At 71.1% G+C, this 180,212-nt stretch carries 160 protein-coding genes, 2 tRNA genes and 4 pseudogenes (1 of these 166 cut by a window edge); 98 read left to right on the top strand and 68 right to left on the bottom strand.

Going from position 1 to position 180,212, the window contains the following annotated elements; genetic code table 11:
- The first annotated feature begins 69 nt into the window (after positions 1-69).
- The 8 genes from ACHFIV_RS29890 (at position 70) to ACHFIV_RS29855 (ending at position 6,934) form a co-directional block, all read left to right on the top strand.
- The gene (locus ACHFIV_RS29890) at positions 70-717 is read left to right on the top strand and encodes an HAD family hydrolase (protein WP_398975513.1); all 648 of its coding nucleotides are present in this window, start codon (positions 70-72) and stop codon (positions 715-717) included.
- A 42-nt stretch (positions 718-759) separates the two neighbouring features.
- Positions 760-1,962 carry an MFS transporter gene (locus ACHFIV_RS29885; RefSeq protein WP_398975511.1) on the top strand — a complete coding sequence of 401 codons (1,203 nt, stop codon included), beginning with the start codon at positions 760-762 and terminating at the stop codon, positions 1,960-1,962.
- On the top strand, positions 1,931-3,103 hold the full coding sequence (locus tag ACHFIV_RS29880) for an acetoin utilization protein AcuC (RefSeq protein ID WP_398975509.1): 1,173 nt from the start codon (positions 1,931-1,933) through the stop codon (positions 3,101-3,103). The genes ACHFIV_RS29885 and ACHFIV_RS29880 overlap by 32 nt, the downstream gene beginning before the upstream one ends.
- A gap of 75 nt (positions 3,104-3,178) precedes the next feature.
- The gene (locus ACHFIV_RS29875; protein WP_398975507.1) at positions 3,179-3,994 is read left to right on the top strand and encodes a phosphatase; all 816 of its coding nucleotides are present in this window, start codon (positions 3,179-3,181) and stop codon (positions 3,992-3,994) included.
- A gap of 128 nt (positions 3,995-4,122) precedes the next feature.
- The gene (locus tag ACHFIV_RS29870; RefSeq protein ID WP_014046653.1) at positions 4,123-4,335 is read left to right on the top strand and encodes a helix-turn-helix domain-containing protein; all 213 of its coding nucleotides are present in this window, start codon (positions 4,123-4,125) and stop codon (positions 4,333-4,335) included.
- 110 nt (positions 4,336-4,445) lie between these two features.
- Positions 4,446-4,544 (top strand): 30S ribosomal protein bS22, encoded by a 99-nt coding sequence (locus tag ACHFIV_RS29865; protein ID WP_003948845.1) that lies wholly within the window; start codon positions 4,446-4,448, stop codon positions 4,542-4,544.
- Positions 4,545-4,800: 256 nt separating this feature from the next.
- Complete coding sequence (locus ACHFIV_RS29860) at positions 4,801-5,871, top strand: NAD-dependent epimerase/dehydratase family protein (RefSeq protein WP_398975505.1); 1,071 nt, start codon at positions 4,801-4,803, stop codon at positions 5,869-5,871.
- Between the two features lie 16 nt (positions 5,872-5,887).
- Complete coding sequence (locus ACHFIV_RS29855; protein WP_398975503.1) at positions 5,888-6,934, top strand: lysophospholipid acyltransferase family protein; 1,047 nt, start codon at positions 5,888-5,890, stop codon at positions 6,932-6,934.
- 82 nt (positions 6,935-7,016) lie between these two features.
- Here ACHFIV_RS29855 and ACHFIV_RS29850 read toward each other — a convergent pair whose 3' ends face one another.
- From ACHFIV_RS29850 to ACHFIV_RS29840, 3 genes are all read right to left on the bottom strand, one after another.
- The gene (locus ACHFIV_RS29850) at positions 7,017-8,210 is read right to left on the bottom strand and encodes a DUF5667 domain-containing protein (RefSeq protein WP_398975501.1); all 1,194 of its coding nucleotides are present in this window, start codon (positions 8,208-8,210) and stop codon (positions 7,017-7,019) included.
- Between the two features lie 208 nt (positions 8,211-8,418).
- Positions 8,419-9,195 (bottom strand): ECF subfamily RNA polymerase sigma factor, BldN family, encoded by a 777-nt coding sequence (locus tag ACHFIV_RS29845; RefSeq protein ID WP_398975499.1) that lies wholly within the window; start codon positions 9,193-9,195, stop codon positions 8,419-8,421.
- A 376-nt stretch (positions 9,196-9,571) separates the two neighbouring features.
- Positions 9,572-10,513: an HAD family hydrolase gene (locus ACHFIV_RS29840; protein WP_398975498.1), complete on the bottom strand. Its 942-nt coding sequence runs from the start codon at positions 10,511-10,513 to the stop codon at positions 9,572-9,574.
- Positions 10,514-10,647: 134 nt separating this feature from the next.
- Here ACHFIV_RS29840 and ACHFIV_RS29835 point away from each other — a divergent pair, with 134 nt between their 5' ends.
- The 7 genes from ACHFIV_RS29835 (at position 10,648) to ACHFIV_RS29805 (ending at position 18,626) form a co-directional block, all read left to right on the top strand.
- Complete coding sequence (locus ACHFIV_RS29835) at positions 10,648-10,923, top strand: glutaredoxin family protein (RefSeq protein ID WP_398975497.1); 276 nt, start codon at positions 10,648-10,650, stop codon at positions 10,921-10,923.
- A gap of 285 nt (positions 10,924-11,208) precedes the next feature.
- Complete coding sequence (locus ACHFIV_RS29830) at positions 11,209-11,994, top strand: redox-sensing transcriptional repressor Rex (RefSeq protein ID WP_398975495.1); 786 nt, start codon at positions 11,209-11,211, stop codon at positions 11,992-11,994.
- Positions 11,991-13,484: a glutamyl-tRNA reductase gene (locus ACHFIV_RS29825; RefSeq protein ID WP_398975493.1), complete on the top strand. Its 1,494-nt coding sequence runs from the start codon at positions 11,991-11,993 to the stop codon at positions 13,482-13,484. The genes ACHFIV_RS29830 and ACHFIV_RS29825 overlap by 4 nt, the downstream gene beginning before the upstream one ends.
- Entirely contained in the window at positions 13,481-14,467 is a 987-nt protein-coding gene (gene hemC / locus ACHFIV_RS29820) for a hydroxymethylbilane synthase (protein WP_398975491.1), read from the top strand. The genes ACHFIV_RS29825 and hemC overlap by 4 nt, the downstream gene beginning before the upstream one ends.
- The gene (locus tag ACHFIV_RS29815; protein ID WP_398975489.1) at positions 14,464-16,131 is read left to right on the top strand and encodes a bifunctional uroporphyrinogen-III C-methyltransferase/uroporphyrinogen-III synthase; all 1,668 of its coding nucleotides are present in this window, start codon (positions 14,464-14,466) and stop codon (positions 16,129-16,131) included. The genes hemC and ACHFIV_RS29815 overlap by 4 nt, the downstream gene beginning before the upstream one ends.
- 130 nt (positions 16,132-16,261) lie before the next feature.
- Positions 16,262-17,257, top strand: coding sequence for a porphobilinogen synthase (gene hemB / locus ACHFIV_RS29810; protein ID WP_398975487.1), 996 nt, complete (start codon positions 16,262-16,264; stop codon positions 17,255-17,257).
- Positions 17,258-17,669: 412 nt separating this feature from the next.
- Positions 17,670-18,626, top strand: coding sequence for a MarR family transcriptional regulator (locus ACHFIV_RS29805; protein WP_398975485.1), 957 nt, complete (start codon positions 17,670-17,672; stop codon positions 18,624-18,626).
- A 19-nt stretch (positions 18,627-18,645) separates the two neighbouring features.
- Here the strand turns inward: ACHFIV_RS29805 and ACHFIV_RS29800 are convergent, their stop codons facing one another.
- From ACHFIV_RS29800 to ACHFIV_RS29765, 8 genes and pseudogenes are all read right to left on the bottom strand, one after another.
- Positions 18,646-18,888, bottom strand: a complete 243-nt coding sequence (locus tag ACHFIV_RS29800) for a DUF397 domain-containing protein (protein WP_398975483.1) — start codon at positions 18,886-18,888, stop codon at positions 18,646-18,648.
- Positions 18,885-19,662 (bottom strand): annotated as a pseudogene (locus tag ACHFIV_RS29795) (helix-turn-helix domain-containing protein). The gene ACHFIV_RS29800 and the pseudogene ACHFIV_RS29795 overlap by 4 nt, the downstream one beginning before the upstream one ends.
- 108 nt (positions 19,663-19,770) lie before the next feature.
- Positions 19,771-20,430, bottom strand: a complete 660-nt coding sequence (locus ACHFIV_RS29790) for a response regulator (protein ID WP_398975481.1) — start codon at positions 20,428-20,430, stop codon at positions 19,771-19,773.
- Positions 20,427-21,575 carry a sensor histidine kinase gene (locus ACHFIV_RS29785; RefSeq protein WP_398975479.1) on the bottom strand — a complete coding sequence of 383 codons (1,149 nt, stop codon included), beginning with the start codon at positions 21,573-21,575 and terminating at the stop codon, positions 20,427-20,429. Before ACHFIV_RS29785 ends, ACHFIV_RS29790 begins: the two co-directional genes overlap by 4 nt.
- A complete protein-coding gene (locus ACHFIV_RS29780) occupies positions 21,572-22,405 on the bottom strand; it encodes a lysostaphin resistance A-like protein (protein ID WP_398975477.1) in 834 nt (277 codons plus the stop codon). The genes ACHFIV_RS29785 and ACHFIV_RS29780 overlap by 4 nt, the downstream gene beginning before the upstream one ends.
- Positions 22,406-22,649: 244 nt before the next feature.
- Positions 22,650-23,435 (bottom strand): ABC transporter permease, encoded by a 786-nt coding sequence (locus tag ACHFIV_RS29775; protein ID WP_398975475.1) that lies wholly within the window; start codon positions 23,433-23,435, stop codon positions 22,650-22,652.
- Positions 23,432-24,394, bottom strand: coding sequence for an ATP-binding cassette domain-containing protein (locus tag ACHFIV_RS29770; RefSeq protein ID WP_398975473.1), 963 nt, complete (start codon positions 24,392-24,394; stop codon positions 23,432-23,434). Before ACHFIV_RS29770 ends, ACHFIV_RS29775 begins: the two co-directional genes overlap by 4 nt.
- Before the next feature lie 41 nt (positions 24,395-24,435).
- Positions 24,436-25,104: a DUF4097 family beta strand repeat-containing protein gene (locus ACHFIV_RS29765; protein WP_398975471.1), complete on the bottom strand. Its 669-nt coding sequence runs from the start codon at positions 25,102-25,104 to the stop codon at positions 24,436-24,438.
- 242 nt (positions 25,105-25,346) lie between these two features.
- Here ACHFIV_RS29765 and ACHFIV_RS29760 point away from each other — a divergent pair, with 242 nt between their 5' ends.
- On the top strand, positions 25,347-26,108 hold the full coding sequence (locus ACHFIV_RS29760; protein WP_398975470.1) for a GbsR/MarR family transcriptional regulator: 762 nt from the start codon (positions 25,347-25,349) through the stop codon (positions 26,106-26,108).
- Between the two features lie 58 nt (positions 26,109-26,166).
- Here the strand turns inward: ACHFIV_RS29760 and ACHFIV_RS29755 are convergent, their stop codons facing one another.
- Positions 26,167-26,904, bottom strand: a complete 738-nt coding sequence (locus tag ACHFIV_RS29755; protein ID WP_398975468.1) for a DUF4232 domain-containing protein — start codon at positions 26,902-26,904, stop codon at positions 26,167-26,169.
- Between the two features lie 394 nt (positions 26,905-27,298).
- Here ACHFIV_RS29755 and ACHFIV_RS29750 point away from each other — a divergent pair, with 394 nt between their 5' ends.
- Positions 27,299-28,777, top strand: coding sequence for a helix-turn-helix domain-containing protein (locus ACHFIV_RS29750; RefSeq protein ID WP_398975466.1), 1,479 nt, complete (start codon positions 27,299-27,301; stop codon positions 28,775-28,777).
- 37 nt (positions 28,778-28,814) lie between these two features.
- Here ACHFIV_RS29750 and ACHFIV_RS29745 read toward each other — a convergent pair whose 3' ends face one another.
- A complete protein-coding gene (locus ACHFIV_RS29745; RefSeq protein ID WP_398975531.1) occupies positions 28,815-29,792 on the bottom strand; it encodes an RNA polymerase sigma-70 factor in 978 nt (325 codons plus the stop codon).
- Between the two features lie 131 nt (positions 29,793-29,923).
- Here ACHFIV_RS29745 and ACHFIV_RS29740 point away from each other — a divergent pair, with 131 nt between their 5' ends.
- Entirely contained in the window at positions 29,924-30,409 is a 486-nt protein-coding gene (locus ACHFIV_RS29740; RefSeq protein WP_398975464.1) for a carboxymuconolactone decarboxylase family protein, read from the top strand.
- 70 nt (positions 30,410-30,479) lie between these two features.
- On the opposite strand, the gene argS is transcribed toward ACHFIV_RS29740, so the two are convergent.
- Positions 30,480-32,249 carry an arginine--tRNA ligase gene (argS, locus tag ACHFIV_RS29735; RefSeq protein WP_398975462.1) on the bottom strand — a complete coding sequence of 590 codons (1,770 nt, stop codon included), beginning with the start codon at positions 32,247-32,249 and terminating at the stop codon, positions 30,480-30,482.
- 147 nt (positions 32,250-32,396) lie between these two features.
- Between argS and lysS the strand changes: the two genes are divergently transcribed.
- Entirely contained in the window at positions 32,397-34,154 is a 1,758-nt protein-coding gene (gene lysS / locus ACHFIV_RS29730; RefSeq protein ID WP_398975461.1) for a lysine--tRNA ligase, read from the top strand.
- Positions 34,155-34,219: 65 nt separating this feature from the next.
- Here the strand turns inward: lysS and ACHFIV_RS29725 are convergent, their stop codons facing one another.
- From ACHFIV_RS29725 to ACHFIV_RS29715, 3 genes are all read right to left on the bottom strand, one after another.
- Positions 34,220-35,563 carry a DUF2637 domain-containing protein gene (locus ACHFIV_RS29725; RefSeq protein WP_398975459.1) on the bottom strand — a complete coding sequence of 448 codons (1,344 nt, stop codon included), beginning with the start codon at positions 35,561-35,563 and terminating at the stop codon, positions 34,220-34,222.
- 181 nt (positions 35,564-35,744) lie between these two features.
- On the bottom strand, positions 35,745-36,560 hold the full coding sequence (locus tag ACHFIV_RS29720; protein WP_398975457.1) for a DUF3558 domain-containing protein: 816 nt from the start codon (positions 36,558-36,560) through the stop codon (positions 35,745-35,747).
- A 253-nt stretch (positions 36,561-36,813) separates the two neighbouring features.
- Entirely contained in the window at positions 36,814-37,644 is an 831-nt protein-coding gene (locus ACHFIV_RS29715; RefSeq protein ID WP_398975456.1) for a DUF3558 domain-containing protein, read from the bottom strand.
- A 172-nt stretch (positions 37,645-37,816) separates the two neighbouring features.
- On the opposite strand from ACHFIV_RS29715, the gene ACHFIV_RS29710 reads away from it, so the two are divergent.
- The gene (locus ACHFIV_RS29710; protein ID WP_398975455.1) at positions 37,817-39,010 is read left to right on the top strand and encodes an RtcB family protein; all 1,194 of its coding nucleotides are present in this window, start codon (positions 37,817-37,819) and stop codon (positions 39,008-39,010) included.
- Between the two features lie 171 nt (positions 39,011-39,181).
- Here ACHFIV_RS29710 and ACHFIV_RS29705 read toward each other — a convergent pair whose 3' ends face one another.
- The 4 genes and pseudogenes from ACHFIV_RS29705 to ACHFIV_RS29690 all read right to left on the bottom strand — a co-directional run bounded on the left by ACHFIV_RS29705 (position 39,182) and on the right by ACHFIV_RS29690 (position 44,067).
- Positions 39,182-40,813 carry an alpha/beta hydrolase gene (locus ACHFIV_RS29705; protein WP_398975453.1) on the bottom strand — a complete coding sequence of 544 codons (1,632 nt, stop codon included), beginning with the start codon at positions 40,811-40,813 and terminating at the stop codon, positions 39,182-39,184.
- A 453-nt stretch (positions 40,814-41,266) separates the two neighbouring features.
- The gene (locus ACHFIV_RS29700; RefSeq protein WP_398975451.1) at positions 41,267-42,025 is read right to left on the bottom strand and encodes an SDR family NAD(P)-dependent oxidoreductase; all 759 of its coding nucleotides are present in this window, start codon (positions 42,023-42,025) and stop codon (positions 41,267-41,269) included.
- 62 nt (positions 42,026-42,087) lie between these two features.
- A complete protein-coding gene (locus ACHFIV_RS29695; protein ID WP_398975450.1) occupies positions 42,088-42,423 on the bottom strand; it encodes a YnfA family protein in 336 nt (111 codons plus the stop codon).
- A 229-nt stretch (positions 42,424-42,652) separates the two neighbouring features.
- A pseudogene (locus ACHFIV_RS29690) lies at positions 42,653-44,067 on the bottom strand (FAD-dependent oxidoreductase).
- Between the two features lie 106 nt (positions 44,068-44,173).
- On the opposite strand from ACHFIV_RS29690, the gene ACHFIV_RS29685 reads away from it, so the two are divergent.
- Positions 44,174-44,749, top strand: a complete 576-nt coding sequence (locus ACHFIV_RS29685) for a TetR/AcrR family transcriptional regulator (protein ID WP_398975449.1) — start codon at positions 44,174-44,176, stop codon at positions 44,747-44,749.
- A 20-nt stretch (positions 44,750-44,769) separates the two neighbouring features.
- Here ACHFIV_RS29685 and ACHFIV_RS29680 read toward each other — a convergent pair whose 3' ends face one another.
- Positions 44,770-45,519 (bottom strand): Mut7-C RNAse domain-containing protein, encoded by a 750-nt coding sequence (locus ACHFIV_RS29680; RefSeq protein WP_398975446.1) that lies wholly within the window; start codon positions 45,517-45,519, stop codon positions 44,770-44,772.
- A 58-nt stretch (positions 45,520-45,577) separates the two neighbouring features.
- On the bottom strand, positions 45,578-46,420 hold the full coding sequence (locus tag ACHFIV_RS29675; protein WP_398975444.1) for a DUF6597 domain-containing transcriptional factor: 843 nt from the start codon (positions 46,418-46,420) through the stop codon (positions 45,578-45,580).
- An 82-nt stretch (positions 46,421-46,502) separates the two neighbouring features.
- Between ACHFIV_RS29675 and ACHFIV_RS29670 the strand changes: the two genes are divergently transcribed.
- Entirely contained in the window at positions 46,503-47,069 is a 567-nt protein-coding gene (locus ACHFIV_RS29670) for a TIGR03086 family metal-binding protein (RefSeq protein WP_398975442.1), read from the top strand.
- On the opposite strand, the gene ACHFIV_RS29665 is transcribed toward ACHFIV_RS29670, so the two are convergent.
- Positions 47,008-47,313 carry a hypothetical protein gene (locus tag ACHFIV_RS29665; protein WP_398975441.1) on the bottom strand — a complete coding sequence of 102 codons (306 nt, stop codon included), beginning with the start codon at positions 47,311-47,313 and terminating at the stop codon, positions 47,008-47,010. The two genes, ACHFIV_RS29670 and ACHFIV_RS29665, sit on opposite strands and share 62 nt — an antisense overlap.
- A 640-nt stretch (positions 47,314-47,953) precedes the next feature.
- Here ACHFIV_RS29665 and ACHFIV_RS29660 point away from each other — a divergent pair.
- From ACHFIV_RS29660 to ACHFIV_RS29650, 3 genes are read left to right on the top strand one after another with little or no spacing between them, the layout of a single operon-like run.
- On the top strand, positions 47,954-49,636 hold the full coding sequence (locus ACHFIV_RS29660; protein ID WP_398975439.1) for a SpoIIE family protein phosphatase: 1,683 nt from the start codon (positions 47,954-47,956) through the stop codon (positions 49,634-49,636).
- Positions 49,633-50,727 (top strand): B12-binding domain-containing protein, encoded by a 1,095-nt coding sequence (locus ACHFIV_RS29655; RefSeq protein WP_398975437.1) that lies wholly within the window; start codon positions 49,633-49,635, stop codon positions 50,725-50,727. Before ACHFIV_RS29660 ends, ACHFIV_RS29655 begins: the two co-directional genes overlap by 4 nt.
- Positions 50,724-51,149 carry an STAS domain-containing protein gene (locus ACHFIV_RS29650; protein WP_398975435.1) on the top strand — a complete coding sequence of 142 codons (426 nt, stop codon included), beginning with the start codon at positions 50,724-50,726 and terminating at the stop codon, positions 51,147-51,149. The genes ACHFIV_RS29655 and ACHFIV_RS29650 overlap by 4 nt, the downstream gene beginning before the upstream one ends.
- An 81-nt stretch (positions 51,150-51,230) precedes the next feature.
- Here ACHFIV_RS29650 and ACHFIV_RS29645 read toward each other — a convergent pair whose 3' ends face one another.
- From ACHFIV_RS29645 to ACHFIV_RS29630, 4 genes are all read right to left on the bottom strand, one after another.
- Entirely contained in the window at positions 51,231-51,605 is a 375-nt protein-coding gene (locus tag ACHFIV_RS29645) for an STAS domain-containing protein (protein WP_398975433.1), read from the bottom strand.
- 126 nt (positions 51,606-51,731) lie between these two features.
- A complete protein-coding gene (locus ACHFIV_RS29640) occupies positions 51,732-52,217 on the bottom strand; it encodes an ATP-binding protein (protein ID WP_398975431.1) in 486 nt (161 codons plus the stop codon).
- Positions 52,218-52,299: 82 nt separating this feature from the next.
- Positions 52,300-52,653 carry an STAS domain-containing protein gene (locus tag ACHFIV_RS29635; protein WP_398975429.1) on the bottom strand — a complete coding sequence of 118 codons (354 nt, stop codon included), beginning with the start codon at positions 52,651-52,653 and terminating at the stop codon, positions 52,300-52,302.
- A 96-nt stretch (positions 52,654-52,749) separates the two neighbouring features.
- Positions 52,750-53,346 (bottom strand): hypothetical protein, encoded by a 597-nt coding sequence (locus ACHFIV_RS29630; RefSeq protein ID WP_398975426.1) that lies wholly within the window; start codon positions 53,344-53,346, stop codon positions 52,750-52,752.
- A 293-nt stretch (positions 53,347-53,639) separates the two neighbouring features.
- Between ACHFIV_RS29630 and hemL the strand changes: the two genes are divergently transcribed.
- The 7 genes from hemL to ccsB all read left to right on the top strand — a co-directional run bounded on the left by hemL (position 53,640) and on the right by ccsB (position 61,443).
- On the top strand, positions 53,640-54,947 hold the full coding sequence (gene hemL / locus ACHFIV_RS29625) for a glutamate-1-semialdehyde 2,1-aminomutase (protein ID WP_398975424.1): 1,308 nt from the start codon (positions 53,640-53,642) through the stop codon (positions 54,945-54,947).
- Positions 54,944-55,633 carry a histidine phosphatase family protein gene (locus ACHFIV_RS29620; RefSeq protein WP_398975422.1) on the top strand — a complete coding sequence of 230 codons (690 nt, stop codon included), beginning with the start codon at positions 54,944-54,946 and terminating at the stop codon, positions 55,631-55,633. The genes hemL and ACHFIV_RS29620 overlap by 4 nt, the downstream gene beginning before the upstream one ends.
- 343 nt (positions 55,634-55,976) lie before the next feature.
- Positions 55,977-57,227 carry a hypothetical protein gene (locus ACHFIV_RS29615; protein ID WP_398975420.1) on the top strand — a complete coding sequence of 417 codons (1,251 nt, stop codon included), beginning with the start codon at positions 55,977-55,979 and terminating at the stop codon, positions 57,225-57,227.
- A 67-nt stretch (positions 57,228-57,294) separates the two neighbouring features.
- Positions 57,295-57,900: a TlpA family protein disulfide reductase gene (locus ACHFIV_RS29610; protein ID WP_398975418.1), complete on the top strand. Its 606-nt coding sequence runs from the start codon at positions 57,295-57,297 to the stop codon at positions 57,898-57,900.
- Between the two features lie 4 nt (positions 57,901-57,904).
- Positions 57,905-58,669 (top strand): cytochrome c biogenesis CcdA family protein, encoded by a 765-nt coding sequence (locus ACHFIV_RS29605; protein ID WP_398975415.1) that lies wholly within the window; start codon positions 57,905-57,907, stop codon positions 58,667-58,669.
- 6 nt (positions 58,670-58,675) lie between these two features.
- Positions 58,676-60,364 carry a cytochrome c biogenesis protein ResB gene (resB, locus tag ACHFIV_RS29600; RefSeq protein WP_398975413.1) on the top strand — a complete coding sequence of 563 codons (1,689 nt, stop codon included), beginning with the start codon at positions 58,676-58,678 and terminating at the stop codon, positions 60,362-60,364.
- Complete coding sequence (gene ccsB / locus ACHFIV_RS29595; protein WP_398975411.1) at positions 60,361-61,443, top strand: c-type cytochrome biogenesis protein CcsB; 1,083 nt, start codon at positions 60,361-60,363, stop codon at positions 61,441-61,443. The genes resB and ccsB overlap by 4 nt, the downstream gene beginning before the upstream one ends.
- A gap of 62 nt (positions 61,444-61,505) precedes the next feature.
- Here the strand turns inward: ccsB and ACHFIV_RS29590 are convergent, their stop codons facing one another.
- On the bottom strand, positions 61,506-62,831 hold the full coding sequence (locus ACHFIV_RS29590) for an aldehyde dehydrogenase family protein (protein WP_398975408.1): 1,326 nt from the start codon (positions 62,829-62,831) through the stop codon (positions 61,506-61,508).
- On the bottom strand, positions 62,828-63,523 hold the full coding sequence (locus ACHFIV_RS29585; RefSeq protein ID WP_398975407.1) for a type 1 glutamine amidotransferase domain-containing protein: 696 nt from the start codon (positions 63,521-63,523) through the stop codon (positions 62,828-62,830). The genes ACHFIV_RS29590 and ACHFIV_RS29585 overlap by 4 nt, the downstream gene beginning before the upstream one ends.
- Before the next feature lie 175 nt (positions 63,524-63,698).
- Between ACHFIV_RS29585 and ACHFIV_RS29580 the strand changes: the two genes are divergently transcribed.
- Positions 63,699-64,139, top strand: coding sequence for a MarR family winged helix-turn-helix transcriptional regulator (locus ACHFIV_RS29580; protein WP_398975404.1), 441 nt, complete (start codon positions 63,699-63,701; stop codon positions 64,137-64,139).
- 23 nt (positions 64,140-64,162) lie between these two features.
- On the opposite strand, the gene ACHFIV_RS29575 is transcribed toward ACHFIV_RS29580, so the two are convergent.
- Positions 64,163-64,573, bottom strand: a complete 411-nt coding sequence (locus tag ACHFIV_RS29575; RefSeq protein WP_398975402.1) for a PLD nuclease N-terminal domain-containing protein — start codon at positions 64,571-64,573, stop codon at positions 64,163-64,165.
- A gap of 89 nt (positions 64,574-64,662) precedes the next feature.
- Here ACHFIV_RS29575 and ACHFIV_RS29570 point away from each other — a divergent pair, with 89 nt between their 5' ends.
- Positions 64,663-66,120, top strand: a complete 1,458-nt coding sequence (locus ACHFIV_RS29570; protein ID WP_398975400.1) for a menaquinone biosynthesis decarboxylase — start codon at positions 64,663-64,665, stop codon at positions 66,118-66,120.
- A complete protein-coding gene (gene mqnP, locus ACHFIV_RS29565) occupies positions 66,117-67,022 on the top strand; it encodes a menaquinone biosynthesis prenyltransferase MqnP (RefSeq protein ID WP_398975398.1) in 906 nt (301 codons plus the stop codon). The genes ACHFIV_RS29570 and mqnP overlap by 4 nt, the downstream gene beginning before the upstream one ends.
- On the opposite strand, the gene ACHFIV_RS29560 is transcribed toward mqnP, so the two are convergent.
- On the bottom strand, positions 67,012-67,617 hold the full coding sequence (locus ACHFIV_RS29560; protein WP_398975396.1) for a rhomboid family intramembrane serine protease: 606 nt from the start codon (positions 67,615-67,617) through the stop codon (positions 67,012-67,014). The two genes, mqnP and ACHFIV_RS29560, sit on opposite strands and share 11 nt — an antisense overlap.
- 113 nt (positions 67,618-67,730) lie before the next feature.
- Between ACHFIV_RS29560 and ACHFIV_RS29555 the strand changes: the two genes are divergently transcribed.
- Positions 67,731-68,396 carry a UbiX family flavin prenyltransferase gene (locus ACHFIV_RS29555; RefSeq protein WP_398975530.1) on the top strand — a complete coding sequence of 222 codons (666 nt, stop codon included), beginning with the start codon at positions 67,731-67,733 and terminating at the stop codon, positions 68,394-68,396.
- Between the two features lie 10 nt (positions 68,397-68,406).
- Here ACHFIV_RS29555 and ACHFIV_RS29550 read toward each other — a convergent pair whose 3' ends face one another.
- Positions 68,407-68,556 (bottom strand): hypothetical protein, encoded by a 150-nt coding sequence (locus ACHFIV_RS29550; protein WP_398975394.1) that lies wholly within the window; start codon positions 68,554-68,556, stop codon positions 68,407-68,409.
- Between the two features lie 121 nt (positions 68,557-68,677).
- Here ACHFIV_RS29550 and ACHFIV_RS29545 point away from each other — a divergent pair, with 121 nt between their 5' ends.
- The 5 genes from ACHFIV_RS29545 to ACHFIV_RS29525 all read left to right on the top strand — a co-directional run bounded on the left by ACHFIV_RS29545 (position 68,678) and on the right by ACHFIV_RS29525 (position 73,226).
- A complete protein-coding gene (locus tag ACHFIV_RS29545; protein WP_398975392.1) occupies positions 68,678-69,133 on the top strand; it encodes an Lrp/AsnC family transcriptional regulator in 456 nt (151 codons plus the stop codon).
- 91 nt (positions 69,134-69,224) lie between these two features.
- On the top strand, positions 69,225-70,388 hold the full coding sequence (gene mqnE / locus ACHFIV_RS29540; RefSeq protein WP_031098411.1) for an aminofutalosine synthase MqnE: 1,164 nt from the start codon (positions 69,225-69,227) through the stop codon (positions 70,386-70,388).
- A gap of 139 nt (positions 70,389-70,527) precedes the next feature.
- The gene (locus ACHFIV_RS29535) at positions 70,528-71,055 is read left to right on the top strand and encodes a GNAT family N-acetyltransferase (RefSeq protein ID WP_398975389.1); all 528 of its coding nucleotides are present in this window, start codon (positions 70,528-70,530) and stop codon (positions 71,053-71,055) included.
- A 110-nt stretch (positions 71,056-71,165) separates the two neighbouring features.
- Positions 71,166-71,462, top strand: coding sequence for a DUF4229 domain-containing protein (locus ACHFIV_RS29530; RefSeq protein WP_398975387.1), 297 nt, complete (start codon positions 71,166-71,168; stop codon positions 71,460-71,462).
- Positions 71,463-71,852: 390 nt separating this feature from the next.
- Positions 71,853-73,226 (top strand): dicarboxylate/amino acid:cation symporter, encoded by a 1,374-nt coding sequence (locus ACHFIV_RS29525; protein ID WP_398975385.1) that lies wholly within the window; start codon positions 71,853-71,855, stop codon positions 73,224-73,226.
- A 74-nt stretch (positions 73,227-73,300) separates the two neighbouring features.
- On the opposite strand, the gene ACHFIV_RS29520 is transcribed toward ACHFIV_RS29525, so the two are convergent.
- A complete protein-coding gene (locus ACHFIV_RS29520; RefSeq protein WP_398975384.1) occupies positions 73,301-74,491 on the bottom strand; it encodes an alpha/beta hydrolase family protein in 1,191 nt (396 codons plus the stop codon).
- 213 nt (positions 74,492-74,704) lie between these two features.
- Between ACHFIV_RS29520 and ACHFIV_RS29515 the strand changes: the two genes are divergently transcribed.
- The gene (locus ACHFIV_RS29515) at positions 74,705-75,349 is read left to right on the top strand and encodes a TetR/AcrR family transcriptional regulator (RefSeq protein ID WP_398975382.1); all 645 of its coding nucleotides are present in this window, start codon (positions 74,705-74,707) and stop codon (positions 75,347-75,349) included.
- A 6-nt stretch (positions 75,350-75,355) separates the two neighbouring features.
- On the opposite strand, the gene ACHFIV_RS29510 is transcribed toward ACHFIV_RS29515, so the two are convergent.
- Both ACHFIV_RS29510 and ACHFIV_RS29505 read right to left on the bottom strand, forming a co-directional pair.
- On the bottom strand, positions 75,356-76,195 hold the full coding sequence (locus ACHFIV_RS29510; protein WP_398975380.1) for a MaoC family dehydratase: 840 nt from the start codon (positions 76,193-76,195) through the stop codon (positions 75,356-75,358).
- A 3-nt stretch (positions 76,196-76,198) separates the two neighbouring features.
- Complete coding sequence (locus tag ACHFIV_RS29505; protein ID WP_398975378.1) at positions 76,199-77,524, bottom strand: 3-oxoacyl-ACP reductase; 1,326 nt, start codon at positions 77,522-77,524, stop codon at positions 76,199-76,201.
- Positions 77,525-77,598: 74 nt separating this feature from the next.
- On the opposite strand from ACHFIV_RS29505, the gene ACHFIV_RS29500 reads away from it, so the two are divergent.
- The 3 genes from ACHFIV_RS29500 (at position 77,599) to ACHFIV_RS29490 (ending at position 82,851) form a co-directional block, all read left to right on the top strand.
- Positions 77,599-78,876, top strand: a complete 1,278-nt coding sequence (locus ACHFIV_RS29500; RefSeq protein ID WP_398975376.1) for an acetyl-CoA C-acetyltransferase — start codon at positions 77,599-77,601, stop codon at positions 78,874-78,876.
- Positions 78,877-79,053: 177 nt separating this feature from the next.
- The gene (locus tag ACHFIV_RS29495; protein WP_398975374.1) at positions 79,054-80,976 is read left to right on the top strand and encodes an AMP-dependent synthetase/ligase; all 1,923 of its coding nucleotides are present in this window, start codon (positions 79,054-79,056) and stop codon (positions 80,974-80,976) included.
- 306 nt (positions 80,977-81,282) lie between these two features.
- On the top strand, positions 81,283-82,851 hold the full coding sequence (locus tag ACHFIV_RS29490; protein WP_398975372.1) for an APC family permease: 1,569 nt from the start codon (positions 81,283-81,285) through the stop codon (positions 82,849-82,851).
- A 10-nt stretch (positions 82,852-82,861) separates the two neighbouring features.
- Here ACHFIV_RS29490 and ACHFIV_RS29485 read toward each other — a convergent pair whose 3' ends face one another.
- Positions 82,862-83,593: a siderophore-interacting protein gene (locus ACHFIV_RS29485; protein WP_398975370.1), complete on the bottom strand. Its 732-nt coding sequence runs from the start codon at positions 83,591-83,593 to the stop codon at positions 82,862-82,864.
- Between the two features lie 179 nt (positions 83,594-83,772).
- Here ACHFIV_RS29485 and ACHFIV_RS29480 point away from each other — a divergent pair, with 179 nt between their 5' ends.
- Positions 83,773-84,618, top strand: coding sequence for an LLM class F420-dependent oxidoreductase (locus ACHFIV_RS29480; protein WP_398975368.1), 846 nt, complete (start codon positions 83,773-83,775; stop codon positions 84,616-84,618).
- Positions 84,619-84,753: 135 nt separating this feature from the next.
- Positions 84,754-86,238: a peptidoglycan D,D-transpeptidase FtsI family protein gene (locus ACHFIV_RS29475; protein WP_398975366.1), complete on the top strand. Its 1,485-nt coding sequence runs from the start codon at positions 84,754-84,756 to the stop codon at positions 86,236-86,238.
- Between the two features lie 58 nt (positions 86,239-86,296).
- Here ACHFIV_RS29475 and ACHFIV_RS29470 read toward each other — a convergent pair whose 3' ends face one another.
- Positions 86,297-87,490 carry a hypothetical protein gene (locus ACHFIV_RS29470; protein ID WP_398975364.1) on the bottom strand — a complete coding sequence of 398 codons (1,194 nt, stop codon included), beginning with the start codon at positions 87,488-87,490 and terminating at the stop codon, positions 86,297-86,299.
- A 302-nt stretch (positions 87,491-87,792) separates the two neighbouring features.
- Here ACHFIV_RS29470 and ACHFIV_RS29465 point away from each other — a divergent pair, with 302 nt between their 5' ends.
- Positions 87,793-88,533: a FadR/GntR family transcriptional regulator gene (locus ACHFIV_RS29465; protein ID WP_398975362.1), complete on the top strand. Its 741-nt coding sequence runs from the start codon at positions 87,793-87,795 to the stop codon at positions 88,531-88,533.
- A 23-nt stretch (positions 88,534-88,556) separates the two neighbouring features.
- Here ACHFIV_RS29465 and ACHFIV_RS29460 read toward each other — a convergent pair whose 3' ends face one another.
- Complete coding sequence (locus ACHFIV_RS29460) at positions 88,557-89,345, bottom strand: HAD-IA family hydrolase (RefSeq protein WP_398975528.1); 789 nt, start codon at positions 89,343-89,345, stop codon at positions 88,557-88,559.
- 121 nt (positions 89,346-89,466) lie between these two features.
- Here ACHFIV_RS29460 and ACHFIV_RS29455 point away from each other — a divergent pair, with 121 nt between their 5' ends.
- Positions 89,467-92,043, top strand: a complete 2,577-nt coding sequence (locus tag ACHFIV_RS29455; RefSeq protein ID WP_398975360.1) for a bifunctional FO biosynthesis protein CofGH — start codon at positions 89,467-89,469, stop codon at positions 92,041-92,043.
- Positions 92,044-92,145: 102 nt separating this feature from the next.
- Entirely contained in the window at positions 92,146-92,694 is a 549-nt protein-coding gene (locus ACHFIV_RS29450) for a YciI family protein (protein ID WP_398975358.1), read from the top strand.
- Positions 92,695-92,776: 82 nt separating this feature from the next.
- Here the strand turns inward: ACHFIV_RS29450 and ACHFIV_RS29445 are convergent, their stop codons facing one another.
- Complete coding sequence (locus ACHFIV_RS29445; RefSeq protein WP_398975356.1) at positions 92,777-93,151, bottom strand: MerR family transcriptional regulator; 375 nt, start codon at positions 93,149-93,151, stop codon at positions 92,777-92,779.
- 56 nt (positions 93,152-93,207) lie between these two features.
- Between ACHFIV_RS29445 and ACHFIV_RS29440 the strand changes: the two genes are divergently transcribed.
- From ACHFIV_RS29440 to ACHFIV_RS29430, 3 genes are all read left to right on the top strand, one after another.
- Positions 93,208-94,314 carry an alkene reductase gene (locus ACHFIV_RS29440; protein ID WP_398975355.1) on the top strand — a complete coding sequence of 369 codons (1,107 nt, stop codon included), beginning with the start codon at positions 93,208-93,210 and terminating at the stop codon, positions 94,312-94,314.
- A 159-nt stretch (positions 94,315-94,473) separates the two neighbouring features.
- Entirely contained in the window at positions 94,474-94,947 is a 474-nt protein-coding gene (locus ACHFIV_RS29435; RefSeq protein WP_398975353.1) for a carboxymuconolactone decarboxylase family protein, read from the top strand.
- Positions 94,948-95,176: 229 nt separating this feature from the next.
- Positions 95,177-96,292, top strand: a complete 1,116-nt coding sequence (locus ACHFIV_RS29430; protein WP_398975351.1) for an ADP-ribosylglycohydrolase family protein — start codon at positions 95,177-95,179, stop codon at positions 96,290-96,292.
- Positions 96,293-96,373: 81 nt separating this feature from the next.
- Here ACHFIV_RS29430 and ACHFIV_RS29425 read toward each other — a convergent pair whose 3' ends face one another.
- The 4 genes from ACHFIV_RS29425 to ACHFIV_RS29410 all read right to left on the bottom strand — a co-directional run bounded on the left by ACHFIV_RS29425 (position 96,374) and on the right by ACHFIV_RS29410 (position 100,739).
- Positions 96,374-97,954: a sodium:solute symporter family protein gene (locus ACHFIV_RS29425; protein ID WP_398975349.1), complete on the bottom strand. Its 1,581-nt coding sequence runs from the start codon at positions 97,952-97,954 to the stop codon at positions 96,374-96,376.
- 577 nt (positions 97,955-98,531) lie between these two features.
- On the bottom strand, positions 98,532-98,738 hold the full coding sequence (locus ACHFIV_RS29420; protein WP_398975347.1) for a DUF397 domain-containing protein: 207 nt from the start codon (positions 98,736-98,738) through the stop codon (positions 98,532-98,534).
- Positions 98,739-98,923: 185 nt separating this feature from the next.
- A complete protein-coding gene (locus ACHFIV_RS29415; RefSeq protein ID WP_398975345.1) occupies positions 98,924-99,781 on the bottom strand; it encodes a helix-turn-helix domain-containing protein in 858 nt (285 codons plus the stop codon).
- 238 nt (positions 99,782-100,019) lie between these two features.
- Positions 100,020-100,739, bottom strand: a complete 720-nt coding sequence (locus ACHFIV_RS29410) for a GOLPH3/VPS74 family protein (protein ID WP_398975343.1) — start codon at positions 100,737-100,739, stop codon at positions 100,020-100,022.
- A gap of 193 nt (positions 100,740-100,932) precedes the next feature.
- Here ACHFIV_RS29410 and ACHFIV_RS29405 point away from each other — a divergent pair, with 193 nt between their 5' ends.
- From ACHFIV_RS29405 to ACHFIV_RS29395, 3 genes are all read left to right on the top strand, one after another.
- Positions 100,933-103,791 carry a D-alanyl-D-alanine carboxypeptidase gene (locus ACHFIV_RS29405; protein WP_398975341.1) on the top strand — a complete coding sequence of 953 codons (2,859 nt, stop codon included), beginning with the start codon at positions 100,933-100,935 and terminating at the stop codon, positions 103,789-103,791.
- Positions 103,792-103,996: 205 nt separating this feature from the next.
- On the top strand, positions 103,997-105,823 hold the full coding sequence (locus ACHFIV_RS29400; protein WP_398975339.1) for an MFS transporter: 1,827 nt from the start codon (positions 103,997-103,999) through the stop codon (positions 105,821-105,823).
- Positions 105,824-105,963: 140 nt separating this feature from the next.
- Positions 105,964-106,800 carry an adhesin gene (locus ACHFIV_RS29395; RefSeq protein ID WP_398975337.1) on the top strand — a complete coding sequence of 279 codons (837 nt, stop codon included), beginning with the start codon at positions 105,964-105,966 and terminating at the stop codon, positions 106,798-106,800.
- 8 nt (positions 106,801-106,808) lie between these two features.
- Here the strand turns inward: ACHFIV_RS29395 and ACHFIV_RS29390 are convergent, their stop codons facing one another.
- Positions 106,809-107,558 (bottom strand): ATP-grasp domain-containing protein, encoded by a 750-nt coding sequence (locus tag ACHFIV_RS29390; protein ID WP_398975335.1) that lies wholly within the window; start codon positions 107,556-107,558, stop codon positions 106,809-106,811.
- Between the two features lie 85 nt (positions 107,559-107,643).
- Here ACHFIV_RS29390 and ACHFIV_RS29385 point away from each other — a divergent pair, with 85 nt between their 5' ends.
- A complete protein-coding gene (locus ACHFIV_RS29385) occupies positions 107,644-108,552 on the top strand; it encodes an aminoglycoside phosphotransferase family protein (RefSeq protein WP_398975333.1) in 909 nt (302 codons plus the stop codon).
- Positions 108,553-108,942: 390 nt separating this feature from the next.
- On the opposite strand, the gene ACHFIV_RS29380 is transcribed toward ACHFIV_RS29385, so the two are convergent.
- On the bottom strand, positions 108,943-109,548 hold the full coding sequence (locus tag ACHFIV_RS29380) for a hypothetical protein (RefSeq protein WP_056789649.1): 606 nt from the start codon (positions 109,546-109,548) through the stop codon (positions 108,943-108,945).
- A gap of 167 nt (positions 109,549-109,715) precedes the next feature.
- Between ACHFIV_RS29380 and ACHFIV_RS29375 the strand changes: the two genes are divergently transcribed.
- The gene (locus ACHFIV_RS29375; RefSeq protein WP_398975331.1) at positions 109,716-111,029 is read left to right on the top strand and encodes a helix-turn-helix domain-containing protein; all 1,314 of its coding nucleotides are present in this window, start codon (positions 109,716-109,718) and stop codon (positions 111,027-111,029) included.
- A 254-nt stretch (positions 111,030-111,283) separates the two neighbouring features.
- Here the strand turns inward: ACHFIV_RS29375 and ACHFIV_RS29370 are convergent, their stop codons facing one another.
- Entirely contained in the window at positions 111,284-113,362 is a 2,079-nt protein-coding gene (locus ACHFIV_RS29370; RefSeq protein ID WP_398975329.1) for a restriction endonuclease, read from the bottom strand.
- A gap of 528 nt (positions 113,363-113,890) precedes the next feature.
- Between ACHFIV_RS29370 and ACHFIV_RS29365 the strand changes: the two are divergent.
- The 4 genes and pseudogenes from ACHFIV_RS29365 to ACHFIV_RS29350 form a co-directional block, all read left to right on the top strand.
- Positions 113,891-114,043 (top strand): annotated as a pseudogene (locus tag ACHFIV_RS29365) (site-specific integrase); the annotation flags it as partial.
- Between the two features lie 358 nt (positions 114,044-114,401).
- A pseudogene (locus tag ACHFIV_RS29360) lies at positions 114,402-114,614 on the top strand (NAD-binding protein); the annotation flags it as partial.
- A 1,170-nt stretch (positions 114,615-115,784) separates the two neighbouring features.
- On the top strand, positions 115,785-116,519 hold the full coding sequence (locus tag ACHFIV_RS29355) for a helix-turn-helix domain-containing protein (RefSeq protein WP_398975325.1): 735 nt from the start codon (positions 115,785-115,787) through the stop codon (positions 116,517-116,519).
- Between the two features lie 330 nt (positions 116,520-116,849).
- Positions 116,850-117,395, top strand: a complete 546-nt coding sequence (locus ACHFIV_RS29350; protein WP_398975323.1) for a tyrosine-type recombinase/integrase — start codon at positions 116,850-116,852, stop codon at positions 117,393-117,395.
- A gap of 2,382 nt (positions 117,396-119,777) precedes the next feature.
- Here ACHFIV_RS29350 and ACHFIV_RS29345 read toward each other — a convergent pair.
- Positions 119,778-119,850, bottom strand: a tRNA-Arg gene (locus tag ACHFIV_RS29345).
- A 476-nt stretch (positions 119,851-120,326) separates the two neighbouring features.
- On the opposite strand from ACHFIV_RS29345, the gene ACHFIV_RS29340 reads away from it, so the two are divergent.
- Complete coding sequence (locus ACHFIV_RS29340) at positions 120,327-122,033, top strand: class I adenylate-forming enzyme family protein (protein ID WP_398975321.1); 1,707 nt, start codon at positions 120,327-120,329, stop codon at positions 122,031-122,033.
- A 138-nt stretch (positions 122,034-122,171) separates the two neighbouring features.
- Here the strand turns inward: ACHFIV_RS29340 and ACHFIV_RS29335 are convergent, their stop codons facing one another.
- Positions 122,172-123,449, bottom strand: a complete 1,278-nt coding sequence (locus ACHFIV_RS29335) for a M6 family metalloprotease domain-containing protein (protein ID WP_398975319.1) — start codon at positions 123,447-123,449, stop codon at positions 122,172-122,174.
- A gap of 264 nt (positions 123,450-123,713) precedes the next feature.
- Here ACHFIV_RS29335 and ACHFIV_RS29330 point away from each other — a divergent pair, with 264 nt between their 5' ends.
- Complete coding sequence (locus ACHFIV_RS29330; protein WP_398975318.1) at positions 123,714-124,376, top strand: TetR/AcrR family transcriptional regulator; 663 nt, start codon at positions 123,714-123,716, stop codon at positions 124,374-124,376.
- Between the two features lie 240 nt (positions 124,377-124,616).
- Positions 124,617-126,137, top strand: a complete 1,521-nt coding sequence (locus tag ACHFIV_RS29325; RefSeq protein WP_398975316.1) for an MFS transporter — start codon at positions 124,617-124,619, stop codon at positions 126,135-126,137.
- 237 nt (positions 126,138-126,374) lie between these two features.
- Here the strand turns inward: ACHFIV_RS29325 and ACHFIV_RS29320 are convergent, their stop codons facing one another.
- On the bottom strand, positions 126,375-126,887 hold the full coding sequence (locus ACHFIV_RS29320) for a MarR family winged helix-turn-helix transcriptional regulator (protein ID WP_398975314.1): 513 nt from the start codon (positions 126,885-126,887) through the stop codon (positions 126,375-126,377).
- Positions 126,888-127,070: 183 nt separating this feature from the next.
- Here ACHFIV_RS29320 and ACHFIV_RS29315 point away from each other — a divergent pair, with 183 nt between their 5' ends.
- Entirely contained in the window at positions 127,071-127,853 is a 783-nt protein-coding gene (locus tag ACHFIV_RS29315) for a dioxygenase (protein WP_398975312.1), read from the top strand.
- On the opposite strand, the gene ACHFIV_RS29310 is transcribed toward ACHFIV_RS29315, so the two are convergent.
- Positions 127,801-128,382 (bottom strand): GNAT family N-acetyltransferase, encoded by a 582-nt coding sequence (locus ACHFIV_RS29310; protein WP_398975310.1) that lies wholly within the window; start codon positions 128,380-128,382, stop codon positions 127,801-127,803. The two genes, ACHFIV_RS29315 and ACHFIV_RS29310, sit on opposite strands and share 53 nt — an antisense overlap.
- A gap of 147 nt (positions 128,383-128,529) precedes the next feature.
- On the opposite strand from ACHFIV_RS29310, the gene ACHFIV_RS29305 reads away from it, so the two are divergent.
- Positions 128,530-129,531, top strand: coding sequence for an RNA polymerase sigma factor RpoD/SigA (locus tag ACHFIV_RS29305; protein ID WP_398975308.1), 1,002 nt, complete (start codon positions 128,530-128,532; stop codon positions 129,529-129,531).
- A 114-nt stretch (positions 129,532-129,645) separates the two neighbouring features.
- Here ACHFIV_RS29305 and ACHFIV_RS29300 read toward each other — a convergent pair whose 3' ends face one another.
- On the bottom strand, positions 129,646-130,635 hold the full coding sequence (locus ACHFIV_RS29300) for a helix-turn-helix transcriptional regulator (RefSeq protein WP_398975306.1): 990 nt from the start codon (positions 130,633-130,635) through the stop codon (positions 129,646-129,648).
- 61 nt (positions 130,636-130,696) lie between these two features.
- On the opposite strand from ACHFIV_RS29300, the gene ACHFIV_RS29295 reads away from it, so the two are divergent.
- Positions 130,697-132,271: an MFS transporter gene (locus ACHFIV_RS29295; RefSeq protein WP_398975304.1), complete on the top strand. Its 1,575-nt coding sequence runs from the start codon at positions 130,697-130,699 to the stop codon at positions 132,269-132,271.
- A 203-nt stretch (positions 132,272-132,474) separates the two neighbouring features.
- Here the strand turns inward: ACHFIV_RS29295 and ACHFIV_RS29290 are convergent, their stop codons facing one another.
- Both ACHFIV_RS29290 and ACHFIV_RS29285 read right to left on the bottom strand, forming a co-directional pair.
- Entirely contained in the window at positions 132,475-133,221 is a 747-nt protein-coding gene (locus ACHFIV_RS29290) for a DUF6227 family protein (protein ID WP_398975301.1), read from the bottom strand.
- A 130-nt stretch (positions 133,222-133,351) separates the two neighbouring features.
- Entirely contained in the window at positions 133,352-134,509 is a 1,158-nt protein-coding gene (locus tag ACHFIV_RS29285) for a P1 family peptidase (protein WP_398975299.1), read from the bottom strand.
- A gap of 204 nt (positions 134,510-134,713) precedes the next feature.
- Here ACHFIV_RS29285 and ACHFIV_RS29280 point away from each other — a divergent pair, with 204 nt between their 5' ends.
- Genes ACHFIV_RS29280 through ACHFIV_RS29255 form a run of 6 tightly spaced genes read left to right on the top strand, consistent with a single transcriptional unit; the run spans position 134,714 to position 140,153 of the window.
- Positions 134,714-135,886, top strand: a complete 1,173-nt coding sequence (locus tag ACHFIV_RS29280; RefSeq protein WP_398975297.1) for an MFS transporter — start codon at positions 134,714-134,716, stop codon at positions 135,884-135,886.
- Entirely contained in the window at positions 135,883-138,207 is a 2,325-nt protein-coding gene (locus ACHFIV_RS29275; protein WP_398975295.1) for a molybdopterin oxidoreductase family protein, read from the top strand. Before ACHFIV_RS29280 ends, ACHFIV_RS29275 begins: the two co-directional genes overlap by 4 nt.
- Positions 138,208-138,214: 7 nt before the next feature.
- Positions 138,215-138,817, top strand: a complete 603-nt coding sequence (locus ACHFIV_RS29270) for a 4Fe-4S dicluster domain-containing protein (RefSeq protein ID WP_104786667.1) — start codon at positions 138,215-138,217, stop codon at positions 138,815-138,817.
- Positions 138,814-139,506 carry a ubiquinol-cytochrome c reductase iron-sulfur subunit gene (locus tag ACHFIV_RS29265; RefSeq protein ID WP_398975292.1) on the top strand — a complete coding sequence of 231 codons (693 nt, stop codon included), beginning with the start codon at positions 138,814-138,816 and terminating at the stop codon, positions 139,504-139,506. Before ACHFIV_RS29270 ends, ACHFIV_RS29265 begins: the two co-directional genes overlap by 4 nt.
- Positions 139,503-139,907 (top strand): hypothetical protein, encoded by a 405-nt coding sequence (locus ACHFIV_RS29260; protein ID WP_398975289.1) that lies wholly within the window; start codon positions 139,503-139,505, stop codon positions 139,905-139,907. The genes ACHFIV_RS29265 and ACHFIV_RS29260 overlap by 4 nt, the downstream gene beginning before the upstream one ends.
- Positions 139,908-139,928: 21 nt before the next feature.
- Positions 139,929-140,153 (top strand): hypothetical protein, encoded by a 225-nt coding sequence (locus ACHFIV_RS29255; RefSeq protein ID WP_398975287.1) that lies wholly within the window; start codon positions 139,929-139,931, stop codon positions 140,151-140,153.
- Positions 140,154-140,232: 79 nt separating this feature from the next.
- On the opposite strand, the gene ACHFIV_RS29250 is transcribed toward ACHFIV_RS29255, so the two are convergent.
- The 5 genes from ACHFIV_RS29250 to ACHFIV_RS29230 all read right to left on the bottom strand — a co-directional run bounded on the left by ACHFIV_RS29250 (position 140,233) and on the right by ACHFIV_RS29230 (position 145,509).
- Positions 140,233-140,802: an RcpC/CpaB family pilus assembly protein gene (locus ACHFIV_RS29250; protein ID WP_398975284.1), complete on the bottom strand. Its 570-nt coding sequence runs from the start codon at positions 140,800-140,802 to the stop codon at positions 140,233-140,235.
- A 145-nt stretch (positions 140,803-140,947) separates the two neighbouring features.
- Positions 140,948-141,796, bottom strand: coding sequence for an S-methyl-5'-thioadenosine phosphorylase (locus ACHFIV_RS29245; protein ID WP_398975281.1), 849 nt, complete (start codon positions 141,794-141,796; stop codon positions 140,948-140,950).
- Between the two features lie 89 nt (positions 141,797-141,885).
- The gene (locus ACHFIV_RS29240; RefSeq protein ID WP_398975278.1) at positions 141,886-142,224 is read right to left on the bottom strand and encodes an FmdB family zinc ribbon protein; all 339 of its coding nucleotides are present in this window, start codon (positions 142,222-142,224) and stop codon (positions 141,886-141,888) included.
- Between the two features lie 66 nt (positions 142,225-142,290).
- Positions 142,291-143,571 (bottom strand): MFS transporter, encoded by a 1,281-nt coding sequence (locus ACHFIV_RS29235; protein WP_398975275.1) that lies wholly within the window; start codon positions 143,569-143,571, stop codon positions 142,291-142,293.
- A gap of 288 nt (positions 143,572-143,859) precedes the next feature.
- The gene (locus ACHFIV_RS29230) at positions 143,860-145,509 is read right to left on the bottom strand and encodes a potassium/proton antiporter (RefSeq protein WP_398975272.1); all 1,650 of its coding nucleotides are present in this window, start codon (positions 145,507-145,509) and stop codon (positions 143,860-143,862) included.
- Positions 145,510-145,687: 178 nt separating this feature from the next.
- Here ACHFIV_RS29230 and ACHFIV_RS29225 point away from each other — a divergent pair, with 178 nt between their 5' ends.
- Complete coding sequence (locus ACHFIV_RS29225; RefSeq protein ID WP_398975269.1) at positions 145,688-148,432, top strand: penicillin acylase family protein; 2,745 nt, start codon at positions 145,688-145,690, stop codon at positions 148,430-148,432.
- On the opposite strand, the gene ACHFIV_RS29220 is transcribed toward ACHFIV_RS29225, so the two are convergent.
- Positions 148,419-149,009 carry a 5-formyltetrahydrofolate cyclo-ligase gene (locus ACHFIV_RS29220; protein ID WP_398975266.1) on the bottom strand — a complete coding sequence of 197 codons (591 nt, stop codon included), beginning with the start codon at positions 149,007-149,009 and terminating at the stop codon, positions 148,419-148,421. The genes ACHFIV_RS29225 and ACHFIV_RS29220 overlap by 14 nt on opposite strands.
- 106 nt (positions 149,010-149,115) lie before the next feature.
- Between ACHFIV_RS29220 and galU the strand changes: the two genes are divergently transcribed.
- From galU to ACHFIV_RS29180, 8 genes are all read left to right on the top strand, one after another.
- Positions 149,116-150,018, top strand: a complete 903-nt coding sequence (gene galU, locus ACHFIV_RS29215) for a UTP--glucose-1-phosphate uridylyltransferase GalU (protein ID WP_398975263.1) — start codon at positions 149,116-149,118, stop codon at positions 150,016-150,018.
- Positions 150,019-150,022: 4 nt separating this feature from the next.
- A complete protein-coding gene (gene glp / locus ACHFIV_RS29210) occupies positions 150,023-151,333 on the top strand; it encodes a molybdotransferase-like divisome protein Glp (protein ID WP_398975260.1) in 1,311 nt (436 codons plus the stop codon).
- Positions 151,334-151,459: 126 nt separating this feature from the next.
- Positions 151,460-151,960 (top strand): cyclic pyranopterin monophosphate synthase MoaC, encoded by a 501-nt coding sequence (gene moaC / locus ACHFIV_RS29205; protein ID WP_398975258.1) that lies wholly within the window; start codon positions 151,460-151,462, stop codon positions 151,958-151,960.
- Positions 151,957-152,481, top strand: coding sequence for a molybdenum cofactor biosynthesis protein B (locus tag ACHFIV_RS29200; protein WP_398975255.1), 525 nt, complete (start codon positions 151,957-151,959; stop codon positions 152,479-152,481). Before moaC ends, ACHFIV_RS29200 begins: the two co-directional genes overlap by 4 nt.
- A 17-nt stretch (positions 152,482-152,498) precedes the next feature.
- On the top strand, positions 152,499-153,128 hold the full coding sequence (locus tag ACHFIV_RS29195) for a GNAT family N-acetyltransferase (protein ID WP_398975254.1): 630 nt from the start codon (positions 152,499-152,501) through the stop codon (positions 153,126-153,128).
- 157 nt (positions 153,129-153,285) lie between these two features.
- Positions 153,286-154,398 carry a divisome protein SepX/GlpR gene (gene sepX / locus ACHFIV_RS29190; protein ID WP_458575937.1) on the top strand — a complete coding sequence of 371 codons (1,113 nt, stop codon included), beginning with the start codon at positions 153,286-153,288 and terminating at the stop codon, positions 154,396-154,398.
- A gap of 87 nt (positions 154,399-154,485) precedes the next feature.
- Positions 154,486-154,559 (top strand) — tRNA-Ala (locus tag ACHFIV_RS29185).
- A gap of 242 nt (positions 154,560-154,801) precedes the next feature.
- Positions 154,802-155,587, top strand: a complete 786-nt coding sequence (locus ACHFIV_RS29180; RefSeq protein WP_398975250.1) for an SAM-dependent methyltransferase — start codon at positions 154,802-154,804, stop codon at positions 155,585-155,587.
- Between the two features lie 7 nt (positions 155,588-155,594).
- On the opposite strand, the gene ACHFIV_RS29175 is transcribed toward ACHFIV_RS29180, so the two are convergent.
- The gene (locus ACHFIV_RS29175) at positions 155,595-156,071 is read right to left on the bottom strand and encodes a GNAT family N-acetyltransferase (RefSeq protein ID WP_398975247.1); all 477 of its coding nucleotides are present in this window, start codon (positions 156,069-156,071) and stop codon (positions 155,595-155,597) included.
- Positions 156,072-156,120: 49 nt separating this feature from the next.
- Here ACHFIV_RS29175 and ACHFIV_RS29170 point away from each other — a divergent pair, with 49 nt between their 5' ends.
- Entirely contained in the window at positions 156,121-156,936 is an 816-nt protein-coding gene (locus ACHFIV_RS29170; RefSeq protein ID WP_398975243.1) for an exodeoxyribonuclease III, read from the top strand.
- Here the strand turns inward: ACHFIV_RS29170 and ACHFIV_RS29165 are convergent.
- Positions 156,933-157,625: a MerR family transcriptional regulator gene (locus ACHFIV_RS29165; RefSeq protein ID WP_398975526.1), complete on the bottom strand. Its 693-nt coding sequence runs from the start codon at positions 157,623-157,625 to the stop codon at positions 156,933-156,935. The two genes, ACHFIV_RS29170 and ACHFIV_RS29165, sit on opposite strands and share 4 nt — an antisense overlap.
- 169 nt (positions 157,626-157,794) lie before the next feature.
- On the opposite strand from ACHFIV_RS29165, the gene ACHFIV_RS29160 reads away from it, so the two are divergent.
- The 4 genes from ACHFIV_RS29160 (at position 157,795) to ACHFIV_RS29145 (ending at position 161,439) form a co-directional block, all read left to right on the top strand.
- Positions 157,795-159,315: a flavin-containing monooxygenase gene (locus ACHFIV_RS29160; RefSeq protein WP_398975240.1), complete on the top strand. Its 1,521-nt coding sequence runs from the start codon at positions 157,795-157,797 to the stop codon at positions 159,313-159,315.
- A complete protein-coding gene (locus ACHFIV_RS29155; protein WP_398975238.1) occupies positions 159,312-160,262 on the top strand; it encodes an alpha/beta fold hydrolase in 951 nt (316 codons plus the stop codon). The genes ACHFIV_RS29160 and ACHFIV_RS29155 overlap by 4 nt, the downstream gene beginning before the upstream one ends.
- Positions 160,259-161,143, top strand: a complete 885-nt coding sequence (locus tag ACHFIV_RS29150; RefSeq protein ID WP_398975235.1) for an SDR family oxidoreductase — start codon at positions 160,259-160,261, stop codon at positions 161,141-161,143. Before ACHFIV_RS29155 ends, ACHFIV_RS29150 begins: the two co-directional genes overlap by 4 nt.
- Before the next feature lie 86 nt (positions 161,144-161,229).
- On the top strand, positions 161,230-161,439 hold the full coding sequence (locus ACHFIV_RS29145) for a hypothetical protein (protein WP_398975232.1): 210 nt from the start codon (positions 161,230-161,232) through the stop codon (positions 161,437-161,439).
- A 207-nt stretch (positions 161,440-161,646) separates the two neighbouring features.
- On the opposite strand, the gene ACHFIV_RS29140 is transcribed toward ACHFIV_RS29145, so the two are convergent.
- Positions 161,647-165,099: a S41 family peptidase gene (locus tag ACHFIV_RS29140; RefSeq protein ID WP_398975230.1), complete on the bottom strand. Its 3,453-nt coding sequence runs from the start codon at positions 165,097-165,099 to the stop codon at positions 161,647-161,649.
- A gap of 177 nt (positions 165,100-165,276) precedes the next feature.
- On the opposite strand from ACHFIV_RS29140, the gene ACHFIV_RS29135 reads away from it, so the two are divergent.
- Positions 165,277-165,849, top strand: coding sequence for a TetR/AcrR family transcriptional regulator (locus ACHFIV_RS29135; RefSeq protein WP_398975228.1), 573 nt, complete (start codon positions 165,277-165,279; stop codon positions 165,847-165,849).
- Positions 165,850-165,971: 122 nt separating this feature from the next.
- Entirely contained in the window at positions 165,972-168,185 is a 2,214-nt protein-coding gene (locus ACHFIV_RS29130) for an MMPL family transporter (RefSeq protein ID WP_398975225.1), read from the top strand.
- Positions 168,186-168,340: 155 nt separating this feature from the next.
- On the opposite strand, the gene ACHFIV_RS29125 is transcribed toward ACHFIV_RS29130, so the two are convergent.
- Positions 168,341-168,709: an SsgA family sporulation/cell division regulator gene (locus tag ACHFIV_RS29125; RefSeq protein WP_398975223.1), complete on the bottom strand. Its 369-nt coding sequence runs from the start codon at positions 168,707-168,709 to the stop codon at positions 168,341-168,343.
- Positions 168,710-168,885: 176 nt separating this feature from the next.
- Between ACHFIV_RS29125 and ACHFIV_RS29120 the strand changes: the two genes are divergently transcribed.
- The 5 genes from ACHFIV_RS29120 to ACHFIV_RS29100 all read left to right on the top strand — a co-directional run bounded on the left by ACHFIV_RS29120 (position 168,886) and on the right by ACHFIV_RS29100 (position 173,542).
- Positions 168,886-169,980: an energy-coupling factor ABC transporter permease gene (locus ACHFIV_RS29120; protein ID WP_398975222.1), complete on the top strand. Its 1,095-nt coding sequence runs from the start codon at positions 168,886-168,888 to the stop codon at positions 169,978-169,980.
- 1 nt (position 169,981) lies between these two features.
- Complete coding sequence (gene cbiQ / locus ACHFIV_RS29115; RefSeq protein ID WP_398975219.1) at positions 169,982-170,743, top strand: cobalt ECF transporter T component CbiQ; 762 nt, start codon at positions 169,982-169,984, stop codon at positions 170,741-170,743.
- The gene (locus tag ACHFIV_RS29110) at positions 170,740-171,510 is read left to right on the top strand and encodes an energy-coupling factor ABC transporter ATP-binding protein (protein ID WP_398975216.1); all 771 of its coding nucleotides are present in this window, start codon (positions 170,740-170,742) and stop codon (positions 171,508-171,510) included. Before cbiQ ends, ACHFIV_RS29110 begins: the two co-directional genes overlap by 4 nt.
- 77 nt (positions 171,511-171,587) lie before the next feature.
- Positions 171,588-172,748: a serine hydrolase domain-containing protein gene (locus ACHFIV_RS29105; protein WP_398975524.1), complete on the top strand. Its 1,161-nt coding sequence runs from the start codon at positions 171,588-171,590 to the stop codon at positions 172,746-172,748.
- Positions 172,745-173,542: an SDR family NAD(P)-dependent oxidoreductase gene (locus ACHFIV_RS29100; protein WP_398975212.1), complete on the top strand. Its 798-nt coding sequence runs from the start codon at positions 172,745-172,747 to the stop codon at positions 173,540-173,542. The genes ACHFIV_RS29105 and ACHFIV_RS29100 overlap by 4 nt, the downstream gene beginning before the upstream one ends.
- A 17-nt stretch (positions 173,543-173,559) precedes the next feature.
- On the opposite strand, the gene ACHFIV_RS29095 is transcribed toward ACHFIV_RS29100, so the two are convergent.
- The 4 genes from ACHFIV_RS29095 to ACHFIV_RS29080 form a co-directional block, all read right to left on the bottom strand.
- A complete protein-coding gene (locus tag ACHFIV_RS29095) occupies positions 173,560-174,411 on the bottom strand; it encodes an EamA family transporter (RefSeq protein ID WP_398975209.1) in 852 nt (283 codons plus the stop codon).
- A complete protein-coding gene (locus ACHFIV_RS29090) occupies positions 174,408-174,917 on the bottom strand; it encodes a YbaK/EbsC family protein (RefSeq protein WP_398975207.1) in 510 nt (169 codons plus the stop codon). Before ACHFIV_RS29090 ends, ACHFIV_RS29095 begins: the two co-directional genes overlap by 4 nt.
- 71 nt (positions 174,918-174,988) lie before the next feature.
- Positions 174,989-176,623, bottom strand: coding sequence for a penicillin-binding transpeptidase domain-containing protein (locus tag ACHFIV_RS29085; protein WP_398975205.1), 1,635 nt, complete (start codon positions 176,621-176,623; stop codon positions 174,989-174,991).
- 190 nt (positions 176,624-176,813) lie between these two features.
- Positions 176,814-178,580 (bottom strand): dolichyl-phosphate-mannose--protein mannosyltransferase, encoded by a 1,767-nt coding sequence (locus ACHFIV_RS29080; RefSeq protein ID WP_398975203.1) that lies wholly within the window; start codon positions 178,578-178,580, stop codon positions 176,814-176,816.
- Positions 178,581-178,633: 53 nt separating this feature from the next.
- On the opposite strand from ACHFIV_RS29080, the gene rsmI reads away from it, so the two are divergent.
- From rsmI to ACHFIV_RS29065, 3 genes are all read left to right on the top strand, one after another.
- On the top strand, positions 178,634-179,530 hold the full coding sequence (gene rsmI / locus ACHFIV_RS29075) for a 16S rRNA (cytidine(1402)-2'-O)-methyltransferase (protein WP_398975201.1): 897 nt from the start codon (positions 178,634-178,636) through the stop codon (positions 179,528-179,530).
- 169 nt (positions 179,531-179,699) lie between these two features.
- Positions 179,700-180,116, top strand: a complete 417-nt coding sequence (locus tag ACHFIV_RS29070; RefSeq protein WP_398975199.1) for a hypothetical protein — start codon at positions 179,700-179,702, stop codon at positions 180,114-180,116.
- A gap of 72 nt (positions 180,117-180,188) precedes the next feature.
- On the top strand, positions 180,189-180,212 hold the start of the coding sequence (locus ACHFIV_RS29065; RefSeq protein WP_398975196.1) for a TatD family hydrolase. 843 nt of this gene lie beyond the right edge of the window; the window shows 24 of its 867 coding nt (coding positions 1-24); it begins with the start codon at positions 180,189-180,191; its stop codon lies off the right edge, out of view.

Raw genomic sequence — 180,212 nt, 5'->3', positions numbered from 1 at the left:
TATTCCGGGAAAGCCCCGTGCCCTTGTGGCACGGGGCTTTTCTGCGTTCTGAGCGTCTAGGGTCGAACCATGCGCTACGAACTGGTCATCTTCGACAACGACGGCGTGCTCGTCGACAGTGAGCCGATCTCCAACACGGTCCTGGCCGGCTACCTCACGGAGCTCGGTCACCCCACCTCCTACGAGGAGTCCCTCCGCGACTACATGGGGGCCGCGATCCACCGGGTGCACGATCTGGTGGACGAGCGGACGAGCCAGAAGCTGCCCGCGGAGTTCGACGAGGAGCTGCACCGCCGCACCCTCGCCGCGTTCGAGGCGGAGCAACTGGTCGCCGTGGACGGGGTCGAGGAACTGCTGGGCGAACTCGTCGCCGACGGGGTGGCGTACTGCGTCGCCTCGTCCGGGAGCCACCAGAAGATCGCCGCCGGACACCGGAAGGCCGGCCTCGACCAGTGGTTCGAGGAGGAGTGGATCTTCAGCTCCGAGGACGTGGGGCGTGGGAAGCCGGCCCCGGACCTGTTCCTCCACGCCGCCGAACGGATGGGTGTCGCCCCCGACCGGTGTGTCGTCGTCGAGGACAGCCCGCTCGGCGTCGAGGCGGCCCGGGCCGCGGGGATGGACGTGTACGGCTTCACCTCGATGATGCCGGCGGACCGGCTCGTCGGGGTGACCGGGCACTTCTCCGACATGTCGCAGCTCCGGAAACTGCTCGCCTGACCGATCTACCCAGCGGTAGACCGGAGCTCTACGCTCGCGGCCATGACGGATGCGCGGTTGCGGTACGGCAGAGCCTCCCTCGCCATGAGTTTCCTGGTGCAAGGGGTGACCTTTGCGCTGCTCGTGACGCGCATCCCCGCCATTCAGGACCGGTACGGGATATCCGACGGGCTGCTGCCCGTGTTCCTGGCCGCGGTGCCCGTGCTGGCGGGGGTCGCCAGTGTGGCCACCGAGAAGGTGGTCGCGCGGGTGCGGCCCGGGATCGTGCTCAGGTGGGCGCAGCCCGTCGTGCTGCTGGCCCTGCTCGGCGTGGGCGCGGGCAGTGAGGTCTGGCAGGTGGCTCTCGCGCTCGGCGTCTTCGGGCTGGGGGTCGGGGCGCTGGACGCGTCGATGAACATGATGGGCGTCAGTCTCCAGCGGGCGTACGGGCGGAGCATCATGCTCGGGTTCCATGCCGCGTACAGCCTGGGCGGGATCGCCGGGGCGTCGGTGGCGTGGGCGGGTGCGCGCGGCGACGGGTCGCTGCTGGTGTCCTATCTGCCGGCGGTGGTCGTCCTGCTGCCCGCGGCTCTGATCGGCAGCCGGTGGTACGCGGAGGGGAAGCCGGCTGGGGCGCCGGTGGCGGCGGAGGCCGGCCAGGCCGCGTCCGTGCCGTTCAGGCTGCTCATGCCGCTCTGCCTGGTGATGGCGTTCGCGTACATCGGGGACTCGACGGTCTCCAACTGGAGTGCCAAGTACCTCCAGGACGTGTTGGGCGGTTCCGAGCAGCTGGCGACGGTTCCGTACAACGTCTACATGGTGACGACCCTGCTGGGCCGGGCCGTCGGTGACCTCGGGGTGCGGCGGTTCGGAGCGGTGGCCGTGGTGCGGGGCGGCAGCGTGCTGGCCGCCGCGGGGTTCGCGGTGGTGGCGATGGCTCCCGGCGCGTGGTGGGGGATGCTCGGCTTCACGCTGCTGGGGCTGGGGCTCTGTGTGATCGTGCCCCAGACCTTCGCGGCAGCCGGAAGGATGTTCCCCGGGGCGAGCGATGTGGCGGTGGCCCGGCTGAACGTCTTCAACTACGTGGGGTTCCTCGTCGGATCGCCCCTCGTCGGGGCGCTCGGGGACGCGTGGAGCTATCGGGGAGCGATGCTCGTGCCCATGGTCCTGGTCCTCGCGACGCTCGTGTACGCCCGGTCGTTCGGCACGGAACCCGACCGATACGGTGGCGGGCATGAGCGGGCGCGCGCAGCTGATGTGGGATGAGGCAGTAACGGGGTACGACTTCGGGCCGGGTCACCCCATGGACCCGGCCAGACTCGCCCTGACGATGGGGCTGGTGCGGGCGCTCGAGCTGGACGGGTCGGTGGATGTCCGTTCGGCCAGGCCCGCGGGGGACTCCACGCTGCGGCTGGTGCACCGTGAGGACTACGTGGCGGCCGTCCGGGCGGCGTCCGCGGATCCCGGTGCCGCCGACCAGGCGTACGGGCTGGGGACTCTGGACGATCCCGCGTTCGCGGGGATGCACGAGGCGTCGGCGCTGATCGCGGGGCTCTCGGTGGGGGCCGCCGAGGCGGTGTGGCGTGGGGAGGCCGCGCACGCCGTGAACTTCTCCGGCGGGCTGCACCACGCGATGCCCGGAGCGGCCTCGGGCTTCTGCGTGTACAACGATCCGGCGCTCGCGATCGCCCGCCTGCTGGAACTGGGCGCGGAGCGGGTGGCGTACGTCGATGTGGACGTCCATCACGGGGACGGGGTTCAGGCGGCCTTCTGGGAGGACCCCCGGGTGCTGACCGTGTCGCTGCACGAGCACCCGCGCACGCTGTTCCCGCAGACGGGGTGGCCGGAGGAGACCGGTGCCGGGCCGGGTGAGGGCGGTGCCGTGAACGTGGCCCTGCCGGCGGGTACGGGAGACGCCGGGTGGCTGCGGGCGTTCCACGCGGTGGTGCCGGAGCTGCTGGAGGACTTCCGGCCGCAGGTGCTGGTGACCCAGCACGGTGCCGACACGCATGCCGAGGATCCGCTGGCACATCTCGCGGTGTCGCTGGACGCCCAGCGTGCCGTCATGACGGCCTGTCACGACCTCGCGCACTCCTGCGCGGAGGACGGGCGGTGGGTGGCGCTGGGCGGGGGCGGTTACTCGGTGGTGGATGTGGTGCCGCGGTCCTGGACGCATCTGGTGGGGATCGCCGCGCATGAGCCGGTGGACCCGGAGACGGTTGTTCCGTCGTCGTGGCGGGACGAGGTGTACGCCCGCACGCGTCAGCCGGGCCCGGCGCGTATGACGGACGGCCGTGCGCCGTCGTGGCAGCCGTGGGAGGACGGGTACGACCCGGCGGACCGGCTGGACCAGGCCGTACTGGCGACCCGGCGTGCGGCGTTCCCGTTGCGGGGGCTGCTGGCCTGAGCCGGAGTTACGCCAACGGTGGTGCGGTGTCCCGGTTCCGCCGCGGGGAGGGCCCCGGTGCGGGAGCATCGGAGGGTGTTGAGCACCGGAGCGCTGCGCGCTCACCTGCTGGCGGCCCGGCTCGCCGGGCCCGTGGCCACGTCGCGGGAGACCAGTCTGCGGAGGTACCGGCTCTTCGCGGCGAGGGATCCGCGTGTGCTGCTCGGACTCGATCCTGACCGGGACTGGGGAGAGCGTGACCTGCTGCGGCTGATGGCCGACAAGTGCGGGGTGTCGGACGATCCTGGCCACGTGTCAGGTCCGGACGTGATCGATCCGGAGAGGACCGTGGCCGCCCTGGACGCTTTCGCGGACCGGCTCGCCCGGGTGGCGGAGAGGCGGGCGCCGGTGCTGTTCGGCACCGGGCATCCGCACCGGCTGCTCGGTTTCTACGCCGGTCTGGCAGACGCTTTGTCGGCGGCAGGGTGCGTGGTGCTCACTCCCGCGCAGGGCCGATGTGTCGACATAACGACCCGGTTCGGCGTACGCACGTACAGCCTCGACTACGTACGGGGAGTCGCGCTGGTGCGCGAACCGGGCGTGCGGGTCCCCGGGAGTGCCACCGGCGCACATACCCATTCGCCGCTGCCGGTCCGGGCGGTGCTGGAGGAGGCCGTGAAGGCCCGGGGAGTGCTGCCCGAGCTGGTGGTCGGGGACCACGGGTGGGTCTGCGGCGCAGGTCAGCTGGGTATCGAGGCCATCGGGCTGGCGGATACGGATGACCCCGCGTTGTTCGTGGGTGAGGCGGAGGGGCGGGTGTCCGTCGCCGTTCCGGTTGATGACGGTGTGAGGTCCGACTACTACCGGCCCCTCGCGCGGTATGTACTCAATCGGGCATGTCTGTCACGGTAGGCCGCCGATCGTCTCACCTCTTCCCCACTCGCATCACCCGCCCCTAATCTGGGGAGTGAGCGCACAACGACGAAGAGTCACCGGAGGGGAAGCCGGTGCGCGTCTCGTGCGGAAGGTACAGGTGGGTCATGGCTGCTGGCAGTGAGAGGCCTCTCAACGAGGTCAAGTTTCTGACCGTGGCGGAAGTCGCCTCGGTCATGAGGGTGTCGAAGATGACCGTGTACCGCTTGGTGCACAGCGGTCATCTGCCGGCGATCAGGGTGGGAAGGTCCTTCCGGGTCCCGGAGCAAGCGGTTCACGAGTATCTTCGCGAGTCCTTCGTGGGGGTGGAGTCAGCCTGACGTTGCCCTCGGATTACGTCCCTCACGCGGTGGCGGGTAGGCTAGGCCGACGTAGGTCGTGTGGGCCCAGACGCCCCGCACCAGTGAAGAAGAAGTGAGCGAGGGTAGTCGTGGGCTCTGTTATCAAGAAGCGGCGTAAGCGGATGGCCAAGAAGAAGCACCGCAAGCTGCTCAAGCGCACGCGCGTTCAGCGTCGCAACAAGAAGTAAGCGAACGCGGTTCGTGAGTCCGAGGCCCTCCCGCCGTCCTGGCGGGGGGGCCTCGGCGCGTTCCGGGGGCGGCTCCCGGACCCGGATTCCGGGCGTGCCGCCGGGTGCCCGTCGTACGGCGGATCCGGTGGTCCTGCCGCCTCCGGTCGGGTAAAGGCCGCCTGGGGTCGTCACAGGGCAACATCCACCGGCTACGGTGACGGCCAGGGGAAGTCCCCGCTCGGTGGACGTCAACGATCGACGGAAGGCGCTGGTCTTGGGGAAGATCGTGCTCGTCACAGGCGCGGCACGGCAGCTGGGAGGCCGTTTCGTACGGCGTGTCCAGCGCGATCCCGGTGTGGACCGGGTGATCGCCGTGGACGCGATCCCGCCCGGGCATGACCTGGGCGACGCGGAATTCGTCCTGGCGGACATCCGGCAGTCGGCGATCGCCAGGGTTCTCGCCGAGCATTCGGTCGACACGGTCGTCCATCTGGACGTGTCCGCGAAGGCGCTCGGCGGAGGTGGCCGGACGACGGTCAAGGAGACCAACGTCATCGGCACGATGCAGCTGCTCGGTGCCTGCCAGAAGTCGCCGGCCGTCCAGCGGCTCGTCGTCAAGTCCAGCACCAACGTGTACGGTTCCGCCCCCCGTGACCCCGCGGTCTTCACCGAGACGACGCCGCCCAAGTCCCTGCCCAGCGGCGGGTTCGCCAAGGACGCGGTGGAGGTCGAGGGATACGTCCGGGGCTTCGCGCGCCGCAGGCCCGACGTCGCGGTGTGCGTGCTGCGGTTCGCGAACATCCTGGGCCCCGAGCCCGACTCGCCGCTCGCCGACTACCTGTCGCTGCCGGTCCTGCCGACGGTCCTCGGGTACGACCCCCGGCTGCAGTTCGTCCATGAGGACGACGTCGTCGACGTACTGGAGATCGCCGCCCGCGAGCCCCGGCGCGGCACGCTGAACAGCGGCACGTTCAACATCGCGGGCGACGGGGTGCTGCTGCTCTCGCAGTGCTCACGCAGGCTGGGGCGTCCGACCGTGCCGCTGCTCCTGCCGGCGGTGACCTGGGTGGGATCGGCGCTCCGTACGATCGGCATGACGGACTTCTCGCCGGAGCAGATCCGGCTGCTCACCCACGGCAGGGTGGTCTCGACCGTCCAGATGCGCGAGACGCTGGGTTTCCGGCCGAAGTTCACGACGGCCGGGACGTTCGCGGAGTTCGCGCGGAGCCGCGGCCCGGGGCTGCTGCCTCCGGACCGGGTGGGCAGGGCGGTCGGGAGGCTGGCCGAGCTGCCGCTCGGCACCGGCCCGGCGGACACGGCACATTCGACTCACGGCGCCAGGTAGAGGAGCGCGACAGACGATGGCGGACGCCAAGGTCATTCCCTTCGACGACGACCGTTCGCGCTCCGGCGCGGGGCGGCGCAGAGGCCTGCTGCCCGGCGGCCGGGCCCAGGGGCCCGCGGCGGCCGGTCCTGCGCCCGTGAGCGCCCTGCCGGGTGGTCAGGTGCCGGACGGGGCCGCTGAGGCCGCCGGTGCCGCCTCAGAGGACGACAGGGAGGCACCGGTGAGCGGCTGGGACCGGCGGATCGCGGGAGGGCTGGCGTTTCTGCGGCGCCGGCTCACGGGTGACTACGACGTCGACGAGTTCGGTTACGACAAGGAGCTGACCGACCAGGTCCTCATGTCGGTGCTGAGGCCGCTCGCGGACAAGTACTTCCGGGTCGAGGTGAAGGGGATCGAGAACATCCCGTCCGACGGCGGGGCGCTCATCGTGGCCAACCACTCCGGGACGCTGCCGCTGGACGGACTGATGCTCCAGGTCGCGGTGCACGACAACCACCCGGCGGAGCGGCACCTCCGGCTGCTGGCGGCCGATCTCGTCTTCATGCTGCCCGTGGTGAACGAGCTGGCGAGGAAGGCCGGGCACACCCTCGCGTGCGCGGAGGACGCGGAGCGGCTGTTGCAGGGCGGTGAGGTCGTCGGGGTGATGCCGGAGGGCTTCAAGGGCATCGGGAAGCCGTTCGGCGAGCGGTACAAGCTGCAGCGCTTCGGACGCGGCGGGTTCGTGTCGACGGCACTGCGCGCCGGGGTGCCGATCGTGCCGTGCTCGATCGTGGGCGCGGAGGAGATCTACCCGATGATCGGCAACTCGAAGACGCTGGCCCGGATCCTGGGGGTCCCGTACTTCCCGATCACGCCGACCTTTCCGTGGCTGGGGCCGCTGGGTGCGCTGCCGTTGCCGACCAAGTGGACGATCCAGTTCGGGGAGCCGATCCCCACGGACGGGTATCCGCCGGAGGCGGCGGAGGACCCGATGCTGATGTTCAACCTGACGGACCAGGTACGGGAGCAGATCCAGCACACGCTGTACAAGCTGCTGGTGCAGCGCAGGTCGGTCTTCTTCTGACGGCGCCGCCCGCTGCCCGCACCGCCTGCGAAGGGAGGGGGCCGTCCGGTCGGGACGGCCCCCTCCCTTCGTGGATCCGCCGCTACGGTCCGACGTTCTCGCCGTCGATACCCAGGCCGGGCAGCAGGCCGGGGAGGAGCGGCGGAAGGGTGACGTCGGGTGCGGGGGGCGCGCCCGACGTGTCGCCCGGGGACGACGGGGTGGTGCCGTCCGTCGGGAGGTCGTCCAGCAGGCCGTCCTCGCCGTCGAGCAGGCCGCCGGCCGGGCTGCTGCCGGAGTCCGAGGGCTTCGGCGCGGTGCTGGCCGAGGCGCTGTCCTCCGGAGCCGCGGAGGAGGAAGGAGCCCCGCGGTCCGGGGCCGACGGACCCCGGTTCTCCTGGGTGGAGCCGGCGGGCGGCGCGCCCTCCTCGGTGCCCGGGGTGCGGGGCAGCAGGGATTTCAGGGGTGCGACTTCCTGGTCCATGGCCTCGAAGACGGAGCTGACCTTGTCGCTGATGTCGGTCAGCTGGACGGGCAGCCGTTCCCGGAGGCTGCTCCAGCTCGCGCGGTGCGAGCGGGAGAAGGAGTCCAGTGCCTGGATGGGGCCGAGGGAACCGTCGCGCTGGTAGGCGCTGTGGAGCAGACGGTGGCCCTCGGTGGCGTCGTGCGTCATGCCGTCGAGTGCGCGCCTGACCTCACCGATGGATTCGTGGTCCAGCTCGCCCGAGCGGCCCCGCTCCATCAGCCGGCGCGCCTCGTGGAGACGCGTCGACGCCTGGTCGAGGTGGACCTCGCCGCGGTCGGCGTCGCCGTCGGCCATGGTGAGGCTGATGTCCTCCATGCCGCGTTTGAGTGGGTAGAGGGAATCACCGGGGAGGGCGTCGGAACTGGCAGCGGCCACTCCGCCGAACGCCCCCGCGGCCACACCGACCGTGAGCCCGCCCGCGGTGAGGCCCTTCGCCCAGCGGGAGCGGGGGCGCAGCCTCCGGATCGGGGAGGCGCGGTGGGCTCCCTTGTTCCGCTGTTCGGGCACCGTAGGGCCCGTGGACGCACCGCCTTCGGCGAACATGGTCTCCATGGCCGCGACGAGCTGGGCTCGTTGCACCACTTTGACCTCGGGATCGAATTCAGGCTCCGGTAGCTCACCGAGGCCGTTCGCCAGGGCCAACAGCGTTCCGTGGTCGGCCGGTTGGGCCGGGTCCTCGGGCTGTACGGCCGCCGCACCCTGGGGGGACTGCTCCTCCAGGGCCTGGGCGAAGGCGTTCGCCCGCCGGTGTGCCGAAACGTTTGCGATCACTGGCGGCACCTCCTCTCGTCATGACGGTCGACTCCCCTGAGGGTCCGGAAGGTTGCCCACCGGGGACGTTTCCACGCGATCGAGCGAGTGGAGACGGTCGGTGTGGCGACAGGGGGCCTGCATCCGGCACAACGAGTGGCGCGGCAGTTGGGTTACGGACGGAGGATGATCCGATCGGTGTGTCACGAACACGTCACGGATGGTGGCGTCAGCGGGCGTCGTCCGGCAGTAGTCGCGCGAGCGTGCGCACGGCTCGGTACTGCAAGGTTTTGATCGCGCCCTCGTTCTTTCCCATGACCCGGGCGGTCTCGGCGACCGAGAGGCCCTGCAGGAATCTCAGGGTCACACACTCCTGCTGCTGCGGGTTGAGCCGGCGTACGGCCTGGAGCAGCGCCGCGTTGGAGAGGGATTCCAGGACGGAGTCCTCCGGGCTCCGCGCGACCTCGTTGGCGTCGAGCATTTCGCCAGTGGTCACTTCCAGTCGGAAACGACTGGATTTGAAGTGGTCGGCGACCAGGTTCCGAGCGATCGTGACCAGCCAGGCTCCGAAGTCGCGGCCCTGCCAGGTGAAGGTGGAGATGCGGCGGAGCGCGCGCAGGAACGTCTCGCTCGTGAGGTCCTCCGCTGTCGCCTTGCCTCCCACGCGGTAGTAGATGTACCGGTACACGGTGTCGCTGTACTGGTCGTACAGGCGGCCGAAGGCCTCGGCCTCGCCGGCCTGCGCGCGCTCGACGAGATCCATCATGCGGGCGCTGTCGCTGTCGGCCGTCGGCCGGCGGACGGCAGGTGTGGTCGCGGCGCCGCGGTTGCTGCGTCTTCCGACGGCCGCGCTGCGTTCGGCCAGCGCATAGCAAGGGCCGGCAGGTACAGGGGTGGCAAATTGGGGGACGGCGTACGCGGTGGGGACGAAGCCGCGCAAGTGGTCGAGGACCGTTGCGCGCAGCGTAGCCAGGCCCGAGGTGTCAACCCCGACGTGTGGGTACACGGGACTCCCAGAGGCAGAGCTTCCATCACGTGCAGTTCGAAAACCGTCACTCGTCGTAGCGGGTGGCGGGCTCCTTGTGCGTCTGAGGAGAATAACGCTTCGTACAGGCGTTGCTACACCCAGTTGCTCAAATCACCGGTTACGTCGCTTCCGTATCCTCTAAGTGACGGTTCGGGTCGCACATCGTGACCGGTTATCGATCGAATAGCTTCGGTATCTGTCTGTGGCGGCGACGGGTTGTGGTCGTCGCGACTCGACGTGACTGGCCGGAGCGACAGGTGCCTGCGCCCGGTGTTCCGCTTCCGGTCGGGCGTACGTCCCCGGGCGTGCCGGTCCCGCCCCGGCGGAGGGGGCGGGCGGAGTCAGGGGTGAGGGGTCAGCGGCGGCGGCGGTGGAGTGCCATGGCGGCGGCGGTGCCCCCGGCCAGGGCTCCGACGCCCGCAGCGGCCGGGATGCCGACCTTGGCCGCCTTGCGGCCGGTGCGGTAGTCGCGCAGCCGCCAGTCCAGGGAGCGGGCGTGCTTGCGCAGCTTGGAGTCCGGGTTGATCGCGTACGGGTGGCCGACCAGGGACAGCATCGGGATGTCGTTGTGCGAGTCGCTGTACGCCGCGCAGCGCTCCAGGTCCAGTCCCTCGGCCGCGGCCAGCGCGCGCACGGCCTCGGCCTTCGCCGGGCCGTGGAGGGGTTCACCGACCAGCCGGCCGGTGTAGACGCCGTCCACCGACTCGGCCACGGTGCCCAGGGCGCCGGTGAGGCCCAGGCGGCGGGCGATGATCGTGGCGGTCTCCACCGGGGCGGCGGTGACCAGCCAGACCCTCTGGCCCGCGTCGAGGTGGGCCTGGGCCAGGGCGCGGGTGCCGGGCCAGATGCGGTCGGCCATGTACTCGTCGTAGATCTCCTCGCCGATGGACATCAGCTCGGAGACGCGGTGGCCCTTGACGATGGACAGCGCGCTGTCACGGGCGTCCTGCATGTGTTCCGGGTCCTCGACGCCGGCGAGCCTGAACCAGGCCTGCTGCCAGGCGAACCTGGTCAGTTCGCGGCGCTCGAAGAACTTCCGCTTGTACAGGCCGCGGCCGAAGTGGAAGATCGCGGCGCCCTGCATGACGGTGTTGTCGAGGTCGAAGAAGGCGGCGGCCCGGGCGTCGCCGGCCACCGGGAAGGCGGGTTCCCGCGCCTCTTCCAGGATGAGCGGCAGCCCTTCGGCGCCGGCCGGAAGCGCCTGCTTGCGGGCGGCCTCGGCTGCGGCCTCGCCTGCGAGCACGCTGCGTGCCGTGGCGGGGCGCCTGCGGGGAGTGAGCCATCCAAGAGCGGCCATGTCGTGAGCATAGCCATTCTGTTCGGCTCTTCCCGACCTGGCGGGATGCGGTGGTGTGAACTCTCCGGGGCCGGGGCGTTAAACGGGTGATTCCGTGCGTCGGCCGGGTCCGGCGGGGGGCGCAGAATGAAGGTATGAGTGCTCTGCTGCGTCGTACGAGGAAGAAGCCCGCGGACCGGGTGGTGACCCTGTTGGGGAAGCCGGGGTGTCATCTCTGTGAGGACGCGCGGCTGGTGGTGAGCGAGGTCTGCGAGGAGACCGGCGCGTCCTGGGTGGAGAAGGACATCACGCGGGACGAGGCGCTGTACAAGGAGTACTGGGAGCAGATCCCGGTGGTTCTGATCGATGGCGAGCAGCACACCTTCTGGCGGGTGGACCCGGCGAGGCTGCGCACGGCGTTGCGTACGTGAGGGGGCTTCCGTGGTGAAACCCGGTTAACATCATGGGCGTTTTGAGTGGTCTCGGGGGCGTGGACATGAGGAGTGTGTACCGTCTTGCCCCCTTCGGGCCCGCAACGGGTTGATGGCGTCCCGGGTTCCGGGATCGCGCCGGGAATATGCGTGACCCCGGTCACTTTGACCAGACAAAACGGACACTATCTTTGTGCACGCGTTCACAAAGACATAGCCTGCTGTCGACGGGGCGGTCTTAGGACATACGGCCGCCTGCAGCCCCGCTCATCCCGCAGGAGCACCGTGGCAACTGGCCGAACTCACCGACCGGCGACCCGTAGCCGAGGAATTCCCGAGGCCACCGTCGCTCGGCTTCCGCTGTATCTCCGCGCACTGACAGCGCTCTCCGAGCGCTCGGTTCCCACGGTCTCCTCCGAGGAACTCGCCGCGGCGGCGGGAGTCAATTCCGCCAAGCTCCGCAAGGACTTCAGCTATCTGGGCTCCTACGGCACGCGCGGAGTCGGTTACGACGTCGAGTACCTCGTCTACCAGATCTCCCGTGAGCTGGGGCTCACCCAGGACTGGCCGGTAGCGATCGTCGGGATCGGTAACCTCGGCGCCGCGCTCGCGAACTACGGAGGCTTCGCCTCCCGTGGGTTCCGGGTCGCCGCGCTGATCGACGCCGACCCCGCCATGGCGGGTACGCCCGTGGCCGGGATCGCCGTCCAGCACACCGACGACCTGGACCGGATCATCAGTGAGAACGGTGTGTCCATCGGGGTCATCACCACTCCGCCCGGCGCCGCCCAGCAGGTCTGCGACCGGCTCGTCGCCGCGGGCGTGACCTCCATCCTCAACTTCGCGCCGACGGTGCTCTCCGTGCCCGACGGCGTCGACGTGCGCAAGGTCGACCTCTCGATCGAGCTGCAGATCCTCGCCTTCCACGAGCAGCGCAAGGCCGGTGAGGAGGCCGCTGCCGACGGCAGGGCGCCCGTGGACACCGGCACCGAGGACGCGCCGCCGATGCGCGCCACCCCGGCCGGCCGGAAGGGACCTGACGGGGACATGCCCGCCGTGATGCCGGCATGAGTCTCCTGGTCGTAGGTCTCAGCCACCGCAGTGCCCCCGTCTCCGTGCTGGAGCGGGCGGCTCTGGCGGGTGACGCCCGGACGAAGCTGCTCCACGACACCCTCGCCGCGGAACCCGCGACCGAGGCCACCGTCCTGGCCACCTGCAACCGCATCGAGCTGTACGCGGACGTGGACAAGTTCCACGCGGGTGTCGCCGAGCTGTCCACCCTCCTCGCGCAGCACAGCGGGGTCGGGCTGGACGAGCTGACTCCTTATCTTTATGTGCACTACGAGGACCGTGCCGTCCACCACCTCTTCTCGGTGGCGTGCGGGCTGGACTCGATGGTCGTCGGCGAGGGCCAGATCCTCGGCCAGATCAAGGACGCGCTCGCGCTGGGGCAGGAGCTCCACACGGCGGGCCGCCTGCTGAACGACCTCTTCCAGCAGGCCCTGCGGGTCGGTAAGCGCGCCCACAGCGAGACCGGGATCGACCGGGCCGGGCAGTCGCTCGTCACCTTCGGTCTCGAGCAGCTGGCCGACGGCGTGGAGGTGACCGACTGGGCGGCGGGCAAGCGCGCCCTGGTGATCGGCGCGGGCTCGATGTCCTCGCTCGCCGCGGCCACCCTGGCCCGTGCGGGCGTCAAGGAGATCGTGGTCGCCAACCGGACCCGGTCCCGTGCCGACCGGCTCGCCGAGATCCTCGGCCAGGCCGGCGTCCCCACGGCGCGCGCCGTGGAGATGGCGGGGGTCGCGGACGAACTGACACGTGCCGATGTCGTCGTGTCCTGTACCGGTGCGACCGGGCTCGTCCTGACCGCGGAGGCCGTCGCCGGTGCGCTCGGCGTCGACTTCGACATCGCGGGGCGGGCGGCCGAGGCCCCCGCGCCCGACGCGCCCGACGAACTCGACCAGCACGCCGCGTGGGTGGAGAACGGTTCCGCCACGGCCGCCGCCCAGGCCCGGGCGGTGCGCCGGGTGCCCGTGCGGCCGGCCGTCGCCGGCCCCGCCCGTCTCCACCTGCTCGACCTCGCGATGCCGCGTGACATCGACGGAGCGGCCCACCGTGTGGCCGGTGTGCGCCTCGTCGACATCGAGTCGCTCGCCGAGGCGTCCGCGGACGCCCCGATGGCCGCCGATGTGGACCAGGTGCGCACCATCGTCGCCGACGAGGTCGCCGCCTTCGGGGCGGCCCAGCGCGCCGCCCACATCACTCCGACCGTCGTCGCCCTGCGCACCATGGCCGCCGATGTGGTGGCCGGCGAGATCGCGCGGCTCGACGGACGCCTCCCCGACCTGGACGAGAAGCAGCGCGCCGAGATCACGCAGACCGTGCGCCGCGTCGTCGACAAGCTCCTGCACGCGCCCACCGTGCGGGTCAAGCAGCTCGCGAGCGAGCCCGGCGGCGCCGGGTACGCCGATGCGCTGCGGGAACTCTTCGACCTCGACCCGCAGACGGTGGCCGCCGTCTCACGGGCAGACCTGAACGACCCGAATCGAGGGCGGTCATGACCGACAACTCACCCCTGGGCGGGGGAACCACCACACCGCTCCGGCTAGGCACCCGGCGCAGCAAGCTCGCCATGGCGCAGTCCGGCATGGTCGCTGACGCGGTCCGCGAGGTGACCGGGCGTGCCGTCGAGCTCGTCGAGATCACCACGTACGGGGATGTCTCCCGTGAGCACCTGGCGCAGATCGGCGGGACGGGCGTGTTCGTCGCGGCCCTGCGCGAGGCGCTGCTGAGCGGCGAGGTGGACTTCGCCGTCCACTCGCTCAAGGACCTGCCGACCACGCAGCCCGAGGGCCTCGTCCTGGCCGCCGTGCCGCCGCGCGAGGACCCGCGCGACGCACTGGTGGCGCGGGACGGGCTGACCTTCGAGCAGCTGCCGCCCGGCGCCCGTATCGGTACCGGTTCGCCGCGCCGCATGGCGCAGCTCAACGCGTACGCCCGCTCGCACGGCCTCGAGATAGAGACCGTCGCCATCCGCGGCAACGTCGATACGCGCATTGGTTTTGTACGGAGCGGGGAGCTGGACGCGGTGGTACTCGCCGCCGCCGGGCTCAGCCGCCTCGGACGCACGGACGAGGTCACCGGCTTCCTGCCGGTCGACACCGTCCTGCCCGCTCCCGGCCAGGGAGCACTGGCGATCGAGTGCGCTGAAAGCAGCGCCGACCTCGCCGCAGCGCTCGCCGAGCTCGACGACCCGTACACCCGGGTCGCCGTGACCGCCGAGCGCGCCCTGCTCAACGCCCTGGAGGCCGGCTGTTCCGCACCTGTGGGTGCGCTGGCCGACCTCCTGGCCGACGGGCAGGTTGTCAACGAACTGCGCCTGCGCGGTGTCGTCGGTTCGACCGACGGCACTTCCCTGGTGCAGCTGTCCATCACCGGTCCCGTCCCCACGTCGCACGACGACGCGGCGGCCCTCGGTCGCGAGCTCGCGTCCGAGATGCTCGCCAAGGGTGCGGCCGGTCTTATGGGGGAGCGAGCACTTTGAGCCCCACCGGCCCTGTCGTATCCGACTTCCCTGTCCTGTCCTCAGGGCATGTCACCTTCCTCGGCGCCGGTCCCGGCGACCCGGGACTGCTGACTCTGCGCGCCGTCGAGGCGCTTGCGAGCGCGGACGTCCTTGTCGCTGAACCCGAGGTTCTCGACGTCGTCCGCTGCCATGCGCGGGCAGGGGTAAGCACGCCTGAGATGGCGGTTGTTGACGCGGCGTCAACACCCGCGGGAGTACCCGTCCTCAGGGATGCCGCCAATCTTGTCATGGAGGCAGCGAAGGGCGGCAGGCGGGTGGTCCGTGCGGTTACGGGCGACCCCGGCCTGGACGGCAACACGGGTGCCGAGATGCTCGCCTGCGCTGCCGCGGGTGTGCCTTTCGAGGTCGTGCCCGGCATCGCGAACGCGGTCGGTGTACCCGCGTACGCCGGTGTGCCGCTGCGGGACGCGCAGGGCGCCGATGTGCGCTTCGTGGACGCGCGTACCGCCTCGGACCGCTGCTGGTCCGAGGTCGGTGCGAGCGACGCGACGGCCGTCGTGTCCACCTCGCTCGACTCGGTGGCCGCGGCCGCCGGTGAGCTGGTCTCGGCGGGCCGTAAGCCGGACACCCCGCTCACGGTCACGATCGCCGGGACGACGACCCGCCAGCGCACCTGGACGGCGACCCTCGGGACGATCGCCCAGGTCCTCAAGCAGGCGAAGGTCCTCCCGTCGCCGGACGGGCACCTGCCCGTGATAGCCGTGGTCGGGGAGCGCAGCTCCGCCGCCCAGCGCGACCAGCTCGCGTGGTTCGAGTCGAAGCCGCTGTTCGGCTGGAAGGTGCTCGTGCCGCGTACGAAGGAGCAGGCGGCGTCGCTCTCCGACCAGCTGCGGTCGTACGGTGCCGTGCCGCACGAGGTCCCGACGATCGCCGTCGAGCCGCCGCGCACGCCCCAGCAGATGGAGCGCGCGGTCAAGGGGCTGGTCACGGGCCGTTACGAGTGGATCGCCTTCACCTCGGTCAACGCGGTGAAGGCCGTGCGGGAGAAGTTCGAGGAGTACGGCCTCGACGCGCGTGCCTTCGCCGGGATCAAGGTCGCCGCCGTCGGGGAGCAGACGGCCGCCGCACTGATCGACTTCGGTGTGAAGCCGGATCTGGTGCCGTCGGGCGAGCAGTCGGCCGCGGGTCTGCTGGAGGACTGGCCGCCCTACGACCCGGTCTTCGACCCGATCGACCGGGTGTTCCTGCCGCGCGCGGACATCGCCACCGAGACGCTGGTGGCCGGCCTCATCGAGCTGGGCTGGGAGGTCGACGACGTCACCGCGTACCGCACGGTCCGCGCGTCGCCGCCGCCGGCCGAGACCCGGGAGGCGATCAAGGGCGGCGGTTTCGACGCGGTGCTCTTCACCTCGTCCTCGACCGTCCGCAACCTGGTCGGCATCGCGGGCAAGCCGCACAACGTGACGGTGATCGCGTGCATCGGTCCCGCCACGGCGAAGACCGCCGAGGAGCACGGCCTGCGGGTCGACGTCCTCTCCCCGGAGCCCTCGGTCCACAAGCTGGCCCAGGCGCTGGCGGACTTCGGCGCGCAGCGCCGGGACGCGGCCAAGGAGGCCGGTGACCCGGTGACCCGGCCGAGCGAGCGGCGCCCCGGTGCGCGGCGTCGCCGGACGACGACCTGAGGGTCGGCGAGCCATGTGCGGGCCCGGCTGCTTCCTCGCGGAGCGGCCGGGCCCGCTGTTCGTCGTCCCTCCGCTTTTTCCGGCTCAGGTGTCGGTAAACCGGTGATGTGTGCGGGTCTACGCTCGAAGGATGACCGATTACGGAAACTTCCCCGGCTCGCGGCCCCGCCGGCTGCGGACGACCCCCGTCATGCGGCGCATGGTCGCCGAGACCCGGCTCGACCCGGCGAACCTGATCCTGCCCGCGTTCGTACGCGAGGGCATCGACGCCCCGGTCGCCATCTCGGCCATGCCCGGTGTGCAGCAGCACACCCTGGACACGCTGCGGAAGGCCGCCGTCGACGCGGTCGCGGCCGGTGTCTCGGGGATCATGCTCTTCGGCGTCCCGCTGGACGAGAAGAAGGACGCGCGGGGCACGGCGGGGACCGACCCGGAGGGCATTCTCCAGGCCGGCCTGCGGGCGGTGCGCGAGGAGGTCGGGGACGACCTGGTGGTCATGTCCGACCTCTGTCTGGACGAGTACACCGACCACGGGCACTGCGGGGTGCTGACCGAGGACGGCCGCGTCGACAACGACGCCACGCTGGAGCGGTACGCCGAGATGGCCCAGGTCCAGGCCGACGCGGGAGCCCATGTGGTGGGCCCCAGCGGCATGATGGACGGCCAGGTCGGAGTGATCCGCGACGCGCTGGACCAGACCGGGCACGAGGACGTGTCGATCCTCGCCTACACCGCGAAGTACTCCTCCGCCTTCTACGGCCCGTTCCGTGAGGCGGTCGGCTCCTCGCTCCAGGGCGACCGCAAGACGTACCAGCAGGACCCGGCGAACATCCGCGAGTCGCTGCGTGAGCTGGCGCTGGACCTGGAGGAGGGCGCCGACATGGTCATGGTCAAGCCGGCGGGCCCTTACCTGGACATCCTCGCCAAGGTCGCCGACGCGGTGGACGTACCCGTCGCGGCGTACCAGATCAGCGGCGAGTACGCGATGATCGAGGCGGCGGCGGAGAAGGGCTGGATCGACCGCGACGCGGCGATCCTGGAGAGCCTGACGGGTATCCGGCGCGCGGGCGCGCGGATGATCCTGACGTACTGGGCGACGGAGGTCGCGCAGCGACTGGGGCGCTGATCCCGGAAGAGATCGGCAAGGACGCCCGGCGGATGACCTGACCGAGGCCATGGCCTGCCCCGGCGCTCGGACTTCGGGTGCCGGGGGTCGAGGGACGAGCTTCGGGAGGGGTTGGATCACTCTTCCGAGGGATGGCTGCGGGGGCGCGGGTCCGACGCTTGAGCTTCGGGACTCGGGGGACGAGATACGGACTTCGGGATTCGAGCGCCTTCTCTACCCGGTAGGTAGAAGAGGGTTTGGGTAAACCTCCCCGACCTCCCTGACCCGTCACGATCAGCAAGTATGACTAGTTGTGACCGACTTGCAGCGGAGTGTGGCGACTGCTTACGGTGCGGAAACCAGAACGACCCCGACGCGGTGCTAGCAACACCGGCCGGGGTCTCACCCCAAGATCGGAATGGAAGACGATCTCGTGGCTGTCCAGCACCATAGCCCTGCCCTGCGCGCCCCCGCATCCTCGCGCCCGTACCCGATGGCCAGTCCCGGCTACGGCAAGCGATCCGCCCCGGACCAGCAGCCGCGCCGCGCCGATGACTTCATGCTGTTGCCGCTGCGTGAGCGGCACATCGCCGGGTTCATCGACCAGCTTCCCGACGGCGCTGCCATGGACGTCAAGGGTCTGGCCAAGCAGTTGCCGCTCTACGGGCAGCAGGCGGTCGGTTCGGCCCTGAAGGCCCTGTCCGTCGCCGGTTACCTACGACGTGTGCGGTGCCTGGTGACCGGCGTGGGCGGGCAGGTGCGCTGGGTCTTCCGCACGTTCTGGTCCCGCACTCCCCGCGACAACGAGTGGTGGGGCGTCCTCGTCGGTGCCGAGCGCGAGCAGCCGGTGGTTGCCGAGCCCGTCGCCGTCCGGCCGGTGACCGACGTGGTACCGCAGCAGCGGGCGCCGGAACCGGTGCCGTCCGTTCTGGAGGGCGACTCGCCCGCGTACGCCGCCCTGGCGCGACTGGGTCGCGTTGATGCCCGTCTGGCGCTATCCGCCGCCGACTGTGCGGTCCTGGAGCCGCTGGCCGCCGCGTGGTTTACGCGCGGTGTGGATGCCGACTACCTCGTGCGGGCGCTCGTTGCCGGGCTGCCCGCCGGGGTCGACTCGCCGGTCGGGTTCGTCCGCTCCCGGCTCAAGGACAAGATCCCGCCCCAGGTGTCCGCCGCCCCGGTGCCGCCCGCGCCCGGTACGCCCGTCCGGCGGGTGATGATGGAGTGCACCACGTGCGGTGTGCCCGGCCGCGCCGAGGCGCTTCCCGACGGCCTCTGCCGGGCCTGTCGGCAGCCTGGCCAGGAGGCACCGGAGGCTTCCGTGGAACTGCCCGCCGAACGCGATGTGCGTACCTATGTCGCCGAGTTGCGGGATCTGCTCAAAGCGCCCTGACCGCCTGCGGTCTGTCCGGTCAGCTCCGGGCTGCGAACGCGGCGAAGGCCGACCAGGCGGTGGGAGCGACGGTGAAGGTGGGGCCCTCGGGAGTCTTGGAGTCGCGGACGTGGATGGCGGAGAGGTGTGAGGCGACCTCGATGCACTGGCCGCCGTCGCTGCCGCTGTAACTCGACTTGCGCCAGTTGTAGGCGACTTCGAGGCAGGCCCCGCCCTCGTCGCTGCTGTAGCTCGACTTGAACCATTCAAGTGCGGTGCTCATAACTCTCCTAGCAGCCGGTCCAGCAGGCCTTTCGTGTCCTCGATGTTCAGAGCCTGCGTTCGCAGCATCGCATATTTCTGCGCCAGGATGCTGACCTCATCCGGGTCGGCGACGAGTTGGCTACCACGCTGGGTTTCCGTATAGCCGAGATGTTGGTAGTCCGGTGTCTCGAGCAGGATGAACGGGCCGGCGAGCGCCGCGTGAGTGTGGCGGCCGAGGGGCATGACCTGGAGTGTGATGCCCGGCAGAGAGGCGCACGTGCGCAGGTGGCGCAGCGTGTACCTCGTCACCACCGAGGCGGTCCCGAAGGATGGCCTCGGAAACGATGAAGCTGATGGTCGGGGGCACGGCGCGGTGCAGGATGCTTTGACGGTCGGTCCGTGCCAAGACCTGTGCTTCGATCTCGTCCTGGCTGATCACCGGAACCTTGCTGCGGAACACCGCACGCGCGTAGCTCTCCGTCTGGAGCAGCCCCGGCAGTACCTGGTTCTCGAACCAGGACAACGCCAGCGCCTCCCGCTCCAGATCCATGTACTGCTCCGCCCACGCCGGGATCAGGTCCACCTCCGGCATGTTGTCCACCGCCGTCTCCAGTGCCCCCTTCGTGTCCAGCAGGGCGTCCAGGCGCCGGGCCAGGTCGGGGAGGAGGGCTCGGCGGCCCTGTTCGATGGAGGCGATCGTCTCCACCTGTACGGCTGCCCGGTCCGCGAGCTGGGCCTGGGTCAGGTCCGCCGTGACGCGGAACAGGCCGACCAGCTTGCCGACGAGCTTCATGGCCGACGCGTTCCTGCGCTGCCGATTCCCCCTTCGCCGACCGGTGGGGCGTGGGAGAGCGGGACCCGGGGAAGCTCGTGTGGTGCGCGTTCACGCAGGCCTGATGGTTCAGGACACCAGGCCCCGGCGGTAGGCGTAGACGACGGCCTGGACGCGGTCGCGGAGGCCCAGCTTGGTGAGGATGCGGGAGACGAAGGTCTTGACCGTCTCCCGGCTGATGACGAGGGACGCGGCGATCTCGTTGTTGGAGAGGCCGTCCGCGATGAGGCGCAGGACCTCCAGCTCGCGGGGAGTCAGCGGGATGTCCGAGCTGTGGTCCTCGGTGGGCCGGATGCGGGCTGCGTACCGGCCCACCAGCTGGCGCGTCACCTCGGGGTCCAGGAGTGCCGCGCCGGCGGCGACGGTCCGGATTCCGTGGAGCAGCCGGTCCGGCGGGGCGTCCTTGAGGAGGAACCCGCTGGCTCCGGCGCGCAGCGCCTCGTAGACGTACTCGTCGAGGTTGAACGTCGTCACCACGAGGACCTTGACCGGGTGCCGTACTCCGGCGCCTGCCAGCAGGCGGGTGGCTTCGATGCCGTCGAGCAGCGGCATGCGGATGTCCATGACCACGACGTCCGGGCGCAGTTGTCCGGCGAGGCCGACCGCGGTCCGCCCGTCCCCGCACTCGCCCGCGACCTCGAGGTCCGGCTGGGCGTCGATGATCGTCGAGAGCCCGGTGCGGATCAGGACCTGGTCGTCGCAGATCAGGACTCGGATCGGTGGGGTCACGAGGTGCTGCCCGAGGGTATGCGGCCCCGGACGACGAAGCGGCCGTCCGGTTGCAGGCCCGCGCTGAAGTCGCCGCCGAGGACCTCGACCCGCTCGCGGAGACCGGCCAGGCCCCGGCCGCTTCCGCCGGTGGGCGTGGTCCTCGTGCCGCCGCCGTCCGTGCCGACCTCCACGGTGATCTCCCCTCGGCCATGGCGCACCCGGACGGAAGTGCCGCAGCCGCGAGCGTACTTGAGGGCGTTCGTCAGGGACTCCTGCACCATCCGGTAGGCCACCAGGTCGGCGCTTCCGGTCGACTCGGCGGGGGTTCCCTCCTCCGTGAACTCGACCGGCTGTCCGGCCTGCCGCGTCTGCTCGACGAGTGTGAGGAGCCTGCCCACGGGGGGTGGCGTGGCCTCGGTGCCGTGGTCGGGATTGAGCAGGTCGAGCAGGTGACGCAGGTCGGTGATGGCCCGCCTGCCGGTGTCCGTGACCGCGGTGAGGCTCTGGTCGAGGCGATCGGGTACGGCGGTCAGATAACGTGCCGCCTCGGCCTGAACGACCATCGCCGTCACGTGGTGGGTCACGACGTCGTGGAGTTCCCGCGCGATGCGGGCCCGTTCGGCGGTGCGGGTGTCCTCGGCGAGGCGGCGGCGGTGTTCGGCTTCCACCGCCCGGGCGTTGCGGAGCCATACCCCGACGCCCCAGGCGAGTGCCACGGCCAGGTAGAACGTCACGAACTCGCTCGGCGCTTCACCGGGCCCGAGCCGGTGGAGCGCGACCGCCAGGGGGACGTACGCGAGGGTGAAGGCGACCGCGGTGGTGCGCCGGTGGCGTTCCGTCAGGGACGCCACGCTCATCAGCGCGATGGGAAGCGCGGTACCCGCGAGCGTGTGGTAGCCGCGTAGCTGGTCGAGGGTGAAGCCGAGGAACACCAGGGTGAAGCAGACGACCGGCCACCGCCGGCGTCCGGCGAGCGGGAGGCACTGGAGGGCGATCGCCGCGACGGCCAGGGCGTCGTAGGGGCGCTCCGGCAGGCCGCCGAGCTCCGTGCCGTTGTTGCGGTACACCAGCGAGGCGGCGAAGATGGCCAGCGCGAGCGGGACGTACCAGGCTGTGGAGCCCGACCGGCGCCACAGTTCCTGGATCCGCGGGAGTCCGGTCACCGGGGAAGTGTAGTGGTGGTGGTCCTGCCGGCGCGGGGACGGCGTGCCACCAAGTTGCCGCGCCGGTGGGCCAGCCACAGGAACGCGAGGGTGAGCAGGGCGCCGAACAGCACCGCGTACACGCTTCCTTCGGGGCCGAAGTCGCCTCCGGTGACCCACGTCGGGCCCGAGGTGACGGTGTCCAGCAGGCCTTGCGGAGTGTTGTTGCCGGAGACCTCGGAGCTGAAGATGCCGGCCGCCGCGAAGTTCCAGCCGAAGTGCAGGCCGATCGGCAGCCACAGGGTGCGGGTCGCGGCGTAGGCGGCGGCGAGCATGCCACCGGCCTCGATCGCGATGGCGAGAGCGCCCCACAGGTCGGCGTGGGGATTGAGCAGGTGCGAGGCGCCGAACAGCACGGCGGTCAGCGTCAGCGCGATCCAGGTTCCGGCGTGCTCCTCGACGATCCGGAACAGGACTCCGCGGAACAGCAGTTCCTCCGTCACGGCGGCGGCCGCCATGAATCCGGCCAGCCCCACCGCACCTGTGACCGAGCTCAGGCCGTTCATCTCGTAGTGGGCGTTGACGTAGATGCTCGTGACGACGGCGCCGAACATCGCGACGCCGATGAGCAGCCCCCGGCCGAGTGCGGGTCCGGCGCCCTTGCGGGCCACTTCGGTGGGCGGGCGGTGCTCGGTCCTGCGCACCACCCAGCCGTAAACGAGCACGGCGGACACGGCCGTCAGGAGCCCGAGGGCGAGCTGGAGCCACGGGTTCTCCTCGACGGCCGCGACGACCTGGGTGCCGATCATGGAGACCACCGCAACGGCCAAGAGCTGTCGGACCAACCTCATGAGCACTCCTCTTCGGGCCCGCGACCGGGGTGGCGCGGTCTCTCGAACGCTACGGATCGGGCGTGCCTGGATCGTCACCTCGGGGTGGACACCTGCGTGTAGCTCGCGTGGGGGACGGGCGCCTCGCGTTTCCCGACGCGCACCGCGCCGCACACGTGAGAGGCGGCGCACTTCCGACGGGGTGCCGGGGGTGCGCCGCCCTGAGGTGACACGAGGTGCGGGGGCCGCCCCGCTTCGCCTGTGATTACTTCGGGTCCCGGTCGAACTGTGCCTTGGACCAGCGGTAGCCGAGGGCGGTGAGGACCAGGCACCAGGCGAGGGTGAGCCATCCGTTGTTGCCGATCTCCGTGCCCAGGAGCAGGCCGCGCAGGGTTTCGATGGCGGGGGTGAAGGGCTGGTACTCGGCGATCGGCTGGAACCAGCCGGGCATCGAGTCGACCGGGGTGAAGGCGCTGGAGATGAGCGGCAGCAGGATCAGCGGCATGGCGTTGTTGCCGGCCGCCTCCGCGGTGGGGCTGCCCATGCCCATTCCTACCGCGATCCAGGTGAACGCCAGGGAGACCAGTGCCAGGAGTCCGAGTGCCGCCAGCCACTCCAGCGCCGTCGCGTCGGTGGAGCGGAAGCCGATGGCCACGCCGACGGCGCCGACGAGGACGACGCTGATGACGGCTTGCAGGACGCTGCCGGCGACGTGCCCGAAGAGGACGGAGCCGCGGTGGATGGCCATGGTGCGGAAGCGGGCGATGATCCCCTCGGTCATGTCGGTGGAGACCGATACGGCGGTGCCGACGACGGTGGAACCGATGGTCATCAGCAGGATGCCGGGGACGAGGTAGGCGATGTACGCGGAGCGGTCTCCGCCACTGATGCCCGCGCTCATGGTGTCGCCGAAGATGTAGACGAAGAGCAGCAGGAGCATGACCGGGGTGAGCAGCAGGTTCAGGGTGAGGGAGGGGTAGCGCCGGGCGTGCAGGAGGTTGCGGCGCAGCATGGTGGACGAGTTGCGCACGGCGAGGGGCAGGGTGCTCATCGGACAGCCTCCGTGGACTGAGTGGTCTGGGCGGGGACGGTGGAGCCGGTCAGGGCGAAGAAGACGTCGTCGAGGTCGGGGGTGTGGACGGTCAGTTCGTCGGCCTCGATGCCGGCGGTGTCGAGTCGGTCGAGGACGGTGCGCAGGGCGCGCTGGCTGCCGTCGCTGGGGATCTGGAGTGCGAGTGCTTCGTCGTCCTTGGTGACGTCGTCCAGTGCGGTGGCGGCGTCGCGGTAGGCGGTGGGGTCGGAGAAGCGGAGGCGGACGTGTCCGCCGGGGACGAGGCGCTTGAGTTCTTCGGCGGTGCCCTGGGCGGCGATGCGGCCGTTGTCCAGTACCGCGATGCGGTCGGCGAGCTGGTCGGCTTCCTCGAGGTACTGGGTGGTGAGGAAGACGGTGACGCCGTCGGTGACGAGTGCGCGGATGATCTGCCACATGTTGTGGCGGCTGCGGGGGTCGAGGCCGGTGGTGGGTTCGTCGAGGAAGATGATGCGCGGGTCGCCGACCAGGGTCATGGCGAGGTCGAGGCGGCGCTTCATGCCGCCGGAGTAGGTGGAGGCGGGCTTGCCGGCGGCTGCGGTGAGGTCGAAGCGTTCCAGCAGCCGGGTGGTGGTCCGTCGGCCTTCGGTCCGGGGCAGGCCGTGGAGGTCGGCCATGAGGAGCATGTTCTCCTCGCCGGTGATCAGCCCGTCGACGGCGGAGAACTGTCCCGTCACTCCGATCGCCCTGCGGACGGCCTGCGGGTCGGTGGCCAGGTCGTGGCCGCCGACGTGCAGGTCGCCGGCGTCGGCGGTGATGAGGGTGGAGAGAATCTTGACGACCGTGGTCTTGCCGGCTCCGTTCGGTCCGAGCAGGGAGAAGACCGTGCCCGGCGGGACGGCCAGGTCGATCCCGTCCAGGACGGTCCTGTCGCCGTAGGACTTGCGCAGGCCGGTCGCCGTGATGGCCATGCTGGTCATGGGGGTGCTCCTTCGGGGGCTGCGGGCTGGACTGCCGGGGGTCAGAGGCTGCGGGCGTGGATGTCGCCCTGGGTGGTGGTCGCCTTGATGGCCAGTCCGGGGGCGGGGTCGGTGTTCTTCAGGGTGTTGGTGATGCGGCCGTAGGAGGTGCCGGCGTCCAGGGAGGCGGAGACGCCGCGGGCGGCGGTGACCGAGATGTCGCCCTGCCGGGTGGTCAGCGTGAGGGGGCCGCGCACGGCCTCGGTGATGTTCACGTCGCCCTGCTGGGTGCTGATCTGCCCGGGTCCGTTCAGGCGGCCGACCGTGATGGTGGCGTCGAGGCCGGTGAGGCGGGCGCTGTCGGCCTCGTCGAGCTTGACCGGGCCGTGGCCGCCGTCGAAGGTGACGTCGCCGAGGCGTCCGACGGCGCGGAACTCGGCGGCGGCGGCCTTGGCCTCGACGCCGGAGCCGGCGGGCAGCTGGACGGTGACCTCGACGGAGCCGGAGTCGCCGAGGAGCCGGTTGCCCGCCTCGGGGGCCTTGATGCGCAGGACTCCGTCGGCGTAGGTGACCTCGGTCTGCCCGGCGGCCCTGACGTCGCGGTTCCTGGCCGGGTTCGCGGGCCGGACCTCGACGGTGGTGTCGGTGCGGTCCGAGGCGATGAACTGGATGCGTCCCGCCGCGATGTCGAGGACGGCCTGGACGGTGGCGGGGGTGTCGAACTTCTGCATCGTGCTCTCCTTCATCTGGTCGCGCGCCCTTCGGCCCGCTGCTTCCGATGAGTGAAAAGCTACGTTGCGTTCATGAAGGTGGCAACAGGTTCGTTGCATAAAAACGCGGTAAGCACTGGTCGAGACCTGCTTTTCATTGCAATGGTTTCCTGCCTAACGCAACAGGCGAGGGCTGTTGCGTTGCAATGAATAGAGCGTTAACGCTATGCTCGTGGCATCACAGGCCACAAGGAGGGATCGCGATGCCGGGCGGCAGACTCACCCAGCAGGAACGCCAGCAGATCGCGCTGGGAGTGGCTGACGGCCTCCCGTACGCGGAGATCGCCAGAAGCCTCGACCGGCCGACCTCGACGGTCACGCGCGAGGTGATGCGCAACGGCGGTCCCACCGCCTACCGGGCCGACCTCGCCCACCGCGCCACCGAGCACCGAGCCCACCGCCGCAAGCAGGCGGCGCCCCGGAGAGCACAGGCCTCTCCTCGGGCCGACGGGCGCGACACCGAGGCCGTCCGTGAGTTCGCCGAGGTGTTCACCACCGTCATGATGGCTTCGGGTATGCCCAAGATGATGTCCCGGGTGCTGGCCTGCCTCACGGTCACCGACTCGGGCAGTCTCACCGCGTCCGAACTCGTCGAGCGCCTCCAGGTCAGCCCGGCGTCCATCTCCAAGGCGATCGCGTACCTCGAGAGCCAGGCCTTCGTCCGCCGGGAACGTGACGAACGCCGGCGCGACCGCTACGTCGTCGACGACGACATCTGGTACCAGTCGATGATCGCCAGCGCCCGTTCCACCGCGCGGGTCATAGAGACCGCACGGCAGGGCGTCGGGGTGCTCGGCCCCGGCACTCCGGCCGCCGCCCGTCTGGAGAACGTCGCCCGCTTCCTCGACTTCGTCTCCGAGGCCCTCACGCGCGCCGCCGAGCAGGCCCGCGACGTCCTCCACACCAAGCCCGCGGCGGCCCCGGACAGCTCCGCCGGCCCGCGTCCCGGTCCCGCGCCCGAGTAGACAGCCGGAAACGGGCGTGACACCGGTTTCCCGGAGCCACGCCCGTTTCGGGGGGACGTCAGTACATGAGGGCGTCGTCCATGCCCGTCTGCCAGTACGTCACAGTCAGCTTGCTGTCGACGTGGACCTCCTCGCCCAGCGGCACGCTCACCATCTGCCCCGCCGTGCCCTCGTTCGCGTCCTGGAAGCCGACGGACAGCTCCTGGGTGGAGTAGCCGCCCGTGCCGCTGCCGTCGGCGGCCGAGGTCCTGATGCCCGCGTAGGCGGACTGGCCGGGAGCGAGGGTGATGACGGCCTGCGGCTTGCTCTCCTCGAAGACCGCGGGGACGGACTGCGCCCCACCGAACTTCAGGAACGGGTAGGCGAACGCGTCGCAGCTCTTCGAACCGGTGTTGGTCACCGTGAGCAGCATGTGGTTGAGGGGGCGCGGGACGCTCGTGACCGTGAGCTTGGTGTTCGTGCCGGCGCAGACCGGCAGGGCACCGCGGCTCCTGTCACCGCTGTCCTTCGGCTGCTTCGGCTGCTTCGGAGCGGGCTCCGGGGTGGAGGAAGCGGAACCCTTCGCGGCCTCCGAACCGGAGCCGGACGTACCGGATTCCCCGGCCGGCTTCCTGTCCTTGTCGGCTGCCGGGGCCGCCGACGTCCCGCCGGCCGGGTTGCGGGACGCGGAGCTCGCGGCGTCGTCCGCGGCGTCCGGGCCGTCGCTCTGGCAGGCCGTCAGGGACAGGGCGGCGAGCAGTGCGGCGGTGCCGAGGACGGAGGTGCGGGCGGTGCGGCGGAAACGAAGGTTGCGCATGAGGTGGTTCTCCCCGTTCGAAGGTGTGAGTGCCCGGGGCGCCGTTTTGGCGCGTCGAGGTCCGGGCGGGTGTACTGGTCGGTGACGTGTGGTCAGGGCCCTACAGGAGCGTGATGACGACTGCGATGCAGACGACCAGCACGCCCGTGGCGACCGCGTCGGTCAGGTCGAGTTCAGGTCGAGTACGCACGGCGGCTCCCGGGACGGGTGAGGGTGGGATGTACGGGTCGCGGGGAACGCCGCGGTGTGTCCACATCCTGTCCAGCCCCGGAATCCGGCCGCAACGGCTGCTGGGGCATGCGGGACGCTGGAACGTTCGCACAGGCCCTGACCTGCACGGACATCACTTCCCTGGAACGCCGTTCCGGGAAGGAACGGAAGGGGAACGGTCGGGGTGGGCACAGAGATCCAGGACTTCGCGGCGCTGCTCAGGGGGCTGAAGGAGCGGTCCGGTCTCAGCTACGGGGCGCTCGCCCAGAAGCTGCACATGAGCACCTCGACGGTGCACCGGTACTGCAACGGCGACGCCGTGCCCCATGACTACGCGCCCGTCGAGCGCTTCGCGCGGGTGTGCCGGGCCTCGTCCGAGGAGTTGATGGCCCTTCACCGGAAGTGGATCCTCGCCGACGAGGCCAGGCGGCGGGGATCGCGGAAACCCGATGCGGGTGGCGCCCCGGCCCCCGGGGCCGCCCTGCCCGCGCTCCCCGGGGCCGGCGCGCCCGAGGCTGCCGTCCCCGCGCCCGGGGAGCCTCACCGGGCCGGAGCGGAAGCTCCCTCGCCCGCGGAAGCGGAACCCGCCTCGCCTGTGGAAGCGGAAGCGTCCTCGCCCGGGGTGGCGGGTCCCGGAGCGGCAGCCGGGGACGCGCCCGTCGACGCATCCGTGGACCGGTCCACGGCGAAGGACGTGACACCCGACGGGTCCCGGCCCGGCGCCGTTCCCCCTCCCCGCCGTACCACCAGGCGGCTGCGCGTCCTGCTCGCCGCGGTGGCGGTCGTGGCTCTCACCGTGCCCGCTGCCCTCGCCGTGCACGCCCTCGGTGACGACGGCCCGGCCGACGGCGACCGGCGGACGGACGCGGCGCCCAGCCACGCGCAGGTCGTTCCCAGCGGCCGGGCGAGCACGCGCGGGACGGCGGAGCCGAGCGGCAGCGCCAGTGCGTCGCCGTCGGCAGGCGCGAGCGCTTCGGCGTCGGCGGACAGCAGCCCTGCCGCCAAGCCCTCACCGTCCGCGAAGAAGCGGGTGAGCGGCAGCGGCGTGCCGGTCCACGCGACCATCAGTTCGTACAACTGGGAGTCACCCTGCGGGCAGTACTACCTGTTCGACCAGGAGCCCGACGACGTGCCGCCGGCGCCCCCACCTCAGGACACCCGTGGCTGGGCGCGGTTCCTGGACGGTGTGGACGGGGGTGACATGAAGCTCGAACTCACCCTCCAGGGGGCGTCCGGCGAGGCGGTCGTGCTGAACGGACTGCACGTACGGGTGCTGGGGCGCAACGCTCCGCTCGCCTGGGGCGCCTACTCGATGGGCAACGGCTGCGGAGGGGGCATCACACCGCAGACCTTCGACATCGACCTGGACGACAGCCGGCCCCGTGCGAAGCCCGTCGCGGGTGAGGACGCCGGAGTGACCGTCCCCGCCAAGGACTTCCCCTACCGGGTGAGCTCCACCGACGTCGAGGTCTTCCACCTCGACGCGCACGTCGAGGGGCACGACGTCACCTGGTACCTGGAGCTGGAGTGGACCAGCGGAGGCAGGAGCGGAATGCTGCGCATCGACGACGGGGGCAAGCCCTTCCGCACCAGCAGCCTCACGGCCCGGCCGTCGTACTACTACCGCTCGGACATCGCGCAGTGGGTGCCCGAGGAGCAGTGACAGCCGGGGCGGGGAGCGGCCGTGGCCCGTGCCGGGCTCAGCGGCGCAGTGTGGTCTCCTGCCGCATGTGTGACAGCTTCTCGGGATTGCGCACCGCGTAGAGCCCGGTGATGAGGCCGTCGTCCATGCGCACCGCCATGACCGTGTCGAGGGTGCCGTCGAGCCGGAGAAGGAGCGCGGGCCAGGCGTTGACCTGCGCCGGCCGGAACGAAGGAGCGGTGACCTTGCCCAGGCCGCCGATCAGCAGCCTGGCCACCTTGTCGGCACCCACCACGGGCCTGGGGACGGCCTGCTTGACCCCGCCGCCGTCGCCCATGAGGACGGCGTCCGGCGCGAGGATGTCGAGCAGGCCCTGGAGGTCCCCGGTCTCGACCGCCCGCCCGAACGCGTCGAGTACCTCTCGGGTCTCGGCCGGGGAGACGGTCCCGCGCGGCCGGCGCGCCGCGACGTGGGACCGGGCCCGGTGCGCGATCTGGCGGACGGCGGCCTGACTCCTGCCGACGGCGTCGGCGATCTCCTCGTACTCGAGCGCGAACACCTCGCGCAGCACGAACACCGCCCGCTCGTTCGGCGTGAGGGTCTCCATCACCAGCAGCATCGCCATCGAGACGCTGTCGGCCAGCTCGACGTCCTCGGCCACGTCGGGCGTGGTGAGCAGCGGCTCGGGCAGCCAGGTGCCGACGTAGGACTCCTTGCGCCGGCCGAGCGCGCGCAGCCGGCTCAGCGCCTGCCGTGTGGTGATCCGGACGAGATACGCACGCGGGTCCCGCACCGTGCCGAGATCGACGTCCGCCCAGCGGAGCCAGGTCTCCTGGAGGGCGTCCTCCGCGTCGGCGGCCGAGCCGAGCATCTCGTAGGCGACGGTGAACAGCAGATTGCGGTGGGCGACGAACGCCTCCGTTGCGGGGTCAGGACGCCGCTCGTCCGTGCGCCGCACGGTCGCGTCCCAGGTGTGCTCGCGCTCGCTCTTCACCGGCTGCTCCTGCCTGTTCGCTCTCGACGGGGCCTCGCGCACAAGACGCCGGCGGGCGTCGTCCTGTGACATCGGCGCGCGGTGAGACAGGTCACACGGCCGCCCCGTCACAAGGAGCGCGTCGGCGGCATCTCGTGTGCGTCGAGTGCACCACCACGAGTGAGGACGACGTCATGGACGCACGGTTCGACCTGTTCGACAACGAGATCGGTATGAAGTTCGCCAAGCGGTTCGCCGGCACGGGCCTGGTGGTCCAGCAGTCGGCGCTGCCGAAGGCCACGCAGGAGCTGGTGTCGCTGCGCGTCAGCCAGATCAACGGCTGCGGGCACTGCATAGACATGCACGTCAAGGAGGCGGCTGCCGCCGGTGAGACCCCGGTCCGGCTGCATCTGGTCGCCGCCTGGGCCGAGTCCACCGTGTTCACCGAGGCCGAGCAGGCGGCGCTGGCGCTCGCCGAGGAGGGCACGCGGCTGGCCGACGCCCAGCCCGGGGTTTCCGACGAGACCTGGGCCCGGGTGCGCAAGCACTACGACGACGACCAGACCGCCGCACTGATCTCCCTCGTCGCCCTGATGAACGCGGCCAACCGGCTCGCCGTGATCACCCACCTGAAGGGGGGCTCCTACGAGCCCGGCGCCTTCGCCGCCGCGTTCGACTGACCGGCGGGAACGCGCACGGGCCCGGCCGGGATCACTCGATCCCGGCCGGGCCCGTGCGGCAGCCGAAGGGTCAGAGGCGCTCGGGCGTCCTGATCCCGAGGAGCTTCATGCCCTGGTGCAGGGTGCGGGCGGTGAGCTCGACGAGGAACAGCCGGTTCTCGACGACCTCCGGGGCGTTGTCGTCGCTGAGCACCTGGCACTGGTCGTAGAACGTGGTCAGGTGCGAGGCCAGCTGGTAGAGGTACGCGGCCAGCTTGTGCGGCTCGTAGCCCTCGGCCACCTCGTCCAGGACCGCGCCGAACTGGTCCAGGTGCAGGCCCAGCGCGCGTTCCGCCGGGGCCAGGGGCAGCTCGGGGTGCGCGGCGGGCTTCGCGTCGCCCGCCTTGCGCAGGATGGAGCGGATCCGGGCGTAGGCGTACTGGAGGTACACCGAGGTGTCGCCGTTGAGGGACACCATCTGGTCCAGGTCGAACTTGTAGTCCCGCACGGCGGACGTCGACAGGTCGGCGTACTTCACGGCGCCGACACCGACGTACCGGCCGTTCTCGACGATCTCCTCGTCGGACAGGCCCACCTTCCCGGCCTTCTCCCGGACCACGGCGGTGGCCCGCTCGACCGCCTCGTCGAGGAGGTCCTCCAGCCGGACGGTGGTGCCCTCACGGGTCTTGAACGGCTTGCCGTCCTTGCCGAGGACCGTGCCGAAGGCCAGCTGGTGCGCCTTCACGGCGTCGTTCAGCCAGCCGGCGCGGCGGGCCGTCTCGAAGACCATCTTGAAGTGCAGGGACTGCCGGGCGTCGACCACGTAGACCAGGGTGTCGGCCTTGAGGTTCTGGACACGGTCACGGATCGCGGACAGGTCGGTCGCCGCGTAGCCGTAACCGCCGTTGGTCTTCTTGACGATCAGCGGGACCGGGTTGCCGTCCGGGCCCTTCACGTCGTCGAAGAACACGCACAGCGCGCCCTCGGAGCGGACGGCGACGCCCGTCTCCTCCAGGATCCGGCAGGTCTCCTCGAGCATGTCGTTGTACCCGGACTCGCCGACGATGTCGGGGTCGTCGATCTCCATGTCGAGCTTGTTGAAGACGGAGTAGAAGTAGATCTTCGACTCGTCGACGAAGCGCTGCCAGTGCGCCAGCGTCTCCGGGTCGCCGGCCTGCAGGGCCACCACCCGGTCCCGGGACCGCGCCTTGAACTCCTCGTCGGAGTCGAACAGGACCCGTGACGCCTTGTAGACGCGGTTCAGCGACGACATCGCCGCCTCGCCGTCGGCCTTGTCACCTTCGTGCTTCAGCTCGTCCGGGTGCTCGAAGAGGTACTGGATGAGCATGCCGAACTGGGTGCCCCAGTCGCCGATGTGGTGGCGCCGGACGACGTTCTCGCCGGTGAACTCGAGGATCTGGACCATCGCGTCACCGATGACCGCCGACCGCAGGTGGCCGACGTGCATCTCCTTCGCGACGTTCGGCTGGGCGTAGTCGATCACGGTGGTGCCCGGGGCGGCCTTCAGCGGGACGCCGAGCCGGTCGCCGTCGGCGGCGCGCGCGGCGAGCGTCCGGATGATCGCACCGTCGGTGAGCGTGACGTTCAGGAAGCCGGGGCCGGACACCTCGATGTCCTTGATCAGGTCACCCGCCGGCAGCGCCGCGGTGACCTGGGAGGCCAGCTCGCGCGGGTTGCCCTTGAGCTTCTTGGCGAGCGCGAGGATCCCGTTGGCCTGGAAGTCGGCCCGGTCGCTTCGGCGCAGCAGCGGGTCCGCGGTGCCGGCATCCGGCAGTGCTGCCGTCAGGGCGTCCGCCAGCTGCTGCTGGAGCGTGGAAGCGAGGGAAGGGACCGAAGCCATGAGCCGGCTGCCGTTTCCGTAGGAGACAGGAGATCACCCCAGTATCCCACGGGGCGCAAAGCCGTTTTCGCGCTGCGGGTGGTACCTGGGAGAATGGATGTGCCCCTGCCGGGGGTCGCCCCTACGAGTCCTACACGAGAGAAGGACGTGCCGACCGTGGCTTCGAGTCAGAGCAGCACCGAGACCGACTGGGTCTCCCGCTTCGCGGACGATGTCATCGCCGAATCGGAGCGACGTGCGCCTGGCAAACCGGTCGTCGTCGCCTCCGGTCTCTCCCCGTCGGGCCCCATCCACCTGGGCAACCTCCGCGAGGTCATGACCCCGCACCTGGTCGCCGACGAGATCCGCCGCCGCGGGCACACCGTGCGCCACCTGATCTCCTGGGACGACTACGACCGCTACCGCAAGGTGCCGAACGGCGTCGAGGGCGTCGACGACTCCTGGCAGGCGCACATCGGCAAGCCGCTGACCTCGGTGCCCGCCCCCGCAGGGTCGGCGTACCCGAACTGGGCCGAGCACTTCAAGGCGGCGATGACCCGGGCGCTGGACGAGCTGGGCGTCGAGTACGACGGCATCAGCCAGACCGAGCAGTACCTGGCCGGCACCTACCGCGAGCAGATCCTGCACGCGATGAGGCACCGCGCCGACATCGACGCGGTCCTGGACCGCTACCGCACCAAGAAGGACGGCGCGGCGGGCGGCAAGGGCAAGAAGCCGCAGCAGAAGAAGGTCGACGAGGCCGAGCTGGAGGCCGCCGAGGGCTCCGGCGCGGCGGACGAGGACGACGGCAGCTCGAACGCCGCCGGCTACTTCCCGTACAAGCCGTACTGCGGCAACTGCGAGAAGGACCTCACCGTCGTCACGTCGTACGACGACGACACGACCGAGCTGAACTACACCTGCTCGGCCTGCGGTTTCGCCGAGACGGTCCGCCTCAACGAGTTCAACCGCGGCAAGCTGGTCTGGAAGGTCGACTGGCCGATGCGCTGGGCCTACGAGGGCGTGATCTTCGAGCCCAGCGGCGTGGACCACTCCTCGCCGGGCTCCTCCTTCGTCGTCGGCGGCCAGATCGTGCGCGAGGTCTTCGACGGCGTCCAGCCGATCGGACCGATGTACGCGTTCGTCGGGATCTCCGGCATGGCGAAGATGTCCTCCAGCAAGGGAGGCGTGCCGACCCCGGCCGACGCCTTGAAGATCATGGAGGCGCCCCTGCTGCGCTGGCTGTACGCGCGCCGCAGGCCGAACCAGTCCTTCAAGATCGCCTTCGACCAGGAGATCCAGCGTCTGTACGACGAGTGGGACTCGCTGGCCCGCAAGGTGGCCGACGGCACGGTGCTGCCCGCCGACGCCGCCGCCTACGCGCGGGCCGTCGGCACGGCCGCCGGGGAGCTGCCCAGCACCCCCCGACCGCTGCCGTACCGCACGCTCGCCTCGGTCGCCGACATCACCGCCGGCGCGGAGGACCAGACGCTGCGCATCCTCAGCGAGCTCGACCCGGAGAACCCGCTGACCTCGCTGGACGAGGCGCGGCCCCGGCTCGACCGCGCCGAGAACTGGATCACCACCCAGGTGCCGGCCGAGGCCCGCACCATCGTCCGCGACGAGCCGGACAAGGAGCTGCTGGGCTCCCTGGACGAGCAGGGCCGCGAGTCGCTGCGGCTGCTGCTGGAAGGGCTCGACTCGCACTGGTCGCTGGACGGCCTGACCACGCTCGTCTACGGAGTGCCGAAGGTCCTGGAGGGTCTGGCACCGGACGCCAAGCCGACGCCCGAACTGAAGGCCGCCCAGCGTTCCTTCTTCGCGCTGCTGTACCGGCTGCTCGTCGGCCGGGACACCGGGCCGCGCCTGCCCACGCTCCTCCTCGCGGTCGGGGCGGACCGGGTGCGGACGCTGCTCGGGGCGTGACGACCGGGACGTGAGAACGGGCGGGCCGCTCAGCGGCCCGCCCGTTCCTCTGTCCGCCTCAGCCTCTACGCGATGTGGTCGGCTGCCATCTCGTTGTCGAAACGCTGCTTGAAGCTGGGCAGCAGCCGGCGGAGGAGGGCGGCGCTGCGCGGGTGGTGGACGTCGTGGACGTCCGACAGGGTTATGTCGAGCGCCTCGGCGCTCGGGTGGGTCTGGTGCTGGTGGGTGTACTCGGCGTAGGCCTCGTAGGCGAGCTTGCCGAACTCGGCCTCGGCCTCGGCCCATTCGGCCGGGTCGGCGTTCTGGGCGGCGTCCTGCTCCAGCTGGTCCTGCGGCTCCCCGGGTTCCGGTCCGGCCGAGCGGGGGTGCGGGAACGCGCCGATCGTGCCCACGTTGCCGAGCGGGCGGGTCCGGCCGCCGGGGCCTGAGGGGACCATCACCGGGGCGGGGTCCGTGCCCTCGTCGTACTCCGGGTCGTACGCGCCCTCGTACGCCTCGTCCAGGACCCTGGAGGTCGCGAACCAGGGGCTGTCGTGCGAGCCGGGGTCCTCGTGGGGGTACTGCTGCTGCGCCTGCTGGTACTGCTGCTGGACGGACGGGTCGTACTGCTCCTGCTGCGGGTGGGGCGGCTGCTGCTCCTGCGCCTGCGGGACGTACGGAAGTTGGGGCTGCGGCTGCTGCCCGGTCTCCACCGCTGCCGGGGCCGGCGGGAGCAGCGCCGGCTCGATGCCCGCGGCGGCGAGGCCGGCCGGGGCGGTCTCGGCGAGCGGGACACCGTACTTCGCCAGGCGCAGCGGCATCATCGACTCGACGGGGGCCTTGCGGCGCCAGTTGCGGCCGAACCGGGCCTGGAGGCGGGCCTGGTAGATCAGCCGGTCCTGTTCGAGCTTGATGACCTGCTCGTAACTGCGCAGCTCCCACAGCTTCATCCGGCGCCACAGCTTGAACGTGGGGACGGGGGAGAGCAGCCAGCGGGTGAGGCGGACGCCCTCCATGTGCTTGTCGGCCGTGATGTCCGCGATCCGGCCCACGGCGTGCCGCGCGGCCTCGACGGCCACGACGAACAGGATGGGGATCACCGCGTGCATCCCGGTGCCCAGCGGGTCGGGCCAGGCGGCGGCGCCGTTGAAGGCGATCGTCGCGGCCGTCAGCAGCCAGGCGGTCTGACGCAGCAGCGGGAAGGGTATGCGCATCCACGTCAGCAGCAGGTCCAGCGCGAGCAGGACGCAGATGCCCGCGTCGATGCCGATCGGGAAGACGACCGAGAACCGGCCGAATCCCTTCTCCTCGGCGAGTTCGCGCACGGCGGCGTAGGAGCCGGCGAAACCGATCGCGGCGATGAGCACGGCGCCGGCGACGACGACCCCGATGAGTACGCGATGCGTGCGTGTCAGCTGCATGGCGGCCACCCGCGATCCCCTCCCGACTTCGATGAACCGGCTTCACTTCGGCGTCCGGCGCGGGCACAGCCTGGCACATGCCGGCCGGGCGTGTTGCGTGGGGAGGGGGCGAAGCCCGGTGCTCGCGGGAGCACCGGGCTTCGTCGAGGCGTCTCTCGGCAGGGGAGTCCGTGCGCCTGCCGGGCGGGGGTCACGACTTGGCGGCGGCCTTCTTCGTCGACCTGTCCGATGCCTTGGTCGCCTTGCCCGATGCCTTGGCGGACGGGGAGGACGGCGCCTTGGAGGAGGGTGACTTCGGCGCGCCGTCGTCGGCGCCGACCGCGGCGACGGCCTCCTTGGCGGCCTTCTGGGCGTCCTTGAGGATGTCGGCGGAGGAAGGCGACTTGGCGCCCGCGAAGCCCGCGCCGTTGTAGGTGACGCTGACGACGACGTTCCCCGTGCGGGCCACGACCGTCGCGTACTCGAAGTCCTCGCTCGACTTGGTGAGGCCGTACGTGACGGAGGTGGCCTGCTCACCGATACCGGTGACGGGCTTGGCCGACACCTTCTGCGCACCCTCGGTCGCCTGGGTCTTGGCGACCTGCTTGGTGTACTCGTCCGTCGCGCGCTTGGCGCCGCTGCCCAGGGACTGGTCGGAGTCGAAGCGGGTGAAGCCGACGTCGAGCCAGCGGTACTGCGATCCCTTGACGCCGTTGTCGTCCAGGCCGTTCCAGGAGCAGCCGCCACGGCTGGCGGTGTCGCTGGACCTGCCCGGGGTGCCGCCCTTGTTCTTGGTCTTGGGGACCAGGTCCTCGATCGTCTTCTTCCCGATCGACGTGCAGGCGTCGGGCAGCGTGTCGAACTTCGCGGGCTCGACGGCCGGCTCGGACTTCTTCGCGCTCGGAGAGGCCGAGGAACCCGGCTTCTTCGCGTCGCCGGAGTCCGACGAGCAGCCGGCGACGACGAGCATCACCGGAACGGCGGCGCAGGCGAGTATGCGGGACAGTCGCGGGGCTGATCGGTGCATGGTTCCTTCACTCGGACGGCACGGCGGTCTCGGTCGTGCGGGCGGTCGGACGGTACGTGGGTTCGGGCGGTCGCAGGGTCGGGCGGTCACAGGGCCGTACGCCGGCCCCACGTCGCGGTCCTACGCCGTGAGGCGCGTGCCGCTCGGTACGTAGGCCGGTGGCCACGGTACGACGGACCGCGACCGGATGCCGCCTCGGGCCGGAGGCCCCGAGTGCGGCGGGGGTCCCGGCCGGTGACCGGCGGTGGCCCGGTCAGTCGCTGAGGGTCTCGGCCAGATTCCGCGCCAGGGCCTGGGCCTTCTCCTGAAGTTCCCGGCTGTCGGGCACCTCGGTGACACGGGCCGGCTGTTCGGTGTACTGGACGGTCACGATGACGTTCGATGTGCGGAACACCACGCTCACGGTGCGGTGCTGCGCGGTGGAACCCGCCCGGGTGAGCTCGTCGTCCAGGAACGCGGCATCCCCGAGCTCGTCGAGCAGCCGCGGCCGGAGATCCGCGTCGGGGTCGGTGCCGGTGGTGCTGCCGGACGGGTCGGCGGAGGGATCCGTGGAGGGCGAGGCGGAGGACGTGCCGCCGGGGGAGCCGGACGGCGTGCCGCCGGCAGGCGCGGAGGCGGAGCCGCTCGGGGTCTCGCTCGGCGTGACACCGGCGGCCGTGGGGAGGGCGGCCGCCTCCTGCTTCCTCCCGTACACCTCCCGTGCCCGGTCGTCGTCGCTGACCGCCGGGTCGTACGACACGACGCGCTCGAAGTCGATGGACAGGTTCCGGGAGGCGTCCGGGGCGTCCGACTTCCAGCGGCAGCCGACCTTGCGGTCGGTGTCGTAGGTGACGGTGGCCGTGCCCTCGTACACCCTGTCCTGCTGCTCCTCGGGCAGCCCGGCAGCGCCCGGCAGAAGGTCCTCGAGAGTGGCACGCGGCACCGCACGGCAGGATTCGGGCAGCGTCCGGTACTTCCCGGGAGGCGCGGCCGTGACCGTCGGGCTGCCGGGCTTGCTGTCGGCGTCGGGGTCGTCGGCGTCGGAGCCGGCGCTGCAGCCGGCGACGAGCGCGAGAAGAAGCGCGACGCCGGGTACGTACGCCATGTGTCGCACGGTCCCAGGCTCCCTTCGGTACGAAAACGGGTTGCCGCCCGATGGCGGCCGATGGACACAATGTGTATCGCACGCACCGCTGTGAATGCCGGTCGGCCGACCTGTATGCCGACCTCGGCACCGGTTTTGCGCTTTCAGACTTTTTCGGGGGAATCGAGGGGTTATGTCGTATGTAGAGGTACCGGGGGCGAAGGTTCCCATCCGCATGTGGGCGGATCCGTCCGCGGTCGAGGACGTCGCCATGCAGCAGCTGCGCAACGTGTCGACCCTGCCCTGGATCAAGGGCCTCGCGGTCATGCCGGACGTCCACTTCGGCAAGGGCGCGACCGTCGGCTCGGTCATCGCGATGCACGGCGCCGTCTGCCCGGCCGCGGTGGGTGTGGACATCGGCTGCGGGATGTCGGCGGTCAGGACGTCGCTGACGGCCAACGACCTGCCGGGAGACCTCTCACGGCTCCGGTCGAAGATCGAACAGGCGATCCCGGTGGGCCGGGGGATGCACGACGACTCGGTGGACCCGGGGAAGATCCACGGCTTCCCCGTCAGTGGCTGGGACGACTTCTGGTCGCGCTTCGACGGGATCGCCGACGCGGTCAAGTTCCGTCAGGAGCGGGCCACCAAGCAGATGGGAACGCTCGGAAGCGGCAACCACTTCATCGAGTTCTGCCTCGACGAGGTCGGATCGGTGTGGCTGATGCTGCACTCCGGTTCCCGGAACATCGGCAAGGAGCTCGCCGACTTCCACATCGGGCAGGCCCAGAAGCTTCCGCACAACCAGGGGCTCGTCGACCGCGACCTGGCGGTCTTCATCGCCGACACCCCGCAGATGGCGGCGTACCGCAACGACCTGTTCTGGGCGCAGGAGTACGCCAAGTACAACCGCTCGATCATGATGGGCCTCTTCCAGGACGTGGTCCGGAAGGAGTTCAAGAAGGCCAGGGTCACCTTCGAGCCGGTCATCTCCTGCCACCACAACTACGTGGCGGAGGAGCGGTACGACGGCATGGACCTGCTGGTCACCCGCAAGGGCGCGATCCGCGCGGGTTCCGGGGAGTTCGGGATCATTCCCGGGTCCATGGGAACCGGCTCGTACATCGTGAAGGGGCTGGGGAACACGAAGTCGTTCAACTCCGCCTCGCACGGCGCGGGCCGGCGGATGAGCCGGAACGCGGCGAAGCGGAGGTTCTCGACGCAGGATCTGGAGGACCAGACGCGGGGCGTGGAGTGCCGCAAGGACTCCGGTGTGGTGGACGAGATCCCGGCTGCGTACAAGCCGATCGAGCAGGTCATCGACCAGCAGCGTGACCTCGTCGAGGTCGTCGCGAAGCTCAAGCAGGTCGTGTGTGTGAAGGGCTGAGGGCCCCGGTGCCACCCCGAGCGGCAGGCCCCGCACCGACCGACCGCGGATGCTGTGGGTCGATGCGGGGCCTGCCTGTCGCTGCGAGCCGTGAGCCGTGATCGTGGGCTGATGGGGCAGTGGCGGCGGGGTCGCGCGACGGGGGGCGCCGGGTTGTGCGGCCTGCGGGGCTCAGGAGACGATGCGGGCCGTTCCGCCGCCGCCGGTTGCCACGCCGCCGCTCGGTTCGGGAGCGGCGAACGGGGGCGTGTCCTGCCGGCACGTCGTTCCGGCCGGCGGGAGGGTGCCGTCGACGAAGTAGCGGCTCTCGTGGTCCTGGACGCATCTGCTGGGGTTGAGCAGGGCGGTGTGTCCGTATCCCTCGTTGGTCAGCAGGCGGGCGTCGGCCAGTGCTCCGGCCATGGCCCGCGAGTTCGGGTAGGCGGTGGAGGGGTCGTAGGCGGTGCCGACCACCAGGACGGGGTTGGCGGTCCGCTTGTTCCAGGGGCCGGTGTAACGGTCCGGGGAGGCCGGCCAGGTGGCGCAGCCCGCGGCCGCCCAGGTCCAGAAGCGTCCGGTGTCGCCGGCACGCGCGGCGGCGGCCTTTTCCAGTGCGTGGTACGTCCCGGGGTCGCGCGGGTTGGGGCTGTCGCCGCAGAGCACCGCAGCGGCCTGTTCCTCACCCAGGTACGGGATCGGGTCCGGGACGGGTGGTGCGGGCGGGAAGGCGGCCGGCTCCGGGGCGCGGCCCTGCCACAGCTCCTGCAGCCTGTCGGCGAGGTCGGCCCAGCCGGGGTCGACGATGTAGAGGCTGTTCACCACGTCGGCGACCGTACGGGCGTAGGTCCACGTCTCCACGGGCTTCTCGCGGAGGCGCCGCGTCAACTGGCCGAACTTGTCGCGCGTGGCTTGAGGGCCGCCGGCTGAGAACGCGCAGCGGGAGGTGGTCGTGGCGCCGCAGAGGTCGAGGAACTTGTCCAGGGTCGCTGCCGCACTGCGGTCGGACCCCACGCGCAGGAACGTCGTGAGCCGGGCGGTGTCGGACCCGTCGTCCGTCCAGGCGTCCGGGGCGATGTTGCTGTCCAGGGTCATGGCCCGGACCTTGCCGGGGAAGAGGTTGGCGTAGGTGGCGCCCAGGATCGTGCCGTAGGAGATCCCGTAGTAGTTCAGCTGCGGTTCTCCCACCGCACGGCGGAGCTGGTCGAGGTCGCGGGCGGTGTCGGCGGTCGACACATGGCTCAGGAGCTCGGGGTCCCGCTGCCGGCAGCGCCGTGCCAGGTCCTCGTAGGCGGCGACGAAGGCCGTCCGCTCCCTCTCACCCACCGGGAAGCCCGCCGCCTTGCCCGCGTTCCAGTCGGCGGCCTCCTGGGGACTCGCGAAGCAGTTCACCGCGGTGCTGCTGCCGACGCCGCGGGGGTCCCAGCTGACGATGTCGAACCGGGCCCGTACCTCGGGTGGGAAGGACTCGTAGTTCTGGGGCATCTGCACCGTCCCGGGCCCGCCGGGGCCGCCGGGGTTGAAGAAGAGGGTGCCGACGCGGCGTCCCGGGCCGGTCGCCTTCCGCTTGACGACGGCCAGCTCGATCGAGCGGCCACCCGGTTCCTCGTGGTCCAGCGGCACCCTCGCCGTCGCGCAGTCGAAGGGGCTGCCCTGCACGCAGGGTCTCCAGTCCAGCTTCGGGGCGGGCACCGAAGGGGCGGGCGCACCGCCGGCCGCGACGCGGTCCTGCCCGGTCAGTACCACCGAACAGGTCATCAGCGCGGCGACGACCGCGGCCTGACGTCGCCGGCCCGCTATGAATCCGCGCAGGGGGTGTACGGGCATACTCCGGCCTTCTCTCTTGATGACGGAGCGCCCGGGACCACCGATGACCACCGATCAACCCGGCCCGGGCACACTTCCGTGTCCACAAGACAGGGGTGCCGGACAGCACGCGACGCGACCGCAGCCGAATGGCCGATCCATGCGCTCGTCAGCAAGGGCGGGGGCATGGGTATGGGCGGGGCGTGGAAAGGGCGGGACGGGGCGCGGGCGCGGCCGGAGCGAGGGGCGTGCGTCCGGGGCTTCTCCGGATGCCCTCCTCGGGTCCCACCCGGGGATCCGGACAGGTGCGCGCGGGCGAGCCCCGGGCCCGGAGGTCCGGGGCCCGGGGCCGGCAGTGGGCCCTCAGCCGTCAGCCGTCGGCCCGTGGGCCGTCAGCCCGTCAGCCCGTCAGAACAACAGTCGTAGGTCGTCAGTCGTCAACCGTCGGCCCGTCGCACGGTTCGGCCCTCGCCCTCAGAGTGTGCGGTGGACCTTGGAGTTGGAGGCCTGGGCGCGGGGGCGGACCACCAGCAGGTCGATGTTGACGTGGCTGGGGCGGGTGACGGCCCAGGTGATCGTGTCGGCCACGTCGTCGGCGGAGAGCGGGGCGTCCACACCTGCGTAGACCTTGGCGGCCTTCTCGGTGTCGCCGCGGAAACGGGTGGTGGCGAACTCCTCGGTCTTGACCATGCCGGGCGCGACCTCGATCACGCGGACCGGGGTGCCGACGATCTCCAGACGGAGCGTCTCCGCCAGCACGTGTTCGCCGTGCTTCGCGGCGACGTAACCGCCACCACCCTCGTACGTGGAGAGGCCGGCCGTCGATGAGAGGATCACGATGGTGCCGTCCCCGCTCGCGGTGAGTGCGGGGAGCAGCGCCTGGGTGACGTTGAGGGTGCCGATGACGTTGGTCTCGTACATCTGGCGCCAGTCGGCCGGGTCGCCCGTGGCCACGGGGTCGGCGCCCAGCGCGCCGCCCGCGTTGTTGACCAGGACGGCCAGGGACCGGAACGCGGTCGCGAACTCGTCGACCGCCGCCCGGTCGGTGACGTCCAGGGCGTAGGCCGCCGCCTGGTGGCCGGTTTCGGTGAGCTCGGCGGCCAGGGCTTCTATGCGGTCCTTGCGGCGGGCGGTGAGCACCACGCGGTATCCGGCGGCGGCCAGTTGCCTGGCGGTCGCGGCGCCGATGCCGCTGCTCGCGCCGGTGATCACGGCGATGGGGGTGGCGGCCATGCGAACTCCTCGGGCGGCTGATCGGTACGCGGTCAGGATAGGCGGGCGCTCCGGGCGCGACGTCAGTGGTTGCGGGGGGCGTACATGATCAGCGCCATACCCGCCAGGCAGATCAGCGCGCCGGTCACGTCCCAGCGGTCGGGGCGGTAGCCGTCCGCGACCATGCCCCAGGCGATGGAGCCGGCGACGAACACCCCGCCGTACGCCGCGAGGATGCGTCCGAAGTCGCCGTCCGGCTGGAGAGTCGCCACGAACCCGTACGCGCCGAGGGCGATGACACCCGCGCCGATCCAGACCCAGCCGCGGTGCTCACGCACGCCCTGCCAGACGAGCCAGGCGCCCCCGATCTCGAAGAGCGCGGCGACGACGAAGAGGGCGACGGAGCGTGCGACCAGCATGGAGCCAGCCTGTCATGCGGGCGGGAAGGGGGGTGCGGAGGCCGGTGGCGTGAGCGAGTGGGGGCAGGTGTCGAGGGTGGCGGTGTCCGGCCGTCCGGTCGCCGGACGGCTGGGCGGGCGGACGGCCGGGCGGGCGGGCGGGGGAGGCTGGAGGGGCGGGCCCGTCGACAAGAGGGGTCGGCGGAAGGTCTGCCGGGTGTCGGCAGGCCCGGTGCATGCCCTCGGGCGGTCATCGGCCGAGGGCCCGTCGCAGCACCTCGGGCCCGGGTGCCCCGCCCGCCCAGGCGATGTATCCGTCGGGGCGGACGAGCAGGGAGGTCCTGCGGTCGCCTGTCCAGTGGGTGTGGACGAACGGGACCGGTCCGGCGGGAGCGGAGGTGCCCCGTGGTGTGACCAGGACGTACGAGCCGCCGCGCAGGAGCTCCAGCAGACGGCCTTCGGCGCGGCGTAGGAGATCCCGACCCCGGAGATCATTCCGATGACCTTGTCCGAGGCAGGTCGCACGAGGGCCAGCGCCTGGGCGAGAGCTGTCCGCGCGAGCCGCTGTGACGGGGAATCGGCCATGGCCAGGCGGATGATCGCGCCGCTGGCACGCAGGACCTGGGAGCCGACCGGATGCCGCTCGGCGTGGTAGCTGTCGAGCAGCGCCTCGGGGTCGGCGCAGTGCCCCCGCAGGACGGCCACGAGCTTCCAGGAGAGGTTCGCGGCGTCCTGGAGTCCGGTGTTCATGCCCTGGCCGCCCGCCGGGGAATGGACGTGGGCGGCGTCCCCGGCGAGGAAGACCCGGCCGGTGCGGTAGGCGGGGACCTGGCGCTCGTCGCTGTGGAAGCGCGAGATCCAGCGGGGGTCGTGCATCCCGTGGTCCGTGCCGAGCGCGGTACGGGCGATCTCGCGCAGCTCGTCGAGCTCGACGGGATCGCTGTTCTCCGCCTGGCGGGTGCGGTTCCAGCCCATGACGCGGTACCAGCCGTCACCGAAGGGGGCGATGAAGGCGAAGGCGCCGCCCGCGCCGTTGACCGTGAGCAGCTCGGAGGGCGCCTCGGCCAGCCGGACATCGGCCAGGACGATGGACTTGATCACGGCCTTTCCGGGGAAGGGCAGGCCGAGGGCCCGGCGGACGGAGCTCCGCACACCGTCCGTTCCCACGAGGTACCGGGCCTCGACCGTCGAGCGGACGCCGTCGGCGGCGCGTATCTCCGCGGTGACCGTGTCCCCGGCGGCGGAACGGCTCAGGCCGAGCAGCTCCGTGTCGTGACGGAAGTCCACTCCGGCCTTGAGGGCGCGCTCCCTCAGCAGGTGTTCGACTTCGTACTGCGGGGTGATGAGGAGGAAGGGGAAGCGGGACCGCAGCCGGGTGAGGTCGAGCGAGAGCCTGCCGAAGAGACGCATGCGGGTGAGGGGCGTGCCGGTCGCGACCAGGGCGTCGGCGAGCCCCCGCGCGTCGAGCACTTCCAGGGTCCGCGCGTGCACGGCGAACGCCCGGGTCGCATTCGCCGTCTCGCGAGGGCGGCGCTCGACGAGGGTGACCGAGACCCCCTGGGCGGCGAGGTCCCCCGCCAGGAGCATCCCGGTGGGGCCCGCGCCCACCACCACGACGTCCGTGGTGCCCGAGTGACTGGATTCGTTGCTGGACATGCCGGTCATGACGGCCTCCGGGGGCAGATGCCAACGCTTGTTGGTCAACACATGTTGGCAACGGTAGAGCGGGTGCCCCTGGCTTGTCAACGGATGTTGGCCTACAGTTGTTGGCGTGACAGCGCACGCCTCCTCCGCCCCGCGCCGCTCGGACGCGACCAGAGCCGCGATCCTCGAAGCCGCCCGCGAGCGGTTCGCCGCTGACGGGTACGAGCGCGCCACCATCAGGGCCATCGCCCGTGACGCGGACATCGACCCGTCCATGGTCATGCGCTACTACGGCTCCAAGGAGGGGCTGTTCGCCGCCGCTTCCGCGATCGAGCTGCGGCTGCCCGCCCTGGGCGCGCTGCCCGGCAAGCACGTCGGTGCGGTCCTGGTCGGTCATTTCCTGGACCGCTGGGAACAGGACGAGGTGCTGACGGGCCTGCTCAGGGTCGGCGTCACCAACGACGCGGCCGCCGAGCGGATACGGGCCGTCTTCACCGATCAGCTCGGGCCGGTGACCGCCGGCGTCTGTCCCGATCCCGCGGACGCCCCCCGTCGTGCGGCGCTCGTCGCCTCACAGATCCTGGGCATGGCGCTCGCGCGGTACGTACTGCGCATCGAGCCCGCCGTGGCGATGTCCCGGGAGGAGATCATCGGGTGGCTCGGGCCCACGGTGCAGCGCTATCTGACGGCCGAGCAGCCCTGAGGGCGGGTCTCCGCGACCTCTCAGGCCGTCGGCGTCTGGCTCCCCGCGCCGCCGAATTCCCGCAGGGCCTGCGCCACGACGGCCTCCAGGCGAGCGTGGTGGGCGCCACGCCAGTAGACCCGGCCGCAGGCGGCGCACCGGGCGAACACGTCGTAGGACGCCTGCGTGCCCTGCTCCAGGTGGGCGCTCACGGAGTCCTTGTCCGCCTCCGCGAGTACTCCGTTGCACGCGGTGCAGCGGGTCCACGGCGCGAGTGCGGGGGCGAAGCGGCCCAGGACGTCGCGGAGCTGTTCCTCGGGCCGGTCGCTGTACACGTAGGCGCCCGCCCAGATCTCCCTGCGCCGCAGCAGCCCCCGGTCCCGGGAGAGCATCACGCGTCGTTGCTCCGCCGAGAGGGCGGCGAGTGCCGGGTCGCCGATGTCCTCGCTCTCGTACGCGGCGTCCACGCCCAGCAGCCTCAGGCGCCGGGCGAGCGTGCCCAGATGGACGTCGAGCAGGAAGCGCAGCGGTGCCCCGGGGACCTGCTGAGGGCGTCGTACCGCCCGCACTTCGACCAGTTCACCCGCTCCGGGGATGTGTGAGACGGGCACGGGCCGGCCGTCGACGAGGAGCTCTCCGGCCTCGGTGAGCGGAACGCCGAGGGACTCCACGACGTGCCCGAGGGTCGACGAGCCGTCCGTGGTGACGGCCGTGCGTCCACGGCGGCGGTCGTGGGCGACGAAGAGCCGCAGTTCCGGGGCTACCTCGAGGGTGATCTCGGGTCCGTTCACCTGGCCAGGATGCCACCCCGCGGGCTGCGGCAGCGAGAGGTTTCCGGCGGTCGCCGAGTCAGCGCTGCGCGAAGGCGGTCGGGGGCACTCCCACCGTGGCCGTGAAGTCCCTGACGAGATGGGCCTGGTCGCTGTAGCCGAGATCGGCGGCGAGCTCCGCCCAGTCGGGGTCCGGGTCCGTCCCGGCGCGCTGCAACGCCTCATGGATGCGATGGCGGAGGATGACCCACTTGGGTCCGACGCCCACACAGGTGGAGAAGAGCCGCTGCAGCGAGCGCACGGAGAGGCCGCCCTCGCGGGCGAGGGCGTCGACCCGCAGCAGCGAGCGATCCGTACGCGCGAGCTCGGCGAGCTCCGTGGCGAGTTCCGCCTGCCGGTCCGGCGGGGGGACGAGGGGCAGCAGATACGCGTCCAGCGCAGCGACCCGGGTGTCCTCGTCGGCAGGGTCGAGGACCGCCCGCACCGTCCCGGCCGCGGAAGGCCCGTATCCGGGTGCGGCCAGCGCCTCGTCGGCGGGGACCCGGCGCCCGGTCCACTCGGACACGGGCCGGTGCGGGGCGAACGGCCGGAAGGCCCCGGCCCTGAACTTCACGCCGCACACCCGTCCCCTGCCCTCCAGCCGCCGGCTGAACAAGCCCCGCACGATGCCGTGGACCTCGGCCACACCGGCTCTGTCCGTCTCACCGCCCGACTCCAGGCGCTGGAAGACGAGGTGGACGCTCGGATGAGGGACCACGTGCGAGGTGTACGGCTCGGTCAGGTCCCAGTCGATCAGCCAGTAGTGCTCCAGGTGGGGCCGCAGGGCCGGTGCGGGGTCACGGAGCCGGAACCGCACGCGTGCGAACAGGTCGGGGGCGTCGACGATGCCCCGCGTCTCGCGTCCGGGTCCGGGTCCGGCCATGGTCGGATCCTAGGCCGCGTGCGTGCCGCACCTGTCGCGTTTCTTCAAGACGCCGGGTCCTGCCGGGGGCATCGTCGGAAGCATGAAGACGATCAGTGAACTGCTCGACGGAGCCGCCGCGCGGGCGGTGCCCGTGGTGCGCGGTATCAGGGACGACCAGCTGGCCGACGGCACACCGTGCAGCGAGTACGACGTCCGGGCCCTGCTGAACCACCTGTTCCTCGTCATCGAGAACTTCCGCGCCCTGGCGGTCAGGGGCGCCACCGACTTCAGCCGGACGGAGGACGTCGTCACGGGGGACTGGCGAGGCCGGTTCGAGGACGAGACGGCGCTGCTGGTGAAGGCGTGGGCCGAGCCCGGCGCGGAGGAAGGGACGGCCGGAGCCATGGGGATGCCGGCCAGGACGGTGGGGCTCATGGTGCTGGGCGACCTGACCGTGCACGCATGGGACCTCGCCCGTGCGACGGGCCAGGAGTTCGAGCCCGACCCCGCCGTGGTGGACGAGCTGGAGCCGGGCCTGGCCGCGATGGCGCCGCAGGCCCGGGAGATGAAGGTGTTCGGCGAGCCGTTCCCCGTGTCGCCCGGGGCTACGGCCTTCGAGCGGGTGCTGGCCGTGACGGGCCGCGATCCGGGCCGCCCCCGCCGCTGACAGCGGGCGCGTTCCCGGCCGGGCGCGGGACGGCCGGGTCGGCGTAGAGCCCGCCGAGGGCGGCGTACGCGCTGTCGACGACGGCTTCCGCCAGGTCCAGTACGTCGCGCGCCGCGAGACGGGCCGCCTTCCGCGTGTACGGCGACGGTGGACACCGGCGCTGCCGTCGGCAGTCGCAGAAGGCGTACACCCCGCTCACGACGACGACGGCCGGGACGGCCAGGGTCAGCAGCAGGTCATCCATGTGGGGGGCCTCCTCGGGAGTCGTGCTCCTTGCATCGGCAGACCCGGCAGTGGGGCTGGAGATCGTTCTCGGCCAATGAATGGCCGAAGGGCGCCCGGTGGCTGCTGCGCCCGGCGGTCGCGTCCGCGTGTCGAGTGGCCCGGGGGAGACGCCCGGCACGCCACGCACACGGTGCGCTGAGCGACGTAGGGCCTTCGCTCCGTCACACCCGGGGGCCCGTCCCGGACTCCGCAGCGGGTGCCTGCCGCCGGTTTCGCGGTGACGGTGGTCACTGCGTCCGTGCGGGCGCCGCCGAAAACCTCACCACCGCCGAAGGAGCGGTGCTGCCCCGTGGGACGGGTGGCTGACGCACCGGCGCGCGGGGGCGGCAAACCACCGAGGGCGTGCGCCCGGCCTGCGTTTCCGGCGGACAACACCGGGCGAACGTGGGGCGGGACCGGCCGCCTCGCGCCGCCCGCCCGGAGTGTGTGCTTCATGTGAAGGTCCGAGGCGGGAAAGGTGTGCACGCCGTTCCAGGACGTCCCCGATACGAGGGGGGTGGGTTGCCATCCACTCCTCGACTGGGCAATGGTTGCCGAAGGGAAAGTAATTTTCGTCCAGTTGGAAGGTGGTGCGACTCGCCGCAGGCGGGTCCCCCCTCATGGCTCGTCCGAAGGATCACATCGCTACGAGAACTCAGCAGCAGTCAGCGTCCGACACGTGGGACTCCGCCCCCTACGCCGTGATCGTCGTCGACAGGACGGGAACAGTCGTCGACCACAATTCCGCCGCCGCCTCGCTGATGGAAGGCGCGCCCCGGGGCAGCGCACTGTCGGAGACAGTGCCGCCCTGGCTGGCACGTGCCCACCAGGAGATGACGGACCCGGTCGGCAGCCCGGCCGGTGACACCCCTTCCACCGCACCCCGCCACGCCTACCGGGGCCGGATCGGCCCGCGGAGTTTCGCGGCGCACCCCGCCCCGCACGGCGACGGTGACGTGACGTGGTGGCTGGTCGACGACACGGACCGGTGGCGCGTCGAGGAGGAACTGGCGACGGAGCGCGAGCGGACCGCCTTCCTGGCCGAGGCGTCGAACGTCCTGCTGGCGTCGCTGAACACCGACCGCTGCATGCAGGTCACCGCCCAACTCGCCTCCCAGCACCTCGCCGAGGCCGCGGTCGTCATCCTGCCCGCCGCAGGGCAGCGGCTGCCCATGGCGTACGCGGTCGGTGGCCGCACCGCCGTGCGCGGCACGGTGACGGCCGACCCCGGCCAGGTCCCCGGTCTGAGCGAGGCGCTCCAGGGCTTCCCGCCCGTCCCGTCCCGGTGGATCGACCCCGCGGCACTGCCCGGCTGGCTCATCCCGGAGGGCTTCACCGGCACCGTCGGGTCGGCCGCCGTCACACCCCTGCCGGGCCACGGTGTCCCGGCAGGGGTCCTGGTCCTGCTGCGCAGCACGGGCTCCACCGAGTTCAACGAGAACGAAGAGGTCTTCGCCCGGCTGTTCGCCGCACGGGCCGGTGCCGCCCTGTCCGCCGCGCGGCTGTACGCGGAGCAGAGCGACATAACCCGCACGCTGATGCGGGATCTGCTCCCGCCCCGTCTGGACCGGGTGAACGGCGTCGAGTTCGCCGGCGGCTACCAGCCGGCGGCGGCGCGGGACCGGGTGGGCGGCGACTTCTACGACGTACACCCCGGCAGCACACCCGACGAGCCGTCTCTCGCGGTGCTCGGCGACGTGTGCGGCAAGGGCCTGGACGCAGCCGTACTGACCGGCAAGATCCGCAACACGCTGCAGGCGCTGACGCCCATGGCGGGCGACCACGAACGCATGCTGCGGCTGCTCAACGGCGCGCTCCTCAACTCGCACCACACCCGCTTCGCGACCCTGGTGCTGGCTTCGGTCCGGCGTGAGGAGAACCGGGTACGCCTGCGTCTCACGTCGGCGGGCCACCCGGCTCCGCTGGTGATCCGCAACGACGGCCGTGTGGACCAGGTCGACACCCGGGGGACGCTCGTCGGGGCGCTGCCCCACATCGACGCCCGCACCGTGGAGACCGACCTCCGTCCGGGCGAGACGTGTCTGCTCTACACCGACGGCGTCACCGAGGCACGCGGCGGGCCGCTCGGTGACGAACTGTTCGGTGAGGAGCGGCTGATGCGGGCCATGGAGGAGTGCGCGGGCATGCCGGGCAAAGCCGTGGTCGAGCGTGTCCAGATGCTCGCTTCCCAGTGGCTGCACGACGGCAGGCACGACGACATGGCCGTGGTGGCGATCACCGCACCGCTGACCACTCATCTGAGTGCGGTGGACGGCCACACCCGGGGCAGGTACACGGCATGAGCACTCACACACTCGCCACGCCCCGGCTGCGCGGCCTCCAGGACCGGTTGTGGGACGCGGTGACCGGCCGGGACGAACACGCCGCCGTCGACGTGGTCTTCACCGCCCTGGCCGACGGAGTGGACCCGGAGACCGCGCTGCTGGACGTGATCGCCCCCGTGCAGGCACGCGTCGGCGCCGAATGGGCGGCCAACCGGCTCAGCGTGGCGCAGGAGCACGCGGCGAGCGCCATCGCCGAGCGGGTCATCGCCGCGCTCGCCCACCACCCCGCCGCACGCACCACGCCCCGGCTGGGCAGGGTCACCGTGGCCTGTGTGGACCAGGAATGGCATGTGCTGCCGGCCCGGTTGCTGGCGGAGGTCCTCACCCTGCGCGGGTGGCAGGTCGACTTCCTCGGGGCCCAGGTGCCCACGCCCCATCTCATCGGGCACCTGCACAGCAACGGTGCGGACGTGGTCGCGCTGTCCTCCTCCATCCCCACCCGGCTGCCCACCGCCCACGCGGCGATCACCGCCTGCCAGGCGGCGGGGGTGCCGGTCCTGGCCGGCGGGGCGGCGTTCGGCACCGACGGCCGGCACGCGCGCCGGCTGGGCGCCGACGCCTGGGAGCCCGACGCCCGGTCGGCGGCGCGCCGTATCGCGGACGGCATACCTGTGCCGCTGCCCGCCGCGGGAAGGCAGCAGATAGACGATCTGCCGCACCTCGGCGACCAGGAGTACACGCTCGTCGTCCGCAGCAGGCCGCAGCTCGTGCGGGAGGTGCTGGCACAGCTCGAGAGCCGCTTCCCCCCGGCGGCGGCCTACACGGAGCAGCAACGCGAGCACACGGCGCAGGACATCGCCCACATCGTCGACCACCTGGGCGTGGCCCTCTACATGGACGACGACGAGCTCTTCACCGGATTCCTGGAGTGGACCGCGGGCATTCTCGGTGCCCGGCAGGTCCCGGCCGCGTCGCTGCGACCGGTCCTCGACGTCCTGGGGACGGAGCTCAAGGACTTCCCCCGCTCCACCCGGCTGCTCGACCGGGGGCGCGCCGTCCTGGACACCTTCCTCGCAACCGCCGGTTCAAGACCCCGGAGCACCGGATGACCGAACGTCCCAGTCCGCCCCTCACCCTGGGAGTCGAGGCAGGCCCGGGTGCCGCACGTCTGTGCCTGGCCGGTGACCTGGACTACGACACCAGCGAGCAGTTCGTCGAGCGGGCCCGGGCCTGCCTCGACGACGACCCCGCCCTGCGGGACCTCTTCCTCGAGTGCTCCGGACTGCGGCTGTGCGACTCGATGGGCGTGTCCAGCCTTCTCCTGGTCCACCGGGGCACGACGTCCCGTGGGGTGGTGCTGCACCTGGAGCACCCGCCCGCCTTCCTCCGCAGGATCCTGGACGTCACGGGGACCCTCCAGCTCTTCGCTCTCGACGGGGCGGGCCGGCAGGACGAGCAGGAGGAGGAGGGCGGCCGGACGCCCGCCGACGCCCGGTACCAATCCGTTCCTCCGCCCGCTCCCTCCGGCTGACACGGCGGCCCGGTCCGCGCGGGTGCCCGGCTGACGCGCCGGAGCGTCGGCCCCTCGGCAGCCGGCGGGGACGACGGGCGGTCAGGAAGAAGCCGCCGGCGGCGCAGCGAGGGCCGCGTCGAGGGTGGGATGGATCCGGAGCACCCGGTCGACGCCCGCGGTCCGCAGCAGCCGCGTCAGAGCCGTGCCCGGTGCGGCGATGCGCAACTCCGTCCGCTGGTGCACCTCCAGGATGAGACTGAGGAACGACGAGTCGGCGAAGGTGATCGCGGACGCGTCCAGTACGACGACCTCGTGCCCGGCCACCGCCTGCCACATCGCGATGAAGAGCGGATCGACGGTGTCGGAGTCGAGATCACCCCGGGCGCGGACGACCCAGCAACCGTCGATCTCTTCTTCGGCCACCACCACGGGCAGGTGGGTCGGTGCGGAGTTGTCGAGGGGCTCGCGGACCATGCGGGAAATTATGCCAACTCCCCCCGCCGGTCCGCCCGCACACTCCTCGCCCGGCCTTCCGTCCGGACACCCCCCGCCGCCGTCCCGCCTCGCCGGCCGGAGAGGGCCGCCCTCGCGAGGCGTCGCTCAGACGAGGGCGACGAGCGCGACGATGTGTTTGCCCCCGGGGACGTACGTGACGGAGACCTGCTTCGCCAGGCGGCGCACCAGGAGCCAGCCGTAACCCCCGACGGCGGCGGTGGCCGGGCCGCGCTCCGCGGTGACCGGTGGCAGCGTACTGGCGTCGGCGACGGTCAGGAGGAGGCCGTCGTCGGTGATCTCGGCGGAGAACCCGGTGAGCCCGCCGCCGTGCCTGACCGCGTTGGTCACCAGCTCCGAGGTCACCAGGAGCGCGTCGGCCACCACGACGTCGGCCGGGCCCTCTCCGCCCAGTCCGCAGAACCGTGCGTCCAGGAGCCGGGTGACGACGTCCCGCGCGGCGGCCGCGTTGCGCGGCACGGCCGGCCCCCGGCCGGTGCTCGCCGTCCCCTCCGGGGCAGACCGGCCGTCGGCGCCTTCCGGACCCTCGGCCGGACTCCCGCCGTCCCACAGCACTTCTCGATCCCCGTTCATTACTTCCTGCGCCTGCCCGGACGGGCTCCCGCCACACTCCCTGCCGGGAACCATGCCGACGGGCGGCGCGGTCCGCGGGAGGTCAGCATGTCAACGCCGCGTCCACCGTGTCGGCGACCGTGAAAGCGCCCAGCGTGCCCGAGACCTCGAGGAGGCGGCGCACCTCCGTCTTCAGCGGCCCGGCCAGAACCAGCCGCACCCCGGCGTCCACGTGGCGGTGCCGGGCGTTCAGCAGGACGTGCAGCCCTGTGGAGTCGGCGAACTCCAGCCGGGAGAGATCGGCCACCGTCAGGCGCCCTCCACTCCCGGCGGCCGCTTCCAGCGCCTCGACCAGCCCGGAAGGCGCCGACCACCCGTCCAGGCTTCCCCGGACACGGATCACGACGACATCGTCGTCCGTGGTCTCAACGACCACCTGCAGTTCATCCGCCGTCATGCGTCATATGTTCCTACACCGCGGCGGCGGCGTGGAGCCCGCGTGCGCCACCCCGCCCTCGCACCCGTCCGGACGCCAGGGAGGCCCGCTGCCGCGTCAAGGCCAGACCAGGCAGTACGCCTGGTGTCCCGCGTCATGCAGCCGGTAGGAGAAGTCCTGCCACTCGTGGAGCAGCTGGTAGACGTTGAACGCGTCGCGCGGGCCGCCCCGGTCCGGCACCGTGGACCAGATGAAGGCCGCCGCGCCGACGGACTCCTCGCCGACGTCCCGCAGCGGGTCGACCACCGTCATCGGCAGCTTGACCACCGCGTAGTCGGGATGGAGCACGACCAGCTCCAGCGGGGGGACCTTGTTCAGGGGTATGCCCTGTATGCCGGTGAGGACCATGGCCGCCACCGTCTCGGGCTTGATCTTGCTGAACATGCCGCCCATGCCCAGCTCGTCGCCGCCCAGCTCCTCGGGACGCATGGAGATGGGCACGCGCGCGGCGGTGGCCCCGTCAGGAGCACCGAAGTACTTGTAGGTCACCCCCACCCGTCCACTGCTCCTGCTCCCGGATCCATCGGCACCACCCGCCTGTGCGTCCTGCACGCGCTCGGCCTCGCGCTCCGCCTTGCGCCGGTGCCGCCCTCGCCGGGCAGGCTCGGGCCCCAGGTCGTCGGTCCCTTCGCCCACTCCGCCACCGCGATGCATATCTCATCCACCCGACTACTTCTTAGGAGACACAGCCCCGCCGCGCAACCCGATCATCGTCAGTGACCTCCCCCACGGGCGTGCGGTGAAACACCTGTCCGCAAGACCGTCGAAGCCTCTGACACCATGGCATGTGTGAGCTTTCCCTATGACGCCCCAGTTTCGCAGACGCGAGGAGACTGACGCCCTTTCGTTGTACGAGCCTCATACGGGGAGAGCGCGCTCCCTGCTCACCGGCTGCCGGGAAACCCGGCGAGGCCCCCCGAACCCCCGAATCGCAGATCAGGACCAAAGTGGCGTATTCATACGAAGCACCAGTTTCGCAGACGCTTTTCGACCGCGCGTCCCTCGTGACGCCCGGCGGCGTGAACTCTCCCGTGCGTGCCTTCCGGGCCGTGGGCGGTACGCCCAGGTTCATGGTGTCCGGCACGGGTCCGTACCTCACCGACGCCGACGGCCGTGAGTACGTCGACCTCGTGTGTTCGTGGGGGCCGATGATCCTCGGCCACGCGCACCCCGACGTCACGGCGGCCGTCCAGGAAGCCGTGGCCCGGGGTACCTCCTTCGGTACGCCCGGTGAGGGCGAGGTGGCGCTCGCCGAGGAGATCGTGGCCCGGATCGAGCCCGTGGAACAGGTCCGGCTGGTGTCGTCCGGCACCGAGGCGACCATGTCCGCGATCCGGCTGGCCCGTGGCTTCACCGGCCGCGCCAAGGTCGTGAAGTTCGCCGGGTGCTACCACGGGCACGTCGACGCGCTGCTGGCCGCGGCCGGGTCCGGGGTCGCGACCTTCGGCCTGCCCGACACGCCGGGCGTGACCGGCGCCCAGGCGGGCGACACGATCGTGCTGCCGTACAACGACCTGGAGGCCGTACGGGCCGCCTTCGCCGCGCAGCCGGGTGAGATCGCCTGCGTGATCACCGAGGCGTCGCCGGGCAACATGGGTGTCGTGCCGCCGCAGGACGGTTTCAACGCCGGGCTGAAGGAGATCTGCGCGGCCGACGGCGCGCTCTACATCTCCGACGAGGTGATGACCGGATTCCGTACGTCCAAGGCCGGCTGGTACGGCGTCGACGGGGTGCGGCCCGACCTGATGACCTTCGGCAAGGTCATGGGCGGCGGCTTCCCGGCCGCGGCCTTCGGCGGCCGGGCCGACGTGATGGCCCGCCTGGCCCCCGCCGGTCCCGTCTACCAGGCGGGCACCCTCTCCGGTAACCCGGTCGCCACCGCGGCCGGCCTCGCCCAGCTGCGGCTGCTCGACGACGCCGCGTACGCGACGGTCGACGCGGTCTCCGCGGAGGTCCGTTCGCTGGTCGGCGAGGCGTTCACCAAGGAGGGCGTCGCACACACGGTGTCGGCGGCGAGCAACATGTTCTCCGTCTTCTTCACCGACGCGCCCGTCCGGAACTACGAGGACGCGAAGAAGCAGGAAGCTTTCCGCTTCACCGCGTTCTTCCACTCGATGCTGGAGCAGGGCGTGTACCTGCCGCCGTCCGCGTTCGAGTCCTGGTTCGTCTCCACCGCCCATGACGAACGGGCTCTGGAGCGGATCGCAGCCGCGCTGCCGGCCGCCGCCCGCGCCGCGTCGGAGGCCACGGCATGAGCGGGGCCACGGACAAGGACATCACCGTCGTCCACCTGATGCGCCACGGCGAGGTGCACAACCCGGACGGCGTGCTCTACGGGCGCCGCGCCGGTTACAGCCTGTCCGAGCTCGGCCGGCAGATGGCCGACCGGGTCGCCGGGCACCTGGAGAAGCGGGACATCACCTACGTGGTGGCCTCCCCGCTGGAACGCGCCCAGGAGACGGCCACGCCGATCGCCAAGTCGCAGGGTGTGGACCTGGCGACCGACGAGCGCCTGATCGAGGCCGGCAACGTCTTCGAGGGCAAGGCCTTCGGGGTCGGCGACGGCGCCCTGCGCAGGCCGGAGAACTGGAAGCACCTCACCAACCCGTTCAAGCCGTCATGGGGCGAGCCCTACATCGAGCAGGTCGTCCGGATGATGGGCGCCCTGGACGCGGCGCGGGACGCCGCGCGCGGGCACGAGGCGGTCTGCGTCAGCCATCAGTTGCCGATCTGGATCGTGCGCAGCTTCGTCGAGCGCCGCCGGCTGTGGCACGACCCGCGGAAGCGGCAGTGCACTCTCGCGTCGCTGACGAGTTTCACCTACCAGGGCGACAAGATCGTGTCCGTCGGCTACACCGAACCCGCCCGGGACCTGGTACCGGCCCACCTGCTCGCGGGCGCGAAGCCCGTCAAGGGCAAGTCCAAGGCGTTCGGGGCGTAGGGTCCCCGTCCGGATCCGGCGGGGGCGCCGGGGCCCGGCAGGGCTTCGGCTTCCTCGCGGTCCGATCCGGACGGTGGCCCGGGCGGCGCCCGCCGGGCCGCCGGGCCCGGCCGCCCCCGCGCCGGGCCGCCGGGCTCCGGAGTCCGCGCCCCGAGTCCCGGGCTCCTGCGCCGGGCCCGGGGCTCGGGGCGTCGTCCGTCCGCATTCCACGGGCGGCACCTGTAAGGGTCTGTGCATGTAACAACTTCTCTGACTGCCGACGGAACCCCCGTGTTGTTTTCCGCATCTAAGCCATCGCCAGTTTGTATGACCTTGAGGTAATACGACCGCAGATGGGGATGCTATGCGTGAAATCAACCGGAGGGGACTGCTCGGGGCCGGACTCGGAGCCGCAGCCGCACTCTCGATGACCGGCTGCGGATCCCTCGGCTCGTCGGACAGCGGCCCGGATCCCGAGAAGGGTTCCCGGGGCGGAAAGGGGACGCACGGAAATGGCGGGGGCCCTGAAAAACAGGTCAGGCTGATCGGTGACGGCTCGACGGCGGACACCGGAAAGCAGCCGAAGCAGCCCGCCGCCCCCGTTCCGCTCGAGCCCGGGCAGAAGCCGCCGCAGTTCGTGATCTTCTCCTGGGACGGGGCGGGCGAGGTCGGCAACGGGCTCTTCCCGCGATTTCTCGAACTCGCCGCGGAACACGACGCGGCGATGACGTTCTTCCTCTCCGGGATCTATGTGCTGCCCGAGTCGAAGAAGTCCCTCTACCGTCCGCCCAACAACCCCCGGGGCGCCTCCGACATCGGTTATCTCACCGACGACCACGTCAAGCAGACCCTGGAGTACGTCCGCCGGGCCTGGCTCGACGGGCACGAGATCGGCACCCATTTCAACGGGCATTTCTGCGGCGGATCCGGATCGGTCGGCAACTGGTCACCCGCGCAATGGCGGAGTGAGATCGACCAGGCGGTCTCGTTCGTCACCGAATGGCGGACGAACACCGGGTGGACGGATCTCGACCCGCTGCCGTTCGACTACCGCAAGGAACTGGTCGGCGGACGCACGCCCTGCCTGCTCGGCCAGGACAATCTCCTCCCGACCGCCGGACAGCTCGGCTGGCGGTACGACGCGAGCTCGCCGGGCGGCACCCAGATGTGGCCCGAGAAGCGCCAGGGCGTCTGGGATCTCCCACTGCAGGCGATTCCTTTTCCCGGCCACAGCTTCGAAGTCCTGTCCATGGACTACAACATCCTCGCCAACCAGTCGAAGAATTCGACCAACGGCATGCCGTCGCGCTATCCGGGGTGGCGTACCCAGGCCACCGAGGCGTACGTCGCCGGATTCGACCGCGCCTACGAGACGAATCGCGCGCCCTTCTACATCGGCAACCACTTCGAGGAGTGGAACGGCGGCATCTACATGGACGCCGTGGAGGACGCGCTGAAACACATCGCGGGCAAGCCGGACGTGCGCCTCGTCTCCTTCCGGCAGTTCGTCGACTGGCTCGACGTACAGGACCCGGCGGTACTCGCGAAGCTTCGTACGCTCCAGGTGGGGCAGTCGCCCGACGGTGGCTGGAACACCTTCTTTAAACAGGCTTGACAAGGGGCTTTACGGGCACCGAGGGGGGTGCCCAAGATCCCCGGATCTGCCATGCGAAACTTTTCACATGAGCTCTGGCCGCGCATCCCGACGCCGCTTCACCCTGCTCGCCGCCACAGCCGTGGCCGGTGTCCTGACCCTGTCCGCGTGCGGTGGGGACGGCACCAAGGCGGGTGGCGGCGGCAACACGAACTTCGTGACCGGCAGCGGTGGCATCTCCACCGTGGCCAAGGGCGACCGCACGGACGCGCCGAAGCTCGACGGCACGACCCTGGACGGCGAGGCGCTCGACGTCGCCGACTACAAGGGGAAGATCGTCGTCCTGAACTTCTGGGGATCCTGGTGCGGCCCCTGCCGCGCCGAGGCCAAGCACTTCCAGAAGGTGGCGCAGGAGACCGAGGACCAGGGCGTCCAGTTCGTCGGGATCAACACCCGGGATCCCCAGAAGTCCCTCGCGGTCAGCTTCGAGGAGGACTTCGGGGTCACCTACCCGAGCATCTACGACCCGACCGGGAAGCTGCTCCTGCGCTTCCCGAAGGGCACGCTGGCCCCGCAGGCCATCCCGTCGACCGTGGTCGTCGACCGGGACGGCAGGATCGCCGCCCGTACCCTCGCCGCCCTCGACGCGGAGAAGCTGCGCAAGATGATCGACCCGCTGATCGCGGAGAAGTGACGCCGTGCTCCGACTGGCCGCGGCATCCGGTTTCAACGACACCGTCTTCAACGGCGCCCTCCTGGTGGCTCTGCCCATCGCCCTGCTCGGCGGCCTGGTGTCGTTCTTCTCGCCGTGCGTCCTGCCGCTCGTCCCCGGATACCTGAGCTACGTCACCGGAGTCAGCGGCACCGACCTCGCCCAGGGCCGGCGGGGCAGGACCGTGACGGGCGCCTCCCTCTTCGTGCTCGGTTTCACCGCCGTCTTCGTGTCCGGCGGCGCGCTGTTCGGCTACTTCGGCCAGACCCTCCAGGACTACAGCGGGGTCCTGTCCAAGGTCCTCGGCGTGCTGATGATCCTGATGGGCGTCTTCTTCATGGGGCTGATGCCCTGGATGACGCAGCGCGAGTTCCGCATCCACAAGCGGCCGGTGACCGGGCTGGCCGGAGCGCCGCTGCTGGGCGCGCTCTTCGGCATCGGCTGGACGCCCTGCCTCGGCCCCACCCTCTCCGCCGTCAGCATGCTCGCGGTGGACCAGGGGACCGCCGGCCGGGGAGCGGTGCTGTCCGTGGCGTACTGTCTCGGACTCGGCATCCCCTTCGTCCTGGCGGCGGTCGCCTTCCGCAGGGCGCTGGGCGCGTTCGGCTGGGTCAAGCGCCACTACGCCTGGGTCATGCGGATCGGCGGCGGCATGATGATCGTGACCGGGATACTCCTGCTGACGGGCGCCTGGGACATGCTCATGCAGGAGATGCGAGTCTGGTCCGACGGCTTCACTGTGGGGATCTGAGTTTTCATGAGCAACACGAACACCACGGACGAGCGCGACCTCGGCCAGGCCGGGGAACAGCTCTCCACCGCCCCGCGCGAGGAGTCCGCCACCTCCGTACCGGCGATGGGCGTCATCGGCTGGGCCCGCTGGTTCTGGCGGCAGCTCACCTCGATGCGGGTCGCGCTGATCCTGCTCTTCCTGCTGTCGCTCGGTGCCATCCCGGGCTCGCTGATCCCGCAGAACAGTGTGGACGAGCTGAAGGTGCAGACCTTCAAGGAGGCCCACACCACCGTCACCCCGCTCTACGAGAAGCTGCAGTTCTTCGACGTCTACAGCTCGGTGTGGTTCTCCGCGATCTACATCCTGCTGTTCGTCTCGCTGATCGGCTGCATCGTCCCGCGCACGGGCCAGTTCATCGGCCAGCTGCGCGCCCGGCCGCCCGGCGCCCCGAAGAGGCTGACCCGCCTGCCCGCGTACACCACATGGCGCACGGACGCCGGTCCCGAGCAGGTCCGCGAGGCCGCCCTCGGGATCCTGCGCAAGCGGCGCTTCCGCTCGCACGTCGTGGACGACGCGGTGTCCGCCGAGAAGGGCTATCTGCGCGAGACCGGGAACCTGCTGTTCCACATCGCGCTGATCGTCATGCTGGTCGCGTTCGCCGGCGGGCAGCTCTTCAAGTCCGAGGGCGGCAAGCTCGTCGTCGAGGGCGACGGTTTCGCCAACACGATCACCCAGTACGACGACTTCAAGTCGGGCTCGCTCTTCGACAACGACGACCTCGCCCCCTTCAGCTTCGACCTGCAGGACTTCGTCGGGACGTACGAGCGCAGCGGCCCCCAGCGCGGGACGCCCCGGACCTACGAGGCACGGGTGACGTACGCCGAGGGAGCCCACGGGGAGACGAAGAAGAAGGTCATCGAGGTCAACAAGCCGCTCGTCGTCGACGGCACGAAGGTCTACCTCAACGCGCACGGCTACGCCCCGGTCATCTCGGTCAAGGACGGCAGGGGCAAGGAGGTCTACAGGTCCTCCGTACCCCTGCTGCCCATCGACAACAACGTCACCTCGACCGGTGCGATCAAGGTGATGGACGGCTACAAGGACAAGAACGGCCAGAAGGAGCAGCTGGGCTTCCAGGCCTTCTTCGTGCCGACGTTCGCGGGCGACGGCAAGGGCACGATGTTCTCGCAGTACCCCGGCCTCGACTACCCGGTCCTCGCGCTCAACGGCTACTACGGCAGCCTGGGCGTCGACTCCGGACTGCCGCAGAACGTGTACCAGCTCGACACGTCCCAGATGAAGCGGTTCGAGGACAGCAACGGCGACCAGCTCAAGAAGCGGCTGCGCCCCGGCGAGACCATGCAGCTCCCCGACGGCGCCGGCTCGATCACCTTCGAGGGCGTCGAGGAGTGGGCCAGTTTCCAGATCACCCGCCAGCCCGCCAGCGGCTGGGCGCTCACCGGCGCCGTCGCCGCCATCGCCGGACTCGCCGGGTCGCTCTTCATCCAGCGCCGCCGGGTGTGGGTGCGCGCGGTGAAGGGGCCGGACGGGGTCACCGTCGTCGAGATGGCCGGCCTGGGCCGCAGCGAGTCCGCGAAGCTGCCCGAGGAGCTCGGTGACCTGGCCGCCGCGCTGCACACCATGACGCCGACCGCACCCGGCTCCGAGCCCGGACAACCTGCCGAAGAACCTGCCGAAGGGGCTGGGAAGTGAATCTCGCCGCCGCAACCAACGAGAATCTGGCGAACATCAGCAACACGCTGATCTACTCCTCGATGGCCGTCTACACCCTGGCCTTCTTCGCGCACATCGCGGAGTGGGTGTTCGGCAGCCGCAGCAAGGTCGGCCGGACGGCCGCCGCGCTGAAGAAGGACTCGGCCGCCGGCGGTTCCGCCGCGCCGGTGCGGGTCGCGCAGCAGGGCGGCACCGCCGTGCTGGAGCGCCCCGAGGTCGTCACGCGCTCCGCCGCGGGTACCCGTGACGTCCCGGACGGGCCCGGAGCGGCGGGCGGGACCTTCAAGGGCGACCTGTGGGGCCGGATCGCGGTCTCCCTGACCGTCGTCGCCTTCGCCGTCCAGGCGGGCGGGGTCCTCGCCCGCGCCCTGTCGGTGCAGCGGGCCCCCTGGGGCAACATGTACGAGTTCTCGATCACCTTCTCCACGGTGGCGGTCGGCGCCTACCTGGTCCTCCTGGCGCTGCGGAAGAACGTCCGCTGGATCGGCCTGATGCTGGTCACCACGGTCCTGCTGGACCTCGGTATCGCGACCACCACGCTCTACACCGACAGCGACCAGCTGGTTCCGGCGCTGCACTCCTACTGGCTGTGGATCCACGTCTCCACCGCCATCATCTGCGGCGCGGTCTTCTACCTCGGCGCCGTGGGCACACTGCTCTACCTGTTCCGCGACAGCTACGAGAACAAGCTGGCCAACGGCGGCACGCCCGGCAGGTTCGCGACCTCCGTCCTGGAGCGGCTGCCCGCCGCGAAGACCCTGGACACCTTCTCGTACCGGATCAACGCCGCCGTGTTCCCGCTGTGGACGTTCACGATCATCGCGGGCGCGATCTGGGCGGGCGACGCCTGGGGCCGCTACTGGGGCTGGGACCCCAAGGAGGTCTGGTCCTTCATCACCTGGGTCGCGTACGCCTGTTACCTGCACGCCCGTGCCACGGCAGGCTGGAAGGGCCGCAAGGCGGCCTATCTGGCTCTGATCGCCTTCGGCTGCTGGCTCTTCAACTACTACGGCGTGAACATCTTCGTCACCGGCAAGCACTCCTACGCCGGAGTCTGACCGGCACAGCCGCGAGGGCGCGACCGCTTCGGTGCGGTCGCGCCCTCGCGGCATGGGGGCCGTCAGCCCAGCGGGGTGTCCAGGACGGCCTTGCGGTGGCTGAACGTCTCCAGCGAGTACCGGCCGTGGTAGTTGCCCATGCCGCTCTCGCCGACCCCGCCGAACGGCAGGTCCGACACCGTCAGATGGGCGAGCGGCAGGCCGATGCCGACGCCGCCGGACGAGGTCTCGGTCAGCAGCCGCTCCCGTACCGAGGAGTCGTGGGTGAACGCGTACAGCGCCAGCGGCTTGTCCCGGTCGTTGATGAAACCGATGGCCTCGTCGAGCCCGTCGACGGTGACGACCGGCAGGACGGGCCCGAAGATCTCCTCCCGCATCACGGGCGAGTCCGGGGCGACATCGGCCAGTACCGTCGGAGCGATGTACTTCTCACGCCGGTCGTGGGCGCCGCCCGTCACCGTCCGTCCGGAGTCCAGGAGGCCCACCAGCCGGTCGAAGTGGCGCTCGTTCACGATCCTGCCGTACTCCGGGCTGGTGGACGGGTCCTGCCCGAACCGCCCCTCGACCGCCGCCGCGAGGGCCTCCTCCAGGGCCGGCGCGGTCTCCGGGTCGGTCAGGACGTAGTCGGGGGCGACACACGTCTGGCCGGCGTTGAGGAACTTGCCGGAGACCAGCCGGGCGGCCACCGTCCTGAGGTCCGTGCCCCGGTCCACGAACGCGGGTGACTTCCCGCCCAGTTCGAGCGTCACCGGGGTCAGGTGCTTGGCCGCGGCGGCCATCACGATCCGGCCTACCGTGCCGTTGCCGGTGTAGAAGACGTGGTCGAAGCGCTCGGCGAGCAGTGCGGTGGTCTCGGGGACCGCCCCCTCCACCACGGCGACGGCGTCGGTGTCCAGATACCGCGGCAGCAGCCGGGCCACGGCGGCCGACGTCGCGGGGGCCAGCTCACTGGGCTTGGCGACGACCGCGTTGCCGGCGGCCAGGGCGCCCACGACGGGTGCGAGCAGCAGCTGGACCGGGTAGTTCCACGGAGCGATGACGAGGACGACCCCGAGCGGATCCTGCACGGTGTGGGCGGTGGCCCCCGCGAGGACCGCCGGTACGGGGGCGGGCTCGGGCTCCAGCCACGCCTCCAGGCGCTCCAGGGTGTGGTCGATCTCGCGGACCGTGAAGTCGATCTCGGTCCGGTAGGCCTCCTTGCGGCTCTTGCCGAGGTCGGCGCGGAGCGCCTCGGCCAGTTCGTCGCCGCACTCGGTGAGCAGGGCACGCAGTCGCGTCAGCTGGCCGGTGCGCCAGGCGAGGTCCCTGGTGCGGCCGGTACGGAAGGTGGCGCGGAGCCGGGCGACGACGTCGGCCGGGGTCTCCCGCACGGTCTCGGCGGCGCTCACAGGGCCGCCACGATCTCGCGTGCCAGTTGTTCGGAGGAGGCCGGGTTCTGGCCGGTGTGGAGGTTGCGGTCGTGCACGGTGTGCACCGCCCACGGCTCGGCGGCGGCGTAGTCGGCGCCGAGCTCGACGAGGCGGTTCTCCAGGAGCCAGGGCGCCTTGGCCGCGAGGCCGGCCTGGGTCTCCTCGGTGTTGCTGAAGCCGGTCATGCGGTAACCGGCGAACGGCCAGCTGCCGTCCTCGCGGCGGGCGGGCAGCAGGGCCGCGGGCGCGTGGCACAGCACGGCGACCTGCTTGCCGGCGTCCAGGGCGGCGGTGAGCAGCCGGCCCGACACCTCGTTGACGGCGAGGTCCTCCATCGGGCCGTGGCCGCCGGGGTAGAAGACGACGTCGTACGACGTCGGCACGACGTCCTCGAGCCGGGCGGGGATGCGGAGCGTCTCGTCGATCGAGGCGAGGTACGAGGCGACCGCGTCGGCCTGCTCCTGGCCCCCGTTGGCCTCGGCGGCGAGGCTGGCGGTGTCCACGGTGGGGGCGACGCCGCCGGGGGTGGCGACGGTGATGTCGAAGCCGGCCTGCGTGAAGACGCGGTGCGGGGCGGCGAGTTCCTCGGCCCAGAAGCCGGTGGGGTGGGTGGTGCCGTCGTTGAGTGTCCAGTGGTCGGCACCGGTGAGGACGAAGAGTACGGAGGGCATGGGGGATGCTCCCTACGAGGCGCGGGACTGAGACGCGTGGACAGTAAAGCTTGATATGCTCAAGCAATACCCTCCATGTAACGGGTCAAAGTTGAGCATGTCAAATGAATGCGGGTGCGTGGCGGACAGAGTCCGGGCCTCCGGACCGCGCGTACCGATCGAAGGATGGCCGACCATGACGACGGAACAGGCACCCCGCGCCGTCCCTACTCCGGACGAACTGCTGGAACCCCTCGCAGTCGTCGTCCGGGGCCACCACGACGACCTCACCGCCGTCGCCGGCCGCCACGGTCTCAGCACCTCGCAGGCCAGGGCGCTGATCGCCCTCAACGAGCCGATGCCCATGAGCGCACTGGCCAGTCACCTGGTGTGCGACGCGTCCAACGCCACCGGTCTCATCGGGCGCATGGAGGCCCGCGGACTCGTGACACGCACCCCGGCGCCCGGCGACCGCCGCTCCAAGGTGGCCTCCCGTACGGCGGAGGGCACGGAGCTGGCGCACCGCATCCGCGCCGAGATGCGCGTGGTGCACGGCGCCCTGGAGGCCCTCACCCCCGAGGAGCGCACCGCCCTGCTGCCGCTCCTCGACCGGCTCGGGCGCCTGCTGTCCTCATGAACGCCGGTGGGCGGCAGCCCGCCTCATGAACCGGCGGGCGGAGCCGGGTCCTCGGGACCGGCGCCGCCCTCACGGCGCTCGGTCTCCTCCTCGGGGCGGCGCGGAGCCTCCTCGCGGTCCTGGAGGAGCGGCTCGTCCTTCGCGCCGTCCTCCTTCTTCAGCGACCTCAGGAAGTCCGGGTTGTCGTCGGGCGCCACCCACGTGGTGCGCTGCCCGCGTCGCCACTCCGAGGGCGTACGGCCCCCGGCGGGCGCGCGGCGCGCCTTGCCCGCCGCCAGCCAGACCACCGGGCCGACGATCCAGAAGAGCAGGATGATGAACACCCAGGCCACCTTCGGCAGGTGTTTCACCTCGTCCTCCGGGGTGTTCAGGCAGTCGATGAACGCGTAGATCGTCAGTGCCAGCGGCAGCAGGAAGACCAGGGCCCTGAGCATGGTGCAAGATCCCCCGAGGTGAGGTGAGGAGGCGCACGGACCGCCCCCGGTGACGGGCCCAGGGTAGCGGGTGTCCGATACTTGACCGTATGGCTTACGACGATCTTCGCTCCCTGCTCCGTGCTCTGGAGCGCGAGGGCGATCTCAAGCGCATCAAGGCCGAGGTCGACCCGTATCTGGAGGTCGGCGAGATCGTCGACCGGGTGAACAAGGCGGGCGGCCCCGCGCTGCTCTTCGAGAACGTCAAGGGGGCGTCGATGCCCCTGGCCATGAACGTCTTCGGGACCGACCGGCGGCTGCTCAAGGCGCTCGGGCTGAAGTCCTACGCCGAGATCAGCGACAAGATCGGCGGCCTCCTCAAGCCGGAGCTGCCGCAGGGTTTCGTCGGGATCCGCGAGGCGTTCGGGAAGCTCGGCGCGGTGACCCACCTGCCGCCGAAGAAGGTCAGGTCCGACAGCGCCCCCGTCCAGGAGGTCGTGCTGACCGGCGACGACGTGGACCTCGACCAGCTGCCCGCGCTCTTCACCTGGCCCGAGGACGGCGGCTCCTTCTTCAACCTGGGCCTCACGCACACCAAGGACCCCGAGACGGGGATCCGCAACCTCGGGCTCTACCGGCTGCAGCGCCACGACAAGCGCACCATCGGCATGCACTGGCAGATCCACAAGGACAGCCGCAACCACTACCAGGTCGCGGCCAGGCGCGGGGAGAAGCTGCCCGTCGCCATCGCCTTCGGGGCTCCGCCCGCGGTCACCTACGCCTCCACGGCGCCGTTGCCCGGGGACATCGACGAGTACCTCTTCGCCGGCTTCGTGCAGGGCAAGCGGATCGAGATGGTCGACTGCAAGACCGTCCCGCTCCAGGTCCCGGCACAGGCGGAGGTCGTCATCGAGGGGTGGCTGGAGCCCGGCGAGATGCTCCCCGAGGGCCCGTTCGGCGACCACACCGGCTTCTACACCCCGCAGGAACCGTTCCCCGCTCTGCGGATCGACTGTGTGACGATGCGCAAGCGCCCCCTGCTGCAGTCGATCGTCGTGGGCCGGCCGCCCACCGAGGACGGTCCGCTGGGGCGGGCCACCGAGCGGTTCTTCCTGCCCCTGCTCAAGATCATCATTCCGGACATCGTGGACTACCACCTGCCGGAGGCGGGCGGTTTCCACAACTGTGCGATCGTGTCGATCGACAAGAAGTACCCCAAGCACGCCCAGAAGGTGATGAGTGCCATCTGGGGGGCGCACATGATGTCGCTGACCAAGCTGATCGTCGTCGTGGACGCCGACTGCGACGTCCACGACCTCCACGAGGTCGCCTGGCGGGCACTCGGCAACACCGACTACGCCCGTGACCTGCTGCTCACCGAGGGCCCGGTCGACCATCTCGACCATGCTTCCTACCAGCAGTTCTGGGGCGGCAAGGCCGGGATCGACGCGACGCGGAAGCTGCCCGAGGAGGGGTACACGCGGGACGGCGGCTGGCCGGAGATGGTCGAGTCCGACCCTGATACGGCGGCGAAGGTCGACCGCCGATGGAAGGAGTACGGCCTGTGAGTGCCTCCGCCGCTGCGGTGCCGCAGCCCCGCAGCAAGCCACGCGCGTTCCTGCGGCTGGTGATGATCGAGCACTCGGTCTTCGCGCTGCCCTTCGCGTACATCGCCGCTCTGACCGCGATGTTCCAGCTGGACGGCACGTTCCACTGGGGCACCCTGCTGCTCGTGACCGTCGCGATGGTGGGGCTGCGGACGTTCGCGATGGCAGCCAACCGGATCATCGACCGGGAGATCGACGCCCGTAATCCGCGCACCGAGGGCCGGGAGCTCGTGACCGGCGCGGTCACGGTGAGGTCCGCGTGGACCGGCGCGCTCGTGGCCCTCGTCGTCTTCCTGGGCGCCGCCGCCCTGCTGAACCCCCTCTGTCTGGCGCTGGCGCCGGTCGCCGTCGTACCGATGGTCGTCTACCCGTACGGCAAGCGGTTCACGAACTTCCCGCACGCGATCCTGGGCCTCGCCCAGGCCATGGGGCCGATCGGCGCGTGGCTGGCGGTGACCGGGAGCTGGTCGTGGGACGCGGTCATCCTGGGTCTGGCCGTCGGCATCTGGATCGGTGGTTTCGACCTGATCTTCGCCTGCCAGGACGTGCAGGCCGACCGGGCCCACGGTGTGCTCTCCTTCCCCGCGCGCTTCGGCATCCCGGCCGCGCTCTGGGGGGCCCGCGTCTGCCACGTGGTCACGACCGGTCTGCTGGTGTGGTTCGGGCTGGCGACGGACGCGGAGATCTTCTACTGGATCGGCATGGTGATCGTCGCCGTGGCCTTCGTGTACGAGCACCGGGTCGTGCGCCCGCACGACCTGTCCCGGCTGAACCGGGCCTTCTTCTCGGTCAACGGCTTCATCGGGATAGCGCTGTTCGCCTGCGCGCTGCTCGACCTGCTGGTGCGGGGCCTCACACCGTGACGTAGCCCCCGGGCCCCCGCGGACGGCGGTGGCGGCGGAAGACGAAGGCCGCCGCCACCCCGCCTATGAGGCCGAAGAGGTGCCCCTGCCAGCTGATGCCGGAGTCGGTCGGCAGCACGCCCCAGAGCAGGGAGCCGTAGACCGCGGCGATGACGACGCCGAGGACGATGTCCAGCGGACGCCGGTCCACGAAGCCGCGGACCAGCAGATAGCCGAAGAGGCCGAAGACCACACCGGACGCACCGAGCGTCACCGTGTCCGGCGGCGCCGTGAGCCAGACGCCGAGACCCGCGGTCGCGATCACCACGAGGACCACGGCGGCGAACCTGCGTATCCCGCCGAGCGCGGCGATGAAGCCGAGGACGAGCAGCGGGACGGTGTTGGACGCGACGTGCTCCCAGCCGCTGTGCAGGAAGGCGGACGGCACGACGTCCGCCAGCTCGGCGGGCTCGCGAGGGCTGACGCCGTAGGTGTCGAGGGAGTGGCCGGTCGCCACGTCGACGCCCTCCAGGAGCCACAGCAGCGCGATCCAGGCGAGCATGACCGCACCGGCCGTGACGGCGCGTGCGGTGGTGCTCGTGCGTGTGCCGGTCATGGTCACCCCCTGTCCATGGCTGTTCCCTCGTCTGCTGCAACGTGCGGAGCCCCTGGCTCAGTTCCTGGAGGGGGGCGCCGGATAGGCTCGGCGGTGTGAGAGCCGGGACTTCGATGAGTCAGCAGCAGCGCAGGCCTTGGATTGTCGGGGTGTCGGGTGCATCGGGCACGCCCTTTGCGGCGTCGGTGCTGCGCGGGCTGCTGGCTGCCGGGGAGAGTGTCGACCTGGTGGTCAGCCGTGCCTCGCGGCTGACGCTCCTGGACGAGACGGGGATCGCCTTCCGGGACGCCCACTGGCAGGAGGACCTGCGCAGCTGGCTGGCGCGGGGCGCGGACGGGAAGCCGGACGCCTTCCGGCCCGACGTCGGCGGTGTGCGCCACTGGGCGGCCGGCGATCTGGCGGCGGGACCGTCGTCGGGCTCGTATCCGGCGAAAGGGATGCTGATCGTCCCGGCGTCGACGGCGTGCGTGGCCGGGGTGGCTCTCGGGCTGTCGAAGGACCTGTTGCAGCGGGCCGCGAGTGTGACGCTCAAGGAGCGGCGGAAGCTGGTCGTGGCCGTGCGGGAGACGCCGCTGAGCGGACAGACGCTGAAGCAGATGGTCGCGCTCGACGAGGCGGGCGCCGTGGTGCTGCCCGCCTCTCCGGCGTTCTACGCGGGGGCGACGCACATCCAGGACCTGGTGGACTTCGTCGCCGGGCGGGTGCTGGACGCGGCGGGTGTGCCGCACCAGCTGTACCGCCGGTGGGAGGGGGAGCTCGGTGGCGCCTCCCGGGGCTGAACCGGTGGGGTCAGCGCTTCTTCCTGTTCGCGCGCGGTCCGCGCGCGCGGTCGACCCGGTGGGCGGCGGCGGGCTGGTGGGCACGCGAGCGGTTGGCCAGGTCCTGCAGCTCGCGCATCCGGGCGTAGGCCATCTCGATCGAGTACACGGTGAAGGTCACTCCTGAAGATTCGTAAGCGTTTCTTGGATGATGAGAAAGATTTACAGGGCTTGACCCTGTTGCGCCTTAGATTCTACACGTAAACTCGCGGTACTGCTGAACAATGGAAGGCTTCAGTCATATGGACGCGGTGGACAGGCAGCTCATCCAGGCCCTCAGGGAGAACGGCAGGGCCTCGTACGCCGAGCTGGGACGGCTGGTCGGGCTCTCGGGGCCCAGCGTCACCGACCGCATCAACCGGCTGGAAGGCGCCGGTGTCATCACCGGTTACCGCGCGACCGTCGACTCCGCGTCGCTGGGACTCGGGGTCACCGCGCTGATCGGGATCTCCCTGTCCGACGCGGCCGACCACGAGGACGTCGCCCACCGGCTGAAGGACCTCGCCGAGATCGAGGACTGCTGGTTCATCGCGGGCGACGACTCGTTCATGCTCAAGGTGCGGGTGGGCGACGTGGACGGCCTGGAGAAGACGATCCGCCGGCTCAGCGGCACGAAGGGGGTCTCCAGGACCCGTACGACGGTCGTGCTCTCCACCAAGTGGGAGAACCGGGTCGGCGAGCTCCCCGAGGAGGAGTGACGCGGACCGGCGACCAGGGTCGCCCCGCCCGGAAGGCGGGGGAGTACCGTGGGCTGCCGGATCTGTCGCATGGAGATATGGAGGCGCCCTGGTGGACGCGGGACTCAAGCGCGAGCTGGAGGAGAAGGTCCGGGCCGGCGAGCGGCTGACCCGCGAGGACGGGATCGCGCTCTACGAGTCCGACGACCTGGCATGGCTCGGCGGGCTGGCCCACGAGGTGCGTACGAGGAAGAACGGCGACGTCGTCCACTTCAACGTCAACCGCCACCTCAACATGACCAACGTGTGCACCGCGTCGTGCGCGTACTGCTCCTTCCAGCGCAAGCCGGGTGAGAAGGACGCGTACACGATGCGCATCGAGGAGGCCGTCCGCCTCGCCAAGGCGATGCAGGGCGAGAACCTCACCGAGCTGCACATCGTCAACGGGCTGCACCCCACCCTGCCGTGGCGCTACTACCCGCGCTCGCTCAGCGCGCTCAAGGAAGCGCTGCCGGAGGTGGCGCTCAAGGCCTTCACGGCGACGGAGATCCACCACTTCGAGACGATCTCCGGGCTCTCGGCCTCCGAGATCCTCGACGAGCTGATCGAGGCGGGTCTGGAGTCGCTGACCGGCGGCGGCGCGGAGATCTTCGACTGGGAGGTCCGCCAGCACATCGTCGACCACAACACCCACTGGGAGGACTGGTCGCGCATCCACCGCCTCGCGCACGAGAAGGGTCTCAAGACCCCCGCGACGATGCTGTACGGGCACATCGAGGAGCCCCGTCACCGTGTCGACCACGTGCTGCGGCTGCGGGAGATGCAGGACGAGACCGGCGGCTTCCAGGTCTTCATCCCGCTGCGCTACCAGCACGACTTCGTGGACATGAAGGACGGCAAGGTCCGTAACACCCTTCAGGCGCGGACGTCGATGGCGACCGGCGCCGAGGCGCTCAAGACCTTCGCGGTCTCGCGGCTGCTCTTCGACAACGTCCCCCACGTCAAGGTGTTCTGGGTGATGCACGGCGTGCAGACCGCGCAGCTCGCCCTCCAGCACGGTGCCGACGACATGGACGGATCGGTCGTCGAGTACAAGATCACGCACGACGCCGACGACTACGGCACGCCGAACAAGCTCGGCCGTGAGGATCTGCTGGACCTCATCCGTGACGCGGGCTTCCGGCCCGTGGAGCGCAACACGCGGTACGAGATCCTGCGCGAGTACCCGGGGCCGGACGCCGGACGGCGCGAGACGCCGCAGCCGATGCGCGTCTGAGGCCCCGCGTTCGCCCGGTGCCCCGGCGCACCGGGCGCCCCGCCTTCGAAGAGCCCCGGCCGGCCGTCCCCCGGCCGGGGCTCTTCCGCGTGGCGGACGCGGGTTGAAGGGCCTCTCCTGTAATGGTTAACCTGCTGTAATGGCACTTACGTTCGCAGTGGATCCCGCATTCGACCGAGCCCTGCGCGACGGCATCACCGCGCTCTGGGTCGACGTCAGCAACGCCGGCGGAGCCGTCGGCTTCGTGCCGCCCGTCACCGGCGACGACGTGCGGCCCGAGCTCGTCAGGCACCTCGTCGGGGTGGCCGAGGGCCGCACCCACCTGGTCGTCGGGCGGGACGAGGACGGCACGGTCGCCGCCACCGCCTTCCTCACCCACAACACCCACCGGCTCATGCGGCACTGGATCGGCGCCTACACGGTGATGGTGCACCCCCGCCACCAGGGCAAGGGCTTCGGACGCGCGCTGATGGCGGCCACGGCCGACGCCGCCCTGGGGATCGAGGGCATCGACGCCATCCGGCTCACCTGCCGCGGGGGCACGGGCGCCGACCGCTTCTACGCCTCCTGCGGATACAAGGAGGTGGGGCGGATCCCGAACGCCATCCGGGTCGCCGAGGACGACTACCGGGACGACGTCATCATGCTGCTCCCGCTCTTCCGCTGAGAGTCAGGGGCAACCCTGCGAACTGATCGCATACGGGGCATGCTTCACTGGTCGGGCAGGAACCCTGATGCACGACCGCAGGAACGTCGGACGTAGAGAGAAGGCCAGCCGTGTCCGCTGCAAAGCCGAGCGCAACGATCCGGTACACCGCCATGCGCCTGTTGATCTTCGTCGGCTGCTTCTTCGTCGCCGGCGTGGCGGTCCACTTCGGTGTGCTGCCCTCGGGTGTCGGCGGCTCCAACGTCGTCTGGGTCATCCTCCTCGGCCTGCTGCTCTCCGCGCCCCTCAGCTTCATCCTGCTGCGCAGGCAGCGCGACGAGATGTCCGAGCAGATCATCTCGTCGGTCGACCGGACCAAGGCCAGGCTCGAGGCGAACCGCACCCGCGAGGACAGCGTCACCCGGTAGGAGCCGCGTAAGGTTCCTCACACCAGCACCCGTACCGAAGAAGCCCCGGACCGGAGCGAGCCGCTCCCGTACCGGGGTTTCGGCGTGTCCGGAGCGGTCCGCACGAAATGATCAAGAAGCGGACCTTTGAGCTTCTCAAAGTTGCAGTGTTAACGTATTCGGCATGAAGGCAGCAGCGCGTACCCGCCACGCCCTGGGCGTCCCGCTCGTGGTGCGCCTGCATGTCGATCTCTGCCGCTGTATGTCCGCGGTCTGTTGCCGCAACGTCTGACCGGCACCATGCAGCGGCGCCGCCCCTGACGCGGGCGCCGCACCCCCGTCCCCCTGTTCGACCGCACGACCGTACGGCCGATCCCGTACGTCCCGATGCGTCACATCTGGAGTGTGTCCGTGTCCGCGAATCCCGCGACCACCGCCGAGACCGGAACCGGCAAGCCGGCCGGTTCCGGCTCCCGCCTGCCCAGCATCCCGTTCTGGGTGCAGATAGTCGCCGGTCTGGTCCTCGGTGTCCTGCTCGGCTGGCTCGCCCGCAGCCAGGACATCGGTTGGCTCGTCACCACCCTCGACAAGATCGGCGGCATCTTCGTCCAGCTGCTGAAGCTGGCCGTCGCGCCCCTCGTGTTCTTCGCGATCCTCGTGTCGATCACCAATCTGCGCAAGGTCAACAACGCTGCCAGGCTCGCCACCCGCACGCTGCTCTGGTTCATGATCACCTCGCTGATCGCCGTCGCCATCGGCCTCGCGATCGGCCTGGTCACCAACCCGGGCGCCGGCACAGGCCTCACCCCGAAGGACGGCGCCAAGCCCGAGAACGCCGGTTCCTGGCTGGACTTCCTCACCGGCATCATCCCGGAGAACGTGATCACGCCGTTCACCGAGCTGAACGTCCTGCAGATCGTCTTCATGGCCGCCGTCGCCGGCATCGCGGCGCTCCAGCTCGGTGAGAAGGCCAAGCCGATCCTCGCCCTCAGCGAGTCGGTCCTGGCGCTCCTCCAGAAGGCCCTGTGGTGGGTCATCCGCCTCGCCCCGATCGGCACCGTCGGCCTCATCGGCTACGCGATCGCCGACTACGGCTGGGACCTGATCGGCAAGTACGCGACCTTCACCGCCGACGTCTACATCGGCTGCGCCCTGGTGATGTTCGGCGTCTACCCGCTGCTGCTCGCCACGGTCGCCAAGGTCAGCCCGGTCCAGTTCTTCAAGGGCGCCTGGCCCGCGATCCAGCTGGCGTTCGTCTCCCGCTCCTCGGTCGGCACGATGCCGGTCACCCAGAAGGTCACCGAGCGTCTCGGCGTCCCGAAGGAGTACGCCTCCTTCGCCGTCCCGTTCGGCGCCACGACCAAGATGGACGGCTGCGCCGCGATCTACCCGGCGCTGGCGGCGATCTTCATCGCGCAGATCTTCGACGTCCAGCTGGGCATCGGTGACTACCTCCTGATCGCGTTCGTGTCGGTGATCGGTTCGGCGGCCACCGCCGGGCTCACCGGTGCCACGGTCATGCTGACCCTGACCCTGTCGACCCTGGGTCTCCCGCTGGAGGGCGTGGGCCTGCTGCTGGCCATCGACCCGATCCTGGACATGATGCGCACCGCCACGAACGTCGCGGGCCAGGCACTCGTCCCGGTGATCGTCGCGGCCCGAGAGAAGATCCTCGACCACGACGCGTACAACTCGGCGTCGGCCTCCCCGGTCGACGAGCCCGAGCCCGAGCGCGAGCCCGAGGTGCGCGACGCCGAGGTGAAGGGCGTTCCCGTCACCGCCTGACCCTCGTGTGCGTACGCGAGCGCCCCCGGACACGGTGTCCGGGGGCGCTCCTGCGTGTACGTGTACTCCCGGGGTCAGGACTGCTGCTGGAAGACCACCTCCGGGTTACCGGGTGTGGGGCCGTCCAGCAGGGGCTGGTGCCGTCCGCGCAGGTGCTGGTCGAGGAAGGCGTTCACGTAGTCGCGGGTGATCCGGACCTGTCTGTCGGTCGTGAGCGTGACGGTGGGGTCGAGTACCACGCCCATCCGGTCCTCCAGGACGGGCACGTCCGTGAAGCTTGAGTGGCCCGAGCCCTCGACGCTCAGCCAGCGCCTGTAGCCGTCCAGCCGCTGCCAGCCCTCGTCCCAGGAGTCGTCGCTCCCGGGGCCGTGGGACGAGGTGCCCAGCATCATGAAGGGCCGCTCGCCGAGGCCGGACGCGGGGATGCGCTCGAAGAAGGTGCCGTCCATGTTGACCCCGGCGTCGACGCGGGCGTCGGCGAGCATCACGGACGCGGCGGCGCTGCCGCCGATGGAGTGGCCCACGGCGGCCACCCTGCGCCGGTCGATCGCACGGGCGTGTTCCCAGGCGGGACGTGGGCCGGTCAGCCGGTCGAGCACGAAGGAGAGGTCGGCGGCCCGCCCGGTGGAGACGGCCCCGAGGACCTCGCGTTCGGCCGCGTCGTCCGGCGCCGCCTCGACCGCGTCGCAGGCCGCGCACGGGAGTATCCGCCCGCCGGGAAAGGCCGACCCCATGGACTCGTAGGCGTGGTCGACGCTCGCCACGACGTAGCCGCGGCTCGCCAGGTCCTCGGCGAGGGAGGTCAGGGTGGCGCGGGGGTTGCCGAAGCCGGGGGAGAGCAGCACCAGGGGGAACCGGCCGCGGGCGGTGGCCGCGTCCACACGGGCGTGGGTGGCGAGAGAGCTGAGCGCGGCGGGGGCGTCGTCATCCAGCCCGCGGCCCGCGAGGAGCGCCTCGGCTTCCTCCAGGCTCAGGTACGGCGCGCGTGTCCCCCCGCCGGGCCGGGCGGGGTAGTGGACCGACACCATCAGCCGGCGGTCCCCGGAGCCGGGGACCCAGTGGTCGGGGCGGCCGTGGTCGGTGAGGTGGAGGACGTCGACGCCCACGGCGTACGGGCCGGTCGGGCGGGGCAGTCCCGCCGGGACCTCGGTGGACGCGGCCGGGGCGGGTGCGGGTAAGGCCTGGGCGGTGACGGCGGGGGCGGCCAGCAGGGCGAGGGCGGCGAGGGCCGCGACAGCGGTCCGTCTGCGGAGTGCGGTGGTCATGCGGTGGACACTAGGCGGCCGGTCCGGGCGGCGGCGTCAGCCCCGGGTGTGATCCGCAGGGCGACCTGGGTCGTAGGTGCGCCGTACCGCAGGCGTAGGGGGACGACTACCGGCCACCGTGGCCGGGGCGCCTTCCTTCCGGAGGACGGCTGACGGGGCCGCGCCGTACTCTTACCGAGGAGTAGCGCAGTGGGGGCGGAGGGGATGTCTGACGTGAGTGCAGTGAAGAGCAAACGGATGCCGCGCGCGGTGCGTGAGCAGCAGATGATGGACGCCGCCGTGCGGACGTTCGCTCAGCGCGGCTACCGGGCCGCCTCGATGGACGAGATCGCGGAACTGGCCGGTGTGTCCAAGCCCTTGGTCTACCTGTACCTGAACTCCAAGGAGGAGCTCTTCACCGCGTGTATCCGCCGGGAGGCGAAAGCGCTGGTGGAAGCGGTACGGGCGGGGGTGGAGCCGGGGATTCCGGCTGACGGGCAACTCTGGTCGGGGCTGCGGGCGTTCTTCACCCACACCGCGGAGAACCCGGACGGCTGGGCGGTGCTGCACCAGCAGGCGAGCTCGCACGGGGAGCCGTTCGTCAGCGAGGTGGGGGCGCTGCGGGAGGAGATCGTTGCGTTCGTGACGGGTCTGATCGGTGCGGCGGCGCGTGAGGCGCACAGCGATCCCGCCCTGCCCGACCGGGACGTGGCGGGGCTCGCGCAGGCTCTGGTGGGGGCGGCGGAGGCGCTCGCGGGGTGGGCGAACGTCACCCCCGGCGTCTCGGCCAGGGAGGCCGCCTCCACCCTGATGAACTTCTCGTGGGCGGGCCTGGAGAACCTGATGCACGGGCGCGGCTGGCAGTCCCGGGGGGACTGAGCGGGCTCAGCCCTCCCGGGACACACTGCCGGTGAGGTGGACGCGGCTGCCGCCCCGCACCTGGAAGGCGGAGCCCTCGGCGGCGTACGTGACGGTGGAGGGAAGCAGGACGGGCGCCCGGAAGTCCGCCCGCACGGAGCGGATCCGGCCCGGCTCACCCGCTCCGCCGCCTGTCCCGGCCTCCGCGAGGGCGCGGGCGACGGTCCACATGCCGTGCGCGATGTGCCGGGGGAAGCCGAAGAGGCGTGCCGTCAGGGGGTGGAGATGGATGGGGTTCCGGTCACCCGAGGCCGCCCCGTACCGTCGTCCCAGGTCGGCGGGCAGTCGCCACTCGGTCACGGCGGGGAGCTCCGCGGGTGTGTCCGGGGGAGAGGACGGCCCGGCCGCCGCGCCGGTCGCGTGCCGGGACAGGTAGCCGCTGCGTGATTCCCAGACGAGCTCGCCCGCGAGCCGCGCCTCCGTCACCATCGTGACCTCGGTGCCGCGCCTGTGGGGCGTCAGTTCGCCGGCGTACACGGTGAGTCCGAGCTCGTCCGCCGGCCGGAGCGTCCGGTGCGCGGTGATCTCGATCCAGGTGTGGACCAGGCCGAGTACGGGCAGCGGGAAGCCGAGGCCCGTCATCAGCCGCATGGCCGGCGGGAAGCCCAGCACGTGCGGGTAGGTGAGCGGTACAGGGTCCGCTCCGGCGAAGCCGCAGATCCTGCTGTACGCGGCGAGGGGGCCGGGGGCGATCCGGGCGGGCGGGAGCACCTCGCGGCCCGGCGGGAGCGTGGCGCCGGGGCGCCCCGCCCGCTTGAACGGTGACGTGACGGCTCCACGCACGAGTGAGAGGCTCAGGCCGGTCATGCGTCACGCCCCCAGCAGGCTCTGGCCGCACACCCGCACGACCTGGCCGTTGACCGCGCCGGACGCCGGCTGGGCGAGCCAGGCGGTGGTCTCGGCGACGTCGACCGGCAGGCCGCCCTGGGAGAGGGAGTTCATCCGGCGTCCGGCCTCCCGGATGAGGAGCGGGACGGCGGCCGTCATCCTCGTCTCGATGAAGCCGGGCGCCACGGCGTTGACCGTGATGCCGTGCTCGGCGGCGGCGCGCGGGGCGAGGGAGCGGACCAGGCCGATGATGCCCGCCTTGCCGGCCGCGTAGTTGGTCTGGCCGTTGTTGCCCGCGATCCCGGCGATGGACGCGGTGGCGACGATCCGGCCGCCGCGGCGTACGGTGCCCGCCGCGATGAGGGCGTCCGTGGTGCGCAGCACGCTGTCCAGGTTGACGTCGATGACGGAGGCCCAGCGGTCGGCCGGCATGTTGGCGAGGCGGCGGTCCCGGGTGATGCCCGCGTTGTGGACGAGGATGTCGAGGCCGTCGGGGACAGCCTCCGCGATCAGACCGGCGGCGTCGGGCGCGGTGATGTCGAGGGGCAGGGCGGCGGCGCCGAGGCGGTCGGCGGTGCGTACGAGCTGCTCCCGGGCCTGCGGGACGTCCAGGCAGATCACCTGGGCGCCGTCCCTGGCGAGGACGGAGGCGACGGACGCGCCGATGCCGCGTGCCGCGCCGGTGACGACCGCGGTGCGTCCGGACAGCGGTGCCGCCCAGTCGGCCACCGCGCCGGGGGCGTCGGTGGTGAGCTCGATGACCTGGCCGCTCACGTAGGCGGAACGGGGGGACAGGAGGAAGCGGAGGGTGGACTCGGCCGAGGCCGCGTCCGCCCCGGGTGCGAGCCGCAGCAACTGCGCGGTGGCGCCCCGGCCGATCTCCTTGCCGAGTGAGCGTACGAAGCCTTCGAGTGCCTGCTGCGCCGCCGCCTGGTGGTGGTCGTCGGAGGAGGGAGTGGTGCCGACGACGACGACACGGCCACCGGTCGCGAGTGAGCGTATGACGGGGTGGAGAGCGGCGTGTACGTCGGCGAGCCCCGCGGCCGTGGTGATGCCGGTGGCGTCGAGGACGACGGCGGCCGGGCGTCCGGCCGCCTGGCCGGTGACCTCCAGGCCGGTCGTGGCGAGCACCGGGCCGAGCGTCCCGGAGTGGGCGGAGCGGCCCGCGGTGAGGTGGAGCAGGGGCCCGTCGAGGGACGGGGTCTCCAGGGTCCAGCGGCGCAGGGGGACCGGCTGCGGCAGCCCGAGCCTGCGGGTCAGGAATCGGCCGGGAGCGGTGCCGGTGAAGTGCAGATAGCGGTCGGCCATTGTCTGGACTCCTGCTCGGTCGTAGATTTACTCCAGAGTAAGGTTACTCAAGGGTCAGGAGTTGTCGAGATGAGTTGGTCGAGTTGATCCCCCTCGCACTTCCGCGACCGCGCCGGGTCGCGGTCATCGGTGGCAGTCGTATCCCGTTCGCCCGCTCCGACGGCCCGTACGCGCGGGCGTCGAACCAGGACATGCTGACCGCCGCGCTGGACGGCCTCGTCGAGCGCTTCGGGCTGCGGGGCCGTCAGGTCGGCGAGTTCGTCGCCGGCGCGGTCCTCAAGCACAGCCGGGACTTCAACCTGGCCCGGGAGGCCGTGCTGGGCTCCGCCCTGGACCCGCGCACACCCGCCTACGACATCCAGCAGGCGTGCGGCACCGGTCTGCAGGCCGTCATCGCCGCGGCCAACAAGATCGCGCTCGGGGCGGTCGACTCGGCGATCGCCGGTGGCGCCGACACCACGAGCGACGCCCCCCTCGGGGTGAACGACCGGCTGCGCAGGATCCTGCTGGAGGCACGCCGCGCCAGGTCGGCGGGAGCCCGGATCAAGGCGCTGGCCGCGGTCCGTCCCGGTCACCTCGTCCCGGACATCCCGCGCAACGCCGAACCCCGCACCGGCCTCTCGATGGGTGAGCACGCGGCGGTCACCGCCCGGAAGTGGGGGGTGAGCCGGGAGGACCAGGACCTGCTGGCGGCCACCAGCCACCAGCGGCTGGCCGCGGCGTACGAACGCGGTTTCCTGGACGACCTCGTCGTCCCGTACCTCGGTCTGGACCGCGACCAGAACCTGCGACCGGGCTCCACGGTGGAGAAACTCGCCACCCTGAAGCCGGTGTTCGGTGCCGGTCACCCCGACGCGACGATGACGGCGGGCAATTCGACCCCGCTCACCGACGGCGCCGCCACCGTGCTGCTGGCGAGTGAGGAGTGGGCCGAGCGCCACGGCCTGGAACCGCTGGCGTACCTGTCGCTGTACGAGACGGCAGCCGTGGACTACGTGAGCGGTGAGGAGGGGCTGCTGATGGCACCCGCGTACGCCGTACCGCGCATGCTGGAGCGGGCCGGTCTGGACGTCGGGGACTTCGACCTCTTCGAGATCCACGAGGCCTTCGCCTCCCAGGTGCTCGCCACGCTGGCGTCCTGGGAGGAACAAGGCCTCGCCCCCGTCCACAGGGAGAAGCTGAACGTGGCCGGATCGTCCCTCGCCACCGGACATCCCTTCGCGGCGACCGGCGCCCGGATCGTGGCGACCCTGGCCGCACTCCTCGCCGAGCGGGGCGCGCCCGGCCGGGGCCTGATCTCGGTCTGCGCGGCGGGCGGCCAGGGTGTCACCGCGATCCTGGAACGCCCCTGAGCCCCCGGTCCCGCAACCTCCGAGTCCTCCACCCCCCGGAAGCACCGCGACCGGGGAGCGGCCCGCAGCCGCAGCCGCCGCCCAGCCGCACGTGAACGACCCCGCGCACCCAGCAGCCGCCCAGGTGCCGGACCCACGGACGGGTCCGGCACCGGACCACACGTCGAGGAGCCGCTCATGTCCACGCCCGCCCCCGCAGCCGCAACCGCCGCGCCCAGCGCGCCCGTCCTGGTCGAGCCGACCGTGGTCAGGGCGGCGGACGGCACCGTGCGGGAAGTCTCCGTGCCGCCGCTCGCGCCGGCCGTGCGACACGGCTCGCTCGCCGACATCCCCTTCGACAACGCGCAACAGGCCCCGTCCGAGGCGGTCCTGAGCCGCAAGCAGGCCGACGGCAGCTGGCAGGACGTGACCGCCGCCGCCTTCGCCGCGGAGGTGCGGGCCGTCGCCAAGGGGCTGATAGCGGAGGGCCTGCAGAGCGGTGACCGGGTCGCGATCATGGCCCGTACGACCTACGAGTGGACGCTGCTGGACTTCGCGTCCTGGGCCGCCGGGCTGGTCACCGTGCCCGTCTACCCCACCTCGTCGGCCTTCCAGACGCGCTGGATCCTCCAGGACTCCGGAGCCGTCGCCTGCGCGGTGGAGACGAAGGAACAGGCCCGGCTCGTCAGTCAGGAACGCCAGCAGCTCGGGGACCTCGCCCATCTGTGGCAGTTCGACACGGGGGCCGTCGGACGGCTGAAGGCGCTCGGCAAGGACGTACCCGACGCGGCCGTCACCGCCCGCCGGAGTGCCCTGGGACCGGACAGCCCCGCCACCCTCATCTACACCTCCGGCACCACGGGCCGGCCCAAGGGCTGCGTCCTGACCCACGGGAACTTCTTCGCCGAGGTCGACAACGCCATCGAACTGCTCCACCCGGTCTTCAAGTCCGTCTCGAAGTACCCGGCCTCCACCCTGCTGTTCCTCCCCCTGTCCCACGTCTTCGGACGGATGGTGGCGATCGGATGCATGCGTGCCCGGGTCCGGCTCGGACACGCGCCGTCCATCCGGACCGACGACCTGCTCGCGGATCTGGCCGGCTTCAAACCGTCGTTCCTGCTGGCCATCCCCTACGTCCTGGAGAAGGTCTACAACACCGGCCGGGCGACCGCCGAGAAGATGGGCCGCGCCTCCTCCTTCGACCGCGCGGCCCGGATAGCGCGGCGTTACGGAGAGGCGGTCGAGGCGGCGGAACACGGCACGGGCCCCGGCCCCGGCCTGGGGCTCCGCGCCGCGCGCGCCCTCTACGACCCCCTGGTCTACCGGCGCATCCGGGCCGCGTTGGGGGGCCACGTCCGGTACGCGATCTGCGGAGGCTCCCCGCTGGGCCGCCGGCTCGCCGCGTTCTACGCGGGGGCGGGCATGCAGATATTCGAGGGCTACGGTCTGACGGAGACCACCGCCGCCGCCACGGTCACCCCGCCCCTCAAGCCCAGGCTCGGCACGGTCGGCTGGCCGATGCCGGGCACCGCCGTGCGCATCGCGGACGACGGGGAGGTCCTGCTCAGCGGCGGCCAGGTATTCCGGGGCTACTGGGACACCCAGCGCGGTGAGGCCACTCCGTACATGGAGGACGGCTGGTTCCCGACCGGTGACCTCGGGGCTCTGGACGAGGACGGCTACCTGACGATCACCGGCCGCAAGAAGGACATCATCATCACGTCCGGTGGCAAGAACGTCACCCCCGCCCCGCTCGAGGACTGGCTGCGCGCCCATCCGCTGGTCAGCCAGTGCATGGTGGTGGGGGACGACCGGCCGTTCATCAGCGCCCTGATCACCCTGGAGCCGGACGGCCTCGCCCACTGGCGCCGCATGCGCAAGAAGGAGGGCGTCCCTCTGCGTGAGCTCGTCCACGACGACGAGCTGCGCGCCGCGCTGCAGCGCGCGGTCGACGAGGCCAACCGGCTCGTCTCGCGCGCCGAGTCCATACGTACGTTCACGGTGCTCCCGGATGACTTCACCGAGGAGAGCGGACACCTCACCCCGTCGCTCAAGCTGAAGCGGGACGCGATCCTCCGGGACTTCGGCACGGAGATCGAGGAGCTGTACCGCAGGCCCTGAAGCGTGCCGCGGACCCGTGGGGCGGGGCTGCCCCCGTCCGCCCCACGGGGGTGTCCTCCAGGGGTGTCCGGTGGGCGGCCGGCCCGGCGGCCACGCGACGGACAAATTTGGAATCAGCACATAAGGGGCGGTGGTGCGATTCCCGTACGCCTGAATGACCTCGCCTGGACCATTGATCGCAAGGTGGTATTCACCGTGTCCCTTTGATCTTCTGGGTCAACTGCCGTACGGGTGGGGTAAATCAAGGGTGAGACATAGGAGTCTCATCCTCCGGATGTGGAAACCGCAGCACATAGCGTCCTCTCCATGACTGAGCTGGACGCGCGGCCACGGGCCGGGGACACGGTACGGGGAAGCACCCCTGCCGACGGTGGCGTACGCGAGAAGGGTCTCGGCGGCAACAGCGTCGGCCTGACGGGCAGCGCCGTGCTCGGCATCTCCACGGTCGCCCCGGTGTACTGCCTGACCTCCACCCTGGGTTCCACCGCCGGCGAGGTCGGTGTGCAGATGCCCGCCGTGTTCCTGGCCGGATTCCTCCCCATGCTGCTGGTCGCCTTCGCGTACCGGGAGCTCAACAAGGCCGTTCCTGACTGCGGCACCTCGTTCACCTGGACGGTCAAGGCCTTCGGGCCGCGCCTGGGGTGGATGTGCGGCTGGGGTCTGGTGATCGCCACGATCATCGTCCTGTCGAATCTCGCGGGCGTCGCCACCTCCTACTTCTGGCTGCTGGCGGGCGAGGTCACCGGCAGCGCGCCGGTCGCCGCCCTGGACGACAGCAAGCCCGTCCACATCCTCACGTGCCTCCTCCTGATCGCCGTCGCGACCGCGATCAGCTACCGGGGGATGACGGCCACCAAGGGCCTCCAGTACACCCTCGTGGCCCTCCAGCTGGTGGTCCTCGCGGTGTTCGTGGTGATGGCCGTGCGGAAGGCGGGCAGTGGGGACTTCGCGGCGACGTCGGCCGACTTCTCGTGGTCCTGGCTGAACCCGTTCGCCGTCCAGTCCTTCGCCGCCTTCACCGCGGGGCTCTCCCTCTCGATCTTCATGTTCTGGGGCTGGGACACCTGTCTCACCGCCAACGAGGAGACCACCGGGGCCGAGAAGACGCCCGGCCGCGCCGCCCTCATCGCGATGGTCGTCCTGGTCGGCTCCTACCTCGCCACCGGCATCGCCGCGCAGATGGCCGTCGGTGCCGGCGGCTCGGGGCTCGGCCTCGCCAACCCGGACACCTCCGACAACGTCTTCGCCGCCCTGGCGGGCCCGGTCATGGGACCGGGTCTCGGTGTCCTGCTCTTCCTGGCGGTGCTGGCATCGGCCGCCGCGAGCCTGCAGACCACCTTCATCCCGGTGGCGCGCACCGTCCTGGCGATGGCGTCGTACGAGGCGCTGCCCGCCTCCTACGCCAAGGTGCACCCGCGCTTCAGGACCCCCGGACGGGCGACCGTCGTGGCGGGGGCCGCGACCGGCGTGTTCTACACGGTGATGACCCTGGTCAGCGAGCACGTGCTGGTCGACACCATCTACGCGCTCGGTCTCATGATCTGCTTCTACTACGCGCTGACGGCGTTCGCCTGCGCCTGGTACTTCCGTGCCGACCTCACCCGGTCCGCCCGCGACCTCGTCTTCAAGGGGCTGTTCCCCGTGGTCGGAGGCATCCTGCTCACGGCGGTGTTCGGCAAGACCCTGTACGACATGTGGGACCCGGCGTACGGCTCCGGCTCCTCCGTCCTCGGTGTGGGCTCCGTCTTCGTCATCGGGGTCGGGCTGCTGCTGCTCGGGGTGGTCCTGATGGAGGCCGTGAGGCGCCGGAGCCCGGCGTTCTTCCGCGGTGAGGTGCTGACGAAGGAGACCCCGGCGTTCGTGGTGGACGACTGAGCTGAGCCGGTCAGCCGGCCCGCCAGTAACCCAGCGCGTTCACGCGTTCCTCGGGGACGCCGAGTTCCCTGCGGACGTACGAGCCCAGCGTGCGCGTCGTCGCCGTGTCGCAGGCGATCCAGACGTACGCGTCCGAGGTGTCCTCGCCGAGCAGGGCGGGCAGGGCGGCCTTCACCTCGGCGACCAGGTGGGCTCCCGCGTCGCGGCGCGGGACGGTGTGCAGGGTGTGGTGCGCTGCGTCCAGGCGGAACGGCAGGTCCTCGTCCGACGGCCGGGCGGTCTCGCACCAGATCGTCGCGGGGATTCCGGGGAGCGCGTCCAGCAGCGAGTTGAGGGCGGGCAGCGAGGCCGCGTCCCCCACGGCGAAGATCCGCGCCGGACGGGGTTCGGGCAGGTCGAAGCGGCTGCCCTGGAGGGTCGCGTCGATCGTGTCGCCGGGCCGCGCGGTCCGGGCCCAGTCGCTCGCCGTCCCGTCGTGCAGGGCGAACTCGAGACCGAACGTCCCGGCGGCCGGGTCGGGGTCGACGAGGGTGTAGCCGCGCTGGTGCGGCTTGCCGTCCCGCTCGAACCAGAGCCGCACCCACATGGTCGGGTGCGCCCCGCCGGCCGCCGCGAGCAGACCGCCGTCGGTCACCGTCACCCGCCGGTAGTCCTCGGTGACCTGTTCCGCTCCGGTGACGGTGAACGTGAAGTCCCGCCCCCGCAGGAGCTTGAGGACGACGCCCTCCCAGCCGTGACCCATGAAAGCCTCCCGCGACGACGATCCGAGGAAAGAAACTTAGGCTAACCTAACTTTTTCGTTCCGAGGGGTGCGAGGCGGGAGCCGTGTCCGAAACGGCATGACAGGACCGCCCTGCGGGTTCAGCGGCGCGCTCCACCGCATACCTTGGAGCCGTCACGGACGACGACGGAGGTGCCCCCATGCGGATCGCCACAACGATCTTCCTCACCGACGAGACGATCACCCCGGTCCGGCTCGCGCGTGAGCTGGAGCAGCGAGGGTTCGCCGGGCTGTACCTGCCCGAACACACCCACATCCCCGTGAGCCGGGAGAGCCCCTATCCGGCGGGCGGCGAGCTGCCGCCCGAATACGGGCGCACCCTCGACCCGTTCGTCGCGCTGGCGCAGGCCGCGGCCGTCACCGAGCGGTTGTCCCTCGGTACCGGCATCACGCTGATCGCCCAGCACGACCCCATCGATCTGGCGAAGCAGGCCGCCACGCTCGACCATCTGTCCGGCGGCCGTCTCACGCTCGGCATCGGCTTCGGCTGGAACGTGGAGGAGGCGGCCGACCACGGCGTGGAGTGGTCCACCCGGCGCGCTCTCGGCAGCGACCGCCTCGCCCTGATGCGGGCCCTGTGGGCCGACGAACCGACTCCGTACGAGGGTGAGTTCGGCTCGGTCCGGGCGAGTCACGCCTATCCGAAGCCCGTGCAGGAGGCGCGGGGCCCGGTGAGCGGCCCGCGCACCCTCATCGGCGGGGCGGCCGGGCCGAAGCTGTTCGCGCAGATCGCCCGGGACGCGGACGGGTGGCTGCCGATCGGAGGCCGCGGCCTGTCGGAGTCCGTCCCGAAGCTGCGGGCGGCCTGGGAGGAGGCGGGGCGGGATCCGGAGCAGCTGCACGTGGTGCCCTACGCCGTGCGGCCCTCGCCGGGGAAGCTGGGGTACTACGCGGACCTGGGCGTCGAGGAGGTCGTCCTGCAGCTGCCCCCCGCCGGGGAGGCCGAGGTGCTGCGTGCGCTGGACGCGTACGCGGCGTACCTGTGAGAAGCCTGTGTCCGTGAATCCGGCGGCGTGATCCAGCGGTGGAACCGCCGGCGCTAAAATCACCTCTATCACCTCCGGACATCGATGGTGCGGCCCGTGTGCGTGTGTGCCCGGCTGCCTGGGAGCGGGAGCACGATGAACAGGCCGTTGCGGCACATAGCCATTTTCTGTGGGCTGCTGATGCTCGCCCTGCTGATACGGGCCAACTGGCTCCAGTACGCCACGAGCCAGGAGCTGGCCACCCACGAGCACAACCGGCGGGTCAAGATCACCCAGTTCGCGACCCCGCGCGGCGACATCATCGTGGGCGGGAAGGCGATCACGGGGTCGAAGGAGGTCCAGGGGACCGACTTCAAGTACCAGCGCACGTTCAAGCAGGGCGCGATGTACGCACCCGTCACCGGCTACGCCTCCCAGGCGCAGGGCATGTCCCTCCTGGAGAACACCTACGACAGCATCCTCAGCGGTGAGGACGAGCGGTTCGCCTTCCGGCACGCCAAGGACATCCTCACCGGTGAGCCCCGGCGCGGCGGCGACGTGGTCACGACCATCGACCCCAAGGCTCAGGAGGCGGCCTACAAGGGCCTGACGGACCTCGACGCCCGGGGTGCGGTCGTCGCCCTCGACCCGGCGACCGGCAAGGTCCTCGCCCTCGTCTCGACCCCCTCGTACGACCCCTCGGTCTTCGCCGGCAACTCCTTCAAGGAGGGCGACAAGTTCCAGGCGCTGGTCGACGACAAGGGCAAGCCGCTCGCCAACCGTCCGCTGCGCGAGACCTTCCCGCCCGGGTCCACCTTCAAGATCCTCACGGCTGCCGCGGCCCTGGAGCACGGCGTCATCACGGACGTCGACGCCCCGACCGACGCCGTGTCCCCCTATCCGCTGCCGCTGTCGTCGAGCAGGATCAGCAGCGAGGCCGGCGACGCGACGTGCAACAAGGCGTCGATGAAGACGGCCATGCAGTACTCGTGCAACAACGTCTTCCTGGACGCAGCCCTCAAGGTGGGCGAGGAAGGGATGCGCGAGACCGCCGAGAAGTTCGGTTTCAACAAGGACGTCTACTCCGAGGCCTTCGGCGACATGCTCGCCACGAAGAGCCTCTACCCCTCGGAGCTCGACAAGCCCGGTACCGCCCTCACCGGCATGGGCCAGGGAAGTCTCACCAGCACCCCGATGCAGATGGCCATGGTGACGGCGGCCCTCGCCAACAACGGCAAGTTGATGCAGCCGTACATCGTCGAGGAGCTGCGCGGCCCGGACGTGTCCATCCTGGAGGAGCACAGCCCGGAGCTGAAGAGCGAGGCGGTCTCCGAGGAGACGGCCAAGAAGGTCCAGGAGATGATGGAGTTCACCGCCAAGGAGGGCAGCGCGAAGCGCGCCCTGATCGACGGGGTGACGGTGGGCGGCAAGACGGGTACGGCGCAGCGGGGTGACGACGTCAGCAAGGAGGTGCCGTACGGCTGGTTCGTCTCGTACGGCAAGAACCCCGACGGCCGGGCGGTGGCGGTCGCGGTGTTCATCGACCCGACCGCGATGGACATCTCCCGCTCCGACATCTCGGGTGGCCGCCTGGGCGCCCCGATCGCCCGCGACGTGATGAAGGCGGTGCTGGGGAAGTAGACCGGGCCCGCCACGAGCGGCAGCCCCCGTCCGGCGACGAGCCGGACGGGGGCTGTCGTCATCCGGCGGGCCGCAGGGACGGTTCCGCGGGCGCCGGCGCGGGGGGCGGGACGGCCGGGCCGTCGTTCCCCGGGCGGCCCCCGGTCAGTCGCAGGGTCACGACGGCCGTGAGGCCCGCCGCCACGCCCCAGGTCAGGGCGGCGGGGACGCCGTGGCCGAGGCTCCCTGACAGGTGCTGCCACCCCCAGCGCATGCCCGAGTCCGCCCCGGTCACGGCCGCCTGAAGCAACTGGTTCGCCAGCAGCCCGACGACCGTCGCACAGACCGTTCCGGCCACCATCGCCGTCCCGGTGGCCCGGGTCAGCAGGACGGGCAGCCGCCGCAGGGCCCACCACACCACGGCGAGCAGCAGCGCGTCGGCGAGGCGGTACAGGAACCAGTGCCCGGTCTGCCCGGCCGCCGGGCCCGACCAGCCGCCGAGCAGCAGCCACTGGCGCAGCAGGTCGCCCGGCTCGGAGAGCAGCCGGCCGGGGAGAGAGGCCGTCTGGACGGAGGCGGCCACCGACTGATGGGAGAGGACCACCGAGGAGAAGGCCACCACGGCGGTGCCCGCGGTGGCGGCCAGGCGGGCGGCGCGCGCCGGGGCGTCGTTCAGCGGCGGTGGTTCGGTGCCCTTGGCGGTGATCCGGGCCGTGAGCACGGTGACGGCCGCCGAGACGAGCGCGGTCACCACCACGATCTGCCGTCCGGCGGACGAGACGGACGCCAGCTGGGGCAGCAGACGGTAACCGCCGTGTCCCTGCGCGGCGATGAGCCACGGCGCGGACACGGTCACCGCCAGGGTCCCGGCCACCAGGCCCCAGGCCCACACCGCGAGCAGTGTCACGGGCGTCCGGCCGTTCACCGGCGGCAGCGCGCGGACCAGGAGGAGCGCGCCGGGGAGGAAGAAGGCGGCGACCGCGGCGAAGCGGATCTGCATGCCGGTCCCGTACAGCGAGAGGTAGCGTCCGGGGTCGGCCGAAGCCGGGTCCCCGATGTCTCCCAGCGCCCCGGTACCGAACCGGACCGCGTCCGGGGGATCGTACGACCAGGGGGTGAGCCAGTTCTGGAGGTCGGCGGTCATCCGGCCGCCGAGCGCCTCGGTGGTCCCCCGCAGGTGCAGCGCGTCCACGCTCGCCCCCGCCCACCACAGGAGTGCCGTGAGCAGCAGCGCCCCGGCCAGCGCGGGTATCGCCGCGCGTCTGTACGTCATCCACTGCCCCCGCTTGTCGCGATCTTCGTAAGTCCCCCTGACCGCAAGGAGGTTACGGCGCGCCGGTCACGCGCACATCACGGCCGCCCACACCGGCTCACACGGCCGTCCGCACCGCGCACGACGGGCGGCGCGGCGTGGGCGAAGGCCCTGTTCACGGCGAGCGGGCACCGGGAAGCGGACCGGGCACCCGGGCGCCGAGGGGAGCAGGCCGCTCCGCTGAGCCCTTCTCCCGGACCGATGAGCGCGTTGCCGTCCGCCCGCTCAGGTGTCCGGCCGTCCCGTCTGATGTACTGGTCAGCGTGTCCACGCAGCCCGGAACGCCCGATTTCACGTCACTTCTGCGTCCCGTCGTACGGGAGTCCTCGGTCAGCGAGGTGGCCAAGCGGCTCCTTGATCATCTGTCCGAGGGCAACCTGAAGCCGGGCACCCGCCTGCCCGCCGAACGCCAGCTCGCCGACGCCCTCGGGGTCGCACGCTCCAGTGTGCGCGGAGCGCTGTCCGCCCTCGACGTCCTGGGCATCATCGAGATCAGGCCGGGCTCGGGCTCGTACGTCCGTGAAGGGACCTCCGAGTTCCTGCCGCGCGCCATCAGCTGGGGCCTGATGCTCGGTCAGCGCCGCACCCGGGACCTGGTCGAGGTCCGCACCTTCCTGGAGGGCATGTCGGCGCGGCTGGCGGCGGACCGGGCGTCCGAGGCGGACGTCGAGCGGCTGGAGGGGCATCAGGAGCGGATGCGGGAGGCGGGGACGGACGTCAAGGCGTTCATCGACGCCGAGATCGCCTTCCACCTGGAGACCGCGGACATCGCGCGCAACACGGTGCTCAGCGACATCCTGCACTCCGTCAGGGCGCTGCTCCAGGTGTGGGTGGAGCGGGCGGGGGACATCGAGGGCACCGTCAGCGGGACGCTCTCCGAGCACGAGGCCGTGCTGGACGCGGTCCGGGCCGGCGACCCGGAGGCGGCAGAAGCGGCGATGGCCGAGCACATGAGGCGCGCGAGCGACCGGCTGAGGCTCTCTCAGGACGCGGACGACGAGTAGGGCGGAGCAGGAAGCGCAGCGGCTCAGCCCTTCGACCGCCCGGGCGTCTGGGCGGGAGGGGCCGGCTGCGCGGGAGAGAGCGCCTGCACGGGAGGGGCCGGCTGCGTGGGAGAGAGCGCCTGCACGGGAGGGGCCGGCCGTTCGCCGGGAGCGGTGGACGCCTTCCGTCGTCCGGAGCCGCCGAGCAGCGCCGGCAGTTCGGTCAGGGCGCCGACGACCCAGTCCGCCGTCTCCGTGACGTCCGGGTGGTCCGCCCACCAGTGCCCGTAGGGGCCACGGCGGATGTGCGCCGCCCGAAGCCCCGAGGACTTCGCGGGGAACAGGTCGTCGGCGGGGTGGTCGCCGACGTACAGAGTGGCCTCGGGTGACGCGCCCGACACCTCCAGGACGCGGGTGAAGAACTCCCGGTCCGGCTTGGTCACGCCCCACTCCTCCGAGGTGACGACCAGATCGGCCGGCAGGTCCAGCGCCCGCAGCAGCTCACCCGCCCGGGCCGTGCGGTCGCCGGCGACGACGACCCGCAGGCCGAGCGCGCGCAGTGCGGCCAGGGCCGGACGGACGTCGGGGTAGAGGTCGCTCTCGCCCAGGTGCTCGCCCCGGCCGGCCGCCGCACGGGCCTGGCGGGCCTCGCCGACGTCCATGCCGGGCCGCAGGACACGCAGGGCGTCGTCGCAGTCGCGGCCCTGGGCGACGGCGGCGCCGACCAGGGCGCTGACGGTGTGCGGCGGGACGCCGAGCCAGTCGGCCCACGAGGCCCAGAGGCGGTCGTCGCGGACGAGGGTTTCTCCGATGTCGAAGACGATCGTTTCCATCACCTCCCCGAGCCTACGGGGCAAGTGGGACATAACGGCCAAGGCGCCAGCGGTCCGCAACCGGGTACGCCGGACAGAGGCCCTGGTCCGGACGGAGTGGCGCGCTCGTATGCTCGGGTTCATGACCGATGCTCAGCGCCCCACGACCAACGCCATGCGGCGTGCCCTCCGGCGGGCTCGCGACGGTGTCGCCCTCGACATGGCCGAGGCCACCGTCCTGCTCCAGGCGCGAGGGGACGACCTGACCGACCTCGCAGCCTCCGCCGCGCGCGTGCGGGACGCGGGCCTGGAGGCCGCGGGCAGGCCAGGAGTGATCACGTACTCCCGCAAGGTCTTCATCCCGCTGACCCGGCTCTGCCGCGACACCTGTCACTACTGCACCTTCGTCACCGTGCCCGGGAAGCTCCGCAAGGCGGGGCACGGGATGTTCCTGTCACCGGACGAGGTCCTCGACATCGCCCGCAAGGGTGCCGGACTCGGCTGCAAGGAGGCCTTGTTCACGCTCGGCGACCGGCCCGAGGACCGCTGGCCCGAGGCGCGGGAGTGGCTGGAGGCCGAGGGCTACGACGACACCCTGGCGTACGTACGTGCCATGGCCGTCCGGGTGCTGGAGGAGACCGGGCTGCTGCCGCACCTCAACCCCGGTGTGCTGACGTGGACGGACCTGCAGAGGCTGAAGCCCGTCGCCCCCTCCATGGGCATGATGCTGGAGACGACGGCGACCAGGCTGTGGTCGGAGAAGGGCGGCCCGCACCACGGGTCCCCGGACAAGGAACCGGCCGTCCGGCTGCGGGTCCTGGAGGACGCGGGCCGTTCCAACGTGCCGTTCACCACCGGCATCCTGATCGGCATCGGCGAGTCCTACGAGGAGCGCGCCGACTCCCTCTTCGAGCTGCGCAGGACGGCCCGCGCCTATCACGGCATCCAGGAGGTCATCGTCCAGAACTTCCGCGCCAAGCCGGACACCGCGATGCGCGGGATGCCGGACGCCGAACTGGAGGAGCTGGCAGCCGCGATCGCCGTCGCCCGCCACATCCTCGGCCCCTCAGCCCGCATCCAGGCCCCGCCGAATCTCGTCGACGCCGAATACGCCCTGCTGATCGGAGCGGGCATCGACGACTGGGGTGGCGTGTCCCCCCTCACCCCGGACCACGTGAACCCCGAGCGCCCCTGGCCGCACATCGACGAACTCGCGGCCCGCACCGCCGAATCCGGCTTCCGGCTGCGCGAACGCCTCACGATCTACCCGGAGTTCATCCAGCGCGGCGAGCCGTGGCTCGACCCCCGTCTCCTGCCCCACGTGCGGGCGCTCGCGGACCCGGAGACGGGCCTCGCGAAGGAGGGCGTGATCCCGGCCGGGCTGCCCTGGCAGGAGCCCGACGAGGGCTTCAACGCCTCCGGGCGCACCGATCTGCACCGCACCATCGACACCGAGGGCCGCACCGGTGACCGGCGCGACGACTTCGACGAGGTGTACGGCGACTGGGAAGCGCTGCGCGAGGCCGCCGCCCCCGGCATGGTCCCCTCCAGGATCGACGCCGACGTACGCCAGGCCCTGAGCCAGGCCGCCGACGACCCGACGAAGCTCACCGACGACCAGGCCCTGGCCCTGCTCCACGCGGACGGCCCGGCGCTGGACGAGCTGTGCCGCATCGCGGACACCCTGCGCCGCGACGTGGTCGGTGACGACGTCACCTACATCGTCACCAGGAACATCAACTTCACCAACGTCTGCTACACCGGCTGTCGCTTCTGCGCCTTCGCCCAGCGGCGTACGGACGCCGACGCCTACACCCTCTCCCTCGACCAGGTCGCCGACCGCGCCGCCCAGGCCTGGGACGTCGGCGCCGTCGAGGTGTGCATGCAGGGCGGCATCCACCCGGACCTGCCCGGCACCGCGTACTTCGACATCGCGCGTGCGGTGAAGGAGCGCGTCCCCGGCATGCACGTCCACGCCTTCTCGCCGATGGAGGTCGTCAACGGGGCCACCCGCACCGGCCTGTCCATCCGCGACTGGCTGACCACCGCCAAGGAGGCCGGGCTCGACTCCATCCCCGGTACCGCCGCGGAGATCCTCGACGACGAGGTCCGCTGGATCCTCACCAAGGGGAAACTCCCGGCCGCCACCTGGCTGGAGGTCATCAGGACGGCGCACGAGACGGGCCTGCGCTCCTCGTCCACGATGATGTACGGCCACGTCGACCAGCCCCGCCACTGGCTCGGCCACTTCAGGACGCTGGCCCGCCTCCAGCAGGAGACCGGCGGCTTCACGGAGTTCGTCACCCTTCCCTTCATCCACACCAACGCCCCGGTCTACCTGGCGGGCATCGCGCGCCCCGGCCCCACGGACCGGGACAACCGGGCCGTCACCGCGATGGCCCGCCTCCTCCTCCACCCGCACATCACCAACATCCAGACCAGCTGGGTGAAGCTCGGCGCGGAAGGCGCGGCCGAGATGCTGCGCTCGGGCGCCAACGACCTGGGCGGGACTCTGATGGAGGAGACCATCTCGCGCATGGCGGGCTCCAGTTACGGCTCGTACCGCTCGGTCCAGGACCTCGTCGCGATCGCCGGGCTCGCGGGCCGGCCGGCGAAGCCGCGTACGACGCTGTACGGCGAGGTGCCCGAGGAGCGCGTCACGGCCGCGGCGGCCTCGGACGGCCACCTGCCGGAGCTGCTGCCGGTGCTGGAGGGCTGAGGCCGGCGCGAGCGGTCCTGGCGACGGGCGGATTCGGGGGTCGTGCGGCCCCGGCCGGAAACCCGCTCGACCCGGGCGGCCCGGTGGAGGGAGGCTGCGGGCATGGAGTTCCTCTGCTTCCACCGCGACCGGCCCGGTTCCCTCGCTCTGCGCGACGAGCTGATCGAGGAGCACTGGTCCTACATGGACCGCTACGCGAAGGAGATGATCGCCCGCGGCCCGACCATGGCCGACGACGGTGAGACCCCCACCGGCAGTGTGCACATCCTCGGTCTGCCCGGTCCCGCCGCGGCCCGGGCGTTCGCCTTCGACGAGCCGAACTACCAGGCGGGGGTGTACCGGGACGTGTTGCTGCGCCGGTGGCGCGACCTGCTGGGACGCACCATGTGGGACTTCCCCGGCGGGCCGTCCGAGGGCAGCCGCTACCTGGTGCTCGGCCTCGGCACCGGGCGTGCCGCCGACCTCACCGTGCCGCCGGCCCGGGACGAGCTGATCGCCTACGGGCCGCTGCTGTCCGACGACGGGGACACGTGGCTGGGGACGGCGGCGCTGGTGCGGGCGCCGGACGCGGCCACGGCACGCGCCGTGCTGACACCGGACCGCTACGCCGCGATCGAGGTGCACAACTGGCAGTTCGGCGGGCGGTCCTGACCGGAGGGCGTCCGGCCCTCGTCTGGGCCGGGCCCTTCGTCCGGGCCGGGCCCCGACGAGGGGCCCCTGGCCGGGTCCGGGCTCAGTCCCCGCTCGCGGTCCCTCCCGCAGCCGTGGCGATCACGTCGTCCAGGACCTCCCGGGAGCGGCGCAGCTCGTCGATCTTCCGGTCGATGCGGTCACGCTCCACGGACAGGTCGCTGACCAGGCGCGGGGTGGCGATCTCGGAAGGGCCGCCGTCCGCGTCCCGTACGCAGGGAAGCAGCTCGGCGATCTTCGCGCTGCACAGCCCGGCCGCGTAGAACTCCTGGATCCGGATCACCCGGTCGACCGCGCCCTCGGGGTAGTCCCGGTGGCCGCCGGGGGTGCGGTCCGCCGTCAGCAGCCCCTGGGTCCCGTAGTAGCGCAGGGAGCGCTCGCTCACGCCCGTACGCCGGGCCAGCTCGCCGATCCGCATCGATTCCGCCTCCTGGACTTGAACCTGACACCGGTGTCAATTCTTACCGTCAGGGCATGACGAACGCAGCCGCTTCCCCGTCGAAGCTCTTCGAGACCGTCGCACTCGGTCCCCTCACCCTCCCCCACCGCCTCGTGATGGCACCGCTGACCCGGAACCGCGCGACGCCGGAGGGCGTACCGACCCCCCTCATGGCCACCTACTACGCCCAGCGCGCCTCGGCCGGACTGATCATCGCCGAGGCGTCCACGCCGAACGCCGTGGGGCAGACCTACCCGAACATCACGGCCATCCACAGCCCCGCCCACGTCGCCGGATGGCGCCGGGTCACCGACGCGGTCCGCGCGAACGGCGGGCGGATGTTCCTCCAGATCCAGCACGGCGGGCGCGCGGGACACCCGGACACCAGCGGCCTGACGCCCGTCGCCCCCTCGCCGATCGCGCTGCCGGAGACGATCCACACCCCCGCCGGGCGGGTTCCCTCGGTCGTCCCCCGCGAGATGACCACGCAGGACATCAGGTCCACGGTCGCGGACTTCGCCTCCGCCGCCCGCAACGCGATCGACGCGGGCTTCGAGGGGGTCGAGGTGCACAGCGCGAACGGCCACCTGCTCCACCAGTTCCTGGCCCGGGGGACCAACCGGCGGACCGACGCCTACGGCGGGTCCGTGGACCACCGCATCCGCTTCGTCGTCGAGGTGACCGAGGCCGTGGCTGCGGCGATCGGCCCCGAGCGGACCGGCCTGCGCGTCTCGCCGTGGAGCACGGTCAACGGCGTCGAGGAGGGCGACACGGAGGAGATCTACCCGGCGCTCCTCGGGGCCCTGGCGGGAAGCGGGCCGGCCTATCTGCACGTGGGGTACGCCGACCCGGAGGACCCCGTCTTCCAGCGCATCCGCGAGGACTGGCCCGGCACCCTGATCGCCAATCCCGTGCTGCCGAAGGACCGCATCCCGGACGACGGCGGCCGCGCCCACGGCGAGCGGCTCCTGGCCGCCGGAGCCGACGTGATCGCACTCGGCCGCCCGTTCCTCGCCAACCCCGACCTGGTCCGCCGCATGCGCACGGGCGCCCCGGTGAACCAGGTCCGGGACGCGTACCTGATGTACGTCGGCGGGGAGACGGGCTACACGGACTACCCGGCTCTGCCCGCCGACGCGTGAGGGCCGGGCCGGGACGTCGTGCACGGCGTGGCGGGCGGGGAGAGGCCGACGACGGCGAGCTGCACGAGACGTGGATCACACGCACCCGTGTCACATCCCGTGCTGCCCGTTCCGTCGTAGGGGTGTAACCGCACAGCAGCAACGGCATGGGAGTGCACGATGGATGCTCGTCTGGACATGTTCACCAGCCCCTTCGCGGCCAGGTTCCTGAGGCACATCAACTCGGCGGGCAAGGTGGTCGCGGACTCGGGGCTGCCTGCGGCGACGCAGGAGCTGGTGAAGATCCGCGCCAGCCAGATCAACGGCTGCGGCTTCTGCCTCGACATGCACACCAAGGAGGCCGCCGCGGCCGGTGAGACGGGGCTCCGGCTCAACCTGATCGCGGCCTGGCGCGAGGCCACCGTCTTCACCGACGCCGAGCGCGCCGCCCTGGAGCTCGCGGAACAGGGCACCCGCCTCGCCGACGCGGCGGGGGGTGTATCGGACGAGGCGTGGGCGGACGCCGCGAAGCACTACGACGAGGACCAGCTCGCCGCGCTGGTCGGCCTCATCGCCGTCATCAACGCCTACAACCGGATGAACGTCATCGTCCAGCAGCCCGCCGGCGATTACCGGCCCGGGATGTTCGGCTGAGCGGGGTGCGGCTGCCGGTCCCGGTCCCACGGCCCGGCAGCCGGCCCGTCCGGCGTGCTGACGACCGGCTGCCCACGCTCTCGACCCGGCACGCAGTTCACCGGAAATGGGTCGGTCACCGGCCAGGAGGCGAAACTCCGTACATTCCGTTCCGCCCCTGAGGCGCCCCTTCCCGTTCGATTACAGTGCTTGCGCAGTCGCACACGGCGGGTCGGGCGGAAGGGGCACGGTGACCACAGGGACCACAGCCGTCTGGGGCCGTGTCCAGCAGCAGGACTTCCGCAGCCGGGTACGGGGTGCCCTGCTCGGCGGCGCCATCGGGGACGCGCTCGGGGCGGGGGTCTCGGGGCTCACCCTGGAGGCCATAAGGGCCGCTCACGGCGTGGACGGGGTTTCCGACTTCGTCCCCGCGCACGGGAGGCGGGGCGCCGTCACCGCCGTCACGCAGCTCACCCTCTTCACCGTCGACGGGCTGATCCGCGCCCAGGTCCGGCGTGACACCGGCGCCTGGCACCCTCCCACCGACGTGCACCGTGCCCATCTGCGCTGGGCGGCCACCCAGAGCGCCTGGGGACCCGACGAACGCCGCAAGGACAACGGCTGGCTCGCGAGGGAGGAGTGGCTGTACACCCGCCGCGCCCCCACCCGGGAGTGCCTCGTCGGCTTCGGTGACGCCACGATGGGCACGCTCGCCGTGCCCAAGAACCCCGCGGCCCGGGACTCGGCCGCGCTCACCCGCTCCGCGCCCTTCGGGCTGCTCGTCGGCTGGGAGCCCCAGCTCGTCCTCCAGCTGGCCGTCGAGTGCGCCGCCCACACCCACGGACACGCCACGGCCCAGCTCGCGGCCGGAGCCCTCGCCGTCATGGTGCACGGACTGGCACGCGGGGAGACCCTGGACGGCTCCGTGCAGCACGCGCTCGCCCTGCTCGCCGAACGCCCGGGCAACGAGCAGGTCACCGAGGCGCTCCGGCAGGCGCTCGGCTCCGTACGCCAGGGGATCCCCGGGCCCGCTCTCATCGAGGCGCTCGGTGACACCGACTCCGCCGAGGAGGTACTCGCCGTGGCGCTCTACTGCGCGCTGGTGGGCGAGGACGTGCGCCACGGCCTGCGGCTCGCCGTGAACCACTCCGGGCCCTCCGCGGCCACAGGGGCCGTCTGCGGGGCCCTTCTCGGTGCCCTGCACGGCGAGACGGCACTGCCGCCGGCCTGGCTGGCGGAACTGGAGGGGCGCTCGACACTCCTCGAACTCTCCGACGACTTCGCGATGGAGATGACCCAGGGCCCCGCCCTGCACGGTCCCGCAGCGGTCGCCCCCGGCTGGCTGGCCCGCTACCCACGGGACTGAACAGGAGCGTCGGCGACGACGGAGGTGGGCGGACGCCGCCGCGCCCGCCCACCGTTCGTGTGCCCCCGCGTGCGGGGCCGGTCAGTCCTTCACGCCCTCCGGGACCCCCGTGTTCTCCGGACCGGGCCTCTGCTGGGGAACGGCCGCCGCCACTCCGCCGGCCGGGCCCCCGTCGTCCGTGTTGATCGTCTCGATGAGGGCGTCGCGCTCCGGGGTGTCCTCGGGCTTGATGAACCCGATGACGATGTAGAGCACGAGGGAGATCGCCAGGGGCAGGGCCACCTGGTACTGCAGCGCCACGTCCGTCTTCACGGAACCGTCGAGGTTGTAGTTGGTGAAGAAGAAGGCGAGCAGTCCCGCCGCCCAGCTGGTGAGCGCCGCCGTCGGGCCGGAGCGGCGGAACCTGCGCAGCAGGCCCAGCATGAACGGGATCGCGATCGGACCCATCAGGCCGGCCACCCATTTGATGACGACCGAGATGATGTCCTTGAACGTCGGCGAGTTGATCTGGGTCGCCAGCGCCATGGACAGGCCGAGGAAGGCGAGCGTGGACAGCCGCGCGGCCATGAGTCCGCTGCGGTTGCTCCAGGAGCGGGCGGCCTTGGAGAAGACCGGCGCGATGTCCCGGGTGAAGACGGCCGCGATGGCGTTGGCGTCGGAGGAGCACATGGCCATCGTGTGCGAGAAGAACCCGACGACGACCAGGCCCAGCAGACCGTGCGGCATCAGCTGCTCGGTCATCAGGGCGTAACTGTCGGAGGCGTCGGGCTTCTGCGCCTCCACGAGCAGCGGGGCCACCCACATCGGGAAGAAGAGCACGACCGGCCAGACCAGCCACAGGACGGCGGACAGATAGGCCGAACGGGTCGCGGAGCGTGCGGAGTCCGTGGCCATGTAGCGCTGGGCCTGGTTCCACATGCCGCCGTTGTACTCGAAGGTCTTGATGAAGAGGTAGGCCAGCAGGAAGGTCACCGTGTACGGGCCGGCCGTCGGCTCCGTGTGGCCCTCGGGCAGCTTGTCCCAGACCGTCCACAGCGAGCTGAACCCGCCGAGCTTGCTCATCACGATCACGAGCATGGCCACACCGGCGAAGAGCTGGATGATGAACTGCCCCAGCTCCGTGAGCGCGTCGGCCCACAGTCCGCCGACCGTGCAGTACACGGCCGTGACGATGCCGGTGATGAAGATGCCCTGGGTGAGGGTGGCCCCCGTGAAGACGGAGAGCAGCGTGGCGATGGCGGCCCACTTGGCACCGACGTCCACGATCTTCAGCAGCAGCCCGGACCAGGCGAGGGCCTGCTGGGTCGGGACGTTGTAGCGGTTCTTCAGGTACTCCAGCGGCGAGGCGACGTGCAGCCGCGAGCGCAGCCGGTTGAGCCGGGGCGCGAAGAGCTTCGCGCCGATACCGATACCGATGGCGATCGGCAGCGACCAGGTCACGAAGGACGTGACGCCGTACTGATACGCGATACCCGCGTAGCCGGTGAACATCACCGCGCTGTAGCCGGACATGTGGTGCGAGATGCCCGACAGCCACCACGGCATCTTGCCGCCGGCCGTGAAGAAGTCGCTGACGTTGTCCACGCGCTTGTGCGACCAGAGTCCGATCGCGACCATCACACCGAAGTAGCCGATGAGCACGGCCCAGTCGAGACTGTTCATGTGCCCCCTCCAGGGGTCCGCCTTGTGAACGGGAACGCACTTCGTCAGTACGGCCGTTCAGCGGGGCCCCGTGCGGGAACGGGGACTTCGGGGATTGAACCGTCTGTCCGGGTCCCCGGTCAAGGTTTTCTCGGTCAGGGATGTGAACGCCGATCAGCAAGGCGAACGATTTTACCTTTTCTTGACCCAGCCAGGCGTTGTCGCACACGTGACCACGGCCACACGATGAGCGGGCACTTCGTCAGGCTGTGCAGAGAACGACGCAACGCAGGAACCTTGAGAACGCTCAGGGAACGCCAGGTAAGGCCCGAGAACGCAGAACGACCGCACGGGATGCGGGTCCCGTGCGGCCGGAGAAGGGGGAGAGCTGCCACGACGCGATGCTCACGCGCCGGTGGTCCCGGACGCGCTGTCGGCGTCAGCTGCTGAGGTGATGACCGGACGGCGTGCCGGTCGGCGGCACCGGGTCCGATGACGGGCCGAGCCCCCTCGGCCAGGACGGCGAACCAGTCGAGAGGGCTCCTGGCGGTCGTGCACGGGACCGTCACACGGTGCGGTGCGCGAGCCGGCGCGTCGGTCAGGCGTTGATCGAACCCGACGCCACGTCGCGCACGAAGGTGTTCCACGCTCCCGGGACGAAGGAGAGCGAGGGGCCCTCGGGCGCCTTCGAGTCACGCACGGCGATGGCCTGCGTGACGGGCGACTTCACCTCGACGCATGCCCCGTTGCCGCCGGAGTACGACGACTTCGTCCAGTTATCCGTAGCACCCTGAAGAATAGCCATGTTCACTCCGGTTCAGAGAGTTGATGTGAGTGGCACCAACGTCGTGCCTGTTGGCGTGATCGACGCTACTCGCCAACATCGCTCACTGGTGGTGCCGTTCACTCGACCGGATGGCATATTCCATGCGGGTCTTCCGCTTGAGGTGGGGGCGGTGTATCTTCCGGCCCCCACCTCGCTGACAGCTTTCAGTGCGTGTAGCTCTTGGCGATGTCGCTGATGAACTGGCGGGTCTGGTCCACGTTCAGCGCCTGAGCCCTCAGGTGCTCGTACATGACGCTGTAGCGCTGCACGTCGTTCGCCTTCTCCAGGTAGAGGTCGCTGGTGACCCCCTCGATGTAGACGACGCTGGAGTCCGCGGCGTCGGGGAACTCCAGGATGGCGTACTGGCCGTTGATGCCGGGGTGCGCGCCCATGTCGAAGGGCAGGACCTGCACCGTCACGTGGGGCAGCCGGGACTGCTCGATGAGGTGCTCGAGCTGCTGGATCATGACCTGCTCGCCGCCGACGAGCCGGCGCAGGGCGGACTCGTCGATGACGGCCCACAGGCGCAGGGGGTGCTCGGGGGCGTTGACGCGGTCCTGGCGGCGGGCCCGGACGTTCACCCGCTTCTCGATGTCGGACGGCGGCGCCTCCGGGAGCGCGCCGTTGATCAGGGCCTCCGCGTAACTCCGGGTCTGCAGCAGTCCGGGGACCACCTGGGGCTCGTACACCCGGAGGGACTCCGCGTCCGTCTCCAGCCCGATGTACACGCTGTACGGGATGTCGCCGAAGGCGTGCCACCATCCCTGCTGGCGGGAGTCCTTCGCCATCTGCATCAGCGAGTCGACGACGCGGTGGTCCTCGACCTCGTACACACCGCAGAGATCGCGCACGTCGCGCTGGCTGATGGACCGGCGGCCGTTCTCCAGGCGGCTGATCTTCGACTGCGAGACCAGCAGCCGCTCGGCCACCTCCTCGGCCGTCATGCCCTTGATCTCACGGAGGCGGCGCAATTCCTGGCCCAACCGGCGTCGCCTGACGGTGGGATTGACGTTGGTCGGCACGGGAACGGCACCTCCGGCTATGCAGCTTTTGTAGCTGTGCGTGTCTACTGCTCAGCAGATTGCCACCCGCGCACCCGGGCGCGCTGGAAAACGGCTACACGCAATGAGGGCACGCAAGAGCGCGGGGCAGCCGGTGGATCCGGCTGCCCCGCGCCTGGTGCGGCTCCCGAACCGGGTCATGGGGACGTCGGCGCGGCGGTATTCGGTACTCCGCGCAAGTGTCCGCGCGGTCGTGCTGTCAGTGGACGGAGGTGTGCGCCATGCTGCCGTGGCGCGCTTGCGCTTGCGGCTGCAACGGCACGCCTGCCGTCTGCTGATTACGGCGTGGCTGGACCGCCACGCCGTTCTGGACGTCCATCACGGCATGAGCCACGAGGCCGCCCATCGGGTCGTGTCTGATCAGGTCCCGGAGCCGGGAGCGCGACGAGCGCCCCTCGTTCCCGGGGTACAGGTGCTTGCCGAGTCCGACCGCGTGGGCCAGCGCGGCGAGTGCCGCGGTCCGCGGGTCCGGCGGTACGCCGGTGCGGATCGCACTGTCCAGCCGGGCCCTGATGTCCCGGCTGATCGCCGTGTCCGTCGCCTGGTAGCGAGTCGTCGGCAGCACTCCGCACATCTGGCCCGCCACGGCATGAACCATGCCGCACCGCTCCAGATGAGCGAGGTAGATCTGGCGAAGTCCCAGCCGGGGCCCGCCGATCCAGTGGACCGCCCGGACCGGACTGCCACGACGGCGCAGCAGTTCCAGTGCGGAGTCCAGAGTCGGATCTCCTGTCGGCCGTGGCATCACCACGGCGATACGATCCCCGTCAGGGGCTATCCGTCCTGCCAGAGCCAGCTCCACTAGCTGTGCCCCGGCCAGGCCGAGGTCGAGCGACTGCGGCTGCGCTGTGGTACCCGTGGTCGGGTCCAGAGCGAGCAGCAGAAGCTCCTCCGGAATTGTTCTGCGGCTCCTGCCCATCCATGCCTCCCCGCGTGGATGAGTGACAGGGTGACCCCTCTCACAATGGTCTGTCGAGGGTGCCTGGGTGCTTTGTAAGGGAACCGTTAGGTATGTCGTTCTCGTCTAGCGGCTCGGCCAAGGGTTCACACAGGACACTGGTAGATGGTTCGGACAGTGCGGGCATGACCCCGCGGCTCACAAGGAGGTATCGGTGGCGGGCGAGTCCCCCGACAGGTCGGAGCAGCGGAAGTCGTCGGGGACGGCTGAGGAACGCGATCCGCGTTTCGCCGTGTTCCGTGAACCGGTCGCTGAGGCGGGCGGGAGTGCGGCGGGCGGAACGACGGACGCCGTGACCGACAGCGAGACAGCGGTCTTCCGCCTGCCGCACGCGGAGCAGGCCGGGGTCCCGGAGGGCGGCTCCCCGCCCCCGGAGCCCTCAGAGCGCCCTGAGGGGGCCTCCGGGCCCCGCCAGGACGCCGGGGAGGGGCGCGAGCCGCAGAAGGCGGCGGGGACGTCCACCACGGCGTCCGAAGCGCCCGTGGAGGCGGAGGACGCGCCCCAGGACGGACCCGACGACGAAGCCGAGGGCGAGTCCCCGGCGGAGGCCGGGGACGGGGAGGGTTCCGGCCGCTCGGCGGCCGACGAGCGCCCCGGGGCCGGTGCCACGGACGCCGCATCGGGTCCGGGACGTCCGGGTGCGGGCACCGCGCCCGGCACCGAGCCCGCTCCCCGCTCCGTGCCCGAAGGAGCCCCGGAGGCGACTGCGGAGGCGGCGTCCGGGTCCGGCCCCGATGGCGACGCGAAGTCCGGCGAGCGGGCCGAGGCGGCTTCGGGATCCGGGTCCCGCACGGGGTCCGATGCCGGGGCGGACGCCGGATCGACGCCGCCCGACGCACGGCTGCGTGCTGCCGTGGCGGCCTGGGTGGCGACCGAGCCCGGTGAGGAAGCCGCAGGTGGGAGCGGTGACGACGAGAGCGCGGGCAAGCCGTCCGAGGGCGGCCTGGCGGTCGGCGGCGACAGCGACGCGTCGTCGGCAGGCGCGGACGGGACGCCGGATGCCGGTACCGACGCGCATACCGACGCCGAGGCCGGGCTCGAAGCCGACAGCGACGATGACGACGCGCACGCCGACGGCGAGGCGGAAGCCGGGACCGAAGCCGTGACCGGCGGCTCGGACGCCGAGCGCGACAGCGGCACCCGGCCCGCGGCCGGCAGCGGTGCCGGCGCGTCCGGCGGCAGTGCCGCCGGGGACCCGGCAGACACCCTCGCCGAGGACTCCGCCGGTGCCGACGCCGGGGATCCGGCAGGCACCGGCGCCGAGGATTCCGCCGGTACCGGGGACGTCCCGGCCGCCGCCGGTGCCTCGGACGACGTCGTCCGTGTCCCGAGGACCCGCGAGGAGTCCTCCCCGGCGAAGGAGCCGGAGCTCGCACACGACGGGCGGGGAATCGATCACCCGACCGCCGTCTTCAAGGCGCCACGGGCCGGGAAGACCGACCAGCCGACGACCGCGCTCAAGCTCCCGCCGAAGGAGAAGGAAGCGGCGCGTAAGCCCGCCTCCTGGGCCGCCAAGGCCTCCGGAACCCCGGAGTCCCCCGCGTCCCCCGCCTCGCCGGAGGCCCCCGCCGAGCGGACCAGCAAGTTCGTGCCCCTGCGCTCGGACGACGTACGTCCCGCGGCCGTGGTCGGCCCGACGGTCACCCCTGACGTCGCGGCGCGGCCGGGTACCCCCGGCGCCCCCGGGGCGGGACTCACCGAGGCCGAGCGGACCAGGCAGCAGCCCATGCCGCCCAAGCCGCCGCTCGACCTGCTCGCCGAACTGACGAACACGCCGCCGCCCCCGGAGACCCCGGTGCGCACCGCGGTCCGGCGGGTCAAGATCTGGACGCCGCTGGTCCTCCTCCTCCTGGTCGTGTTCGCGATCGCACAGGCCATGCGCCCGCTTCCCGAGCCGGTCCTCGAACTGACCGCGAAGCAGACGTACGACTTCGAGGGAGGCAAGCCCTCCCTGCCGTGGCCGGACGAGGGCCAGGGCTTCATGACGGCCACGGGTCTCGGCACGGTCGACTCGTTCGGTGAGCAGAAGGCGGTGCCGATCGGCAGCGTGGCCAAGGCCATGACCGCCTACGTCGTGCTCAAGGACCACCCGCTGAAGAGGGGCGAGGACGGAGCGTCCGTCAAGATCGACGCCAAGGCCGAGGAGGAGGGAAAGCTCGACTCGGTGGGTGAGTCGACCCTCAACACGGTCAAGGCCGGGGAGACGATCACGCAGCAGGACGCCCTCTCCGCCATCATGATCCCCTCGGCGAACAACATCGCCAGGCTGCTCGCCCGCTGGGACGCGGGTTCCGAGGAGGCGTTCGTCAAGAAGATGAACGACACCGCCAAGGAACTCGGCATGACGAAGACCACCTACACCGATCCGTCGGGGCTGAACGCGACCACGGTGAGCTCCGCCGAGGACCAGGTGAAGCTGGGCGAGAAGCTGGTCGAGATCCCGGCGCTGATGGACATCACCAAGCTGCCGTCCTGGACGGACCCGTCGGGCCAGAGCCACCGGAACTACAACACCCTCGTCCCGTACGACGGCGCGCTCGGCATCAAGACCGGTTCCACCACGAAGGCCGGCGGCAACCTGCTCTTCGCGGCGCACAAGCAGGTCGGCGGCACCGACCAGCTGATCGTCGGAGCGATCCTCGGGCAGCACAAGCCGCCGATCATCGACACGGTGAACTCGGTGAGCCAGAAGGCCATGGTCGCCACGCAGGACCTCCTGGAGAGCCGGACCGTGGTGAAGAAGGGACAGGTCGTCGGCGTGGTCGACGACGGGTTCGGCCGCACCACCGACGTCGTCGTGGCGGAGGACGTGAAGGCGGTCGGCTGGCCCGGTCTCACGGTCAAGCTCGAACTGACCGACGACGGGAAGAAGATCCCGAACGCGGCGGCCGCGGGCACGAGGGTCGGCACGATGACCGTCGGTGAGGGCGCGAGCCAGGTGGAGGTCGCGGTCACGCTCGGCGACGCGCTGGCCGAGCCGTCGTTCGGCGACAAGCTCACCCGCGTCACCTGACCGGTACGCCCCTTCCGCCCCGTCTCCGCGGGACGGAAGGGGCGGGGCAGGGCGGTCCGCCGATAGGGCGGCGCGGGGAAAATGACGCGTGCTAGCGTCCCCAGGGCAACGGACGGGCGCCGGGACGCGTCCCTCCGCGTACGGATGAGGACCGCGCGGTACGACGACGGTTCGGCAGGCCCGGGCAAGGACGGGGAGAGTCGCAGTGACCACCGCTGAGCCGACACGGGCGGACACCGGCCCGCCGCCCGCCGAACGCGTGGCCGTCCGGATCCCGGCCCAGGCCGTCGGAGACCGCGGCGGTGAAGGCGGTTCGATACGCAGCCGCGTCCGCCGTCACCCGGTCCTGCTGACGACCGCGGTCGCCGCGGCCGCACACGTGCTGTGGTTCTTCTTCTTCGCCAACAGCGGCGGCGACATCGCCGCCCAGGACGCCTGGGCCGAGTTCGTCGGCCGCCATCCCGGTACCGCGTACAACCTCGCCTGGTACGGCGGCATGCACCCGGTCTCGTACAGCGTGGTGTCGCCCTACCTGATGTCGGTGCTCGGCGTCCGTACGACCATGATGATCGCCGGGACGCTGTCCTCGGCGCTCACCGCGCTGATCCTGGTGCGGGTGCCCGCCGTCCGCAACCCCCTCGCGTGCGCGCTCGCCGGGGTCTTCGCGTACCTGTGCAACGCACTGTCCGGCCGGGTGACGTTCGGGCTCGGCATGATGTTCGCGCTGGGTGCCGTGGCCGCCGTCTTCTGCTGGCCCCACCGCTGGCGCCGCAAGCGGTGGGCGAAGGCCGTCGTCGCCGCGCCGCTGGCGGGGCTCGCGACGGCGGGGAGCCCGGTCGCCGGGCTCTTCCTGGGTGTGGTCGCCGCGGCGCTCTTCCTGAACAAGCGGCGCCCCGGGGCGTACGCGATCGGCCTGCCCCCGGTCGTGGTGGTGGTCCTCTCCGCCTGGTGGTTCCCGTTCTCGGGCACGCAGCCGATGGCACTGGGCACCCTGTCGCTGCCCTTCCTGTACTCGGTGTTCGTCTTCTTCCTGGTGCCCCGCGACTGGCACACCGTCCGGACGGCCGCCGCGGTCTACGGCGCCGGGACACTGCTGACCTACGTGGTCGACTCGCAGATCGGCTCGAACGTGTCGCGCATGGCGATGCTGTTCGCCGGGGTCGTCCTGCTCGCCGCGCTCCCGTACACGGCACCGCGTACCCGGCGCTGGTACGCACTGCTGATCGTCTTCGCCGGGCTGAACTTCTGGATCGGTTTCAAGGGCGTCGACGACATCGTCCGCACCGCCCCCACGGCCTCCTGGAACCGTGAACTGGCCCCGCTGGTCAACCAGCTGCAGAACGCCGGGGCGGAGCGGGGCAGGGTCGAGGTGGTACCCGCCAGCAGCCACCGTGAGGCCTCGGCGCTCGCCCCGTACGTCAATCTGGCCCGCGGCTGGAACCGGCAGGCCGACATGAAGCGCAACCCGCTCTTCTACGACGACACCCTCGACCCCGTGAACTACCGCGAGTGGCTGGACCGCTGGGCGGTGCACTACGTCGTGCTGCCGACCGGGAAGCCCGACTCCGGCGGAGAGCAGGAGGCGGCGCTCGTCGAGAAGGGCCAGCCCTACCTCCAGGCCGTCTGGAGCGACGCGAACTGGAAGCTGTTCAGGGTCCTGGACCCGGTGCCGCTCGCCGACCCGCCCGCGACCGTCGAGAGGGCCGGGGACGACGAGCTGACGATCCGCGTGCAGTCGGCGGGACGCGTCCTGATCCGCATCCCGTACTCCCGGTGGCTCGCCGTCGTGGACGACGAGGGCAGGAGTGTGGAGCGGCCGCAGGAAACGGAAGCGTCCAAGAAGCGGTCGGCGGAGGACGGGAACGCGCCGAAGGACTTCATCAACGCCCACGGCTGTCTGATCAAGGTGGAGGAGGACGGGGCCGGCGACGAGTGGACCGAGCTCCTCGCCCCGCGCCCGGGGCTCTACCGCCTGGCGGCGCCGTACCAGCTGCAGCCCGGCACGCCGTGTCCCGAGGAACTGCGCCGGTAGGGCCCTCGGAGCGGCCGGAGCGCCGTCGTCGCCGCGGCCAATAGTGCGGGAACTCTCCCTCCGGGCGGGCGGCACTGGCAAGGTGTGCTGCCATGAGGTGCCAACATTGCGGCGGCGAACACACGGGTCCGCTGCCGGGCATGGTCTGTCCCCGGTGCGGTTCCGTGGAGCGCACGCCCCGGGGGAGCGGTTCATGGATCGCCCGGGAGACGCTGACGGGCCGGGTCTCCACGCTGCCCCGGCGTAGGAAGGTGCTGCTGGCGGCGGGAGTCGTGGCGGCCGTGGGCGGTCTGGCCACCGCCGTGTCGCTGCTGGCCGCCGGGGCGGAGGGCCCCCGTCCGGAAGCCGGGGGCAGGGCCGGCGCCGTACCGGTGCCGGCCGGTGGCGGAGCCCCGACCCGGATCGGGTCCGGGGACTCCGAGCCGTCGGGTGACGCCACCCCGGTTCCCCCCGCCGACACCGGCCGCTACCGCTACACGGCCTGGGCGGGTCCCGGCTGCTCCACGGGCGGCTACGCGGAGCACGGACGGTTCGAGAGCGGTGACGCGGGCTGGTACACCGTCGACTCGGGCGGCTTCGCGGGGAGTCCGTGCGACGGCCGGTTCAGCGCAGTCCCGATGTCGGGGAGCCCGGACCAGGACCGGGGGAGCAGCGCCGTCTGGTCCTGGCGGCTCGGCGACGGCTTCCGCGAGTGCGCGGTGACGGTCTTCGTGCCCAGCAGCGTCCGCGCCGGCGACGTGGCGGGTGACCCCACCGTCTACCGGATCCTGTCCGACCCCGACGACGCGGACTCGGCCTACACGGGCTTCGCCGTGCGTCAGCGTGAGCACCGGGGTACCGCCGTCGACGTACGGACCTATCCGGTGAAGGGGGAGACCTTCGCCGTGCAGCTGGTCGACCGGGGCCGGGACTGGGGCGACGCGGCACTGGTGGGCGCGCACCACGCGGCGGCCCAGTTGAAGGCCTCCTGCCGCTGACGCTCCGGTCACCGGACGAACGGGCTGTCCCGTTCCGCCAGCCGCGCCACGGGGCCGGCGGCCCTGAGCACCACGTCCAGTGCGCGGTCCGGATCGGAGGCGTAGCATCCGCAGGCCCAGGCGGCGTTGGCCTCGACGACCGCCCACCGGCCCGCGTCGGTGAGCCCCACGTCGACGACGATCGCGGACGGCAGGGTGTGCCCACGGGCGGCGAGCAGATCGGCGCCGAAGGCCAGTGCCCCGGTGGACAGGGGAGCCAGGTGCAACCGCCCGCGGGTGGCGTACCGGCTGCCGGTGTGCACCTGACCGTCGAGCAGGTACAGCCGGTACTCCTCCTCGAACGTGACGACATCGCTCACCAGCACCAGCGTCTCCGGATCGACCGCGTCCGGCCCCGGCAGCCGGGACCCGTCGGCGTAGACCAGCGCCGGGATGCTCTTGTCGTTCGGCGACTTGACGAAGACGGGGCGGCGCAGCCCGTACGCCTCGCCGATGGGCACGGCACGGACCTCGCGCCGGACGAACGGGACGGGCAGCCGGGCCAGCCAGTCGGCAGGAGCCTCGAGCGGCGCGATGCCCAGCGCGGGGGCCACCGCATCGGCGAAGGAAGGGCCGGCGTGCAGATACGCGCCGACTCCGCGCAGCCCCTGGGGCACCTCGTGGTCCGGCAACTGCACGGTCCGGACGCCCCGCAGCCGGGCCGATTCGCGGAGCGTCCGCGCGGAGGCGGTGAGGCGGGGCGGGAGTACGAGGACCATGGACACGGATCCTGCCGCAGCCGGGAGGTGCGGGCCCACCGGATTTCGCTCGACAGCCTGGCCGCATTCGGCTTGCATGGGCCGGATGCACACCGACGGGACATCGACCGACGAAGCGCTCGTACACCGCCTGCTGGCCGGGCAGTTCCCCGCCTGGGCGGATCTCCCCGTCGCACGGGTCGGCTCCCACGGGACGGTCAACACCATCTACCGCCTGGGTACGGACCTGGCCGTGCGGCTGCCCCGCGTCGAGGGCGGCTCGAAGGACGTGGCGACGGAACACCACTGGCTGCCCCGCCTCGCCCCGCACCTTCCCGTCGCCGTCCCCGCCCCCCTCGCCGAGGGCGTGCCGGCCGAGGGCTACCCCTGGTCCTGGTCGGTATGCCGCTGGATCGAGGGGGACAACCCGGCCCCCGGTTCGGGCGACGCCCGGTTCGCCGCCGACCTGGCCGACTTCGTCCTCGCGCTGCGCCGCGTGGAGACCGCCGGCGGCCCTGACGCCTACCGCAGCGAACCACTGGCCGCCAGGGACACGGCCACCCGGGACGCCCTGACCGCGCTGCACGGTGTGATCGACACGGCCGCGGCGGCCACCGCCTGGTCCGAGGCCCTGAGCGCTCCCGCCCCGGGGGACACGGCCGTATGGGTCCACGGCGATCTGCAGCCCGGCAACGTCCTGGTCTCGGAGGGCCGGCTGAGCGCGGTCATCGACTTCGGCTGCATGGGCCTGGCCGACCCGGCGGTCGACCTGATCGCCGGCTGGTACCTGCTGCCGGCCGGGCCGAGGCGCGTCTTCCGCACGGAGGTGGGCGCGGACGCCGCACAGTGGGCGCGGGGCCGGGGCTGGGCACTGTCGGTCGCGCTCATGGAGCTGTCGTCCTACCTGACGTCCAACCCGGTGATGGCGGAGACGGCCCGGCACGTGATCGGCGAGATCCTGGAGGACGCCGCCCCCCGGAGCGCGCCGGCCGGCACTGCCCTGCGCGACGGGTGAGGCGTGGGGGATGAGGAGCAGCGTGGGGACAGGGCGGTCAGCCGGGGCAGGAGCCGAAGCTTGCCCCTCGGTGTCCACGGTGTCCTGATGGCCAGGGGGAGTTCGCCGGGGACCTGGACACCGGAAGCGACGCGAGGCAGGGCCCCGAGGACGTTTCCAGGGGCCGGCGCCGCAGGGTCGTCCACGTGCTCGGGTGGCCTCGGTGGCCGGCGTGTGACGCGGTCCCGATCTCATTCGGCGAGTCCGCGGTAGCAGATGAGGGTGCAGGCGGTGCTGGTGAAGGCCGGGAAGTGGTCGCCGCCGGCGGAGCAGGTGGGCACGACAGCGGCGCGCCCGGGTTCCGGCCGCGCCGCTGACGAGCTTTGGTCAGCCCTCGGGGGAGCCCCCGGCTCAGTGGAGCTTGTTGACGGCGGTCTTCGTCGTGGTGCGGAAGGCGGTCAGCGGGGCGTCCTCGAGGTCGCCCATCTGGCCCCAGCGGACGAGGGTGACGGTGCGGCCGTCGCGGCCGACGGAGAACAGGTGGATGTCGGAGATGCCGATCTGCGGGTCGGCGGTGTCCAGGCTGTAGACCCAGGCGCCCTCCTCGACGGCGAGCTTGCCGTGGGAGGCGCTGACGGCCTGCAGGCCCGGGTTCTGCTGCTCCAGCAGGGGGCCGCAGCCGGCGAGGGCCCCGCGGAGGGTGTCGACCAGCTTCACGGCGTCGGCCTCGGTACGGGCGACGGTGGTGACCTGGACGCCGTTGGTGTCGAGCTCGGTGCTGAACTCGCGGTAGCGGGTGTTCTGCGCCGGGATCTTGTACGGGGCGCAGAGGACGCCGCCGTTCTCCGGGACGCCGGTGAAGACCTGGGTGGCGGTCCACGGCGTCGACGACGGCGGCATCTGGGAGGCGGCGAGGAAGGCGGGCTGGGCAGCGGCCTGTGCCGGGGCTGTGGCGAGGGCCGCGAGGCCCAGTGCGGCGGCGGCTGCGGTGGCGAGTGCGGTGCGGAGCTTGTTCATGGTGGTGGATCCCCCGTCGGGTCGTTCGTTCGGTCAGTGCTCAACCAGCGTGGGGCCGGCGCCCGCCGGCTGCAACGATCACACGCCCACCAGCCGTCCCGGAACCATTCCACCCCCGCTGACGTGCAAGGACGTGAAGGATGGGACGCAGGGTCGAGGGGGATGGAATGCCGAAGGACGCCGCCGTCGAGGAGTTCGCGGGGCTCGTGCGCGCGCTGAAGGCGCGGGACGGGAGGAGTTACGAGGCGCTGGGCCGGCGGCTGAGCGTCAGCGCGTCCACCCTCCACCGCTACTGCTCGGGCGCGACCGTCCCGGAGGAGTTCGCCGTGGTCGACCGCCTCGCCCTGCTGTGCGGGGCGGACGAGGAGGAACGGCGGGCCCTGGAGGCGGCCTGGACGGAGGCGGACCGCGCCCGCCGCCGAGCGGCCTCGCCCGCGCCCACGCCTGTGCCGGCCGTGTCGGCCGCGCCGGAACCGGGCCCGGACCCGTCCGCGCCGGAACCGGGTCTCGGCCCCGCCCCGGACCCGACCGCCCCGGACCCGACCGCGCCGGAACCGGGTCCCGGCCCCGCCCCGGACCCGACCGCGCCGGACCCGACCGCGCCGGACCCGACCGCGCCGGACCCGACCGCGCCGGACCCGACCGCCGCGGATCTGCCCGCGCCGGAGGCGCCCCGCGCCCGCCCCCGTCGTGGCGCCCCCGCTCCCCTCCTCCTCGCCGCCGCCGTCGCCCTCGTCGTGCTCGCCCTCGCCGCCGCCCTGCTCGGCCACCCCACCCGTACGGCTTCCGCCCCCGCTCCCGCTTCCACCGCTCCGGGGCGGACCGCGGCCCCCCTCCCCTTCACCTGGAGCATCGGTTCCCAGCTCTGGGAGGGCGGCTGCGGGCACACCTACCTCGTGAACCGGGCCCCCCGCGCGGTCGCCCCGCCGCCGGTCGCGGCCGACTCCGGGACGTGGGCCGGGACGCACGGTGCCGTGCACGGCGGGGAGGCGCTGGTGCGGATCACGGTCCAGGGCCGGTCGCCGTCCGACGCCGTCGTCCTCCATGCCCTGCACGTGCGCGTGGTCGACCGCGCCGCGCCGCTGCCGTGGAACGCGTACCGGATGGACAACGGCTGTGGCGGCGCTGTCACCCCGCGCCACTTCGCCGTGGACCTCGACCGGCCGCGCCCGCTCGCGAGGCCCGTCGACGGCCTTGACGCCTCCGGCGCCGAGGTCCGGAAGATCCCGGCCGTCTCCTTCCCGTACAAGGTCACCTCCTCCGACCCCGAGGAGCTGCTGGTCTCCGGGCGGACGGCGGGCTGCGACTGCCGCTGGTACCTGGAGCTGGAGTGGAGCGCCGGGGGCCGTACGGGGACGGTGCGGATCACGGACGGCGGGAAGCCGTTCCGCACGAGCGGGACCAGGGGGAGGCCGGCGTACGTGCACGACTCCGCCGAAGGGCGCTGGATCACGGACTCGGACTCTGGAAAGACCGGGTGACCGATGAGTGACTTCGACGGACATAGTCTGAGCAAGCGCTTAGACCGTGTCCCTATGTGGTGAGTCGGGCGAGGTGGCACGAGTTGGGGTCTGACCTGCGGGATGCCGACTTAGGTGTCCGTCTGCTGGCGTCCCTGCCAGTCACCGCAGTTCCCCGTGCATCCCCGCCCCTTCTGGCGCGGCTGCGGCACGGGAAACTGCCATCACGGTCGTCACTGGCTCGTCCGCGTTGAGGGTCATGCGTCGGCAGGACGCTAAGCCACATCGATGCCGTATTCCTGAACCAGTTCCTCCAAGCCACCTCGGTAACCCTTGCCTCCGGTCACGAACTCCCAGTCACCGTTTGAGCGGCGGCGAAAGGACCCCAGTACGAGCGCGGTCTCCTCGGCGCGGCCGTCGGAGACTTCCAACTGGTCGAGTTGGGTTCCCTCGGAGTCCAGCAGCCGAATACCGGCGTCGGAGAATCCGGACAGGTCAGCCGTAGGGTTGGCGACAGGATCGACCGCGGCGATGACGACGAGCCGGTCAGCTCGCGCCGGTAGGGCATCGAAGGTGACTTGGATTGCGGCTCGGTCCGGCGCGACGGGGATGAGGGCACGGACCGTGCCGTCGGGCGACCGTGGGTTGTTGAAGAAAACGAAGTGGTCGTCATCCAGAACACGGTTGCCGTGACAGACGAGCACGCACACGTCTAGGGCGACGCTGCCTGACCAGTACATGCCCAACATGTTGTAGTCATCGGCGCTGGTCTCACTGTCCGGTGCTGTCCGCTGGGCGGGTACCGTGCGTGCGCCGCTACCCAGGCGTCCGCGTAGTCCGTGACGGTGTAGCAGATCGACAAGCTCGGAGCCTGCCACTAGTTCCAGAGGCTTGCCATTGGCGAAGGTGTGCGAGCCGGGGCCGAAACCGGATGTTGTCACCAGAACACCCTTGTTCGCGCCGGCATCCTGGACGGTGCCGTACAAGTCGCGGACGGCTGTCGGGGGCACGGTGTTGCGGTAGCGCTTGACCTGTACGACGATCTTGCCGCCGCGAATCGGGGTCGGGTCCAGCGCGTCGACGTCCACACCGCCGTCGTTCGAGCGCTGCGTGGTCACGGCCTGCATACCCATGGCACGGAAGAGATCCGCGACCAGCGCTTCGAAGGCGATGGGATCCATCTCGTACAGATCCGGCTCGTCGTCGCCCCCATGGGTGACGACCCCGTTACCGACGTCTTCGGGAACCCGGCCAGGCCGCACGGGCGCGTACTGATCAGGGCGCGACGAAAGCTGCCCCCGCAGTCCGTCCACCAGGCAGTTGACAGCGTTCACCTGTTCCAGATGCAGCGCGGCAAAAGTCGAACGCGAAGCCATGACGGTGCCGAGGAAGATGGATGTCCGTCTACCTGTCGTCGGGTCGTGATCGTCCACGAATCCGTTCAGCGCGACCGATTCCAACGCCCCGAACTCGTCGGCAGCGAAAAGGTCACGCAGAACCAGCAGGAGACTCTGCGCGAGTACGTCCCGGTACAGGGCACGGCGCTGTGTGGCCGGTCGGGGCGATTCCTTCTCCTGATCGGCGTTGATCATGTAGCGCACCGACTTCGCCTCCGGGACGACGTCGTACTTGGGCAGCTCCCAGTTCAGTACCAATTGGCGTGCACCGGAGTCGTACGCCGCCGATACCTGACGAGGCAGGTCCTCGGGCCATCCGTTCGAGGCGTAGAGGGCAGCTGAGAAATACTCCACCGCGGCCTCGGGATCTCCGTTGCGAAGCCCTACCGTCATCTCTGCGATGTCGGCGTTGTGCCGACGGATCTCGACCAGTTGGGTTTCGGCCCACTGCTGGTACTGCATCTGGTAGGCGGCCAACTGGTGCTGACGCTGTGCTTCCGCAGCATGTGCGGCCTGCCAGTCACGCTCGAACCTGGAGCGAGTCTCCGCCTGGGCCTGAGCTCGCCGTGTGGCTGTCCAGCCACCCTGCGGCTGGTACTGGTTCGGGTCCGGCATGCGGATGGGGTGTGCGAGCTGTCCAGGCGAGAACGCCTCGATCTGCTCCTCCCGAGTCAGCGCAACGGCCCGGAACGCTGGAGCCCGGCATCCTGCCGCCAGAAGACCCTGCAACGACTCAACTCGTGCGTCAAGATCTTCCGTGCGCCGCCGGGCCTCCGCCTCGCGCTGCTCCCGGTAGGCCGCTCTCTGCTCGCGGTGGCTGCGCGCGACCTCTCGCTGGTAGGAGCGTTGTTGTCTCTCCTGGTCCCGCTGGTACCTGGCTTGCGCCTCTTGTTGACGTTGCTGTTGGCGCTGCGCTTCAGCCCAGACACCGACCAACCCATTGGAGCGACGACTCATGCTCTACAGGCCCTCCCCACCAGAGACTTCGGCATACGTGCACCAAGTCCTGGCCCCATAACCAGCAGTGATGAGGTGACTCTAGTCGGCAACCATCGAGTCGCCCATCCACTCGGCACAGATAGTCGATGTCTCCCGGCGCCACTCGCCCACCTGATCCGTCGGAGGAGAGCAGGTGTCAACCGCCATGGCTCGACGCTCTCTCAGCTCTGCGGGGACGGACCGAAAGAACGGCGCCGCAGGGGCAACGTCTCGATGCCCGATCTGCGCATCGCGCCACTGCGCTGGCACCGCCTGCGGCAGGGGATCATGATCAGGCCCACGCCCTTCCCTGGTGCCCCCGGATTCGAGACTGCGACACCCGCTACAGGAGTTCGATCCGGTAATCGCAGTGAAGCTTTCGGGCTTTGCCGCCACGGTCCGGGGGATTGACCGTGACTGAGTCGCTCGGTGTCGCTGATGTTCGGCGCTTCCTGGTCCAGCTGGCGAACAAGACCACCGCGGCTACTGCGAAAGAATCGCACCGGGTGCTGGGTGGCTCCTCGCGTCGTGATGGAGATCCTCGGGCACAGCCAGATCAGCATCACGACGGACGTCTACACGCACGTCGTCCAGGACACGCAGCGTGAGGCGATCAGCCACATGGGCCGGCTGCTCAAGAGGCGGCCCGGCCGTGAGTGACCGCAGCCGTTGATGTCAGGCGTGGACGTCAAAGACCCCGGACCATGATCGGTCCGGGGTCTTTTCCTTTGTGCCCCCGGCAGGATTCGAACCTGCGACACCCGCTTTAGGAGTGGGATCGAATCCTTGCCGGGTGGTGCCCGAGCCTGCCGCGTGGTGCTGTCCGGCCTGGTCAGCGCCACGCCGCTTCGTACTCGGCCCGGCTCGTGACGCCTTGTGCTGGGCCGTCCGCTCACGCATCGCTCACGCATGAAAGGAGTGGGGCTCGCTGCAATCGTATGGTCGAGGGGATTTCCTGGCCGTCGCAGGGACCCGCAGGAACAGCGTCGCAAGTACTCCCCGAAGCGGGGATTGACATGATCGCGACGTCGTGGAGGTCGGCGGCGGCGACACCGCTATGGAGGAAGCCACCTTCCTGACTCATTTCGCCAAGTCCGTGACCGTCGTCCACCGCCGTTCCGCCCTTCGCGCCTTGAGGGTCATGCAGAACCGAGCCTTCGCAGACGACAAGATCTCCTTCGCTTTCGACACCGAGGTCGCCGAGCTCCGGCAGGAGGGGGCCATCGCGGGCGAAGCTGCGAACCTGCTCCGGCGGCTCGTTGGTCGGGGCAGCGGCGGCCGTCTTGGCGTTCCCAGTCGCGGGTGGGGTGTGGAATGTCGATGCGGCCGGGGCCGTGGCCGAAGGTGCCCGAGCTGACCGCGCGAGCGGCCGAGGAGTCGCTCACCACCCTGATCCACTCGCGGTTGGCTGGGTGCGATGGCCAGCGCGGCCGCCGTGCCCACGGCGAAGGTCAGCTTCTTCAAGCCAGCCGCAACCCGCCCGACCCCACCATCAGAGCGTGCGGCGACGATCGGCGGCGCAAGAGCAAAGGGGGGTGCCGCCGCTCGAACGACGGCACCCCCGATCAAGCAGCGAGTCGCATGGGAGCACGCGTGACCGACTGTGTCGTATGGAAGCTGCGCCAGCTGGCCATGTCGCTCCTCCCTAGGACTCAAGGGCCCGCCCAGACCAACGGACAGGTGCCCACTCGCCGGAGCGTAGCCCGCAGCGATGAGTAGAGAGTGCCTGTCGTTCGCTGACCATCTACCTCAACTCGGACTCACTCGGACACATCCGCGAGCCGCCTCACTGTTCACGCAGGTCAGGACCTCATTGTTCAGGTCGACCGATGGATTGTTTAGCGGTTCCGGACACGAATCAGAACTGTGCTGCACTTCTATCTTCGTGGCGTGGATTTAGGTTCAGCATGTGGCGGCATGGGGACCTTCTTAATTCCCAGATCACTATTGCCAATTGAGGAATTGAACGTCCATGATGCGGGGGATAGCGCCGACAGCGGGGGTAGCTCGAACTGCCCCCAGTGGCCTTGTGCCGCCGTTGAGCGCTGCCCGCCCAGACCAACGCATCGACCGGAAGGCGTCCCTCATGGACAGTCGCCTCAGCGCGTGGACATACACGCGCCCGTTCCTCCTCGCCCGTAAACCCGCAGCAGGGGCATCACCCGCGGAATCCGCAACGCCAACCGCCTGCTGCGTGGCGCAGCAGGCCGCAACAGCGATCACTGTGACGGTCGTCATCATCATCGTCCTAGTGGTCCTCGGGCAGGTGCCGGCCGCCACCCTGGAAGTCCTCGTGGCACTGCTGGGGATCTGGCGCCTTACCCCTCGCTCTTCCTGAATTCGGATCACTGGAGGCCCCACTTCGGTGGGGCCTCCCCTGACCGCGATCCAAGGAGGAGCGGTGCCAGGAATCGAGAAACCCATCGCCGAGGGCGTCCCTCACGCCGAATTCGCACTCGCCCTTCGCGCCCTACGGACGCAAGCCAGAATGACCTACGCGCGCATGGCCGAAGCGACTGACTATTCCCGGGCGACGCTGTCGCAGGCGGCCAACGGCAGGACACTGCCGACCTGGCCAGTCACCCGCGCCTACGTCGAGGCATGCAACGGCGACACGGCCGAGTGGGAGACCCGCTGGACTGAACTGGACCGCACTGCCAACCCGCCCTTCGACTTCGACAAGGCACTCGCGTCCCTGGCCATCGACTACCAGCGACACCCCGACCCGTCGGGCGTCAAGACCACCGCTGAGTTCATGGAGGCACTGCGCAAACTGCGCGCTCACGCTGGCCTGTCCCTGCGCGAGATCGAGCGAATTAGCATGCGGAGCTACACATCCCGCAAGCCCGGGGTCACGATGGCTCTGGCCAGTTCAACCCTCAGCGACATCCTGAACCGTGAGGCCCTCCCCAGTTGGGACTTCACCAGAACCTTCGTGACAATCTGCTACGACCACCGAGGCAGCTTGCGCAGCAGAGAAGCTGACTGGATGGCCGCCTGGAACCGGCTCGACGCCTACCCTCAGTGGGTCCAGGTTCCCCGACCCGCAGCTCCGTCGGCGGAACCACCACCGACCGACGTAGCCCCGACTGAAACGAAGCGGCGCCGCTGGTGGCAGGTGCGGGCGCGGCGTTGAGGACATCCTGCGGAACCGAGTCCGGAGCATCGCTCGCCGTACTTGATCACCACCGTTGATGGCTGGTGGCGATCCTGCTCAACCGAAGGAGGTCACCCCACCGCGCTCATGCGGTGGGGTGACCCCTTGCGTCTCCCTCTGAATCAGGTCAGCTGCGGCCGGCGGCTTTCCCCGAACCGGTCCATCGCAGCGGCCGCATCCCCAGCCAACTGCTCGATCCTCTCAGGCACCTCGCGCTCGTCGAGGACGAAGAGCCTCCCGCCGACGAGGTGCGTGGTTGTCTTCCAGTCGAGACGCCGTCCTGCCTCCCTGGCGGCACGCCGGACATCCGTGGGCGCGCCCATCCCCAAGACCGACGCCGGAGCGCGCACCATCGCCCTCGACTCCGACACGGTCCAGGCCCTCAAGTGGCACCGCGCCCAGCAGGACAAGGACCGCGAGAAGTGGGGGAGCGCCTGGGTGGAGACCGGAAGGGTCTTTACCCGCGAGAACGGAGAGCTGCTCCACCCCGCCAACGTCACTCGACGATTCATCGAAGTGTGCGAGGAGATTGGCCTCCCGCCGGTCCGGCTCCACGACCTCCGTCACGGCGCCGCGACTCTGGCTCACGCTGCAGGTGCCGGCCTGAAGGACATCCAGGAGATGCTCGGCCACTCCTCGATCACCATCACGTCGGACACGTACACGAGCCTGCTCCCTGAGGCCGACCTCGCGATCGCCGAGGCCGCAGCCCGGCTCGTACCGCGTGCCCGCGCCACGTCCGAAAAGGCCGCCCCCGAAGCGGAGGCCGAGCCCGACGACACGGAGGATTCCGGCCCCGAGTCCGTGCCGGATGATGCTGATCCGTTGGGAGAGGGCTTGGCCGACCAGGGCTGACCAGGGCTGACCAGTGAGCCATGTGGGGCCCGGGCTCACGATTCCGTGAGCGCCGCTCGGCATTCGCGGCGGTGGTTCAGTCGCTTCGGAGAACGGTGAACCACAGCCCCCGCGGCTGGGTTGCGCCACGGCCACTTCAATACAGCGAAGCTAAGACAGAAATTGATCACTCAAGCAGTGGATGAACAAAGGTCACGGTATGAGTGACCTCTCCACTCTCCGACACCTCCTCAGGGAACACGAACCTACCGTGCATGCTGCTGTCCACTGCCGGCGAAGAAGGGAAGTCTTCCACTCTTGACCCTCGATCGAATCCAGGGGCCTTCTGGGTAGCGTTTTCATCAATCACCGCGCCGAGGTCCAGGGAGGGGGCACTGTCGACCCAGGTCTCAGTCCACCCTCCTTGAGGGAAGTCTCTCGGATCTCCAGAGCGTAGGTGCTGGCGCATCGACTCCAACACGCAATCCTCGACAGTGCGAGCAGCCTCCCGATTCGGAACGAGGCGCCGATTGATCAGGACACCGCCCCGAGAGACGTGGGCAGCGACGCGGTCATACACCCTCGGCTCGCTATGCGTGATTCCGACCTTGATCAGCCCTAGGGGTAGAAAATGGATCAGATATACCCAGTGAGGGAGATCCGGGTCGATCCCCTCTGCGCACCGCAAGCAAGGAGGGGTGCCAGCAGCGAGTGCACAGATGGAGACCTTCCTGCTCGCACCACAGTCGGGCTCAGCACAGTGCGCAGAGACTGGATCCGATAGCTTCGCATACCCGTCGTGCTCTCGAATCAATCCGAACTTGCCATAGAACTCGTTTTGCCAACCAGCGAGCTTTGACGTGAAGCATGCATAGCAATGCGTCCATGGCTTACTCGAACTCGAAAGTATGTGGACGGCGTTGAAGGTGTTCGGGGCAGCGCAGAGTACGCACACGACATCGATCGACTCCCAAACTTCCCCAATACTGCTGACCATTTGACTCTCTGGAAGCGTCCTCCCAGACCCATCTACCATCTCAAAACCTGCTTTGCGGACCATTCGGGCCACGTCGCTCTGGTCCATCAGCCAGTGCTCTGGGTTCCGCGCCAGACCCTCCTCATACATGCGGCGACCGACGCACCAGTTGCAGAGTTCAATACTTCGCGACTGGATCTCCTTGTACGGAATCGCCCCGGGCCTGCCACAGGTCTGGCACCGGTATCTCCTCGGGGCCCCAGGAGATACAAACGTCCCCTCTGGATCTACCTTGAGTGCACGGTAGATCGCATCGATACACTCAACACAGCGTCCTGGCTTGCCTTTGCGATTGGCGCTCTCATTCTTGCCACACCTGGAACAGGGTCGGACTGCCACGGGGCCCCCTTCAGCACGATTGCCTCTACGAGGCTACGGGCGGGCACTGACAACGGGCCGGGGCAGCCATCCTCACCTCTCAGTGATCCCTTCACCGCGCGCGGTCAGCTCACAGAGGGCATCGCGGACGGATGACCTTGTCGGTGGACTACCGCCCCGGACCTACCCGAGCTTCCCGACGCCTACGCACACCAGGCCATCTGACGTGCATTTTTCATGATTCACAGGGCCCAGTGGGCGCGAGGTAGCCCCGGACAACCACAGCACTCGTAGCAGCAGGAGTCCTCCGGGGCGGCGGGCGGGGCGCTCTGGTTGGACGCTGCGGCGTGGCCGCAGTCCGGGTGGGTGCTGGGGAGTGGTGCTGGTCGGACGGAAGCTGGCCGGTGGAAGAGTGGACCGTTGAGAACTTCAGGTCGCTCATCGCCACGGATTTGCCGTCGATCCAGCGCGTTGCGGCCATGCTGGACCTCTTCGCCGCTGAGCCGGAGCGCGCGTACAGCACCACCGCCCTAGTTGAGCGCATCAACCTCGACCGCGGTCAGATCAAGGGCGCCCTGGCTGCCTTCACCCGGCACCTGCACGCGCACTACGGGCGCGGCAACTGGTCGATGAGGTTCGAGTGGGCCACCGACCCCGACTCCACCTACGCGGCTGAGGCGTTTACCGTCTCGACAAGGCGAACGCCGCTCGCTGGCAGGAAGCACGCGCTACAGCGTAGTGCGCGCGACGGGCTTGGACCTGGTTCAGGGTGGCCCACTCTGCCGAGACGACCGCTGCAGCCCGGCTCGTACCGCGAGCCCGCACCACCTCCGAAAACGCCGCCCCGAAGCGGTGGCCGAGCCCGACGACACGGAGGATTCCGGCCTGAAGTGCGTGCCGGATGATGCTGATCCATTGGGCGATATCTGGGAGATCAACTCCCCGTCCGCTCACGCACCGCTCACGCAAACGGCCCCGGACGAGAAGTCCGAGGCCGAGTAAGACCCCTCCCTGGGGGAGAAACCCCAGGTCAGAGCGATAACGCGTTGTGCCCCCGGCAGGATTCGAACCTGCGACACCCGCTTTAGGAGAGCGGTGCTCTATCCCCTGAGCTACGAAGGCCGGGATCTGCCGGGCCCTCCGTCCGGTGGGCCGGGTGGTGATCCGTGGCCTCGGACAGCTGGATTCCAGCAGTTTCGTGGTGGTGCGGCCTACGGCGGCTGCCTCACCGCTGACAGTGTAGCGGGTGGTCGTTCGGCTGCCGGAGAGTATGCGGTGGGGCGGCCTGCCGTCGGCGGCCCGAGGAGGCGGCGGGTGGTCCGGCGCCTCGTGGGACGGCCGGGGCGCGGTGGGCGCGCGGGCCGGCCGGCCCCGCCGGCGGTGCCTCCGTCGGTGCGGCCGGGCAGTCGGCCTGCCGCACCGTTCCGCCGTGCGACCGTGTGGTGCCCGTCGCTGCCCGGCCGGCGGGGTGACGGCAGCGGCAGCGGGGATCGAGTGCCCGGAGACGGGGATCGCGAGCCGGGGTGAAGGCTTCTTGACGGGGCACGGGTGCGGGCATAGCGTCGCCGGGTTCTGAGCCGTACGTGGAGAGGCCGTTCGTGCCGCACACCGACCCCAGCCGTTCGCCCGACCGGGAAGCCCTCGCCCGGATCGAGGCGTCGTTGACCGGGCCCGGGGCGCCGTACGCCGTGGTGCGGGCGGAACACGGGCCGCTGGTCTACGCCCATGGACCTCGCACGCTGCGGGAGTTCGTGGAGGTCACCTGGGCCTTCGGCGACCAGCCGTTCCTGATCTCCGGTGAACGGGTCGTGTCGTACGGGGAGTTCTTCGCAGCCGCTTCCTCGCTCGCCCGTCGGCTCACCGAGTCGTACGGGCTCCGCCCCGGTGAGCGGGCCGTCGTGGCGATGCGCAACCACCCCGAGTGGCAGATCGCCTTCTGGGCGGTGCAGCTGGCCGGTCTCGTCGCCGTGCCGCTCAACACCTGGTGGACCGAGGGGGAGTTCGGCTACGCCCTCGACGACTGCGAACCGGCGGTGCTGCTCGTCGACGCGGAGCAGCTGCCGAAGCTGGCGGACCGGGGCCGGGAGGCGGGGGCGCGGTTCGTCGTCTTCCACGGCGAAGGCGATCTGCCGGCTCAGGCCGAGTGGTACGGGGACCTGCCGGAGCCGGATCCGGCCGCGGCCCCGCCCGAGGTGGAGATCCGGCCCGAGGACGATGCCACGATCATCTACACCTCCGGCACCACCGGGCGGCCCAAGGGTGCGGTGGCCACCCATCTCGCCCAGGCGGGCGCGGCCCTCAACCCGCGCTACCAGGCGGCGGCCTCGGCGCTGCGACGCGGGGTCGTGCCGGGGCAGGGACCGGCGCCGGTCACCCTCATGACGTTTCCGTTCTTCCACGTCGCCGCGTTCACCAGCCTGTACGCGGCGATGGCGGTGGGCGGGACGCTGGTCCTGATGCCGAAGTGGGACGCCGGTGAGGCCCTGCGGCTGATCCGGCGGCACGGGGTCACCCACTACGCGGGCGTTCCGGCCACCGCGCTCCAGCTGCTCGCGGCGGCGGACCGCGAGGCTGACGGGCTGGAGAGCCTGAAGGGGCTGAACACCGGCGGGGCGGCGGCCCCGCCGGACCTCGTCGCCCGGCTCACCGCACGGCACGGCGAACGGATCGAGCCGCGCAACGGTTACGGCCTCACGGAGACCAGTGGGGGCGTGCTGGCCAACTTCGGCGGCGAGTACCGCGCGCACCCCGAATCCGTCGGCACTCCGACGCCGGTCACCGAGGTGCGGATCGCCGGTCCGGCGGGCGAGGCACTCCCGGACGGTGAGCCCGGTGAGCTGTGGCTGCGTGGTCAGTCCCTGGTCCGGGGGTACTGGCGCGACGAGGCGGCGACGGCCGAGGCGTTCACCGGCGGCTGGTTCCGTACGGGGGACCTGGCCGTCGTCCGGGGCGGGCGGGTGACCGTGGTCGACCGGATCAAGGACATGGTGATCCGGGGCGGTGAGAACGTGTACTGCGTGGAGGTCGAGGCCGCTCTGCACGACCACCCGGAGGTCGAGGACGCGGCCGTGCTCGGCGTACCGCACCCGGTGCTGGGCGAGGAGGTCGCGGCGGTCGTCAGGGTCCTCGAGGGTTCCGCCGTCACCGCGGAGGCGCTGCGCGCGCACGTGGGCCGGCGCCTGGCCGCGTTCAAGGTTCCCGCCCGTGTGCTGCTGACGCGGGAGCCGCTGCCGCGCAACGCCACGGGGAAGATCCTCAAGCGGGACCTGCGCGGCGCGCTCCAGGACTACGGGCACGAGGACTGAGGCAGGCGACCTCGCCTGGACTGCGCGTGCGGACTGCGTGGCGTGCGGGCTGAGGCGAGGGCGCGGGCAGGTGAGGCGGGGGACAGGGGCGAGGCGGGGGACAGGGGCGGACGCGCGGGCCGGCCGAGGGGGCGGGTCTCAGGGGCGGGTGATCCGCACCCGGTAGTGCCCGTCGTCGTCCTTCTCCAGCACGGATATGCGTATGCCGTGGGCCCGGTCGGTGAAGGTCTCGCCCGGTTGGAAGGCGGCGTCGGAGAGCTCCGCGTGGACGTTCGGCCGCCGGGTGCAGCCCCCGCTGTCCTCGGCGCTGTCCTCGACGGAGACCGGTCCCTGGCCGGTGTCCACGTCGGCGCTCACCTTGTAGATGAGTACTCCGGGCCGGCACACCGCTTCGTCGTTGCCCGCCGCGGTCCGTACCTCCACCGCGTAGCCGGACTGCGCGCTCACCGGTACGAAGGCCAGCTTCGAGCCGCCGGCCGTCGCCAGCGGTTCGAGGACGTGTTCGCTGGTGCCGGGCATGGCGGCGCAGGCGATCTGTCCGCCGTCCAGCCAGCCGAGCTTCCACTTGTGCCAGCCCAGGAGGTCGTTGTTGGCCCCCCAGTCCTCGGACATGATGTCCCAGTGGCCCACGGAGCCGCCGCCCTCCATCGTGTAGAGATCGGGCAGCCCGAAGATGTGGCCGTTCTCGTGGGGAAGGACCCGGTAGCCCGTCCGGGCGTACGAGCCGGAGCCGTCGTCCTGGCGGCTGTAGACGAAGGACGTGTTGGCGAGCGGTACCCCGTCGGCGAAGGGGGCGTCGTCGTTGCCGGAGAAGGTCACGGACAGGACGGTGTCCAGCGCGGAGGGGCCGGCGTTCGGGGTGACCAGCACGTTGACGAGGTCGTACGCCGAGAAGTCGACCTTCGGGTCGGCGACGGCGACCAGGTCCTTGACCATCCTGCGGTAGCCCGGCTCGTACGGGGAGCCGCGCTCTATCCCGTACTCGGAGAACGGCAGCGGCATCCGCAGCCATTCGGTCACCGGCGCTTCCGGCTGGTACACGAGCCGCCCGTAGGAACTGGTGCGGAACCAGTCGGAGGTCTGCGGGAAGAACTCCGCGAGCCGGTCCTCCGCCGGTTCCGTGGCTCGCGCGTCGGGGAAGTCGATCATCAGGTTGAGTGCTCTGATCCGGCCGGTGGAGCGGGCGTATCCAGGTGGTGTCGGCATGCCCTCCGACATCTGTACGCCCATGGCCGTGGATATGCGGCACGGCGCGAGGCCGGTCCCGCTCGGCGCTGCCACGGGCCCGGCGGAGGCGCGGCCGGCGAGGGGCAGCGTGGAGCTGGCCGACGCCGTCGTCGCGATGATCAGGGCCGTCGCTCCGGCGAGCGCGAGGGGGCGGCGGTGCCCGCGTATCCGGTGGCGGGGCTGCTGCATAGGGCGTCGCCTTCGGGTCCGCGGCAGTCGGCCGGCCCTGACTGCGCTCTGGCGATCAGCCTCATCCGGGTCGTCCGGGGGCGCTCGCTGGGTGCGTCCGATGGAGCGGTCTTTCGCCCCACCTGGAATGTGTTCCAGGTCACAACGATGCGGGAAATAACCGGGGATCCTCTCCCCGTTTGTACGTGTGTCCCCATGAAACGGGGACGTGGTCCCCGGTTACGTCGCGGGGGCACAGCGCACATCGAGGAAAGGTCTGGAGCCGTGGAGTCCGTCGCCGGAACCGCACCCTGCGCCGCGCAGCGCCGTACGCCCCGTCCGCGGGCCGACGCCCTGCGCAACCGGGAGCGGATCGTGGCGGCCGCGCGTGAGATGTTCGTCGAGTTCGGGCCGGACGTGCCGCTCGACGAGGTCGCTCGCAGGGCCGGAGTCGGCAACGCCACGCTCTACCGGAACTTTCCCGACCGGGCCGCTCTGATCCACGAGGTCGTCCTCGCCGTCACCTCCCGCACCACCGACCGGGTGGAGGAGGCCGTCGCGGCCGAGTCCGACCCGTTCGCCGCACTGAGCCGCTTCGTGCACGCGGCGGCCGACGAGCGGATCGGAGCCCTGTGCCCGATGCTGTCCGGCGGTTTCGACAACGACCATCCCGAACTGCTCACCGAGCGCCGTCGCCTCGAGAAGGCGGTCGAAGGGCTCGTGGAGCGCGCCATGTCCGCAGGGAGGCTGCGCACCGACATCGCCGTCGGTGACGTACTCGTCGCCCTCTCCCAGCTCACCCGGCCCCTGCCCGGCATCGCCTGCCTGGACATAGACCGGTTCACCCACCGCCATCTGCAGCTCTTCCTGGACGGGCTGGAATCCCCGGCCCGCTCCGAACTGCCCGGATCCGCGGCGACCTTGGAGGACCTGCGCGGCGGGCGTTGACGCCCGCGCACCGGAGAACGGCCTCCGGACCGCGCACCGGAAACCGACCCTCAGACAGCTTCCCGCCCGCCGGGAAACCGACCCGAAGACTTCCGCCTCACACAACTGCGAAGCCGGACCTGCCCCGCGGCGCGGGCCCGGCCCCGGTACAGCTCGCCCTTTTACCGATGTCGTACGCGCGTCCGTTCGCGGCCGGTGCGCCGACCTCGTACCTCTTCATGTCCTTAGGTGGCTCATCCCATGTCGAAAACAGCAGGTAACCTTCCGGATCCCAGTCGCTGGAGAGCGCTGGGCTTCATCGCCCTCGCCCAGCTGATGGTCGTGCTCGACGCGACCATCGTGAACATCGCCCTGCCCTCCGCCCAGACCGACCTGGGCATCTCCGAGGGCAACAAGCAGTGGGTCATCACCGCCTACGCGCTCGCCTTCGGCGGACTGCTGCTCTTCGGTGGACGTATCGCCGACCTCTGGGGCCGCAAGCGCACCTTCGTCGTGGGCCTGCTCGGGTTCGCCGCGGCCTCCGCGCTCGGCGGCGCGGCGCAGAACGAAGCGATGATGTTCGGCTCGCGGGCCCTGCAGGGTGTCTTCGGCGCCCTGCTCGCGCCGGCGGCCCTCTCCCTGCTCGCCGTGATGTTCACGGACGCCAAGGAGCGCGCGAAGGCCTTCGGCATCTACGGCGCCATCGCCGGCGGTGGCGGCGCGGTCGGCCTGATCCTGGGCGGCTTCCTGACCGAGTACCTGAACTGGCGCTGGACCTTCTTCGTCAACATCCCGTTCGCCGTCATCGCCGCCGCCGGCGCCTACTTCGTCATCCGTGAGCCGGCCGGCAGCCGCAACCGTTCGCCGCTCGACATCCCCGGCGTCGTCCTGTCCACGCTGGGCCTGGTCGCGCTGGTCTACGGTTTCACCCGCGCCGAGTCGGCCGGCTGGTCGGACTCGCTCACGGTCGGCATGTTCGTCACGGCCGCGGTGCTGCTGCTGGCCTTCGTGGTCACCGAGTCGCGCGTGAAGTCACCGCTGCTGCCGCTGCGCGTCCTGACCGAGCGCAACCGCGGAGGCGTCTACCTCTCGCTGGGCCTCGCCATCATCGCGATGTTCGGGCTCTTCCTCTTCCTGACGTACTACCTGCAGGTGGTCAAGGGCTACTCCCCGGTCAAGACCGGCTTCGCCTTCCTGCCGATGATCGTGGGCATGATCACCGGGTCCACGCAGATCGGTACCCGGCTGATGACCCGCGTCCCGCCGAGGCTGCTGATGGGCCCCGGTTTCCTGGTGGCGGCCGTCGGCATGCTGCTGCTGACCCAGCTGGACATCAACACGTCCTACGCGGCCGTCATCCTGCCGGGCCAGCTCCTGCTCGGCCTGGGCATGGGAACGGCGTTCATGCCGGCCATGTCGCTGTCCACGCACGGCATCGAGCCGCGTGACGCGGGCGTGGCCTCCGCGATGGTGAACACGTCGCAGCAGGTCGGCGGTGCCATCGGTACGGCGCTGCTCAACACGATCGCCGCCGGCGCCACCACCGCGTACATCGCTGATCACGCCGCCGGAGCGAGCGACCCGAAGCTGCTCCAGCTGCAGGCCATGGTCGCCGGCTTCGCGGGCGCCATCTGGTGGGCGGTGGGCATCCTGGTCGCGGCCTCGGCGATCGCGATGGTCCTGATCAACACCGGGCGTCCGGGCTCCGGCGCGGCCGACGGCTCGGGGGACCTGGCGGACGGGGTCGAGGAGGAGTTCAAGATCCCGGTCGTCGCGCACTGACCCCCATCGCGCACTGACCGCCGTCACCCACTGACCGCCACTGCGCACTGACCGCCGTCGCGCGCCTCGCCGGGTGCGCCCGGCGTCGGGGGGCCGTCTCCGTCGGCGTTCCCGCGCCGGCGCGGTCCCGGCGGACGCCGGACCGGGTGTCCGGTCCGGCGTCCGCCGTGCGGAGTGACGCCCGGTGACGCCCTGCGGCCGCGGGTGCCTGCCCGTCGTCTCTGCCCTGGTCTCCGCTCAGCGGAGCCAGGGCAGATCCGCGTCCGTACCCTCGGGCTGCAGTCCGGTGGCGATCAGCTGCATGATCTCGCCGAGGTCCTGCACCTGCTGGGGGCTGAGCCGGTCGAACATCGCCTGGCGGACGGCTTCGACGTGTCCCGGAGCGGACCGCGCGAGCATGTCGTAGCCCTCGTCGGTGAGGATCGCGTTCTGGCCGCGCTTGTCGGAAGGGCAGTCCTCGCGGCGCACCCAGCCGTTCTTCTCCAGCCGGGCGACCGCGTGCGAGAGGCGGGACCGGGTGATCTTGGCGTCCTTGGCCAGCTCGGTCATGCGCTTCCTGCGCCGGGGGGCCTGACTGAGGTTGACGAGCAGTCCGTAGTAGACGTGCGGCATGCCGGCGTCGCGCTGCAACTGGCGGTCGAGGTGGTCCTCCATGAGCGTGGTGGCGTGGAGATAGGCGCGCCACACGCCCTGTTCGTCGTCGGTGAGCCACCGGGGCCCGCCGGGGGATGCCGTGGTCATGTACTCCACTGTACGACCTTTTCTTGAAAGTTGAACTAGATAGAGCTAAGGTCTCTGGTAGTTGGAACTTGAACATTCAAGGAACCGGCCCCAAGAGAACGGTCCGCCGATTCCCCGGTGCTCGCGCAGTTGCCCGTTCCCGGTACCTGTAGTGAACACACATACCTTGATCGGCAGAGGAACGGGAGTGTCATGACAGCCACCGCGGAACGCATGCCCGCCCTCTACCTCTCCCACGGCGCCCCGCCGCTCGCCGATGACCCGGTCTGGCCGGGGGAGCTGGCCGCCTGGTCGGCCGGGCTGCCCCGCCCCAAGGCGATCCTGATGGTCTCGGCGCACTGGGAGGAGGCCCCGCTCGCACTCGGTGCCACCACGACCGTGCCGCTCGTCCGCGACTTCTGGGGCTTCCCCGAGCACTACTACCAGGTGCAGTACGCCGCCCCAGGTGCTCCGCGGCTCGCGGACGACGTCCGCAAACTGCTGCGCGGCGCCGGCACCCCCGTCCAGGACATCCCCGACCGCGGCCTCGACCACGGGGCCTACGTGCCGCTGGTCGAGATGTTCCCCGCCGCGGACATCCCCGTCCTCCAGATCTCGATGCCCACACTCGACCCGCAGCGGTTGATGGCCATCGGGCGCAAGCTGGCCCCGCTGCGCGACGAGGGGGTGCTGATCGTCGGAAGCGGCTTCTTCACCCACAACCTGGCGGCGTTGCGGCACCCCGGCGGTGGCGTCCCCGGCTGGTCGGCGGAGTTCGACGACTGGGGCCACCGGGCGCTCCAGGCGCAGGACGTCGACTCCCTGCTGGACTTCGCCCACGCCTCACCGGCGGGCAGGCTGGCCCATCCCCGTACCGAGCACTTCGCGCCGCTGTTCGTCACGCTCGGGGCGGCCGAGGGGGAGCTCGATCAGGGGCGCAGTGTCATCGACGGCTTCTGGCTGGGTCTGGCGAAGCGGTCGGTGCAGTTCGGCTGAGCAGCGCCTTCTCGTACCAGGACACGTCCCAGTACCGGCCGAACTTCCGGCCGACCTCCGTGTAGGTGCCGACGAGGCGGAAGCCGAACGCGGCGTGCAGCCGGGCCGAGGGCTCGTTCGGCTGCGCGATCGCGGCGTAGGCGCGGTGGACGTCCTCGTCGGCCAGAGCCTCGAACAGCGTCTCGTAGAGGAGCGTGCCGACGCCGCGCCCGGTGGCCCCGGGAGCGAGGTAGACGCTGACCTCCACCGAGGTGCTGTACGCCGCCTTCGGGCGGTACGGACTGCTGGTGGCATATCCGAGGACATGCGGCGTGCCGCGCCGGGTATCCGGTCCCAGAGCAACCAGCAGCCTGTGGGGGCCGTCCTCCGGGTGGGAACGCAACCAGGGCAGACGGTCCTCGGAAGTGGAGGCAGTCGTGTCGAAAGTGAGCGCGGTCTCGCGGACGTAATGGTTGTAGATGTCCGTGAGCGCCTGCAGGTCGGCTTCCACGCCCGGTCTGACCTGCACTTCCGTCGGTATCTGCGGCATCTGTCCTCCTCCGGGGGCGGACAGGGTACTGCATGATCTCGAAAGCGAATGGGCGTCGTGGGAATTCTGTCCGGATTCCAGTCGTTGTTTCCATCGGATGCAGGGCACCCGGGAGGGTGTCGCGACCTACTCAGCAAGGGAGCACGCATGGCAACCCGTGCCGTCGCCCGACGTTCGTCCGCCAGCACCGGCGGGACCGACCGGGCAAGCAGTGTTCGCGCCGTGGGCGGGGAGATCGCCGATCGCGACCTGGTCGGCATGTACCTGGACGAGATCGCTCGCACACCGCTGCTCGACGCCGCCAAGGAGGTCGAGCTCTCGCAGGACATCGAGGCAGGCGTCTACGCCCAGCAGATACTCGCGGGCGAGGTGGAGAGCGACGCCGGCGGGGCGACGCGTGAGGAGCTGGAGGCGCTGGTCGCCGAGAGCGAGCGCGCCAAGGACATATTCATCCGTTCCAACCTCCGGCTCGTCGTCGCGGTGGCCAGGCGTTACCCGAGGGCGGGTCTGCCCCTGCTCGACCTGATCCAGGAGGGGAACGCGGGCCTGGTGCGCGCGGTCGAGAAGTTCGACTACGCCAAGGGCTTCAAGTTCTCGACGTACGCCACGTGGTGGATCCGGCAGGCCATCACCCGCTCCATCGCCGACCAGTCCCGCACGATCCGGCTCCCCGTCCACCTCGTCGAGGAGCTCGGCAGGATCCGGCGCGTGCAGCGCGAGTTCAACCGCGAGCACGGGCGTGACCCCGAGCACGCGGAGATCGCCGCCGAGCTGGACTCCAACGCCGAGCGTGTCGGCAACGTCCTGGACTGGGCCCGTGACCCGGTCAGCCTCAACATGTCCGTGGACGACGACGGTGACACCCAGTTCGGTGACCTGCTGGAGGACACCTCGGCCGTGTCGCCCGAGCAGTCCGTGATGACTCTGCTGCGCAGCGAGGAGCTCGAGGACCTGATCGGCAAGCTCGACAACCGCACCGCCTCGATCATCAAGATGCGTTACGGCATCGAGGACGGCCGCGAGCGGACTCTCACCGAGGTGGGCAAGCAGCACGGTCTGACGCGGGAGCGGATCCGCCAGATCGAGAAGCACGCATTGCTCGAATTGAAGCGAATGGCTCACGACACGGGCTTTGACGCTGCGGCGTGAGCGAATAACCCGTAATCTCCCTATCAAGCCGGTTCGCACCGGCCCGACGACCGGTCTCCTTCCGGTCCCCTGAGCTGAGTCCCGGCGCCCACCCCCCCCGGCGCCGGGGCTCATTCATGTCCGCCCCGCCCCCGGCCGGGGCGACGCCGCCCGGGAAAGGCGTGCCCCCAGGACACCCAGGCGCTCCACGAGCTCCGCCGGGCCGTGCGCCTCGAAGGCGCAGTCCACCAGCGCGAGCCGCAGGGCCACCCACTCCAGCGAGCTGCGGGAGGTCGTGCGCAGCCGGCAGCTGTCTGCTCCGCACGGCTCCAACGCGCCGAGCTCCGCGGGCAGCCGGGACGCCACGAAGCCGGCCGACGCCTCGAACGTCACATCGATGTCCAGCTCCGGCTGGGTGCGGGACATCGACCTGGAGAGGAGCTCCGCGCCGTCCTCGCCGCCGGCGGGCAGTTCGCGCGGGGTGAAGCGGGCGCCGGTGGCGAACGGCTCACTCACCCGGTCCACCCGGAAGGTGCGCCAGTCCCCGCGGTCCAGGTCGTACGCGACGAGGTACCAGCGGCTGCCCGTGCTCACCAGCCGGTACGGCTCGGCCTGGCGCCTGGACTCCGCACCGTCCCCCGCCCGGTAGCCGAAGCGCAGACGTTCGCGCGCCGAGACCGCCGACGCGATCACCGTCAGCGTCCTGGGGTCGATGGTCGCTCCGTCGCCCCGGGTGAGGGGCACGGTGGCGTTCTGCAGGGCGGAGACCCTGTGCCGCAGGCGTGACGGGAGGACCTGCTCCAGCTTCGTCAGGGCCCGTACGGACGCCTCGTCCACCCCCTCGATGGCGTGCCCGGCTCCGGCCCGCAGGCCAACCGCGATGGCGACCGCCTCCTCGTCGTCCAGCAGGAGCGGCGGCATGGCGGTACCCGCGACCAGGCGGTAACCGCCGACCGAACCGCGCGACGCCTCGACCGGGTAGCCGAGATCGCGCAGCCGGTCGATGTCGCGGCGGATGGTGCGCGGGCTGACCTCCAGCCGGCCGGCCAGCTCGCTGCCCGGCCACTCGCGGGGTGTCTGGAGGAGCGACAGCAGTTTCAGCAGTCGTGCCGGGGTGTCCGTCATGGAGACAGGATGCCGGTCCATCAGGTCACAATCTGACCTGATCGGCCTTTAGTTTTCTCGTATGACTTCTTCCGCTTCCGAATCCCCGCCGGTCACGGCAGCCACCCGCACGGCGTCGACAGAGCCGGCGACGCCGCGGGACCCGGCGGACCGGCGCCGCTGGTTCGCGCTCGCGATCGTGATGACCGCGGCCTTCATGGACCTGGTCGACGTCACGATCGTCAACATCGCCATTCCGAGCATCACGCGGGACACCGGTGCCTCCTTCGCGTCGATCCAGTGGATCACCGCCGGTTACGCGCTGGCCTTCGCGGCCGGCCTGATCACGGGCGGCCGGCTCGGTGACATCTACGGACGCAAGCGGCTCTTCCTCCTCGGTATCGGCGGCTTCACCATCGCCTCGGCGCTCTGCGGTCTCGCGGTGAATCCGGAGATGCTGGTGGCCTCGCGGATCCTGCAGGGCGGCATGGCCGCGCTGATGGTGCCGCAGGTCCTGTCGATCGTGCACGCCACCTTCCCGGCCCACGAGCGCGGAAAGGTCTTCGGGCTGTTCGGGGCGATCGTGGGACTCGGGGCGGTGTCGGGGCCCCTGCTGGGCGCCCTGCTCACCGAATGGAACTTCTTCGGTCTCGAGTGGCGGCCCATCTTCCTGATCAACCTGCCGGTCGGCATTGCCGGACTCCTGCTCGGGAGGAAGTTCATCAGCGAGTCCAAGGCACCCAAGGCACTCCGGCTGGACCTGGCCGGTGTCGCCCTGGTGACCCTGGGACTCCTCATGCTCCTCTACCCCCTGACCCGGGGACGCGACCTGGACTGGCCGCTGTGGGGGCACGTGTCGATGGCCGCGAGCCTGCTGGTGTTCGCGGCACTGATCGTCTTCGAGCGCCGGAAGGCGGACCGGGACGGCTCACCGCTGATCGAGCTGACCCTGTTCCGGGTGAAGAGTTTCGCGGCGGGCACCGCCGTTCAGCTGACCTTCGGGGTGGCCCTGGGCATCTTCTTCCTGGTCTGGACGCTCTACCTCCAGATGGGGCTCGGCTGGAGTGCCCTGAAGGCCGGCTCGACGGGCATCCCGTTCTCGATCGCCGTCTCGGTCGCCGCCGGCGTCTCCGTGCAGAAGCTCGTTCCCCGCTTCGGCCGCAAGGTGCTGCAGGCAGGCGCGCTGCTGATGATCGCCGGGCTCCTGCTCTACATCTGGGAGGCCGGCCGGTACGGACCGGACATCAGCCCCTGGCAGATGGTGCTCCCGCTGGTCGTCATGGGCCTGGGGATGGGCCTGATCGTGGCTCCGCTGACGGACGCGGTGCTCTCCGGAGTGCCCAAGGAGCACGCCGGATCGGCGTCCGGCCTGATCAACACGGTGCAGCAGATGGGCACGGCGCTGGGTCTCGGCCTCGTCTCGGTCGTCTTCTTCGGCTCGGTCAGCGACCGGCTGCCTCCGGAGGCGAGGGGTGCCGCGTTCGTGGACGCCTTCCAGCAGTCCCTGTGGTGGGTGGCCGGAGTGCTCGCGGTGATCTTCCTCGTGATGTTCGCCCTGCCCGCCAGGCCCCGGATGCACCTGGAGGCCGGCGGGGACGACGAGCTCGCGCCGCCCCAGGACGAGGCGGTCTCCAAGGAACCCGCTCTGACGAGCTGAACCCGCCGGCCCGCCCGCCGACGCGAGGCGCGGCGGGCGGGCCGACGCCTCGCGCCCGTCGCGCCGCACACCGCCCCGCAGCCCGACGGCGGGCGACGGAACCGGAACTCCGGGCTCACCCGGACGGCATCCGTTCGCGCCTGCCGGCCGGTCCGGGGACGGCGTCCCGTGCTGTCCGGGTACGGCGCCGGCGTCCCGGCCGGTCAGCAGATCCGGGTCCGGTCCTCCATGGCCAGGCGGGCGGTCTGCTCGTCGTCGTACACCTCACACATGTGGCGGCCGTCGGGTGTGGCCGTGTGTTCGACCTCCCACAGGCTCGTCTCGCTGCCGTCCAGGAGGAGGAAGGCGTGCTCGTAGAGCGTGAAACCGGCATCCCGTCCGTCGACGCGGTACTGCCGGCCGAAGACCTGGGTGATGTGGTGGGCGAAGGCCGCCCGCAGCAGCCCGGCCGTCGCGTCCCCGGGCCGGTCGCCGTTCTCCGCGCGGCGCAGGACGCGGCGGGCGTGGTCCGCCGAATTGTCCTGCGCGTACATCCGGGGCAGGGGAGCCGGGGGGACGCTCATAAGCAGCGTGAGCGCCTCCAGATCCTCGCGCAGGCCGTCGTCACCGAGGGCGGGGGTGTCCCAGAAACTCCCGGCGAGGCGGGCGGCGGCGATCTGCGCGTCGCCCTCGTCGTCGTACAGCTCGTGACGGCGTGGGGCGGGGACGTCCCTGCCGCCGCCGTGCACCAGCTCCCACAGCGTGAGCGCGGTGCCGTCGGACAGCAGGTAGGTGTGCCGGTAGGTCTCGCGGTGCAGTACGGAACTGTGGTGGGACGAATGCAGGGAACTGCTGTGCGCCAGAGCCGTCCCGAGCCGGTCGACCGTGGTGTCGGACAGTTCGAAGGAGTTGAGGGCGCATCGCAGGAGTCGCTCGAGGTGCTGCTCGGTTGTCTCGTACGGATCGCTCAAGGTGCTGTCTCCAGGCCGTCGCCGCGTGTTACCCGATGCGTGCATAACGTAGTCCCTGGGTCTGACATCGTGACCGGGGTTCGCGAAAAACGTACCGCGTACGCGGAAAGTTCCCCGCGTGCCCGGGACTTCACGCAAGGGGCTCCCGGCCTCCGTGGGAGGGGCCGTAGAGCTCGCTGTACGAGGGGAACGCGCCTCCCGGGCCTTCCACCCCCCGGGCCGCCCTGGCGGCCTTCACGACGGCGCGGGTCAGGGCGTCCGCGCCCGCCGCCAGGATGTCGTTGAGCGCGGCGGTGGGCTCCTGCGGCAGGGGGAGCAGGCCGGTGGACAAGGTGAAGACCGTGTCCCCGTCGGTGAGCAGGTGCACCGGGCGCACGGCGCGCGCCAGGCCGTCGTGCGCCGTGCCCGCGAGCTTCTGCGCCTGTGCGCGGGAGAGGGCGGCGTCCGTGGCGACGACGGCGATCGTGGTGTTGAAGACCCCGCCGCCCCGGTGGCCGCCGGGGCGGGCCTCCTGGGCCCGGTTGCCGGTCGCGGGTCCGTCGTCGCCCTCCGCGCCGCCGGCCGGGGCCGCGCCCCGGATCTCCGCCAGCCGCCGGCGCGCGGCTTCGTGTACCGGGGGCGCCGGGTGCGTCGGCGGTTCCGCCGCTCCGTACTCCCCGTACAGCACCCCGGTACGCGGATCGACGACGGAACCCGCCGCGTTGACGACGGCCAGAGCGGCGACCGTGACTCCGCGGGCCAGGCGCACGCTCGCCGTGCCGACGCCACCCTTGAGCTGCCCGGCCACGGCTCCCGTGCCGGCGCCCACCGTGCCCTGGGCGACCTGCGCGCCCGGCCCGGAAGCTGCGGCGGCCTCCACGGCGGCGCGGCCGGTCGAGGCGTCGGGACGGGCCCGCCAGTCACCGCCCCGGCCCAGGTCGAAGAGGCAGGCCGCCGGCACCACCGGCACCACCTGGGAGGGGTCCGGGCCGACCTGTACACCCCGTCCCCGCTCCTCGAGCCAGGCCATCACACCTGAGGCGGCGTCGAGTCCGTAGGCGCTGCCCCCGGTCAGGACGACCGCGTCGATCCGCTGCACCAGATTGCGTGGGTCGAGGGCGTCGGTCTCCCGGGTGCCGGGCCCTCCTCCGCGTACGTCGACAGCCGCCACGGCCCCGCCCTCGGGGGCGAGGACGACGGTGGTCCCGCTCAGCGCGCCCGCGCCCGGCACCCGGGCGTGCCCGACCCGGATCCCGGCCACGTCCGTCAGCGCGTCCAGCGGGCCTGGGCCAGGCGGTTCCTCGGTCATGACGAGCTCCTAAGGGATGCGGGGATGAACGGGGACGCGGAGAGGCGGGCACGCGGAGGTGCCGTGTACCGGCGAACGTACAGGCGGGACAGGCGAAGTGGAGGTGGGCGCAGCGTGCCCGGACGCGGGCCACCTGGGCGACGCGGTCACACCGTAGAGGTATATAAGGGGACCGAACGCCCATTTCGGCTCTACGGTGGCCGAGTGACCGAGCCACCAGAACCCGCCGCAGCCGAGCCGTCCGCTCCCGGTGCCCGCACCGGCACGTCCGGCGGGACGGGAGGCGGGCAACCCGGCACGGGACCCTCGGCGGGCCGGCCCTCCCTCGCCGGAAGGGCGGCCCGGCGCCTGCCCCGGTCGGTCCACGGCCGCGCGACCGTGGCGGGCGCCGTCGTCTCCGGCCTGCTGGTCCTCGCGATCGTCCTCGGCAGCCGCCTGCTGCACGACTTCGACTCCGCACTGCTCCCGTACGCCGTCGCCACCGTCTTCCTCGCGTTCGGTGTCGCCTACCGCTACACGGTCTGGGTCTCGGCGCCAGGTGCCCGACGGCTCTTCGACAAGGGCTGGAGCAGCCTCTTCTCCAAGGAGAACTTCCGCAAGGCGCCCACCGCGCTGCCGAGGATGGCCGCGACCTACCTGGGCTTCCAGAAGTTCCTCGGCGCCCGCTCCCACGCCCGCTGGGCCGCCCATCAGCTGATCTTCTGGGGCTGCGTCCTCGCCGCGCTGATCACCTTCCCGCTGACCTGGGGCTGGTTCACCTTCACCTCCGGCAGCGGCTCCGGGCCCGGTTACGAGATGCGCGTCTGGGGTGTCAAGATCCTCGGCTTCGACTCGCTGAACTTCCTCGGCTGGCTGATGTTCCACGGCCTGGACATCGCGGCGGTGCTGGTCATCCCCGGCGCCGGGTACTTCCTCTGGCGCCGGATGAAGGACCGCGGGGCCATCACCGGACAGCGGTTCGCCTACGACATGGTTCCGCTCCTCGCCCTGATCATCATCTCGGTAACCGGCCTGCTGCTCACCTTCTCCTCCCTCTTCCTGCACGGCGGAGGCTACGAGTTCCTGGCGGTCCTCCACATGGTGTCGGTGGTCTTCACCCTCATCTACATCCCGTTCGGGAAGTTCTTCCACATCGTGCAGCGTCCGGCGGCGGTCGGCATGCAGCTCTTCAAGTACACCGGGCGCCAGGACGACGAGGTCTTCCCGTGCCGTCGCTGCGGTGAGGCCATCGACACCGGCCCGTACGTCGAGAACCTGCGCGGCACCATGCGCGACCTCGAACTCGGCTTCGACGCGTGGACCGAGTACTGCCCGCGCTGCAAGCGGGTCCTGCGCGGCAACGCCTACCTCACCCAGGTCAAGAAGGGCTTCAAGTGACCGCGGACCCACGCGCAGCCGACGGCCGTACGGCCGTTCCCCTCGATCCCTCCCTCGCTCCGCCGGGGACACGCGGCTTCCGGGACGCGGGAGGCATTCCGGCCGACCGGTGGCACGCCGACCAGAACGGCGAGACGCTCGTCCCCACCCACTGCTGCTTCTGCGGCGTCCAGTGCGGCATGTATCTCCGCGTGGACCGCGGAGGCAAGGTCTTCGGCGTGGAGCCCCGCAACCACGACATCAACCGCATGCGGCTCTGCCCCAAGGGCATCAGTGCCTACCAGCAGGTCAACCACCCGGACCGGCTCACCGCCCCCCTCATGCGCCGCTCCCGCGACGAGGAACTGCGGGAGGTCTCCTGGGACGAGGCACTCGACTTCACCGTGTCCGAGATCAGGCGCATCCAGCAGGAGCACGGGCGGGACGCCGTCGGCGTACTCGGCGGGGCCAGCCTCTTCTCCGAGAAGACGTACCTGGTCGGCAAGTTCGCCCGGGTGGCGCTGAGGACCAGGCACGTCGACTACAACGGCCGGCTCTGCATGGTCAGCGCCGCCGGTGCCAACAAGCTCGCCTTCAACATCGACCGCGCCGGTAACCCCTTCTCCGACATCCTGCTCACCGACTGCCTCCTGCTCGCCGGAGCCAACGTCGGCGAATGCTTCCCCGTCCTGACCCAGTACGTCTGGGGGGCACGGGACCGTGGCGCCACCCTGATCGTGATCGATCCGCGCGAGACGGCGGTCGCGCGCACCGCCGACATCCACGTCGCGCTCAAGTCGGGCACCGACTCGGCCTTCTTCAACTCCGTGCTGCACGTGATCATCGAGGAGGGCCTCACCGACGAGGCCTATCTCGCGGCCCACGCGACCGGGTGGGAGGAGGTCAAGGCGAACGTCGCCCAGTACCCCCCGTCCCGCGCCGCCGAGATCTGCGGCATCCCGGCGGAGCAGGTCGTCCAGGTCGCCCGCGCGTTCGCCCGCGCGCCCAAGGCCATGGCCTTCCACGCCCGGGGCATCGAACACCACACCCAGGGCGTCGAGAACTGCCTCAGCGTGATCAACCTGTGCGCCGCCACCGGCCACATCGGCAAGCCCGGCGCCGGCTACGGCACCCTCACCGGGCAGGGAAACGGGCAGGGCGGCCGGGAGCACGGCCAGAAGTCCGACCTCCTCCCAGGCGGCCGCTCGATCCTCAACGAGGAGCACCGCCGGCAGATCTGCGAGATCTGGGGCATCGAGGAGTCCGAACTCCCGGCCGCCGGTACGTCGATGATGGAGATGGTCTGGCAGATGCAGCGCCGGGAGATCCGGGGCCTGATCGGCATCTGCAACAACCCCTTCGTCTCGCTCCCCAACTACGCCGTGGTCAAGGAGGGGTACGACACCACCGAGTTCCACGCCCAGTTCGACTTCTTCCTCTCCGAGACCGCCGCCAACGCGCACGTCGTCTTCCCCGTCACCATCTGGGCGGAGGACGAAGGGGTGATGGCCAACGCCGAGGCGCGCGTCGTCAAGCACAACAAGGCGCAGGAACCCCCCTCCGGCGTACGCACCGACACCTGGGTGATGTGTGAGATCGCCCGCCGCCTCGGAGCGGCGGACAAGTTCGCCTTCAACGGCTCCCGCGACGTCTTCGACGAACTGCGCAGGGCCTCCGCGGGCACCGTCATCGACTACTCCGGCATCACCTACGAACGGCTCGAGGAGACCGGCGGGATCTCCTGGCCCTGTCCCTCCACGGACCACCCCGGCACCCCCCGGCTGTTCGAGGACGGCACCACCTACCACGCCGACGGCAAGATCCACATGCAGGTGGTGGAGTGGCATCCGCCGGCGGACCCGTACGACGACGAGCACCCGATGACGCTGACCACCGGCCGCACCGTCGCCCACTTCCTCTCGGGCAACCAGACCCGCCGACTGGGGGCCCTCGTCGAGCAGACCCCGCGCCCCTGGGCCGAGGTCCACCCGTCCCACGGCTTCCGCAACGGCGAACCCGTCCGTGTCGTCACCCGGCGCGGCAGTGAGGTCTTCCCCGCACTCGTGACCGAGGCGATCCGGCCCGACACGGTGTTCATCCCCTACCACTGGCCCGTCCCGACAGCGGCCAACGCGCTCACCATCGACGCCCTCGACCCCCGTTCCAAGATCCCCGAGTACAAGGTCTGCGCCTGCCGCATCGAACACGCCGCGGCGATCGACGAAGTCCCCGCGCCCCCGGTCGCGCCCGGCCACGTCGCCTATCCCGAGACCCAGGCCTCCCGTACGGACCCGTTGCCGCCCACGGCCCCGCAGGGCCGCGGTACCTCGGAAAGGAGCTGATGCCCGGATGATGGGCAGAACGATGTTCATCGACCCGGGGCGCTGCATCGGCTGTCAGGCCTGTGTCTCCGCCTGCCGGGAGTGCGACTCCCACCGGGGCAAGTCGATGATCCACCTCGACTACACCGACGAGGGCTCCTCGGTCGCCTCCCTGCCGACGGTCTGCATGCACTGCGAGGATCCGGTGGCGCCCTGCGCCGAGGTCTGTCCCGCCGACGCGATCCTGGTCACCGCCGACGGCGTCGTGCAACAGGCCGACACCACCCGCTGCATCGGCTGCGCCAACTGTGTCAACGCCTGCCCCTTCGGTGTGCCGAAGATCGACCTCCAGGCGAAACTGCAGATGAAGTGCAACCTCTGCTACGACCGCACCGCCTACGGGCTCGCCCCCATGTGCGCGACCGTCTGCCCCACCGGCGCCCTCTACTACGGCACCGTCGAGGAGCTCCAGGCCGAACGCCCCGGCGTGCAGGTCGCCGACACCTTCGTCTTCGGCGAGAGCGAGGTGCGCACCGGAGTGGCCATGGTGGTCCCCGCGGAGCGTGTCCAGTGGCCGGTGCCCGGCGGACTTCCCGTCGTCGAGATCAACGGGAAGGACGTCCGCCGGTGAGCGTCACCGAACAGGAGCAGCCGGGCCCCCACGGCTCCGGAAGTGACCCCCGCGAGGCGCTGCGCGACAGGATCGCCGCCGACTCGCTGACCACCCGCCGCGACTACCTCCGGATCGTGGCCACCGTCTCCGGCGGCCTCGCCGTGGGAGGGCTGGCCGTGGCGGGCGGCATCCTCCACCGGCACGGTGAGGCGGAGGACGGGAAGGCACCGGAGCCCAAGCGGATCGCCGCGCAGCTGCTGCCCGGCGAGTCGCTCGCCTTCCGCTACCCGGGCGACGAGGACCGCGCGGTCGCCGTGAGGATGGACGACGGCACGCTCGTGGGCTACTCCGCCGTCTGCACCCACCTCGCCTGCGCCGTGCTCTGGCGCAAGGACCGGGGTACGGAGGGCGAGCTGTACTGCCCCTGCCACGAAGGGGTCTTCGACGCCCGCACCGGTGAGGTCACGGCCGGCCCGCCACCCCGGGGACTGCCCAAGGTGGCCCTGACCGAGCTGGAGGACGGCAGTATCTGGGCCGTGGGCACCACCCGCTCCGGCGAGAGCCTCGAGGAAGGGCTGTGCCGCCAGCTCGGCGAGGACCGCCCGGACCTCGCCGAGCGGATCGGCTGCCCCGGAACCGGCGGCGGCGCCGAGGCGCCGCCCGCGCCGGCACCCTCCGAGGCGCCGGCCGAGGGGACGCGGTCATGACCGAGCCACTGGAGCCGGTCGAGCCGCCGAGGCCCCCCAGCCCCCACGGCTCGGAGTACCCCGCCTACCAGCCGGGCAGCGCGCGAGCCGAGCTCAACCGGCCCATCCACGAGCGCTACCCCCAGATCCGGCCCACGAGCGGCTATGCCGATCCTCGGGTGCGCCACACCGGCCCGGGGCCGGGGGCGGGCTCGGAGCAGGAACCCGAACGCTCCGCGAAGCTGACGGCCCGACTGGTGCTGGCCATGAGTGTCGTCGTCGGTCAGCTGTGGGGGTTGACCGAGGTCGTCAACGTGTGGATGGAGGGTGACACGGGCACCGCCTGGTGGGCCGCCGGCTTCCTGTGCCTGTCCTTCCTCGTCGTGCTGGGGCTGTGGCTGCTCGACCCGAAGGATCGCTGAGCCCGGCCGTACCCTGGGGGTATGAGTACCGCCCCCACCCCCGGACCGCGAGAGTCGAAGCCGCCGCAGCCGCAGCAGCGACCGCCGCAGGAGCCCCGGCCCCAGACGCCGGCTCTGATCTTCGACGATCCGCTGGACCGGCAGTCCGCGGACGATACGGACCAGGGGTGGGGCGAGCGGGCTCCGGCCGGCGGCGCGGCCGATCTGGCACGCTTCCTCGACGACAAGCCGCCCCACCACATCTGACGTGGCCGGCCGGCGTCCCGCCCGGCCGGAACGCGGGCCGTCGTCCGGTCCCGGCGGGCGGGCCGGCCCGGCACCCTGCTCACGCGGCACGGGACACCGCCACCGCGAGCCGCCCCGAGGCACCCGCACCCGCGAGGGCGGCAACCAGGTCCCGCTCCACGGACAGGACCACCAGGGCGCCGCTCCCCGGACCCGCCTCACCACCGGTCTCCGGGACCGGTGCTCCGCCGTCGCCCGCCGGGCCCGGGATCTCCGCCACACGTACGTCGCGTGCCACCACCCGGGCCTCGGCGTCCCCGTCCACCGCGTCCACCGCCGCGATCACATCGACGCGGTCGCCGGGCCGCAACAACCCGACCGTCGCCGCGTCGGCGATACGCACGGGGGCGGACACCAGCTGGACGGCCCGCCGCTCAGGCCCTGGTGGCGCGCCCCCGGGAGGGGCGGCCGCCCCTCTCCCCCCGATCGGCCCCGAGGCGGCGAAGACGGCCGAAGCCAGCGCGAACCCCGCCGCCAGCGCCCGGCGTCGGCCGCGAAGGGCGCGCCGCAGTCGTTGCCCACGGCCGCCCCGCACGCGCAGGGGCCCGAAGGAGGGGACCCCGCGCGGTGCGGGCGGCGCGGGATGCGTATCGGGCACCGAAGGGGACATGGTCGACACCGCCTGGCGTGAGGGGAGTCAGCGGGAAGCCCCGCCGGACACCCCTCACGATCCACCGGCCGCACCGTTTCCGCCCGGCCCTGTGGACAGCCCGCGCGATGTGGACAACCCGGCCACCCGTAGGGAGCCGCCCGCGCTACGGCAGCTCGATCCCCGTGTCGATCCCGTCCAGCGCGTGCGCGCAGACACAGTCGCGGTCCTCGCCCGGGGGCAGGGCGGCCACCGCGTCGAAGAGCACCGACCGCAGCCGGTCCACGTTGGCCGCGAACACCTCGAGCACCTCCGTGTGGTTGACGCCCTCACCGGCCTCGGCCCCCGCGTCGAGGTCCGTGACCAGCGTCAGCGTCGTGTAGCAGAGGCCCAGTTCACGGGCGAGCACGGCTTCCGGATGTCCCGTCATCCCGACGACCGACCAGCCCATCGCGGCGTGCCAGCGCGACTCCGCGCGGGTGGAGAAGCGCGGCCCCTCGACGACGACCAGGGTGCCGCCGTCCACCGGCTCCCAGCCGCGCCCGCGAGCCGCCGCCAGGGCCGCCTTGCGTCCCTCGGGGCAGTACGGGTCGCCGAAGCCGAGGTGCACGACGTTCGGCTCGGTCCCGTCGGCGCGGGTCTCACCGTCGTAGAAGGTCTGCGTGCGGGCCTTGGTGCGGTCGACCAGCTGGTCCGGTACGAGCAGGGTCCCCGGCCCGTACTCCGGCCGCAGACCGCCGACCGCGCACGGGCCGAGCACCTGGCGTACGCCGACGGAACGCAGGGCCCAGAGGTTGGCGCGGTAGTTGATCCGGTGCGGCGGCACATGGTGGCCGCGGCCGTGGCGCGGGAGGAAGGCCACCCGCCGGCCCGCGAGCTCGCCCAGGAAGAGGGAGTCGCTCGGCGCTCCGTACGGGGTGTCGACCTGTAGCTCGGTCACGTCCTCCAGGAAGGAGTAGAACCCTGACCCGCCGATGACACCGATTTCCGCTGTACCCGATTCTGCGTTCACCATGCGGTCACACTAACCGGGCACGCACGACCGGGACCCCGCCGAGTCGATCGGCGGGGTCCCGGTGGGACGTGCGGTGTGCGCGGGTGGCCTCAGGCGGCCGACGTGCCGCTCGACGACGTGGAAGACGTCGAGGAGGAGGCCGAGGACGACGCCGACGCGGCGGGCTTCGCGTCCGGCTTCGGCGCTGACGACGCGGTGGACGAGTCGGACGCCTTGGCGGACGACGTGGCCGGCGTGCTGCTCGACGAGGAGCCGCGGCTGTCGTTCCGGTAGAAACCGGATCCCTTGAAGACGATGCCGACGGCCGAGAACACCTTCTTGAGGCGTCCCTCGCAGTTCGGGCACACGGTCAGGGCATCATCGGTGAACTTCTGCACCGCTTCGAGGCCCTCGCCGCATTCGGTGCACTGGTACTGGTAAGTCGGCACTTGCTCCTCCTGGCACTCTCACTCAATGAGTGCTAACGACGCTTCATACTGACGTATTCCGAGCGATCAGTCCACTGTGACCGGCTCTCGGTGACCCATCCCACGCGCCACCGCCCGTCCCGCGGGCGGCGGCGTCAGCCGTGAACGCAGGGCGAGCAGGGTCGCCAGCGCCAGGGCCGTACCGGCCAGCGGGACGACGAAACCGGTGCTCGCGCCATGGGCGTCCGCGAGCTGCCCTGCCACCGTGACGGCCGCCGCCTGGCCGAGCGCCACGGCGCCCGTCAGCCAGGTGAAGGCCTCGGTCCTGGCCGACGGCGGCACCAGGGCGTCGACCAGGGTGTAGCCGCTGATGAGCGCGGGAGCGATGCACAGGCCGACCAGCAGGCCGAGGCCTGCCAGCAACGGCACGGAATGCACGGCCCAGAGCGCGGACGCGGTCAGTGTCAGGGCCACGTAGCCGATGATCAGGCGGCGGCGCGGGCCGCTCTTCCAGGCGATGGCGCCGCAGGCGATACCGGCCAGCATGTTGCCGGCCGCGAACACCCCGTACAGCAGCCCGTTCACCCCGGGCCGGCCGATCTCCTCGGAGAAGGCCGTCAGGGAGACCTGCATGCCGCCGAAGACGGAACCGATGCCCAGGAAGGTGATCGCGAGGACGCGCACGCCGGGTACGGAGAGTGCCGAGCGGTGCGGTGCCTCCGCCGTGGCCGCGCCCCGGGGGGCGGGCTGGGTGGAGCGCTGGGCCGCGAACAGGAGGCCGCCGAGCAGGGTCAGGGCCGCCTCGGCGAGCAGTCCGGCCGCCGGGTGCACGCCGGTGCACAACGCCGTCGCGAGCACGGGCCCCACGACGAAGGTGAACTCGTCCGTCACCGACTCGAAAGCGGCGGCCGTGGTCATCAGCGGAGAGGCCGGGCGTCCCGGGGCGGCACCCAGCCGGGCCGCCCAGCGGGCCCGCACCATGGGTCCGACCTGCGGGATGGAGGCACCGGTGGGGACCGCCGCCAGGAACAGCACCCACAGCGGAGCGTCCGCCAGGGCGAGTGCGGTGAGGGCACCGACGGCGGCCGCGTGGACCAGGACGCCGGGCAGGAGCACGGCACGCTGGCCGAACCGGTCGGCGAGCCGGCCGCTCTGGGGCGCGAACAGGGCCATGGAGACGCCGGATACGGCGGCTACGGCGCCCGCGCTGCCGTACGAGCCGGTGGTGTGCTGGACGAGCAGCACGATGCCGATGGTCAGCATCGCGAAGGGCTGCCGGGCGGCGAAGCCCGGGAGGAGGAAGGTCCACGCACCCGGGGTGCGCAGCAACTGCCCGTAACCGGGGCGGTCGGAGACCGTGGACGCCACGGTCCATGCCTTTCTGCCGCCTGGTGGCCGTGCTCCCGGGTGTCCCGCACCGGGTGCGGGGGCGTGCGGGAACTGCCGAGAGCTGTCCTCTTCGCGCGGGACTGCGGTAGATGCCGGGCGCTCGCTCCAGAGGCGAAGGCGCCACGACCGCCATACGGTCGCGCCAGCTCTGCGTCAGGCAGAGTTGGTCGATCAGGTTCGAATCGTGTGGATCATGAGATCCGGTCCTTCATCTTACAGGCCCCTGCGGCGGTGCGCCTGCGATTGCACGCAGGGGCGGAAGCCCTGTCAGTGGTGGGGCCGTCTGCCGCCCGCCTTGCCGGCCGGACGGTGCTCCCCGCCCCTGCCCAGTTTCCCGGCCAGTCTCGCGAGGTGCGGCGCATCCGCCGGGCGGGTCTGCCGGCCCGCGCCTCCGGTGCCCAGCCAGCCGGCCAGCTTGCCGCCCTCGCCGACCGCGCGCAGCCGCGCCTCGGTGGCGTCGCGCACCGGATCGGTCGCGACGACGAGCAGTTCGTCCCCGCGGCGCAGCACGGTCGAGGGCGCGGGGACGAAGCTCTTGCCGTCCCGTACGACCAGGGTGACCGCGGCCCCGGCCGGCAGCCGGAGCTCCGCCACCTCCACGCCGTGCATCCTGGACCTGCCGGGAACCGCGACGGACAGCAGATGGCCGCGCAGCCGTTCCAGAGGCGCCGACTCGATGCCGAGGTCCGCCGTCTCGGACGGGTCCTCGGAGATCTTCAGGGCCCTCGCCAGCCAGGGGAGCGTGGGCCCCTGGATCAGCGTGTAGACGACGACGAGCACGAAGACGATGTTGAAGACCCGGGTGCTGCCCTCGATTCCCGACACCATGGGAATGGTCGCCAGGATGATGGGGACCGCGCCGCGAAGCCCGGCCCAGGACATCAGGGCCTTCTCCCGCTCGGGCAGACGGAACGGCGCCAGGCTGATGAAGACCGACAGCGGCCGGGCGACGGCGGTGAGGACCAGCCCCACCACCACGGCGGGCCAGAAGTCGGCGATCAGGTCGTGGGGGGTGACCAGCAGGCCGAGCAGGACGAACATGCCGATCTGCGCCAGCCAGCCGAGCCCGTCGGCGAAACCGCGGGTGGCGGGCCAGTGCGGGAGCTTGGAGTTGCCGAGGACCATCGCGGCCAGGTAGACGGCCAGGAAGCCACTGCCGTGGGCCATGGCGCCGGCGGCGTAGGCGGACACGGCGATGGCCATCACGGCGATGGGGTAGAGCCCGGACGCGGGCAGCGCCACATGGCGGATGCCGAAGGCGCCGAGCCAGCCCACCGCGAGGCCGATGGCCGCGCCGATGGCCAGCTCCAGGGCTATCTCGCCGACCAGGACGTACCAGTGCTCCACGGGCCCGACGGCGGAGAAGGCCACCACCAGAATGACCACGGGGGCGTCGTTGAAACCGGATTCGGCCTCCAGGACGCCGGTGATCCGGGAGGGGAGGGGGACCTTGCGCAGGACGGAGAAGACGGCGGCCGCGTCGGTGGAGGAGACGACGGCTCCGATGATCAGGGCCTGCCGCCAGTCGAGGCCGACGAGGTAGTGCGCCGCGCTCGCGGTGACGCCCACGCTGATGCCCACGCCGACGGTCGAGAGCACGGCAGCCGCCGGCAGCGCGGGTCTGACTTCCTTCCACTTCGTGCCCAGTCCGCCCTCGGCCAGGATGACGACCAGGGCGGCGTAGCCGATCACCTGGGTCAGCTCGGCGTTGTCGAACTCGACGTCGAAGATGCCGTCCTGCCCCATGGCGATCCCGATGCCGAGGTACAGGAGCAGGCTGGGGAGGCCGCTGCGGGACGAGATGCGTACGGCCGCGACGGCGACCAGCAGGACGACCGAGCAGACGAGCAGAAGTTCGTTGAGCGCGTGGACAGTCAGGGTCCGTTCCTTCCCTGCGTGAGCCTTCCGGACCGGCATCCGGCGGCCAGTACTTCGTTACCTTACCTAATCTTTAACGTTTCCTTGACGCCTTCGAGTGTCCGTGCGAACCGGTGCGCAAATGGATGCATCCCCATACCGCGTCCGAGTGGCTTCGGCGGGGCGCCTATGGTTGCTCCTGCACTCCCAGGACCACCCTGCCCCTCGAAGGACAGCGATGCCCGCCAACACAACCGCCCCTCCCGGGTCTTCCGATGCGAAGAAGACCGGCAGGAAGAAGGGGCGACGCGCCCGCCTGCTCGTGATCGTCCTGGTGCTGGCGCTTGTCGCGGGTGTCGGGTACGGCGCGTTCTGGTCCGTCTCCACGGTCCGGGCCTCCTACCCGCAGACCACCGGCTCGATAGACCTCGAGGGCCTCTCCGGAGACGTCGACGTCCGGCGCGACGACTACGGGATCCCGCAGATCTACGCGGACACCGACAGCGACCTCTTCCGCGCCCAGGGGTTCGTCCAGGCCCAGGACCGCTTCTGGGAGATGGACGTACGCCGTCACATGACGTCGGGACGCCTCTCCGAGATGTTCGGCGCCGGCCAGGTCGAGACCGACTCCTTCCTGCGCACGCTGGGCTGGCGCAAGGTCGCGCAGGAGGAGTACGACAAGAAGCTGGACGAGGACACCAAGAAGAACCTCCAGGCGTACGCGGAGGGGGTGAACGCGTATCTGGACGGCAAGGACGGCAAGGACATCTCCGTCGAGTACGCGGCGCTCGGCCTGACCAACGACTACGAGCCCGCCGAGTGGACCCCGGTCGACTCGGTCGCCTGGCTGAAGGCGATGGCCTGGGACCTGCGCGGGAACATGCAGGACGAGATCGACCGCTCGCTGATGACCAGCAGGCTCACCGAGAAGCAGATCGGCGACCTCTACCCGGACTACCCCTACGAGAAGAACAAGCCGATCGTCGACCGGGGCGCGGTCTCCACGGCCACCGGGAAGTACGACCCCGAGGCCGAGCCGTCGGACGGCATCGGCGCGGGGACCGTCGAAGGCGCGACCGAGGGCCTGAACACCCAGCTCTCCGCGCTCTCCGACACCCTTGACGAGATCCCGGCGCTCCTCGGCCCCAACGGCAACGGCATCGGGTCGAACTCCTGGGTCGTCTCCGGCGCCCACACGACGACCGGCAAACCGCTGCTCGCCAACGACCCGCACCTGGCGCCGCAGCTGCCCTCGCTCTGGTACCAGATGGGGCTGCACTGCCGTCAGCTCTCGGAGTCCTGCCGCTACGACACGGCCGGGTACACGTTCTCCGGGATGCCCGGTGTGATCATCGGCCACAACCAGGACATCGCCTGGGGCTTCACCAACCTCGGGGCCGACGTCACCGACCTCTTCCTGGAGAAGGTCTCCGCCGACGGCTACCAGTACGACGGCGAGACCGTGCCCTTCACGACCCGCAAGGAGACCATCAAGGTCGCGGGCGGGAGGAGCCGGGAGATCACCGTGCGCGAGACCGGCAACGGCCCGCTGGTCTCCGACCGCAGCGGCGAGCTGGAGAAGGTCGGCAAGAAGGCCCCCGTGGGCAACACGGCGCCCGACCGCGGCGACGGTTACGGAGTCTCCCTGAAGTGGACGGCGCTGTACGCCGGCAAGTCGATGGACGCGGTCTTCGAGCTCAACCGGGCCAAGGACTTCCCGAGTTTCCGCAAGGCCGCGGAGAACTTCGAGGTGCCGTCGCAGAACCTCATCTACGCGGACACCAAGGGCAACATCGGCTACCAGGCGCCCGGAAGGATCCCGGTCCGCAAGCAGGGCGACGGCACGCTTCCGAGTCCCGGCTGGAACCCGAAGTACGGCTGGGAGAAGGAGTTCATCCCCTTCGACGAGCTGCCGTACGAGTACAACCCGGAGCGCGGCTACATCGTCACCGCCAACCAGGCGGTCATCGACGACGGTTACGAGCACCTGCTCACCAAGGACTGGGGCTACGGTGCCCGCAGCCAGCGGATCAACGACCTGATCCAGAAGAAGATCGACGGCGGCGAGATGATCTCGACCGACGACATGCAGACGATGCAGATGGACAACCAGAGCGCGATCGCCCGCACGCTGGTGCCCGAGCTGATGAGGATCGGGATCTCGGATCCGTACGTCCGGGAGGCGCAGAAGCTGCTGGAGGGCTGGGACTACACCCAGGAGCCCGACTCGGCCGCCGCCGCGTACTTCAACGGGGTCTGGCGCAACATCCTCAAGCTGGCCTTCGGCAACAAGCTGCCCAAGGAGATGCGGGCCAAGGGCGACTGCGTCTACGTGGAGCCGGTGCCCGGCACCGGGCCGGTGGACGAGCAGGACAAGCTCGTACGGGAGTGCGGTCAGCGAGCCCCGGAAGCGGCGCAGCCGGACGGAGGCGACCGCTGGTACGAGGTGGTCGAGAGCATCCTGGACGACCAGGACAACGAGTGGTGGAAGGTCCCGGCGAAGGGGCGCGAAGCGGCCATCGACAGCCGTGACGAGCTCTTCGCCCGTGCCATGAAGGACGCGCGCTGGGAGCTGACCGCCGAGCTCGGCAAGGACGTCACCACCTGGAGCTGGGGCAGGCTGCACCAGCTGACCCTGCGCAACCAGACGCTCGGTACCGAGGGCCCCGGCCTTCTCCAGCGAGTCCTCAACCGTGGCCCCTGGGACCTCGGCGGCGGCGAGGCGGCGGTCAACGCGACCGGCTGGAACGCGGCCGGCGGTTACGAGGTCATCTGGGTGCCCTCGATGCGGATGGTCGTCAACGTGGGTGACTGGGACAAGTCCCGCTGGATCAACCTCACCGGCGCCTCCGGGCACGCGTACAGCGCGCACTACGTCGATCAGACCGACAAGTGGGTCGACGGTGAGCTGCTCGACTGGTCCTTCGGGAAGAACGCGGTGGAGAAGTCCACCGTCGACACCCTGACGCTCAGGAAGCCCTAGCCGGGAACCGCCGTGCTCCGGCCGGCGTGACCACGGCGTCCACGGGGTGGTCGTGCGGTTCCACGGGGACCCGCGCGACCACCTCGTCGTCGTGGAGCAGGACGATCAGTGCGGGGTGCGCTCCGGCCGACGCGAGCCGGGCCAGCACGCGGTCGTAGCTGCCGCCGCCGCGGCCCAGCCGCATCCCGCGCCCGTCCACGGCCAGCCCGGGCAGCAGGACGACGTCCGCGTCCAGGACCGCGTCGGGTCCGAGGCGCGGGCCGGCCGGCTCCAGCAGGCCCCGGCCGGCGGGTTCGAGGCGCTCCGCACCCTCGAACACGGCCCAGTCCAGGTCGTCGTCCGCCATGAGGACCGGCAGCAGCACGCGTACGCCCCGTGCGCGCAGCGCGTCCAGAAGCACATGGGTTCCCGGTTCGCGTCCCACGGACACGTAGGCCGCCACGGTCCGCGCACCGGTCAGTTCGGGCAGTTCCGCAGCGACCGCGGAGAGAACCGCGGCTGTCCTCCTGACGTCCTCCGAGGTGAGGAGTCGTCGTGCGGCGAGCAATTCACGCCGCATCGCTTTCTTTCCGGACATGTCATGGTTCAACGGGTGCTCGCATAGCTCGTTTATGTGGATATATGAGAACGAAGTTAACCGGACGCTCATCTTCCGCCCATACGTACCGGATACAGTTCGGCGCATGACTCAGTCGCTCCCCAGGATCAGCAAAGCTGTCATCCCAGCTGCGGGTCTTGGCACCCGGTTCCTGCCGGCCACCAAGGCCACTCCCAAAGAGATGCTGCCTGTCGTCGACAAGCCCGCCATCCAGTATGTGGTCGAGGAAGCGGTCGCCGCCGGTCTCTCCGACGTACTGATGATCACCGGCCGCAACAAGCGTCCCCTGGAGGACCACTTCGACCGGAACTACGAGCTGGAGTCCGCGCTGACCCGCAAGGGAGACGCCGAACGGCTCTCCAAGGTCCAGGAGTCCAGTGACCTGGCCAACCTGCACTACGTGCGCCAGGGCGACCCGCGCGGACTCGGCCACGCCGTCCTCTGCGCCGCGCCGCACGTCGGTGACCAGCCGTTCGCCGTCCTCCTCGGTGACGACCTCATCGACCCGCGCGACCCCCTTCTCGCCCGGATGGTCGAGATCCAGGAGCGTGAGGGCGGCAGCGTGGTGGCGCTGATGGAGGTTGAACCCTCGCAGATCCACATGTACGGCTGCGCCGCCACCGAGGCGACCACCGACAGCGACGTCGTCCGGGTCACCGGGCTCGTGGAGAAGCCGGATCCGGCCGAGGCGCCCAGCAACCTCGCCGTCATCGGCCGCTACGTCCTGGATCCGTCGGTCTTCGGCATACTGCGGCGGACCGAGCCCGGCCGCGGCGGCGAGATCCAGCTCACCGACGCCCTCCAGCTGCTCGCCGAGGACGAGAAGATCGGCGGGCCGGTGCACGGCGTCGTCTTCAAGGGCCGCCGCTACGACACCGGTGACCGTGGCGACTATCTCCGTGCCATTGTCAGACTGGCGTGCGAACGTGAGGATCTGGGTCCGGACTTCCGGACCTGGCTGCGCAGTTACGTCACCGAGGAGTTGTAGGAGCTTGAGCAGCACGATCTGGTCGGTGGACGAGCATCTGGACGATATCCTCGCCGCGGTGAAGCCGCTCGAGCCCATCGAGTTGCAACTGCCCGACGCCCAGGGCTGTGTCCTGGTCGAGGACGTCGTGGTGGAGGTCGCGCTGCCGCCCTTCGACAACAGTTCCATGGACGGCTACGCCGTCCGGATCTCCGATGTCGAGGGTGCCAGCGAGGAGTTCCCCGCCGTCCTCACCGTCATCGGCGACGTCGCGGCCGGTGACGGGGGCCTGGCCGACGGCCGGTCCGTCGGTCCCGGCGAGGCGGCCCGCATCATGACGGGTGCTCCGCTGCCCGCCGGTGCCGAGGCGGTCGTCCCGGTCGAGTGGACCGACGGCGGCACGGGGGGCGGCCCCGCCGCCGCCATGCGGGCGCACAGCACCGCCCCGGAGGGGGCGAGCGGCGAGGTCCGCGTCCATCGCCCGGTCAAGCCCCGCGCCCATGTCCGGGCCAAGGGCAGTGACGTGCGGCCGGGCGACCTGGCGCTGCGCGCGGGCTCGGTCGTGGGACCGCCCCAGATCGGGCTGCTCGCCGCGATCGGCCGCTCGACGGTGCGGGTGCGGCCCCGTCCCCGCGTCGTCGTGCTGTCCACCGGCAGCGAGCTGGCGCAGCCGGGTGAGGAGCTGACCGGCGGGCGGATCTACGACTCGAACAGCTTCGCCCTGACGGCCGCCGCCCGGGAGGCGGGCGCCATCGCGTACCGCGTACCGGCGGTCGCCGACGACGCCGAGACCCTGCGGGCCACGATCGAGGACCAGCTGATCCGCGCCGACATCGTCGTCACCACGGGCGGTGTGAGCGTCGGCGCGTACGACGTGGTCAAGGAGGCGCTGTCCTCCGTGGGCGACGACGACGCGGCCGGCGGCGGCATCGACTTCCGCAAGCTGGCGATGCAGCCGGGCAAGCCGCAGGGTTTCGGCTCGATCGGCCCCGACCACACGCCGCTGCTGGCGCTGCCCGGCAATCCGGTCTCCTCGTACGTCTCCTTCGAGCTGTTCGTGCGGCCTGCGATCCTGACGCTGATGGGCCTCCAGGACGTGCACCGCCCGACGGTGCGCGCCACGCTCAGCACCGGCGAGGCACTCGCCTCGCCGCCGGGCAAACGCCAGTTCCTGCGCGGGACCTACGACGCCGAGGCGGGGACCGTGACGCCCGTCGGAGGGCCCGGATCGCACCTGATCGCCGCCCTCGCCCAGGCCGACGCGCTGATCGTGCTGCCCGAGGACGTCACGTCCGCCGAGCCCGGCACGGAGACCGAAGTGATCCTCCTCCGCTGACTCCGGCGCGGTGGCGGTACGGTATCTGGCGCTGTGCCTTACCGGGGGAAGCCCCCGGGCTCCTCGGTCCGCGCCCCGGCGCGGTGCCGGGCGGGCAACCGGCGCCCTACCGCTAGGCGGAGTGAGTTGAGTACGCAGAACAGGCTGACGCACATCGACGAGGCGGGTGCCGCCCGCATGGTCGACGTGTCGGAGAAGGACGTCACGACACGTGTCGCCCGCGCGAGCGGCAGGGTCCTCGTGTCACCGCGTGTCGTCGAACTCCTCCGTGGCGAGGGTGTCCCCAAGGGGGACGCGCTCGCCACCGCGCGCATCGCGGGGATCATGGGGGCCAAGCGGACCCCTGACCTCATCCCGCTCTGCCACCCCCTCGCCGTCTCCGGGGTGAAGGTCGACCTGAGCGTCGCCGACGACGCGGTGGAGATCACGGCCACCGTGAAGACCACGGACCGCACGGGGGTCGAGATGGAGGCCCTGACCGCCGTGTCGGTCGCCGCGCTCACGGTGATCGACATGATCAAGGCGGTCGACAAGAGCGCGGTGATCACCGACGTCCGGGTCGAGGCGAAATCGGGTGGCAAGTCCGGTGACTACCGGCGGCCCGCGCCGGAGGGACCGGACGCATGACCCTGCCGGACAGTCCCCCCGCTCCCGGTGGTCACCGCGCCCTCGTCGTGACCGCCTCCAACCGCGCCTCCGCCGGTGTGTACGCCGACAAGGGCGGCCCTCTCATCGCCGAGGCCCTCACCTCACTGGGGTTCGCCGTCGACGGCCCGCAGGTCGTGCCCGACGGGGACCCGGTGGAAGCGGCCCTGCGGGCCGGGGTGGCCGAGGGCTACGACGTCATCGTCACCACGGGCGGTACGGGCATCTCGCCCACCGACCGCACGCCCGAGGCCACGCGCCGCGTCCTGGACCGTGAGGTGCCGGGCATCGCCGAGGCGATCCGTGCCGAAGGCCGGGACAAGGTCCCCACCGCCGCACTCTCCCGTGGCCTCGCGGGCATCGCGGACCGCACCCTCATCGTGAATCTGCCCGGTTCGACGGGTGGCGTGCGCGACGGGCTGGCGGTCCTGAGCAGGCTTCTGGTGCACGCCGTCGACCAGTTGCGCGGCGGCGACCACGCCCGACCGGGGAGCCCGAGCTGAACGTCCGGACCTGGCCGGTGATCCTTTCCGACGGCGACGTCACCCTCCGTCCGATGAAGCTGCGCGACCAGAGCGCGTGGCGTGAGGTCAACCGGCGCAACCGTGACTGGCTGCGTCCCTGGGAGGCGACCGTCCCGCCGCCCGCCCCCGGCGGCCCGATGGGCCGGCGCCCCACCTACCGTCAGATGATCCGCCATCTGCGGACCGAGGCGAACGCCGGCCGGATGCTGCCTTTCGCCATCGAGTACGAGGGGCGTCTCGTAGGGCAGTTGACGGTGGCGGGCATCACCTGGGGCTCGATGTGCTCGGGTCATGTCGGTTACTGGGTCGACCGGAGCGTGGCGGGCCGTGGCGTGATGCCGACCGCGGTGGCGCTGGCCGTCGACCACTGTTTCCGTACGGTCGGACTGCACCGGATCGAAGTGTGCATTCGGCCCGAGAACATCCCCAGCCGCAGAGTCGTCGAGAAACTCGGATTCCGCGACGAAGGGCTGCGTCCCCGCTATCTGCACATCGACGGTGCGTGGCGGGACCACCTGATCTTCGCCCTCACCGCGGAGGAAGTGCCCGACGGGCTGCTGAGACGTTGGCGCAGGGTGCGGCCCGGTCCTCCGGGACCGCCGCACGCCCCCGGGGAAATGAAATAGGTGTTCGAATTTGATCGGCACGTGGCGGTAATCGGCATCACTTTTGTCGGCTGGTGACCCCCGCAATCACAAAAAAAGTCCGTCATATGAGCCGGATCGTGCGACACACCGGGCCAATTGGCGGATGCCTCCGTGCAAACACCTCTACGGTGTGAGCGTGAGCAGCAGCGGCCTCATCTACGCAGTCATCGTCGGTGCCTGGGCCGCCTACTTGGTGCCGATGTGGCTCCGAAGGCAGGACGAGCTCAATGAGGCCCGTCCGACGGAACGCTTCAGCACCGCCATCCGGCTGCTGTCCGGACGGGCGGCCATGGAGCGCCGTTATGCCAAGGAGCTGCGGGAGCGGGATGCCGAGGAGGCGCCTGGCGACGTGGACCCGGAAGCCGTCACGGACCGCATGGAGTCCGTCGACGTCCGGGCCTTTTCCGCGCCTCCGGCGCATACGGAGGCGCGCCTGCGCGACCCGGTGCCCGGCCGGCCGGAACAGGAGCGCCCGGACGACCGGCCCCTCCGCCCGGCGTCCGCCCGGCGGCCGCGCCCGTCCGGCGCGGAGTCGGAGCGTGAGCGCCGGCGGCGCTCACAGGTCCTGGCGCGGCGTCGGCGTACCACCACGGTCCTGTTCATGGCCTTCACGCTCGGCGCGATCGTCGCGGCGGTCGGCGGGCTGAGCTTCCTGTGGGCGCCGGCCGTGCCGGCCGTGCTGCTGAGCACGTACATCGTGCACCTGCGTGCCCAGGAGCGCCGCCGGTTCGTCTTCACCATGGACCGGCGGCGGGCCGAGGTGGCCGCGCAGCGGCTGCGTGAGAACCGCCCCCGCAGGCACCAGCCCGCGTCCTCGGCTCCGGCCGAGCCGGACGAGGAGCCCGAAGCGCCCGCGCCCGCTCCCACGGTCTCCCCCCAGGAGGCGGGCCGCCGCGCCCTGGTGGAGCAGACGGACCACGCGGAGTGGGTCGACCAGCAACGCGAGCGCGGTCCGGCGCAGGGGGACAGCTGGGAACCGGTCCCGGTCCCGCTGCCGACCTATGTCACCGCGCCCGTCGCCCCGCGCGCCACGGGCGGGGTGGAGGTCGGCGACCCGGAGACCTGGAGCGCGGCCCGCTCCAGCCCCGCCGAGCCCACCCGGACCGGCAGTCACGACACCACCGAGCCGGAAGCCGGCCCGGCCCCGCGCCGCCGCGGCATTCCGCCCAGGCGTTCACGCGACCGGGGCAGGACGCCCCTCTTCGACCAGTACGACGGCGAGGACCGGCCGCGCGCGGCCAACGAGTGAGACCGGCGGTGGACCCGACTCGGTGACCTGCCGGGATACGGATTTCCGAGCACCCCGATGAGGGTGCTAGAGTTTCACTCGTTGCAAGGGCCTGTGGCGCAGTCTGGTAGCGCACCTCGTTCGCATCGAGGGGGTCTGGGGTTCAAATCCCCACAGGTCCACCGCACACAAGAGATCCCGTCCGATCACACGATCGGGCGGGATCTCGTCGTTTCTCCCGGGCGGAGCCTTCCCGGGGATCGCGCGTCAGCGGCCATGGCCGCCCAGGGCGGGAGGCCGCGCCGGTATGACCACCCGGTAACCTGGACCGTCCTCGCTCACCCGCCCTGCCGGTGACCGCTGTCGGGGGTCGCGGGCCAGGTGCGGGGGTTGCCTGATCGCGGTTCCGTACGGAGGGCGCACTGTGACAGCCGGTATACCCAGCTCCCGGATCGACACCAGCAAGCCGCACCCGGCACGGGTCTACGACTGGCTCCTCGGCGGGAAGGACAACTACCCGGTCGATCAGGAGGTCGCGGAGAAGCTGCCGGCCGAGGCGCGGGCGAACGCGGCGCGGAACCGGGCGTTCATGCACCGGGCGTCCGCCTGGCTGGCGCGGCAGGGTGTCGAGCAGTTCCTGGACATCGGGACCGGCATCCCCACCTCGCCGAACCTCCATCAGGTCGTCCAGGCCGTCACCCCGGGCGCCAGGGTCGTCTACGCGGACAACGATCCCATCGTGCTGCGTCACGCCGAGGCGCTGCTGGTGAGCCGGCCCGAGGGCGCGACCGACTACATCCACGCGGATGTGCGCCGGCCGGACGAGATCCTCGAACGGGCGGCGCGGATACTGGACTTCGGGCGTCCCGTCGCGCTGTCACTCATCGCGCTGATGCACTTCCTGCCCGATGAGCAGGATCCGTACGGCATCACCCGGACGCTGGTCGAGGCGCTGCCCGCGGGGAGCTGGCTGGTTCTCTCGCACGGGACCGCCGACCAGCACCCGGAGCTGAAGCAGGAGACCGAGTCCGCGTACAGGAAGGGGGCCATCGCGCTTCGCATGCGTACGCGTGAGGAGGTCGAGCCCTTCTTCGAAGGGCTGGAGCTCGTCCGGCCCGGGCTGGTGACGGCGTCGGAGTGGTACCGGGAGGAGCCTGCGCCGGTCCAGGAGCGGAGCGGGTTCTACGTGGGTGTGGCGCGGGTGCCCTAGGCGGTCGTCACAGCGGTTTGGCCATGCAGATGCTGCTGTCGTACGTGCGGTAGTGGCCGAACTTCTCGCAGGGCGTGTAGCCGCTGGACGTGTACAGCGCGATCGCCTCGGGCTGCTGGTCGCCGGTCTCCAGGACCATGCGGGTGCGGCCGGCCGCACGGGCGTCGGCCTCCAGGGCGGCGAGGATGCGGCGCGCGAGGCCCCGGCCGCGTCCCTCGGCGACGACGAACATCCGCTTGATCTCGGCGTCGCCGTCGGAGTAGCCCTGGTCGTTGCGTTCCTGGCTGCGCCAGCCGCCGGTGGCCACGGGACGTTCGTGCTCGTCGTACGCGAGCAGATACAGTCCGCGGGGTGGATCGAACATCGTGGCGTCGAGCGGTGTGATGTCGCCCTCGTCCCCGTAGCGCTCGGCGTATTCGAGCTGCACCAGGTCGTTGAGTTTGACGGCGTCGGGGTGGTCGAAGGGCCGAGGCTGGATATTCATGCGGGTTATGGTACATGTATGCGGCTCGGTGTGTAGGTACTGTACCGGGATGCTGACTGTTACCACCGTGAACGTGAACGGGCTCCGTGCCGCCGCGAAGAAGGGCTTCGTCGAGTGGCTGGGGCAGACCGAGGCCGACGTGGTCTGCCTCCAGGAAGTCCGCGCCGAGGCGCAGCAGCTCCCCGAAGAGGTGCGTGAGCCCGAAGGGTGGCACGTCGTCCACGCTCCGGCCGCCGCCAAGGGGCGTGCGGGGGTCGCCCTCTACACGCGGCACGCGCCGGAGCGCGTCCAGATCGGCTTCGGAGGGTTCGAGGTGCCGGGAAGCGGTGAGTTCGACACCTCGGGGCGCTACGCCGAGGTGGATCTCCCCGGTGTGACGGTGGCCAGTCTCTATCTGCCCTCCGGTGAGGTCGGTACGGAGCGGCAGGAGGAGAAGGAGCGCTTCATGGCGGCCTTCCTGCCGTATCTCCAGGGGCTGAAGGGCCGGGCGGCCGCCGGGGGACGCGAGGTGGTCGTGTGCGGCGACTGGAACATCGCCCACCGGGAGGCCGATCTCAAGAACTGGAAGTCCAACAGGAAGAGCTCCGGATTCCTCCCCGAGGAGCGGGAGTGGCTGACCCGGGTGTTCGACGAGGCGGCCTACGTGGACGTGGTCCGCGCGCTGCACCCCGATGAGGAGGGCCCGTACTCCTGGTGGTCCTACCGTGGCCGGGCCTTCGACAACGACACGGGCTGGCGGATCGACTACCAGGTGGCCACCCCCGGCCTCGCCGGGCGTGCGGTGAAGGCCTGGGTGGAGCGTGCCGCCACGCACGGTGAGCGGTGGAGCGACCACGCGCCGGTGACGGTCACCTACGAACGCTAGGACGGAGGACGGGACTTCGCGTCCGGGGGACCCTCCGGCCGGGGCGCCTCGTCCTGCGCGCCGACGTCCGCGACGTCGTCGCGCAGTCGGCGGTCCAGGGCCATGGAGAGCTCGGCGTTCACCACCGCGTGGGCGAGCGTGCGCAGCTGCTCCGGTTCGCTCTGCGCGGTGTGGGCGCGCAGGACGCGGACGAAGAGGTCGGCGAGGGCGTCGGCGTGTTCGCGGACCTGGCGGCCCGAGGCGAGCACGGCGTCGAGCGGGACCCCCGCGCGCACCAGCTCCGACGACGCCTCCAGCAGGCGGCGGCTGATGTGGACGATCGCGTCGCCGTCGGTGCCGAGATAGCCCAGTTCCATGGCGGCCGCGAGGTTCTCCGCCGTGGCCTGGTCCTGGAAGTAGTCGGCGAGCTGCTCGGGCGTGAGCCGGACCGGGGTCTCCTCGGTCGGTTCCCCCAGGCCCAGCACCTCGGCGACGTCGCGGCCGCTGTCGAAGGTGGTGGCGAGGTCGGCGATGCCGTTGAGGGTGTGCCCCCGCTCCAGCAGGCCCGTGATCGTGCGCAGCCGGGCCAGGTGGTGGCCGTCGTACCAGGCGATGCGGCCCTCGCGGCGGGGCGGCTGGATCAGGCCGCGCTCCCGGTAGAAGCGCAGGGTGCGCACGGTGATGCCGGCCTCCCTGGCCAGCTCCTCCATGCGGTACTCACGGTGCTCGCGTCCTTCAGCCACACCCGCACCCTATGTTGTACCGCCGGTAACTTTCCTCGCCCCGACCCCTACCCATCAGTACGGAGCTGCTCTACCCTCCCAACAATGCCAGTGATTGCTGGCAGAGTCGTGTCACGTACCGCGGGGAGGCGGCAGCATGGCCCAGCACGAGCACGTACGAGTGGCGGTGATCGGATCCGGATTCGGGGGCCTCGGAGCCGCGGTCCGGCTCCGCCGCGAAGGCATCACCGATTTCCTGGTCCTCGAACGGGCCGGGGCCGTGGGCGGCACCTGGCGGGACAACAGCTACCCGGGCTGCGCCTGCGACGTCCCGTCCCACCTCTACTCCTTCTCGTTCGCACCCAACCCCGACTGGCCGCGCACCTTCTCCGGGCAGCAGCACATCCGCGCCTACCTGGAGCACGTGGCCGACACCTTCGGGCTGCGCCCGCACATCAGGCTCAACCACGAAGTCACGGTCATGCGCTGGGACAACGACGAGCTGCACTGGGTGATCGAGACGGCGAACGGCTCCACGATCACCGCCGGCACGGTCGTGTCCGCCACCGGTCCGCTCTCCGACCCGAAGCTGCCGGACATCCCGGGGCTCGCCGACTTCCCCGGCAAGGTGTTCCACTCCGCGCGGTGGGACCACGCCTACGACCTGAGCGGCAAGCGCGTCGCGGTGATCGGGACCGGCGCCTCGGCGATCCAGATCGTCCCCGAGATCCAGCCGAAGGCCGGCCGCCTCACCCTCTTCCAGCGGACCCCGCCCTGGGTGATGCCCCGCATGGACCGCGCCATCAGCGGCGCGGAGAAGTGGCTGCACCGCGCCCTTCCCTTCACGGCCACGGCGCGGCGCGGGCTGCTGTGGGGCATCCGGGAGCTGCAGGTCGGCGCCTTCACCAAGCACCCCGACCAGCTCGGTCTGGTGGAGGCCATAGCCAAGTCCAACATGGCGCGGGCGATCAAGGATCCCGCGCTGCGGGCCAAGCTGACCCCCTCGTACCGCATCGGCTGCAAGCGCATCCTGCTCTCCAACGCCTACTATCCGGCGCTGGCGAAGGCGAACGTGGACGTGGTCGACTCCGGCCTGTCGGAGGTGCGTGGCTCCACCCTGGTCGGTTCGGACGGTACGGAGACCGAGGCCGACGTCATCATCCTCGGCACGGGCTTCCACGTGACGGACATGCCGATCGCCACCCGTGTCGTCGGTGCCGACGGGATCACCCTCGCCGAGTCCTGGAAGGACGGGATGCAGGCGCTGCGGGGTGCGACCGCGGCCGGCTTCCCCAACTGGATGACGATCATCGGCCCCAACACGGGGCTCGGTAACTCCTCCATGATCCTGATGATCGAGTCCCAGCTGAACTACATGGCCGACTTCCTGCGCCAGCTGGACGTCCTGGGCGGGCGTGCCGCGCTCGACGCGCGGCCTGCCGCCGTCGGCGCCTGGAACCTCCGGGTGCAGAACCGGATGAAGCGCACCGTCTGGAACACCGGCGGCTGCACCAGCTGGTACCTCGACGCCGACGGGCGCAACACCACGGTCTGGCCGGGCACGACGGCCGAGTTCCGGCGGGCCACCCGCTCGGTCGACCTCGGCGAGTACGACGTCGTCCGTCCCCCCGTCACCCGATCCGCGGCGCAGGCCGTGGCCGAGGAGGCCGCACGATGAGCCGGTCCGCGCAGCCCGCGAACACCCCGCCCGTGCCCGTGCGTGAACTGGTCGTCGTCTCCGCCGACGGCTCGCGCCTCCACGTCGAACTGCACGGTCCGCAGGACGCTCCGGCCGTGGTCCTCGCCCACGGCTGGACCTGCAACACCCGCTTCTGGGACGCACAGGTGCGTGACCTGGCGGTGGACCACAGGGTGGTCGTCTACGACCAGCGGGGCCACGGGCGTTCGCCCGAGCCCGGACCCGGCGGTTACAGCACGCGCGCACTGGCGGACGACCTCGAAGCGGTCCTGAGGGCCACGCTCGAGCCGGGGCGGAAGGCGGTGCTCGGCGGGCACTCCATGGGAGGGATGACGCTGATGGCGGCGGCGGGCCGCGATGCCGTGCGGGAGCACGGGGCGGCCGTGCTGCTGTGCAGCACCGGCAGCTCACGTCTGACGGCCGAGTCGCTGGTGCTGCCGCTGAGGGCCGGGGCCCTCCGCACCCGGATGACCGCGGCGGTCCTCGGTGCGCGCGCGCCGCTCGGACCCGTCAACGCGGTGTCGAAGGTGATCCTGAAGTACGTCACCATGGGGCGCGGTTCGGCTCCGGAACGGGTGGATGCCTGTGCCAGGATCGTCCACGCGTGTCCCCGCAGGGCCCGTGTCGCCTGGGGGCACGTGCTCGCGGAGCTCGACCTCGAAGCGCGCGTACGGGAGCTGCGGCTGCCGACCGCGGTGATCGCGGGCACGGAGGACCGGCTGACGCCGCCCGTGCACGCGAGGGCCATAGAGGCGGCTCTGCCGCACAGCCTCGGGCTCACCGAGCTGGCGGGTGCGGGCCACATGACACCGGTCGAGGCACCCGAGGCGGTCACGGCGAAGCTGCGCGAGCTGGTGGCCCTGTACGTCACTGTGGAAGGTGCGGGCAGCACGGCGACAGCCGTGCGCGAGGAGGAGGTCGCATGAGCGGCAGGCGGAGTCTCGAAGGGCAGGTCGTCGTCGTCACGGGCGCGGCACGCGGAGTGGGCGAACTGCTGGCCCGGAAGCTGTCGGCGCGGGGCGCCACGCTGGCGCTGGTCGGCCTGGAGCCGGACGAGTTGAAGAAGGTGTCGGAGCGGCTGCACTCCGAGAGCGACCACTGGCACGCGGATGTCACCGACCACGAGGCGATGAGCAGGGTCGCCCAGGAGGTCAAGGCGCGCTTCGGCAAGATCGACGTGGTCGTGGCGAACGCGGGTGTCGCCACCGGTGGTCCGCTCGTGGACTCCGACCCGGAGGCGTGGCGACGGGTCATCGAGGTGAACCTGATAGGCGGAGCGGTGACGGCGCGGGCGTTCCTGCCCGTGCTGATGGAGAGCCGCGGCTACTTCCTCCAGATAGCATCGCTGGCCGCGATCACCCCGGCGCCGATGATGAGCGCGTACTGCGCCTCCAAGTCGGGTGTGGAGGCGTTCGCGCACTGTCTGCGCGGTGAGGTGGGCCACCGGGGCGTGAAGGTCGGTGTCGGCTACCTGTCCTGGACCGACACGGACATGGTGCGCGGCGCCGACGAGGACGACGTCATGCGGGAGTTGAGGCAGCGGCTGCCGTGGCCGACGAACCGCACCTACCCCCTGGGTCCGGCGGTCGACCGGATCGTTGCCGGGATCGAACGGCGCTCCCCGCACGTGTACGCCCAGTGGTGGCTGCGCGGGATGCAGTCGATCCGGGGATACCTGCCGGCGGTGATAGGGGTCGTGGGCCAGCGTGAGATGCAGCGGTTCGGGTCCCGGCTCGACGGCGTGAGCAAGGGGCTCGTGGGGGCCGGCGGCGAGGCGGACCGGAAGGCGCGAGTCCCCCGCGGATGATCGAAATGCGGTGAATGTCCGGGTGTGTAAGTCTGAGCGAGGCCCCACCGGGGCCGACCCCAGGCACCCACATAGGAGTGAACAGCATGGGTATCGCAGACCAGTTCAAGGACAAGGCGCAGGAGCTCGCCGACCAGGCCAAGCAGCAGAAGGCCGGCGGCAAGCGGGACGAGGCGCGTGAGCGTTCGTCGGCCCGCCCGGACCGTGCCGCGGACCAGGCGCAGGGCCGTCGGCCCGGCGCCCGGGACCGCGCGCAGGACACGGCGGACCAGACGATTGAGCGTTCTGAGCGCTGACGCCGACGCGTCGGACGTCCGCGGTCTGTCGGGGCGTACCCGGGTAACCGGGTACGCCCCTTCCGCGTGCGCGGGGCGCGCGGTGGGGGTGCGCCTGGAGGGCGTTCGACTCGGCCGGCCGGACCGGGTGCGCCCGGCCCGGCTCCAAGTACCGTGCGACGCGGGGCGATCCGGCCGGGGCGCGGGTGGTCCCGGTGGCCCTTGGGACTACCTCGGCGGCAGCGGGGGCCTGCGCAGGTCCGGGGCCGTGTCGTAGGTGGGGGGCGTGGCGGCCGGGTGGGCGGCCAGGAGGTCCAGGGCCACCCTGACCGCGTCGTCCAGCACCGCGTGGCGGCCCTCCGCCCAGTCGAGCGGGGTGCGCAGCGCCTCCAGGTCGGGTTCGACGCCGTGGTTCTCGACGGACCAGCCGTACGTGTCGAACCAGGCCGCGTTCATCGGCACGGTGATCACCGTGCCGTCGCCGAGCCGGTGCCGGCCGGTCATGCCGACCACGCCGCCCCAGGTGCGCTGGCCCACCACGGGCCCCAGTCCCAGCAGCCGGAACGCCGCTGTGATCATGTCCCCGTCGGAGGACGTGGCCTCGTCGGCGAGGGCCACGACCGGCCCCCGGGGGGCGTTGGACGCGTAGGAGACCGCCTGGGCGTTGCGGGTCAGGTCCCAGCCGAGGATGGTGCGGGTGAGTTTCTCGACGACCAGCTCGCTGATGTGGCCGCCCGCGTTGCCCCGCACGTCCACGATCAGCGCGGGGCGCGACACCTCCAGCCGCAGGTCCCGGTTGAACTGGGCCCAGCCGGAGCCGCCCATGTCGGGGATGTGGAGATACCCGCATCTGCCGTGGCTCAGCTCCCGTACCACCTCGCGGCGTTTGGCCACCCAGTCCTGGTAGCGCAGGGGGCGTTCGTCGACCAGCGGGACGATCGCGACACGGCGGGACCGGCCGCCGCACTCCCCGCCGGAGGGGCGGAACGTCAGTTCCACGGTGGTGCCGCCCGCCGCCGTGAGGAGCGGGTACGGTCCCGCCACCGGGTCGACCGGCCGGCCGTCGACATGGGTGAGGACGGCTCCCTCCCGGACGCCCGTGCCGGCGAGCGGTGAACGGGCCTTGGAGTCGGAGGACTCGCCGGGCAGGATGCGCTGCACCGTCCAGTCGCCGTCCCGGCACACGAGGTTGGCGCCCAGCAGCCCGATCGCCCGCTGGTAGTGCGGAGGGCCCTCGTTGCGGCGGGCGGGGGAGACGTACGCGTGGGAGGTGCCCAGCTCGCCGAGGACCTCGCGCAGGAGATCAGCGAACTCGTCGGGGGACGCGACCCGTTCGACCAGCGGACGGTACTGCTCCAGCACGCCGTCCCAGTCGATGCCGCACATGTCCGGTTCCCAGAAGTAGGACCGGATGATGCGTCCCGCCTCGCCGTACGCCTGGCGCCACTCGGCGGCCGGGTCGACGTCGTGCAGGATCCGGCGCAGGTCGAGGAAGACCGTCGTGTCGCTGTCGCCGGGCTCGTTGGACGGTACGGCGCGCAGGTCGCCGTCGTCCATGACGACCAGCCGGGTCGCGTCCCCGCTGACCGCGAACCAGTCGAGATGGCCGACGAGTTCGGTCCTGCGGGCCTTGGCGATGTTGAAGTGCTCCAGGGTGGGCCTGCCCGACATGTCGGCCGGGTTCGCGAACGTCTCGCCCAGCGCGCCGGAGATCGGCCAGCGCAGCCAGACGAGACCGCCGCCGCTGACCGGCTGGAGCCCCGAGTACTTCGACGCGGAGACCGGGAAGGGGGTCACCCTGTTCTCCAGCCCCTCGAACTCCACGATCACCGTCGACCCCTCGACCGGGCCCTCGGGGATGTCCACCGGGTCCAGGCCACCGGCGGCGGGCCTGCCGTCGGGGAGCAGGGCGAAGGGCGAGGGGGTGGCCGAGGAGAGGGGCACCAGGTACGGGCGGCAGCCCAGCGGGAAGGAGAGGTCGCCGGTGTGGACGTCGTACACCGGGTCGAATCCGCGCCAGGAGAGGAAGGCGAGATAGCGGCCGTCCCCCGTGAAGACGGGGTTCTCGTCCTCGAAGCGGCCGTTGGTGACATCGACTGTCACCGGGGCGCCGGGGCCGGTGATCCGGGCGAGCTTGATCTGCCGCAGCGCCCGGCCGACACCGGGGTGCGACCAGGTCAGCCAGTGGCCGTCCGGGGAGAACGCCAGATCGCGTACCGGACCGTTCACGGAACGGATGAGCTCGGTGAGGCCCCCGCCGGGGACCTCGGCCCCGGCGCCGGTGACCTCGGCTTCGGCCTCCCCGGGCCCGGCGGCCCCCTCGGCCTCGGCGCCCGTCCCGGCCCCGGGCGCGGTGGCCGCAGGTTCGTCACCGTGGGCGCCGGGCCCGGTGAACGCCCCGGTCACCGGGTCCCCGGCTCCGGCCTGCGCCTCCTCCGTCGTGTCCAGGAGCAGCAGCCGGCCGTCGTTGGACGCGATGGCCAGGCGCTCGCCCTCCGGGTCGGAGACGAGTTCGTGCACCCTGCCCAGCAGCCCCGCGGCCAGCCGGCGCGGAGGGCGGTCGCCGCTGGCGCGGGGGAGGTAGGCGATCTCGACCGCGTCGTCGCCCTCCGCGTCCGTGACGTACGCGACCTGACCGCTGCTGCCGAGCATCAACGGCAGCCGGACCCGCACCCCCGGGGTGTCGGTGATCGTACGGGCGGGACCGTCGCGGTGGGTGAGCCAGTACAGGCTGCCACGCACGGAGACGGCGCTCGCCCGGCCCGTCTCGTCGACGGACAGCGAGTCGACGTGGCTGGACGCCGGTACCTGGTACGTGCGCCGGCCCGTGCGCGGCCCCCCGAGCCGCACCTCCAGCTTCCTGGGCGCCGCGTCGGGTGACTCCAGGTCCTCGGCCAGCCACAGGTCGCCGCCGCACTGGTAGACGACCCTGCGGCCGTCGCTGGAGGCGTGCCGGGCGTAGAACGCGTCATGGTCCGTGTGCCGGCGCAGGTCGCCGCCGTCCATCAGGCAGGAGTACAGATTGCCCACGCCCTCGTGGTCGGAGAGGAACGCGATCCGGCGCCCGACGAACATCGGCGCCTCCAGGTGCCCGCCGATGTCCGGCAGCAGCCGCTCACCGTGCAGCCACAACCGCCCCGTGGCGCCGCCCCGGTACCGCTTCCAGGCCGCCGGCTCGTGCGGCGGTTTCCCGGTGAGCAGCAGGGTGCGCCGTGTGCCGTCGACGTCGGCGACCGCGATGTCGGAGACGGGCCCCCAGGGGAGCTTGCCGCCGGGGCTGCCGTCGGTGGGCACGCTGTACGCCCAGGAGAAGTACGAGAACGGCTGGTTGTGCGACGACACGGCGAGGATCTGGGACGCGTGGCCGGGGTCGGGGCTCCAGCCGCAGACCCGGGCGTCGGTCGAACCCCAGTACGTGAGCCTGCGGGCGGGCCCGCCGTCGACCGGTGCGATGTGGATCTCCGGATCGAGTGTGCGCCAGGTCGTGTAGGCGATCCGGCCGCCGTCGGGCGAGAAGCGCGGATGGCTGACCCTGGTCCGGTCGACGGTCAGCCGCCACGCCCGGCCGGGCCGGTGCCCGGCCGGGGCGAGAGGGGCGACCCAGAGATCGTCCTCCGCGGCGAAGCAGAGCAAGTCCTCGTGGAGGTGCGGGAAACGGAGATACGCGACGTCGTCACTCACCCTCCAATGCTTTCCGCGTGAAGGGCCGACGGCAACTTGTGGTGCAGGACACAAGCGAAACTGTCTCGTTTCGCCGGAGGGAGCGGTAATCTCGAAGTGTACGAAACAGTTTCGTTCCGTTAGTTGATCTTCGGCTGACGTACGATCCAGCAGGCGCGAGGAAGAGGAGGTCGACCCATGGCACGCAGCCGGCTCACGCCCGAACGCGAGAGCGAGCTGTACACCGCCGTGCTCGATCTGCTCGGCGAGGTCGGCTACGAAGCCCTGACCATGGACGCCGTCGCCGCCCGCACCCGTTCCAGCAAGGCCACGCTCTACCGCCAGTGGGGGAGCAAGGCCGAGCTGGTCGTCAAGGCGCTCCGCAACGACAAGCCGGTGCACCTCGCCGACGTCGACACCGGTTCGCTCCGCGGTGACTTCCTCGCCGTGATGGGGCGCACCGACGACTGCCAGATGGAGAAGAACTCCGCGTTGATGCGGGGTCTGAGCCATGCCGTCCACGACAACCCCGATCTCTTCCAGGCGCTGCGGGAACTGCTGATCGAGCCGGAGATGACCGGCCTCGGGAAGATGCTCCAGCGGGCCGTGGACCGGGGGGAGGTGCGTCCGGACAATCCGGCGCTCCCCTATGTTCCGCACATGATGATCGGCGCCTTCGCCGCTCGCGAGCTGGTGGACAGCCGGCCCGTCGACCAGGCGTTCCTCACCGACTACGTCGAATCCGTGGTGTTCCCCGCCCTCGGCGTCTGACGTCCCCGTTCCTTACCGTCGCACGACCCGTCTCCGACGCTCCACCTGACACGCCGCTCTCGTCGTCGGGCTGGTTCCTCACGCCCTCTTCCACTCAACGACCTGACCGGGAGTAACCCCTCGTGGCTACATTCCTGTACAAAATGGGACGGCTGGCCTTCCGGCGTCGCCGTTACGTCGCACTGATCTGGGTGGCGCTGCTGGCGCTGGCCGGATTCGGTGCCTCCTCCGCGTCCACCGCCACCTCGAGCTCCTTCTCGATACCCGGCACGGAGGCCCAGCGGGCCTTCGACCTGCTGGACGAGCGTTTCCCCGGAGGCAGCGCCGACGGCGCGACCGCCCGGGTCGTCTTCAAGGCACCCGAGGGCGAGAAGGTCACCGACGCGGCCAACAAGGCCGGGATCCAGAAGATCGTCGGCGAGCTGAAGTCCGGCTCCGACCAGATCGCCTCGGTCGCGGACCCGTACACGGCGAACGCCGTCAGCGGCAACGGCTCCACCGCGTACATCTCCGTCTCCTACAAGGTCAGCTCCATGGAGCTGACCGAGGGGACGCGCGAGGCGCTCCAGGACGCGGGCGAGAGCGCGCGGAGCGACGGGATGACCGTGGAGATCGGCGGTGACGCGCTGCAGGTCATGCCGCACACCGGTGTCACGGAGGTCATCGGCGTCGCCATCGCGGCCCTCGTCCTGGTCATCACCTTCGGGTCGCTGATCGCCGCGGGGCTGCCGCTGCTCACCGCACTCATCGGCGTCGGTATCGGCGTCTCCCTGATCACGGCCCTGGCGAACGTGCTCGACCTGGGATCCACCACCTCCACGCTCGCGATGATGATCGGCCTCGCGGTCGGTATCGACTACGCGCTCTTCATCGTCTCCCGCTATCGCGCCGAGCTCGCCGAGGGCCGGGAACGTGAGGAGGCGGCGGGACGGGCCGTCGGTACGGCCGGGTCCGCCGTGGTCTTCGCGGGCCTGACCGTCGTCATCGCGCTGGCCGGCCTCGCCGTCGTGAACATCCCGATGCTGTCGAAGATGGGCTTCGCCGCCGCGGGCACGGTCGCGATCGCCGTACTCATCGCGCTCACCCTCGTCCCGGCGCTGCTGGGTTTCGCCGGCAAGCGAATCATGGGGCGCAGGGCGCGCAAGGCCGCCGAGGCGGAGGACAGGCCCGAGGCGAAGCCGAACCTGGGCACCCGGTGGGCACGGTTCGTGCTGCGCAGGCCGGTGTGGGTGCTGCTGGCCGGGGTCATCGGCCTCGGTGCCGTCGCCGTACCCGCGGCCTCGCTCGAGATGGGTCTGCCGGACGACGGCGCGCAGCCGAAGAGCACCACGCAGCGCCAGGCCTACGACCTGCTGTCCGACGGTTTCGGCCCCGGGTTCAACGGCCCGCTGCTGGTCGTCGTGGACACGAAGAACAGCACCGACGGCAGGACGGCCGTCGACCGGGTCTCCCAGGAGATCGAGGGCATCGACCACGTCGCCGCCGTCGCCCCGGCCGCCTTCAACAAGGCCGGTGACGCGGCGACCATCACCGTCATCCCCCAGGACCGGCCGAGCTCCGTCGACACGGAGAACGTGGTCCACGCCATCCGGGACGCGGGTGCGGACGTCAAGGGCGACACCGGTGCGGAGGTACTGGTCACCGGCGCCACCGCGATGAACATCGACTTCTCGCAGAAGATGAACGACGCGCTGCTGCCCTACCTGGCACTCGTCGTCGGTCTCGCCTTCCTGCTCCTCATGGTGGTCTTCCGCTCGCTGCTGGTACCGCTGAAGGCGGCCCTCGGATTCCTGCTCTCGGTCGTCGCGGCCCTGGGCGCGGTCGTCGCGGTCTTCCAGTGGGGGTGGCTCGCCTCGCTCTTCGGGGTCGAGCAGACCGGCCCGATCATGAGCATGATGCCCATCTTCATGGTCGGCGTGGTCTTCGGACTCGCGATGGACTACGAGGTCTTCCTGGTGACACGGATGCGCGAGGCGTACGTCCACGGGGAGACGCCCGGCCAGGCGATCGTCACCGGATTCAAGCACGGTGCACGGGTGGTCACGGCAGCCGCTGTGATCATGATGGCCGTCTTCGCGGGCTTCATCGGCTCCAGCGAGTCGATGATCAAGATGATCGGCTTCTCGCTGGCCATCGCGGTGTTCTTCGACGCCTTCGTGGTGCGGATGGCCATCGTGCCGGCTGTGCTCGCCCTGCTGGGCAAGCGCGCCTGGTGGCTGCCGCGCTGGCTGGACCGCGCGCTGCCCGACGTGGACGTGGAGGGCGAGGGGCTGCGCAAGGACCTCTCGGACGACCCGTCCGACGGCGGTGGGGAGCGGGAACTGGTCCGCGCCTGACACCCGGTGCGCGTCGCGGTGCGAACCGGGCGCGCGCATGGACCCCGGGGCCGCGTCCGAGCGAACGCGGCCCCGGAGCGCCGGTCACCCGTGGGGACGGGGAGCCCGGGGCGGAGGGAGCCCCCGTGCACACGCACGGGGGCTCCCCTCCGTTCTCAGGCGCGGGTGGCGGTGGACGTGGCGGCGGGCGGGCGCTTCGCCGTCGCGGCGCGGGTCCGCGCCAGGAAGCGGATGAGGGGGGCCTTGTCGAACTGGAAGACGGCCACGCCGTCGGGCGAGTGCAGTTCGACGATGAGCTGGGCCCGTCCGCACGGCCATATCCGTATGTCGCCCCGGGTCACGGGGGTGCGCAGGCCGCGTTCCAGGAGATCGAGGCCGAAGGCCCAGTCGGCCCCGCCGGGGAGCCGTACGTGGACGGTCTTCGGCTCCTCGGGGTCGTGGCGCAGTTCGACGGGGACGAGCCGGGGGTCGGGGCCGTCGGTGACGAGCCGGGCGCGGGCGTGTTCTTGGATCACGAGGGACATGAGCCGGCTCCTCCAGTGTGAAATCTCTTCCCCTAATGTCCCATATTTTCCCATTTGGGCATTTCGGGCGTGAGGCAGTTGTCATCCCTGTGTTCTTGCGAACAGTTCGCAACAGGGCTCTATCATGGAGCGTTTTCCGTCCCCGCCCGCAGTACCCCCGAAAGCGGAGCCACTCCATGCATGTACCCGACGGTTTCATCAACGCACCCGTCTCCGCTGTCGCAGGTGTCGTCGCCGCGGGCGCGGTCGTCGTCAGTCTCCGTGGCGCCCGGCGCGAACTCGGCGGCACCTTCGGCCCGGGCGGAGCCGGAAGCGGCGGTGAACGCACCGCGCCGCTGGCCGGACTCGTCGCCGCGTTCGTCTTCGCCGTGCAGATGCTGAACTTCCCCGTCGCGGCCGGCACCAGCGGGCACCTCCTGGGCGGCGCGCTGGCGGCGATCCTGGTCGGGCCGTTCACCGGGGTGCTCTGCATAGCGGTCGTCCTGCTGATGCAGGGCATCCTCTTCGCGGACGGCGGTCTCACCGCGCTCGGTGTCAACATCACGGTGATGGGCGTCGTCACCACCGTCGTCGCCTACGCCCTCTTCCGCGGACTGACCCGCGTGCTGCCCCGCACCCGCCGCTCGACGACCGTCGCCGCCTTCGTGGCCGCGCTGGTCTCCGTGCCCGCCGCGGCCGCCGCCTTCACCCTGCTCTACGCGATCGGCGGGACGACCGACGTACCCATCGGCAAGGTCCTCACCGCCATGGTCGGTGTCCACGTCCTGATCGGCATCGGGGAGGCGGCCATCACCGCGCTGACCGTCGGCGCCGTGATCGCCGTGCGCCCCGACCTGGTGTACGGCGCCCGCGGACTCGCGGCCCCGCTCAAGCTCCGGGTCGACGGCGAGCTCGTCGACGCCCCGGGGTCCGCCGCACCCTCGCCCGCCCCGGCGGCTGCCCGCTCCACCCGCAAGGTCTGGGCCGCCGGGCTGGCCGCCGCGCTCGTCCTCGCGGGCTTCGTCTCCTTCTACGCCTCCGCGAACCCCGACGGCCTGGAGAAGGTCGCCGCCGACAAGGGCATCGACGAGAAGGTCCGGGAACACGGTGCGGCCGGCTCCCCGCTCGCCGACTACGGAGTGAAGGACGTCAGCGACGCCCGGCTCTCCGGAGGCCTCGCGGGAGTCATCGGCGTCGGCGCCACCGTCGCCGTCGGCAGCGGTGTGTTCTGGGCCGTGCGCCGGCGCCGTACGCCCGAGGCGCCCGCGCCCCGCACCACCGAATCCGTCTGACGTGGGCGCGGGCCACGCCCACACGCTCTACCGGCACGGACACTCACGGGTCCACGCGCTGCCGCCGCACTGCAAGCTCACCGCCGTCCTCGGCTTCGTGGTGGTCGTCGTCTCCACACCGCGTGAGGCCGTCTGGGCCTTCGCGCTGTACGCGCTGCTGCTCGCGGCCGTCGCGGCGGCGGCCCGGATCCCGCCGGGGTTCCTCCTGAAGCGGCTGGTCATCGAGGTGCCGTTCGTCGCGTTCGCGTTCCTCATGCCGTTCGTCGTGCCCGGCGAGCAGACCGAACTGCTCGGGGTGTCCGTCAGCGTCCCCGGCCTCTGGGGCGCCTGGAACGTCCTGGCGAAGGGCACCCTCGGCGTGGCCGCGTCGGTGATCCTCGCCTCGACCACCGAGCTCCGCTCCTTGCTGCTCGGCCTCCAGCGCCTCCGGCTGCCGCCCCTGCTCGTCCAGATCGCGTCGTTCATGATCCGCTACGGCGACGTCATCACCGACGAGCTGCGACGGATGTCGATCGCCCGCCGCTCGCGCGGTTTCGAAGCCAGCGGCGTACGGCACTGGGGCGTGCTCGCCAAGACGGCGGGCGCCCTGTTCATCCGGTCCTACGAACGCGGCGAACGCGTCCACCTGGCGATGGTCAGCCGCGGCTACACCGGCACGCTGCCCGTCATCGACGAGGTGACCGCCACCCGCACCCAGTGGGCGCACGCCGTCGCGCTCCCCGTGCTCGCCCTCGTCATCTGTCTGCTGGGATGGACCCTATGAGCCTGCCCACCGCCCCCGTGCCGTCCCTCGAGGTCAGCGGCCTCGCCTACGCCTACCCCGACGGCCACCAGGCCCTCTTCGGCGTCGACCTGACCGTGGCCCGGGGCGAGCGCGTCGCGCTCCTCGGCCCCAACGGCGCGGGCAAGACCACCCTCGTCCTCCACCTCAACGGCATCCTCGACGCGGGCGCCGGCACCGTCCGGGTCGCCGGACTGCCCGTCGGCAGGCGCCACCTGGCGGAGATCCGCCGCCGCGTCGGCATCGTCTTCCAGGACCCCGACGACCAGCTCTTCATGCCGACCGTCAGGGAGGACGTCGCCTTCGGGCCGGCCGCGGCGGGACTGCGGGGCGCCGAACTGGAGGAGCGGGTCAGGACCGCGCTCGGCCGGGTCGGCATGGAGGACTACGCGGCGCGGCCACCCCACCACCTCTCCTTCGGCCAGCGCCGCCGGGTCGCCGTCGCCACCGTGCTCGCGATGGAGCCGGAGATCCTCGTCCTGGACGAACCCTCCTCCAACCTGGACCCGGCCTCCCGGCGCGAACTCGCCGACATCCTGCGCTCCCTGGACGTCACCGTGCTGATGGTCACCCACGACCTCCCGTACGCCCTCGAACTCTGCCCGCGAGCCGTCATCCTCAGCGACGGGGTGATCACCGCCGACGACCGCACGCAGGACCTGCTGTGCGACGACGAACTCATGCGCAGGCACCGGCTGGAGCTGCCCTTCGGCTTCGACCCGCGTTCCGTGTCCCTACCGCGCCCGTGAACAGAGGGTGACCCGCCACCCGCTCCCCCCGCGGCGCGATGCACCATGGGGGGATGAGCGGGAACGCGGGAGCAGGCGTGGACGTACGGGGCACGGTGGCGCCGGAATTCGAGGCGGTACGGGACGCTTTCGTCCGTAACTTCGAACAGCGCGGGGAACGTGGAGCGGCCGTGGCCCTCTACCACCACGGCCGCAAGGTCGTGGACCTGTGGGCCGGCACGAGAGACGTCGACGGCACCGAACCCTGGGCCGTGGACACCGTGCAGATCGTCCGCTCGGCCGGGAAGGGCGTCGCCGCCGCCGTGCCGCTGCTGCTGCACCAACGCGGACAGGTGGACCTCGACGCCCCCGTCGGCACCTACTGGCCGGAGTTCAAGGCGAACGGCAAGGAACGCGTGCTCGTCCGCCACCTCCTCGCCCACCGGGCCGGACTGGCCGCCCTCGACACGACGCTGACGCCCCGGGAGGCAGCCGACCAGGTGTCGGGACCGCGAGCCGTCGCCGCCCAGCGGCCCCAGTGGGAGCCGGGCACCGACCACGGCTACCACGCCCAGACCTACAGCTGGCTCGTCGGCGAGCTGGTGCGCAGGGTCACCGGGCGCACCATCGGACGGTGGGTCGCCGAGGAGATCGCGCGCCCGCTCGGACTGGACTTCTGGTTCGGCCTCCCGGCCGACGAGGCACACCGGATCGGGCGGATCGGTCCCGTCGACCCACCACCGGCCGGGAACGGCGGTGCTCTTCGCGTGCGCCCCAAGCGCTCCGTCGTCGAGGCCTACCGTGACCCGGCCTCCCTCACCCGTCGCGCCTTCGGGGCGATCGACCCCTTCCCCGACGAGAACGACCCCGCCTACCGCGCCGCCGAACTGCCCGCGTCCAACGGCGCCGCCACCGCACGCGGACTCGCCCGCTGCTACGCCGCGATGATCGGCGAGGTCGACGGGCACCGCCTGTTCGCCCCCGCCACCCTCACCCTGGCCCGCACCGAGGAGTCCACGGGGCCGGACCGCGTGCTGGTCGTCAGCACCCGCTTCGGCCTCGGCTACATGCTGCACGGTCCCGCCGCGCCGCTGCTCGGCCCCGGGTCGTTCGGGCACCCGGGCCGTGGCGGTTCGCTCGGTTTCGCCGACCCGGGGTCGGGCATCGCGCTCGGCTACGTGACGAACGGCCTGCAGAAGGGAGTCACCGCCGACCCCCGTGCCCAGGCCCTGGTCAGGGCAGTACGGTCGGCCCTATGACTCCTCCTCGCTTCACCGGGTACGCCGCGCTCCTCACCGGCGCGGGACAGGGCATCGGGGCGGCCACCGCCCGTCGGCTCGCCTCCGAGGGCGCGGCCGTCCTGGTCACCGACCTCGACGCCGGCCGCGCCGGGCGCACGGCGGCCGCGATACGCGAGACGGGCGGCACCGCCGAAGCCCTGGCCTGCGACGTGGGCGACCGGGCGGCGGTCGAGGCGGCCGTGGCCCGTGCCGTCGCCTCGTTCGGAAGGCTCGACGTCCTGGTCAACAACGCCTACGCCAACCACGACGACGCCGCACTGTTCGAGGACGAGGCGGACGAGTCCTGGGACCGCACCCTCGACATCACCCTGACCGGCCCCTACCGCTGCTCCCGTGCCGCACTGCCGCACCTGGTGGACTCCGGGCGTGGCGCCATCGTCAACATCGGTTCGGTCAACGGCGAACAGGACTTCGGAGGCCATGCCTACAGTGCCGCGAAGGCGGGTCTGGCCAGCCTGACCCGCACGCTCGCCGGCCACGCGGGGCCACGCGGTGTCCGCGTCAACCTCGTGGCACCCGGAACGGTCCGTACGGACGCCTGGGCGGGCCGGGACGCCCAACTGGAGCGCGCGAGCGCCCTCTACCCGCTCGGCCGGATCGGTGAGCCGGACGACATCGCCTCCGCCGCCGCCTTCCTCGCCTCCGCGGACGCGGCCTGGATCACCGGCGTCACCCTGCGGGTGGACGGCGGTCTCCTCGCCGTCAACAGGGGCTTCCGCACGGCGATGTCGGCGGACCCCGCGACCCCGTAGAACGGCTGCCGCGCCGCTCAGCTCGTGTGGAGCATCAATCCGATGCCGATCACCATCAGCCCGGCCGCGGCGATCCTCGGAATCCCGAACCGCTCCTTGAAGAACAGCGTCCCTATCGCGGCACCGACGATGATGGAGGACTCACGGAGTGCGGCGATGGGGGCGAGCGGGGCCCTCGTCTGCGCCCACAGGACGAGACCGTAGGCGGTGACCGACAGAGCCGCGCCCAGGAGCCCCCGGACGGCGAGCGGTCGCAGCTGGGGGAGCAGTCCGCCCCTGCGGCGACGGAACGCGTAGGCGGGGATGGCGACGCCCTGGACGATCATCAGCCAGGCGACGTAGCCGAGCGGCGTGCCCGAGGCGCGTACCCCCATCCCGTCGACCGTCGTGTAGCCGGCGATGGCCAGCCCCGTCGCGAGGGCCGCCAGGATCGCCGGCCGCTGGGCGCGCCTGCCGGAGCCGCGGATGCCCCACAGGGCCAGCCCGACGAGTCCCGCGGAGGCGACGCCCACGCCCGCCGTCGCCCAGCCGTCCGGCCGCTCGCCGATGAGGACGGCGGCCAGCACCGTCACGACGAGCGGGGCCGTCCCCCGGGCGATCGGGTACATCTGGCCGAAGTCGCCCAGACTGAACGACCGCATCAGCAGAGCCATGTACGCCACGTGCAGGGCCGCGGAGACGCACAGGTACGGCCAGGCACCGGCCGCCGGAAACGGTGCGAAGCAGGCGAGCGCGACCCCGATCAGCACCCCGCCGCCGGAGATCAGGGTGAACGACAGCAACTGGTCGCGTATGGCGTGGGCCATCGCGTTCCAGCTCGCGTGCGTGATCGCGGCGGCCAGGACGGCCGCCGCCACCAGCGGGGTCACGCGGTCCGCTCGCGCACGTCCACGAGGGTGCCGCCGGCCAGCTCGACCAGGACGGTGGGGGCGAGCCGGAAGACGGCGTGCGGATGGCCCGCCGCGGCCCACACCTCGGCGTGGCCGAGCAGCCCCCGGTCGGCCAGCACCCGGGTCTTCGTACGGTGCCCGAAGGGCGGGACCCCGCCGATCGCGTATCCGGTGGTCTCCCGGACGAGGTCCGCCCGCGCCCGTTCCACCTTCCCGGCGCCCAGTTCTCTCCGTACGAGCTCCACGTCCACGCGCGAGGCGCCGTCCACCAGCACGAGGACCGGTACGCCGTCCGCCTCGAAGATCAGGGACTTGACGATCTGGCCGAGCGCGCAGCCGATCGCCGCGGCGGCCTCGGCCGCGGTGCGCGTGGCGTCGGGGAAGCGGCGTACCTCGACGTCCAGGCCGAGCTCACGGAGGGCTTCGGCGAACCGGGGAGGGACGTCGGACGAGGCCGGGGCGGGGGTGGTGCCGGAAGTGCTCATGCCCCGCACGCTACTTAATCGCCGCGCGGGCGGACCACAGCGTCTCCGGTGGCCGTCCCGCCGGGCCTCCTTCAGGAACCGGCGCGCAGCACCGCCGCCACCACCGGGCCCGCCGCGTCGCCGCCGTGGCCGCCGGACTGGACGACCGCCGCTGCCGCGAGGTCGTTGCTGAAGCCGGTGAACCAGCTGTTGGACGTGGACTGCCCGTCGACCTCGGCCGAGCCCGTCTTCGCACCCTTGTCGCCACCGACGGAGGCCATGGCCGACTTGCCGGTGCCCCAGGAGGCGGTGGCCCGCATCATGCCGGTCAGCTGCCGGGTGACGTCCGGCGACAGCGAGCGGGACGCGGTTGCCAGCTGCCGGCCGTCGAGGGACCTGGGGACGAGCACGGGCTGCTGGAACGTGCCGGTGCGGGCGGTCGCCGTGACGGACGCGATGGTGAGCGCGTTCATCTGGACGGTGCCCTGGCCTATGTACTGCTCGGCCGCCGCACCGCCGGACTCCTCCGGCACGCTGCCGTCGTAGGAGACCACGCCGGTCTGCCAGTTCAGGCCTATCCCGAAGACGTCCCGGGCCTCCTTGGCGAGCGCGGTGTCGTCCTCGGTGTCGTCGATCAGCTTGATGAAGGCCGTGTTGCACGAGCGGGCGAAGCTGGTGGTGAACGTGTCGGTGGGCGGGAGCTCGAAGTGGCCCAGGTTGTGGAACGTACGGCTCTGCCAGGTCGCTTCCTTAGGGCACTCGACCGGGCTGTCCGCCGATACGAGTCCCTTCTCCATCAGCATCGCGGCCGTCACGATCTTCATCGTGGAACCGGGCGCCTGCTTGCCCTGCATCGCCGCGTTGAAGCCGGTCGCCGGGTTGTTGGCGACGGCGCGTATCGCGCCGGTGGAGGGCTTCACGGCGACGACAGACGCCCCGCTGTACTGCTTGACAGCCTTCTCCGCCGCCGCCTGGGCGTCCGCGTCGAGCGTCGTCCGCAGCTTGCCTGGCTTCCCCTTGGCGAGCGTCAGCAGCGTGGTGTCCGGGAGCTGTTCGTCCGCCGGCTCGATCCAGGTCTCGACGCCCGGGGTACCGCCCGCCTTGTCGCCGTACTTCTCCCGGAGGCTGTCCAGGATCGGCCCGAGCGACGGATACGTCTCCTTGTCCAGTACCTTGCCGTCGTGGTCGACGGCCTCGATCGCCGCCGTCGAGGACTCGCCGGTCCTCAGCGTCGCGCCCTCGGTGAGCTGCGGGTGGATCACCGTGGGCTGCCAGTCGACGAGGGCCTTACCCGTCGTCAGACCACGCACCACGGTCAGCTCGGAGGAGTACGCCCACGGCTTGGTGACACTCCCGTGGGACACCGTCGCCTTGACCGTGTACGGCACCTTCGTGCCGACGGCGGGGCCCGGCGTGATCACCGCCTTCGTGACGTGGGCCTCTGCGGCGTAGCCGGCCAGCAGCGGCTCCGAGGCCGCCTCGTCGTTCGTGAGCAGGGCGGCGGCCGGCGCGTCGCCCGACGCCCATGCCGCGAGGAAGTCCTTGGCGGTCTCCTGGACCTCCTTCTTGTCCGGCGGCCCGGTCCTCACCTTCGATGACTCGGCCACGGTCCGCGTCCCCCCGGCCCCGTCGCCCCCCAGCAGCACTTCGTACGCGCCGTAGCCGAGTCCTCCGGCCACCAGCACGAACACCCCGCCGACCACGGCGACCTTCGCTCCACTGCGCATCTGGCAGTCCCCCTCCCCGGGTGCTGCTCTTGAACGCGTTCAAGAGCAGCCTTCCTCCGGAACTTTACGGGACGTCAGTAGGTCCTGAGGCGGTTGTTACCCGACCGCGACGCGCCGGGGAGAGCGCTTTCCGCCATGTGTCCGCTTCGCGCCACCGATGGGGGGCGGGCGGGCCCGGCGCGCCCGCCCGCTACACCCAGGTGTCCAGCCACATCCGGTCGCGCCAGGAGTCGTCCGGGATCGACGTGCCCGTGTAGAGCGGCCAGAAGTACACGAAGTTCCAGACGATCAGCAGCACCAGGACGCCCGCCGCGATCGCACCCAGGGTGCGTCTGCGCTCGCCCGTGGGGTCGGCGGTGTCCATGCCGAGGCGGTGCTTGGTTCCCGTACCCGCCGCCGGGCCCAGGAGGGCGCCGATCATCATCGTGACCGCCAGGCACAGGAAGGGCACGAACACGACGGCGTAGAAGAGGAAGATCGTGCGCTCCTGGTAGAGGAACCAGGGGACCCAGCCCGCCGCCACCCCGCACGCGATCGCCCCCGCCCGCCAGTCGCGGCGGAAGAACCAGCGCCACAGCACGTACAGCAGCGCCACGCACGCCGTCCACCAGAGCAGCGGGGTGCCGAGCGCCAGGACCTCGCGGGCACACTTCCCCGACCCGGACGTGAGACAGCCCGTCTCCTCCTCGTAGAAGTACGAGACGGGGCGGCCCAGCACGATCCAGCTCCACGGATTGGACTCGTAGGTGTGGCCGGAGGTCAGGCCGACGTGGAACTCGTAGACCTGGTACTCGTAGTGCCACAGGCTGCGCAGCCAGTCCGGCAGCCAGGTCCAGCTGCCGCCCTTGCCCTCGGTGGCCGCCCAGTTGCGGTAGTACCCCTTGTCCGTGACGATCCAGCCGGTCCACGAGAGCACGTACGTGCCGATCGCGACCGGCACCGTCGAGACGAACGCGGGCAGCAGGTCCCTCAGGACCACGGCCCGGTACGGCTGTACGGCACCCGCCGTGCGCCGCGCGCCGACGTCCCAGAGCACCGCCATCACACCGAAGGCGGCCAGGATGTAGAGCCCGTTCCACTTCGTGGCGAAGGCCAGGCCGAGCATCAGGCCGGCCGTGATCCGCCAGGGGCGCCAGCCGAGGCGGAGCGTCTCGGCGACGTGCGCGTCCGGGCGCAGGAGTCCCTCCTCGTCCACCGGGAGCGCCGCTGCCAGCGTGCGGCGGGACCGGTCGCGGTCGACGAGGAGGCAGCCGAAGGCCGCGAGGACGAAGAACATCAGCACCAGGTCGAGCAGCGCGGCGCGGCTCATCACGAAGTGGAGCCCGTCCACGGCCAGCAGGGTGCCCGCCAGGCAGCCCAGGAACGTCGAGCGGAACAGACGGCGGCCGATGCGGCACAGCATCAGGACGGAGACGGTGCCGAGCAGCGCCACCATGAAGCGCCAGCCGAACGGGGTGAACCCGAAGAGCTGTTCGCCGACCCCGATGATCCACTTGCCGACCGGGGGATGGACGACGTAGCCCGGGTCCACCGGGATGTCCACCGAGGACGGGTCCTTGAGGATCAGCTTGTCGACGTCCTTGGGCCAGGAACCCTCGTACCCCTGGTTGACCAGCGCCCAGGCGTCCTTGGCGTAGTACGTCTCGTCGAATATCACCGCCTTCGGGCTGCCCAGGTTCCAGAACCGCAGCACCCCGGCGACCAGGGCGACCAGCAGCGGCCCGCCCCAGGCGGCCCAGCGCACCAGGTGGCCGGCGAGGCCGGGCGGCACGGCGAGCACGTTCCAGAACTGGCGGCCGGGGCGGGTGTAGGGCGGGACCAGGCGCTCGCGCAGCCCGGTCTCCGGCCGTGGGGAATGGCCGAAGCGGCGCAGCCGCTGCTGCCAGGAAGGCGGCTGGTCACCGGCGTGTTCCCCGGCGTCGTTGCCCTGCTGGGCTTCGGGCGCAGTACTCGTCACCGCGCCATCGTAGGGAACGCGTCTGTGCGAGGGGTGCCGCCCGTGCTGGGAGGATGGCTGATGTGACTGGAACGACTGGAACGCTCGTACTCGCAGGGACCCCCATCGGCGACGTGGCGGACGCGCCGCCACGGCTGGCCGCCGAGCTGGAGACGGCCGACGTCGTGGCGGCCGAGGACACCCGGCGGCTGCGCCGGCTCACCCAGGCGCTGGGCATCCACACGACGGGGCGTGTCGTGTCCTACTTCGAGGGCAACGAGTCGGCGCGCACCCCCGAGCTCGTGGAGGCGCTGGCCGGCGGCGCGCGCGTCCTGCTCGTCACCGACGCCGGTATGCCGTCCGTGTCCGACCCGGGCTACCGGCTCGTGGCCGCCGCCGTGGAGCGGGACATCAAGGTCACCGCCGTACCCGGCCCGTCGGCCGTGCTGACGGCACTCGCGCTGTCCGCCCTGCCCGTCGACCGCTTCTGCTTCGAGGGGTTCCTGCCCCGCAAGGCGGGCGAGCGGCTCGGGAAGCTCCGCGAGGTCGCCGACGAGCGCCGCACGATGGTGTTCTTCGAGGCCCCGCACCGGCTGGACGACACCCTGGCGGCGATGGCCGAGGTGTTCGGGGCGGACCGCAGGGCCGCCGTGTGCCGGGAGCTGACCAAGACGTACGAGGAGGTGAAGCGCGGTCCGCTGGGCGATCTCGCGGCCTGGGCCGCCGAGGGCGTGCGCGGCGAGATCACCGTCGTGGTCGAGGGGGCCACGGACTCGGGCGACGAGGGGCTCGACGCCGCCGAGCTGGTCCGCAGGGTGCAGGTGCGTGAGGAGGCGGGGGAGCGGCGCAAGGAGGCCATCGCGGCGGTGGCCGCAGAGGCCGGGCTGCCCAAACGCGAGGTGTTCGATGCGGTGGTCGCGGCGAAGAACGCGGCTCGCACCGGCCAGGACCAGGGCAAGGGACCGGCTTGAAAGGTAAGGCCCGAGCCGCGTTCCGGGGCGTCCGTCCACGGATCGGCCAGGACCGTCCCGACACTCGGAAGACCTGGTGCGCCGCCGCCGCTGAAGGCGTCCACTTGAAGGTGGGACGCACCACCGGAGTGCTTGTCCGGGGTGCTGTTCCGCCGACAAGGGAGCAGGCATGAGTGAGATCGCATCAGCCACCGTCCACGAGGCGTACGCCTTCGCGTGCATGAGGTGCGGGCACGGCTGGGAACAGGCCTACGAGATAGAGCACCACGTCGACGGCTCGGGCAACGCGTTCGTGGTCTACACGGCGGACGGTTCGCGCGTGGCCTCGCCCCTGTCCACGCCCACCTGCGTGAGGTGCGACGGCCACGTCGTCCGGATCATGCGGGCCGGCCGGGTCGCGGGAGTCCAGCAGTCGCTCACGCCCCGGGCCGTGCGTCCCGGTGAGCAGCGCGCCGAGAAGGCACGCGGGGAGACGGCCCGCGAGAGGCGGACCGGGCAGGAGACGGCCGTGGCGGCCGTCCGCGCACCCGGGCCGGCGCACCACTGGCAGCTGTCCGACCTGATGCGCCCCTTCCACCGGCGGTGAACCGGGTCACCGCCGGTGGTCGAGGGCTCCACCGGCGGTGAGTGAGGGCGCGCGCCTCGTAGAGTCGTGGGCATGAGCCGTACCGACGCCCCGCCG

This window comes from Streptomyces sp. ALB3, from assembly GCF_044385685.1.
Lineage (GTDB): Bacteria > Actinomycetota > Actinomycetes > Streptomycetales > Streptomycetaceae > Streptomyces.
The sequence above is the reverse complement of the archived record's forward strand: the minus strand, read 5'-3'. Positions and strand labels throughout refer to the sequence as shown.

Excerpts from the sequence above, each read along its gene's own strand:
- ACHFIV_RS29675 (WP_398975444.1), bottom strand. The coding sequence starts at position 46,420 with ATGGCCGGACCCGGACCCGGACGCGAGACGCGGGGCATCGTCGACGCC.
- ACHFIV_RS29085 (WP_398975205.1), bottom strand. The coding sequence starts at position 176,623 with ATGCGCAGTGGAGCGAAGGTCGCCGTGGTCGGCGGGGTGTTCGTGCTG.
- ACHFIV_RS29475 (WP_398975366.1), top strand. The coding sequence starts at position 84,754 with ATGAACAGGCCGTTGCGGCACATAGCCATTTTCTGTGGGCTGCTGATG.
- ACHFIV_RS29300 (WP_398975306.1), bottom strand. The coding sequence starts at position 130,635 with ATGACGGACACCCCGGCACGACTGCTGAAACTGCTGTCGCTCCTCCAG.
- ACHFIV_RS29630 (WP_398975426.1), bottom strand. The coding sequence starts at position 53,346 with ATGCATCGCGGTGGCGGAGTGGGCGAAGGGACCGACGACCTGGGGCCC.
- ACHFIV_RS29335 (WP_398975319.1), bottom strand. The coding sequence starts at position 123,449 with ATGCAGCAGCCCCGCCACCGGATACGCGGGCACCGCCGCCCCCTCGCG.
- ACHFIV_RS29175 (WP_398975247.1), bottom strand. The coding sequence starts at position 156,071 with ATGAATATCCAGCCTCGGCCCTTCGACCACCCCGACGCCGTCAAACTC.
- ACHFIV_RS29825 (WP_398975493.1), top strand. The coding sequence starts at position 11,991 with ATGAGTCTCCTGGTCGTAGGTCTCAGCCACCGCAGTGCCCCCGTCTCC.
- ACHFIV_RS29575 (WP_398975402.1), bottom strand. The coding sequence starts at position 64,573 with ATGCTCAGGGCCCTGGTCTTCCTGCTGCCGCTGGCACTGACGATCTAC.
- ACHFIV_RS29255 (WP_398975287.1), top strand. The coding sequence starts at position 139,929 with ATGAGTACCGCCCCCACCCCCGGACCGCGAGAGTCGAAGCCGCCGCAG.
- ACHFIV_RS29705 (WP_398975453.1), bottom strand. The coding sequence starts at position 40,813 with ATGCCCGTACACCCCCTGCGCGGATTCATAGCGGGCCGGCGACGTCAG.
- ACHFIV_RS29070 (WP_398975199.1), top strand. The coding sequence starts at position 179,700 with ATGAGTGAGATCGCATCAGCCACCGTCCACGAGGCGTACGCCTTCGCG.
- ACHFIV_RS29455 (WP_398975360.1), top strand. The coding sequence starts at position 89,467 with ATGACCGATGCTCAGCGCCCCACGACCAACGCCATGCGGCGTGCCCTC.
- argS (WP_398975462.1), bottom strand. The coding sequence starts at position 32,249 with ATGGCTTCGGTCCCTTCCCTCGCTTCCACGCTCCAGCAGCAGCTGGCG.
- resB (WP_398975413.1), top strand. The coding sequence starts at position 58,676 with ATGAGCAACACGAACACCACGGACGAGCGCGACCTCGGCCAGGCCGGG.
- ACHFIV_RS29245 (WP_398975281.1), bottom strand. The coding sequence starts at position 141,796 with ATGGTGAACGCAGAATCGGGTACAGCGGAAATCGGTGTCATCGGCGGG.
- ACHFIV_RS29800 (WP_398975483.1), bottom strand. The coding sequence starts at position 18,888 with ATGAGCACCGCACTTGAATGGTTCAAGTCGAGCTACAGCAGCGACGAG.
- ACHFIV_RS29270 (WP_104786667.1), top strand. The coding sequence starts at position 138,215 with ATGATGGGCAGAACGATGTTCATCGACCCGGGGCGCTGCATCGGCTGT.
- ACHFIV_RS29640 (WP_398975431.1), bottom strand. The coding sequence starts at position 52,217 with ATGAACGGGGATCGAGAAGTGCTGTGGGACGGCGGGAGTCCGGCCGAG.
- ACHFIV_RS29890 (WP_398975513.1), top strand. The coding sequence starts at position 70 with ATGCGCTACGAACTGGTCATCTTCGACAACGACGGCGTGCTCGTCGAC.
- ACHFIV_RS29835 (WP_398975497.1), top strand. The coding sequence starts at position 10,648 with ATGAGTGCTCTGCTGCGTCGTACGAGGAAGAAGCCCGCGGACCGGGTG.
- ACHFIV_RS29615 (WP_398975420.1), top strand. The coding sequence starts at position 55,977 with ATGCGTGAAATCAACCGGAGGGGACTGCTCGGGGCCGGACTCGGAGCC.
- ACHFIV_RS29220 (WP_398975266.1), bottom strand. The coding sequence starts at position 149,009 with ATGTCCGGAAAGAAAGCGATGCGGCGTGAATTGCTCGCCGCACGACGA.
- ACHFIV_RS29100 (WP_398975212.1), top strand. The coding sequence starts at position 172,745 with ATGACTCCTCCTCGCTTCACCGGGTACGCCGCGCTCCTCACCGGCGCG.
- ACHFIV_RS29395 (WP_398975337.1), top strand. The coding sequence starts at position 105,964 with ATGGTCTGTCCCCGGTGCGGTTCCGTGGAGCGCACGCCCCGGGGGAGC.
- ACHFIV_RS29160 (WP_398975240.1), top strand. The coding sequence starts at position 157,795 with ATGGCCCAGCACGAGCACGTACGAGTGGCGGTGATCGGATCCGGATTC.
- ACHFIV_RS29090 (WP_398975207.1), bottom strand. The coding sequence starts at position 174,917 with ATGAGCACTTCCGGCACCACCCCCGCCCCGGCCTCGTCCGACGTCCCT.
- galU (WP_398975263.1), top strand. The coding sequence starts at position 149,116 with ATGACTCAGTCGCTCCCCAGGATCAGCAAAGCTGTCATCCCAGCTGCG.
- ACHFIV_RS29740 (WP_398975464.1), top strand. The coding sequence starts at position 29,924 with ATGGACGCACGGTTCGACCTGTTCGACAACGAGATCGGTATGAAGTTC.
- ACHFIV_RS29710 (WP_398975455.1), top strand. The coding sequence starts at position 37,817 with ATGTCGTATGTAGAGGTACCGGGGGCGAAGGTTCCCATCCGCATGTGG.
- ACHFIV_RS29470 (WP_398975364.1), bottom strand. The coding sequence starts at position 87,490 with ATGACGTACAGACGCGCGGCGATACCCGCGCTGGCCGGGGCGCTGCTG.
- ACHFIV_RS29135 (WP_398975228.1), top strand. The coding sequence starts at position 165,277 with ATGGCACGCAGCCGGCTCACGCCCGAACGCGAGAGCGAGCTGTACACC.
- ACHFIV_RS29410 (WP_398975343.1), bottom strand. The coding sequence starts at position 100,739 with ATGGGCAGGAGCCGCAGAACAATTCCGGAGGAGCTTCTGCTGCTCGCT.
- ACHFIV_RS29450 (WP_398975358.1), top strand. The coding sequence starts at position 92,146 with ATGGAGTTCCTCTGCTTCCACCGCGACCGGCCCGGTTCCCTCGCTCTG.
- ACHFIV_RS29480 (WP_398975368.1), top strand. The coding sequence starts at position 83,773 with ATGCGGATCGCCACAACGATCTTCCTCACCGACGAGACGATCACCCCG.
- ACHFIV_RS29720 (WP_398975457.1), bottom strand. The coding sequence starts at position 36,560 with ATGCACCGATCAGCCCCGCGACTGTCCCGCATACTCGCCTGCGCCGCC.
- ACHFIV_RS29295 (WP_398975304.1), top strand. The coding sequence starts at position 130,697 with ATGACTTCTTCCGCTTCCGAATCCCCGCCGGTCACGGCAGCCACCCGC.
- ACHFIV_RS29655 (WP_398975437.1), top strand. The coding sequence starts at position 49,633 with ATGAGCACTCACACACTCGCCACGCCCCGGCTGCGCGGCCTCCAGGAC.
- ACHFIV_RS29870 (WP_014046653.1), top strand. The coding sequence starts at position 4,123 with ATGGCTGCTGGCAGTGAGAGGCCTCTCAACGAGGTCAAGTTTCTGACC.
- ACHFIV_RS29305 (WP_398975308.1), top strand. The coding sequence starts at position 128,530 with ATGGCAACCCGTGCCGTCGCCCGACGTTCGTCCGCCAGCACCGGCGGG.
- ACHFIV_RS29325 (WP_398975316.1), top strand. The coding sequence starts at position 124,617 with ATGTCGAAAACAGCAGGTAACCTTCCGGATCCCAGTCGCTGGAGAGCG.
- hemB (WP_398975487.1), top strand. The coding sequence starts at position 16,262 with ATGACCGATTACGGAAACTTCCCCGGCTCGCGGCCCCGCCGGCTGCGG.
- ACHFIV_RS29715 (WP_398975456.1), bottom strand. The coding sequence starts at position 37,644 with ATGGCGTACGTACCCGGCGTCGCGCTTCTTCTCGCGCTCGTCGCCGGC.
- ACHFIV_RS29150 (WP_398975235.1), top strand. The coding sequence starts at position 160,259 with ATGAGCGGCAGGCGGAGTCTCGAAGGGCAGGTCGTCGTCGTCACGGGC.
- ACHFIV_RS29765 (WP_398975471.1), bottom strand. The coding sequence starts at position 25,104 with ATGCAGAAGTTCGACACCCCCGCCACCGTCCAGGCCGTCCTCGACATC.
- ACHFIV_RS29535 (WP_398975389.1), top strand. The coding sequence starts at position 70,528 with ATGGCACTTACGTTCGCAGTGGATCCCGCATTCGACCGAGCCCTGCGC.
- ACHFIV_RS29110 (WP_398975216.1), top strand. The coding sequence starts at position 170,740 with ATGAGCCTGCCCACCGCCCCCGTGCCGTCCCTCGAGGTCAGCGGCCTC.
- ACHFIV_RS29520 (WP_398975384.1), bottom strand. The coding sequence starts at position 74,491 with ATGACCACCGCACTCCGCAGACGGACCGCTGTCGCGGCCCTCGCCGCC.
- ACHFIV_RS29770 (WP_398975473.1), bottom strand. The coding sequence starts at position 24,394 with ATGACCAGCATGGCCATCACGGCGACCGGCCTGCGCAAGTCCTACGGC.
- ACHFIV_RS29225 (WP_398975269.1), top strand. The coding sequence starts at position 145,688 with ATGCCCGCCAACACAACCGCCCCTCCCGGGTCTTCCGATGCGAAGAAG.
- hemC (WP_398975491.1), top strand. The coding sequence starts at position 13,481 with ATGACCGACAACTCACCCCTGGGCGGGGGAACCACCACACCGCTCCGG.
- ACHFIV_RS29495 (WP_398975374.1), top strand. The coding sequence starts at position 79,054 with ATGTCCACGCCCGCCCCCGCAGCCGCAACCGCCGCGCCCAGCGCGCCC.
- ACHFIV_RS29390 (WP_398975335.1), bottom strand. The coding sequence starts at position 107,558 with ATGGTCCTCGTACTCCCGCCCCGCCTCACCGCCTCCGCGCGGACGCTC.
- ACHFIV_RS29780 (WP_398975477.1), bottom strand. The coding sequence starts at position 22,405 with ATGAGGTTGGTCCGACAGCTCTTGGCCGTTGCGGTGGTCTCCATGATC.
- ACHFIV_RS29385 (WP_398975333.1), top strand. The coding sequence starts at position 107,644 with ATGCACACCGACGGGACATCGACCGACGAAGCGCTCGTACACCGCCTG.
- ACHFIV_RS29505 (WP_398975378.1), bottom strand. The coding sequence starts at position 77,524 with ATGGCCGACCGCTATCTGCACTTCACCGGCACCGCTCCCGGCCGATTC.
- ACHFIV_RS29580 (WP_398975404.1), top strand. The coding sequence starts at position 63,699 with ATGACGACGGAACAGGCACCCCGCGCCGTCCCTACTCCGGACGAACTG.
- rsmI (WP_398975201.1), top strand. The coding sequence starts at position 178,634 with ATGGCTGATGTGACTGGAACGACTGGAACGCTCGTACTCGCAGGGACC.
- ACHFIV_RS29200 (WP_398975255.1), top strand. The coding sequence starts at position 151,957 with ATGACCCTGCCGGACAGTCCCCCCGCTCCCGGTGGTCACCGCGCCCTC.
- ACHFIV_RS29610 (WP_398975418.1), top strand. The coding sequence starts at position 57,295 with ATGAGCTCTGGCCGCGCATCCCGACGCCGCTTCACCCTGCTCGCCGCC.
- ACHFIV_RS29635 (WP_398975429.1), bottom strand. The coding sequence starts at position 52,653 with ATGACGGCGGATGAACTGCAGGTGGTCGTTGAGACCACGGACGACGAT.
- ACHFIV_RS29545 (WP_398975392.1), top strand. The coding sequence starts at position 68,678 with ATGGACGCGGTGGACAGGCAGCTCATCCAGGCCCTCAGGGAGAACGGC.
- ACHFIV_RS29775 (WP_398975475.1), bottom strand. The coding sequence starts at position 23,435 with ATGAGCACCCTGCCCCTCGCCGTGCGCAACTCGTCCACCATGCTGCGC.
- ACHFIV_RS29555 (WP_398975530.1), top strand. The coding sequence starts at position 67,731 with ATGAGTCAGCAGCAGCGCAGGCCTTGGATTGTCGGGGTGTCGGGTGCA.
- ACHFIV_RS29420 (WP_398975347.1), bottom strand. The coding sequence starts at position 98,738 with ATGGCTATTCTTCAGGGTGCTACGGATAACTGGACGAAGTCGTCGTAC.
- ACHFIV_RS29560 (WP_398975396.1), bottom strand. The coding sequence starts at position 67,617 with ATGACCGGCACACGCACGAGCACCACCGCACGCGCCGTCACGGCCGGT.
- ACHFIV_RS29230 (WP_398975272.1), bottom strand. The coding sequence starts at position 145,509 with ATGCCGGTCCGGAAGGCTCACGCAGGGAAGGAACGGACCCTGACTGTC.
- ACHFIV_RS29855 (WP_398975503.1), top strand. The coding sequence starts at position 5,888 with ATGGCGGACGCCAAGGTCATTCCCTTCGACGACGACCGTTCGCGCTCC.
- ACHFIV_RS29660 (WP_398975439.1), top strand. The coding sequence starts at position 47,954 with ATGGCTCGTCCGAAGGATCACATCGCTACGAGAACTCAGCAGCAGTCA.
- ACHFIV_RS29885 (WP_398975511.1), top strand. The coding sequence starts at position 760 with ATGACGGATGCGCGGTTGCGGTACGGCAGAGCCTCCCTCGCCATGAGT.
- ACHFIV_RS29840 (WP_398975498.1), bottom strand. The coding sequence starts at position 10,513 with ATGGCCGCTCTTGGATGGCTCACTCCCCGCAGGCGCCCCGCCACGGCA.
- ACHFIV_RS29510 (WP_398975380.1), bottom strand. The coding sequence starts at position 76,195 with ATGACCGGCCTGAGCCTCTCACTCGTGCGTGGAGCCGTCACGTCACCG.
- ACHFIV_RS29570 (WP_398975400.1), top strand. The coding sequence starts at position 64,663 with ATGGCTTACGACGATCTTCGCTCCCTGCTCCGTGCTCTGGAGCGCGAG.
- ACHFIV_RS29880 (WP_398975509.1), top strand. The coding sequence starts at position 1,931 with ATGAGCGGGCGCGCGCAGCTGATGTGGGATGAGGCAGTAACGGGGTAC.
- ACHFIV_RS29425 (WP_398975349.1), bottom strand. The coding sequence starts at position 97,954 with ATGAACAGTCTCGACTGGGCCGTGCTCATCGGCTACTTCGGTGTGATG.
- ACHFIV_RS29315 (WP_398975312.1), top strand. The coding sequence starts at position 127,071 with ATGACAGCCACCGCGGAACGCATGCCCGCCCTCTACCTCTCCCACGGC.
- ACHFIV_RS29695 (WP_398975450.1), bottom strand. The coding sequence starts at position 42,423 with ATGCTGGTCGCACGCTCCGTCGCCCTCTTCGTCGTCGCCGCGCTCTTC.
- ACHFIV_RS29145 (WP_398975232.1), top strand. The coding sequence starts at position 161,230 with ATGGGTATCGCAGACCAGTTCAAGGACAAGGCGCAGGAGCTCGCCGAC.
- ACHFIV_RS29460 (WP_398975528.1), bottom strand. The coding sequence starts at position 89,345 with ATGGAAACGATCGTCTTCGACATCGGAGAAACCCTCGTCCGCGACGAC.
- ACHFIV_RS29310 (WP_398975310.1), bottom strand. The coding sequence starts at position 128,382 with ATGCCGCAGATACCGACGGAAGTGCAGGTCAGACCGGGCGTGGAAGCC.
- ACHFIV_RS29155 (WP_398975238.1), top strand. The coding sequence starts at position 159,312 with ATGAGCCGGTCCGCGCAGCCCGCGAACACCCCGCCCGTGCCCGTGCGT.
- ACHFIV_RS29285 (WP_398975299.1), bottom strand. The coding sequence starts at position 134,509 with ATGACCGAGGAACCGCCTGGCCCAGGCCCGCTGGACGCGCTGACGGAC.
- ACHFIV_RS29380 (WP_056789649.1), bottom strand. The coding sequence starts at position 109,548 with ATGAACAAGCTCCGCACCGCACTCGCCACCGCAGCCGCCGCCGCACTG.
- ACHFIV_RS29665 (WP_398975441.1), bottom strand. The coding sequence starts at position 47,313 with ATGGATGACCTGCTGCTGACCCTGGCCGTCCCGGCCGTCGTCGTCGTG.
- ACHFIV_RS29445 (WP_398975356.1), bottom strand. The coding sequence starts at position 93,151 with ATGCGGATCGGCGAGCTGGCCCGGCGTACGGGCGTGAGCGAGCGCTCC.
- ACHFIV_RS29165 (WP_398975526.1), bottom strand. The coding sequence starts at position 157,625 with ATGGAGGAGCTGGCCAGGGAGGCCGGCATCACCGTGCGCACCCTGCGC.
- ACHFIV_RS29370 (WP_398975329.1), bottom strand. The coding sequence starts at position 113,362 with ATGAGTCGTCGCTCCAATGGGTTGGTCGGTGTCTGGGCTGAAGCGCAG.
- ACHFIV_RS29120 (WP_398975222.1), top strand. The coding sequence starts at position 168,886 with ATGCATGTACCCGACGGTTTCATCAACGCACCCGTCTCCGCTGTCGCA.
- ACHFIV_RS29585 (WP_398975407.1), bottom strand. The coding sequence starts at position 63,523 with ATGCCCTCCGTACTCTTCGTCCTCACCGGTGCCGACCACTGGACACTC.
- ACHFIV_RS29650 (WP_398975435.1), top strand. The coding sequence starts at position 50,724 with ATGACCGAACGTCCCAGTCCGCCCCTCACCCTGGGAGTCGAGGCAGGC.
- ACHFIV_RS29375 (WP_398975331.1), top strand. The coding sequence starts at position 109,716 with ATGCCGAAGGACGCCGCCGTCGAGGAGTTCGCGGGGCTCGTGCGCGCG.
- ACHFIV_RS29755 (WP_398975468.1), bottom strand. The coding sequence starts at position 26,904 with ATGCGCAACCTTCGTTTCCGCCGCACCGCCCGCACCTCCGTCCTCGGC.
- ACHFIV_RS29485 (WP_398975370.1), bottom strand. The coding sequence starts at position 83,593 with ATGGGTCACGGCTGGGAGGGCGTCGTCCTCAAGCTCCTGCGGGGGCGG.
- ACHFIV_RS29125 (WP_398975223.1), bottom strand. The coding sequence starts at position 168,709 with ATGTCCCTCGTGATCCAAGAACACGCCCGCGCCCGGCTCGTCACCGAC.
- ACHFIV_RS29645 (WP_398975433.1), bottom strand. The coding sequence starts at position 51,605 with ATGGTCCGCGAGCCCCTCGACAACTCCGCACCGACCCACCTGCCCGTG.
- ACHFIV_RS29170 (WP_398975243.1), top strand. The coding sequence starts at position 156,121 with ATGCTGACTGTTACCACCGTGAACGTGAACGGGCTCCGTGCCGCCGCG.
- ACHFIV_RS29620 (WP_398975422.1), top strand. The coding sequence starts at position 54,944 with ATGAGCGGGGCCACGGACAAGGACATCACCGTCGTCCACCTGATGCGC.
- ACHFIV_RS29490 (WP_398975372.1), top strand. The coding sequence starts at position 81,283 with ATGACTGAGCTGGACGCGCGGCCACGGGCCGGGGACACGGTACGGGGA.
- ACHFIV_RS29435 (WP_398975353.1), top strand. The coding sequence starts at position 94,474 with ATGGATGCTCGTCTGGACATGTTCACCAGCCCCTTCGCGGCCAGGTTC.
- ACHFIV_RS29260 (WP_398975289.1), top strand. The coding sequence starts at position 139,503 with ATGACCGAGCCACTGGAGCCGGTCGAGCCGCCGAGGCCCCCCAGCCCC.
- ACHFIV_RS29700 (WP_398975451.1), bottom strand. The coding sequence starts at position 42,025 with ATGGCCGCCACCCCCATCGCCGTGATCACCGGCGCGAGCAGCGGCATC.
- ACHFIV_RS29250 (WP_398975284.1), bottom strand. The coding sequence starts at position 140,802 with ATGTCCCCTTCGGTGCCCGATACGCATCCCGCGCCGCCCGCACCGCGC.
- ACHFIV_RS29440 (WP_398975355.1), top strand. The coding sequence starts at position 93,208 with ATGACGAACGCAGCCGCTTCCCCGTCGAAGCTCTTCGAGACCGTCGCA.
- ACHFIV_RS29670 (WP_398975442.1), top strand. The coding sequence starts at position 46,503 with ATGAAGACGATCAGTGAACTGCTCGACGGAGCCGCCGCGCGGGCGGTG.
- ACHFIV_RS29760 (WP_398975470.1), top strand. The coding sequence starts at position 25,347 with ATGCCGGGCGGCAGACTCACCCAGCAGGAACGCCAGCAGATCGCGCTG.